Raw genomic sequence first — 223,092 nt, forward strand, 5'->3', positions numbered from 1 at the left:
CGCGCACGCCACCGGCACCTTCAAGCTCATGCCGCGCCTGGCCACGGGGCCGGGCAGCGCGCAACCCCTCAACCGCATCCGGACCGATTGATCTGCATGCCGCCCTGCGTCGCTTCCCGCCGCCTCGCATGCCCACACACGCTCAACGCGCCACCTTGTAACTTTTATTGACCCCGGAGAAACACCATGCCCGCCAACCAACAGATCCTGCTCGACAACCGCCCACAAGGCGAAGCCACGGTGGCCAACTTCAAACTGGTCACCAGCCAGACTCCCGCCTTGGCAGACGGCCAGGTGCTGGTGCGACACCACTTCCTGAGCCTGGACCCCTACATGCGAGGCCGCATGAACGACAGCAAGAGCTACGCCGCGTCGCAGCCGCTGGGTGAGGTGATGATCGGCGGCACCGTGGGCGAGGTCGTCGAATCGAAGCACCCCAAGTTCCAGCCCGGCGACAAGGTCGTGGGCATGGGCGGCTGGCAGGAATACAGCGTGGTCGATGCCGGCCAGCCCGGCGCGCTGCGCAAGGTGGACACCACCCACGTGCCGCTGTCGCACTATCTCGGCGCGGTCGGCATGCCCGGCGTGACCGCCTGGTATGGCCTGGTGAAGATCATCAACCCCAAGGCCGGCGACACGGTGGTGGTGAGCGCTGCCACCGGGGCGGTCGGCAGCGCCTTCGGCGCACTGGCCAAGGCACGCGGCTGCCGCGCCGTCGGCATTGCCGGCGGGCCTGACAAGTGCAAGTACGCGGTGGAAGAGCTGGGTTTCGACGCCTGCATCGACTACAAGCAGCACAAGGATGCCTACTCGCTGGCCAAGGCGCTCAAGGACGTGTGCCCCAAAGGCATCGACGGTTACTTCGAGAACGTGGGCGGCATGGTGCTCGACGCCGTGCTGCTGCGCATGAACGCCTTCGGCCGCATCGCCGTGTGCGGCATGATCGCCGGCTACGACGGCCAGCCGCTGCCACTGGCCAACCCCGCGCTGATCCTGGTGAACCGGCTCAAAGTCGAGGGCTTCATCGTCAGCGAGCACATGGAAGTCTGGCCCGAGGCCCTGACCGAACTGGGCACGCTGGTGGGCACCGGCAAGCTGCGGCCGCGCGAAACCGTGGCCCAGGGCCTGGCCGCCGCGCCCGAGGCCTTCATGGGCTTGCTCAAAGGCAAGAACTTCGGCAAGCAGCTCGTCAAGCTGATCTGATCCAGCGGGGTCGCGCGTGCTCACGCCGAGCCAGCAGCCAGGTGAAGAGTTCCGCCAGGACCTGCGGGCGCCGGGCGTGCGCAACGCGCAGGCGCGCCGCCTGCTCAGCACGGCCGAGCTGGCACCGCTGACCCGGCTGTCCACGGCGCGTTCCCTGCTGGCGATCGCGCAGACCCTGGGCTGGATCGCCGCGGCCGTGGCGCTCGGCGTGCTCACCTGGCCCAGCCCGTGGATGATGCTGAGCGTGCTGGTGCTCGGCGTGTCGCAGCATGCGGTCTTCATCCTGATCCACGAGGCGGCCCACTACCGCCTGTTTGCCGCGCGCTGGGCCAACGAAGGCCTGGGTCGGCTGATGGGCATGGCCGTGGGCCTGTCGATGTGCACCTACCGCGTCACGCACCGCCTGCACCACAACCACCTCTACACCGAGGACGACCCGGACACCGCCATCCACGGCGGTTACCCGCGCGGGCGCGCCTACCTGCTGCGCAAGCTCGGCCAGGACCTGCTGGGCCTCAATGCGTGGAAGACCTACGCCTACTTCTTCGGCGCGCCCGCCATCAACGACGACACCCGGCGCGAAATCCGTCCGTTGGACGACACCTCGCCCGCCTTGCGCGCCGCCGCGCGGCAGGACCGCTGGCTGGTGGTGGCCTTCCAGCTCGCCGCGCCGATGGCGGCCCTGGCCTGGGGTGGTGCGCAGGGCCTGCTGATGTACGCGGCGCTGTGGCTGCTGCCACTGGCCACGGTGCTGCAGCCCATCCTTCGACTGCGCGCAATCTGCGAGCACGGCGCGGTGACCGACCTGTCCTCGCCGCTGACCGCGGCGCGCTGCAACCGCACCAGCGGCTCGCTGGCCAATCGGCTGGGCCGTGCGCTGTTGTTCCCGCACCATGTGAACTTCCACCTGGAACACCACCTGTACCCGGCCGTGCCGCACTACCACCTGCCGCGCTTGCACCAGTTGCTGCGCGAACGGGGCGCGCTGGATGCCGCCGAGGTGCGCGACCTGCGCGACACCTGGCGCCGGATCTTTGCCCCGAGGAGACCCCGAGATGCCCGCCACGCATGATGTTTTCAACCAGCCCGAGCCGCTGGTGGATGTGAACCTGTTCGACGGCAACCGGCCGATGCAGGCGGCGTTGAAATTCAATGCGCCGGCCCTGGACACGGCGCCCCTGCAGGCGCTGGGCGCCACGGTGGGCAGCGCCGGGATGCAGGCCCACGCCCGCCTGGCCAATGTGCACACGCCGCAGCTCAAGACGCACAGCCGCTTTGGCCACCGCATCGACCAGGTGGAGTTCCACCCGAGCTACCACGCGCTGATGGCGGCGGCGGTGGGCGCAGGCCTGCACGGGACCGCGTTCTCGGCCGAACAGCAGGCCACCGGCCACGCCCACCAGCTGCGCGCGGCCGGCTTCATGCTCTTTACCGAGCTGGAGCCATCCGTCCTGTGTCCCATCTCCATGAGCTACGCGGTGGCGCCCGCGCTCAAGGACAACCCCGCCATCTACCAGGACTGGGCGCCCGGCCTCACCAGCCGCCGCTACGACCCGGCACTCAAGGTGTGGCGCGACAAGCCCGGCCTGACCATGGGCATGGGCATGACGGAAAAGCAAGGCGGCTCCGACGTGCGCGCGAACACCACGCACGCGGAACCCGCCGGCACCGACGCCTGGGGCCAGCGCTACACCGTCACCGGGCACAAGTGGTTTTTCTCGGCCCCGATGTGCGACGCCTTCCTGGTGCTGGCCCAGACCGCCAGCGGCCTGTCCTGCCTGTTCCTGCCGCGCGTGCTGCCCGACGGCACGCTCAACCAGCTGTTCATCCAGCGCCTGAAGGACAAGCTGGGCAACAAGGCCAACGCGAGTTCCGAGGTGGAGTTCGTGGGCGCCAGCGCCTGGCTGGTGGGCGAGGAGGGGCGTGGCGTGCCGCAGATTCTGGCCATGGGCACCATGACGCGGCTGGACTGCGCACTGGGCACCAGCGGCCTGATGCGCCAGGCGCTGTCCATTGCGCTGAACCACACCACGCAGCGCAAGGCCTTCGGCAAGGCGTTGATCGACCAGCCCCTGATGAAGAACGTGCTTGCCGATCTGGCGCTGGAGTCCGAGGCCGCCACCGCGCTGGCGCTGCGGCTGGCGCGCAGCTTCGACCGCGGGGGCGACCCGCACGAACAGGTGATGACGCGCCTGCTCACCCCCGTGGCCAAGTTCTGGATCTGCAAGCGCGGCAGCCATTTCGCGCAGGAGGCCATGGAATGCCTGGGCGGCAATGGCTACGTGGAGGAGGGCGGCGAGGGCGTCATGGCGCGCATCTACCGCGAGATGCCGCTCAACTCGATCTGGGAAGGCGCGGGCAACATCATGGCGCTGGACCTGTTGCGCGCCTTGCGCAAGGCCGATGCCGCCGCCGCGCTGGCCCAGGAACTGGCGCCCGCGCGCGGCATGCACCCGGCGCTCGATCACCTGGCGCAGCGCCTGCCTGCGCGCGTGGAAGAGATGGCCACCGAGATGGAAGCCCGCCGCCTCGCGCAGGATGTGGCGCTGGCCGTGCAGGCCGCGCTGCTGGCGCAGACCGCGCCTTCGGCCGTCTTCGGCGCCTTCTGCGAGTCGCGCCTGGGCGGGCAATGGGGGCACAGCTTCGGTTCGCTCGGCGCGGGCACCGATTTCGATGCCATCATCGCGCGAGCCATGCCGCGCTGAACAACTCTTCAAGGCCCATGATGTCCGACCTCATCCTCCACCACTACGCCACCTCGCCGTTCTCCGAGAAGGCGCGCCTCATGCTGGGCCACAAGGGCCTTGCCTGGCAGAGCGTGAACATCCCGCGCATCATGCCCAAGCCCGACGTGGTGGCGCTCACCGGCGGCTACCGCCGCACGCCGTTCCTCCAGATCGGTGCCGACATCTACTGCGACACCGCGCTGATCGGCGACGTGCTGGAGCACCGGCAGCCCACGCCCGCGCTCTACCCCGAGCACCAGAAGGGCGTGGCGCGCGTGCTGGCGCAGTGGGCCGACAGCACGCTGTTCTGGGCGGCCATGGCCTACAACCTCAGCCCCAAGGGCGCGGCCGCGCTGTTCGCCGGCCAGCCGCCCGAAGCCGCCCAGGCCTTTGCCGCCGACCGCGGCGCCATGCGCGGCGGCATGACCAGCCTGCGCCCAGGCGATGCCGCCGCCGCCTACCGCAGCTACCTGCGCCGCCTCTCCACCATGGTGGAGGCGCAGGCTTTCCTGCTGGGCGATGCGCCTTGCGTGGCCGACTTCGCCGCCTACCATCCGTTGTGGTTCAGCCGCGTGGTCAACCCGGCGATGGCCGGCATTCTGGATGCCACGCCCCACGTGATCGAATGGCTGGACCGCATGGCCGCGATTGGCCACGGCACCGCCACCAAGATCACGTCCAGCGATGCGATTGCCATCGCCGCCGCCGCCGAGCCCGTGCCGCTGACCGACGACGTGTTCCAGGACGAACACGGCATCGCCCTGGGCAGCCGCGTGACCGTGGCCGCCGAGTCCTTTGGGCCGGAACCCACCGAAGGCATCCTGCGCGCGGCCACGCGCACCCGCTACACCCTGGAGCGCACCGATGAGCGCGCCGGGCGCCTGCACGTTCACTTCCCGCGCATCGGCTACGTGTTGAGGGAAGTGCGCGCTTGAGCTCCCCGACCCTGACCTGGCGCTGCCTGCCTTTTGACGCCCTTCGAGCCCGCACGCTCTATGCCTTGCTGCAGCTTCGCACCGAAGTCTTCGTGATGGAACAGACCTGCATCTTCCAGGACATGGACGGCGCGGACCCGCAGTGCTTTCACCTGCTGGGTGAGCAAGCGGACGGCACGCTGGCCGCCTACGCCCGCCTGGTACCGGCCGGCCTGAAATTCACCGAGGCCAGCATCGGCCGCGTGGTCACGCAGCCCGCTGCCCGTGGCGGCGGCCTGGGCCACACCCTGATGCGTGAAGCGGTGCAGGCCTTGCACGGCCTCTGGGGTGAGCAGCCCATCCGCATCGGTGCGCAGGCCCGCCTGGAAGCCTTCTACCGCCAGCACGGCTTCGCGCCGGCCAGCGAGATCTACATCGAGGACGGTATCGATCACATCGAGATGGTAAGAAACTGACCCCAGGGGCGCACACCAGCGGCCCGGCCAAGCCGGTCCCATGGGGGTGAACGAATTCAACGACAGGAGACATCCATGATTCAGGACTTCAAGGGCAAAACAGCGGTGCTCACCGGCGCGGGCTCGGGCTTCGGCCTCGAATGCGCGCGCATCGGCGCGAAACTGGGCATGAACCTGGTGCTGGTGGACGTGCAGCAGGACGCGCTGGACAAGGCCACCGCCGAGATCGAAGCCACCGGCGTGCCCGTGCTCTCGCGGCGCGTCGACGTCTCCAGCAAGGAGCAGATGGAGTCCCTGGCCGCGTTGGTCGAGCAGCGATTCGGCGCGCCCCACTTCGTCTTCAACAACGCGGGTGTGGGCTCGGCCGGCCTGGTCTGGGAAAACTCGGTTCGCGACTGGGAATGGGTGCTGGGCGTCAACCTCTGGGGGGTGATCCACGGCGTGCGCCTGTTCACGCCCATGATGCTCGCGGCCGCCAGCAAGGACCCGAACTGGCGGGGCCACATCGTCAATACCGCCAGCATGGCGGGCCTGCTCACGCCGCCCAACATGGGCATCTACAACGTGAGCAAGCACGCCGTGGTCAGCCTGACCGAGACGCTCTACCAGGACTTGAAACTGGTGAGCGACCAGCTCAGCACCAGCGTGCTCTGCCCTTACTTTGTGCCCACCGGCATCAACCAGAGCCACCGCAACCGACCGGCCGAGATGGCCGACGAAAAAGCCACGCAAAGCCAGCTCATCGGTCAGGCCATGACCGACAAGGCCGTGGGTTCGGGCAAGGTCTCGGCCGCAGAGGTGGCGCAGCTGGTGTTCGACGCCATCAGCGCCGACCGCTTCTACATCTTCAGCCACCCGCGCGCGCTGGGCAACGTGCGGGCGCGCATGGAAGGCATCGTCAACCAGACCAACCCGGCCGATCCCTTCCTTGAACGCCCCGAGATCGGGGCCGGCCTGCGGGCGGCGCTGCGCCGCGCCTGAGATCGCCATGGACGGCGGCCACACGCTGTTCGAGACGGCCATCGGCGCGATCGGCATCGCCTGGGGGCCCAACGGGGTGGTGGCGGTGCAGCTGCCCGAAGCCGATGCCGCGCGCACGCGGGCGCGGCTGCTCAAGGGGCTCGCGCCGCTGCCTGAGGTCGCCGACCCGCCCGCGCCTGTGCAGGCCGCCATCGAGGGTGTCCAGGCCTTGCTCGCTGGCAGCTCGCGCAGCGATCTGCGCGAGATCGCGCTCGACATGAGTGGCCTTACCCCATTCCAGCGTGAGGTGTACGCGCTGGCCCGCGCGATACCTCCCGGCCAGACGCGCACCTACGGCGAACTGGCCGAGGCCCTGGGCGATGCCGGCCTGGCGCGCGCGGTGGGGCAGGCCATGGGCCACAACCCCTTCGCCCCCATCGTGCCCTGCCACCGCGTGCTCGCGGCGGGTGGGCGATCGGGCGGATTCTCCGGCGGCAGTGGCGTGCCCACCAAGCTGCGCATGCTGGAGATCGAGCGCGCGCGCATCGGCAACGAGCCCGGGCTGTTCGACGCGGAGGCGCCGTGATCACGGCCACCGAGATGCTGGCCGGCGCGGTTCGCGTGGTGGAGTACCGCTGCGGCCCGACTACAGCCCCACCGACTGCGCAGCCTTCCTGATCGACCCCGACGGCAACAGCGTCGAAGCCGTCCGCCCCTGAGCGCTCAGGCCGGGGCCTGGGCGTCCTGGGCTTGGGCCTGCTGCTTCTTCACCTGGTTGCCCAGCACCAGCTGGCGGCCGGCAAAGAGGCCCCCGGCGGCCTCGAGGTCCATGCGCTCGGCATCGCGCCGGCGCAGGTGCTCCATCACCTCGTCGGCTTCTTCCTCGGCGGCACCGAGCGTGAGCACGGCCTGGCGGCCCATGGCCATGGCCGACTCGAAGGTCTCGCGCACGAGGTAGCTCACGTCGGCCTTGCGCAGTTCGAGCACGTGCTCGCGGTCGAAGGCGCGCACCAACAGCTCGGCGTGCGGGAATTCGGTCCTGGCCAGCTCGGCGATGCGGGTGGCGGCTTCCTTGTTGTCCAGGCACACCAGGATGGCCTGCGCGGCGTGCGCGCCAGCGGCGTGCAGCACGTCGGCGCGGCAGCCGTCGCCGTAGTACACCTTGAAACCATACGCCTCGGCGTCCCGGATCATCTGCACGTTGTTGTCGATGATGGTGATGCTCGCGCCCCGGGCGATCACGCCCTGGCTGGCGATCTGGCCGAAGCGCCCGAAACCGATCACCAGCACGCTCGCTGCCCGGTCGGCCACGGTCTCGATCCCGTCCATGGACACCCCCGCATCCTGGGCCGAAAAGCGCCGGTGCACCAGCACCACCAGCGGGGTGAGCGCCATCGACAGCACCACGATGGCGGTCATGTTGGCGTTGACCACCGGGTCGATCACCTTCGCGCCGAGTGCGGCGGCGAACAGCACAAAGGCGAATTCACCTCCCTGGGCCATGAGCACGGCGCGGTCCAGCGCGTCGGCGTGCGAGCTGCGCGCCAAGCGCGCCACCATGTAGATGCACAGCGCCTTGACCACCATCATGGCCACCACGCCGGCCACGATGAGGGGCCAGTTGCTGGCCACGGCCGCGAGGTCCAGCGACATGCCCACGCTCAGGAAGAACAGGCCCAGCAGCAGGCCCCGGAAGGGCTCGATGTCGGCCTCGAGCTGGTGGCGGAAGGTGGACTCGGAGAGCAGCACGCCCGCGAGGAATGCGCCCATGGCCATGGACAGACCACCCACCTGCATCAGCAGGGCCGCGCCCAGCACCACCAGCAGGGCGGCCGCCGTCATCACCTCGCGCGCCTTGGCATTGGCCAGAATGCGGAAGAGGGGGTTGAGCAGCCACACCCCCGCAGCCACCAGGGCCACCAGCGAGCCCAGGCCCAGGCCGATCGCCCCCCAGCGCGACGAGGTGGCTGCCACCGGACCGCCGATGTCGGGCGGCGCCATGAAGGCCACCACGGCCAGCAGCGGCACGATCAGCAAGTCCTCGAACAGCAGGATGGCGACGATCTTTTGCCCGCGCGGCTGGGCCATGTCGCCACGCTCGCCCAGCAGTTGCATGACCACGGCGGTGGAGGTCAGCACGAAGCCCATGGCGCTCACGAACGACACGCCCAGCGGGAAACCAAAGGCCAGGCCCACCCCCGTGAGCAGCAAGCCGCACACCACCACCTGCAGGCTGCCCAGGCCGAAGATGGCCTTGCGCAGACTCCAGAGGTGAGAGGGTTGCATTTCCAGCCCGATCACGAAGAGGTACATCACCACCCCGAGTTCGGCGGTGTGCAAGATGGTGGCCGGGTCGCTGATCAGGCCCATGCCGAACGGCCCGATGGCCAGGCCTGCCGCCAGGTAGCCCAGCACCGAACCCAGCCCGATGCGTTTGAACAGGGGCACGGCGACCACCGCTGCGCCCAGCAGGGTCACGACTTTGAGCAGGTCGCCTGCGCTGCCTTCAACGGCCATGGGGGGTCTCCGAGGGAAAGTGAGGGGGGTGAGAGGCGAAATTGTGACGCAGCGCGAGCGCCCTTACACCAGAACAGCCCAACCGTGCCCCGGCAAAGCCTTCGCGCGCTGGCGACAATAGGGGATGTTCTTTACCCGTTACCTCAAGATGGCCCTGATTTTGGGCCTGCTCTCCGCCATCGGCCCCTTCGCCATCGACATGTACCTGCCAGCGCTGCCCGACATCGGCCGCAGCCTGGGCGCCGAAGTGGGTGCCGTGCAGTTCAGCCTGACCGCGTTTTTCCTGTCCCTGGGTGTGGGCCAACTGCTGTACGGCCCGGTGTCCGACATGGTGGGCCGCAAGCCGCCGCTGTACTTCGGCCTGGGGCTCTTCACCCTGGCGAGCATCGGCTGCGCGCTGGCCACCGACATCCAGACCCTGGTGGCGCTGCGCTTCCTGCAAGGCCTGGGCGCGGCCGCCGGCATGGCGATTCCGCGCGCCGTCGTGCGCGACCTGCACACCGGCGCCGACGCCGCGCGCCTGATGTCGCTGCTGATGCTGGTGTTCAGCGTCTCGCCCATCCTGGCTCCTCTGGCGGGCAGCGGCGTGATCGCACTGACCGGCTGGCGCGGCGTGTTCTGGGCCGTGGCGCTGGCCTCGGTGGCCGGGCTGGCCCTGGTCTACGCCACGCTGCAGGAAACGCGCACCGAGGCCGAGCGCGTCGAAAGCAGCCTGGGCAGTGCGCTGCGCGCCTACGCCTTGCTGCTGCGCGACTGGCATTACCTGGGCCTGGTGGGCATCGGCGCCACGGCCATGTCCGGGTTCTTTGTCTACCTGGCCGGCTCGCCTTTCGTGCTCATCAACCACTACGGCCTCACGCCCACGCAGTACAGCCTGGCGTTTTCGCTCAACGCCATCGCCTTCATCGGCGCCTCGCAGTTCACCGGCATGCTCGGCCAGCGCTTCGGCCTGGTGCGGCTGGTGAAGGTGGCGGCCTCCGCCTCGGGTCTCGTCATGGCGCTGATGCTGGCGTACTACCTCGCGGGAGGCGATCAGCTCGTGGTGCTGATCATTCTGTATTTCATCGCCAGCGCCTTCATGGGCCTGGTCATTCCCACCACCTCGGTGCTTGCGCTGGAGAAGCACGGCGCGATTGCCGGTACCGCCTCGGCGCTGCTGGGCACCTTGCAGATGCTGGGCGGCGCGGCCGCGATGGGCATCGTGAGCCTGTTTGCCACCGGCAAGCCCCTGCCCATGGTGGTCGGCATGGCCACCGGCGCGCTGATCGGCGTGGCGCTGACCTGGATCACGCTCTCGGGCGACCCCACGAACCACCTCGCGGCCGAGGCCCGCGGGTGACCGCGCAGGACGGTCTGCCATCGCCCCAGCGCGGCAAGGCCGTGCTGGTGATCGTGCTCGGCATCGCCATGTCGGTGATGGACGGCAGCATTGTCAACCTCGCCCTTCCCGGGATCGCGCGACAGCTCCAGGCGGAGGCGGCGCAGGCGATCTGGGTGGTCAACGCCTACCAGATCGCCTCGCTGGTGATGTTGCTGCCACTGGCCGCCCTGGGCGACCGGCTGGGCTACCGCCGTGTCTATCTGGTCGGCATGCTCCTGTTCGTGCTGTCCTCGGTGGCCGCCATGCTGGCCGACTCCCTGGCCATGCTCACCGCGGCGCGCGCGCTGCAAGGGCTGGGCGCGGCCGGCATCATGAGCGTGAACACCGCACTCGTGCGCCTGGTCTATCCGAGCGCGCGCCTGGGGCGCGGCATCGCGCTCAATTCGATGGTGGTGGCCACCTCGACCATGGCCGGTCCTGCGGTGGCCGCAGCCATCCTGTCGGTGGCGTCGTGGCCGTGGCTGTTCGCGCTGAACCTGCCGCTGGGCCTGCTCACGCTGTGGATGGGGCGGCGCGCGTTGCCCCACAACCCCACGCGCGAGGGGGCAGCACCCGAGTTCTCGCTGATCGACGTGGCGCTCAACGTGCTCATGTTCACGCTGGTCTTCATCGGCGCGGATTACCTGGGCGTGCGCAGCGGCGCCGCGCACAGCGCCCCGGCGCTGGGCTGGGCCCTGCTGGCCGCCGGCGTGGCGGTGGGCCTGGTCTATCTGCGCCGCCAGAGCCGCCTGACGGCCCCCCTGTTTCCGCTGGACCTGCTGCGCATGCCCGTGTTTGCGCTGTCCATGGGCTCGTCGCTGGGGGCCTTCTGCGCGCAGATGCTGGCCTTCCTCAGCCTGCCGTTCCTGCTGCTGGAGGTGCAGGGCCGCTCGCACATGGACGCCGGCCTGATCATGACGGCCTGGCCGCTGGCCACCGTGGTGGTGGCGCCGATCGCCGGCCGCCTCATCGGCCGATACCCTGCGGGCTGGCTAGGGGGCATCGGCATGGTGGTGTTCGCCACCGGCCTGCTCCTGGTGGGCCTGCGCCCCGAACACGCCACCAGCTTCGAGATGGGTTGGCGCCTGGCCTTGTGCGGCGCGGGGTTCGCGCTGTTCCAGTCGCCCAACAACCACACCATCGTGACCACCGCACCGGTGCACCGCAGCGGCGCGGCCAGCGGCATGCTGGGCACGGCGCGGCTGACGGGGCAGACGCTGGGCGCGGTCATCCTGGCGGCGATCTTCGCGGTCTGGAACCAGCACGACGGACGGGCCGAAACGATCGCGCTTTGCCTGGCTGCAGGTTGCGCGCTGCTCGCCGGGCTGAGCAGCTCACTGCGCGTGAGGGCGGCTCGCTAAACCTTCGGCCAGCGCCCGCACCGACAGCGGCGCGCAGCCCTCGGCTTTGTTGCTGATGGTCACGTAGACGTTCTGCCCGGCGCCCGCGATGCCCGCCATGGTGCGCACCAGCAGGTCGCGCGTGTCATGGTCCACGTCGTGGATGCGGTCGTAGGGGCTGTACTCGCGCTGGGCGTCTTCATAGCCGTAGGCGCCGTGCAGCGGATTGAGGTTCCAGCGGCAGATCATGGGACCGGGCCAGAGCAGGCGCAGCAGGGGCAGTTGGTCGGCCAGGCGCGGCATCTTGGCGTGCAGACACAGGCACCAGGTGGCGCCGCTCTCGCGCAGCACGGCGGCCAGCTCGCGCACAAAGGGCTCGTGCAGCCACTGCGGGTCGCGCACCTCCACCGCCAGCACGCCGTCGGGCGCGGTGGGTGCCAGCGCCGGCTGGGCCCGCAGGAGCTGGCGCAATCGTTGCAGCACCAGCGGCAGGTTGTGCAGCAAGTGCCGCGGCAGGGGGCTGAGCTGGAACACCAGCGCACCCACCTTGTGCCCCAGCCCCGCGAGCGCGGGCGCCACGAAGTCCTGCGTGGCCAGCGCCGGGTCGAGGAACGCCGGATTGGGCTGCACGCCCCGGCCATCCTCCCCCCGCACGAGCGCGTCGGTCACGTGGCTGGGGGCCTTCACCACGAAGCGCAAGTCGTCCGGCACCTGGGCCGCGAAGCGGGCGTACTGGTCTTGCGTGAGCGGGCGGTAGAAGCTGCGATCCACGCTCACCGAGCGCATCAGCGGGTGCTGTCCATAGGCGCGAAGGCCTTCCCTGGACAGCAGCGACTCGGGGTATTCGGTGTCCCACACCAGGCCGGCCCAACCCGGGTAGGTCCACGACGAGGTGCCCAGCCGCACGCGCGCTGGCAAGGCGGCGGCCAGTGCCTGCAAGGCGGCATCGGGCGGCAGGGGATTCACCCGCGACAGCTTTTTGCGCTGAGCTGGCGCGGGTGCCGGGGCGGGTGGCTCAAGAGGTGAGGGCGGGGCGCCGAACAGGTCGTCTTGCATGGTGGAAACAGCGGCGGATGCCTACCACAAACACCTGGCATGGTAGCCCCAACGGCTGTGGCAAACTCGCGCGCTTCTTGTTTTCACATCGACGGTGCATGCAGCAGATCATCCGGCAGATCGCCACAGAAATCAGGGTTGAAGAACGGCAGGTGCTCGCAGCGGTCGAGCTGCTGGATGGGGGGGCGACAGTGCCCTTCATCGCGCGCTACCGCAAGGAAGCCACGGGCGGGCTGGACGACATCCAGCTGCGCGAGCTGTCGTACCGCCTGGACTATCTGCGCGAACTCGAAGACCGGCGCGCCTCGGTGCTCAAGAGCATCGACGAGCAGGGCAAGCTCACCGACGCGCTGCGCGCGGCCATCGCCGCCGCGCCGACCAAGCAGGAACTGGAAGACCTCTACCTGCCGTTCAAGCAGAAGCGCCGCACCAAGGGCCAGATTGCGCGCGAGTTCGGCATCGAGCCGCTGGCCGACAAGCTCTTCGCCGACCCCACGCTGGACCCGGCGGCCGAAGCCGCCGCCTTCACCCGCCCACCGGAGGTGCTGGACGACGGCAAGCCCGGCGCCGACTTCTCCACCGTGCCGGCCGTGCTCGACGGCGTGCGAGACATCCTGAGCGAGCGTTGGGCCGAAGACGCCGCCTTGCTGCAGAACCTGCGCGAATGGCTCTGGTCCGAAGGCCTGCTCAAGAGCACCCTGGTCAGCGGCAAGGACGAGAACGCGCCCGAGGTGGCCAAGTTCCGTGACTATTTCGATTACGACGAGCCGATCGCGCGCGTGCCCTCGCACCGCGCGCTGGCCGTGTTCCGTGGCCGTGCGCTGGAAATCCTGGATGCCAAGCTGGTGCTGCCCGAGCCGGAGATGGCGCCCGCCACCACCGGCAAGGCCGCGCCCGTGGTCTCGCTGGCCGAGGGCCGCATCGCCCTGCACCTGGGCTGGAGCCACAAGGGCCGCGCCGCCGACGACCTGCTGCGCAAGTGCGTCGCCTGGACCTGGCGCGTCAAGCTCTCGCTCTCCAGCGAGCGCGATCTGTTCGCCCGCCTGCGCGAGAGCGCCGAAGCGGTGGCGATCAAGGTGTTCGCCGACAACCTGCGCGACCTGCTGCTGGCCGCACCGGCCGGCCCCAAGGTCGTGATGGGCCTGGACCCCGGCATCCGCACGGGCGTGAAGGTGGCGGTGGTCGATGCCACCGGCAAACTCGTCGACACCGCCACGGTCTACCCGCACGAGCCCCGGCGCGACTGGGACGGTGCGCTGCACACCCTGGCGCTGCTGGGCCGCAAGCACGGCGTGAACCTGATCGCCATCGGCAACGGCACCGCCAGCCGCGAGACCGACAAGCTCGCCGCCGACCTCATCAAGCTGCTGGAGAAAGCCAACCTCACGGGCGTGCAGAAGGTCGTGGTCAGCGAGGCGGGCGCCTCGGTCTATTCCGCCAGCGAGTTCGCCTCGCAGGAAATGCCCGATGTGGACGTGAGTCTGCGCGGCGCCGCGAGCATCGCGCGCCGCCTGCAGGACCCCCTGGCCGAGCTCGTGAAGATCGATCCCAAGAGCATCGGCGTGGGCCAGTACCAGCACGATGTGAACCAGAGCGAGCTCGCGCGCACCCTCGATGCCGTGGTGGAAGATTGCGTGAACGGCGTGGGTGTGGACCTCAACACCGCCAGCGTGCCGCTGCTCGCGCGCGTGTCCGGCCTCTCCGGCAGCGTGGCCAAAGCCGTGGTGCGCTGGCGCGAGACGCATGGCGCTTTCAAGAGCCGCCAGCAGCTCATGGAGGTGGCCGGCCTGGGCGCCAAGACCTTTGAACAGAGCGCGGGCTTCCTGCGCATCCGCGGTGGCGAGAACCCGCTGGACATGACCGGCGTGCACCCCGAGACCTACGCCGTGGTCGAGCAGATCATGGAGAAGACCGGCAAGCCGGTGGCCGAACTGATGGGCCGCGCCGACATGCTCAAGACCCTGCGGCCCGAGCTCTTCGCCAACGAACGCTTCGGTGTCATCACGGTCAAGGACATCCTGGGCGAACTGGAAAAGCCCGGCCGCGACCCGCGCCCGGACTTCCAGGTGGCTCGCTTCAACGAAGGCGTGGACGACATCAGCGACCTGCGAGAGGGCATGGTCCTGGAAGGCACGGTCAGCAACGTGGCGCAATTCGGCGCCTTCGTGGACCTGGGGGTGCACCAGGATGGTCTGGTGCATGTGAGCCAGCTGTCGCACAAGTTTGTGAACGACGCTCGCGAGATCGTCAAGACCGGCGACATCGTCAAGGTCAAGGTGATGGAGGTGGACGTCGCGCGCAAGCGCATCGGCCTGTCGATGAAGCTCGATGCCGCGCCAGCCCGCCGCGACGGGCCGCGCGACAACCGATTCGAGGCCACGCGCGGACACGGCCGCTCCAGCGGCCCGGCCTCGCCGCCGGCGCCCTCAGCCATGGCCTCGGCCTTCGCCAAACTGAAAAAGGGCGCCTGACCCGCACGCCCCGAGTTCAGGCCTCAAGTCCCCGGCCAGGCCGCCGATAAGGAGGGAAATCGGAAATTCCTCTGCACGCACGGCCTTCACCCCATGGACCTCGAAGCCCTCCTGAACTACCCGCGCGCCCTGCCTGCCATGTCGCGCACCGTCTCGGACCTGCTGGCCGAGATGAACAAGGAAGATCCCAGCCCCAAGCGGGTCGCCAGCCTCGTGGCGCACGATCCCGCGCTCACCACCCGCGTGCTTCGCCTGTCGAATTCGGCCTTCTTCCGCGTCAGCCGCCAGATCGGCAGCGCGGAGGAGGCGGTGGCCCTGCTCGGCATGACACACGTCCGTTCGCTGGTGATGGCCGCGGCGCTGGGTTCAAGCTTCAAGAACGTGCCCGGCGTGGACATGGTCCAGTTCTGGCGCTATAGCCTGCGCGTGGCCGACATCTCGCGCTCGCTGGCCAGCCTGCTGCGCCAGAACGAAGGCAATGCCTTCACCGCCGGCCTGGTGCACGCCATCGGCGACCTGATCATGCACATTGCCATGCCCGATGTGATTGGCCCCATCGACATGGGCACACCGCCGCTGGATCTGCGCCGCGCCGAAGTGGAGCGATCGGTGCTGGGCTACACCTATGCCGAGGTCGGCGCCGGCATGGCCGAGAAGTGGCAGTTTCCCACCACCATCGTCTCCGCCCTCAAGCACCAGACCGCGCCCTTTGAAGGCGAGGTGTACGACGCGCTCGGCGGCGTGCTGCACCTGGCCTCCTGGCGCGCCCGCGCGGAGGAAATCCAGCTCGACGAAGCTGGCCTGGTGGCCACCTTCCCCGACATGGTGGGCCTCAGCCTCGGCCTGGACCTGGACAGCGTGCTGGGCAAAGATCCCACGGAGTGGTCGTTCAGCCAGGCCCTCAGCGCATTCATTGACTGAAAAGTTCTAAAGTGCGTCGCCTTTGCGACGATGACCAAGGGACAACTTTCTTGCAGTCACGTCTCAGCAAAGGCAGGTCACCATGCAACTCGAAAAGCTCCTCAAGCAACCGAATGCACTTCCGTCTGCGCCCAAGGTGGTGCGCAAGCTGATCGAGACCTTCGACAAGGAAGACGTGGATGCCATGCTGGCGGCCTCGCTGATCGAAGACGATCCGGTGCTCACCGCCAAGCTGCTGAAGACCGCGAACTCCGCCTTCTTCGGGTTGCACCGCTCGGTGAGCAATGCGCGCGACGCCATCAATGTGCTGGGCCTCATCAAGGTGCGCGCGCTGGTGATTGCCGCCTCGCTCGGCGAAGGCTTCCACACCGTGGGCGGCGTCAACCTCAACCAGTTCTGGCGCTACAGCCTGAACACGGCCAATCTTTCGCGCTACATCGCGCTGCCGATCAAGATGGACGAGAGCACCGCTTTCACGGCCGGCCTGATCCACGGCATCGGCGAACTCGTGATGCACGTGGGCATGCCCGAGGCCATGATCGACCTCGACCGCAGCGTGCCCATGCTCGATCTCAAGCGCGCGAAGGCCGAGCGCGGCCTTTTCGGCTACAGCTACGCCGAGGTGGGCGCGGCGCTGGCGCGCGACTGGCATTTCCCCAAGCGCATGATCAACGCGATCCTGCACCAGACCGCGCCATTCGACAACGACGTGTACGAGCCCATCGCCGGCGTGATCCACATCGGCTCCTGGCGCGCGCGCGCCGAGGAGCAGCAGATGCGCTCGGAGCTGCTGATCAACACCTACCCGGACCCCGTCGGCCTGGTGCTGGGCATCGACCCCGACACCGTAGTGGCCGAGGAAATTCCGTCGATTTCCCGTCACTCGGAAGTCACCGAGGCGTCCGAGCCGAACTGATCTTTTGGAACCTGAGGCGCTGCGCGACAATCGCAGCCCTATGCCCGCGCTCCGTCTCTACGCCGGCCCCACGGCCCGGCGGCACATCGAACAACATGGCCTGCGTCCCCACGACGTCGGCATCATCCCCGCCGCAGCCGGTGGCCCCAAGGGTCTGATCCTCGGCCCCATCGATCGCTTCCTGTTTGGCGACTGGCTGCCGCGCAGCGACCACGCCGTGCACCTCGTCGGTGCATCCATCGGCGCCTGGCGCATGGCCACCGCGTGCCTGAACCGGCCCGTGGAGGCCTTCGAGCGGCTGGAGCGGGACTACATCGCCCAGCACTACGAACTGCCTGCGGGCCAGAAGCGGCCGACGGCCAGCCAGATCAGCCAGCGCTTTGGCGAAAACCTGCAGCTGTTCTACGGCGGCCGCGTGGAAGAGGCGCTGCACCACCCCCGCTACCGCCTGCACATCGTCACCTCGCGCGGGCGGTTGCTGCTGCGGCACGAGGGCCACCTGCGCACGCCGCTGGGCTACCTGGGCGCCTTCACCGCCAATGCACTGCACCGCAAGGCGCTTGGCGCGTGGCTGGAGCGGGTGGTGTTCTCGTCGGTGCCGCCCGGCTCGGGCGGGGTCAGCCCGCTGCCTTTTGCCACGCTGGACTACCGCACGCGGCAGGTGCCCATGTTCGCCGACAACTTCATGGATGCGCTGCAGGCGAGCTGCTCGATCCCGTTCATCCTGCGCCCGGTGCGCAACATCGCGGGCGCGCCCCCCGGCACCTACTGGGACGGCGGGCTCACCGACTACCACCTGCACCTGCAATACCAGCCGCCAGCGGCCTCGCCCATCGTGCTGTACCCCCACTTCCAGAAGGCGGTGGTGCCCGGCTGGCTCGACAAGGCCTGGAAAGGGCGCCACCGCAGCAGCCCGGCGCTGGACGCCATGCTGGTGATCGCACCCGATCCGGCGTGGGTGCAGCAACTGCCCAACGGCAAGCTGCCCGACCGGGATGACTTCAGCCGCTACGGGCAGGACTTGCCCGCGCGCATGAAGGCCTGGAACGGCGCGACCAGTGCCGCCCGCGAACTGGCCGATGAGTTCGCGCAGTGGCTGGACAAGCCCGACCTCTCGCGCATCGAGCCTCTGTAGTGGCGGCTTCGCGGGGGCGCCAGCGAGCACCTGCCCGAGCTGCGCGGGATAATCGCACCCATGCCTGCCTTTCTCACCGCCGCCCTGTACCAGTTCGTTGACCTGCCGGACCACGCCGAGCTGCGTGATCCGCTTCTGGCCTGCTGTGAGGCCCATGGCGTCAAAGGCACGCTGCTGCTGGCACGCGAGGGGATCAATGGCACCATCGCCGGCCCGCAAGAGGGCGTGCTGGCGGTGCTGGCGCATCTGCGCGCCGACCCTCGCCTGGCCTCACTTCAGCACAAGGCCTCCTGGAGCGAGCACCCGCCATTCCACCGCATGAAGGTGCGGCTGAAGAAGGAGATCGTCACCCTGCGCGTGCCCGGACTGGACCCGAACCAGACCGTGGGCCAGTACGTGAAACCGCAGGACTGGAACGCCTTGCTGGCCGATCCGGACGTGCTGCTGATCGACACGCGCAACGACTACGAGGTGGCGATCGGCACCTTCCGGGGAGCGATCAACCCGAACATCAAGACCTTCACCGAACTGCCGGCCTGGCTGGACGCGCAGCCGGCCTTGCAGACCGAAGGCCGCAAGCCCAAGGTGGCCATGTTCTGCACCGGTGGCATCCGCTGCGAGAAGTCGACCGCGCTCATGAAGATGCGCGGCTTCGACGAGGTCTACCACCTCGAAGGCGGCATCCTCAAGTACCTGGAAGAAGTGCCGCCTGAGCAAAGCAGCTGGGAAGGCGAGTGTTTCGTGTTCGACGAGCGCGTGAGCGTGGGCCACGGGCTGGTGCCCGGCCCGCACGAGCTCTGCCGTTCGTGCCGCTGGCCGCTGAGCCCGGAGGAAAAAGCCTCACCCCATTACGTCAAGGGGGTGAGTTGCGCCCATTGCCACGACCAGCGCACTCCGGAGGAGAAAGCCCGCCTGGCCGAGCGCCAGCGCCAGGTGGAGCTGGCCGAGGCGCGCGGCGAGGTGCACGTGGGCGCGCGCATGCCCGAGGCGAGCTGATCACATCGACGCCTCGAGCATCGCGCGGTAGTCGTCCACGCTGGCCAGGCGAGGATTGGTCTTGTGGCAGTGGTCGGCCAGCGCGCCTTCGATCACGCGGTCGAACAGATCTGGCGTGACCCCCATGGCGGCCAGGCCACCGGGCAGGCCAAGACGGCGGCTCATCTCCCTGACGGCCTCGGGCACGTCGCTGCCCTGGGCAAGGCCCATGGCGTGGGCCATGCGTTGCAGGCGGTTGTCCTTCTTCATGGAATCGGCTTCGGCGTTGAAGCGGATCACGGCGGGGAGGAACACCGCATTGAGCGTGCCGTGGTGCAGGCGCGGGTTCACGCCGCCCAGGCTGTGGCTGAGCGAATGCACGCAGCCCAGCCCCTTCTGAAAAGCCATCGCACCTTGCATGGAGGCGCTCATCATGTTCAGGCGCGCCTCGCGGTCCTGGCCGTCACGGGTCGCGCGCTCGATGTGCGACCAGCCCCGCTGCAGGCCGTCAAGGCCAATGCCGTCGGCCGGCGGGTTGAAGGCCGGTGCCATGAAGGTTTCCATGCAATGGGCAATGGCGTCCATGCCGGTGGCGGCGGTGAGCGAGGGCGGCAGGCCCAGTGTCAGTTCGGGGTCGAGCAAGGCGGTCTTGGGCACCAGGTGCCAGCTGTGGAAGCCCAGCTTGCGGCCATCGTCCACGATCACGATGGCGCCGCGCGCCACCTCGCTGCCCGTGCCGGCGGTGGTGGGCACGGCGATCAGGGGCGGCACGCGGTCGGTGATCTTCGGTGAACCCCCTTCGATGGTGGCGTAGGTCTTGAGCGGGCCTTCGTGCGTGGCGGCGATCGCCACGCCCTTGGCGCAATCGATCGCACTGCCGCCACCCAGCGCGATCAGGCCGTCGCAACCGCCTTGCCGATAGACCTCGACGGCGGCGCGCACGGCCGCTTCGGTCGGGTTGGACGGTGTCTGGTCGAACACCTCGGGCGCAAGGCCGGGCAGGGCGGCCCGTGTCCGGTCGAGCAGGCCCGCGGCTTTCACGCCCGCATCGGTGACGATGAGCGGGCGGGTGATGCCGACGCGCTCGCACTCCGCCTTCAGTTGCGCCAGCGCGCCGAATTCGATCAGGATGTTGGTGACGTAAAGAATCTGGGCCATGCGGGTCTCCGTGGTGCGAGGAAAACTATACGGTTGACCCGGGGCCTTGCCTATGGCGCGGTGCCCGCACGGGTCGCGCAAAAGACAGCCACAATCGCATGCCATGTCCTCCGTGCCCGATCCCCACGACCTGCTCACCCCCATGATGCGCGGCGTGCTCGACCGCATCGCCCGCGCCGGGCACCCGCCGCTGCATGCCCTGCCACCGGATCAGGCCAAGGCGGCCTATGAAGCGGGTGCCGGCGTGCTGGAAGTGCCCTCGCACCCCCTGGCCCGCGTGGAAGACCTGCGCATTCCCGCGCGCGATGGCGTCGCACTGCCGGCGCGCCTGTTCGCTCCCGCGTCGCAGAGCCCGCTGCCGGTGCTTCTGTATTTCCATGGTGGCGGGTTCACGGTGGGCAGTGTCGCCACCCACGGACCGTTGTGCCGCCAACTGGCCCATCTGGCCGGCTGCGCCGTGCTGTCGGTGGACTACCGCCTCGCGCCCGAGGCGAAATTCCCGACCGCGGTGCACGACGCCTGGGACAGCCTGGCCTGGTTGCGCGAACACGCCGGCGCACTCGGGCTGGATGGCGCGCGCATCGCAGTGGGGGGTGACAGCGCGGGCGGCACGCTGGCCGCGGTGACCGCCATCGCCGCGCGCGATGCGGGCTGGCCGCTCGCCCTGCAATGCCTGTTCTACCCTGGCTGCGCGGGCCACCAGGACACCGCCAGCCACAAGACGTTTGCCAAGGGTTTCCTGCTCGAGGAAGCGGACATCCGCTACTTCTTTGGCCACTACCTGCGCGACGCGGCCGACCGCGACGACTGGCGCTTTGCCCCGCTCGACGGTGTCGACGAAAGCGGCCACGTGCGGGACTTGGACGGCGTCGCGCCGGCCTGGATCGGACTGGCCGAATGCGACGCCCTCACTGACGAGGGCGTGATGTACGCCGACCGCCTGCGCCACGCTGGCGTGGCGGTGGACCTGGAGATCTATGCCGGCGTCGTCCACGGCTTCATCAACTTCGGTCGCGCCATTCCCCAGGCGCGCACCGCACACCAACACGCGGCGCTGGCGCTGCGCAACGCCTTTGGAGCCGCCTGAGATGAGCATGACCCGATCCGACTTCCGCTTCTTCCACCGCCTGCGCGTGCGCTGGGCCGAGGTGGACATGCAGAAAATCGTGTTCAACGCGCACTACCTGATGTACTTCGACACCGCCATCACCGACTACTGGCGCGCCCTGGCCTTGCCGTACCACGAGACGATGGCGCAGCTCGAAGGCGATCTGTACGTGGTCAAGGCCACGGTGGAATTCCACGCTTCGGCGCGGGTGGATGACCAGATCGACGTGGCCCTCAGGTGCAGCCGCATCGGCACGTCGTCGCTCAGCTTCACGGGTGCGATTTTTCGCGGTGACGAGCATCTGATCAGCGGCGAACTGATCTATGTGTTTGCCGATCCGGCCACCCAGAAATCCCGCCCGGTGCCGCCCGCACTGCGCGAGGCGCTCAACGCCTACGAAGCGGGCGAGATCATGAGCTCGGTGCGCGTGGGCCCCTGGAGCGAGCTCGGCGCCGACGCGCAGCGTCTGCGCACGGCGGTGTTCGTGGAGGAGCAGCGCATCCCCAAGGAACTCGAGTGGGACGAGGCCGATGCGACCGCACTGCACGCTGTGGCCTACAACCGCCTGGGTCGCGCGGTGGCCACCGGGCGCATGCTGCCGCACGAACCGGGTGTGGCTCGCGTGGGCCGCATGGCGGTGGAGCGTTCGCTGCGCGGCAGCCGGCTGGGGCGCGACGTTCTGCTCGCGCTGATGGGCGCGGCCCGCGAGCGCGGCGACAGCGAGGTGATGCTGCACGCCCAGCGCAGCGCCGAGGGCTTTTACGCCAGGCTGGGCTTCGTGCGGCGAGGCGAGCCCTTCGAGGAGGCGGGCATCCCGCACCAGGAAATGGTCGCCAAGCTCTGAATCGCGCGGGTCTTCACCAGACCAGCGTTTCGCGCCGGTGAGGCACGGCCTCGAACGGGCGGCTCAGTGCCGTGTGGTCGTGGGTCCATTCGTCCATGCGCACTTCCCAGCCCTGGCCCTCGCCCGGCCGCGCGCTCACCACCAGGCTGCTGCGGGTGCCGTAGGCACGGTCGGGCATGTGCACGAACGGGCTGGAGAGCGCGCGCTCCATGTCGTCGGGCACGCCCGTGCAGGGAAGCTCGGGCGCCTCAGCCGGCGCGCGGTCGGCCAGGGTGCGCGCGAGGGGCTGCAGCCAGTCGTCCGGGGTGCGGCTGGTGCTCACGCCTGCCAGCGCATCGGCCACCGCCTGCTTGAGGCGCTTCGTCTTGGGCCAGGGCGTGTCCAGGCTTGCGTTGGACAGGCCATACACCCCCGCTTCAAGCGTCTTGCGGTGCAGCTCGGGCGGGCGCGCTTCGTACGGGGCGTCCGGATGGCGGTTGCTCAGCCAGCTCCAGCGATGGCGGTGGAAGTCGCCCACCACGAGGTTGAAGCCACCGTAAGCGCCAGGATCGATGCCCGCGGCCAGCTGGTCTTCGGCTTGGTCGCCGTCCAGGCCCTGCAACCAGCGCGTGACCAGTTCACCCCGGCTGCGCGGGCCGGGGCGGGCCTGCGTCTGCCTCACATTGGTGAGCATGGCGACCCGGCCGCGAGGGCTCAACCCGAGCCAGGTGCCGCCGTCGCGCAGGTCGCGCCCGGCCACGATTTCAGTGCCGTCGGCCAGGGTCCAGCGATGCAGGGCCTCGGTCGGCCGGTCCAGGAACTCGTCGCGGTTGGCCGCGATGAGCAAGGGGCAGGCCGGGTCGGCGTGCAGGGCGAAAGCGATCAGACACATGGCGCTGCCGCCGGGGGCTCAGATGTCGTCCAGCAGGGGATAGGGCAGGGGCAGCAGTTGCAGCGCCGGGCCCTGCGCGCTGCCCGCGTGCAGGCTGCCTTGCGCGGCCGCACTGGTCTGCAAGGAGACGATGGCATCGAAGCCGCCCGAAGGATGGGCCGCGGCCTGGACCACGGTGCCGCAAGGCTGTTCGGGGTCGCCTTCGTGAAAGACGTCCTGGCCCGCCGCCAGGGGGGTCTGGCCATGCACCAGGTAGGCCCTGCGTTTGAGCGTGCCGCGGAACTGGCTGCGGGCCACCACCTCCTGGCCAGGGTAGCAACCCTTCTTGAAGTTCACGCCGCCGACCGATTCAAAGTTCAGCATCTGCGGGACAAAGGCTTCGAACACCGGCTGGCTCAAGGTTGCCACGCCGCTGCGAACGTCCAGCCACTGCCACAGCGACGCCGCCAGGGCGTTGCCCGACGGGGGCTCGGTCTGGGCGGGAGCCACCCACAGGGCGCGCTCGAGGCCTTCGGCCGGGTACAGGCGCACCACGCTGGCCTCGCCGTCGCGCCACTGGGTCCACAGGGCGGGCGGCAGGGCAGGGGGGACGGCGCTGCCGACGAGGCCGAACACGGCATAGGCCTCGCTCGCGTCGCTCAGTCGGGCCTTGGCGCGCAGCACAAACATGGACAGGCGCTTGAGCGTGGCGGGCAGCAGGTCTCGGCTGCACACCAGCAGGATCTCCTCGGGGCTGCGCTTGAAACCCACAAAGCTGGCCTGCATGCGGCCCTTGGCCGAGCAGAACGCGGCCAGACGGGCCTCGGACTGGCCCAGCAGCGCGAAGTCCTGCGTGAGCTGGCCGTGCAGGAACTTCGCGGCGTCCTCGCCGTCCACCCGGATCACGCCCAGGTGCGACAGAGGGGCAACGCCGCTGGTGGCCAGGCCGTCGGGGATGCGGGTGGGGATCGTCGAGGTGCTCATGGCGTCGATTATCATGGCCGGCCCGACTCCCCGCCGCCGCCCCAAGCCTTGTCCCTGCCGAGCCCAAGCCTGTGATCCGCCTCCTGAAAATGTTGCTGGTTGTGTCCCTGTTGCTGGGCATGCTGCTGGCTGCGGGCGGCATGTGGTGGCTTCAGCAACCGCTGACCCTGGCGCCGAGCTCGTCGGCTCAGAACCCGCTGCTGGTCACGATCGAACCCGGCGCCTCGGCCCAGACGGTGGCCGACCGATTGCAGGCCTCCGGCGTGAACACGCCTTCGCAGTTGCTGTACGCCTGGTTCCGCTTTTCAGGCCAGGCCCGCGACATCAAGGCCGGCACCTACGAAATCGCTCCCGGCACGACGCCTCGCACGCTGCTGTCCAAGCTGGTGCGTGGCGAACAGGCGCTGCGCAGCATCACGCTGCTGGAAGGCTGGAACATCCGCCAGGTGCTGCAGGCCGTGCGCTCGTCGCCCGACCTCACGCAGGACATCGAGGGCATGAGCCAGAACGACATCATGGCCCTGATCGGGTACCCGGGCCGGCACCCCGAAGGGCGCTTCTTTCCGGACACGTACCGCGTGGTCACGCGTGCGCCGGCCTCCAGCGTGTTGCGCCAGGCGGCGCAGGCCATGGAGCAGCGCCTGACCCAGGTGTGGGAGCAGCGCGACCCGGCTTCGCCGCTGCGCACGCCCGATGAAGCGCTCATCCTGGCCAGCATCGTCGAAAAGGAAACCGGCCTGGAGAGCGACCGGCGGCGCGTCGCGGGGGTGTTCTCCAACCGCCTGCGCATCGGCATGCGGCTGCAGACCGATCCGGCGGTGATCTACGGCCTGGGCGAGCGGTTCGACGGCAACCTGCGCCGCGTCGACCTGCAGACCGACACGGCCTACAACACGTACACCCGCGCCGGCCTGCCGCCCACGCCCATCGCCATTCCCGGCATGGCGTCGCTGCTGGCGGCGGTGCGCCCCCAGGAAACCAACGCCATCTATTTCGTTTCGCGCGGCGACGGCTCCAGCCAGTTCAGCGCGACCCTCGAAGAGCACAATGCAGCGGTCCAGCGCTACATCCTGCGTCGCTGATTCCGCCCAGGCGCTCACCCGATTTCCGCACATGCATTCCGCCGCCGGACTCTTCATCACCTTCGAAGGCATCGACGGCGCGGGCAAGTCCACCCACATCGCCGCGCTGGCCGACGCCTTCGGTGCGGCGGGCCGCCGTGTCGCGCTCACCCGCGAGCCCGGCGGCACCCCCTTGGCGGAAAAGCTCCGCGAACTCGTGCTGAACGACGCCATGGACCCGTTGAGCGAAGCCCTGCTGATGTTTGCGGCACGCCGCGATCACCTGCTGCAGGTCATCGAGCCCGCGCTGGCGCGCGGCGAGGTGGTGCTGTGCGACCGGTTCACCGACGCCACCTTCGCCTACCAGGGCAGCGGCCGCGGCTTCAACCTGGAGGTGCTGCGGCAACTGGAGCGCTGGGTGCAGGCGCAGCCAGGCACCGATGCGCTGCGCCAGCCCGACCTCACGGTGTGGTTCGATCTGCCGCCGGCCGTGGCGGCGCAGCGCCTGGCGTCCGCCCGCGTGCCAGACCGCTTCGAGTCGCAGCCGCAGGCCTTTTTCGAGCGGGTCGCAGCGGGCTATGCGCAGCGCATGCAAGGCGCTCCCGGGCGCTTTGCCCGCATCGACTCCGACCAGCCCAAGGCCGCGGTGTGGCAGCAGGTGCGGCAGGCGTTTGAACACCGCGGCTGGCTCCAACCCGCGCAGGTCAACGCATGAGCCAGCTCGCACCCTGGCTGCAGAAGCAGCTTCGCAGCCTGCTGGCCCAGCGTGGCCACGCCCTGCTGCTCTCCGGCCCCTCGGGCCTGGGCCAATACGATCTGGCGCTGGCGCTGGCGCGCGCCTGGCTGTGCGAGCAGCCCAGCGCGGACGGGGCCTGCGGGGTATGCGGCAGCTGCCATGCGATCGACGTGCGCACCCATGCCGACCTCTGCGCGCTCATGCCCGAAACCCTCAGCCTTGAGCTGGGTTGGCCGCTGGACGAAGGCGCGCAGAAGGAAATCGACGACAAGAAGCGCAAGGCAAGCAAACTCATCCGGGTGGAGGCGGCGCGCGAGGCGGTGGGCTTCACGCAGTTCACCCGCTCACGCGGGCGCACCAAGGTGATCCTGGTGCACCCGGCCGAGCGCATGAACATCGAGTCGGCCAATACCTTGCTCAAGACGCTGGAAGAGCCGGCCGGGGAAGTGCGCTTCGTGCTCTCCACCGAGGCCGCGCACCAGTTGCTGCCCACCATCCGCAGCCGTTGCCAGACCCACACCATGGGGTGGCCCGAGGAGGCCGAAGCCCTGGACTGGCTCGTGCAGCAGGCGGCCGACGGCCACAAGGCGGCGGACCGCGCCCAGGCCGCCGTGTGGCTGCAGGCCGCGGGCGGCCGGCCGCAAGATGCCCTGGCCTGGGCCGCCACCGGACTGCAGGGCGCGACCTGGGCCCAACTGCCGCAGGCGCTGGCACGGGGCGACTGGGGCACCCTCAATGGCTGGCCTCCCGCCCAGCAACTGGCCGTGCTTCAAAAGCTGTGCCACGACCTCATGGCGCGCGCGGCCGGGGCGCCCGCGCGGTTCTTCCAGACCGAGCAACTTCCTCCCACGCCCCGCTGGGGCGCGCTGGCGCAATGGTCACGTGAACTCATGACCGCCGCGCGCTCGGTCGAGCACCCCTACAACGCAGGGCTGATGCAGGAGGCCTGGGCGGCACGCACGCGGCAAGTCCTGGCCAGCGGCGTGGCGCGAAGCGGTTGATGCGGGGCCTCAAAACCACCCGCTCAGCAGGGCAATGCCGCTAAACTCGTGATCCATGAGCACCTCCCCCCCTCCATCGACCGCCGCAGCGCGGCCGAGTGTGATCCAGCTCTCCATCAAGGAAAAGGCGGCGCTGTATGCCGCCTACATTCCTTTGTTCGCCGATGGCGGCATCTTCATTCCGTCGTCGCGCGAGTACCGCCTGGGGGACGACGTGTACGTGCTGCTCAGCCTGCCCGATGACCCGCAGCGCTACCCCGTCGCGGGCAAGGTGGCCTGGGTCACCCCCGCCAAGGCCCAGGGCGCCCGCACGCAGGGCGTGGGCATCCGCTTCCCGGCCGATGAGAAGTCGCGCCAGCTCAAGCTCAAGATCGAAGAGATCCTGGGCTCCAGCCTCGGTTCCGACCGCGCCACCCAGACGCTCTGACCTGCTGTTCCCCGCCAGCCGATGCGGCGCACAATGCGGTGCCCATCGGCTTTTTCATGCCGGCGCCATTTCCGTATGTTCACCGACTCCCACTGCCACCTCAGCTTTCCCGAACTCCGGGCCCAACTGCCCGACATTCTCGACGCCATGTCGCAAGCCCAGGTCGATCGGGCCTTGTGCATCTGCACCACGCTGGAAGAATTTGAAGATGTCTACAGCCTGGCGCGCGACCACGATCACCTGTGGTCCACCGTCGGTGTGCATCCCGACAGCGACGAAGTGCAGGAGCCGACGCTCGACGACCTGCTCGAGCGCGCGGCACGCCCGCGCGTGGTGGGCATCGGCGAAACCGGGCTGGACTACTACCGCCTGGGCGAACGCACGGTGGCCGACATGGCGTGGCAGCGCGAGCGGTTTCGCGTCCACATTCGCGCAGCCCGCCAGACCTCGCTGCCCCTGGTGATCCACACGCGCAGCGCGTCCGACGACACCTTGGCGATCCTGCGCGAGGAGGGCGGCTTCGCGTCCGCCACCGGCGGGACGGCGCCGGCCACAGGCGTCTTCCACTGCTTCACCGAGAGCATGTCGGTGGCCCGTGCCGCGCTGGATCTCGGATTCTTCATCTCTTTCTCGGGCATCCTCACATTTCGCACCGCGGCCGATCTGCGCGAGGTGGCCGCCTATGTGCCGCTGGATCGCGCCCTCATCGAAACCGACAGCCCCTACCTCGCGCCCGTGCCCTACCGCGGCAAGACCAACACGCCCGCCTATGTGCCCTGGGTCGCGAGGCAGCTTGCCGAACTCAAAGGCCTGAGCGTGGAGGCGGTGGCAGAAGCCACCAGCCGCAATTTCGAGCGCCTCTTCGATCAGGTGACCGCCGATTCAACGGGTCAAAAGACCTCATCCATCACATGAGAAACATCAAAAATCAGATTGTTTTCAAAGGCATATTTGTCCTTGGCTTGATTTTCTCGGCCGCGGCATGGGGCAGCTCGTTTGACGACTTCTTCATCGCGGTCGCGAAGGACGACGTGGCCACGGTGCGCCAGCTCGCACAGCGCGGCTTTGACCTGAACACGCGCAATGCCCAGGGCGAACACGCCCTGTTCCTGGCGATTCGAGGCGACGCGCCACAGGTGACCGACTTCCTGCTGGGGCAGGGCAAGGTGGACGTGGAGGCGCGCACCGGCAAGGATGAGACTCCCCTGATGATCGCGGCGATCAAGGGCCAGCTGGATCTGGCCCGTCGGCTGATCGAGCGCAAGGCCGAGGTCAACAAACCCGGCTGGACACCCTTGCACTACGCAGCCAGCCATGCGGGTGACAACAGCACAGCCATGGTGCGCCTGCTGCTCGAGCACCATGCCTACATCGACGCCGAGTCGCCGAACAAGACCACCCCCCTCATGATGGCCGCCCAGTACGGCACGGCAGGGGTGGTCAAGCTCTTGCTGGAAGAGGGGGCCGACCCCCTGCTCAAGAACGAGCGCGGACTCACCGCGATTGATTTTGCGAGGCAGGCCAATCGGCAGGCATCCGCCGATATCATTGCCGCCTTTGTGCGCGCCCAACAGCCCAGGGGCAAATGGTGAGGCCAGGCCTGCGACCCGCAGGCCTTTGGTCGATCAGGCCTGGAGTAGGTGTAACCCACATGCGCCAAACGGCGTGGCCGCATCAAAATCGCCCCCGACATCCACATATTGAGGAGACGCCGTGAAATTGGCAAGCCAAAAAGACTTTTTCTCTGGACTCATGTTCACCATCGTTGGCATCACGTTTGCCATCGGAGCGACCAACTTCACCGTTGGCAGCGCGGCGCGCATGGGCCCAGGCTACTTCCCCCTCTTGCTGGGCATCGTGCTGGCGGGGCTGGGCGTGATCGTGACCTTGCAGTCGTTCAAGAGCAAGGCCGTCGATGGTGATCCCATCGGCAGCGTCGCCTGGCGGCCGCTGGGCTTCATCATCGGTGCCAACCTGGCATTCGGCATCCTGCTCGTGGGCTTGCCGAGCGTGGGCCTCCCTGCCTTCGGCCTCATCGTCGCGATTTACGCACTGGTCATCATCGCCGGCTACGCGCGCCCCAATTCCAGCCTCAAGGAGTCGGTGATCCTGGCGACCATCCTGGCCGTCGGCAGCTACGGCGCCTTTGTCTACGCATTGAATCTGCAGTTCCCGGTGTGGCCTGCGTTCCTGACCGCCTGATCCGGAGACACTTTTCATGGAACTTTTTGACCATCTGGCGCTGGGCTTCGGCGTCGCCTTCACCTTCCAGAACATCCTGTACGCCCTGGTGGGTTGCCTTCTAGGCACCCTGATCGGCGTGCTGCCTGGCATCGGCCCGGTCGCCACCATCGCCATGCTGCTGCCCGCCACCTACGGCCTGCCGCCTGTGGCCGCGCTGATCATGCTGGCCGGCATCTACTACGGCGCGCAGTACGGCGGCTCCACCACCGCCATCCTGGTCAACCTGCCGGGCGAGTCGTCTTCGGTGGTGACCGTGATCGACGGCCACCAGATGGCGAAGAAGGGCCGGGCTGGCCCCGCGCTGGCGGCCGCCGGCCTGGGCTCGTTCTTCGCAGGTTGCGTGGGCACCCTGGTGCTCGCCGCCTTCGCGCCGCCCCTGACGGAAGTGGCCCTGAGCTTTGGCCCTGCCGAGTATTTCTCGCTCATGATCGTGGGCCTGATCGGCGCCGTGGTGCTGGCATCGGGTTCGCTCGTCAAGGCCCTGGCCATGATCGTGCTGGGCCTGCTGCTCGGCCTGGTGGGCACCGACGTGAACTCGGGCGTGGCCCGCTTCAGCTTCGATGTGCCTGAGCTCACCGACGGCATCAGCTTCGTCGTGATCGCCATGGGTGTGTTCGGCTACGGCGAAATCATCCACAACCTCTCCCACCCGGAAGGCGAGCGCCAGGTCTTCACCGACAAGGTGCACGGCCTGATGCCGACCAAGGAAGACTTCAAGCACATGCTGCCGGCCGTCCTGCGCGGCACGGCGCTGGGCTCGGCGCTGGGTATCCTGCCCGGCGGCGGTGCGCTGCTGTCGGCCTTCGCCGCCTACACGATCGAGAAGAAGGTCAAGCTCAAGCCCGGTGAGATTCCGTTCGGCAAGGGCAACATCCGCGGCGTGGCAGGCCCCGAGTCGGCCAACAACGCCGGTGCGCAGACCTCGTTCATCCCGCTGCTGACGCTGGGCATTCCGCCCAACGCCGTGATGGCGCTGATGGTCGGTGCCATGACCATCCACAACATCCAGCCGGGCCCGCAGGTCATGACCAGCAACCCCGAGCTGTTCTGGGGCCTGATCGCCTCCATGTGGATCGGCAACGCCATGCTGATCATCCTGAACCTGCCGCTGATCGGCATGTGGATCAAGCTGCTGGCTGTGCCATACCGCTGGCTGTTCCCGGCCATCGTGCTGTTCTGCGCGATCGGTGTGTACTCGACCAACAACAACAGCTTCGACATCTGGATGGTGGCGCTGTTCGGCGTGATCGGCTACATCTTCATCAAGCTCGGCTGCGAGCCGGCGCCTTTGCTGCTGGGCTTCATCCTCGGCCCGATGATGGAAGAGTACCTGCGCCGCGCCTTGCTCATCTCGCGTGGCGACTGGTCGGTGTTCGTGACGCGGCCGATCTCCGCCTCCTTGCTGGCCGTGGCCGTGGCCTTGCTGCTCATCGTGCTCCTGCCGTCCATCAAGAAGAAGCGCGAAGAAGCCTTCGTCGAGGACTGAAACACCGGGCGCCTTGCGCGCCCAACGCCTTCAAAGCCCGGGCTGCTGCACAGCGGCCCGGGCTTTTTTCATGGCCCGGCATTCGATCGGAGGGGGGCAGCGGATACTGCGATCGGCTGAACAAGAGTCTTTCAAAATCAACGCATTTTTCAGAGAATTCGGGATCGCTGTATATACTTGGATATTGCGATTCATCCTCCTGCATGAGATGCCCATGAAACCCTTCGCCTCCCGCGCTGTGGCCTTCGCTCTGGCCGCCGGCTTTGCCATGGCTTCGCAGGCCGCCGACGTCACGGTGTCGGCCGCGGCCAGCCTGACCAACGCCTTTCGCGACATTGCGCCCCTGTTCGAATCGGCGCATCCGGGCACCAAGGTGCGGCTGAACTTCGCCGCTTCGGGTGCCTTGCTGCAGCAGATCGCCAAGGGCGCACCGGCCGATGTCTTTGCCAGCGCCGACCAGGACACCATGGACCAGGCGCAAAGCCAGGGCCTCGTGAAGGCAGCGCAGCGCCGCAACTTCGTGTCCAACGCGCTCGTGGTCATCGTGCCCCAGGCCAGCGCCAACGTGCCGAAATCGGTCCGTGATCTGACGCAGCCCGCCTATGCCCGGATCGCGGTGGGCCTACCCGCCAGCGTGCCGGTGGGCCGCTATACCAAGAGCGTGCTCGAAGCGGCCAAGCTGTGGGGCGAGATCGAACCCAAGATGATCGGGGCCACCAACGTGCGCCAGGCGCTTGACTACGTGGCGCGAGGGGAGGTCGACGCCGGCTTCGTCTACTCGACGGACGCCGCCCTCCTGCAGGACAAGGTGAGGGTTGCCCTGACCGTGCCGACACCCCAACCCATCCTGTACCCCGTGGCGCCGCTGCCAGCCGGCCCGAACGCGGCGCTGGGTGCGAAGTTCGTGGACTTCCTCTTCACGCCGCCAGCCCAGGCCATCCTCGGCAAGTACGGCTTTGGCAAGCCCTGAATTCGGGCATCGGAACCTGCCATGGCCGAAGCCTGGATCCCCCTCGCGCTCACCCTCAAGGTGGCGGGCTGGGCCACCGCCATCAACCTGTTGCTCGGCGTGGGGGTGGGCTTTGCGCTGGCGCGTTGGCGCTTCCCCGGCCGCGAGGTGGTGGATGCCGCGCTGACGCTGCCCATGGTGATGCCGCCCACGGTGCTTGGTTACTACCTGCTGGTGGTCATTGGTACCCAGGGTGTGCTGGGCGCCTGGCTGCTCGAACACTTCGGCCTGCGCCTGATCTTCACGGTGCCGGCGGCGATCATCGCTGCCACCATCGTGTCTTTCCCCCTGGTGTTCAAGGCCGCGCGCGCGGCGTTCGAAACCGTGGACCCGCAGCTCGAAGATGCGGCCCGAACCCTCGGCGTGAACGAGTGGGCCGTGTTTTTCCGTGTGTCGTTGCCCCTGGCCTGGCGCGGGATTCTGTCGGGCCTGCTGCTGTCCTTCGCGCGGGCGCTGGGTGAGTTCGGCGCCACGCTGATGGTGGCCGGCAGCATTGCGGGCAAGACGCAGACCCTGTCCATCGCTGTCTACGAAGCGGTGCAGGCGGGGCAGGATCAGACCGCGAACTTTCTTGTGGCGGTCACGTCGATCACTTGCATGGTGGTGCTGCTGGGCGCGGGCCGCCTGGTGCCGGGCCGGGTGGCCGCGCGGGCTTGAGATGGACCAGGTCAACCGCCTTGCCCAGGTCGCGGCCGCTGCGGGCCCACCAGGAAACGCCGGCGCCCAGGCGCCGACCGCCGCCTGGGACGTGCGGCTGCGCAAGCTTCTGCGCCAGGGGGACTCGCGGTTCGAGCTCGACGTGAATTTCCGGACCTCGGCTCAGCGCGTGGTGATTTTCGGTCCATCCGGGGCCGGCAAGACCCAGACACTGCGCATGATCGCGGGCCTGGGCACGCCAGACGAGGGGAGGGTGGTGGTGGCGGGGCAGGTGGTCTGCGACACGGCGCGGGGGCTGTTCGCGCCGCCCCAGGCCAGGCGCCTGGCCTACGTGTTCCAGGAGTACGCGCTGTTTCCCCATCTGACCGTGGTGCAGAACGTGGCTTTCGCCTTGCGCCGGGGTTGGACGAATCCGGACAAGGCCGTCGAGCACGAGAGCGTGCAGCGCTGGATCTCGGCGTTCCAGCTCGAATCGGTGGCAGGGCACCACCCGCACCAGATTTCGGGTGGTCAGCGACAGCGCACGGCGTTGGCCCGGGCCCTGGTCACCAACCCGCGCGCCTTGTTGCTCGACGAACCCTTCGCGGCGCTGGACAAGGGCTTGCGGCAGCATCTCCGCAACGAGCTCAAGGCGCTGCAGATGCAGCTTCAATTGCCCATGCTGCTGATCACCCACGACGATGACGACGTCGAGTGCCTTGCGCAAGAGGTGATCTGCATGGCGGGCGGCAAGGTCGTCGAGGGCTCGGAGGCCTCGGCCTCCCGGCAGGAGCGGCCATGGTGACAAGAAAGCGCAAAGGCGGCGATCGGCTGGACGTGCGCGGATCGATCTGGATCTCGGTGGGAGAAGACAGCCTGGGTGGGCATGGCCGCGTGGCCTTGCTCCGCGCCGTCGACCAGCACGGCTCCATCACGCAGGCCGCCAAGGCCTTCGGCATGAGCTACAAGGCCGCCTGGGATGCCATCGACCGGATGAACGAGCTCTCCCGCACACCCCTGATCGAGCGCGCCGTCGGCGGCAAAGGCGGTGGGTCGACGCGCCTGACCGAGCACGGGCGAAAGCTGATCGAGCGCTACGAGCAGGTGGATGCGATTCACCAGCGCTTTATCGCGCTCCTGGACCAGGGTTCAATGGATCTGGACCAGGAATTTTCCCTTTTGAAGGTACTGAACATGAAAACCAGCGCGCGCAACCAATGGACGGGAAAAGTCACGGCCGTGCGCTCGGGCGCCGTCAACGACGAGGTCGAAGTGACCTTGCCCGGCGGGCAGCGGCTCGCCGCCATCATCACCCGGGAGAGCACGCAGGCCCTCGGTCTCAAGACCGAGCAAGCGGTGATCGTGCTGGTGAAAGCCTCGGCCGTGCTTCTGGCCACCGACCTCGAAGGCGCCAGGATTTCGGCGCGCAATCGCATCCAGGGCAAGGTGCACGCGCTGACGCCGGGCGCGGTCAACGCGGAAGTCACGCTCAGAACGGAGGACGGCCTGGAGGTCGTTGCCATCGTCACGCAAGGCGCGGTGGCCGAGCTTGGGCTCGCGGCAGGTACCGGCGTGACGGCGCTGGTGAAAGCATCCGACGTGATCCTGGCGGTGGCAAGCTGATCCTGGCCGCGGAGCCGTCCCCAGTCGAGGCGGTTTTGCCTCAGCGGCCCTGGATGGATATGCGCCTAATACATTCTACGATGTATATTATGTCAAATTCAACAGGTCCACACGCGGTGGCCAACGGCTTGTCCATCTGCCCAGGGAGTTGATCAATCGCAACCCGCCCCGCACCGGGCTTCCTACACTGGGGCATGCAACTCCAGTTCCTGGGTGCCACTGGCACGGTGACCGGCTCCAAGTACCTGCTGCGACACGGCAAGGCCCGGCTGTTGATCGACTGCGGGCTGTTCCAGGGCTACAAGCAGCTCCGGCTGCGCAACTGGGCCCCTTTGCCGGTTCGACCGTCCCAGATCGACGCGGTCGTGCTCACGCACGCGCACATCGACCACAGCGGCTACCTTCCTTTGCTGGTCAAACAGGGGTTCCGGGGCCCGGTGTATTGCACCGCCGCCACGCACGACCTGTGTCGCATCATGTTGCCCGACAGCGGCGGCCTCCAGGAGGAAGACGCCGAATTCCTCAACCGCCACGGCCTGAGCAAGCATTCGCCGGCGTTGCCCCTGTACACGAAACGGGATGCGATCCACTGCCTGGAGCAGTTCCGGGCGGTGCGTTGGGGAACCCCCTGGGAGCCCATCCCGGGCGTCAAGGCCAGCCTCTCGCGCGCCGGCCACATTCCCGGCGCGGCGTCGGTGCTGCTGGACAACGGCGTCTCGTCCCTGCTGTTCTCAGGCGACCTCGGGCGACCCGCCGACGTTCTCATGCGTGCGCCAGACCCGATCGTGCAGGCGGACCGCCTGGTGGTCGAGTCCACGTACGGCGATCGCCTGCATCCGGTCGTCGATCCGATGGCCCAGTTGGCGGACGTCATCCAGCGCACCGCGTCGCGCGGCGGCACCCTGGTGGTGCCGGCGTTCGCCGTCGGGCGCGCACAGACGCTCTTGCACATGATTCATGTGCTGCTGCAGCGCGGCGCGATCCCCCCTCTTCCCGTGTACCTTGACAGCCCGATGGCCCAGGACGCCACCACCGTCTTCGTGCACCACGCGCAGGAGCTGCGCCTCACGCCCGAGCAGTGCCGCGCGCTGCCCAAGAGCGCCGTCCAGGTGCGATCGCCCGAGGAGTCCCGCGCACTGACGACGCGCGGCGGCCCGATGGTCATCATCGCCGGCAGCGGGATGGCCACCGGTGGACGGGTCTTGCATCACATCAAACGGTTCGGGCCCGACAAGCGCAACACGATCCTCTTGACCGGTTTCCAGGCGGGAGGCACGCGCGGCGCCTCGCTGGCAGGGGGCGCCAAGAGCGTGCGAATCCACGGGGAGGATGTGCCGATCCGTTGCAAGGTCGCGCAGCTGGCCTGCGCCTCCGCCCACGCGGATGCCGCTGAGATCGAGACCTGGCTGCGCGGGATGAAGACGGCACCGACGGCCACATTCATCACCCATGGCGAGCCGGCGGCATCCGATGCCATGCGCCAGCGCATCGAACGCGGCCTGGGCTGGAAGGTGTGCATGCCCGACTACCTTGAAACCTACCCGACCTAGCCCAGCGCGGGGGCTCGGGCCCCTGGCGCGACACGCGGCGGCGCCCGTTGCCGCTTGCAGGGAACGCGGTTGACAAGGATCAAAGCCCGCACCGGGCACCGCCCCAACAATGAGGCCATCCTTTGCGAGGTCTCACCATGAACGCGACAAGAAGCCCCCTGTATCAGCAACTGCTCACGCGTCTGCAGCAGCGCGAAGCCGAACTGCGCGCCCTGCTCCAAGCCGACGATGCACGCGCCCTGACATCGGCGACGGGTGAGGCCGAAGTCACCGACTTCAAGGAACTTGCGGCGCAAGGCGCCTCCTCGGCCGTGGAGGACGTGCAGATGGCGCACGCGGCCGATGAGCTGGCGACGGTCCTGGCAGCCCAGCGGCGCCTGGACGATGGCAGCTATGGGTTCTGCGCCGAATGCGGCGAACCGGTCGCCGAACAGCGACTGCTGGCCATGCCGCAGGCCCTGTATTGCACGGCGTGCCAGGCGCTGCACGAGCATTCCTCGCGCAGCTGACCCGGCCGGGAGCTCCGTGGCACTGGCGCAGAACCGTGCTTGCGAGGATCCGGTGACCGACGACGCCAGCGATCGGCCCCACCCAGAAGCAGGCGGCCCGGTCTTGCGTGCCCGCGCGCTGAGCAAGACCTACGGCAGCGGGGAGACGGCCGTGTACGCGCTCAGGGCGGTGGATCTCGATGTGCGCGAGGGGGAGTTCATGGTCCTGCTCGGCGCCTCCGGTAGCGGGAAATCGACCTTGCTGAACATTCTGGGCGGCCTGGACCGCCCCAGTTCGGGCACGGTGTCGTTTCTCGATGAGGACCTCACGGCGGCCAGTGACGACAGGCTCACCCGCTACCGCCGCGAGCACGTCGGCTTCATCTTCCAGTTCTACAACCTCATGCCCAGCCTGACAGTGGCCGAGAACGTGGCGCTGGTCACCGAGATCTCGCGGGACCCGATGCCGGTGGACGAAGCGCTTGCGCTGGTGGCGCTCACGCCTCGCCGCAACCACTTCCCGTCCCAGCTCTCCGGGGGCGAGCAGCAACGCGTGGCGATCGCCCGCGCCATCGCCAAGCGACCGCAATTGCTGCTGTGCGATGAGCCGACAGGCGCGCTGGACTACGCCACCGGCAAACTGGTGCTGGAAGTCATTGCCCGCATCAACGTGGAATTGGGCACCACCGCCATCGTGATCACGCACAACGCGGCCATCGCCGGCATGGCCGACCGCGTCGTGCGCCTGGCCGATGGCCGCGTCGCCAGCATCGAGACACCTGTGCGCCGGCTCACGCCCGCCGAACTGTCCTGGTGATCGCGATGAAGGCCCTGGACCGCAAATTCTTCCGCGATCTGCGGCTGCTGTGGAGCCAGGCACTGACCATCGCTCTCGTCGTGGCCAGCGGCATCGGTGGCTTCCTCGCCATGCTCTCTGCCGTGGACTCCCTGGCCAGCGCGCGCGATGCCTTCTATGTCCAGGGCCGCTTTGGCGATGTCTTCGCGGCGGTGCGGCGAGCGCCCGACTCGCTCGCGCCGCGCCTGGCCGAGCTGCCAGGCGTGATCGACGTGCAGACCACGGTGGAGTCCATGGCGCGGGTGAGCGTGCCGGGCAGCGTGGACCCCGTGATGGGACAGCTGATCGGCCTGGATCCCCACGTGCCGCCCCGCCTCAACCGGGTTCTCCTGCGCTCGGGGCGATGGGCCGAAGGCGGCACCCGAAGCGGCGAACTGGAAACGGTGGTGACCGAGAGTTTCGCGCAGGCCCACCAGCTCGCGCCCGGCGCGGCGGTCAGCGCGCTCGTCAATGGCAAGCGCAGGACGCTGCGCATCACCGGGACCGCGTTGTCGCCCGAATACATTTTCGGCGGCATGATGGGCGCACCGGACCTGCGCTCCTTCGGCGTCTTCTGGCTGGATCGCAACGAGCTGGCCGCGGCGCTGGACATGGCCGGCGCGTTCACACGGGTCACGCTCAAGCTGGCGCCTCAGGCGTCTCATGGTGCGGTGATCGATGCGGTCACGAGGCAACTCGCCCCCCTGGGGGGCTCGCCCGCGCATGGCCGCGACGAGCAGGCGTCCCATGCCATGCTCGACAACGAAATCAAGGAGCAACGGGTCCTGGGCACGGTGCTGCCGGCCATCTTTCTGGCCGTCGCCGGCTTTCTGCTCCATGTCGTCACCGCGCGCCTGGTCGCAACACAGCGCGAACAGGTCGCCGCCCTCAAGGCCCTGGGCTATGCGAACCGCAGCATCGCGCTCCACTACCTCAAGCTGGTCGCGCCCATGGTGGGGGGCGGCTACCTGCTGGGGCTCGCGCTGGGGCACTGGCTCGGAGAGGGCTTGACGCGTCTTTACGCGGACTTCTTTCACTTCCCGAGCTTCGAACACCGCATTCCCCTCTCCCTGGCGGCGGCGGCCCTGGCCATCGTGTCGCTGACGGCCGTGCTGGGCACCCTCACGGCGATCGCGGCCACGGTTCGGCTCTCCCCGGCCGAAGCCATGCAGCCACCCGCACCCGGCCGCTACCACCGCGCCTGGCTGGAGCGCCTGCCTGGGATACACCCGACGCCGGCGCTGCGCATGATCTTGCGCAACGTCGAGCGCAAACCCCTGCGCGCGGCCGTCACCACCGGCGGCATCGCTGCGGCCGTGGCCATCGTCATCATGGGCAACTTCTTCCGCGATGCGATGGACGCGATCATTCACACGCAGTTCAACCTGGCGATGCGCGGCGATCTCATCGTGTGGGCCAACGACCAGGTGGACGAGAGCGCGGCGCGCGAGCTGGCGCGCTTGCCCGGCGTGCTGCAGGTCGAAGCGGGCTACCGGGTGGCGGTCCGCTTCAGCAACGGCTCGCGCAGCGAAAACAGCCTGGTCGACGGGCTGTCGGCCTCGCCCCAGCTCCAGCGCGTGGTGGATGTGGACCGCCAGGTGGCGGCCGCCGGCACCCACGGCGTGCTGATGACCGATCGGCTGGCGGACAAGCTCGGCCTGCGACCCGGCGACACCGTGACCATGCAGGTCCGCGAGGGGCGCCGGCAGACGCGCCAAGTGGTCGTGGAACGCACGGTGCGCGACATGATGGGCCTCAACAGCTTCATGGAGCGCGACGCCCTGCTCGAGCTGCTGGGCGAAGGGCATGTCGCCAACAACTTCAGCCTGCGGGTGGCCCAAGGCGCCCTGCCCCAGGTGCTGGAGTCCACGCGCGATCTCCCGCGCATCGCTGGCGCGTTCAGCAAGTCCACCCTGCTGCGCAACATGCAGGAGGTCAGCGGGCGCAACATCCTCATCATGAGTTCCATCCTCACCGTGTTTGCGATCGTGATCGCGGTGGGCGTGGTCTACAACAACGCGCGCATCGCGCTGGCCGAGCGCACCTGGGAGCTGGCCAGCCTGCGGGTGCTGGGCTTCACCCGGGCGGAAGTCTCGCTTCTGCTGCTGGGCGAGCTGGCATTGGGCATCGCCGTGGCCCTGCCGCTGGGCATGCTCTTGGGCTGGGGGCTGACCCACACCATCGTGGAGCTGATGCGATCCGATCAGTTTCTTTTCCCGGTGGAGATCCAGCCCCGCACCTATGCCTGGGCCGCCCTGGCCGTCGTGGCCGCCGGCGTGGTCAGCGCCCTGGTGGTGCGGCGGCGCATCGACCGCCTGGACATGGTGGCCGCACTGAAAACAAGGGAGTGAAGACGATGTCCAAACTGCGACTGGCCCTGTATGGCGCCGCCGGCCTGGCTGTCCTGGCCGTGCTGGGCTGGGCCCTGGCGCCGCGGCCCGTGGAGGTCGAGGCCGCCCCCGTGGCGCGGGGCCACTTCGAACACGCCATCGAGGAAGACGGGCGCACCCGGCTGCGGGATCGCTACGTGGTCTCCGCGCCGGTGGCGGCCCATCTGTCGCGCGTGACGCTGCGCGAGGGCGATCGCGTGCAGGCCGGCGACACGGTGGCCGTGCTCACGCCCGTCATGCCCTCCCTGTACGACGAGCGCAGCCTGCGCGAAGCGACGGCGCGCGCCCGGGCCGCTGAGGCCGCCGTCGCGGGCGCGCAGGCGCGGGTGGAGCGCGCCCTCGTGGCGCAGGACGAGGCCAGGCTCGAACTCCAGCGCACCGAAAAGCTCGCGCGCGACGGGTTCATCGCCGCTTCACGGCTGGACAGTGCGCGGCTCGCGCTCGATGGCGCGCGGCGTGAACGCGAGGCCGCCCAGGCCGCGCGCGACGTGGCGGCGCACGAACTCGAACAGGCTCAGGCGTCCGTGCGGCCCGCGAGCGCTGGCGCGCCGGCCGGCCGGCCCCTGGCGGTTCGCGCACCCGTCTCGGGCGTGGTGCTGCGGGTGCCGCTGCCCAGCGAAAACACCGTCGCCGCCGGTGCCGCGCTGATCGACATCGGCGACCCCTCGCAAATGGAAGTGGTGGCCGAGCTGCTCACCACGGACGCCGTTCAGGCCAAGCCCGGTACCCGCGTTTCGATCGAGCGCTGGGGCGGCCCGCCCGTGCAGGCACAGGTGCGCCGCGTCGAGCCCGCCGCCTTCACCAAGGTCTCTGCACTGGGCATCGAAGAGCAGCGCGTCAAGGTGCTGATCGACATCACCGATCCCCCTGCGCCATGGCTTGCCCTGGGCGATGGATTCCGCGTGACCGTGCGGGTGATCACCGTCAGCACCGACGACGCGGTGATGGTGCCCGTGGGCGCCCTTTTCCCCCGCACCGATGCCGACATGGCCGTCTACGTGCTGGACGGCGGCAGAGCCCGCCTGCGAACGGTGCAGATCGTCGCGCGAAACGGCAGCATGGCCTGGGTCCGTGCCGGCCTCGAACCGGGCGAGCGCGTCATCGTCTATCCACCCCCCGGCGTGGCCGACGGCCGCCGCGTGCGCGTGCTCGCGCCTTAGGGGCGGGGCCCTGGCCCGCAGCCACGGCACGCTCTCCAATGTGATTGAGCTAAATCAAGGTCCCCATTTCCATGTGGCCTAGATTGGAGATCTCGCGGGATGGACCGCGCAAGGAGACACAGCGTGAAGACAGATGCATTGCTCAAGTCGGACGTGACGTCCGAACTCGCCTGGGACACCTCGGTGGGCGAGCGCGCCGGCATCGGCATCGCCGTCAGGGACGGCGTGGTCACCGTCAGCGGCCAGGTCGACAACTACATGCAAAAGCAAGCCATCGAGCGCGCGGTGCGCCGCGTGTCGGGCGTGCGCGGGATCGCCATGGACCTCGAAGTCAAGCTCGCAGCCGGCGCCAGGCCCAGTGACACCGACATCGCCCAGGCCGCCCTGAACGCGATGCGATGGCACTCCATGGTGCCCGAGGAGCGGGTGCAGATCGAGGTGGAGGACGGCCATGTGACCCTCAGCGGCGAACTGGACTGGGCCTACCAGGTCGCCAGCGCCGAGCAGTGCGTGCGTCCGCTGCTGGGCGTCAAGGACATCACGAACGACATCCGCATCCGCCCTCATGTGAACACCTCGGACATCGCCGAGGGCATCTCGTCCGCCCTCATGCGCCACGCCCAGCGCGAGGCCCGCAACATCTCGATCCAGGTCGACGGCGGCGTGGTCACCCTGCGCGGCAAGGTCGATTCCCTGCGCGAGCGCGAGGCGGCCGTGGGCACGGCCTGGAGCGCCAAGGGCGTGACACGCGTCGTGGACCAACTCGAGGTGTCGGCCTGAGCCCCCCCTTTCCCTCAACCCTCTCCAGAAAAGGTTCCCTCATGTCTTACAAGCGCATCCTGGTTCCCTTCGACGGCAGCCAGACCTCCAACAAGGCGCTCGTCGCCGCACTCGACATGGCCCGTGAACACGGCGGCCGCGTGCGGGTCTTGCACGCCATCGACGAACTCGCGTTCGCCAGCGGCTACGAGTACTCCGGCGAACTGGTGCGAATCGCGCGCGAGCAGGGGCAGAAGATCCTGGACGATGCGCTTGCCATGGCCAAGTCCGCCGGTGTCGAAGCCGACACCCATCTGCTGAGCGCGCCGGGCAAACGCCTGGGCGACGCCGTGGCGCAGGAAGCCTCCGCGTGGCAGGCGGACCTGATCGTCGTCGGCACGCACGGCCGGCGCGGCCTGAGCCGCGTGCTGCTCGGCAGCGGCGCAGAAAGCGTCATCCGCCTGTCCACCCTCCCCGTCCTGGTGATCCGGGGCGAGGACGATGGCCTGGGCGGCTGACGCGATGGCCTGAGGCAGGCCGCTGCCGGCGTGCTCAGGCCACCTGCACCTCGATGCGCCGCGCCTGCGCGTGCTCCGCCTTGGGAATGCGCAGTTTCAGCACACCCTGCGCCAGCTCGGCCGTCACCTTCTCGGTGTCGAGCTCCTTGCTCAGCGTGAACACGCGCTTGAACCGGGCCAGGCCCACCTCGGTGTGGTGCGAGGCGAGGTCCTGCGGCACCGCAAGATCGGCTTGCGCCTCGATGGTCAGGGTGTCCGATTCGATGTTCAGGTTCAGGTTCTCCCGGCTCACACCGGGCAGGTCGGCGTAGAGGGTGATGCCGTGGACATCCTCGATCACGTCCACCGGCGGCGTCAGTGCCGCGTCGCTGTAGCGCGAACGCTCGCTCGGGCCGGCCTCGTTGCGCACCGCCGTGCGGGTGGTCTGGACTTCGTTGCTCATGGTCGTGCTCCTTTCGTGCTGCGCGTGCTTCAATGGATCTCGATGCGCCGGGGCTGGGCCGAAGCGCGGCGCTGCACGGTGATGCGCAGCACGCCATCGCTCAGCCTGGCCTCGACCTGCTCGGGGTCGGCATCTTCCGGCAGCGTGATCACCCGGCGAAAGCGGCCTTCGAACCGCTCGTTGATGTGCACGGCGGCCTTGGTGTCCGGTGCGGGCAGCGAGCTCTTGCGCTCGCCCGCCACGCTGAGCAGGCCGCGCTCGAGCTGGACCTCCAGCGAGCCCGGGTCGACGCCGGGGGCAAAGGCATAGATCTCAATGGTCTTGGGCGTGCCGCCCACATTCAGGGCGGGAAAGCCGTTGCGGGCGAACCCGCGGATGGTGGGAGACAGATCGAAGGCCTGCTGCATCTCGCGTTGCAGGCGATCCATCTCGGCGAACACATCGCGCGGGAACAGGGATCGGTACATGGCGAAACCTCCATTCAAGGGTTGAACAGAGCGCTGGAGGCGTCTCCAGCGCTTCCGGCTGGTCAATTAGGGGCGGGGCCAGAGAGTTTCAAGAGGGCCTCGCCGCCCCACCCGGCGGGTGCGCCAGCCGTCAGGCGCCCTTCGCCGGGCGCTTCAAGGCCTTGCTCGCGGCCTCCTTGGCCGCCCTGGCCGCCTCCCGCGTGGCGGTCTCGGCCTTCTCGAAGGCCTCGCGCGCCGCGGCCGCGGCCTTTTCCGCCTCTTCCTTGCTGCGCTGAACGTCGGCTTTCGCGGTCTCCTTGGCGCGGTTCAAGGCCTCCTGCGTGGCGCTGGCGGCCTGGTCGACCGCCTGTTGCGCCCGCGCGATGTCCTCGCGCGCCACGCCCCGCGCGGCGTCGGCCTCCACCTTCCAGCGCCGGGCCGCCTCGCGCGCCGCCTCATCGGCCTTGTGGGCCAGGCGCACGATCAACTGCGCCGTGCGTTGAGACCAGTCGCCGATGGCCGCCTTGCTGCGCGCGGCCGCGGCCTTGGCGTGTTCCGCCATCTTCTGGGCGGCGGCGTCGGCCTGGCGAAGCCTGCCGGCATCCACCGGTTTTTCTGCCTCGGCTTGCGCGGCGCCCGCCGCCGGCGCCGCCGATGGCGGGGAGCCGGTTCCGGAGGCCGCCTGAGCCGCACCGGCCAAGAGGAGGACGCTGCATGCGATCAGTGAAGTGCTGGCTTTCATCGTGGATTCTCCGCATCAAAAGAAACCAAGATAGGCACAAGCGCCGCACGGGCCATTGACAACGGTCAATGCCGCCGCGCCTGCGCCCACGGCTTGATGCTTGTCAAGACGCGACCAGCCCGCGCCGACTACGGTTGGCGCTATCCCATGGAGACCTTCTTGCAAACCAGCTTGGCCGATCCGCGTGCGCTTCGAGACCCGGCCCGCCGTTCCATCGCCCGGTGGCTGGCGCTGGCGACGGCGTTCGGCATCCTGGCCGGTGCCGCAACCGCCCGGGCCGACGAGCCGGGCGATGCCGCGCCGGCCCTGTCGGTCGGCTTCACGCCCAACTACCGCGCGATCATGAAACACGCGGGGCCGGCGGTGGTGGGCATTTTGGTGGACGGCATGAAGACACCTTCCCTGCTCGACGGGCCCGCCGACGCCCGACTGCCCTCGCTGCCCTTCAAGGGCCCCTTGCCTTTCCACGGACAAGGCTCGGGTTTCATCATCGGCGCCGACGGGCTGGTGCTCACGAGCGCGCATGTCATCACCGGCGCGCGGCGGGTCACCGTGCGCCTGAGCGATCGCCGGGAGTTCCGCGCCACCGTGCTGGGCAGCGATCCCCTGACGGATGTCGCGGTCTTGCGCATCGCGGCCCGCGGCCTGCCGGTCATCGAGCCCGGGCATGTGGAGCAGCTGCAGGTCGGCGACGCGGTGGTGGCCATCGGTGCGCCGTTCGGCCTGGAGCAAAGCCTGTCGCACGGCGTCGTCAGTGCCATGGGGCGCTCCATCGCCGGGGTCACGGCCGTGCCCCACATCCAGACCGATGCCCCGGTCAATCCCGGCCACTCGGGCGGCCCGCTGCTCGACGCCCAGGCGGCGGTGGTCGGCATGAACGCCACGATCTACTCCATCTCCGGGGGCTCGCAGGGCCTGTCGTTCGCCGTGCCCATCGACGTGGTGCTGCGGGTCAAGGACAAGATCCTCGCCCACGGGCGCGTGCCGCATGCCTACCTGGGTGCCACGGTCCAGAATCTGGATCGGCCGCTGGCGACCGTCTTTGGACAGGACCGGCCGCAAGGCGCGCTCGTCGCTGGCGTCGCCGTGGGCAGCGCCGCCGCGCAGGCAGGCCTGAAGGCCGGCGACATCATCACCACCTACAACGGCAAGCCCCTGGAGCGCACCGGCGACCTGATCGGGCACCTCAGCATGGCATCGCCCGGGGAACAGGTCCGCCTGGGGCTGTGGCGCGCGCGCGCCGCGCGCGAGCTGCTGGTGCGCCTGGACGAGGCCACGGACGCCGACGACCAGCGCGACGCGGACACCCAGCAGCCGCAAGACATGGGCTGGCGGCTGCGAGCACTGTCCAGCCAGGAGCGCCACCTGCTGGGCGTCTCCAGCGGCGTCTGGGTGGATGAGGTCAGCGGTTTCAGCGAGCAGGCCGGCCTGCTCGCGGGCGATGTCCTCCTGGCCATCAACCTCAAGCCCGTTCTGAGCGCCGATGACGCCCAGCGTGCCGTGCTGCAGCGGCCGATGCAACTGGCCCTGCTGATCGATCGCGATGGCGTTCGCATGTTCATTCCGATGTGGATCGAATGAGCAGGGCCCAGCCCCCGTGTCTCCTTGACGCTTGTCAAGGTGCGGCGGCGGCACCAGGTCCAACATGGAAGGCAGATGCCACGCCAGCCCCTGCCCTTGCGAGGGAGCGGTGACCGCATCACAGGAGGCAAACACCATGGACCACACCGCCCGTCCGGGCGCACGGCTGACACCCGCGCCCGCCTTTCAAGACCGGTTTCCCACCGCCTACACCATCCTCTTCGGACTCATCGTGGTGATGGCGGCGCTCACCTGGGTCCTGCCTGCAGGCCAGTACGAACGCGTTGCCAACCAGGCCCTGGGCAAGGATGCGCCCGTGCCGGGCACCTACAAGGTGGTGGAAGCCGCGCACCAGGGCGTTCTCGATGTGCTGATGGCGCCGATTTCGGGCTTCTACAACCAGGCCTCGGGCATGGCCAATGCCATCGACGTCTCGCTCTTCGTGCTGATCATCGGCGGCTTCCTGGGCGTGGTGAATGCCACCGGGGCCATCAACACCGGCATCGAGCGCGTGATGCTGCGCCTCAAAGGCCGCGAAAAATGGATGATCCCGGTCTTGATGCTGCTCTTTGCCGCCGGGGGCACGACCTACGGCATGGCGGAGGAGACGCTGGCGTTCTACGTGCTGCTGCTGCCGCTGATGATCGCGGTGGGCTACGACGCGCTCACCGGCGTGGCCGTGATCATGGTGGGTGCGGGCGTCGGGGTGCTGGGTTCCACCATCAACCCCTTTTCCACCGCCATCGCGTCCAACGCGGCGGGCATTCCGTTCACACAGGGCATGGCCCTGCGGCTGGCCATCCTCGCCCTGGGCTGGCTGATCTGCGTGGCCTACGTGATGCGGTACGCCGAGCGCGTGCGCAAGGACCCCGCCACCTCCCTGGTGGCCGAACTCAAGGCCTCCAACGAAGCCCACTTCCTGCGCCATCGGGACGACCACCGCGACGCGGTGCTCAGCAAGCGGCAACAGCTCATCCTGATCATGTTCGGCGCCACCTTCATCGCCATGGTCTGGGGCGTGGCGCTGCGCGGCTGGTGGATGGCCGAAATGTCGGCCCTGTTCCTGGCCTCGGCCATCGCCATCGGGCTGGTGGACTGGATGGGCGAGAAACCCTTCACCACCGCGTTCGTCGATGGATCGCGCGAACTCCTGGGCGTGGCGCTCGTCATCGGGCTGGCGCGCGGCATCGTGGTCATCATGGACCAGGGCAAGATCACCGACACCATCCTGCACGCCTTCGAGGGGTGGATTGGCGGCATGTCCGACGTGGCCTTCGTCAACGCCCTCTTCGCCACCGAAGGCCTGCTCAGCCTGCTCGTGCCGTCCACCTCGGGGCTGGCGGTGCTGAGCATGCCCATTCTGGCGCCGCTGTCGGACTTCGCCGGCGTGCCGCGCCACCTCGCCGTGACGGCCTTCCAGACCGCGATCGGCATCACCAACCTCGTCACCCCCACCTATGCCGTGGTGGTCGGCGCCCTGGCCATCGGGCGGGTGCCGTTCCAGCGCTGGGTCCGCTTCATCTGGCCGCTGATGTTGATGCTGGCACTGCTGAGCATGGCGTCGCTGAGCGCGGCGGTGCTCCTGTGACCGCGCCCCCCTCACCGCAGGCCGATGCGCCCCGGCTCGGGGTGCACTCGGAAGTCGGCAAGCTCCGGCGCGTGCTGGTCGGCTCGCCCGGCCTCGCGCACGAACGGCTCACACCGGCCAACCGCGAGGCCATGCTGTTTGACGACGTGTTCTGGGTCCAGCAGGCGCGCACCGACCATTTCGACTTCGTCTCGAAAATGCAGGATCGCGGCGTGGAGGTGCTGGAGATGGGGCAGCTGCTGGGCGAGACCCTGGCCCTGCCCGCCGCGCGGGACTGGGTGCTGCAGCGCAAGGTCACGCCCGACCACGTGGGCGTGGGCATGCTCGATGAGCTCAAGGGCTGGCTGTGGGAACTCCCACCCGAGGCATTGGCGCGTTACCTGGTCGGCGGCGTGGCGGTGCACGACCTGCCCTTCAAGCCCCACGGCATGTTCGGCCCTTACCTCGGCCCCGACGGCTTCGTCCTGCCGCCGCTGCCCAACCTCATGTTCACCCGCGACACCAGTGCCTGGATCTACGGCGGTGTGACGCTCAACCCCATGCACTGGCCGGCACGCCGGCAAGAGACCCTGCTGACCGCGGCCGTGTACCGCTTCCATCCCCTGTTCGCGCAACCGGGCGTGCGGGTGTGGTGGGGCGACCCCGACGTGGACCACGGCCCGGCCACCCTGGAGGGAGGCGACATCATGCCCATCGGCCACGGCGTGGTCCTGGTGGGCATGGGCGAGCGCAGCACGCCGCAGGCGGTGGGGCAGCTCGCGCAGGCGCTGTTCGCCGCCGGTGCCGCCTCGCGCGTGGTGGCCTGCCAGATGCCGCCTTCGCGCGCCGCCATGCACCTGGACACGGTGTTCTCGTTCTGCGACCGGGACACCGTGACCAGTTTCGTCGACGTGGCCGCGCAAATCGTCTGCCACAGCCTGCATCCTGACGGGCACGGCGGCATCGACTACCGGCGCGAGAGCCGCCCCCTGTTCGATGTGGTGGCGCAATGCCTGGGGTTGAAGCAGTTGCGCGTCATCCCGACCGGTGGCGACGGCTACGAGCAGGCGCGCGAACAGTGGGACGACGGCAACAACGTCGTGGCGCTCGAACCGGGCGTGGTGATCGGCTACGACCGCAACACCCACACCAACACCCTGTTGCGCAAGGCGGGCATCGAGGTCATCACCATCCGCGGCGGCGAGCTCGGCCGAGGCCGGGGCGGCGGGCACTGCATGACCTGCCCCGTGTGGCGCGAGGCCTGAGCGCCTCGAACCCACCCCTCCACGAAAGACAGACCATGGCCTTCAACCTTCACCAGCGCAGCTTCCTGAGCCTGCGCGACTTTTCGGCGGGCGACATCGGCTTCCTGCTCAAGCTCGCCGCCGACCTCAAGACCGCCAAGTACACCGGCACCGAGCGCCCGCTGCTGCGGGGCAAGGAGATCGCGCTGATCTTCGAAAAGGACTCCACGCGCACCCGCGTCGGCTTCGAGGTGGCGGCCCACGACCAGGGGGCGACCGTCACCTACCTCGGCCCCTCGGGCAGCCACATCGGCCACAAGGAATCGATGAAGGACACGGCGCGCGTGCTCGGGCGCGTGTACGACGCGATCGAGTACCGCGGCCATGGGCAGGCGGTGGTGGAGACCCTGGCCGCATGGGCCGGGGTGCCGGTCTACAACGGACTCACCGACCAGTTTCACCCGACGCAGATCCTGGCCGACTTCCTGACCATGCTCGAGCACGGCGAAAAGCCCTTGCGGGAGATGACCTTGTGCTTTCTGGGCGACACCGGCAACAACATGGGGGCCACGCTGCTGACCGGCGCGGCCAAGATGGGCATGGACGTGCGGCTGTGCGGGCCGCGCAGCCTGTGGCCGGATCAGGACATCGTCGACGAGGCCAAGGCCCTGGCGTCGGACAGCGGCGCGCGCGTCCTGCTCACCGAAGACGTGGCCGAGGGCGTGAAGGGTTGTGACTTCCTCTACACCGACGTCTGGGTGTCCATGGGCGAACCCGAGTCGGTCTGGGCCGAGCGCATCCGGCTGCTGCTGCCCTACCAGGTCAATGCCCAAACCCTGTCGCTCACCGGCAACCCCCGCGTGCGCTTCATGCACTGCCTGCCCGCCTTTCACAACACCGAGACCGAGGTGGGCGCGCAGATCGCCCGCCTGCACGGCATCACCGCCATGGAGGTCACCGACGAGGTGTTCGAGAGCCCGGCCTCCATCGTGTTCGACCAGGCCGAGAACCGCATGCACACGATCAAGGCGGTGCTCGTGGCCACCCTGGCAGGCTGAGATGAGCCTCGCCCTGTGCGCCATCGGCGCGGTGGAACACTGATATGGCACGGGTCGTGGTGGCGCTGGGCGGCAACGCCCTGCTTCGGCGGGGCGAGCCGGTCCGCGCGTCGACGCAGCGGGAGAACATCCGCCGCGCCGCCCATTCGCTGGCGCAGCTCATGGCGCAGGGGCACCAGCTCGTCATCACGCACGGCAACGGGCCCCAGGTGGGTCTGCTCGCGCTGCAGGGGGAGGCGGCGGGAAAGGCGGCGTTCCCGCTGGATGTGCTGGGCGCGGAAACCGAGGGAATGATCGGCTACGTGCTGCAGCGGGAACTCGACAACGCCCATGCCGGGCCGGCGCGCTTTGCCACCTTGCTGACCCAGGTCGAGGTGGACCCCGGCGATACCGCCTTTCGCTCGCCGAGCAAGCCCGTGGGGCCTGTCTACACCGAGGCCGAGGCGGGCCAGCTGGCCGCGCAGCGCGGCTGGAGCGTCGCGCGCGACGGCAGCGCCTGGCGCCGCGTCGTGGCATCGCCCAGGCCCGTGCGCATCCTGGAGATCGAGGTCATCCGCCTGCTGGTCGAGCAGGCCGTCACCGTGATCTGCACGGGCGGTGGCGGCATTCCGGTGGCGCGGCGCGCGGACGGCACCTACGTCGGTGTGGAGGCCGTGATCGACAAGGACCACGCCAGCGGCCTGCTGGCCGCCGAGCTGAACGCCGACGCCCTGCTCATGCTCACCGACGTGCCGGCGGTGTACACCGGCTGGGGAACGCCGGCGCAACGCGCGCTGGGCGAGGTGACCACGCGGGATCTCGCCGCCATGGCCTTCGCGGCGGGCTCCATGGGCCCCAAGGTGCAGGCCGCTTGCGATTTCGTCAACCGCACCGGTGGCCTGGCAGGCATCGGTGCCCTGGAGGACGCCTGCGCCATCCTGGCGCACCGGTCCGGCACGCGGGTGGTGCCAGCCCCCGCGACCTGATACATGAGCTTCCTGTCGCGCGGCCTTGCCTCTGCCGAGGCCTCCCGTGCCACGCTGGAGGCACTGCTGGCCCAGGCGGACGTGGACGCGGCGCGCGGGCTCTCTGCGGCCGAAGCCGCAAGGCGGCGCCAACGGCAGGGGCCCAATGCCTTCGATGTGGCGCCGCCGCGCGCGAGGTGGCGCGAGCTGCTCGACCAGCTCAGGGACCCGCTGGTCTACCTGCTCCTGGCGGCGGCAGGCGTCTCCACCGCCGCCTGGTGGGTGCAAGCCCGGGGCGGCTGGCCCATCGACGGGCTGGTGATCCTTGCCATCGTGGCGCTCAACGCGGTGCTGGGTTTCTGGCAGGAAGCCCGGTCCCAGCGGGCGGCGGCGGCGCTGGCGCGGCTGGCGTCGGCCACCTCCGGCGTCTGGCGCGACGGCCACGCCCAGCGCATTCCCAGCAGCGAGCTCGTGGTCGGCGACATCCTGCTGCTTGGCGAAGGCGACCGCGTGGGAGCGGACGCCCGGTTGATCGACGCGCACGCCTTGCTGGTGCAGCAGTCGTCCCTCACCGGGGAAAGCGAGGCCGTTGCCAAGCAGGCCTCGGATCTTGCGCAGGCCATGCCTTTGGCGGAGCGCCACAACATGGTGTTCCGCGGCACGGAGGTGCGCCAGGGCAACGGCCGCGCACTGGTCACGGCCATCGGCATGCAGACGGAAATGGGCCAGATCGCCCACTTGCTGGCCGAGACCCCCGCCGAGGCGACGCCACTGCAGAAGGAAGTGCGCCACATCGGACAGGTGCTGGGTGCGGCCGTGCTGGTCATCGCCGCCATCGTGATCCTGACGCAGCTCTGGCGCGCCGACATCCATGCCTGGACCGACGCGGTCCCGGTGCTGATGATGGGCGTCTCCCTGGCCGTGGCCGCCATACCGGAAGGGCTGCCGGCCATTCTCTCCCTGGTGCTGGCCCTGGGGGTGCAGCGCATGGCGGGCCACAAGGCCATCGTCAAGAAGCTGTCCTCGGTCGAAACGCTCGGGTCCGCCTCGGTGATCTGCACCGACAAGACGGGCACGCTCACGCGGGCCGAAATGACCATCCAGCAGGTGGCCACGGCATCGGGCCGCAGCACGGCCGACGGCGTGGGTTACTCGCCCCAGGGCCGGATGCACCACCACGGCCAGGCGCTGCAACCCGGCGCGCTGCACAGCGAGGTGGTCGCCGTGCTCAGCGGGGGCGGCCTGGCGGGCAATGCGGCCCTGCGGCAAGACGCCGATGGCCACTGGCTGATCCAGGGCGCCCCCACCGAGGCCGCCTTCCTGGTGGCCGAGCGCAAGCTGGGCAGCCACGAGCGGCGCGCGGCGCGTTTCGAGCGCATCGCCGAGGTGCCCTTCACCTCGGAGCGGAAAAGGATGTCGGTGGTCGCGCTCGATCATGAGCATGCCGATGAGCGGGTGCTGATCTGCAAGGGCGCTCCCGACGTGCTGCTCCAGCGGTGCACGCGCCTGCGGGTGGGCATGGACGCCCGGCCCCTGGAGCCGCAGACGAAGGCGCGGGTGCTGGCCGAGGTGGAGCAACTCTCGGACGCGGCCCTGCGCACCCTCTCGGTGGCCTACCGGGCGCTCGACCCTGGCGAGGACGCGCAGGCCGGCGAGGCGCTGGAACACGACCTCGTCTTCCTGGGCACGGTGGGCATCATCGATCCGCCGCGCACGGAGGTGGCGCCAGCCATCCAGGCGGCACAGGCGGCCGGCATCCGCATCATCATGATCACGGGCGACCACCCGCGCACCGCCGACCGCATCGCCGAGGACCTGGGCATCATCCAGGCCGGCGCCACCGCCCTCACCGGCACCGACATCGATCGGCTCGACGACGCGGCGCTCGGAGAAGCCGTGCGCTCGGTGAGCGTGTTCGCGCGGGTCGCGCCCGCGCACAAGCTGCGGATCGTGGACGCGCTGCAGGCACAGGGGCATGTGGTGGCCATGACGGGTGACGGCGTCAACGATGCACCGGCCCTGCAATCGGCCGACATCGGCGTGGCCATGGGGATCACGGGCACGGAGGTCACCAAAGAGGCCAGCAAGATGATCCTGGCCGACGACAACTTCGCCACCCTCGTTGCGGCGGTGCGCGAGGGCCGCGGCATCCTGGACAACATCCGCAAGTTTCTGCGCTACCTGCTGTCGTCCAACCTGGGCGAGGTGCTCACCGTGTTCCTGGGCATCGTTCTGGCGCGCTCGCTCGGGCTGGTGGACGCCGCAGGCGGGGTCGCGCTCCCGCTGCTGGCCACCCAGATCCTGTGGATCAACCTGATCACCGACACCGGCCCCGCACTGGCCATGGGGGTCGATCCGCACGCCGGCGACGTCATGGCGCGGCAGCCCCGCCAGCCGGGCGAGCGGGTGATCGACGCCTCCATGTGGTTCACCGTGGGCCTCACAGGCCTCACCATGGCGATCGCCACCCTGCTCACGCTCGACCTTCTGCTCCCCGGCGGCCTGTTCCAAGGCGGCCACGGCCTGGACGTCGCCCGCACGGGGGCCTTCACCGTGCTGGTGCTGGCCCAGCTTTTCAACGCATTCAGTGCGCGATCGGACACCGCCAGCGCCTTCATCGGCCTTTTCGACAACCGTTGGCTCTGGGCGGCGGTGCTGCTCGGCGCGCTGCTGCAGGTCATGGTGGTGCAATGGCGCGCGCTGAACCCGGCCTTCGGCACGGCCCCGCTGTCGGCCGGGCAATGGCTGCTGTGCATCGGCATGGCCAGCAGCGTGTGGTGGGTGAGCGAGCTGCACAAGGCCTGCCGGCGCTGGCGCATCGGCCATCGCTTGCGCAAAGTCAAGGCGGACGGCCACCGCCTGGCCTAGATTGGCGATGCCCTTGAAGGAGAAGGCCGGCATGAACAAGAACGTATTGGTGGTCGTCTATTCGTACACCGGCACCTCGCTGGGCGTGGCCAGGCTGATGTGCGGGCAGCAGAACTGGACCCTGGGCACGGTGGTCGAGACCCGGCCCCGCCGCGGCGCCTGGGGCACCTGGCGCTGCGTGCTCGACTCGCTGCTGCACCGCCATCCCCCCATCCGGTACGAGGGCCCGGCACCCGGCGACTTCGGCACGGTGGTCCTGGTCTCGCCCATCTGGGCGTTGCAGCTGGCCGGGCCCATGCGCAGCTTCGTTGTCCGGGAACGGGCGCGGTTGCCCGATGTCGCGGTGGTCTCGGTCATGGGCAGCCGTGGCGCGGCCAACGCGGTGGCCGAAATCGCCGACCTGCTGGGCCGCACCCCGCTGATGGCCACGGCCGTCACCGCGCGGGAAGCGGAAGACGGCAGTTGCGCGGCCCGGCTGCAGGCCTTTGGCACGGCCGTGCAAAGCTCGCAGACATCGCAGGCGGTGGTCCGCCCGACCACCCTGTCCACCGAAGCCTCCTGATTCAGCGCGGTGCCGCGGCCGCGCGCCAGCGGCGCACGAGGGCATCGACGTCCACCGCCTGGTCCGTGGGCACCGCCATCGCCAGCGCCTGCTCGTCCGCTTCCAGGGGCTGCTGGCTCGCGAGCTGGCGCTCCAGCACGGCCACGTCCGCCTCCGAGGCGTCGGTGCCGGTGGCGGCGCGGGCCGCCACGCGCTGGCGCAAGGTCGCCGCGCTGGCGGTGCAGTCCAGAATCGAGAAAGGCACCCGCAGTTCGGCCGCCAAGGCCTGGAACCGGCGCCGCTCATGCACGCGCAGAAAGGCCGCATCCACGATCACCGGGTAGCCCGCCCGCAGCGCCTCGCCGGCCCGCTGGCGCAGGCTGTCAAAGGTGTCTTGCGTGGCCTGCTCGGTGTAGATGTCGATCCCCATCGCCGAGGAGCGCTCCAGCGGTCCCAGTCCGAACAGGCGCTTTCGCTCCACGTCCGACCGGATCCGGATGGCGCCTGCGGCGCGCAGCAGTTGCGCCGCCAGCGTGGATTTCCCCGAACCCGACAAACCATGCGTGATCAGCAGCCGGGCGGTGCCCGGCGTCGGGCTGGCCCACTGCGCCGCGCACGCCAGGTAATCGGGCGCGGGCCCGCGCTGCGGCACCGACCCGCTCAGGTCGGCGGTCATGGCGCGGACCAGCGCCCGGTAGACCTCGTAGAACGGCAGCACCCGCAAGCCGGCGTGGTCCCCGCTGCACTGCAGCCAGGCATCGAGAAAGCGGCATGCCAGGTCCGCGCGGCCGTGGGCCTTGAGGTCCATGGTGAGAAAGGCCACGTCGCTCATCACATCGATCCAGCGCAGCCCGGGGTCGAACTCGATGCAGTCGAAGGGCATCAGCTCGCCATCGATCAGGGCGACGTTGCCCATGTGCAGATCGCCATGGCATTCGCGGATCGAGCCGCCGCGCTGGCGTTCGGCCCACGCGGGCAGCAAGGCGCTTGCCTGCGCCTGCAGCCAGGCCCGAAGCGCCGCAAGGCGCGGATCGCCGGGCGGGGTCTGCAGCGAGGCCAGCACATCCGCCGCCGAGCGGACGACGCGCTGAGGACTGCCCCAGCCGGCCGACGGCGCCACCGGCGCGGCCGCGTGCAGGCCGGCCAGCCGCCGGGCCAGCCCGTCGAGCCAGTGGGGCTCGAGCCCGCCCGAGACCAGCAGGTTGCGCAGCAGCGACGACTGGGGAAAGCGGCGCATCCGGACCACATGGTCGATGGCTTGCGCGCCGTTGCCCCCGTCAAGCCGGGGGGTCTTGCGCGAGCCGCGCACCGGCACGACGTCCAGATAGATGCTCGGCGCGAAACGCCGGTTCAGGCGCAACTCTTCCTCGCAGAAGTGCTTTCTCGCCTGGGCGCTGCTGAAGTCCGCGAACGGCAGGCGCACCGGCTTCTTGAGTTTGTAGGCGTACACCGGTGTCAGAAGAACCCACGAGAGGTGCGTCTCGATCAGTTCGACCGACTGCCCCGTCTCGCGAATCAACACCTTGCGAAGCGCTGCGATCAATTGGGTGTCCATGGCATAGGTGCCATGATGGGCGCTTGAACCCGCGTGCGCTTGACGGAGATCAATCCCGCCGCGCAGCCGCCCGCGCCAGCGTGATCGACTGCTCGAATTGACTTGCGTCAAGCCCCCACCGGGGACCATCGATCACCATGCGCCTATTTCAGGGAGGCCCCGTGACGATTCGCTACCTTGATCGCCTGCTGTCACCGTCCTCCGTCGCCGTGGTGGGCGCCTCCGTGCGGCCCGGCAGCGTGGGCGCGACCGTGTGGCGAAACCTGCGCAGCGGGCCGTTCACCGGGGCGGTGTACGGCGTCAATCCCCGCCACGCCGAACTCGATGGCGTGCCCATCTTCCCCTCGGTGGACCGCTTGCCCGCCGCGCCGGACCTGGCCGTGATCTGCACCCCGGCGCCCACGGTGGCGGCGCTGGTGGCGCAACTCGGCCAGCTGGGCACCCGCGCGGCGGTGATCATCACCGCGGGACTGAGCGCGCAAGACAAGCGCGCGGCATTGAACGCCGCGCGCCCGTTCACGCTGCGCCTGCTGGGCCCCAATTGCCTGGGCCTGCTGAGTCCCCACATCGGCCTCAATGCGAGCTTTGCCCACACCGACGCGCTGGCGGGCGATGTGGCGTTCGTCTCGCAATCGGGCGCGCTGGTCACCGCCGTGCTGGACTGGACGCGCAGCCACGGCGTGGGGCTGTCGCACCTGATCTCGCTGGGCGACCATGCCGATGTCGACTTCGGCGATCTGCTGGACCACCTCGCCAACGACGCCCGCACGCGGTCGATCCTGCTCTATGTGGAGTCGATCGAGTCGCCGAGGAAATTCATGTCCGCCGCGCGCGCGGCGGCGCGCAACAAGCCGGTGATCGTGGTCAAGGCCGGGCGGGCGGGCAACGGGGTGAAGGCGGCGGCCTCCCACACCGGCGCGCTGGCCGGCTCGGACAAGGTGTACGACGCGGCCATCCGCCGCGCCGGCATGCTGCGCGTCGATACGCTGCAGGAGCTGTTCATCGCGGCGGAAACCCTGTCGCGGTTTCGGGGCAAGCCGAACGCCACGCTCACCATCATGACCAATGGCGGTGGCGCGGGCGTCATGGCCGCTGACGCGGCCGCCCACCAGGGCGTCGTGCTCAGCGAACCCGGCGCGGCCCTGATGGCGCGGCTCGATGCCGTGCTGCCTGCCCATTGGTCGCATGCCAATCCGATCGACATCATCGGCGATGCGCCGATCGAGCGCTACACGCAGACCCTCTCCACCCTGCTGGCCGACGAGTCGGCCGGCGCCGTGCTGTTCATGCATGCGCCCACCGCCATCGTGCGCAGCGAAGACATCGCGCGCGCCTGCCTGCCGCTGGTGCGCGCGAACACCGATCGGGTGATGAGCGCCTGGCTCGGCGGGGATTCGGTGGCACAGGCCCGCCGGCATTTCGAAGAGGCGGGCGTGGCCGACTACGCCACCCCCGAAGAAGCGGTGCGTGCCTTCGCGATGTTGCAGACCTACCGGCAGAACCAGGCCACGCTGATGGAGATGCCGGGCGCAGGGCCCAGCGTCAACCCCGACGTCGCCGCCGTGCGCGCCACCTTCGACGCGGCCACCGCCCAGGGGCGCGAGTGGCTGGGCGAGCGGGAAGCGCGCGGGCTGCTGGCGGCCTATGGCATCGCCACCGTCCCCTCGGTGGCGGTGGCCGCCACGCCGCAGGCGGCGGTGGAGGCCGCGCGCAGCCTGGGGTATCCGGTGACGCTCAAGATCCTGTCGCCCGACATCACCCACAAGTCGGATGTCGGCGGGGTGCGGCTCGGACTGGACAGCGACACGGCCCTGGCCGGCGCGGTCAACGCGATGCTGCAGTCGGTGCGTGCCGCGCGCCCGCAAGCGCGCATCGAAGGGTTCACGGTCCAGCCGATGGTGCGGCGCCCGCACGCCCAGGAGCTGATCGTCGGCGCCAGCGTGGACCCGGTGTTCGGCCCCGTGGTGCTCTTCGGGCAGGGCGGCACGGCGGTCGAGGTGATCGACGACACGGCCATGGCCCTGCCGCCGCTGAACCGGGCGCTGGCGCGCGATCTGGTGTCGCGCACCCGCGTGGCCAGGCTGCTGGCGGGCTTTCGCGATCACCCGCCCGCGCACCTCGACGCGCTTTGCGACGTGCTGGTGGCGGTCGCGCGCATGCAGGCCGACCTGCCCGCGCTGGCCGAGCTGGACATCAACCCCTTGTGGCTCGACGAAAGCGGCGCCCTGGCGCTCGATGCGCGGGTGCGCGTGGGCGCCACGCCTGGGGCGGGCGCCGCGCGGTTTGCCATCCTGCCCTACCCGTCGCAATGGGTGCGCGAATGCCGCTGGGACGGACAACCCCTGGTGGTGCGGCCCATCCGCCCCGAAGACGAGTTGCAGCATCGGCGCTTTCTCGAGTCCCTGGACCCGCAGGACGTGCGCCTGCGCATCTTCTACTCCCGCCACGACCTGCCGCGCAGCGAGCTCGCGCGCCTGACGCAGATCGACTACGACCGCGAGATGGCGTTCGTGGCCGAGGCGCGCGACGAGCATGGCACGCCGCAGACGCTGGGGGTGGCGCGCGCCCTGAGCGATCCGGACGGCGTGGAGGCGGAGTTCGCCATCATCGTGCGCTCCGACCTCAAAGGCCGGGGCCTGGGCACCCTGCTCTTGCAGCGCCTCATCGAACACGCCCGGGAGCGGGGCACCCGCCGCCTGGTGGGCCTGGTGCTGCGCGAGAACACCCGCATGCTGCGCCTTGCGCGCGCCCTGGGCCTGCAAGCCGATCCGGATGGCTCGCCCGACCCGGACGTCGTGCGCGTGGTGCTGGAGACCCACGCCTGCCCCACCGCGGCGCCCTCGCCCAGCGGGTGACGCCGCCCGGGGCTCGCCATCGCAAGCCACGCGAAAGCTGTCCGTGCTACCCTCTCGGAGCCCTTCAGGTACCCCCGGGGGGTTTGGCGAGTTTTTTGCGTGCCCCTGCATGAAATCAGCCCCTCATATTGCGGTCCTCGACGACGAAGTCGACATCACCCAGCTCCTGGCCAACTACCTGCCGGCCCACGGCTTTCGTGTGTCCCAGGTTCACGATGGGGATGCGCTGATCGAGCTGATGGAGCGCGATCCCGCCGATCTCGTGCTGCTGGACCTGGGCCTGCCCGGCGATGACGGGTTCTCCATCGCGCGCCGCCTTCGCGGCCGCTGGCAGACGGGCGTGATCATCGTCACCGGCCGCGGCGACGCGGTGGACAAGGTCGTGGGCCTGGAGGTGGGTGCGGACGACTACGTGACCAAGCCGTTTGACCTGCGCGAGCTGGTGGCCCGCATCAAGGCCGTGCTGCGACGGCTGTTCGCTCAGCCCGTCGCGCCTGCCGCCACGGCCCCGCTGCAATTCGCGGGCTGGCGCCTGGACTTGCAGGCCCGCAGCCTGCGCAGCCCGCAGGGCACCGAGGTGGCGCTCACCGGCGGCGAGTTCGACCTGCTCAGCACCTTTGCCCAGCATCCGGGGCGCGTGCTCTCGCGCGACTTCCTGCTCGAACACACCCGGGGCCGCGAGGCGGCGCCGTTCGATCGCACCATCGACGTGCAGGTCGGGCGGTTGCGACGGAAGCTGCAGGCGCAGCCGGGCGAGGCCGAAATCATCAAGTCCGTGCGCGGTGCCGGGTACATCCTGGTGCCCGCCGTGGCCCATGGCTGACGCCGGCGCGCAACCGCCCCTGCCCGGCGACGGCGCGGACGACGTTTTCCGCACGATCTTCCTGGCTTACCCGGACGCCCTGCTGGTGGTGGACAGCGCGGGCCTGATCGCGATGGCCAACGCCGCGGCCACCGCGCTGCTGGGCTACAGCGTCGAGGAACTGGTGGGCCTGCCGGTGGAGGCGCTCGTGCCCCAGCAGGTGCGCTCCCGCCACGCCTCCTACCGCGAGGTCTACGGGCAGGCTCCCACGCCACGGCCGATGGGCCGGCGCATGGACCTCACGGCCCAGCGCAAGGACGGCAGCGAGGTCATGGTGGAGATTGCGCTGAGCCCGCTGCAAAGCCACGGCCATCCGTTCGTCGTGGCGGCGATCCGCGACATCGGGGCCTACCCCCGCGTGCAGCAGGCCTTGCAGCGCGCCCGGTACAGCGAGCACCTCGCCCAGGTCGGGCGCCTGGCCGTGGACACGCGAGACCTGCCGGTGATGCTGGAGCACGTTCCCGGCATCATCACCACCGCGCTGCAGATCGACGTGGCCGCGGTCTGGCTGCTCGACGCCAGGCGGCAGGCGTTCATGCTGGTCGGGGGCGTCGGCCTGCTGCCGGGCGAGCACATCGGCACCCGCATGGACAACGCCCCGCACACGCCGCTGGGTTACACGGCCACCAGCGCCGAGCCGGTGGTGGTGTCGGACTACCGCCATGAGAACCGCTTTGCCGTGCCGCCCCTGTACCTCGAGTGCGGGTTGGTGAGCGCGATGGCGGTGCCTCTGTCCGACCGCGGGCGCGTGATCGGCATGCTGTCCGCCCGCTCCCGGGAGGTGGATCGCTTTGGCGTCGAGGAAATGCGGTTCCTGGAATCGCTCTCCAGCCTGCTGGCCACCAGCCTGCAGCGCGTGCAGTCGGAAGAAGCGCTCAGCCACTCGCAGCGCATGGAGAGCGTGGGGCAGCTCACGGGCGGCATCGCGCACGATTTCAACAACCTGCTCACCGTCATCCAGGGCAATCTGCAGGTGCTGGAGGAGTCGCCGGCGCTGGCCGGCGACGGCCATGCCCAGCAGCTCGTCGCCGCGGCCACCCGGGCCACCCGCCGGGGCGCCGAGCTCACCGGCAAGCTGCTGGCGTTCTCGCGCCGGCAGGTGCTGCAACCCAGCACCATCGACCCCCACACCCTGCTGCAGTCGCTCACGGGCATGCTGTTGCGCACCTTCGACCAGCGCATCCGCATCGAGGTCGATGCCGCGCCGGGTGTCCCCTGCGTGCTGGCGGACCCCGTCCAGCTGGAGTCCGCCCTGCTCAACATCGCCCTCAATGCGCGCGATGCCATGCCCGATGGAGGCACGCTGCGCTTTCACCTCGAGACCTGCGACGCCTTGCCGGTGACGCTCCGGGGCGAGCACCCCACGACCTCCCGGGGCAGCTATGTGGCGATCGCGCTCTCGGACACGGGCACCGGCATGGCCGAGAGCGTCAAGGAGCGGGCCTTCGAGCCCTTCTTCACCACCAAGGAGGCCGGCCGGGGCACGGGGCTGGGCCTGAGCACCGTCTATGGCTTCGTCCATCAGTCGCGCGGCGCGATCACGATCGACAGCAGCCCGGGCCACGGCACCACCGTCACGATCTACCTGCCGGCGATGCGCGCGGCCCTGGCCGCCGCCAGCGAGGACGAGGTGGTCCAAACCCTGCCCGCCGGGCTTCGGGTGATGCTGGTGGAAGACGATGCCGAAGTGCGCAAGGTCGTTCAGGCGTTTCTGGAAAGCCTGCACTGCGAGGTGGTCGCCGCCGCGACCGCGCGCCAGGCGCTGGCGATCATGAGCGCGCAGCAGCAGCCCTTTGGCTTGCTGCTGAGCGACATCGCCCTGGGCGCCGGCATGCGCGGCACGCGCCTGGCCGCCGAGGCGCAACAGCGGTTTCCCGGGCTGGCCGTGCTGCTGATGTCGGGGTTTCCCGTGAACCCGGCGCCGGACCACGACGGTGACCCTCTGCGCTGGGAAGTGCTGCGCAAGCCCTACTCCAAGGCCGAACTGGCCCGCGCCATGGCGCGGGCGCTCGCCAGCACCTGAGAAGGCCGGCTCATTGCAAGGTGACCGGCGCGGGTGCCAGGTGGCGCTGCACGAACGCGGACAAGGCACTCAGGTCCGGAATCTGGATGTCGCGCCGGCCCTGCTCGGTGAATCCGATGACGTGGTCCCGGGCCAGGCGCGAGAGCGCGCGGCTGACCGATTCCAGCGTCATGCCCAGGTGGTTGCCGATCTCGGCCCGGGTCATGCGCAGGGTGATCTGATCGGTGCGGATGCCGCGCTGGGCCAGCGAGCTGGCCCAGTTGAGCAGGAAATCGGCCACGCGCGCCACCGCTGGCAGCGTGCAGACCGACATCAGCGAACCGTGGTCGCGCGCAATGGCCTGGCTCATGGCCGCGTGCAGCGCGTGCAACACCGCCGGGCATCCCTTGCTCGCGTCCATCAAGGCCAGGTAGGGCACGGCCCAGACCTCCCCGGTGTCCATGGCGATGGCGTCCGAGCTGTGGTACCCATCGGCAATGCCATCGAAGCCCAGCCAGTCGCCGCGAAAGTTCAGGCTGACCAGTTGCTCGCGCCCATCGGCGGCCAGGCTCACGATCTTGCACAGGCCCGAATTCAGGATGTACAGGTTGCCAAAGCGCTCTCCGGCGCGGTAGATGGCGTCCCCCGCGTGCACCACGCGGCGCTTGGGATCGAACTGCTCGCCCAGCAGGTCGAGCGTGTCCGATATCTGGCGGCTCGGCGCTGGCGTGGCCGGGCGGTCGGGCGTGAAGGGTCGAGCGAGGGTGTGCATGGCGGCTCCTGGTCGTGTTGTCAGAGGGATCGGGTCGATGCTAGGCATCGCCTGGCAACACGCTGACAACGAACCGGCTCGTTGCGTAACGCTGGGTGAACCATCGGTGTCCGCCGTGCAACGGCGGGCCCACCCCGTCCCCGTCAATGCGCCATCAGCACCGGCAAGGTCATGGTCTGCAGGATGGTGCGGGTCGCGCCGCCCAGCACCCACTCGCGCGCCCGGCTGTGACCGTAGCTGCCCATGACCAGCAGATCCGCGCCCAGGTCCGCCGCCCGCGACAGCAGGGCGTTGCCCATGTCGCCCTCCTCCACCCCGCCGGTGTGCAGGGCAGCCGACACCCCTTGCGCGGCCAGATAGCGCTCCAGCGCCCGCAGGGAATCGTCGATGCCGTCGCCGTAGGCCACCACGTGCACCTGGGCCGCACGCCGGAGCCAGGGCAACGCGGCGGAGACGGCGCGCGCGGCCTCGCGGGTCTCCTTCCACGCCACCAGCACCGTGCGGCCCACGCTGCGGGTCTCGCCCGCGTACGGCAGGATGAGCGCCGGGCGCCCGCTTTCGACGAGCACGCTGGGCAGGAAGTCGGCGGGCACCTCGGCGCTGGAAGGATCGTCCTCCTCGCGCTGGCCCAGGATCATCAGGTCGGCATAGAGCGCCCGGCGGGCAAAGCCCCACGGCCCGTCCGCCAGGGGCTCGGCCCACTGCAGCCGGGGCGAACCGGCCGCGGCCTGGAGGAAGGTGGCATGGGCGCTGTCCAGCCCCTCCTTGTCCAGCGACATCAGCAGCTCCACCGCCGCCGCGGCGCCGTCGACCGCGTAGGGATAGCGCGCCAGGGAGGTCAGCATGCAAGGCTGGGCAATGACCTCGGCATCGAAATCTTCCGCCAGCTGCCGGGCCAGGGCGGTGCGGGCCGCCGACCGCGCGGAACTGTCGATGTGCAGCAGGATGGAACGGGGCGTTTGCATGAAGGGCTCCTGAGAAAAGGACGCAAGCAGGTTACGGCCCCGGCCCGCCCGGCGGTTTGCGCAACATCAAGGCGCAGGAACGCCCCGGTGCGCCAGGCTTGCGTTGCATCAACCCGCGGGGCCCACCTGTGCCATAAGGTGATCGACGTGCCACCCACCCTCCTTCGACCCCACCCTGCGGCGCCGATTCGCCGCCACTGGAGCCCCCCATGAGCTTCCTCCATGCCGTGATCTGGATGGATCACCACACCGCCCATGTCATCGAATTCGATCGCGAAAACATGCGCGAGCGCCACCTTCGGGCGCACGCTCACCCCACCCGCCAGCACCGCAGCACCGTGCGGACCGAACACGAGTTCTTCGCCGAGGTCTGCGATGCCGTGGCCGGCCTGGATTCCATCCTCCTGACCGGCGCCCACAAGATCCAGGCCGATCTGCGCCACTTCATCGAGAAGCACCGGCCGGCCCTGGCGCCGCGCATCAGCGGCTGGGAGATCGTGGACCACCCGACCTCGGCGCAGCTGGTGGCGCTGGCTCGCCACCGGCAGCACCAGGCCGCCATGGGCCTGGCCACCGGCCCCTGAACTCATTGCCGCCGGCCATGATGCGCGCCATGGTCCTGGAGCAGGCGGGCTCGCCCCTGCGCCTGCAGCAGCGGCCGGTTCCATCGCCGGGGCCGACGGAAGTGCGCCTGCGCGTCCTGGCCTGCGCGGTGTGCCGAACCGATCTGCACATCGTCGATGCCGAATTGGCGGTGCCCCGCCTGCCCCTGGTCCCCGGCCATGAGATCGTCGGCATCGTCGAGGCGCTGGGCCGCGACGTGCACACGCTGCGCCAGGGCGACCGCGTGGGCGTCCCCTGGCTGGGCCATGTCTGCGGGCATTGCGATTTCTGTCTCACGCAACGCGAGAACCTGTGTGACCACCCGGTGTTCACCGGCCATGGCAGAGACGGTGGCTTCGCCACGCACGTGGTCGCCGAAGCCGCGTTCTGCCTTGCGCTGCCACAAGCCCTGCAGGGCGATGCGGCGCAGCTGGCGCCGCTCCTGTGCGCGGGCTCGATCGGCTGGCGCGCGCTTCGCCTGGCCGGCGAGGAGGCGCGCACGATCGGGCTGTATGGCTTCGGCGCTGCGGCACACCTGGTGGGCCAGGTGGCGCGGCACCAGGGCCGCCAGGTCTACGGCTTCACCCGCCCCGGCGATGCCCAGGCCCAGGCCTTCGCCCTGGCGCTCGGTGCGGTCTGGGCAGGCGGCTCGGACGAACCTGCGCCCGTTGCACTGGATGCGGCGATCATCTTTGCGCCCGTGGGCGCCCTGGTGCCGCTGGCCCTGCGCGCGGTGCGCAAGGGCGGGCGCGTCGTGTGCGGCGGCATCCACATGAGCGACATCCCGGCCTTCCCCTACGCCTGGCTATGGGAAGAACGGCAGCTGCTGTCGGTGGCCCACCTCACGCGCGCCGACGCCGCCGGCTTCCTGGCATTTGCCGCGGCGCATCCCCTGCAGGTCGCGGTCTCCCACTACCCCCTGGAGCGCGCCAACGAGGCGCTGGACGACCTGCGGGCCGGCCGCCTCCAGGGTGCAGCGGTGCTGGAGCCGTGAGGCACGGCCGGCGGCGCGGCGGGGTTCGGCTGCTGTTGCATCCGCATTCCTGCCCCGCTCAACCGGTTCCTGGATCACTTCGGCCTGCTGGGCGCCGACCACGAACGCGCGCCGGCCGCATCGGGATCGGCACGCCACCGATGAAGCCACCGGCTTAATCTGGCGCAAATTTTGGGCGCGCACCATGGCGGCTCCTCAGAGGAGTTTTTATGCCAATGGCTTCGCCCAGCATGTCCGCAGACCCTGAATCGCCACCCACGGTGGCCACGCCGCCCCGCTTGAGCATCTGCCGGGAGAACGATCCCGACCGGGCCGAGGTGGAGTCCTTCATCCACGACGTGTACGCCCGCCGCTACGGCGCGCAGGTCCGCCACTTCGCACCGGTGCTTGCCTACCTGCGCGATGCCACGGGCATCGTCGCGGCCGCCGGCTACCGCCAGGCGCACAAGTCACCCCTGTTCCTTGAGCGCTACCTCGACGCGCCGGTGGAGACCCTGCTCGCCTCGGGTCATGGGGCCGTCCCGGCTCGGCACACCATCGTCGAGGTCGGCCATCTGGCGGCCTCGCGCGCGGGCGAGGGGCGCCGCCTCATCCTGATGCTGGGCGTGCACCTCGCCCAGCACGACTTCCAGTGGGTCGTGAGCACCTTGACCCACGAGCTGCGCCTGCTCTTTCTTCGCATCGGGGTGACCCCGCTGACCCTGGGCGTTGCCGACCCTGCCGCCCTGGGCGACGAGGCCGTGCATTGGGGAAGCTACTACGAGCACAGCCCCCTGGTGCTGGCAGGGCACCTGCCCCAGGCGATGCGGCGTCTGTCGACCCGCCATGGGGGGACCCTGCAATGACCACCGTGCTGCAGAGCCCCGCCGTGCTGGACGATGGCACCCGCACCTGGAGCGCCGCCGAGCTGGAGCTGTCCATCGCCGACTTCACCAGCGTGCTGCGCGCGCAGGGCGTGAAGGTGCTGGCCACCCTGCTGGACAACTCGGTGGCCTGGGTGGTGGCCGACCGCGCCGCCGAGCGCGCCGGCATCGTCCACGTCCCCCTGCCGGTGTTTTTCACCCGCGAGCAGATCACCCATGCGCTGCAGGCGACGGGCGCCGATGCCATGCTCATGCCCGCCATGGCGCCGTGGCCGCAGGGCTCGGCAACACCGAGCACCGTGACCGGCCAGGCGCTGGCCCTGTGGCGCCTGCCAGCCCGGGCCGTGCCCATGCCCGAGGGCACGGCCAAGATCACCTTCACCTCGGGCACGACCGGCATGCCCAAGGGCGTTTGCCTGCGTGCATCGACCATCGAAGGCGTGTCGCGCGGCGTGGTCGAGGCCCTGGCGCCGCTGCGCATCCAGCGCCACCTGTGCGTGCTGCCGTTCGCGGTGCTGCTGGAAAACATCGCGGGGCTGAGCGCGCCGTTGATGAACGGCACCACCTGCATCGTGGTGCCGCTGTCGCAAGTCGGGCTGACCGGCTCGTCCAGCTTCGATGCCGCCGAGTTCCACGCAGCCGTGTTGCGCTTTCGCCCCGACAGCCTGATCCTGCTGCCGCAGATGCTGCGCATGTGGGTGGGCTACCTCGCCGCCACGCGGCAGCGCGCACCGCAAGGACTGCGCTTCGTCGCCGTGGGTGGCGCGTCCGTGGGCGCGGGCCTGGTGGCGGCCAGCCGTGCCCTGGGCATTCCGGCCCACGAAGGCTACGGTCTGTCCGAAGGCGCCTCCGTGCAGACGCTCAACCTGCCCGGGGCGGACCTTGCCGGCAGCGCCGGGCGGGCCCTGCCCCATGCGCGGTTGCGCATCAGCAGCGAAGGGGAAGTGGAAGTCGCCGGCAGCCTCTTCGCAGGCTACCTGGGCGACCCGCGCCCGGTGCCTGAATGGTGGCCCAGCGGCGACCTCGGCTCGATCGACGAGAACGGCTTCCTGCACGTGCACGGCCGGCGCAAGAACGTGCTGATCACCTCCTTCGGGCGCAACGTTTCGCCCGAATGGGTCGAAGGCGCCCTGCAAGAGGCCGGCATCGCCGTGGCCGTGGTGTTCGGCGACGACCAGCCCACGCTCAGTGCCGTGCTCTGGCCCCTGAACGCCCAGTTGCCCGATGCGGCGCTGCAGGCGGCGGTGGACGCGGCCAACGCCCGGCTGCCCGACTACGCCCGCGTGCACCGGTGGGTGCGCGCCCGGCGCGCCTTCGACGCCGCATCCGGCATGGCCACGGCCAACGGCCGGCCTCAGCGCGCCGCCATCTTCCAGGCGCACGCCGACGCCCTGACCGACGAGATTCCCTCTTTCACCCCCTCCACGGAGCATTCATGAGCTTTTACGCACAACTGCTGGCGCAGACCGAACACGACCGCATGTCGCTGCTGTCCGCCCCCATCATCCAGGGCTGCCTGCGCGGCGAGGTGTCGCTGCCCAGCTACGTCGCCTTCCTTCGCGAGGCTTACCACCACGTCAGCCACACCGTGCCGTTGATGCAGGCGTTTCGCGCGCGCATTCCGGCGGGACGCGAATGGCTCGCCCCGGCGCTGGACGAGTACATCGAGGAAGAGCGCGGCCACGATGAGTGGATCCTGGACGACGTCCGCGCCTGCGGCGACACCAGCGACGTGCGCCACAGCCGCCCCGGCATCGCCACCGAGGTGATGGTGGCCTATGCCTACGACACCATCGCGCGGCGCAATCCGCTGGGCTTTTTCGGCATGGTTCATGTGCTGGAGGGCACCAGCGTGTCGCTGGCGCTGCTGGCGGCCGACCAGATCCAGAAGCCGCTGGCCCTGCCCGATGCCGCCTTCAGCTACCTGCGCTCGCATGGCACGCTGGACCAGGAACATGTGCAGCACTTCCAGTTGCTGATGGACCAGATCACCGATCCCACGGACCAGGCCGACATCGTTCACGCGGCGCGCGTCTTCTTCCGCCTGTACGGCGATGTGTTCCGTGGGCTGCCGCTGCCGAAGGTGCACAAGGCGGCCGAGGGGGTCGCGGCATGAAGGCCTCGCAAGCCCGCGTCCTGCTCACTGGCGCCAACGGTGGCATCGGGCAGGCCGTCGCGCTCGCCCTTGCGCAGGCGGGCGCGCCGCTGCTGCTGACGGGCCGCTCGCCCGCGCGGCTGTCCGCCCAGGCGCGCGCACTCCAGCAGCGCCTGCCGACGGCGAAAGTGGACTGGCACGAAGTGGACCTGCAGCGCATGGACTCCATCGCCTTGCTGGCCAGGCAGGCGACCGAGTGGGGGTGCAATGTGGTCATCCACTGCGCCGGCGTCGCGGAGTTCGGCCGGTTCGAGGCCTCGGCGCCCGATCGGATGTCGCGGATCCTCCACACCAACCTGCTCGCACCGATGGCGCTCACGCAGGCCCTCCTGCCCCATCTTCGAAGCCTTCCCCGCGCACAGGTCATCTGCGTGGGCTCCGTCCTGGGCGCGATGGGCTTGCCCGGCTTTAGCGTCTACTGCGCCAGCAAATTCGGCTTGCGAGGTTTCGCGCAGGCGCTGCGCCGAGAACTGGCCGACACCTCGGTGCGCGTGCAGTACCTGGGGCCGCGAAGCACGCGCACGGGTTTCAACACCGCCGAGGTCGCCGACTACAACCAGGCGACCGGTACGGCGATGGACCCACCCGAGGTGGTGGCGCAGGCGCTGCTGCGCATGCTCGAGGCCGGCACGGCCGAGCGCTTTCTCGGTTTTCCGGAAAAGCTGGGCGTGCGCCTCAACGGCCTCATGCCATCCCTGCTGGACGGTGCCTTCGAGAAGCACCGTGCCAGCCTGCCCATCCGCTTGAAAACCCCCATCCAGTCCACCCGTGAGGAAATGAAAAATGCGAATTGACCGACACACCTTCCTGCGCGCAGCCTGCGCCGCCCTGCTGGCCGCTGCCGGCGCCGCTCCCCTGATGGCGCAGGCCGCCCCGGTCGATGACGCCGTCGCCGACCTGCAGCGCGACTGGGAAGTCATCCGTTACCAGACGGCCTCGGGCGAGCGCGAGAAGCGCTTCGAGGCGCTGGCCGCCAAGGCGCACAAGGTCAGCGAGTCCTTCCCCGGCCGCAGCGAGCCGCTGGTGTGGGAAGGCATCATCGTGAGCTCCCACGCGGGCGAAAAAGGCGGGCTCGGCGCGTTGGGCCTGGTCAAGCAGGCCAAGGCGCTCTACGAAGCGGCGATCCAGATCGACGGCAACGCGCTGGAGGGCTCGGCCTACAACAGCCTGGGGGTGCTCTACTACAAGGTGCCCGGCTGGCCCATGGCCTTTGGCGACAAGGCCAAGGCGGGCGAACTGCTGCAGAAGGCGCTGTCCATCAACCCCAAGGGCATCGACCCCAACTTCTTCTACGGGGAATACCTCGTCGAGACCAAGCAGCCGGAGAAAGCGGCCGTCTACCTGGAGCGGGCCCTGCAGGCGCCGCCGCGCGCGGGGCGCCAGGTGGCGGACACGGGCCGGCGCGAGGAAGCGCGCCAGCTGCTCGACAAGATCAAGGAGAAGTGACGCGCGCAAAGCGCACGGTGGCGCGCACCGCGTCGCCGTGCGCCCCGGCGTCGTACACGATCTCCAGGCCATGCAGCGCCGCGATGCGCTGCGCGATCGACACGCCCAGCCCGCTGCCGCCTTCCTCCTGCCCCGGCGGCCGGTGGAAGCGCTGGCCCAGGCCGGCCAGTTGCTCCGCCGAGAGCGGGCCACCGGCGTTTTCCACCTCCATCTGCGTGCTGCCCATGCGCAGCAGCACGGTGCTGCCCGGCGGAGCGTAGCACGCCGCGTTGTCGAGCAGGTTGCGCAACAGCACCGTCATCAGGTGGGTGTTGCCGATCAGCGGCAAGGGCGGCCTGTTCGACGCCGGCCATTCACAGGCCAGTTCGATGCGGCGGCGGTCGGCCAGCTCCAGGCAGTCGCTCATGACCTGTTCGACGATCGGGGGCCAGTCGATCTCCGTGCTGAGGAGTTCGGCCGTGGCCGTTTCGGCGCGCGACAGCGCCAGCATCTGCGTCACCAGCCGGTCCATGCGCGTGAGGCCGGCGTCCATCTGCTGCTCGGCCAGCCTGCGCTCCTGGTCGCTGGTGGAGCGCTTGACCACGTCCCACTGTGCGCGCAGCACCGCCAGCGGCGTGCGCAGTTCGTGCGCTGCGTCGGCGGTGAAGCGCCGCTCGCGCGTCAAGAGGCTGTCGATGCGCGCGAACAGGCTGTTCATCGCGCCCAGCAGGGGTTTGAGTTCGGCCGGCGCGCGCGCATCGGGCAGCGGGGCGAGGTCGCCACCGTCGCGGGTGTGCAGGTCGCCCGTGAGCGCATGAATCGGAGCCAGCGCACGGCGCACCGCCCAGGCCATGGCCAGGAGCAGCAGCGGCAGCACCAGCAGCCAGGGCAGGACCTGGCTGGCGACCAGCGCGAACACCACCTCGTCGCGCTCGTAGGCCCCCTGGCCCACGGCCACCAGCCATTGGCCGGAGGTGGACTGAAGGTAGTAGATGCGCCAGGGCTGGCCGTCCACCACGTCATCCACGAAGCCGACGGCATGGGCGCGAAACGGCAGGCTGCCGCCTTCGCGGTCTGCCAGCACGATCTGTCCCTCGCGATCCCACACGGCCACGGCCAGATCGCGCACGTCGCCTTCACCGCTGTCGGCCTGGCCGGCCTGCGGCAGCGGGGGCAGGTTCGCCCCGCCCTGCAGCGGCAGCGAAGGCAACATGGTGGCCTGGATCTGCCGGGCCAGCCGGATCAATTCGGTGTCGTACAGCTCATTGACCTCGTGGCGCGAGCGGTTCACCGACATCCACACGGCGGCCGCCCAGACCAGGGGCGCGCAGACCAGCAAGTACACCATCAGGCGGCGTTGCAGGCTCATGGCGCCGCCTCCGGTGTGCCCAGCGCATAGCCCACGCCGCGCACGGTGCGGACAATGCCGGGGTCGATCTTGCGGCGCAAGTGATGGATGTGCACCTCGAGCGAATTGCCCTCGGGTTCGGCCTCGCTCCAGTCGTAGAGTTTCTCGCGCAGCAGCGATTTGGACAGCACACGCTGCGGGTCCAGCATCAGGGCTTCGAGCAGCGCCAGCTCGCGCGCGGTGAGCTCCACGCCCTGCCCCCGCCAGCGCACCAGCTTGCTGGCCGGGTCGTATTCGAGGTCCCCGTGCCGCCAGGTCGGCTGCGAGCGGCCCGATGCGCGGCGCAGCAAGGCGCGCAGGCGCGCGGCCAGTTCGTCGATCGTGATGGGCTTGAGCAGGTAATCGTCTGCGCCGGAGTCCAGGCCGGCGATGCGCTGGTCGATGCCGTCGCGCGCGGTGAGCACCAGCACGGGCAGCGCAAGGCCGCGATCGCGCCAGCGCCGCAGCCAGACCAGGCCGTCGCCGCCGGGCAGGCCCAGGTCCAGCACCAGGGCGTCATAAGGGGCGGCCAGCAGCGCGCCGTCGGCGTCCTTGCCATTGGTGAACCAATCGGCGGCATGACCGAGCTGGCGCAAGCCCGCCGCCAGGGCCTGCCCCAGCAGGACGTCGTCTTCCACGAAAAGCACACGCATGAACGGTTCACCCCCTGTCCGCACCGGTCGTCGGACCGGCTCCCATTATGCGGAGCAGGTGCGCAGCAGTCCGCAGAGCCACCGGGAGGCCTGCTGCCACAGCACGGCCAGCGACGGCGGCTCACCCGAGAAGGCCAGATAGACCGCGCAGTCGACACCCAGGACCAGCAGCACGGCGATCCCGATGGCCAACCCCGCGCCAGCGAGCGACAAGCCGCGGCGCAGCGGTGCCGCCGCCTGGCTGGTTGGGTGCGCCTTCGCGCGGGGGGACAGATCGTTCATCGGCACCGATGGTCGCAGGCGCAGATTGGCGCCGCCTTAAGCCGTGCGCGGCGCTGCGGCCGTTCATCCACCCAGGCGCCGCAGCCGGGCGCGCACGCGGGCGAGTTCCTGTTCCAGATCGATCACCAGCGACGCCAGCTCCGGCACGGCATCGAAGTCGCGCTCCAGGCTGGCCATGCGCCGGGCCCGGCGCAGGTCATGGACATCGAAGTGCGACACCTCCCGGGCCGGGCTGTCGGCGGGCTTGAGCAAACCATCCGCCAGGCGCTGGCGCACCCAGGGTTCGGTCACGCCGGCCAGGCGGCAGAGTTCCGCGAGGTCGAACCAGACGTCGTCCAGCGCCGCGTGCAAGGGGTCCAGGGGGTCTCTCATCGCGCACCTTCGCTCACCGCCGCATCCTCAGCCGCGGCGTGCTGCTTTCTCGCGTCGAACTCCGGCAGGGCGCGGGCCATCTGCTCGTAGAGCGCCCTGGCCCGGGGGTCATGGGCGCTGGGCAGGATCACCTCCACGCGCAGGTCCAGGTCGCCGGGTTGTCGGGCCGGCAGGCCGCGACCGCGCACCGTGATCACCTGGCCGCTCTGCGTGCCCGCCGGCACGCGCACCTTCAGGCTGCGGCCACCGGGCAGACTCACCGGCACCACCGCACCCAGGGCCGCTTCCCAGGGCGCCAGCGGCAGCGCCATGAGCAGATCGGCCCCCTCCAGCTGGAAGCGGGGATGCGGGCGGAAGTGCACCTCCAGCAGCAGATCGCCCGCCGCGCCGCCGCCCCACCCCGGCGAGCCTTGTCCCGCCAGCCGGATCAGCTGCCCGGCCTTCACGCCCGGCGGGATCGTGACCTCCAGGGTGCGCTCCACCAGGTGCGCGCGACCCTCGGCATCGAGGCGGGGAGACTTGAGGGAGATCTGGCGCCGCGCGCCCTGCCAGGCGTCTTCGATGTCGAGCAGGATCGCGGCATGGTGGTCTTCGCCACGCGCACGGTGCGCGCCGTCGCCTGCCCGCCCCCGAGGCGGCGGCCGCGTCTGGCGCCCCATCCGCCCGAACAGTTCCTCGAAGAAGGCGCTGTGATCGCCCTCGTCCAGCGGCGAGCCGGCGCCGCTGAACTCGAACCCTTCGTCCCACCCCGGTGGCGGCGTGAAGCGCTCGCCCGCCTGCCGGCCCTGGCCAATCGCGTCGTAGGCGGCTCGCTTCTCCACGTCGCAGAGCACCGCGTTGGCCTCGTTGATCTCGCTCATGCGCTCGGCCGCGTCCGCTGCCTTGCTCACGTCCGGATGGTATTTGCGCGCCAGCCGGCGGTAGGCCTTCTTGATGTCGCTGGCGCTGGCGTCGCGCGGCACGCCCAGCACCTTGTAGTAGTCCTTGAACTCCATCTTCGCCCTTCACGCCACCACGAAGTCTGGCAGCAGCCGGTCGTCCTCCCGCCTGACCATGCTGCGAAGCCGGTTGCACCGATCGGCATCCGGCCTGGCGCGCACCCCAAGGGGGTCGCCTGCATCGGTCTCGACACTCATGCCTGCCCTCCTGAAACCGCGCCTCGCGCATCCGGCTCGGCGCGGTGGGCACAGGGCGCCAGCTTGACGCCGGCCTCCCCCGGTCCGATTGATCTGCGTCAAGTTCCGGGCAATGCCATGAGGCCGCCAGCGTGCCCGGCGTTCATGGCCAGCCGTAGGGCGATCGGGTGCGGCGCGGACTCAGGACGATGCGCGCGTGGCGCCGGCCTCGAAGAAGATGCCCGCCGTGCGCCGGTAGTGTTCGGCCATGAGGCGCTGCGCCGCTTCCAGCTGTGAGCCCATGACCGCGTCGAACATGGCGCGGTGCTCATCGAGTTCGTTGCGGCGCTTGTAGGCCTTGCGCGCCGCGAGCTGCCGGTAGCGGTAGGCCTGGTCGTACAGCTGCTCGCAGAAACCCAGCAGCAACGGCGATCCACACCCCTCGAGCAGGGCCAGGTGGAACGCCCGGTGAAGCCGCTCCCATTCCGGGTTCTCCTCGTAGTCGGCCTCCCCGACCGAGCGCGGCGTTCGCGACAGGCGGTGGAAGGCCAGCACGATCTTCTCTTCCCAGGCCGGCGTCCGTTTCGCAAACGCCTGCGCCAGCGCCAGCGACTCGACTGCGATGCGCGTGGACACCAGGTCGTCCAGCTGCGCCTGCGTGGCCTGCGCCACGCTGAAGCCGCGCTGGTCGCTGTGCACCACCCATTCCTCGCTCGCCAGCCGGTTGAGCGCTTCTCGCAACGGACTCGCACCCACCTGGTAGTGCTCGCGCAACTCGTGCATCAGCAGCTTGCGGCCCGGTTGCCACCGGCCGGACAGCACATCCGCCCGCAGCCGGTCGTACGTGGTGCGGGCCAGCGTGGGCGTCGACATCTCGCTCAAAGTTTCAGTCTGCATAGGGTTTTCACTTAATTATCGACAACAGCAACGGTCGCATAATTTTGTCGACAAAACACCGATTCAAAGGATTTATCGACATCATGCCAAAGTTTGCGCGCATTGCAACGCAGCCCGGCGGGCCGGCCCATTGGGCCGTCCAACAGGGCGACGACCTCATCGACCTGGGCCTCGCGCCCTCGGGTGAGGACCCCGCGGCCTGGCTGGCGCTGCTGGCGGGTGGGGCCAGCGCGGCGGCGCTGGCAGGAGGCGCCCGCCTGGATGCCTCGAGCGTCCAGTGGCTCACGCCCGTGCCCCGGCCGGGCAAGGTGATCTGCCTGGGCCTGAACTACGCCGCCCATGCGGCCGAGGGCGGCAATGCGGCGCCCGAGTACCCGGCCTTCTTCATGCGCGGCGCCACCTCGCTGATCGCGCACGAGGCACCCCTGGTGCGGCCCCGCGTGTCCGACAAGCTGGATTTCGAAGCCGAACTGGCCGTGGTGGTCGGACAGCGCGCGCGGCACCTCACCGAGGCCAACGCGCTGCAGGCCGTGGCCGGCTATGCGTGCTTCAACGATGGCACGCTGCGCGACTACCAGCGCCGCACGCCGCAATGGACGATCGGCAAGAACTTCGACGGCACCGGCGCGTTCGGCCCCTGGCTGGTGCCGGCGGCCGACCTGCCACCGGGAGCCAGCGGGCTGAAGATCGAATCGCGCCTGAACGGCCGTGTGATGCAGAGCGACAACACCAGCCACATGGTGGTGTCGGTGGCGCACGCACTGGTGCTGCTCTCGGAGGTGCTCACCCTCGAGCCTGGCGACGTGATCGCCATGGGCACGCCAGCGGGCGTCGGCTATGCGCGCAAGCCCCCCGTGTGGATGCAGCCCGGCGACCGCATCGAGATCGAGATCGACGGCGTCGGCCTGCTGTCCAACCCCATTGCCCAGGAGACGAACTGATGGAACCCCGCGTGACCCGATTGCCCGACGACTTCCGCTGGCCCGGTGGCCACCAGCTCGCCGTGATTTTCAACATCGCCTACGAGGCTTGGTCGGACGGGCAGGCGCCTGGCATCGGCCCCATGGGCAATGTGCTCAAGCCAGGCTTCTTCGACACCAACGCGCATTCGTGGGCCTCCTTCGGCCTCACTCGCGGCATCCACCGCCTGCTGGCCATCGCTGAAAAACACGGTGTGAAAACCAGCATCATGGTCAACGGCGTGATCTGCGAGCGCGACCCGGCCACGGTGCGCAAGCTCGCCGAACTGGGCCACGAGGTCATCAACCACTCGTGGGGCATGGACGTGATCCCGGTGTACTTCGACGAGGCTGGCGAGCGCGCCAACCTGCAGCGCAACCACGATCTGCTGACCAGGACGGCCGGCATCGCGCCCACCGGCTGGATCAGCCCGCGCGGCACCGGCAGCCCCATCAGCTCCCGCCTGCTGGCCGAGGCCGGCTACCTGCACCACGGCGACGTGAACGACGACGACCGCCCCTATGTGATGGATTTCGGCGGGCAGCGCATCGTCGGCATCCCGCTGACGATGGACGTGAACGACCTGCCCACCTGCATCCGGTACGGCCAGGGTCCGCGCCACATGCTCGACACCTTCGAAGACACCTTCGCCGCGATGCGCGCCGAGTCCGTGCCGCTGATGCTGGACGTCACGGCGCACACGCACGTCATGGGCCGGCCCTCGGGCGCCTGGGTCTATGACGAAATCATGGCCAGGGTCAAGGCCGCAGGCGACGTCTGGATCTGCACCCGCGAGGAAATGGCCCGCCATGTGTTGAAGACGGTCTGAGCGCGCGCCCCTTTCCATCACAACAACAGGAGACAAACCATGCAACCTCGACCCCTTGCCAGGACCCTGCTGGCGGTCACCCTGCTGGGCCTGCCGGCCCTCGGTCTGGCCCAGCAGCCCGCCGCCAAGGCCCCCTGGCCCACCAAGCCGGTTCGCCTCGTCGTCGCGTTCGCGCCCGCAGGGCCGGCCGACATCATCGCCCGCCTGCTGGGCCAGAAGCTGGGCGAGGCGTTCGGCCAGAGCGTGGTGGTGGACAACCGCCCGGGCGCCGGCGGCAGCGTGGCCTCGGCGGTGGTGGCGCGCGCGGAGCCCGATGGCTACACCCTGCTCATCAACACCAGCTCTTACGCGGTGAACCCGTCGATGCAGCGCAACCTGGGTTTCGACGCCGAGAAGGACCTGACGCTGGCCTCCCTGGTCGCCTCCAGCCCCAACCTGATCGCGATCGCGCCCTCGCTCAAGCCGCGCAACCTCAAGGAGGTGATGGAAGACGCCAAAGGCGGCAGCTACAACTACGGCACCGCCGGCGCGGGCACCACACCTCACCTGACGGCCGAGTACCTGTTCAAGGTGCTGGGCAAGGTGCCCGTCACCCACGTGCCGTTCCAGGGCGCGGGGCCGGCGCTCAACGCCATCATGGGCGCGCAGACGCAGTTGGCCAGTGTGGCGCTGCCGGCGGCCGTCGAGCTGGTCAAGTCCGGCCGCGTGCGGGGTCTGGTGGTGACCGGATCCAAGCGATCGGCCGCGCTGCCGGACGTGCCCACCGTGGCCGAATCGGGTTTCCCCGGCTTCGAGGATGTGACCTGGGTGGGCGTGTTCGCGCCTGCGAAGACGCCCGACGCGATCCTGCAGCGCCTCAACCGCGAAGTGGCGCGCCTGCAGCAGGACCCCGACTTCCTGGCCCGGCTGGCCGCCACCGGCTTTGAACCGCTGGGCGGCAGCGTCGCCGAGTCGCGCGAGTACCTGCACAAGGAGTTGGCGAAGTGGGCCCGCGTGGTCAAAGAAACCGGCGCCCAACCCAACTGAGCACCCTTGGCGCTCGCGCGGTGCCCACCGCGCGAGCGGCACGCCCCATCCAGCTCCCAGGAGACCCCTCATGAACAACCGCAGACATTGCCTCAGGACCTTCGCCGCACTGGGCGCCGTCCACGCCTTGCCCGTCTGGGCGCAGGGCGATTTTCCCCAACGTCCCATCCGGATGCTGGTGCCCTTCTCCGCCGGCGGCAGCCCTGATCTGATGGCGCGCCTGATCGCCGTCCAGCTCGGCAGGCAGCTGGGCCAGGGCGTGGTGATCGACAACCGCGTCGGCGCCAACGGCATCATCGCGGGCGAAGCCATCGCGAAAGCCGCACCCGACGGCTACAACCTGCTGGTGACCACGGGCTCGCACGCCATCAACCCCAGCATCTACCGCAAGTTGCCTTACGACACCGTCCAGGATTTCACGCCGGTGAGCCTGTTCAGCGTGGCGCCGGCGCTCACCCTGGTCGTCAACCCCGCCTTTCCCGCCCGGACATTTGCGGAATTCCTCGCGCTGGCGCGCAAACCCGATGGCAAGGTGTCGTTCGGTTCGCCCGGCACCGGCAACACCTTGCACCTGGCCGGCGAGTTGCTCAACGCCACGGCAGGCACGCACATGCTGCACGTGCCTTACAAGGGCGCGGCTCCGGCGCTCAATGCGGTGTTGTCGGGCGAGGTGTCGGCCTGCTTCCTGAGCACCACGGCGGCCACGCTGGCGGTGCGCTCTGGGCAGGTGCGGCCGCTGGCGGTGACCAGCGCCCAGCGCATTGCGGCCTTTCCCGACGTGCCCACCATGGCCGAGAGCGGCGTGCCGGGCATGGACTACAACGGCGGATGGGTGGGCCTGTTCGCGCCGGGGAAAACGCCCCGGCCGATCATCGAGCGCCTTTCTCAGGAGATCAACAAGGCCATGCAGACGCCCGAGGTGCGGGACAAGATGATCTCCTGGGACAGTGCGCCCGTCACCGGCACCCCCGATGAATTCGCCCGCTTCTTCCAGGCAGAGATGGAAAAGTTCGCGCGCATCGTGAAACTGGCCAACGTGCCGATGCAATGACCCTCAGCAGAACAACCGACATGAACATCCCTCACACAAGCACGACTTTCGACACTGGCCTGGTGTTTGAGCGCGACGTGGCGCTGACGATGTCCGACGGCGTGGTGCTGCGCGCCAACGTCTTTCGCCCGCAGGCGCCGGGACGCTACCCGGTGGTCATGGCCATGGGCGCCTACGGCAAGGACGTGCACTTCGAGGACGCGTTCACTCCGCAGTGGCACGTGCTCAAGTCCCTTTATCCGGACCTGGACCGCCAGGGCTCCACGGGCCGTTTTCTGCGTTGGGAAGTCGTGGACCCGGAGCGCTGGGTGCCCGACGGCTTTGTGGTCATCCAGGTGGACTCGCGGGGCACGGGTCGATCCGAGGGCTACCTGGACCCTTTCGGTCCGGTGGAGACGCGCGATTTCTACGAATGGATCGAATGGGCCGGCGTGCAAGATTGGTCCAATGGCAAGGTGGGCCTCATCGGCGTGTCCTACCTGGCCATCAAGCAGTGGCAGGTGGCTGCGTTGCGCCCGCCGCACCTGGCCGCCATCGTGCCGTGGGAAGGCTCCAGCGACTTCTACCGCGATGGCGGTCACCACGGCGGCATCTTCAGCAACAGCTTCACCTTTGCCTGGTGGCCGCGCCAGGTGCTGGCCAACCAGTTCGGCAGCGGCCAGAGCACGCACCGCGACCGGCTCACCGGCGAGCGCACCACCGGACCAGCGCTTTCGGAAGACATCCTCAAAGGCAACCGCGCCGATCACCCGGCCGACCGGCTCGCGCATCCTCTGGACGACGCCTGGAACCGCGCTCGCGCGCCCCGCCTCGAAGCCATCGACGTGCCCGTGCTCTCGGCCGCCAACTGGGGTGGGCCCGGCATGCACCTGCGGGGCAACATGGAGGGCTTCCTGCACGCGGGCTCGGCGCAGAAATGGCTGTTCGCCCACATCGGCACCCATTACGAGAGCTTCTACCTGCCGCACTACGTGGCCTTGCAGAAGCGGTTCTTCAATCATTTCCTGCGCGGCGAGGACAACGGCTGGCAACGCGAGCCGCGCGTGCAGTTGGCCATCCGCCGACCCGACGGCACCGCCACGATCCGCCAGGAGCACGAGTGGCCGCTGGCCCGCACCGCGTGGACGCGCTTCTACCTGGACGCACCCACCGGCCAGCTGGGCGCCGAGCCACCGGCCGCCGATGGCGCGGCAAGCTACCGCGCGATGAAAGACAGCGTCAGCTTTTCGACCGCGCCTTTTGAACACGAGACGGAGTTCACCGGCCCGGCCAGCCTGCGGCTGTGGGTGTCCTCCTCGACCAGCGACATGGATGTGTTTGCCGTGCTGCGCGTGTTCGACCCCGAGGGCAAGGAGGCGACCTTCATCGGTGCACACGAGCAGGTGCCCATGGCGCAGGGCTGGCTGCGCGCGTCGCGGCGCAAGACCGATCCGGCACGCAGCCAGCCCCATCGGCCATGGCACACGCACGACGAGGTGGAGAAGCTCACACCAGGCCAGGCGGTCGCCCTCGATGTCGAGATCTGGCCCACCAGCATGGTCTTCCCCAAGGGGTGGCGGCTGGTGCTGACCTTGCAAGGGCATGACTTCATCGTCGCGCCGCCAGGGCGCATGCGCCACGACCACCCCGAGGACCGCCCGGCCGAGGTGTTCGGGGGTGACAACACGGTGTACACGGGTGGTCAGAAGGCGAGCTACCTGCTCATGCCCCTGGTGCCCTCGCGCACCGTTTGAGGGGGCCCGAGTCTGGGCGCGCAAGCCAACCGACGGCCGCGCTCAGACGGGCTTCTGCACCCCGAACTGGTACATGCCGACGAAGGTGTCGGGCTGCGCGGTTTCGTACGGGTGCCACAGGCCCAGGTCGTGCACCGCGCCGTCATCTGGAAAGCGCTCAACAGGTCGCGGCAGGCGCTCAGGCCATGGAAGTCGCCCCATGCGGTGCAGTGCATCCCGCTGTCTTCATGCAGGTCTCCCCAGGGTGGCCGTCTCAGCGCGGGGGTTGCCCTCCCCTTTTTGTTCTGCTCGTTGCGCTCTCAGAAACGGGGTTCGCGCTTCTCCAGGAAGGCGCGCACGCCTTCGGCGAAGGCAGGCCGCTCCGCCAGCGCCATCTGGCGCTCGCGCTCCAGGGCCACCTGCTGTTCGAAGCTGTGGCGCCCGGACTGCTCGTAGAGCCCGCGCACCTCGTGCACCGCGTGGGCAGGCAGGCAGGCGAGCCGCTGCGCCAGCCGCAGGCTCTCGGCGGGCAAGTCGGCGTCGTCCACGCAAGCCCAGATCAGCCCCCATTGCGCCGCCTCCTGCGCGCCGAGCCGGTTGCCCAGCAGCGTCAGTCCGAGCGCGCGGGCGCGGCCCACGGCGCGCGGCAGCGTCCAGCTCGCGCCGAGGTCGGGCACCAGGCCCAGCGCCGGGGCGAACGGCAGGTAGAAAAACGCGGAGCGCGCCGCGACCACGATGTCGGCCGCCAGCGCCAGGCCCACGCCACCGCCGGCTGCCGCACCATTGACGGCGCAGACCACCGGCACGCGCAGCGTGCGCAGTCCCACCACCAGCGGGTTGCCTGCCTCGGCCATCATGTCGCCGATCGCGCGGCCCGCGCTGGTGCTGCCATGGGCCAGCCGCTCGGGATCGAAGTCCGAGAGCTTCGCCCCCGAGCAGAAGGCCTTGCCGCTGCCGGTGACGATGAGGGCGCGCACCGAGGTGTCCTCGCGCACCCGTTCCAGCGCCTGAAGGCAGCCCTGCCGCATGCCCAGGCTGATCGGGTTCATCTGAGCGGCCTCATTCAGGGTCAGGGTGGCGATGCCATCGGCCACGTCGAACAGCACCGCGGGTGCGCCACTCATGGCAGGTCTCCTCCGGCCGGGCCGGTGTACTGGTCAGGGAAATGCAGCCGCACGAACTCGCCATCCCGCTTAAGCGCATGGCAGCCGCCCAGGGGCGAGTGGCGGTGCTCGGGTGGGTTGCGATCGGTCACGTCGTCCGCGCCGCTCCACAGCATCTGGAACGCGGTGGTGGCCATGGGCGGCAGCAGCTCGGTCATGTGGGTGCAACCCAGCTCGGCCCGGAACAGGCGCTTGGCCACCAGGATGAAGCCGGGCTGGATGCGCTGCCCGACCAGGCGGCCATAGCTCTCGGCGATGGCGCCGCAAACCGCGTGCGGCCCCTCCACGGTGTGCGCCTGCACGCCGTGGATCAGCCGCTCGCGGTCGATGGTCAGGCACAGCGTCATGTGGTGGATGGGCTGGTCCTGTGCCAGCGACTTTTCTTCCAGCTCGATCGGGAACGGCTTGGTGTCGATCAGCGTGCCCACGATGTCGAAGAGCCCGTCGCTGCGCTCGAAGCCTTCGCAGCGGATGCGCCGCAGGTGCACCTGGCGGCGCGTCACCGGGGGTGGCGGGGTGTGGGCCATCTCAGCTGGGCGCGCCATGCACCACGCCGGCCGCCACCAGCGCGTCGATGGCCTCGTCGCTGCGCCCGAGCCAGCGCAGGATCTCCCGGCTGTCGCGGCCGATGGGGGGCGCGGCTGGCGGCAGCTCGCTGGGCGTCCGGTCGAAGCGCGGCGCGGGCGCGGGTTGCACCACACCGCCCTGCGCCACGAAGATGCCGCGCGCCCGGTTGTGCGGGTGTGCGGGCGCCTCGGCCATGCTGAGCACGGGTGCCACACAGGCGTCGCTGCCTTCGAGCAGTTCGCACCAGGCGTCGCGGCTTTTCTGCAGAAACAGCGCCGCCAGCTTCTCGCGCAGCGCGGGCCACTCGGCGCGCTCCCATTGCTTCGCAAAATGCGGGTCCGTGACACCGCACTTCTCCAGCAGGAGCCGGTAGAACTGGGGTTCGATGGCGCCGACGGACAGGAAGCGCCCGTCCGCACAAAGGTAGTTGCCGTAGAAGTGTGCCGAGCCGTCGAGGAAGTTGCTCTCGCGCTCGTTGTGCCAGAAGCCCTTGGCCTGCAGGCCGTACTGCGCGGCCATGAGCACGGCCGCGCCGTCGGCGATGGCGGCATCCACCACCTGGCCCTGGCCCGAGCGCTGGGCTTCGTAGAGCGCGGCGACCACCCCCAGCGCGAGCAGCATGCCGCCACCACCGTAGTCACCCACCAGGTTCAGCGGCACGGCCGGCGGCCGCTCGGCCGGGCCCATGGCGTGCACCGCACCCGAGAGCGCGATGTAGTTCAGATCGTGGCCGGCCGCTCTGCGACAGCGGCCCGGTCTGGCCCCAGCCCGTCATGCGGCCGTAGACCAGCCTCGGGTTGCGCGCCAGGCAGTCCTTGGGCCCGACGCCCAGCTTCTCGGTCACCCCCGGGCGAAAGCCCTCGATCAGGATGTCGGCGCGCTCCACCAGCCCGAGCACGGTCTCCACCGCGCCCGGGGCCTTCATGTTGAGCGCGATGGAGCGGCGCCCGCGGTCCACCACGCTGTCGTTGCGCATCAGCGCGTCGAGTGCGCTGCCGCCACCGGGCGGGGAGATGCGGTCGACCCGGATCACCTCGGCCCCCATGTCGGCCAGCATCATGCCGGCGAAGGGGCCCGGTCCGATGCCGGCGAGTTCGATGACGGTGACGCCTTGCAGAGGTCCGCTCATGGTGCCCTGCCCCCGGTCACATGCGCTTGGCGACTTCTTCGAGCATCACCTCGGTGGCGCCGCCCCCGATGGTGAGGATGCGCGCGTCGCGCGCCATGCGCTCCACCGGCGTGCCGATCATGTAGCCCGTGCCGCCGTGCAGCTGCAGGCAGGTGTGCACCACCTCCTGCAGGGTCTCGGCGGCGAAGCACTTGAGCATGGAGACCTCGCGCACGATGTCCTTGCCCTCGTCGATCATCTGCGCGCACTGGTAGGTGAGCGAGCGCACGGCCGCTGTCTTCGAAGCCATCCAGGCCAGCTTGTTGCGCACCACCTGCTGGTCCCACAGCGACTTGCCAAAGGCCTGGCGCTGCTTGACGTACTCCACCGTCAGCTCGATGGCGCGCGAGGCGGTGCCCGAGCTGAGCGCGCCGATGACCAGGCGCTCGTTCTGGAAGGTGCTCATGATGTAGTAGAAGCCCTTGCCCTCCTCGCCGAGCAGCGCGTCGTGCGGCACGTGCAGGTCTTCCAGGTAGAGCTCGGCGGTGTCCGACGAGCGCCAGCCGTGCTTGTCCAGCTTGCGCGCGATCTTCAGGCCCGGGTTGCCCTTTTCCACGATGAACAGCGAGAGGCCCTTGCTGCCCTTGGCGTGCGGGTCGGTGCGCGCGGCGACGATGTAGATGTCGCCGAACACCGCGTTGGTGATGAACATCTTGGAGCCGTTGATGACCCAGCCGGTGTCGTTGCGTTCGGCGCGCGTCTTCAGGCCGGCCACGTCGGAGCCGGCGTGCGCCTCCGTCACGCAGATCACGCCCACCTTTTCGCCCGCGCAGGCCGCCGGCAGGTAGCGCTGTTTCTGCTCGTGCGTGCCCCGGTGCGCGATGTGCGAGAGCGACATGTCGCTGTGCACCGTGAGCGCGGAGGCCACGCCGCCGTAGGTGGAGCGCGAGAGCTCCTCGCCCAGCACCAGCGAGGACAGCGCCCCCAGCCCGCCGCCGCCGTACTCGACCGGGTGGCGCATGCCCAGGAAGCCCATGGCGCCCAGGTCGGTGAAGACGTGGCGCGGGATCTCGCCGCTGGCCTCCCACGCGTCGCCGTTGGGAACGATCACCTCGTCCACATAGCGGCGCAACTGCTCGCGCACCATGCGCAGGTCCTCGTCGACGATGTCGGGTTCGCTGAAGTACGGCAGGGTCATGGGAAGGGTCTCCAAAGTGTTCTGGCCGCATTATAGTCCGACACGTCGGGTTATTTAAAGCCCTGTGCGCGAGGCGGGCGGGGAAATTCAACGGGGTACACTCTCAGGCCTCTGAGAGGGAACAGACATGCCACGCGTGCGATCCGACGACTACGACGCCAAGAGCCAATCCATCATGGACAGCGCCGCCGCGCTTTTTGCGAAGGTGGGTTACCCCAACGCCAAGATGCAGGACATCGCGCAGGCCTGCGGCGCGACCAAGTCCATGCTGTACCACTACTTCCCGACCAAGGACGATCTGCTCAGCGCGATGCTGACGGAGCACCTGGAACGGGTGATCGCGAGCGTGGATGAGGCGGTGGCGGGCGAGCGGCCGGTGAAGGAGCGCTTCGCCGCGTTTGTGCAGACGTACGCGCAGAAGTCGGCGCAATCGAGGCGGCGCCACGTCATCGCGATGAACGACGTGAAGTTTCTGCCCAAGGCGATGCAGACGCCGCTGCGCCAGCTGGAGAAGAAGGTGACCGACCAGGTGGCCGACCTGCTGCGCGAGGTCAACCCCGGTCTGGCCGACGGCGTCTACAAGCCCTACGCGATGATGCTGCTGGGCATGCTGAACTGGACCGACTACTGGTACCGCCCCGGCGGCCCGATGAAGTCCGACGAGCTGTGCGAGCGCATCACGCGGCTCTTCCTGCTGGGCTTCATGGCCGAGAAGTAGGCTTGCGCTGGGACCTCGCGCTGGCACCTCGCGCTGACGGGTGGTGGGGCCCGCGTTCTCCGGCGCTGCTCGCGGCCATGCTCCCGGGCACGCCAAGACCACTTCATCAACACCGCTGTTTCAAGCCGCTTCTGTGGCAACCGCGAATCGGCGCCTGCGCCCACGGACCCCACCACCCGTCGAGAGTGCGACCGATTCGATCGCAACGTGAATTCAGGTTACGCCTTGGCCCGCGAGAAATTACTCGACAGCCTTGTACGTCGAAGCCGCCGGATCCGCTTTCAAGAGAAAGAGCTTGGGCGCCGCCAGGTGGTTGGTGGCCGTGAAACCGATCGGCGTCATCGCACCGGTGTCCAGGTTGTTCACCTTGGCCAACTCGGCATTCGTGCAATCCCAGGTCAGCGCCTTGCCGCAACGCCCCATCGCATCGAACAGCGCGCGCGTGGCCGAGTAGCCGGTGTAGGTGTAGCGGTTCACGCGGCCCATTTCCTCCGGGCTCAGGTGCTTGCTGATCTTGTCGGTGAACGCCTTGCCCTGCGGCGAGCTCTCCAGGTACACGTAGTCCACCGTGTACACGTTCTCGGCCGCCGCCCCCATCAGCTTCGCACTCGCCGGCACGCGCGACACATAGGTCACCCCCACCGGGATCTTGTGGTTGATGCGCTCCAGCTCCTTGACCATCGTCACGTTCTCGCCCAGCACACCGCCGGCCAGCAGAATCTCGGCACCCGCCTGCTTCACCTTCAGGATCTCCGAAGAGAAGTCGGTCTGGCCCTTCTTGTAGATCTGGGTCGACACCACCTGCAGCTTCTTGGCCTTGGCCGCGCGCTCGAAACCTTCGCGCACGTTCTCGCCGTAGTCGTCGTCCTGCGAGATCAGGGCCCACTTCTTGCCCGGATACCGGTCGGCCATGCGGGCGGCCAACTCCTCCACCGCGTTGGACATGTCGTAGCCCACCGCGAACACGTTCTTGATGGTGGGCTTGTACAGCCCTTCGTAGGTGGTGATCGGCGCCATCGCCGGCAGGCCAGCCTGCTGGATCAGCGGCATCGCCGCCTGGGCCTGCGCCGTGCCGGAGACCGAGGTCAGCGCAAACACCTTGTCGCTGTTGATGAGCTTGCGCACACCCTGGATGGTGCGCGAGGGCACATAGCCGTCGTCCTCGGAGATCAGGCGCAGCTTGCGGCCGTGGATGCCGCCAGCGGCGTTGGCTTCGGCGATGGCCGCCTTCACGCCCAGGTTGTGCGCCACGCCCAGCAGCGCGGGCGGGCCGGTCAGCGGCAGGATGTCGCCGAGCACGATCTCGGTGTCGGTCACGCCCTGCTGCTGGGCCTGGGCGCTGGCGCAGGTGCCGGCCGTCAGCAGCGCGAGCGCCGCGAGTCGGGTGAGGCTGTGCTTTTTCATCATGGTGTTGTCTCCTGTGGTTGGGGTGAGGGGGTCGTCAGTAACGCAAGGGCCAGAACACCCAGGTGTGGCGGATGTCGTGCCAGATGCCGCGCAGGCCGCGCGGGTCGAAGCGCAGGAAACCGATGATGGCCAGGCCGTAGAGCACGCTCTTGACTTCGTGCGCGCTGGTGGTCATCACGTCCTGCAGGCGCCCGCCGAGCAGTTGCACCAGCGAGCTGAAGACCTCGGGGAGTGTCACGATGAAGACCGTGCCCAGCACCGCGCCCAGCACCGAGCCCAGGCCCCCGACGATGATGATCGCCAGCGCCTCGATCGACAGCAGGAAGGGAAACGCCTCGACGCTGACGATGCTCAGGTACATGCCCATGATGGCGCCGGCCAGGCCGGTGAGCGCGGCGCTGATCAGGAAGGCCAGCAGCTTGTAGCGCACCAGGTTGACGCCCATGGTGCGCGCAGCGATGTCGTTGTCCCGCAGCGCCACCAGCGCGCGGCCCAGCACCGAGCGGCGCAGGTTGAGCGTGACCAGCACGGCCAGCGTGCACATGAGCAGGCAGAACCAGTAGAAGGCACGGTCGCTGGAGAGGTCCAGGCCGAACATCGTCGGGCGCATCACCATGATGCCGCGCCCCGCCCCGGTGAACTTGCCGCCGGCCAGGATGGCGGTGGCCACGATGTGGCTGAAGGCCAGCGTGGTGATCGCCAGGTACAGCCCGTGCAAGCGAAGCGAAGGCAGGCCCACCAGCAGCCCGAAGAAGGCCGGCACCACCGCCGCGGCCAGCAGTGCCAGCTCGGGCGGCAGGCCCAGGCGCGTGACGCCGATGGCGTACGAGTACGCGCCCAGCATCAGGAAGCCCACGTGGCCCAGCGAGATCAGGCCCGCGAACCCGGTGAGGACCGTCAGACCCAGCACCCCGATCAGGGTGAAGAGGATGATGGTCACGTGCGAGAGCGCGAAGTTGCCCAGCAGGAACGGGGCCGCCACCAGCGCCGCCATCAGGACCGCGACCCACGCCTTCACCACGGGCGAGTCCGTGAGGACGACCAGCCCGCTGTAGTGCTCTTTGAAGTATCCGCTGCGCATCAGACTCTCTCGATTCGTTTTTCGCCAAACAGCCCGAAAGGCCGCACCATGAGCACCACGAGGATCAGCATGAAGCCCGCGATTTCCTTGAGGGAGCTGGAGAGGTAGCCGCCCGTCATGTTCTCAAGCACGCCGATGATCAGACCGCTCACGCCCGAGCCCAGCACCGAGTCGAAGCCGCCCAGCACGGTGGCGGGAAAGGCCTTGAGGCCGAGTTCGTAGATGGTGGGTGTGAGGCCGTAGATCACCGCGAACAGCGCGCCGGCCAGTCCCGCCAGCGCCGAGGCCGAGGCCCAGGCCACGGCCTGCACCCGCGCGGTGGACACGCCCATGAGGCGCGCCGTCTTTTCGTCGGCCGCCACGGCGCGCATCGCCACACCGAAGCGGCTGTGGCCCAGGAAGTACCAGAAGCCCGCCACCGCCAGCACCAGGGCCGCCAGCACGCCCAGCTGGCTCACGCGCAGCCCGATGCCGCCCAGGTTCACCAGCTCGTCCGCGCCCGCCACCTCGAACTTGTGCGGGGAAGCACCCCAGACGATGGTGACGATGGAGCGCAGCACCACGGCCAGGCCGACCGTGACCAGCACCACCGAGAGCACCGGCTCGCCCAGCATCGGCCGCATGATCAGGCGCTCGCACAGCAGGCCCAGCACCGCGCCCACCACGATCGCCAGCGCCACCGTGGCCAGGCTGCCGGTGCCCAGCGAGGTCGCCAGAGACCAGGTGATGTAGGCGCTGAGCATGCCCACCTCGCCCTGGGCGAAGTTCACGATGCCGGTGGCCTTGTAGATCACGGCAAAGCCCATGGCCACCAGGCCGTAGATCGCGCCCACTGCCAGGCCGGAGACCAGCAGTTCGATGAAGTAGTTCATGGCGCGCTCCCATAGATGATCTCGAGCTCGCGAGCGAACTTCTTGTTGATGAGGCCACGGCGCACTTTCTGCGTCGCGGTGAGCTCGCCGTCGTCGTGGTCGAGCTCCTTTTCCAGCAGCACGAACTTGCGCACGTTCTCCACGCGGGCAAAGCGCGAGTTGACTTCGTCGACCACGCCCTGCACCAGCTCGATCACCTCGGGCAGCAGGGTGAGCGACTTGTAGGTCGTGTACTGCAGGTCGCGCTCGGCGGCCCAGCGGCCCACGGTGTCGAAGTCGATCTGCAGCAGGCCGCCGAGGAACTTGCGGCCCTCGCCCACCACGATGGCTTCGCGGATGTAGGGGCTGTCCTTGATCGCGTTCTCGATCTCCGAGGGCGCGATGTTCTTGCCGCCGCTGGTGATGATGATGGCCTTCTTGCGGTCGACCACCGCGATCTCGCCGTCGCCGTGTTTCTCCACGATGTCGCCGGTGGCGATCCAGCCGTCGGCCGAGAGGATGTCGCCAGTGCCCTTGTCGTCGAACAGGTAGCCCTTGAAGACACCGGGCGAACGCACGAAGACCTCGTTGTCCTCGCCCAGGCGCCATTCCACGCCTTCCATGGCCGGGCCGCAGCTGCCGCGGATGAAGGGGCGCCCCGGCACCTGCACGAAAGCCAGGCCACCGGCTTCGGTGAGGCCGTAGCCCTGCCCCACCGGCAGGCCGATGATGTCGAAGAACTTCAGCGTCTCGGGCGAGACCGAGGCACCGCCGCACATCCGGGTGTGCGTGCGGTTGAGCCCCATGTGGCGCTGCATGTTGCGAAACAGCAGCAGGTACCACAGCCCGAATTCGAGCCGGTCGCTCAGGCGCTGGAGGTGGCCGTGCTCGGCCCGGCGGTCCGACAGCGCGCGCCCGCGCCGCATGCCCAGGCGGTAGAGCCAGCGCTGCGCGCGCCCGCTGTCTTTCATGCGGAACTCGAAGCCCTGCTGCAGCTTCTCCCAGATGCGCGGCACGCCCAGGAAGAAGGTGGGGCCGATCTCGCGGATGTTGGTCGCCACGGTGTCCACCGACTCCGCGAAGTTCACGCAACCGCCCGAGATCAGGTGCTGCACCGTCGAATAGGTGCGCTCGGCCACGTGGCACAGCGGCAGGTAGCAGACCGATTCGAAGGGCTTGCCCGTCATCTGGCGCGCCACCATGTAGGCGTAGGCGCCGTAGACGAAGTTGCGGTGGGTGAGCATCGCGCCCTTGGGCGGCCCGGTGGTGCCGGAGGTGTAGACCAGGATGTTGACGTCGTCGGGCACCAGGGCATCGATCTGCCCATCCAGGCGTTGCTCGGCCAGCGGGTCCTCGGCCACCAGCTGGTCGCCCAGCTCGAGCAGGTGCTCGAAGGCGTGCGGGCGGCCGTTTTCGTAGCGGCGCAGGCCTTTCATGTCCACGCAGAAGATGTGCTCCAGGTGCGGCAGGCCAGGGCCTTCGCGCAGGGCGTCGAGCACTTTGTCGGTCTGCTCCTGGTCGCCCGTCACCGCCAGCCTGGCCTGGCAGTGGCCGGCGATGTACTGCACCTCGGCCCAGGGGTTGGTGGGGTAGATGCCGACCACTTGCACGCCGATCATCTGCGCGCCCAGGTCGGCGTAGAACCACTCGGGCACGTCTTCGGCCGCGATGATGATGCGATCGCCGCGCTGCAGGCCGAGCCGGGTCAGGCCGTGCGCCACGCGGCGCGCGGTCTGGTAGTACTCGAGCCAGGTGCGGCCCTGCCAGATGCCGTGGATCTTCTCGCGCAGCGCCACCTGCGAGCCGCGCTCGCTGGCCTGCAGGCGCAGCAGGCCGGGCATGGTGGCCTCGCCGCGAATGAGCCGGTCGTGGTCAAGCATGTGCCGCCTCCCCGCCCAGGTAGGCCTGCAGCACCGCCGGGTTGGCGGCCACCTCGGCCGGTGTGCCCTCTGCGATCAGCATGCCGAAGTCCAGCACGTAGACGCGGTCCGACAGGTCCATCACCACCTGCATGTCGTGTTCGATCATGAGCACCGAAATCCCGAATTCGTCCCGGATGTCGAGCGTGAAACGCGCGATGTCCTCTTTTTCCTCGCGGTTCATGCCCGCGACGATCTCGTCCAGCAGCAACAGGCTGGGCTCGCAGGCCAGGGCCCGCCCGAGCTCCACCCGCTTTTGCTGGCCGTAGGCCAGTTGCGAGACCGGCTTGTCGCGCAGTTCCTCGATCTCCAGGAACTCGATGATTTCCTCGACCTTGCGCCGCGCCGCGATCTCCTCGCGCCGGGGCCGGCCCCAGAAGAGCAGCGACTCCAGCACCGTGTAGTTGAAGTGCACGTGGCGACCGGTGAGCAGGTTCTCCACCACCGTGCCGTGCTTGAACAGCGCCAGGTTCTGGAAGGTGCGGCCGATGCCGGCGCGCGCGTATTCCGACGAGCGCAGGCGCGCCGTGTCCTGGCCCTGGAAAAACACCTCGCCCGCGCTCAGGCCGAGCACGCCGCTGATCAGGTTGAAGGTGGTCGTCTTGCCCGCGCCATTGGGGCCGATCAGGCTGACGATCTCGCCCGGCATCACGCGCAGGCTCACGTTGTTGACCGCGGTCACGCCGCCGAATTTCTTGGTGGCGCCGCGCACGTCGAGAATGGGTTGTGCGCTCATGACAGCCACCTCTTGCGGCGCTTGTAGTGTTTGACGTCGCGCATGCTGGTGCGGCCCTGGGCCGCGCTCAGACCGAGGTAGAACTCGCGCACGTCGGCGTTGCGGCGCAGCGCTTCGCTGGTGCCATCGAGCACCACGCGGCCGTTTTCCATGATGTAGGCGTAGTCGGCGATGGCCAGCGCGCGCGTCGCGTTCTGCTCCACCAGCAGGATGGTCAGGCCCTGGGTGTCGCGCAGGGTTTCGATCGCCGAGAAGATTTCGGAGACGATCAGCGGCGCCAGGCCGAGCGAGGGCTCGTCCAGCGCGAGCACCTTGGGCCGGCTCATGAGGGCGCGGCCGATGGCCACCATCTGCTGCTCGCCACCCGAGAGGTAGCCCGCGACCACCGCGCGCTTCTCGGCCAGCCGGGGGAACAGGCGGAACACGTTCTCGCGCTCCTCGTCGAGCACCTGTCGGCTTTGCAGGTGCGCACCCACGAGCAGGTTTTCCTCCACCGTGAGCGTGGCGAACAGGCGCCGGCCTTCGGGCACCTGCACCAGGCCGCGGCGCACGATCTCGGGGGCCGCGGCTTTCTCGATGTGCTGGCCAAAGAGCTGGATCGAGCCCTTCTCGATCTCGCCGTCTTCGGCATCGAGCACCGCCGAGATGGCCTTGAGCACGGTCGACTTGCCCGCGCCGTTGGAGCCGAGCAGCGCGACGATCTGGCCGGCCTGCACTTCGAGCGAGACATCGCGCACGGCCTCGATGGCGCCGCCATAGACGATCTGGATGTTGTGGACCGCCAGCACGGTGGCCTGGGCGGGCGCCGTCCCTGGGGGCGGGGCGGCGGCGGTGGATGGTAGCGACATGGGGCGTGGCGTCTGGAGGTCGTTGCGTGGGTCGGTCAAGGCCGTCGGAATCTGATAATTAGTCCGTCGCGTCGGTCTTTGATTGGCGCGATTATGGGGTGATGAAGTTCGGTTCGGTCTAGGACAAACCCTAGGCCGGCGTGGCGGTGGCCAGCAGTTCTTTCAAAGGCACGCCGGTGTCGGCCAGGGCCAGGGGATCGGCCTGCACGCCCGCGGCCACCGCCTTTTTGGCGAGCATGAAATCGGCCGGCCGGTTGACGGCGTCGACCGCGATCAGGCGGCCCGCGCGCAGGTAGAAGGCGCAGAAGCTGTGGTCTACCAGGGAACCTCGCACGACGCAGGTGTCGTGCCCGTCGGCCAGGCCGGTCATCTGCAGCTTGAGGTCGTACTGGTCGGACCAGAACCACGGCACGGCGTGGTTGGCCCGGGGCTTGCCGCACAGCCAGCCTGCGGCGGCGCGCGCCTGCTCCAGCGCGTTGGGCACCGACTCCAGGCGCACGCGCCGGCCGTAGAGCGCGCTGTCGTGCACCGTGCAGTCGCCGGCGGCGACGATGTCCGGGTCCGAGGTGACCGAGTGCTCGTCCACCACGATGCCGCCCTCCACCCGCAGGCCGGCCGCTTCGGCCAGCGCGGTGTCCGCCTGCATGCCGATGCCCACGATCACCACGTCGGCCGGCAGCCGCTGGCCGTCGCCGCAGAGCACCGCGGCGACCGCACCCGAAGCATCGCGCTCGATCGCGCGCACCGAGGCGCTGGTGCGCAGGTCCACGCCGGCTTCCCGGTGCACCGTTTCGTAGAAGGCGGAGAGCGTGGCGCCGGTGACCCGGGCCAGCACGCGGGCTTGCGCTTCGAGCACGGTGACATGGGCACCGAGCTTGCGCGCCGAGGCGGCGACTTCCAGGCCCACATAGCCCGCGCCGATGATGACCACGCGCGCGCCCTCCCGCACCGCGGCGGCGATCGCCTGCGCGTCGGCCTGCGTGCGCAGGCTCAGCAGGTTGGGCGGCGCAGCGCCTTCCAGGCCCGGCACGTCGAGCGCTCGCGCGCGCCCGCCGGTGCACAGCGCCAGCTTGGTGTAGGCCAGCGCGCTGCCGTCGGCCAGCAGCACGCGGTGTGCGGCGCGGTCGATGGCGCGCACGCGCGCACCCCGCTGGAGGGTGATGTCGGCGTTCTCGAAGGCGCTGGCCTGGCGCAGCGCGAGCGACGCCGCATCGGCCGTGCCGCAGAGAAAGGCTTTGGAGAGCGGCGGTCGGTGGTAAGGCAGGTGCGGCTCTTCGCCCAGCAGCACGATGGGGCCGGCCCAGCCTTGCTGGCGCGCTGCGAAGGCCAGTTCCACACCGGCGTGGCCCGCGCCGATGACGATCAATGTCTCTTCCGTGTGATCCATGCTTTCCCTATGGCGTGGTGGCGGCATTGGACTTATAGTCCGTCTCGTCGGTCTAAATATAAAAGGGAACAGAGGAACATGCAACCGCTCACCACCCAGCCCAGGGGGCATTCCAGATGACGCGCGTGCGGGCCAACGACTACGAGCTCAAGAAGCAGGTCATCCTCGACCGCGCGGTGGCACTGATCGCGCAGAAGGGTTTCGACGGCGCGACGATGAGCGACGTGGCCGCCGCCTGCGGCGCGTCCAAGTCGCACCTGTACCACTACTTCGCCAGCAAGGAAGACCTGCTCTACGCCATCGTGAAGGAGCACATCACCGGGCAGGTGGCCGAGCTCAGCGCCATCGCGCAGGAGCCGCGCCCGGCGGCCGAGCGCTTCCAGCGCTTCGTCGCCTCGTTCGTGCAGGAAGGCGCGAAGTCGCGCAACCACCACCTCGTGCTGATGAACGACATCAAGTTCCTGCCCCCGGTGCAGCGCGAGGACGTGCGCACGCTGGAGCAGGAGCTCATGCAGCTGATGGTGGGCCTGCTGCGCGAGATCAACCCCGAGCGCATGGCGCGCGCCGAGGTGAATTCACCTTATGCCCTGCTGCTGTTCGGCATGGTGATCTGGACCTTCACCTGGTACGAGAGGAACGGCCCGATCACGCCCGCCGAGCTGGCCGAGCGCATTTCGGCCCTGTTCCTCGACGGCTTTCGCAGCGGCGGTTGAGGAGGCCGCCGGCTCAGTTCACCGATTTGCTCTTGCCGCGCCAGAACGGTTCGCGCAGCACGTTCTTCATGATCTTGCCAGCGCCGGAGAGCGGCAGCGCGTCGCTGAAGTCCACCGAGCGCGGCACCTTGTAGCCCGCGATCAGCGTGCGGCAGTGGGCGATGATGTCCTGCGCGCTGGCGCTGTGCCCGTCTTTGAGCACGACCACCGCATGCACCGACTCGCCCCATTGCGCGTTGGGAATGCCGATGACGGCGCAGTCGCGCACCGCCGGGTGCGCGTGCACCGCGTTCTCGACCTCGCGCGAGTAGATGTTCTCGCCGCCGCTGATGATCATGTCCTTCACGCGGTCGACGATGTAGACGAAACCGTCCTCGTCCATGTAGGCCGCGTCGCCCGTGCGCAGCCAGCCGTTGCGCAGCGCGGCGGCGGTGGCCTCGGGCTTGCGCCAGTAGCCGAGCATGACCTGGGGGCCGCGCACCGCGATCTCGCCGTGCGTGCCTCGCGGCACTTCGTTGCCCTCCTCGTCAACGACGCGCACGTCCACGCCGTAGGCCGCGCGGCCGGCGGCCAGGCGCTTGCTGGGCATGCCGGGCTGGTCGAAGTGGTAGCGCCAGGGCAGGCTCACGGTGAGCGCGGCCGACTCTGTCATGCCGTAGCCCTGGATGAACTCCCACGTCGGCAGCTTCTCCATGGCGGCGGCCAGCACCGGCACCGGCATGGGCGAGGCGCCGTACTCGCAATAGCGCACGCTGCTGAGGTCGTACCGCGCAAAGGCCGGGTGGTTGATCATCATGTTCACCATGGTCGGCACGAAGAGGCAGTAGTTGACCCGGTGCGCCTGGATGGCCTCGAAAGCCAGCACGGCGTCGAACTTGGGCAGGCACACGTGCGTGCCACCGGCCAGCGTGAGCGCGATGGCCGGCGAGCAGCCCGCCAGGTGGAACAGGCCGGCCGAGTGCATGTAGACCGTGTCTTCGCCGAAGTGCAGGGTGGCGATCCAGTTGACCGAGGCCGAGATGAAGTTCTTGTGCGAGAGCATCACGCCCTTGGGGTGGCCGGTGGTGCCCCCGGTGTAGTAGATGCCGCAGAGCTCGTCGTCCTTGCCGCACTCATCGGCCATGGGCGGCGTGGCGGCGATCAGGGCTTCGTAGCCCCGCATGCCCTCGGGCGTGGCGCCCTCCCCCGCGTGGATCACGTGCGCCATCGAATGGCCGGCGAGCAGCTGCGGCACCTGCGGCACGAAGGCGTCGTCCACGATCAGGGCCTGGCATTGCGCGTCGCCCAGCGTGTAGATGTTCTCGGGCACGGCCCAGCGCGTGTTCAGCGGCACCAGCACCAGGTTGGCCCAGGCCGCGGCGAAGAAGATCTCGATGTAGTTGTCGCTGTTCATCGCGAGGATGCCGAGCCGATCGCCGGGCTGGAGGCCCAGCGCGCGCAAGGCGGCGGCGGCGCGCGGCACGCGCTCGCCGACCTCGGCCCAGGTGCGTTGTCGGCCCTCAAAGATCGTGGCGGTGTGGTGGCGCCGGGTCTGCACGGCGCGTGCAAGGGCCTGGGTCATCTGCATGGTGGGAAGGTCTCCTGCGGTTCTTGTGCGGCTTCAGAGCGCGGGGTGCTGCTGCGGCCCGGGGTAGCGAGCATAGCCCTGCGCCACGCCGTATTCGCTGATGCCGATGCCGGTGCGGCCGTCGCAGGTGGCGCGCACCACGTGGTCGCCCAGTGTGCGGGCCCGCGCGCGCGTGGCCGGATCGTCCAGGTCCCACACGTCGTGGTCGGCGTGGTAGTCGCCCTTGGGGTCGCCGTGGTTCCAGCCTTGGAAGCCACCGTACAGGCCCCCTTTCAAGTAGAAGCGCGCGGCCAGCCCTTGCATGCGCACGCAGCGCGGCGGGCCTTCGGCAAAACGCAGCGTGAAGTCGCCGGACTCGATGGTCTGGCCCAGCGGATCGTCGGCCCAGACCAGGTCGTGCTCGACGGCGATGGCCTCGCGGTGCGTCACGCGGCCGTCGGGCCCGCGCACGAATTCGGTGGCCGAGAGGTAGTGCGGCTGTCCCGGCTCGCGCTCCTTGAGGAAGATGGAGAAGCCCAGGTCTTCGAACTGGAACATCGACCAGGTCCAGAAGAAGCCGCTGTGCTGCTGCACCGGTGGCGCGGACTCGTCGGTGCGCATCTCGGAGCGGATGCCCCAGGAATGGTCGCGCTGGCCCCACCAGGTCTGCGGCGTCACTTCGTGGCGCTGGCCGCCGATGGCGAACCAGCCGCGCCAGCGGCCGAACTGGGAGATGCGCACCATGTCCTCTTCCACCACGCCCTTGCGCTCGCGAAAGTTCTGCTTTTCCTGCGCAGCGGGGAAGCTGGCCTCGAAGTCCAGCTCGAAGCTCAAGCCCGAGCCGTTGTCGGCGAGTGTGAGGCGGTGCCGCGCCATGCCTTGCACCACCTGGATGCGCAGCGGCCCGGCGCCGGCCTCCAGCGGCGTGGCGCCCAGCGCGCGCGAGGCGCGGAAGTTGTGCTGCTGGCGGCCCACGGTGATGCCGGCGAACACGTCCATCACGCCCTTGTTGGGGTAATAGCCCATGCCGATGTCCAGGATCATGGGCACGCCATCGACCGAGCCCTCGACCGGGTGCAGCGTGTACCAGTAGCGCTCGGTGAAGCGGGGGTCGCCCTGGCCGGCGCGCTGCGCGAATGGTGCGGGGGCCTGGTGACCGATCAGGTCGTCCTGGGCAGACATCATGGGCAAACTCCTTGGGTGTCGGCCGCTGGGCGCGGCGCGGTCATCGATGAAAAGTCGGCACTGGGCACCAGGCGACGCTGCGCCTTGAGCGTGTGGCGAAGGGCCATGCGCAGCTGTTCGTGCAGCTCATGGTTGAGCGAGGTGCTCAGGCCTGCCGGTGGCGAGAACAGCCAGTCCGTGAACAAGCCAAAGCGGCGCTCGGCGTCGGCCAGCGCGGCCAGCAGCGCGGCCTGGGTCTCAGGTGGTCGCGGCGATGGGGGCGCGATGCCGCGGGGCGCGGCCTGCCCAGCGGCGGCCAGTCGGGCCGCCGCCTGTGCGAGGCAGGCTTCGAGCAGTTCGAGCTGTTCGCGCGCCACGTCGGGCGACCAGACCACCATGCGCTCCACCTTGCCCAGCACGTCCAGCACCCCGGCCAGCTGCGAGCGCGCGTGGTCGCTCCGCAACTCCGGAAGAACCTCCTCGCGCAGCGCGCGGCAGATGCTGCCCATCAGGGCGTCCAGCGGCTGGTTCATGCGGCCTCCGCGATCAGCTTGTTGAGTTCCATCAGCGTGGAGGTGAGCTGAAAGCCCATCGCGGCCATGCGCACGTCGCGCGAGCGCCCGGTCTGCACGCGGATCATGGCGCCCATCAGCATGGCGGCCATCTTGAATTGCACCTGCACCTCGTAGTAACGCACCACCTCGGGCCGCACCCGCAGGCCGGTCTTGGCCTCCCAGCGCTGGTGGAACACCTCGGGCTCGATCAGCCCGCCGATGCGCCTGGTGCCGGCCGCGAAGGTGCGCAGCCCGGCCCAGGCCAGATCGGCGTGCGGGTCGCCCAGGTGCACCAGCTCCCAGTCGAGGATGGCGGTGATGCGGCCGTCCTGCTGCAGGAAGTTGCCCACCCGGTAGTCGCCGTGCACGATGGTGATGCGCTCGGCTTGGGGCGCGTTGGACTCCAGCCAGCGCATGGCGTAGTGCATCTGCGGCGGCGTCGGCCCGCTGCCCAGCTGGGCATGGCGCGCCCACTGGCGCGTCTCGTGCAGCGCGGTGGTCTGCGGTGTGATGGCGCCGTCCTGCGCCCAGGCGGCCAGCGGCGTGGTGGTCCAGTCGAAAGCGTGGATGGCCCCCAGGGCATCGGCGAAGTCCTGGCCCAGCGACCGGTTGGCGGCTTCGCCGCGCTCGTGCGCGCCGCGCCAGGGCGTGGGGGTGTCGCCGGCCACGCGCTGCGTGACCACGAAGGGCGCGCCGAGGATGGCCGGATCGTCGCTGTGCCCGTAGACCTTGGGAATCGGCAGGCCGGGCACGCTGGCCAGGGCGGCCAGCGCCTCGTACTCGGGCCGCGAGCTGTAGGGGGAGAACAGGCCGCCCGGGTCGCCCACGCGCAGGATGAGTTCCAGCGGCGGCTCACCGGGCGACTCGGCGGTGAACCCGAGGGTCACCCAGGACATGCCGGCCGGAAAGCGCGTCAGCCCGCTCACCTGGACCGGCTTGCCCCAGCGCGCGGACAGCCACGATTGAAGGCGCACCGGCAGTTCGGGCGCCGAGGGATCGAAGACAGGTTTCACGTTATCAGGCGGCTGCCTTGAACAGCAGGTTGGGCAACCACAGGGAGAGCGCCGGCACGGCGGCAATGAGCAGGATGCGCAGCACGTCGGCGACGATGAACGGAATCACGCCACGCACCACGGTCATCATGGGGATGTCGGGCATGACCGAGCGGATCACGAACAGGTTCACGCCGATGGGCGGGGTGATCAGGCCGATCTCCACCACCATCACGACCAGGATGCCGAACCACACCGGGTCGTAGCCCAGGGCCAGGACGATCGGAAAGAAGATGGGCACGGTCAGCAGGATCATCGACAGGCTCTCCAGCACCGTGCCGAGCAGGATGTACAGCACGATCATGAGCAGGATGATCCCGAACGGCGGCAGGCCGCTGGCCTTGACCACCTGCAGCAGGCCTTCGTGCACGCCGGTGAGGTTCACGAACTCGCCGAACAGCGCAGCGCCCAGGATGATGGCGAACATCATGGCCGAGGTGCGCGCGGTGTCGACCAGGATCGCATAGATGTCCTTGAGCTTGAGCGAGTGGTGCGTCAGCGCGAACACCAGCGCCGCCGTCGCGCCGATGCCCGAGGCTTCGATGGAGGTGAAGAATCCGCCATAGATGCCGCCCATGACCACGCCGAAGATCAGCGCCACCGGCCACAGCGTGCGCAGCAGCGCCAGCTTGCTGACCGGCTCCTTGTCCTCGGCCAGCGGCGCGAGTTCGGGCTTGCGCCAGACCGACCATTTCACCGCCGCCATGTAGCCGCCGATGGCGATCAGGCCGGGCACGATGCCGGCGGCAAAGAGCATGCCGATGTGGGTCTGCGTGGCCACGCCGTACACCACCATGATCACGCTGGGCGGGATCAGGATGCCCAGCGTGCCGCCTGCGGCGACCGCAGCCGACGAGAGCGAGTCGCCATAGCCGAGCTTGCGCATGGAAGGGATGGCCACCTTGCCCATCGTCGCCGCCGTGGCCACGCTGGAGCCGCAGATGGCGCCAAAGCCGCCGCAGGCCACCACGGTCGCCATGGCCAGGCCGCCGCGGCGCTTGCCGATGAAGGCCTGAGCCGCACGGAACAGGTCGCCCGAGATGCCGGCACCGGCCACGAGGTTGCCCATCAGCACGAACAGCGGCAGCACGATCAGCGAATACACCAGCGTGCTGTCCTTGGTGACCGTGGCCACCATGCTCAGCGCGGGCGTGAGGCCGTTGAGCAGGACGTAGCCGCCGAAACCGGCAAAGGCCAGTGCCGTGGCGATCGGCACCTGGAACAGGATGAACGCGAACGCCACAAGAAAACCCAGACAGGCGGCGAGCATCAGATCACCTCGGTGGCGTGCGGCGCGGCGGGCGCGCGGGGTGGGCGAATGGAGCGCGCGGCAGCCAGCAGGAACGCCAGCGTGCTGACCACCGCCATGGCCCCGATGCCGCCGAGCACCCAGGAGAGCGGCACCCCCAGCAGCGGCGTGGCCTCGCCGTAGCTGGCCGCGCGCAGCGCCTGGCGGACCATGCACCAGGCGATCAGCGCGAACACCACGGCACCGATTGCGCTGCCGAGCACGCGCTGCACCTTGTGCATGCGCTCGGGCAGCTGGATCAGGTCCACGGTGATGTGGCCGAAGCCGATCGCCAGCAGGGGATAGATCGCAAAGATCATCAGGGCCAGCACCATCTCGAGCAACTCCGTGCCCCAGGGCAGCGGCGCGTTGAACAGGTTGCGCCCCACGACGTCGATGAAGACGGTGACCATGAGGACCAGCAACGCGACCGCGCCGATCGCTTCCAGGGCGCGGACCGTGCGCCCACCGGTGGCTTGTGCGATCATGGCGGCTTATCGGGCGGCGGCGATGTCGGCGCGCAGCTGGTCAAGCACCTTCTGCGGATCGGCCATGCCCTTCTTCTTCGCCTTGTCCATCCACTCGCGCTCGATGGGCAGCAGCACCTGCTTCATCTCTGCCAGCGCAGGGGCCGGGAACACCTCGGCGGGCTTGCCGGCCTTGCGCATGGTCTCGAAGGCGGCCTTGTCGCCATTGGCGTAGGCGCGGCCGATCTGGCGCGCGAACACATCGCCCGAGATGCGGGAGATCGCCTCGCGGTCTTCGGCCCGCAGCGACTTCCACTTGTCCTCGTTGATGCCCAGCACCAGCACGGTGTTGTAGACCGCGCCCGGCACGATGGTGGCGTAGGGCACAAGCTCGGTCAGCTTGAACGCGGGAATCGACTCGGGCGGCATGAAGGTGCCGTCAATCACGCCGGAGGACAGCAGCTCATAGGTCTCGCTCACGGGTTTGGAGATCGGCACCGCGCCCAGCAGCGTGAGCGCCTGGGTGGCGCTGGTCTGCGGGCTGCGCATCTTCAGGCCCTTGAAGTCCGCGACGCTGCGCAGCGGGCGCTTGGAGTTGAAGATCTGGCCGGGCGAGACGACGTAGACCGACAGCGGGTGCACGCCCTTGAATTCGTTGTAGGAGGCCAGGTGCTTGCGGTAGAAGCGGTCGGCCAGCGGTGCGTACACCTCGGGGTTGTCGCTCACGAAGGGCAGCTGCAGCACCTCGAGCAGGTCGAAACGGTTGGGCGTATAGCCCGGAATGAAGATCACCAGATCGGCCTGCCCGTCACGGGCCACATCGAACTGCGCCGGCAGCGTGCCCACCACCTTGGGCGCGGTCTCGATCTTCACGCGCCCCTGCGTGGCTTTCTCGACCTCGGCGATCCACGGCTCCACCACCTCCACGCGCATGGCCTGCCCGGGCGGCAGCCAGTTGGAGTATTTCAGGGTGGTGGTCTGCGCCACGGCGGGTGCGCCCGCGGCGAAGGCACCGGTCAAAGCGAGGGCGGCGGCGAGCCGGGGAAGGGAAAAACGCATGCTTGTCTCCTGGTGGATTGACGTGAGGACGACCAACGACTGACGGGCTATATAATAGACCGACGGGACGGTTTAAGAAATAAAATGGATGAAAAAATTCCCTAGGGATTTCCCGTATCACCAGTCGAATCATGCGACATCGCTGCTACTTGACAGATTTCTAACCAGACTCTTAGGACGGTTTTAATGACCCGAAAGCCCGACAACCCGCCGGACGCCGGCGCTCCGCGCCGCCGGCTCGCCCTGGCGGTGGCGCTGGCCTTGATGCTGCTGTGGGGCAGCAACTACAGCGTCCAGAAAGCGGTGATGGCGCAGATCGGGCCAGACGCCCTGGTCTTCGCGCGCTACCTCGTCACGCCGGCCTGTGCCGTCGCCCTCCTGCTGTGGCGCCACGGCTGGCGCTGGCCAAAGCTGGAGCGGCGCGACTGGCTGGGCCTGGCGGGCCTGGCCGCGCTCGGCCACGTCGCGCACGTCAACGTGATGACGCAGGCCATGCACCTGTCCACCGCCTTCTCCAGCGCCCTCATCTCTGCGCTCGGACCCATGTTCACGCTGTTGCTGGTGCACGTCCTGCACAGCCAGCGCTTCACCCGCCTGCAGCTGGGCGGTGTGGCCCTGGCGATGGCGGGCGTGCTGGTGTTCCTGTCGGACAAGTTCACGTGGAGCGCCCTGCCTTCGCCCATCGGGCTGTGGCACGGGCTTGCCGGGGAGCCGCCGGTCACGCTGCCCGGGCGCACGCAGGGCCTGGGCGATCTGCTGCTGTTGCTCGCCGCCCTGCTGTTCTCTGCCCACACCGTGGCCGCGTCACGGCTGTTCAGCCGCCACGGCGTCACGCTGGTCATGGCCTACACCACGCTGCTGGCGATGGTGCCGATGCTGCTCATCAACGCGCCGCAGGCGCTGCAGGTGCCCTGGGCCAGCCTGCCGGCGGCGATCTGGTGGGGGCTGCTGTGGTCGCTGGCGGTGGCGTCGTTCGCCGGCTGGCTGGCCTGGGGCTGGCTCAACGACCACCTCGGCGTGGCGCGCACCGCCCCCCTGCTCTACCTGTTGCCGCCCGTGGCCGGCTTCATCTCGTGGCTGGCGCTGGGCGAAACCTTCAGCGCCCTGAAGATCGCCGGCGCGGTGATGGCCGGCGTGGGCGTGGCGGCCACGCAGTTCAGCTATAGCCCGGCGGATGCTCCCCGCCATCGAAGCCCTTGAGGTAGACCTCGGTCAGGCGGTCCGCGAGTTCGTGCGGCGTCATGCCGCCACTGCGGCGGAACCAGCTTGCCGTCGAGATCATCGAGCCATAGAGGAACAGCGCATAGGCCGCGCTCTCGCGCCGCCGCCGCATGAGGTTGGGGTTGATGTCCGTGAGCAGGTCCACCACGAAGTCCAGCGCCTTGGCCTGTTCGAGCTTGATTTCCTGCTGCTGCAGCGGCGGCAGGAACTTGAGGTCGTTGGTCAGCACCGTGTGCTCGTGGCGCTTCTCGGCGGCCCGCGTCACCATGGCCCGCACCAGATGGATCAGGCGCTCCCGGCTAGTGCCCGGGCCCTGCGCGATCGCCTCCAGCTCGGCCACCGAGCGCATGATGTGCTCGGTGATGATCTCCAGCAGCAGGACCTCCTTGCCGGGGAAATAGTGGTACAGCGCAGACTTGGACATGCCCGCCGCCGCCGCGATGTCCTGCAGGCGGGCACTTTCGTAGCTGGTGCTGGCGAAGAGCGCCGCGGCGACATCGAGGATCTTCTGGCGCTTGTGGTCGTGGTTCCTTGCGAGTGATCGGGCCATCGTGTTCCAGCTCAGGTTTTTGAGCCGGCTATTCTGACGTAACTACACCACGCCACGTTCGCGAAGAACACCAAACTGCGCCTGGGAGACCCCAAGGAGTTCGTAGAGCACCTGATCCGTGTGTTGGCCCAGCGTGGGCGCGGTGCCCGCCTGCAGGCGCTGCATGCCGGAGAAGTTCAACGGCAGGCCCGCCGCGAGGTGGGGCCCGACCCCGGGCTGGTCGATCGTGGTGAACATCGGGTTGGCCGGCGAGCAGGCTTCATCCTGCGTGACCAGCTGCGCGAGGGTCTGGTACTTGCCCCAGCACGCGCCCTGCTTCGTCAGTGCCGCCGCCGCCTCGGCCAGGGTGTGCCGGCACATCCACGCCTCCACCAGCGCGCCCAGCTCCTTGCGCGCGCGAAAGCGGTGGCCTTCCAGGTCCAGGTCCAGGCCCAGGCGCTCGCCCAGTGCCTTCACGGCTTGCGTCAAGCCCATGGCCTCGCAGATCGCCTGCCATTGCTTCAAGGTCAGGCCGACGACGATCACGCGCTCACCGTCGGCCGTCAAGAAGTCGCGGCCGAAAGCGCCAAACAACTCGTTACCGTGGCGTTCACGATGTTGGCCGAGCTGCGCCTCCGCGATCAGGCCGAGGTGGCTCACGGCCGCCAGCGCCACGTCTTCGAGAGGCAGCTTCACGTGCTGGCCCTGGCCGGTCTTGAGGCGGTGGCGCTCGGCGGCCAGCAGGCCCACGGCCGCCATCTGGCCGGTGACCAGGTCCCAGGCCGGCAGCACGTGGTTGACGGCTTCGTTCGTGGCCGCACCGCGCTCGTCACCGGTGATGTAGGGAATGCCCACGCGCGAGTTGATGGTGTAGTCCACCGCCGAACCGCCGTGCCGGTCGCCCTGCACCGTGAGCTGGATCAGGTCGGCGCGCCGCTCCCTGAGCTTGTCGTGGTCGAGCCAGCCGCGCGGCGGAAAGTTGGTGAGCAGGATGCCCGCGTCCTCGCCGGGCGCGGTGATCAGCGCCATGGCGATTTCGCGCGCCTCGGGCTGGCCCAGGTCCAGCGCGACCGAGCGCTTGGACTTGTTGAGGCCGCACCAAAAGAGGCTCACGTCGTCCTGGGTCACGGGCCAGCGCTTGTAGTCCAGCCCGCCACCCAGGGTGTCGATGCGGATCACGTCGGCGCCCATTTGCGCGAGCGTCATGCCGCCCAGGGGCGCGGCCACGAAGGCGGCGGCTTCGATGACGCGCATGCCGCTGAGAATGGGTTTCATGATGAAAGTGCGTCTTCCAGCAGGCTGCGGCCGATGACCTTGAGCGCCAGGGTTTCCTCCGCGCCCTCGAAGATGGAGAGCACGCGGGCATCCACGAAGTAGCGGCTCACCGCGCTTTCCTCGGCGTAACCCATGCCGCCGTGCAACTGCAGTGCCTCGCGCGTGACCATCTCGGCCGAGCGGCAGGCCAGCAGCTTGACCAGGCTGGCTTCCATGCGCCCTGCGCCGGCGTTGAGTTGCTCGGCGATCGCATAGGCCAGCGTGCGGCAGGCCGCCAGCCGCGCGGCCATGCGCGCGAGCTTGGCCAGGGTGAGCGCATAGTCCTGCAGCGGCGCGCCGAACACCTTGCGATCGGCCGTGTAGCGCATCGAGGCGCGCAGCGCCGCGCGCATCACGCCACAGGCTCGGGCCGAGGTCTGCATGCGCCCGCCGACCATGCCGGCCATGGTGAAGTAGAAGCCCTTGCCCAGGCCCCCCTCGCCGCCGATGACATGGGCATCGGGCACCAAGAACTGGTCGAAGGCCAGGTCGAACGAGTGCATGCCGCGGTAGCCGATGGTGGGGATGGCCTTGCCGCGCAGGCGCCCGCCGCCGGGCTGCTCGAAGTCGAAGGCATGGCCGTCATAGGAAGGCTTTTCCACCAGCAGCACGCTCAGGCCCCGGTGGCCGGCCGATCGGTCGGGGTGGGTGCGCGCGACCACCATCAGCAGGCCGGCCTTGCCCGCGAAGGTGCACCAGGTCTTGGCACCGCTGAGCAGCCAGCCACCTTCGGTGCGCGTGCCCTTGAGCGCCAGGCTGGCCACGTCGGAGCCGTAGTCGGGCTCGGTGATGGCGATGGCGCACAGCGGGTCGCCCGCCGCGATGCGCGGCAGCCAGGTGGCCTTCTGCTCGTCGGTGCCGCCGCTGATGAGCGCGCGGCTCAGGATCTCGGGCCGCGTGATCAGGCTGCCGGCCGCGGCCAGCGAGGCTTCGGACAAGGCTTCGGTGACGACCACCATCATGGTCGCGTCCTCGCCCTCGTCGGGTCCGGTGCCGCCGTGCGACTCCGGAATGGACAGGCCGAACACGCCCATGTCGCGCATGGGCTGCAGCAGCGATTCGGGCACGGTTTCGTCGTGCCGGTGGATGTGCTCGGCCTGTGGCGAGACCACGTCGGCGGCGAAGCGGCGGAAGGCGTCCTGCGCCATCACCACCGGGTCTTGCAGCGCCACGCTGCCCAGTTCCACCGCGTCACCGGCGGCCACCAGGGCACGGCCCGCCGCCGTGAGCGCCTGCGCGCCACAGGCCGCACCGCGCAGTGCGGCCCAATCGGCATCGGCACCCAGCTGCTGCAGGGGCGCAAGCGGCAGGCCGAATTCGATGTGCAGCGCCTCCAGGCGCGGCAGCAGCGCGGCGATGGCGTCCACCGCGAAGATCAGGGCCAGTTGCGACTGCAGCGCATCACCATCGAGCCGCGCCAGCGCGGTCTCGGCGGCCAGCAGGTCGGCGCTGGCCCAGGCGATCTCGAAGGTCGCGACCTGCTGCTCGTCCAGCTTCGCGCTGTCGAGCTTGCCGCCCGGGGCGCAGGCCCTGGCCAGCGCGGCCACGCCGTGCTCGAACAGCGGGCGCAGCCGCGCCAGCAGCGCGCGCGCCCGGTCCACCTGGGGTGCCAGTTCCGCGGCAGCCATCACGCCGCCGCCGCCACGCGGGCGCTGTCGAGGTGGGCCTGGGCCAGGCGCGCGGCTTCGCGGCCGGTGTAGGCACAGGCCTGGGTGCCGCCGTCGCCGTAGTCTTTCACCGCATCGCCCACGTGCCAGAGGTTGGCCAGGGGCGTGGTTTGAGGCATGTCGAAGCCGGCGCAGGAGCGCTGGGCCGGCCAGCCGTCGCGCATCACGCGCACCGACAGCATCTTGGCCTGCGCGAAGCCGGGGAACTCGTCGCGCAGGTCCTGCAGCGAGGCCTCGATCTCGGTCTTCTCGTCGAAGTCACCGATGGCCGGGCGTGGCACGGCGTAGGCCACGTACTGGTACCAGCCGGCCGGCGCGAGCTCGGGGCAGGTGGCGGTGAGTTCGCCCATGTTGCACAGGCGGCGCGTCTTGCCGAAGGTGACCAGGCCGGGCACGTCCACCAGCCGCTGCTGCGTGGCGAAGTTGATGACGATGTTGGCCGAAGGCCGGGGCGCGGTGTGCGCGAGCTCGATGTAGTCGGCGCCGAAGGCTTCGCCGCCGGGCAGGTCCACCGTGGCGCGCGGGCCGATGTTGCTGATCACGGTGCGCGCCTGGATGCGCGTGGCCACGCCCTCCTTCATCACGGTCACGCCGCTGGCCAGGCCGTCCTGGGTGTGCAGCTGGGTCACCGGCGCGTCGAGCCAGATCTCGCCGCCGGCCTTTCGGATGCCGTCGGCCAGGTCGTTCCACAGGCCCACGGTGCCGCGCGGGCAGAAGCCGAAGCGCTTGAACGCGCCCTTCACCGCAAAGTAGGTGAGGAAGGCGCGCGCGGGCACCTCGTCGTCGTTGGCGGCGAAGATGGCGGCGCACAGGTTGCGGAAGATCGCGTGCACGGTCTCGTTCTTCGTGTACTGGCTGAGCCACTCCTTGGTGCTCATCTTGGCCTCGGGCAGGTCGCCGGCGCGGGCGTCGGCGAACTTGGTGCCGATCTTGGCGGCCTGCTTGGTGAAGGTGCCCAGCAGCATGCCCCAGCCGCCCTTGGCCACGTTGATGATCTTGCCGTCGATGAGGAACACGGTGGCCGGGCTGGGCTCGCGGATGTCCAGCGGCACGCCCAGCAGACCGAAGGTTTCCTCGAACACGCCGCCGCGCTCGATGGCGATGGCGCCGATGTTGACGGTGAAGCCGTCGATCTGCTCGCTCGATGCGCGGCCGCCGACGCGGCCCAGGCTCTCGACGACCAGCACCTTGCGGCCGGCGGCCACCAGGCGCGCTGCGGCGCTGAGCCCGCCGGCGCCGGCACCGATCACGACCGCGTCGTACACCGTGTTGTGTGTGTTCATGGGTTTGTCTCCTGTGGGATGGAAAGGGGGGCGCTCAGGGCGGCGCGGCGCAGGGTTTCGCGGGCGCGGGCCACCACCGGCAGATCGACCATCTTCGAGCGGTACTCGGCCGCGCCGCGGCCCTCGCGCTCGGCGGCCTCGAAGGCGTCGATGGCGCCGCGCGCGTGTTCGATGTCTTCGCGAGAAGGGGAAAAGCCGGCGTTCATCACCGCGACTTGTGTGGGGTGGATGCACAGGCCGCCCACGAAGCCGAGCTGGCGGGCCAGGCGGATGGTCTGCGCGAAGGCCTGGGCGTCGCCATAGTCGGCGATGGAGCAGGGGAAGCCGAAAGGCAGGATGCCGGCGCGCCGGCAGGCAAACAGCACCATCTGGTTGGGCAGCATCAGCGCCTCGCGCACCGGCGCCATGCCGGCGCAGGCCGAGAAGTCCTCGGGGCCGAGCATCATGCCCAGCATGCGCGGCGTGCTGCGCGCGATGGCGTCCAGCTCCGAGAGGGCCTGCACGTCTTCGATCAGCGCAATCAGCCGCGTGTGCCCTGCAGGCAGGCCGCGCTGCGCCTCCGCGCGGTCGATGCGCCGCGCCACTTCGCGCACGGTGGCGTCGTCGTTTACCTTGGGCAGCACCAGCGCGCTCACGGCCGGGCCCACCGCGGCGTCGATGTCGGGCGCGGCGATCTCCCAGGGCTGGTTCACGCGCACCAGCACCGGCGTGCCATGGGCCGCGATGGCGGCGGCGGCTCGCGGCACGGCATCGCGCGCCTGGGCCTTCAGCGCCAGCGGCACGCTGTCTTCGAGGTCGAGCACGCAGGCATCGGCGCCGCGCGCATGCGCGCGCTCGACAAAGCGCGGCACGTGCGCGGGCACGAACAGCATGGAGCGCCAGATCGGGTCGTTGCGCATGGCCAGGCTCAACCCAGCGTGGCGCGGGCCGCCATGCCCACCTGGCCGAGCGCGTCCTGCGTCCAGAGCTCGACCGTGTCGCCGTCGGCCGCCGCGCAGAGCTGCAGCGTGTCGGTGTCGAACGCGGGGTGCAGGGCGCGGAATGAAAACGACCGCACGGGCACACCCGGCCGCCCGCGCGCCAGCAGGTCCAGCAGCGCGGTGGCCAGCAAGGGGCCGTGCACGACCAGCGCGGGGTAGAACTCCTCGCGCACCGCGTAGTCGCGGTCGTAGTGGATGCGGTGGCCGTTGTAGGTGAGTGCAGAGAAGCGGAACAGCAGCGCGGGATCGGGACTGAGCATGGCCGACCACTGCGCCGCTTTCGCGGCCTTCTCGCCCGCCGGCAACGGCGCGGGGCCGGTGGGGGCTTCGCGGTAGACGATGTTCTGCGTCTCCTGGATGCAGACGCGGCCATCCTGCTCCAGCCGGTGGTCCACGGTGACGAAGACCAGCGGGCCGCTGCGGCCCTCCTTCAGGTCCACGCTGCGCACGGTGGAGGTCTTGCGCGCGGTCGCGCCCAGGCGCAGGGGGTGCTCGCACTGCAGCGCGCCCGCCGCCCACATGCGGCGCGGCAGCGGCACCGGCGGCAGGAAGCCGCCGCGCTGCGGATGGCCGTCGACACCGGTGGCGGCGCGCGAAGGCGCCTCCAGAAAGTACAGCCAGTGCCAGGGCAGCGGCAGCGCATCGCCTGCGGCCGCAGGGGTGGCGTGGTCCAGCAGCCCGCTCAGGGCGACGGCGGGAAAGGGCTCCAGCGCCTGTTCGGCGACTTGCTCACGCCCGATCCATTCGCGCAAGTGCGCCATGTCGATGTTCATGCGCGCGCCGCCTCGGGTGTCAGCAGGGACACCCCCAGCGCCACGCGCCGCACCAGCCAGGGGCTGGGCCGGTAGCGCGGGTCGCCGGTCTGGGCCTGCAGGGTGCGAAGGATCTCCAGGATGCGCGCGCCGCCGATGCGCTCGCCCCAGGCGAGCGGCCCGTGCGGATACCCCAGGCCGAGTTTCACCGCGTCCTCGATGTCGGCCACGCTGGCGATGCCGCGCTGCGCAATGTGGGCCGCGATGTTGACGATGGTGGCGAGCACGCGCTGGGCGATGAAGCCCGGGCTGTCGTTGATGACCGTGACCGGCACGCCATCAGCGGCCAGCAGGCCCCAGGCGGTGTCGCGCGCGGCAGCCGAGGTGAGTGCGGTGAGCATGAGCGTGCGCCGCAGGGCCAGCGGCACCAGCGGGTCAACGGCCACGGTGCGCGAAGCGTCCAGGCCGAGCTCGGCGGCCGCGTGGCTGGCGTCACCGCCCCAGGGCTGCACGATGCAGACCTCGGCCTGGGCCGCGTCGTCGGTGAGCCGCGCGCCCGCGCCGCTGAGCTGGGCCGCCAGCCCGGCGCGTCCGCTGGCCTGCGGAGCGATCCACACGGCCGCCCCCGCGCGCGGCGCTGGCCCGGTGCGCGCGGGCCCGGCGCGGCGGGTGTCGCCGTCGTAGGTGTACCAGCCCTCGCCTGTCTTGCGACCGAACAGGCCGGCGGCCACGCGCGGCGCCACCAGCGAGGAGGGGCGAAAGCGCGGCTCGTGCTGGAACTGCTCGTAGATCGAGGCCATGACCTTGCTCGACACGTCCAGGCCGGTGAGGTCCAGCAGCTCGAAGGGGCCCATGCGGAAACCCGCGCCTTCGCGCAGCACGTCGTCCACATCGGCCGGCGAGGCGACCTGTTCTTCGAGCACCCGCAGGCCTTCGGTGTAGAGGCCACGCCCGGCGTGGTTCACCAGGAACCCGGGCTGGTCGGCCGTGACCACGGCGCGGTGGCCCGCACCGTTCACCAGCTCGCTCAGGGTCTGGACCGTCTGCGGCGAGGTCCGCAGCGCGGCGATCACCTCGGCCACCTTCATGAGCGGCACCGGGTTGAAGAAATGCAGGCCCGCCACGCGCGACGGGTGGCGGCAGACGGCGGCCATGTCGGCCACGGTGAGCGACGAGGTGTTGCTCGCCAGCACGGTGGTCGGCTCAACCACGTCTTCGAGCGCCGCGAAGAGTTGGCGCTTGACGGCCAGGTCTTCCACGATGGCTTCGATCACCACGTCGCAGCCCGCGAGCCCGGCGATCTCGTCGCAGGCCGAGACCTTCGCGCGGATGGCCTCGAAGGCCTCGGCACTGAGACGGCCTTTTTCCACGCCACGGCCGATCATGCCGAGCGCAAACTCGACGGCCTTGCCGGCGGCACCGGGCGCGGCGTCGAAGCAGCGCACGCGGTGGCCCGCCTGGGCGAACAGCTGAACGATGCCGCGCCCCATGGCGCCGGCGCCGACCACGCCCAGAGTGAGCGGTTTCACGTTGTTGGAGGTCATGGCTTCATTGGCCCTTGAAGTCGGGCTTGCGTTTGTCGAGGAAGGCGCGCATGCCCTCGGTCTTGTCGGCGGTGTCGAACAGCAGCAGGAACTCGCGGTTCTCCAGCGAGAGCGCCGCCTCCAGCGGCAGGTCGGCACCCTGGCGCAGCACGCTGCGCGTGGCGCGCACGGCCTTGGGCGGCATGCGGGCGGCCTTGCGCGCCAGTTCGGTGGCGCGCTCCAGGGCCTTGCCCTCGGCGGCCAGCTCGGCCACCAGGCCGAGCTGGAAGGCGCGTTCGCCGCTGATCATCTCGCCGGTCAGCAGCATGAGCGAGGCCACCTGCTTGCCCACCGTGCGCACCAGGCGCTGCGTGCCCCCCGCCCCGGGCATGATGCCCACGGCCAGTTCGGGCTGGCCGAACCGCGCGCTGGCATCGGCCACGATGAAGTCGCACATCATGGACAGCTCGCAACCCGCGCCCAGCGCGAAACCGCTCACCGCCGCGATGGTGGGTTTGCCGCAGCCAGCCACTGGCGCCCAGTACTGGCCCAGGTCGATGTCGGCCACGTCCTGCGCGCCCTTGTCCACCAGCAGGTTGAGGTCGGCGCCCGCGGCGAACACGCCCTCCCCGCCCGTGATCACGATCGCGCGCACCGCGTCGTCGTCGGCCAGCGTGCGCACCGCCTGCGCAATGGCCGCGCGCATGCTCAGGTCGAGCGCGTTGCGCTTCTCGGGCCGGTTGAGGACGACGGTGCCCACCGCACCCTCTCGCAGCACCCGCACGGCTTCTTCACGGCTCATCGTTTCACCCCCGGCCGCGCCACGAAATCCGCCACGCGCTTGTTCACATAGGCATCGTGCCCTTCGACGAAATCGTCGCCCTGCAGGCAGACGGCCTGGTCGTTTTCTTCCCGCGCCAGTTCCTCGGCCAGCGAGGTGGAGGGGTGGTTCAGCCGCGCCTTCATGCGCGCGAAGGCCTCGCGCGGCAGCAGCGCCAGCTCGGCGGCCTGGGCGACGGCGGTGGCCATCACCTGGGCGTCGGCCACCAGCGTGTCCGCCAGTCCGATGCGATGCGCCTCGTTGCCGCTCACCGGCACGCCCTCGGTGAGGACGCGGCGCGCCACCGGCAGGCCCACGCGGCGCGGCAGCGTGAGCAGCTGGCCCCAGTCGGGCACAAGGCCGAGCTTGAGAAACGGGAACAGGATCTTGGTGCCCTCGCCGACCACGATGCGGTCGCCCATCAGGGCCAGGCCCACGGCCGCGCCCGCGCCGATGCCTTCGATGGCGCTGACCACCGGCACACCAGCCTCGGCGATGAGCTGGCACAGCCGGTGGATGTGGCGCATGCGCTCGCGCGCCTGGGCCTCGCTCAGGCCCACCATGCTGGGCACGTCGCCCCCGGCGGAGAACACACCTTGTGCGCCACCGAAGACGATGGCGCGCACGGTGCCATCGCCCAGCAGCGCGGCCAGCGCTTCGGTGAGCTGCTGGCGCACGTCGAAATCGATGGCGTTGCGCTTGTCAGGGCGGTTGATGAGCAGCCGCGCCACGTGCGGCGCGGGGCGGTCCACCAGCACGACGGGCCCGCTCATCATGCGCCCTCGAGGCCGACGATGGAGACCGAGCACACGTTTTGCGAAGGCTGCCCGCCCAGGTTGTGGGTGAGGCCGATCTTCGGGTCTTTCAACTGGCGCGGGCCGGCCCGGCCCTGCAGCTGGAGGTACATCTCGTAGAGCATGCGGATGCCGCTGGCGCCGATGGGGTGGCCAAAGCACTTGAGGCCGCCGTCGATCTGGCAGGGGATGGCGCCATCGGCGTCGAACTTGCCGTCGAGGAAATCGCGCACCGCTTCGCCCTCGCCGGACAGGCCCAGGTCTTCCATGGTCACGAGTTCGGTGATGGAGAAGCAGTCGTGCACCTCGGTCATGCTCACTTCCCTGGCGGGGTTGGCGATGCCGGCCTCGGCGTAAGCCTTGCGGGCGGCGATGCGCGCGGTGTGCACGTAGCTGCCATCCCACTCGTTCGAGTGCATCTCCCAGCCGTTGGACACCGCGACCTGCAGGGCCTTGAAGGTCACGAGGTCGCGCTTGCCCATCGCTCGCGCGATCTCGGGCCGCGTGACAATGACGGCCGCCGCCCCGTCGGAGACCCCCGCGCAGTCGTACAGGCCCAGGGGCTCGGCGATGATGGGCGCCTTGAGCACCTGCTCTTCGGTCACGGCCTGGCGGAAGTGGGCCTTGGGGTTCTTCGCGCCGTTGGCGTGGCTTTTGATGGAGACGCGCGCGATGGCGCGCTTGAGCAGGGCCGGGTCCACGCGGTGCTTGCGCTGGTAGGCCGAGGCCAGTTGCGCGAAGTTGGCCGGGGCCACGGCGTTGGGGTACCACTGCGGGATGTAGGTGCCCACGGCCGAGACCGGCAGTCCGCCGTAGCCGGTGTCTTTCAGTTTCTCCACACCGAGCGCGATGGCGATGTCGCAGGCGCCCGCCGCCACGGCGTACACCGCCGCGCGGATGGCCTCGGAGCCACCGGCGCAGAAGTTCTCGACCCGCGTCACGCCGATGTTGGGCAGGCGCAGGGCGATGCCCATGGGCGTGCCGCCCCGGCCGGTGCCCACGTCGTCCATGTGGGTGGAGTACCAGGCGGCGTCGAGCTGCTCGGGCACGATCCCGGCGTCGGCCATGGCCTCGTTGTAGGCCTCGACCATGAGGTCTTCGGGGCTGGCGTCCCAGCGCTCCCCGAACTTGCTGCACCCCATGCCGAGAATGGCGACTTTGTCCTTGATGCCGATGGGCATGGCTTACTCCTTGGATGCGGTGGTGTCGGCGGCGCGGGCCACGGGCGTGGCCTTCCAGAAATAGCGCGTGAAACCGCGCAGTTCGTCGATGTCCTTGATGCGGAAACACATCTCGACCTCGGTGCCCGAGGCGATGTCGCCCTTGGCCACGTCGGTGAACTCCATGAGGATGCGGCCGCCCCCCTCGAAGTCGACCTGGCCGTATTGGTGCGGTGGCGCCCGGTGGAACGAGAGCGACTCGGCAGACCAGCTCAGCACCTGGCCACGCCGCTCGGCGAGCTTGTGAGGCTTCTGCGTGTCCTGCAGCGGCTTGCCCTGGTCGTAGGAAATGCGCGAGGGCGGGAAGTGCACAGAACCGGTGACCTCGCAGCGCCCGGCCACCAGGCCCAGGATGGCGGCGCGGTGGCGGTAGGCGGTGCTCAGCGCGGTCTTGCGGTCCTGCTCGCCGCGCATGCCGCGCTCCAGGCGAAGCTGCTCGCGAAACGAGAGGAACTTGGTGTAGCTCTGTTCTTCCACGCCGCGCGCGAGCCAGCCCGAGACGCCGCGCGCCGGGCGGAAGGCCGCGATGGCCGGCGTCACCCGCAGCACCACGGCCTGTGCGCCGGCACCGAACTGCGCCAGCAGGATGTGCTGGCCCGCCTGCGCGCGCTCCAGCACCGCCGCGAGCATCAGCAGCGCGTGCGGCGTGCCGGTCTCGCCCACCGTGGCGGCCAGCGAGTCGGCCACCGCCTCGGCGCGGATGCCGCAGGCCTTGGCCAGTTGCGCATCCATCTTGGCGAAGGTGGTGGGGAAGATGAAGTGGTCCACGGCGGCGGCGGCCACACCGGCCTTCTGCAGCGCGGCGGCGATGGCGCGGGGCCCCAGCTTGCTGATGCCTTCGTCGCGCACCCAGCGCTCCTCCCAGTGGTAGTCGATGTCTTCGCCGGCCATGCGGAAGTGGTCCACGAAATCGACGGTGAGCGTGGCACTGCCGAGCACTTCGGCGATCACGTTCTCGTGCCCGAGGGTGACGGCGGCGGCGCCGTCGCCGCAATCGAGCTCCTGCGAGCTGGCGGCGCGGGTCTTGCGGTGGTCGGTGGCGATCACCAGGGTGTTGCCGCCGCGCGCGTTCACGCGGTCCAGCCCGGCGACCAAGGCGCTCAGCGCGGCGCTGGGGGAGCCGCCCATGTCCACGGCCTGCACGTTTTCGTCCAGCGTGAGCGCTTCGCAGACCACGCCGGCGTTGAGCCGCTCGGCAAAGGGCAGCGTGCTGGAGACGAGCTGCACGCTGTCGATGTGGCTGCGGTCATCGGCCGCGCCCAGGCAGTCGCGCGCCGCGGCCACCGCCATGGTGATGCTGTCCTCGTCCCAGTTGGCCATGGAACGCGTTCCCTTGCGGCCCGCGAACTGCGGTGCGTACCAGGCGTTGGCCTGGGCCACGGCCTGGCGGCTCAGGCGCAGCCGAGGGATGTAGCTGCCGTATCCGGTGATGCCTGCTGTCATGTGTCTATTCTTTCGAGGTGTTGCCGCAGAAAGCGGCCCAGGTCCTGGAGGGCCGCGCGCGCTTCGGGCAGCTGCGCGGGAAATTGCTGGAACACGTGGATCATGTGGTCCCACACCTGCAGGGTGGCGTCCACACCGGCCTCTTTGGCGCGCGCCACGAAGTCGCGCGAGTCGTCGAGCACGGTCTCGCGGTCGCCCACCTGGGCCAGCAGCGGCGGCAGCCCCTGGAGGTCGGCGAACAGGGGCGAGACCAGCGGGTCGGCCGGGTTGCCCTCCTTGCCCAGGTAGTTGCGGGCCATGGCCACGATCATGGGCCGCTGGTGGATGGGGTCGCTGGCGGCGCGCGTGCCGTAGCTCGCACCCGAGGCCGTGAGGTCGGTCCACGCGGACATGAGCACGGCGGCAGCGGGCAGCGGCTGGCCGGCGTCGCGCAGGCGCAGCAGCAGGCTCAGCGCCAGGCCGCCCCCGGCGGAGTCACCCGCAAGCGCGATGTGCCGGGCCTCGAAGCCCTGGCCGATCAGCCATTGCCACGCCGCCGACGCATCGTCGAGCGCGGCGGGGTACCGGTGTTCGGGCGCGAGGCGGTAGGCCACGCCCAGCACGCGGCATTGCGCGGCGGCGGAGAGCCGGGCCATCAGCTCGCGGTGCGAGACCAGCGAGCCCACCTGGAAACCGCCGCCATGGAAGTACAGCACCGCGCGCTGCGCATCGGCCCCGGGTGCGCTGACCCACTGGGCCTCCACGCCATCGGCATTCACGTCGTCGATGGTCGCGTCCACCGGTGTGCCGCCAAAGAGCGTGTCCCAGTCCTGGCGCATCTGAGCCACTGGGGTGTCGCGCTTCCAGCTGCCGTAGACCCGGCGCACGCGCTCGATCACCTGGTCGACCGCACCGCTCATGCGCCGCACCCCATGCCGCCCGACACGCCCAGCACCTCGCCGGTGATGAACGCCGCGTCTGCGCGAGCCAGGAAGGCCACGGCGGCGGCCACCTCGTCGGGCGTGCCCAGGCGGCCGGCCAGCGTGGCGCCGGTCATGGCCGCCAGCAGCTTGTCGCCGCCCTGCTCCAGCGCCTGGCGCAGCAGCGGGGTGTCGATGGGGCCGGGCGCGATGACGTTGGCGGTGATGCCCTTGTCGCCGTTCTCGCGCGCGATGGAGCGCGTGAAGGCGATCACGCCACCCTTGGCAGCGGCATACACCGCGCCGCCTCGCGAGCCCAGGCGACCGGCTTCGGAAGCGATGTTGATGATGCGCCCATGCCCTGCGGCGCGCATGGCCGGCAAGGCCGCGTGCGTGGTGGCGAACACCGATTCGAGGTTGACCGCGATCAGGCGGCGCCAGTCCTGCGGCGTGGTGCGGGTGAAGAAGGCATGCTGATCCACGCCGGCGTTGTTCACCAGGATGTCCACGGGGCCGTGCGCCTGCAGCACGGCGGCGACCTGCTCGAAGTCGGTCACATCGAGCCGCACGGCGTGCGCCCAGATGCCGTCGGCCAGCGCCTGCGCGGCGTCGATGTCGAGGTCGGCGATGGTCACCATCGCGCCGTCGGCGGCCAGGCGGCGCGCGATGGCCGCGCCGATGCCCTTGGCGCCACCGGTGACGAAGGCTTTGCGGCCCGCGAGGGGCGGAGTCGGAGGGCTCATCTCAGCACGCCTTCGAACCGAAGCGGGAGCTGCGGGGGTGTTTCATCCTAGCGACCCGTGAAGTGGGGGGCGCGCTTCTCGATCACGGCGGCCAGGCCTTCGCGCGCGTCGGCCATGCCCGAGAGATGGGCCTGCATGCGGTTTTCTTCGGGCATGCAGGCGTCCACGCCGCTGCTCAGACCGTTCCACAGCAGCCGCTTGGTGCCCGCCAGCGCGGCTGGCGCGCCAGCGGCGAGCTGGCGCGCCAGCGTGAAGGCTTCGTCCTGCAGCTGTTCGTCGTCCACGACGCGGGTGATCAGGCCCATGGCCAGGGCCTGCGGCGCGGTGATCACCGGGTTGAGCATCAGGATCTCCATCGCCTTGCGCAGGCCCACGAGGTGGGTGAGCGTGACCGAGACGCCCGCATCCGGCACCATGCCCACGCGCGTGGCGCCGGCGAGGAATTTCGCCGAGGCGCCCGCGACCACGAAGTCGGACGAGCACACCAGGCCCATGCCACCGCCACCGGCCGCAAAGCCCTGCACCGCGCTGACCACCGGAGCGTTGAGCCGCATCATCATGGAGGCGACGATCTGCAGGTAGGACGTGGCCATGCGGATGTAATCGGGCAGCGCCTCACCCTTGGAGAGAAAGGTGTGCACGTCGCCACCGGCGCAGAAATTCCTGCCCTCGCCGGTGATCAGCACCGCGCGCACGCGGCCATCGCCGTGCACCGCCGTCATCACCTCGTGCAGGGCTTTCAGCATGGCCATGTCCAGGCCGTTGGCGGCTTCGGGCCGGTTCAGGCGGATGTGGGCCACGCCATCGGCGTGCAGGGCCAGCAGGGCCGGTCCTTCGGCGATCCGCATCTGAGGCGGCGGCGTGTGCTTGTCTTCGGGTGCCATGGGGTGTCTCCTGCGGGTGCGCTAGATGAGGAAGGCCATCGAATACAGCGCGGTCTCGTTGTTGACCAGCACCACCTTCTTGCGCGCCATCCGCAGGGCACCGCCCTCGCGGCGCAGTGTGTGCTCGTTGCGCGAGGCCCAGATGGTGTCGCCCCGCGCCGGGGAGGACTCGAACACCATGGCGTTGGAGGTCACCAGCAGTTCCGCGCCATCCTGCTTGAGGATCTCCACGTTCGAGACCACCCGCCGCAGGCGCGACTGGGGCGTCTGGCTGTAGCGCTTGCCGGTGTGGAACTGGCGGATGCGCAGCGCGATGCGCGAGCGGTTGTCGTAGATGATGGACATCTCCTGCTCGGGATCGCCGCCCTCCCCATTCGCCGGGATCCAGTAGACGCCGTCGTCGGTCCAGAGGGCCTCCCACTCGTCGTAGGCGTGGTCGTCCTGGTAGCGCGCCTCGCGGTAGATGAACTGCGTCACCTCGTCAAGCAGCGAGCGGGCATCGGGCACGGAACTCATGCGGCCTCCATCATGGATTTGTAGTGGCGCCAGATGCCGCGCGAGGGGGTTTCATCGGTGTTGTCGCTGATGCGGTAGCCGTTCTCGTCCAGGCGCTCGCGGTGGCGGCCCCGGCCGAGGTAGAGCCATTCCGGGTTGCTCGACTGCACGCCGAGCTGTGTGCGCTCGTACATCGCCGCGTCGTCGGCCAGCAGAAAGCCGGCCGGCCCCACCGAGCCCATGGTCTGCTGGCGCAGCCGGCGGTTGATGTCGGGCGCACCCTTGAACTGGATGGCGGTGACGTGCTGCACCGTGTGGTCCACCGACAGCGGCTGCAACACGAAGAGCTGGATCTCCGCGATGAACAGGTTGGGGAAGATCATGATGTGCGGCGTGCCGTCGATCATGATCGCGCGCGCCTTGTCCTTGCCGTAGGCGGCTTCCATCTGCGCGACGTAGGCCGGCAGCCGGTCGGCCGTGGTGCCGAACCAGCCCATGGGCACATCGCGCTTGCGGAACTCGGGGCGCAGGTCGTTCTCGGTGTGGCCCTTGCCGAAGTCGCGCGAGACGGCGGTGGAGTCGCTGTCGTAGAGCGTGCCAATGCCACTCTGCGCCACCTCGAAGATCGAGGCGTGCACGAACGAAGGGTGGTACCCGTCGGTTTCGTTCTCCACCAGGAACTTCCAGTTGGCCTTGACCTTGTGCTTGAGGTAACCCGCCGTGACCTCCACCTCGCCCTCGGGCGAATTCAGGCACAGCGCATCGATCGCGCCTGCGGCCGCACCCAGGTGCTCCAGCAACGACTCGCCCTCCTGTGCGAACGAGCCAAACACGAAACCCCGGTGCGAGGCGACGCGAGCCACCTTGCCCAGGCCGAGCTTGGAGCGGTCGGCGCCCTCGTAGCCCGAGGGAAACGGGTAGCCGCGCAGCGCGCCGTCGTTGCCGAAGGTCCAGCCGTGGTACGGGCAGGTGAACGAGCGCGCATTGCCCTTCTCCGTCATGCAGACCCGGTTGCCGCGGTGGGGGCATCGGTTGTGCAGCAAGTGAATCTGGCCGGCCTTGTCGCGCGTCATCAGGATGGGCTCGGGGCCGATCGACTTCACCACGTAGTCGTTGGCATGGGGCACCTCGCTTTCGTGCCCCACATACACCCAGGTGCGGTACCAGATCTTCTGCAGCTCGGCCTGGTAGATCGCAAGGTCGGTGTACAGGGAGCCGTGCACGTGGTCATCGCGGATGAGGTCGTCCCAGCGGATGGCCGGGCCGGTCGCGGCAGCGGGCGCAATGGGAATCACAGGGGCGCAGTTGCTCAAGGTGTCATCTCCGTGGTGTCGGGGCGCAACGGTCTTGTTGTCCGTTTGCGATGGTGCAATAATAGTCCGACGAGACGGACTATGTCAAGCCATCGTCCAAGGCTTCACCGAAAAGGAATTCACTGCCATGCCCATCGTCACTTTCATCGAACACGACGGCAGCGTCCGCCGCATCGACGCCCCCAGCCAGCGCAGCCTGATGCAGATCGCGGTGGACAACGGGGTGCCCGGCATCCTGGGCGACTGCGGCGGTTCCTGCAGTTGCGCCACCTGCCACGGCTACATCGACAGCGCCTGGGCGCCCCACCTGCCCCCCATCTCAGAGACCGAGGCCTTCATGCTGGAAGGGGTGCCCGAGCCGCGCGAGACCAGCCGGCTGTGCTGCCAGTTGCGCATGAGTCCGGCGCTGGACGGCATCGTGGTGCACCTGCCGGCCGAACAGGTGTGAACACCGCCTAGGCGTAGGCCATCAGGCATTCCTGCGTCAGGGTCGCCAGCTGGCGGCCCTGCTGGTCGTGCACCGCCCCGATGGACAGGCCCCGCCCGGCCTGCGCGCAGGGGCTGGTGCAGTCCACGTGCAGCCACTGGTCGGCGCGCACCGGGCGGTGCAGCCACAGCGCGTGGTTCAGGCTGGAGATGTAGAGCGGGCGTCCGTTCAGATCGCGCAGGTGCAGGCCGAGGGCAGCGAAGTTGAGCCACCAGTCGGAGAGGTAGGCGAAGGCGGCGGCGTGCAGGCGCGCGTCGTCCGGCAGCGGCTGGATCGCGCGCATCCAGAAGCGAAAGCGCCCGTTCATGTGGGTCTCGGCCAGCTGCCTTGACGGGTCGGGCACGCGGAAGTCGATGCTGGGCTTGCGGTCCTGCGAGTAGCCGCCCAGCCGCGTGAGGTCGCCCACCAGCGCCCGGTCCAATTCGTCGAACCGGGGCAGGTCCTGCGCCCGCTCGCCCGGCGGCGCGGTGCTGGGGCTGGCGTGGGTCGGCGCCTCCAGTGGCACGGCGCAGGTGACCTGGGCATCGAGCACCGTGCGGCCATTGCCCTGGGCGGCGCGCACGTGCCGCGAGCTGAAGCGCTTGCCCTCCTGCAGCACCGTCACGCCGAAGTCCACCGGCTCCTGCGGCATCGCACCTTGCAGGAAGAGAAACTGCATCATCGTGGCCTCGCGCCCTGGGGGCATGTCCATCAGCGCGGCCATCATGGCCTGCCCCAGCAACTGGCCGCCATACGAGCGGCCGTTGAGGTTGGCATCGCCATGGCGGCTGCGCCAGCGCCCGTCGGTCTGGCGGTCCAGGGTCAGCAGGGCTTCGATATCGAGGTCGCTCCAGGTGGCCTGCGGCATGGGTCAGGCCTCCTCGGACAGGCGCCGGTGACCGGCGGTGCGCGGGGCGATGCCGGGTTTGAGGCGCCAGTCGGCGCCAAATTCGGCCAGGGGGTGCGAGGGCATCGCTTCTTCGTGCTCGATGACGCGCAGGCGCGCCTCGTAGGCATCGAGGTAGGCGCGCCGCTGCGCCTCGTCGGTGTACTGGATCGAAAAGCCCACGAAGGGCTGCAGCACCTGCAGCCCGCCGTAGCCGAAGGTGCCGTGCTGCAGGTGCCACAGAATCACATCGCGCTGGCCCAGCAGGCCGTCGGCTTCCATCATGTCGGGGAAGCAGCCGGTGGTGAAAGCCAGCATCGCCTTGCGGCCCTTGAGGCCGCCTTGGTCAAAGCGCATGCCGCCCGCCCCGTACACCGTGCCGTTGACGAAGACGCGGTCGATCCAGCCCTTGAGGATCGCGGGCACCGAGAACCACCACAGCGGGAATTGCAGGATCAGCAGGTCGCAGGCCAGGAGCTTGTCCAGCTCGGCCTGGATGTCGGTCGCAAAGGTGTGGCGCTGCGAGGATTGTTTCTGCTCGCGGTCGTATTGCAAGGCATCGGGAAAACGCCGCTCGGTGAAATCATGGCCCGTGGCGACAGGGTTGAAACCCATCGCGTACAGGTCGGAGACCACGACCTCGTGGCCACATGACTGCAAGGTCTCGACCGAGCGCTCCAGCAAGGCCCTTCCGAAGGACCGTGGTTCCGGGTGGGCATAGACGATCAGCACATTCATGGCGGTCCTTGATTGGGGATTCGGAACCCCAATAATAAACCGCCGCGTCTGTTTATTTATAGACCGCCAGACGCCTCCGTCGCCCGCTCGGCGAGGACTTGGCCTAGGTGCCAGGCTCGACCGGTCCGCTGGCGCTGCCCGCCTGGCGCAGGCGAGATCGCTGCAGCAGCAGGCCCACCAGCAGCATCGCCGCGGCCGAACCGGAAAGGCCGGGCGATGCGAGCACCAGCCGGGCCAGACCGTCGACCGCTTCGATGCTCACCTGCTGCGCGTGATCGACCAGCGCGACGATGTCGTCGGGCCGCACGCCACGGAGGTCCTCCATCCGCACGTGCAATTCCTGCCAGCCGCCGCGAAAGCGGATCTTCGCGAAGACGCCATCGGCGATGGCCACCAGCGAGAGCACGCCCAGGGGGCGCAGCAACTGCTCGAGCATGTGGCCGCGCTCGGCGGGCAAAGCGGTCTCGTACACCTCGGCGACGAGTTCGGGGATGGCCAGCCCCCGCGCGCCATGGCTCGCAGGCCCGTCGCCCGTGCCCGGATCGGTCGGCGGGTTCATGAGACCCTCGGCGTCCGATCCGACATGGCGCGCATGAGATCCAGCGCCGTTTCAAGCGCATCCTCTGCGCGCAGGAATTCGTGATGGCGGATGAACCAGGACGCCTCGTCCAGCGCGACCAGGGCATCGGCCACGCCGGCAGCGGCAGCGGCCGCGGCGTGCAGCGCGCGCCGGGCCTCCCGGATGGCCGAGATGGCCAGGCTGTCGTGGCTGCAATAGACGTCGACCTGCGCTCGGCGGACATGGTCCATGGCTTGCAACGACGGCGCAACACCGCCCGATTCATGAAGCGCCGGCGTGTAGGCCGTGGCGCCGACCATCGCGTCAACGAGCAGGAGCGCGGGGAGGTTGTTGGACATGTTCGGCCTTTCTGGTCGGTGGTTGGGATGCGTTTCACTCTGCGGCGGGCGTGGCAACGGGAGGTTGCAAACGCCGACGCCGCAGATGACATTTGTCATCTGCGGCGTCGTGGCATCGATGGGGGCGGCGCAGCGCGGCCCGCACCCCGTCCCTTGGGCGCGTCAACCGGCGGCTTTTTGCCCGGTCGCGCTGGCTTTCTTCTTGTGTGCGGTCTTCTTGGCCGCGTGCTTCTTGTGCGTGGCCTTGGCCGCCTTTTGCTTCTCGGCCGGCATGGCCTTGGGCATCGCGGGGGTCGCAGGCGCGCCTGCCTGGCCTGGCATGGCCGCTGGTGCCGCGGGCTTGGGCGCACTGTCCATGGTGCTTTGCGCAAAAGCACTGGCCCCCATGGCGGCCATCGCGGCGGAGATGAGGACGGTACGTAATTTCATTCGAAGCTCCAGGTTCGCAGCGGTCTTGGATTGCGGTCGATGCTGCGTTTCGTCAACCACGGCCCCCATGCTGGCGGACGGACTGGCGTCTCTGGTGTCAATCCACCCCCCGGCACATTTCACTTGCAATCGCGCAGATGGGCCCAACCCGTGCGTCAGAGCTGGAAGCCCAGCCACAGGAGCATGCCTTCACCGATGTCGCGCACCAGGCCCGGCTGCGTGGGGACGTAAGGTTGCGCTGCGCCGCGCTCCTGGTCGAACCAGTCTTCGAACCGCTGCACATCGGCAGACGGATGAAATGCGCACATGAGCTCGTAGTTCAGCAGCAGGCTGCGGCTGTCCAGGTTGGCCGATCCGCACAGGGCCAGCGTCCGATCGAACACCGCCAGCTTGGCGTGCATCATCCCGGGCGCGAGCCAGATGCGACCGCCGGCCTGGGCGAGCGTGCGCAAGGCCCTGCCCCGCGCCATGTCCGAGAGCCGATGGTTGGACCGCGCGGGCACCAGGAGATCGACCAACACGCCGCGCCGCGCGGCCAGGCACAGGGCCATCAGCAGCGCCGCGTCGGGCACGAAATAAGGCGTGGCCAGCGCGATGCGCGCCTCGGCCCGGTAGGTCGCCGTCAGCAGCAAGGCCAGCACGGTGTCGTCCGCCTGGTCCGGGCCCGATGCAACCAGCTGGGCCCCTTCGAGGGCGTGCACCGCGCCTGGAGCGGCGTTGCGAGGCCGGGCCGGCAGGCCCCGGGCAAAGCGCCAGTCGTGTTCGAAGAGGTCGCTTGCCTGCTGCACCAGCGCGCCCCCCAGATCGAAGCTCAGATCGCGCCAGGGCGCCTGCCCGGGCGACCCCATGAAGTACTCGGCCGCCAGGTTGCGGCCGCCGCACCAGAGGCGGGCCGAGGGCAGGCCGGCGTCGGCGATCAGCATCTTGCGGTGGTCGCGCAGGTTGGTGCGACCCTGGAGCGGCGAGCGCAGCGGCGGCACGAAGCGCACGACCTCGGCCCCGGCAGCGATCAGGCGATCGAGGCCGGGCGGGCGCTGCATCAGGCTGCCCATGCCGTCGAGCAGCAGGCGCACGCGAACGCCCTGAACCGCCTTGGCGGTCAATCGCTCGACCACCCGCAGCCCGGGCCCCTCGCGCCCCAGGATGAAGGTGCACACATCGAGCGAGGCCTGGGCGCCCTCGATCGCGCGCAACAGGGCGTCCAGGGCCTGGCGACCATCGCTGTGCAGCCTCAGTTCGTGGTAGGCGGCGGGCGCGGGCTGCCCCAGCGAAACGATGGTGTCGGCCGCCCATGGCGCCCCTGTCGCCCCTGTCGCCCGGGGACGCGGCACGGACAGCGGCGTGGACAACGGGCGCGCGAGTTTGCGCGAGCCCAGCAGCAGGAACGCCGGCAGGGCCACGTAGGGCAGCAGCACGATGAACAAGACCCACGCAATGGCCGACGCGGGCGGCCGGCGCTGGCGCATCAGGTGCGAACTGAAGATGTAGACGAGGACCGCCAACGACACGGCCAGGCCATGGAGGGTGAGCCAATGGCCGGGCAGAAGGTCACGAAACATGAGACGGCCGCTTCAGAGGGGGGCGCCGCGCGGCGGCGGCCGATACGCACATGTGACGGGTCATCTGCCGCTGCGCTCCATGCAAAACCGCCCGGGCCAGGCCAGCGCAGTATCCCTTCAAATCCTTGGCTCGGCCTGAAATCAGAACAGCGTCTCGACCTCGCTGGCCAGCAGGTAACCCGCGCCGCGTTCGGTGAGGATCAGCGTGGGCCGTGTGGCGTCCGGTTCGATCTTCAGGCGCAGGCGGCGGATCTGCACATCGATCGTTCGGTCGTAGACCTCGGCCTCGTGCAGGCGCGACATCGAGAGCAGCTGATCGCGGCTGAGCACGCGCCGTGGCGCCCGGCACAGCGCATTGAGCAGGCTGAACTCGCCGTTGGAGAGCTCCACCGACTGGCCTGCGGGCGACAACAGCCGGCGCGTGCGCAGGTTCAGCTCCCAACCCGAAAAGCGGTAGGCCCGCCGCGTGTTGTCGCGCTCGGGCAGCGTGGCCTGCACCTGGTAGCGGCGCAGCACCGCGCGCACGCGGGCGAGCAGTTCGCGCGGGCTGAAGGGCTTGGTGACATAGTCGTCCGCGCCCAGCTCCAGGCCCATCACGCGATCGGCCTCCTCGCTGCGCCCGGTCAGCAACACGATGGGCACGGTGGCCCGCTCGCGCAATGCGCGGGCCAGGTGCATGCCATCCTCTCCGGGCAGCTTGAGGTCCAGCAGCACGAGATCGATGGCCTCGCGGTCGAACAGGGCGAACATCTCGGCCCCCGAACGCCCGGCGCTCACGCGCATGTCGTTCTTGCCGAGGTATTCGACCACGAGATCGCGCACGTCCGCGTCGTCGTCGATCACGAGAATGTGGGGAACGGTGGTGGTGCTCATCGTGTGGCGTCCAATGTAGCGCAAGCCACGCCCGCGGCCCACGCAGCGGCGCATACTGGGCCCCCATGCGCACAGGTGCCTCGCTGAACCGATCGTCCCCCGACGCCGACCCCCGGCCGCGAACCGCAGGGCTTCCGTGGCTGTTCGCACTGGCCCTGTGGTTGCTGCTTGTGGCGGTCACCTCGCTGGCGCTCTGGCAGTTGCACCGCAGCGCGCTGGAGAGCCAGGGACGGGAAATGGCCTTGCTCTCCCTGGCCCTGACAGACGAGCTCGATCGCGGCTTGCAGGGTGCCGAAGAGGGCCTGCAGGCGCTGGCCCTGGAACTCGGCCGGCGCCGGCTGCCCCTGGACGATGACCAGACACTGCAGGCGCTGCAGACGCGCGCGGCCTTGATGCCCCTGGTGACCACCCTCTGGCTGCTGGACAAGGACCTCGCCCCGATGGCGTCGTCCGAGGCCACGCCTCCCCCTGACGTGCGGACCTTTCTTCCCCATCTTGCGTCGCTGGGCGAAGGGACTTGCGCGCTGAGCCAGCCCTTCACCCCGGCCGGGGGTGCACAGGCCCAGGTGGCGCTGGCGCTTCGGGTGGGCGCCTTGCACGGCCACCCGGGTGGCTGGATCGTTGCCGCCATGCCGGCCAACCAGCTGCTGGGTGCCTTTGGCGTTGCACTGCCCGCGGCCGACGCGCGCATGGCCATCTTCCGAAGCGATGGCGTGCTGCTCGCGGGGGTCAACGTCGGGCTTCTGCGCGCGGGCAAGTCCGACCAGGCGCAGGGCCCTCGCCTGGCCCGTGAGCGCTTCGCCGACGGCAGCGAGCACCTCGTCGGCTCGCACCGCGTGCCGCGCTACGGCCTGGATGTCGTGGTGTCACGGGAACTCGGCGCCGTGCTGCAAGGCTGGCGCGGCGCGCTGCAGTTGTCCATCGCCGCACTGGCGTTTCTGCTGGTCACCATGGCAGCGGCCGTGCATTTCGTGACGCGGTCCGAACGGCAGCGGCTGGCTGCGCAACAGGCCCTGCAGGTGCAGCTGGCGCGCACCAGCCGCCTCGAAGCCCTGGGCGCGCTGGCCGGGGGCGTCTCGCACGACTTCAACAACGTGCTGGCCGGCATCGTGGGGTATGGCGAGATGGCGCAGGACGCCGCCGCGCCCGGCAGCGACCAGGCCCGCCACCTGGACAAGGTGCTGCAAGCCGCCCAGCGCGGCCAGTTGCTCATCGAGCGCATCCTCTCGTTCAGCCGCGGCGGTGCGCGCGCCTCCACCGTCTTCGAGCTGGAGCCGGTGGTCGAGGAGGTGCTGACGTTGCTGACCGCCTCGCTGCGCCCGGGCGTGGTGCTTGAGCGCATGCTTGCCGCGCCCGGCGCACGGCTGCGTGGCGACGCCACGCAGGTCTTCGAGGCGGTCATGAACCTGTGCACCAACGCCATGCAGGCCATGCCCGATGGCGGCATGCTCAGCATTCGGCTCGAACGCCGCCGCATCGCCGCGCCGCAGGTGCTGTCGCATTCGCCCTTGGCCCCGGGCGAGTATGTGGCGCTGAGCGTGACCGACCAGGGCGTGGGCATCACCCCCGAAGTCATGGAGCACCTGTTCGAGCCCTTCTTCTCGGCGCGAGGTCCCCAGGGCGGCACCGGGCTGGGCCTGGCGGTGGTTTTTGGCGTGGTGACGGAATTTGGCGGGGGGATCGACGTCGACAGCCGACCAGGCCAGGGCGCGCGCTTCACGCTGTACCTGCCCGAGTGCGCCGACGCGCTTCCCGAATCGACAGCCGTGTCCACCGCGGTGCCCTCCGGCGCCGGCCAGCGTCTGCTGGTGGTGGACGACGAACCCCTGCTGCTGGCGATGGCGGCTGAGCTGCTGACCGGCCTGGGCTACGAGCCGGTGTGCTTCGAGCATGCGGGCGAGGCACTGCAGGCGCTGACCGAGGCGCCTGGGCGATTTGCCGCCGTCATTACCGATGAACGCATGCCCGGCCTTGCCGGTACGCAGCTCGCCAGCGACCTGCGCTCGCGCGGGCTGCGCTTGCCGATCGTGCTGGTGAGCGGCTATGGCGGCGCGCTCCTGGCCCGCCGTGCCCGCGAGTCGGGCGTGACCCGCGTTCTCATGAAACCCCTGCGGCGCGACGAACTCGCCCGCACCCTGGCCGACCTGATCCCCTGACGCGCGAGCCCCGCCGCCGTTTATGTCAGATGGCACACAGCGCCCTGGGGGGCGACACATGGCACGGCGGCCGGGGGGCGAGCATGCAGCCATGATGGACGCCGACACCCATGCAGAATGCCCGGCCACCCGGTCGCGGCTGCTGATCCATGCCTGCGCTGGCGAGGCCCGCTGGTCCGCTTCCGCACTTTGGCGGCGCGCGCTGGCGCGCGTGCGGGGCTCGCCCAGCATGGACGCGGCCCTGACCACACTGGAAATCCGCGACCTGCCCGGACGCCGCCTGCTCACCCTCACCAACCCGGACACCTTGATCGACATGGTGCTGCCGACGGGCACCTACCACGTCACCGCGCTGACCGGCGAAGACCGCCGCAGCTACACGGTGGTGCTGGCACAGGACGCCACGACCGAAATCCACCTGGTGCCGGCCCGCTCGCGCTGGCCTTGAGCATCAGCGCCGCGCCAGCGCCGGGAAGTCGTCTTCCTGGAAGGCCTGGCCGCCGCGCGAGCCCGTGGCCACCCGCTGCGACTCTTCGGTGCGCAACTGCACGCGCCGGATCTTGCCCGACACGGTCTTGGGCAGCTCCTGCACAAACTCCAGCCGCCGGATGCGCTTGTACGGCGCGAGGTGCTCGCGCGAGAACGCAAAGATGGCCTCCGCCAACGCCGGGCTGGCCTCCACGCCCGGTCGAAGGATCAGGTAGGCCTTGGGCACCGCCAGGCGCACCGGATCGGGGCTGGGCACCACGGCCACTTCCATCACCGCCTCGTGCTCCATCAAGGCGCTTTCCAGTTCAAAGGGACTGATGCGGTAGTCGGAGGCCTTGAAGACGTCGTCGGCACGGCCCACGAAGGTGATGTAGCCGTCGGCATCGCGCTGCGCGATGTCGCCCGTGTGGTAGTGGCCCTCGCGCATCGCATGGCTTTGCTGCGAGTCGCTGCCCTGGTAACCGGCCATCAGGCCGAGCGGGCGCTGAGCCAGCGGCAGCGACACCTCGCCCTCGCTCGCGGGCTGCCCGTCCACGTCGAGCAGCTCGATGCGGTAGCCCGGCAGCGCCCGCCCCATGGAGCCCGGCTTGAGCAACTGGCCGGGCGGGTTGCCCACCTGGGCCGTGGTTTCCGTCTGGCCATAGCCGTCGCGCAGGTCCAGCCCCCAGGCGGCGCGCACCTGCTCGATGATCTCGGGATTGAGCGGCTCGCCCGCGCCGATCAGCTCGCGCAGGCTCAGGCGCTTGCGACAGGCCGCCAGATCCTCCTGGATCAGCATGCGCCACACCGTGGGGGGTGCGCACAGGCTGGTCACGCGGTGGCGCTCGAGCACCGACAGCAGGCCGGCCGCGTTGAATCGCGCGCTGTTGTAGATGAAGACGCAGGCCCCCGCGTTCCAGGGCGCAAAGAAGCAGCTCCAGGCGTGCTTGGCCCAACCCGGCGATGAAATGTTGAGGTGCACGTCACCGGGCAACAGGCCGATCCAGTACATGGTGGAGAGGTGCCCGACGGGGTAGCTCTCGTGCGTGTGCAACACCAGTTTGGGTTTGGAGGTGGTGCCCGACGTGAAGTAGAGCAGCAGTGGATCGGTGGCGCGGGTGGGGCCGTCGGGCGTGAACACGTGGTCGGCCTGTGCCGAGTCTTCCAGGCGGCGCCAGCCGGCCACGCCCTCGCCCACGCTGATGCGGGTGTAGTCGCCGGCAAGACCGTCGAACTTGGCGGCCTGTGCACTGGCCGCGACAACGTGCCGCACCTGTCCACGTTCCAGCCGGTCGCGCAGGTCGTCGGCGGTCAGCAAGGCGGTGGCCGGGATCAGCACCGCACCCAGCTTCATCGCCGCGAGCATCACCTCCCACAACGGCAGTTCGTTGCCCAGCATGAGCAGGACGCGGTCGCCGCGCTTCACGCCAAGGGCGCGCAGGTGATTGGCCACCTGCGATGAGCGCATCGCCATCTCGGAGAAGCTGCGCTTCACCTCGCTGCCGTCGTCGCCCACGATGTGCAGCGCGGTCGCCTCGTTGCCGCGCGCCAGGATGTCGAAGTGGTCGAGCGCCCAGTTGAACTCGCCCAGCACGGGCCACTGGAAATCGCGATAGGCACGCTCGTGATCCAGTCGGTGTGTCAGCAGGAAATCGCGAGCGGCCAGAAAGGAAGTAGTGGAATCGGTCATGGTTCCCCGGATGTCATGGGCGGTGCATCCGGATTCTGCTTGAACTGCGCGTGGGGAAAAAATGCATGGCTGGCCGGCATCACCGATGGCTAGCAAAAAACGACACCTCAGAGCCAGGCTCCAGGGTCGCCCCACGAAAAAAATCTACTTGGTCAGGATCAGTTTGCCCAGCTTGGTGGATTGCAGCTTGTACATCGATCCGTTGTGCGCGATCTGAACGCACTTGCCGCCCTGCAGCAGCGACAGGCTGTCGATGCTCGCAAGCCCTTCTGTCGCGCTCGGCGCGGCCTGGGTTGGGGCGTGCCCCTCGCCCGCATCGACGGCGGGCACGGCGGCTGCACGTCGCGGCACGCGCAACAGCGGACGGGTGATCGACAAGGTCTGCATGGCATCGGCTCCTCGGTGGTCAGTGCTTGCAGTGTACCCTATAAATACGATTGATTCTCATTTGACAACAACAAAAGCGATGCGGATACTACCCCGATGCACCAACATGGGCCGGCTCGGTTGTTGCTAACGCTATACGGGGAAACACCGGGCTCGCCCCTCCTTGCGCCGATGGACGCAGATTTACAATGTGAAAGCCCGTCACTGCCGCATTGAGCGGCGTTCAAACGAAAGACATTTCATGAAGACCCTCTTCCTTTCCCTGAGCCTGATTGGCGCCGCCGCCCTGGTCGGTTGCGGCAAGACCGAGACGCCGGCACCCCAAGCCGCGCCGGCTGCACCTGCTGCGGCACCCGCCCCCGCCCCGGCCGAGATGCCGGAACTCAAGGTGGCGATCGACCCGACCTACGAACCCTTCACCTTCAAGACCGCCGACGGCAAGCCCACCGGCTTCGACGTGGACATCGCCGAGGCCCTGTGCAACCAGATCAAGCGCAAGTGCGTGTATGTCGAACAGGTGTGGGACAGCATGATCCCTGGCCTGCAAGCCAAGAAGTACGACGCGATCATCAGCTCCATGTCCATCACAGAGGAGCGCCTGCAGGTGGTGGACTTCACGGACAAGTACTACTTCACCCCCAGCCGCATCGTGGTCAAGACCGGCACGGCCTACACCGATCCCGCTTCGCTCAAGGGCAAGAAGATCGGCGTGCTCAAGGGCAGCACGCAAGAGAAGTACGCCATGGGTGAGCTCAAGCCCGCTGGCGTGAGCATCGTGCCCTACGAAGCCCAGGACCAGGTCTACCTCGACATCAAGTCCGGCCGTCTGGACGGCACCGTGGCCGATCAGGTGGAAGTCAACGGCGGTTTCCTGCGCAAGCCTGAAGGCGCGGGCTACGGCTTCGTCGGCCCCGTGCTGAACGAAGCGAAGTACTACGGCACCGGCGTGGGCGTGGCGCTGCGCAAGGGCGAGACCGCGCTCAAGGACGAACTCAACGCGGCCATCAAGACCATCCGCTCCAACGGCGTCTACGACACGATCGCCAAGAAGTACTTCGACTTCGACGTGTACGGTAACTGACCGTCCCCGTTTTGTCCGGCTACTTCGCCTCGATCCTGCAGGGCGCCCTCCTCACGGTGGGCGTTTCACTGGCCGCCTTGCTGGTGGCCATCCTGCTGGGCCTGCTGGGCGCGGTGGCCAAGCTCTCCGGCCGCCCCCTGCTTGTGGGGCTGGCCACCGTCTACACCACGCTGGTTCGGGGCATTCCCGAGCTGGTGCTGATGCTGCTGATCTTCTACGGCGGCACCATCGGCCTCAACCACTTGCTGGCGGCCTCGGGCAGCAAAGGCTCGGTGGACATCAATCCGTTTCTCGCCGGCGTGCTCACCATCGGCTTCATCTACGGCGCGTACATGACGGAGACCTTCCGTGGCGCCATCCTCTCGATTCCCAAGGGCCAGATGGAAGCCGCCTGGGCGTTTGGCATGGGGCCGGTGCGCACCTTCCTGCGCATCACCGCCCCGCAGATGGTGCGCTACGCCCTGCCCGGCTTCACCAACAACTGGCTTGTGCTGATCAAGGCCACCGCGCTGATCAGCCTGATCGGCCTCAAGGAAATGACCTACCTGGCCAAGCAGGCCAGCGCGGCCACCCGTGAACCCTTCACCTTTTTCCTGTTTGCCGCGGCGCTGTTCCTGATCTACACCTCGGTGTCGCTCTGGGCGCTGCGCCGCCTCGAGCGGCGCTTCAGCCTTGGCGTGAAACGGGCGCACACCTGATGGGGTCCCGCACATGAAGTGGGAAGTCATCTTCCAGCCGGCCAACCTCGCCATGTACGGCGAAGGCCTGGTGACCACCTTGTGGCTGCTGCTGTCCTCGCTGGGCGTGGGCGCGGTGCTCGCGCTGCTGTTTGCGCTGGCACTCACCAGCTCCATCGCGCCACTGCGCTGGGTCGTCGGCGCCTACACCTATGTGATCCGCGGCACGCCGCTGCTGATCCAGCTCTACCTCATCTACTACGGGCTGGCGCAGCTGGACTGGATCCAGGCGCGCTGGAACGACGTGTGGCCTTGGACGCATTTCAAGGAGCCGTTCTTCTGCGCGCTGCTGGCCTTCAGCCTGAACACGGCGGGCTACACCGCCGAGATGCTGGCGGGAGCGATCCGCGAGACCGCCGCCGGCGAGATCGAGGCCGCGCAGGCCATGGGCATGAGCCCGGCCATGGCCATGCGCCGCATCGTCCTGCCCAGTGCCATGCGGCGCACCCTGCCGGCCTACAGCAACGAGGTGGTGATGATGTTGCACGCCACCAGCCTGGCCAGCACGGTGCCGGCGATGCTGGACGTGACCGCCGCCGCCAGCCGCATCTACTCCGACTACTACCTGCCGTTCGAGGCCTACATCTTCGCGGCCGCGATCTACCTCACCATCACGTTCAGCCTGGTGGGCGTGTTCAAGCTGGCCGAGAGGCGCTTCCTGGCCCATCTGGCCCCGCGCGGCCATTGATCGCCGAGAAAACCAGGTCGCCCCATGCAACGGACCGAGTACCCCCTGCTGAGCCCCAGCCTGGGCAGCCAGAAGACCCTCGTCGGGTTTCACTTTGGCACGGCCGGCGCGCGGCCCAAGGTGTATATCCAGGCCAGCCTGCATGCCGAGGAACTGCCCGGCATGCTGGTGGCCCACCACCTGCGCCAGCATCTGGAAGCCGCAGAAAAGGCCGGCCAGTTGCGGGGCGAGGTCGTCCTGGTGCCGGCGGCCAATCCAATCGGCCTGAGCCAGCGGCTGGACCACCGCGCCATGGGCCGCTTCGAGTTCGACACCGCACAGAACTTCAACCGGCACTACCCGGACATGGCCGCCGCCGTGCTGGCCGATGCCATTCCCCGCATGGGCGACGACCCGAAGGCCAACGTGGCCACCGTGCGCCGACTGGTCGGGCAGTGGCTCGAGGAGTGGGTGCCGGCGAGCGAACTCGAAAGCCAGCGCCGGCAATTGCTGCGGCTCTCGCACGACGCCGACCTGGTGCTGGACCTGCATTGCGACACCGAGGCCGTGATGCACCTCTACAGCGAAGAGGCGTGCTGGCCGCCCTTTGAGCCGCTGGCGCGCCTGCTGGGCTGCCAGGCCGTGCTGCTGGCCAGGGAATCGGGCGGCGGGCCGTTCGACGAACGCCTCTCCGGTCTCTGGTGGCAACTGGCCGCTGCCTTGCGGGATGCGGGCGTCTCGGCCCCCCTGCCCCAGGCCTGCGCGAGCACGACGGTGGAACTGCGTGGCGAGGCCGATGTCTCGCACGCCCATGCCCGCCAGGACGCGCAGGCCATCCTCGCTTTCCTGGCGCACGCCGGGGTGCTGGCTGCCGGCGCGCCGGCCCCGCTGCCGCCTCTGGCTTGCCAGCCCACGCCGCTGGCGGGTTCGCAGACGCTGCGCTCGCCCGTGCCCGGTGTGCTGGTCTTCCTCGTGCAACCCGGCGCCACGCTGGCGGTGGGCGATGTGGTGGCCGAGGTCATCGACCCCACCGCCGCCGGGGCCGCGCGGGTGCACGAAGTGCGTGCCGAGGTCGCTGGCGTGCTGTACGCCGCGGTGCGCGAACGTTACGTGGTTTCAGGCGGCGAGGTCGGCAAGATCGCTGGCGAGACGCCGTTCCGCTCAGGCGACCTGCTCGGGGCCTGAGTCTTATTTTTCATCGGCATCGAACATGACTGCAGAACCCACCGCCAACCGAACGCCCGGCCGCCCGCTGCTGGAGGTGCAGGACATCCACAAGCGCTTTGGCTCCAACGAAGTGCTCAAGGGCGTGTCCCTGCAGGCCAACGCGGGCGACGTGATCAGCCTCATCGGCAGCTCGGGCTCGGGCAAGAGCACGCTGCTGCGCTGCATCAACCTGCTGGAGCACCCCAACAGCGGGCGCATCGTGCTCGGCGGCGAAGAACTGCAGCTCAAGGCCGACCGCCATGGCGAACTGCGCGCCGTCAACGCCGCGCAGCTGCAGCGCCTGCGCACCAAGCTGGCCATGGTGTTCCAGCACTTCAACCTCTGGGCCCACATGACGGTGCTGCAAAACATCATCGAGGCGCCGGTCCACGTGCTGGGCATCCCCAAGGACCAGGCGGTGGACACCGCGCGCCGCTACCTGGAGCGCGTGGGCCTCAAGGGCGTGGAAGACCGCTACCCTTCGCACATGAGCGGCGGCCAGCAGCAGCGCGTGGCGATCGCGCGGGCGCTAGCGGTCGAGCCCGACGTGATGCTGTTCGACGAACCCACCAGCGCGCTCGACCCCGAACTGGTGGGCGAGGTGCTGCGCGTCATGAAGCTGCTGGCCGAGGAAGGCCGCACCATGGTGGTCGTGACGCACGAGATGGGCTTCGCCCGCGAGGTGTCATCGCACCTCATCTTCCTGCACAAGGGCTGCATCGAGGAACAGGGCGTGCCCCGCGAGGTGCTGGCCCGGCCCAAGAGCGAACGGCTCGCGCAGTTCCTCTCGGGCACCCTGAAGTAGGCCTCAGGGCGCGGCCGGTGGCCGCAGCTCCAGCGTCGAGCGCCACTGCGCCGGCTTCATCGTCAGCACGCGGTACCGCACCGACACCCAGGCATCGCTCATGTCGCGGTAGCGGCCCGAAAACACATTGCCGCTCTGCCCGGTCTGGTAGATGAATCGCGAGTTGTCCAGGTCCGCGAGGTCGTAGACCGCGCGCAGGCTGGCCGCGTGGCGATTGGCATAGGGCGCGTCGGCCTTGTCCAGGTGGTACTGCCCCACGTTCACGGTGAAGGGATCGCCTCCGGTGGGGGTGCGCACATCAAAGAGCGCCGCCAGCGGTTTGACGTTGCCAAACGGGCGGTGGGCCGAAATCGCGGGGTGGGCGTCGCCCCAGCGCCAGGCACGCAGGTCGTTGCCGTGCACCGCCTGCAGTTTGTTCAGCGCATCCGTCAGGGCCAGGCCACTGGCCGCCGCACAACCCGCGGTGCCGCACCAGCCTGCATCGTCGCGCTCCAGGATGCCCTCCACCGCGTTGCGAAAGAGCCGCTTGCCGTACATGCCTTCGAAGCGGGCCCGCCCCAGGCGTTCGCCGACCACGCGGCGCGTGAAGGCGTCGACCCAGGCGCTGTAGATCAGCGGCGCGGCGGCATCGGCGCGCATCTCGCCCTTGAAATCGCGCAGCACGGCCTGCGCGTCGGCCGCCAGCGGGTGGTCCGACACGGCCTTTTGCAGGAAAGGCAACAGGCGCACCGTGGCGGCCGATTGCTGGTCGGCGTGCATGGCGCGGAACGAATCCAGCGTGTGTTTCGGCGTCTGCGCCAGCATGGCCTCGATGCGCTCCTGGCGGTAGGGCACAGCCCAATCCTGGGTCAGGAAGTGCGGGTAGTCCGCCGCGTGGATGCGCTGGTTGGCGGTGGCGATCCAGCCGCGCGCACCGTCGTCCTGCGGCGTCTCCTCGTAGGGCAGCCAGCCGGTCCAGTCGTAGCGCGGGTCCCAGCCCGGCGCGGGCGCGACGCCGCGGATGTCGTTCTCCGGTGCGCGCAAGGGCACACGGCCCGCAGCCTTGTAGGCAATGCGCCCGCTGCGGTCGGCCATCACCACGCTCTGCATCGGCGAGTGGAAATCGCGCAAGGCCTTCTGCAGTTCGTCGACCGATTGCGCGCGGTTCGACTCCAGGGTGGCGACCACGTTGCGGTTGTCGGCGTCCAGCGCGGTCCAGCGCAACGCGAGCACGAAGCGCTGGGTGTCCATCACCTCGCCGTGGCGCGCCTGCGCATCGCTCAGCACAGGGCCGTGGCGGGTGCTGCGCACCATGTGGCTCACGTCGGCTTGTCCCTTGACGCGGATGGTCTCCATGCGCAGGCCGAAGTTGCTCCAGGCCGGCTCACCGGTGGTCGATGGCACACGGTACTGCGCGGGGTTGGCGGGGTTGATCTGCTCCAGGTAGAGGTCCTGCACGTCCGGGCCGGTGTTGGTGAAGCCCCAGGCCACCTGCTGCGTGCGGCCAAGCACCACGAAGGGCGTGCCCGGCAGCGTGGCACCGATCACGTCCATGCCCTTGATGCCATCGGCGTCGGGCGCCTGCAGCCGCGCGAAGTACCAGATGGCCGGCGCGCTCAGGCCCAGGTGTGGGTCGTTGGCCAGCAAGGGCATGCCCGAGGCGGTGCGCGAGCCGTTGACCACCCAGTTGTTCGAGCCCTTGCCCTCGATGTTGCCCAGTTCGTCGGCCCAGCGCTGCAGCTCCGAGCCGATCTGACCACGCGCGAAAGCCACGAGGCTGGACTCGGCCGGCGCGTCCGCCTTCGAGGTCGTCACGGGTTTGCCTCGGTAGACCCCGAGCTCCCGGTAGAGCCGGGCCAGGTCGGCCGTGGCGGCGGGCTGCTCGCCCGGGTACGGCGGGAACAGCTCCCACAAGGCCTTGGTGTCGATCGCCTCCAGCGCGGTGAACCGCGCGAACTCATTGCCCCAGTTGCCACCCAGGTCCAGCGCCATCATGAGCGACCAGGCCACGCAGTCCACCGGATCCCAGTAGCGCCCCGCGGCCGCCTCGTCGCGCGGGCTGATCCCGAGCAGCAGGAACTCTGGCGACGGCAGCTGTTCGGTGTGGGCGAAGAAGGCGTTCACGCCGTCGCTGTAGGCTTGCAAGGCTTCGCGGGCATCGGCCGGCAGGGCTTGGAGCTGCCGCTGCGCGGCGTGGCGGATGCCCAGCGTGCGCATGAGCTTGTCCGTCTCCAGCGTGGTCGGCCCCAGCACCTCGGACAAGGTCCCGCGCATGATGCGCCGGTTGAACTCCAGCTGCCAGCCGCGCTCCTGCGCGTGCACGTACCCCATGGCCATCCACGCATCGCGAGGCTTGCCGGCCAGGATGTGCGTGACATCGCTCGCGTCGCGGTGCACCTTCACCGGCGCGGACAGCCCGGCCAGGTTGAGGCTGCCATCGGTCTTGGGCAGGCTGCGCCAGCCGTAGAAAGCGGCCAGTGCGATGGCAAGCACCACCAGCAATGACAGCAAGGCAAAGAGTCGTTTGATCCAGCGCACGAAATGTCCCCACTGTTGTTGTCATCCCGACGGCGCGCGGGCATCCCGTGCGCCGCCTTGCGGCCTCGTCTGCCGCGCCTGCTTACTTCTCGATGCCGATCGGCCCGATCAGCATCTGGCCATCGACCAGCCGGAAGCGCACCGTGGGCGCGCTGAAATCGCTGAAAGGCGCGCCCATGGCGATCTCGCCATCGCTGTGCAGCAGGCACTCCTGGCGCCGCAGGGCGATCACGTTGTCGCCCGCGCCAAACCGCACCCAGGTGCCGTAGCTGCTGATGTCTTCGAGCACGTAGTTGCCCGAGCGGATGTCGATGCTGGCGTGCATGCGAGACACGCGCGGGTCGCTCACCACGAAATCGGCCTCCGGCACGCGGCCGATCTTCATCGGCAGGTCGGTCAGGCTGAACGCCTGCGTGGCGTCGAGCCAGGACAGCTCGAAGCCCCCGAACACGGACTCCTTCATCGGGCTCAGGGCGTGCAGGTCGGCCGGCAGCGTCAGGAACTCGGACAGCATCTCGGGCTGCCATTCGACGCGGAACACCTCGCAGGGCTCCACCCGGCCCTTGATGCGCATCGGCCCCAGGCTGCGGTTGCGCACGCCATGGCGGGGCCCGAGTTTGCGGATCACCGTGTCGGTGGCCATGATCTGCTCGGGGCCGGCCAGATCGCTCAGGCGCGAAGCCACATTGACCGCGTCGCCGAAGCAATCGCCATCGACCACCACGACCTGGCCGCGCGCCATGCCGATCTGCATCATGAGTTTGAGGCGGTCGGGCCATTGCATAACCCGTTTGGCGTGTTCCTGCTGGATCAACACCATTGCGTCCACCGCGTTGCGGTTGTTGGCAAACGACATCAGCACGCCGTCGCCCAGCATCTTGACCACGGTGCCCCCGTTCTCCACCCCCATGGAACCAATCCACTGGGTCAGCTTGGTGACGGCCTTGGTGGCGCGGTCGTTGCCCAGTGTTTCAAACACCGAGACGCTACCCGTCAGATCCACAAAAGCAATTGTCAGTTCAGCCATACGAGAGAAGACATATCCGCTGGATTACAACACACCACCCAGTGTGTGAATAAGTGTCGGGACACCGCTCTTGCGGGCCCCGAAACCACACGCGGGCGGCAAGAGAAAACCGCACCCGCCCCGACCCGCTTCAAGCCGCCCCTCGGAGCAGATTGTTAACGAATGCGTAAAAAGGTATTACAAACCTCATAAAGTCAATCAAAAATCGACGATAAACATATGATTTATTTGTTGTTTTTTGAGTGCTGTCAAACATTCCCGATTGCACATCCTTGGTGACGCGACGTATCCTGTATCCAATTAATACAAAGTCGTTGAGGCCACTTCCATGCGCTGGTTCAAACCCGGTATCCGCAACAGCATTTCCGCCCTTCTCAGCCCCGAGACGCGCAAGGACTCGCCCGAGTCCCTGGAGCCGGTGCGCGAAGCCATGCTCGCGGTGCTGGGCGAAGAAGGGGCCAAGGCCAATCCGCAGCTCACGCGCAAGCTCAAGTACCTGCACGACGCGCATGCCCTGTGGTTCGCGCGCGCCGAGATGGTGGCGGTGCTGAGCCAGCTGCATGGCGAAGCGCTGGCGGTGCATCGCGTGCAGAGCCTTTCTCCGGTGTTCCAGGGCCTGGTGCCCAAGAGCCTGATCGACGCCGGGCGCACGCGTCGACCCTGAGTACCCCGCAAGGCCTTCAGCCCCAGTAGATCAGGGCATCGCGCCCTTCCACCATCAGATCGATCTTGCGCCCCACGGGCAGCAGCACCTTGGTCGGCACGTGCCCGAAGGGCAGGCCGGTGAGCACCGGCGTCTTGGTGCGCGTGCGCAGCCAGTCGATCACCGTCTGCAGCTTGAAACCCCGGTCGTAGCCCGGCACCAGCTTGAATCGGTTGAACGAGCCCATCAGCACCGCCTTTTGCTGGCCGATGATCCCCGCGTTGAGCAACTGCGTGAGTTGTCGCTCGATGCGGTAGGGGTGCTCGTTCGCATCCTCGAGGAACAGGACGCCGCCCGGGATCGAAGGCAGGTACGGGGTGCCCACGAGCGCGCAGATGAGGTTGAGGTTGCCGCCCCGGCCAGCGTGGCACCGCGCAAGCAAAGCCGCGGGCGCTTCGGCGTCCTTGCCTTTGCGCGGCACAGCCTGGGCGTCCGAGGCGGGCAGCCGCCAGCCGGCACCTTCGCCATGGCCCACGAGCAGGTCGTCGAAGCAGGCTTCCATGATGTCGTCCGGCACTTCGGCTCCGAAATCCTCGCCCAGCGCCGGGCCACCCCAGGTGACGGCGCCGGTCTTGGCCAGCACCGCCATCTGCAGCGCCGTGAAGTCGCTCAGGCCCACGAACTGGGTGCCGCGTTCGATCGCCTTGGCGATCTTCCTGAAAGGCAGCTCGCCCAGGATGCGCGTGAGCCCGTAGCCTCCGCGCGATATCAGGGCGACGTCCGCGCCGCTGGCGGCAGCGCGCCCGATCGCGGCCAGGCGCGTGGCGTCATCGCCCGCGAAACGCATGTGGCTGGACAGGGCCGCCTCGTCGATCTCCACCTCATGGCCCAGCGCCTTGAGCCGCGCCACGCCACGGCGGAAGGCCGCCTTGTCGCGCACTGCGCTGGAGGGCGAGTAGATGTAGATGTGCTTGGCGCCGTGGTGGTGGCTGTGGTGGCAATCGGGGCTGCAGGCGGGCGTGTGACCGTGGCTCATGGTGTTGGGCGAAAAAGGGCTCGATTATCCGGGTGCGACCGCGGCGAAATGGCGCACCGCGGCCTGGGCGATGGCCTGGCCATGCTCCTGCACGAAGTGACCCGCCTGCGGCAAGCGCATGGGTTCGGGGCAGTGGCGGATCTGCGCGTGCAAGGCCTGCATGACCGCATCGCCGAGCACGGGGTCCTGCTGGCCGATGGCCATGAGGCTGCGGCCCTGCCATTCGCTGGACCAGAAGTCCCGTGCCTGGCGGCTGATGGCCGCGCCATCGTCGTCGGCGCGCTCGGGCACCATGGGAGGAAAGGCCCGCAGCGCCGCGCGGTGTCCCCGGTCCGGGAACGGCGCGTTGTAGGCCGCGCATTCGGCCGCGCTCATCTGCGGGTTGCCGCGCGCGAACAGGCGGGCCACGTCGAACTCGGGGTTCTGCGCGCACATGTCGCGCCAGGCCACGAAGCCAGGCGAGAGCGGCGCCTCACCGGTGGCCAGCGTGGTGTTCATCACCAGCAGCCCCCGGTAGCGCTGGGGCGCGGCAACGGGCAGGGTCAGGCCCAGCAGCCCGCCCCAGTCCTGCACCACCAGCACCACGTTGCGCAGGTCCAGGCGCTCGACGAATTCCAGCAGCACCTGACGGTGCCAGGTGAACGAGTGCGCACCGTCCTTCTTGGGCTTGTCGCTGCGGCCGAATCCGATCAGGTCGGGCGCGACCACGCGCGCGCCACTGGCCAGGAACGCCGGGATCATGTGCCGGTACAGGTAGCTCCAGGCCGGGTTGCCGTGCAGGCAGAGCCAGGTCAGGGGTGCGTCCTGCGGGCCTTCGTCGAGGTAGTGCAGGCGCAGGCCACCCAGCGCGGGCAGATCGCTCAGGTAATGCGGCGGCCAGGGGTAGCCCGGCAGGTTCTGGAAACGCTCATCGGGCGTGCGCAGGGCATCGTCTCGCAGGGGATGGGGGTTCACTCGACGCTCCTTGAAGAAATCGCGCAGCAATTGCGCGCCCTCCTGGGCCAGCACACCGCCTTGCACGGCGGTCTGGTGGTTGATCCTGGCGTGCCCGAACAGATCGAGCACCGAGCCGGCCGCACCGGTCTTGGGGTCGGCCGCGCCGAACACCACGCGGGCCAGGCGCGCGTGCAGCATGGCTCCGCTGCACATGGCACAGGGCTCCAGCGTCACGTAAAGCGAACACCCCTCGAGCCGGTAGTTGCCCAGCGCCTGGGCGGCCGCGCGCAAGGCGACGATCTCGGCATGCGCGGTCGGGTCGTGGCCGTCGATGGGGGCGTTGCGGCCGGTGGCGATCACGCGGCCATCCTTCACCACCACCGCCCCCACCGGCACCTCGCCGGCCAGGGCAGCGGCCTGGGCTTCGGCCAGCGCCAGGCGCATGAAGCGAGCGTCGTCGGGAACGGGCGTGTCGGGCATGCGGCGAGTGTAGGCCAGGGCCCATACCCCATCGGGTAAAATCCGAGGCTGGGTGTTCCCGCTGCCTGTCGCAGCGAAACAGGTTCAAGCGCTGGTCGGGCCGCCGCGCGGAGTTGCCACGACCATGAACCGAGCCCCTAGCCGGCAGAACCCGCCGCGCGCCCAGCTTGTTGCCGACCGCGCTTTCGCCGCCCTCTCCCGTTTCCTTCACATCGAAGCCGTCAGCGGCGTCGTGCTGCTGCTGGCAGCCGCCGTCGCCCTGATCTGGGCCAACTCGCCCGCCTCGGCCAGCTACCACGCCATCTGGCACGCGCCACTGACGATCGGCATCGGCCCCTATGTTTCTGAGCAGTCGCTGCATTTCTGGATCAACGACGCCCTCATGGCGGTGTTCTTCCTGGTCGTGGGCATGGAGATCCGGCGCGAGATCCACGAAGGCGCGCTGGCCAGCTTCCAGCTCGCCGCCCTGCCCCTGGCCGCCGCGCTGGGTGGCGTCCTGGTGCCCGCGCTGATCTACACGGCGCTCAACACCGACCCCACCACGCTGCGCGGCTGGGCCGTGCCCACCGCCACCGACATCGCATTCGCCGTGGGCGTGCTGGCGCTGCTGGGCCGCTCCATCCCGGGCAACGTGCGTGTGCTGCTGCTGGCCCTGGCCATCATCGACGACATCGTGGCGGTGCTCATCATCGCTTTCTTCTACTCCGGCGGCCTGGACTTCAGCGGCCTGCTGGTGGCCGGCCTGGGCGTGGCCATGGTGCTGGGCCTGCAACAGATCGGCATCGGCTCGGCCTGGGCCTACGTCTTGCCGGGCGCCGTGCTCTGGCTGGGCCTGCTGCAGACCGGCGCACACCCCACGCTGGCCGGCGTGGTGCTCGGCCTCATGACGCCCGTGCTGCCGGTGCGCATGCGCGGGCAGGCACCGGTGCTGCGCGTGCAGATGGCGCTGCACCCCTGGGTCGCCTACGGCGTGATGCCCCTGTTCGCGCTGGCCAACGCGGGCGTCACGCTCGACGGTGTGGACCTGGCCAGCGGCAACGCGCAGGCCGTGACCCTGGGCGTGGTGCTGGCGCTGGTGCTGGGCAAGCCGCTGGGCGTGCTTGGTGCCAGCTGGCTGGCCGTGCGCCTGGGCCTGTGCCGCCTGCCCAGCGGCGTGACCTGGTCCGGCGTGGGCCTCGTGGGCCTGCTGGCAGGCATCGGATTCACCATGTCCATCTTCATCGCCACACTGGCCTTCGACGATCCCCAATTGCTCGGCGCGGCCAAGCTGGGCGTGCTTCTGGCCTCGCTGGTGGCCGCTGTGCTGGGCTTGTCGTGGGGGTTTCTGCAGGCCTGGCGGGGCCGGCGCATCGCCCCTCTGGCATGATCGCGGCCTCTACTGGTTTTCCCTGATGCCACACGCCCCGCAACGCCGCTGGGAGCTCGACGCCCTGCGGGGCCTGATGCTCGTCCTGATGACGCTGACCCACATGCCGACGATGTACTCGTTGCCATCGGGTCAGCCGTTCGGCTTTGTCTCGGCGGCAGAGGGTTTCGTGTTCCTGTCGGCCTTCATGGCCGGGCGCGTCTATGGCCGCCGCGCGCGGCGCGACGGGCTGCCGGCCATGCAGGCCGCCTTCCATGAGCGGGCCCTCAAGCTCTACCTGTGCCAGCTGGGCCTGCTGCTCCTGGCGTTCACCGTGATCGCCTGGCTGGGGGTGTTCAACCGGCAAGGGGGCGTCACCGGCCTGCTCGAGTTCTTTTTCATTGACCCGCAGGCCGCCGTGGTCGGTGCCGCCTTGCTGCTGCACAACCCGCCGCTGCTGGACATCCTGCCGCTCTACATCGTCATGATGCTGGCCAGCCCGTGGCTGCTGCGCCGGGGCCTGCAACACGGCTGGCTCGGCGTGCTCGCCGCCAGCGGCCTGCTCTGGCTGGGTGAGCAATGGGGGCTCGGCCGGGGCGTGCACGAGCTGGTCGTGGCGCTGACCGGCCTGCCCATTCCGTACAAGGACATGGGCGCCTTCCACTGGCTGGCGTGGCAGGCCCTGTGGGTGGCGGGCCTGTGCCTGGGGGCGCGCGAACAAGCCTGGCCGCGCCTGCCAGGCTGGGTGCTGGCGCCGGCGGCCGTTTACGCCGGTGCCATGCTCGCCTGGCGCCACATCGCGGGCCAGGACCCCCTGCCCTGGCTGCCCGCCGTCGGCGTGCTGCTCGACAAATGGTCGCTCGGCCCCATGCGGGTGCTGAACTTCGCCAGCGTCTTCGTGCTGCTCATGGCCTGCGGCCCCTGGCTGGTGCGTGTGCTGCCACGACTTCACGCGCTGGAGCTGCTGGGCCGGCATTCCCTCTCGGTGTTCTGCGCGCACATCGTGATCGCGCTGTTCACCCTCGCCTTCTTTGGCTCGACCCAGGTGGTGCGCCCCTGGACCACCGACATCGCGCTGCTGCTGGCCGCCTTCGCCGGCCTGTTCGCGGTGGCCATGCTGGCGCAAGCGCGCGGGCGCCCCGGCCGGCGCCCCGGGGTGTTCTGGCGCGCGCGTTCCCAGACGCCTTGACGGCGGGCCGCGCGCCGGGGAACTTTGCGGCGCGGCGCGCCCCCGATCAGGCATTGATTCAACCGGCAGGCACGCCGCCTGCCCCCATGCCCACGCCATGAGCCAGGAAGATCGCCAGTGGGAACTGGACGCCATGCGCGGCTTGATGCTCGTGCTGATGACCCTCACCCACCTGCCCACGAAACTTGCGGACCCCCTGGGTCAGCCGCTGGGCTACGTATCGGCCGCCGAAGGCTTCGTGCTGCTGTCGGCTTACATGGCCGGGCGGGTGTACTCCGCCAAGGCCGACAGGCAAGGCGAGCAGGCCATGACCAACGCCTTCTTCAACCGCGCGCTCAAGCTCTACGCCTGCCAGCTCGCCCTCGTGCTGTTTGCCTTCACGGCCATCGCCGGCCTGGGCCTGGCGCTGCGCGAAGGCGCCGTGACCGACCTGCTCGCCTTCTTCCTCGAACGGCCGGTCGTCGCCACGCTGAGCGCCGGCCTGCTGCTTTACAGCCCGGCGCTGCTGGACATCCTGCCGATCTACATCGTGTTCATGCTGCTCAGCCCCCTGGTGCTGCTGCACGGCCGGCAGCACGGCTGGGGCGCGGTGATGGCGCTGAGCCTCGCGCTGTGGTTCGGCGCCCAGTTCGGCCTGGGCCCGGCGCTCTACCAGCTGGCCTTCGGCTGGTTCGACATGCCGGTGCGCTACCGCGACATGGGCGCGTTTGAAATCTTCGCCTGGCAGTTCCTGTGGACCATGGGCCTGTGGATGGGCACCGAACACAGCCGCCCGGACCACACCGCCACGCGCTTTCCCCGCTGGATGCTGCTCGCCGCCCTGGCGCTGGCGCTCAGCGCCTTTCTCTGGCGCCACGCGGTGGGCCAGACGCCCATGCCCAACGGCTCGGCGGTCAACCTGATGTTCGACAAATGGCACCTCGGGCCACTGCGCCTCGTCAACCTGCTGGCCCTGCTGGTGCTGGCCATGCATTTCGGCCCCTGGCTCAAGCGGCACCTGCCGCGCTGGCGGCCGCTGGAGACCCTGGGCAAGGCGGCCTTGCCGGTGTTCTGCGCCCACCTGGTGGTGGCCCTGCTGGCGCTGGCCGCGTTCGGCGCCACCCAACCCGCCAGACCCTGGTCGGTGGACCTGCTGATTCTGTTTGTGGCGTTCTACGCCCTGTGGGCCGTGGCCCGCGTGTCGCTGGGCCGGGACCGCCGCGCCGCAAAGCACGCCGGCCGACTCAGCCCTTCAGGTGCAGGGCGATGATGCGCTGCCACAGCGCGTAGCCCTCGGCATTGAGGTGCAGGCGGTCGCCCAGGAACAGCTCGGGGCGGGGTTGCCCATCGGCGCCCAGCATGGACGAGAACACGTCGATGAAGTCCAGGCTTGGCTCGGTCACGCTGTAGGCCTTGATGAGCTCGTTGGTCTCACGCACCGCCGCCAGCATGCCCGCGCGCGAGGGGCTGGGCTTGATGGAGACGAAGGCGATGCGGCTCTCGGGCAGGTCGGCCTTGACCGCGCGCACGAAGGCCGTGAAACGCTCCAGCACGTCGCGCGGCGTGGCGCCTTCGGAGAGGTCGTTCTCACCCGCGTACACCACCACCATGCGGGGCTTGTAGGGCAGCACCAGCCGGTCCACCAGCTTCACGCAGTCCAGCAGCTGCGAGCCGCCAAAGCCGCGCTTGATGACCACGGGCTGCTCGGCAAAGCTGGTCTCCAGGTCGTTCCACAGGCGGATCGACGAGCTGCCCACGAAGACCACGCCGCCTGGTTGCGGCGCCTGCTTCAGGTCGGCAGCGGCGAAGGCCTCGAAACTCGAACTCCAGCGCGGATCGACCGCCGCGAGCTGCCGGGCGACCGGGGGAAGCGCCACGGCCGGGCTCGCCGGCGCGGCCACCGCCAGCTGCACGGTCGGCGCTGCCAGGGACGCTGCGGGTGTTTCGGCCTGCGCAGTGGCCAAGGAGCCGATGCCCAGCGCACCGGCCAGGGCCAGTTGCAGGGGCAGCGAGAAGCGCGATGGGCGTGGGGGCAATGGGTGCAAGGTGGTCAGGGCTTGGTGCAGGCGCAGAATGGACAGCACCGCGCGCGGAAAGTTCATACCCCACCAGTGTAAGTATCGGTATCGGACCGGTCCACCCGGGTGTCCCCCAACTGTTGTCCGGATGCCCCAGACCGGTCCGTCCGTCGGAACCGTTGGACTCAGGTGGCCGCCGGTGGCACCACCAGCACGTCGTTTTCGGCCATTTCCAGCGCGCGCTGCGCCACGCTGCCCAGCAGCAGGCCCAGCACGCCACGGCGCTGCTGCGTGCCCAGCACCACCAGATCCGCCGGGTGCGCCTGACCATGGGCATTCAGCAGCAGGCCGGCGTCGCCATGCTCCAGCCAGGTGCGCAGGTTCCCCGCCTCGGGCCACTCGCAGGACTGGATGAAGGCCTCGGCCTCGCGCTGGGCCTGCGCCAGGCCGTCGGCGCGCACGCGCGCGGTGTCCACCCCCGCGATCGCCGGGTAAGGGTTGTTGAAGGCGTGAAACAGTGTGAGCTCGGCCTGCGGAAACAGCATGGCGGCCGTATGCAGGGTGTGGCGCGAGGCCGCTGTGAAATCGCTGGCCACGATCACATGGCTGTAGGCCGCGCGCGGCCGGTTGCGCACCACGAGCAAGGGCACGGGCGAACGGCGCGCCAGGGCATCGACGGTCGAACCCAGCACCACGCGGCTGAGCGCCTCGTTGCGTGCCACACCGGTCACGATCAGCCCGCAGCCTTCGGCCGAGGCCACCGTGAGCACGGTATCCGTGACCAGGCCCGGCTCCACCCGGGGCACCAGCGCGAGGTCGGCGTGCTCGCCCGCGAGGTCTGCGCGCAGGCGCTGCTCCACCATGGCCCGGCGCACCGCGCCACTGCTCAGGCCCGAAGCGCGCGACAGCACCGAGGTGGGCGCTTCGGCCGGCTCGGGCTCGACCACGGTCAGCGCGACCAGGCGCGCATCCCACTCGCGCGCCAGGCGCGCGGCGCGGTCCAGGGCGCGATCGCTGCGGCTGCTGAGGTCGGTGGCCAGCAGAATGTGGCGCGGGGTGGCAGGTGTGCTCACTCGAAAACTCCTTTCAAACGGGATTCAGGGCAAAGCCTGAAGACTAGGGCCAGTTCAGGGCCAGGGCGTTCAGGCCGTGCCCATGGCTTGATCTGAGTCAAGCCGCTGGCTGCGCCACGCGGTGCAGCGCCCTGACCAGGTCCGACTCCGTGATGATTCCGGCCAGCCGGCGCTCGGTGTCGATGATGGGAATGTGGTGATGTCCACCTTCCGAGAACAGGGGCACCAGCTCGCTCACGTGGCGATTGACGCTGGCCACGCGCACCTCGCGCGTCATCAGCTGGCCCACCACTTCCGGCTTGTCCGAATGCACCGCGCCGCTGCGCTTCATCAGCGCGCGCAGGCGCTCGCCGATGCCCTCGTGCCGGTCCAGCTCGGCATGCCGCATGAAATCCGAAACCGTCACGATGCCCACGATGCGCCGCGCCCGGTCCACCACGGGCAGGGCCTTGATGCGGTGCTGGCGCATCAACCCCCAGGCTTCGCGCAGCGGCGTGCCAAAGGACACCGCGATCGGCTCGGGCGTCATGATGTCGCCGCAGCGCAGGCTGCCGAAGTTGCGCTGGTAGGCCGCGGATTCGGCGTGGTGAAGCAGTCCCTCCAGATCGTCGCGGCTGACGTCCAGCACCTGGTTGTAGTGCGCCAGGGCCGCGTCGAGATCGGCCGCGCTGAAGCGGGCCGCGACGGCGGTCGGCTCCTGAGAGGCTCGCACCTGACCGTGGGGGTAGCGCCGCCCGCTCAGGCTGTTGTAGACCACGCCCGCGACCACCAGCAGCAGCGAGTTCACGAACATCGGGAAGGCCGCGAAATGAAAGCCCATCGCGCCCAGCGAGGTCAGCAGCGCGGTCGCGCCGCCGGGTGGGTGCAGGCAGCGCAGCGCAAACATCAGGGCAATCGCCGCCGCCACCGCCAGCGCCGCCGCCCAGGCCGGATCGGGCACCAGCATCGCGCAGGCCGCGCCCACCAGCGCCGAGAGCGTGTTTCCCCCCACCACCGACCAGGGCTGGGCCATCGGGCTCGCGGGCAGCGCAAAGACCAGCACCGCGCTGGCGCCCAACGGCGCCACCAGCCAGGGCCCCAGGGCACTGCCTCCGGCCCACCAGCGGCTCACCAGCGCCGTGAAGAGGATGCCCAGGCCCGCCCCGGCCACGCTGCGCCAGCGCTCCCGGGCGTCCACGCGCACCGGCGCCGGCCAGAACGCCGCGAGAAAACGGGTGGCGCCCTGGAAGCGCGCGACAGGAGGCTGGCCATCGGGGTTCAATCGGGTCTCCAGACGTCTTGAGATGGATCAAGGAAGCGCCGCATCGCGGCCCTGGCGCGCGCAGGGGCGCCCGATCTCCCATAAGATTGATTCTAGATGGATCTTTTTGCGCGCCGAGGGCGCGGGGTCCGTGCTGGGGAAACATCATGAGCGTCATGGCGGTCTGCACCGAGGAAGAGGTTTCGAGCATGGTCCACGCCTTCTACGACAAGGTGCGGCATGACGAGGTGCTCGGCCCCATCTTCGACGCCCACATCCACGATTGGGACCGCCACCTGGCGCACCTGGTGGACTTCTGGTCTTCGATCCTGCGCCGCACCGGGCGCTTCAGCGGCGCGCCCATGCCGCGCCACGCGGCCCTGCCCGGCCTGAGCCCGGCCCTGTTCCAGCGCTGGCTGGCGCTGTTTCGCGAGACCACCGGCGCCCTGCCCAACCGCGCCATGGGCGAGCAGGCCTTCGCCATGGCGCAACGCATCGCGCAAAGCCTCTGGTACGGCTACCAGATGAGCCACCGGCCGCACGCCATGCCCGCCGACCTGGTGCTCGACGGAGGCCCGCCGTGCGCCTGACCACCATGACCGACTACGCCCTGCGGCTGCTGATGTACCTCGCCCAGCAACCCGGGCGGCTGTGCACCATCGCCGAGGCCGCGCAGGCCCACGGCATCTCCGAAGCCCACCTCATGAAGGTCACGCACCACCTCGGCCTGCTGGGCTGGATCGAGACCGTGCGCGGCAAAGGTGGCGGCATGCGGCTGGCCCGCGAACCCCACGAGATCGGCCTGGGCGAGGTGGTGCGCGACATGGAGCCCGACTTCCACCTCGTCGAATGCTTCTCCACCGGCAACACCTGCGTGCGCACGGGCGATTGCGCGCTGACCGGCGTGCTGCACAGCGCCCTGCAGGACTTCCTCGCGCGGCTCGACGGCGTCACGCTGGCCGACATCGTGCCCACGCGGCCCCTGCCGGCCGGCCGCGTCACGGTGCACCGCATGGCGGCGCGCTGAGGCCTCAGGCCCGCGGCGGGTTGGGACGGCCCAGCTCCACGACAGGCCCGGTAGAGGCGTACTGGTTGCCGCCCAGGCGCGTGAGCGGGCGGGTGCGCACCACGTCGAAACGCCCGCCGGGCTCGATGAACTGGTCGTCCAGGTGCAATGCCACCACGCGGCCGAACACCACGTTGCTGAACGTGTCGCCCGGGCCGATGGGATCGATGTTCACGATCTGCAGCAACCGGCATTCCATGCAGGCCGGCGAGGCCGCCACCCGGGGCGGGCGCACCTTGCTGCTGGCGGCCTTCTCGAGCCCGGCGATCTCGAACTCGTCGGTGCCGTGGGGCGCGTTGAACGAAGACAGGTTCATCTGCTCGCGCAGGTCCCAGGTCACGAGGTTGGTGACGAACTCCCCGGTGGCGCGCACGTTGGCGATGGTGTCCTTCACCTCGCGGTCGTCGGGCGCGTTGCAGGAGAACATCACCACCGGCGGCGCGGTGGACACCAGGTTGAAATGCGAGAACGGCGCAAGGTTGACGCGGCCGTCCGCGCTGACCGTGCTGATCCAGCCGATGGGCCGGGGCGCGACGATGGCGTTGAACAGCGAGCGCTTGAAATCGGTCGCGGTGTCGAGGTCGATGTACATGGCAGAAGGGTCTCGAAGGAATCAGCGAATGGGGTTGACGATGGCGGCGCCCGGTTCCCCGCGCACCACCTTGGCGAGGTTGTCGGCGGCCTGCTGGCGGCGGCCGAAGAAACCTTCCCAGGTCCACGAGGCCACGTGCGGCGTGTTCAGCACGCGGGGGTGGGCCAGCAAGGGGTCGTCGTGCGCCGGGGGTTCCGGGTCGAACACGTCAAACGCCGCGCCGGCCAGGCGACCGGCGTCCAGCGCGGCAATGAGCGCGGACCGCTCCACCAGCGTGGCGCGCGCCGTGTTGATCAGCACCGCGCCGGCTTTCATCTGCGCCAGCGCCGCCGCATCGAGCAGCGGCCGGTCGCCGGGCAGCGCCGGGCAATGGAGCGATACCGCGTCGCTGTGCGCCAGCAGCTCGTCCATGCCCACGGCCTGCACACCGGGGGGCAAGTCGCGGGCCAAGGGGTCGTGCACGAGCACGCGCACGTTCCAGCCCGCCACCCGCTGCGCCAGCGCGCGGCCGATGCGGCCAAAGCCCACGATGCCCAGCGTGCTGCCGTCCAGGCCGCCCGCAAACACCCTGGGCGTGCGCCATCCGCCGCCCTGCAGGTACTCGCGGGTCCACACGTGCAGTTGCTTGCGCAGCGCCAGCAGCAGGGTCAGCGCGTGTTCGGCCACCGCCACGGCGTCGTTGCCGCCGGGCGTGTTGCACACCGCGATGCCCAGCTCGCTTGCGGCCGCGACGTCCACCGTGTCCACGCCGACGCCGATCTTGCTGATCACCTTGAGGCCGGGCAAGGCCGCCAACACCTCGCGGGTGACGCGGATGCCGCCGGAGATCAGCGCGCCCTGGCAGCCCTTCGCATCGGCGATGAAGTCGGCTTCCAGGTGGCGGCGGTAGTCGGGATCGCGGTTGGGTTGGCCCAGGCGCACGTCGAAGCCCTGCTCGCGCAGCCAGGGGATGCTGGGATCGTCGGGCATCACGCGTTCCCAGATCAGGACGGGTTCGTGGGGTCGGTCGGTCATAAGGCAGGGCTTCTCGGGAATGGGGGTTCAGGCGTCTGGAAAACCAAACACACGGGCGGGGTTGTGGACGAGGATCTGCTCGCGCACGGCGGCGTCGGGCACGGCGCGCGCGAACAGCTCGACCAGGTCGGCGTCGTTGGGCATGGTGGTTGTGGCCACGTCGTACAGCGGGTGCGGCCAGTCGGTGGCCCACAGCATGCGCCCGGGATGGAGCTGGATCACGCGCCGGATCAGCGCCAGCGCGCCGTCGTAGGGCGGCGCGAAGCGGTGGTCCACGCGCGAGACCTTCACCCACCAGTTGCCCCGCGCGACGGCCTCGCGCAGGAAGCGCAAACCTTCGCCATCGAGGTCGGCGGCAGTCAGGTAGGCCAGGTGGTCCACCACCACCTCGGTGCGCAGGTCCAGCAGGAGGCGCGCGTGCTGCGCCAGCTCAGCGGCCGTCGCGTGCAGCGAAACGCTCCAGCCCAGCGCCTCGGCCCGGCGCACCTGGCGGCAAAAGGCGGTGCTGTCGAAGGCCGCGCCAAAGCGCGAGAGGATGTTGAAGCGCGCGCTGCGCACACCGGCCGCCTGCAGCTCCTCGCAGGCCGCGTCGGACACGCTGTCGTCCAGCAGCGCCACGCCCCGGTAGCACGCCGGGTCCGCGCGCAAGGCGCTGAGCAGCACCGCGTGGTCGCTGCCATACACCGAGGGCTGCACCAGCACCGCGCGCTGCACACCCAGGCGCGCGTGCAGCGTGCGCAGTTCATCGAGCCAGGCCACCGGCGGCTCGTAGCGGCGGCCGGGCAGCAGCAGGTCCACGCGCGCGGGGTCGAAGACATGGACCGCGCAGTCGCACGACAACGCAGGCAGCACCACCGCCGGCTTGCGCGTGTCGCGCCGCCAATCGTGGTGCGCGTTCACGCCGCCGTGACGCTGGCGCTGTAGTCGCCCGCGTTGTGCACCCAGCCGCGCGCGATGAAGTCCGCGCGCGGCGGGCTGAACAGGTCGATCAGCAGGTGGTGGCCATCGCCCACGCCTTCGGTGGTGTGCACCAGATCCACCGGCACCACCACCAGCGAGGGAGAAGGCGCGGCCAGGTGCTCGTCGTCGCGCCAGAGGTTGGCGTCCTTGCCCCAGTTCACGCGCAGGTGGTGGATGAAATTCCCCGCCAGCGCGAGCGAGCCCTGCTCCAGGTCGCTGTGGCTGTGCGGGCTGAGCGCCTTGCGGTCGCGCACGCCGTGGTACGACACCCAGTTGATGCTCAGCGTGTCGGTCTGCAGCATCTTCAGGCGCGGGTTGTCGGCCGGCGCGGGCACCTGGGCCATGTCGAACACCTGCACCAGCGGCGCACCAGGCCGGCGGCGAAAGGGCTGGCCCGTGGGCTTGATGCGCGCGTCCGGCTGCGCATACGCGGCCTCGTTGAGCACCGTGGCCGGCTCGATGTCCGGCCGGTGGGAGGCAATCACCGCGCAGGTGCCGGGCGCGGACAGCCTCACGCTGGAGCGGCCGGCGGCCAGCACGCACACGCTGCCCGCTTGGGGCACCACCACGCCGGGCCCCTGCCCGGCTGGCGAGATGACCGCACCCGCGTCGGGAAAGATGAGCAGCATCTCGGCCGTGCTCTCGACCTCGAAGGGCTCGGTGCCCGCCTCGATCCATTCCACGATGAAGTTCTGCGCGCGCATGCGGCGGTGGCGGTTGCCCCGGAGGGTGAGCGCGGGATGCTCCAGGAAGGCCGCGAAACTGCGCGGACGGACACCAGGGGAAGCAGAGGCAGCGGGTGGAAGTGACATGGCGGGAGCGAGGAAGGGATCAGGAATGCAGCGATCATCCCCCGGTCCGCGCCGGCGAAGCAATGCGAACGCCGCCGTTTTCTGCCTGCCGGAAAGCGGGCCCAGTGTCGTTGACACCCCCAGAGCCGCTCGGGAATCATCGATCCATCCCCTTTCTACCCATCGAGACCCGGAGACATCCATGCAATCACTTCAACGTACCCTGCTCGGCGCGCTGGCCGGCGCGGCCCTCGCGCTGGGCGCATCTGCCGCACAGGCGCAGGCCGATGACTTTCCCAGCAAGCCCATCCGCCTCGTGGTGCCGTTCGCCGCAGGCGGCACCATGGACCTGTTCGGCCGCCTCGTCGGCGGCGAAATGGCCAAGGCCCTTGGCCAGACGGTGGTGGTGGAAAACATGCCGGGCGCGGGAGGCTCGATCGCCACCGGCAACGTGGCGCGCTCCGCGCCTGACGGCTACTCGATCTGCTTCTGCGCCACCGGCAGCACCGTCATCCTGCCGCTGATGGACGCCAAGCTGCCGTACAAGGTGGCCACCGACCTGCCACCGGTGGGCCACGTGCTGCGCATCGAGCAGACCATCCTCGTCAACGCCGACAAGGGCGCAGCCAACCTGGCCGCGCTGATCGCCAAGGCGAAGGGCAAACCGGGCGGCATGTTCTACGGCACGCCGGGCAACGGCACCTCCAACCACCTGGCCGGCGAGCTGTTCAAGATCGCGGCCGGGCTGGACATCGGCACCGTGCACTACAAGGGCGAGTCCGCCGCCGTGCTGGACCTGCTCACCGGCCAGATCGATTTCATGGTCGCCTCGGTGTCCTTCGCCGACCCGCAGGTGAAATCGGGCAAGCTGCGCATCCTCGCGCTCACCGGCCCCAAGCGCGTCTCCGCCTACCCCGACGTGCCCACCATCGCCGAGTCCGGCTACCCTGGCTACGAAGCCACCACGCAGGTCGGCCTGCACGTCGCCAAGGGCACGCCAGCCGCGCGCATCGACAAGCTCAACGCCGCCATGAACACCGCGCTCAAGAGCAAGGAGCTGCTCGATCGCATGGCCGCCAGCGGCGTCTCCCCGGTCGGCGGCACGCCTGAGGGCTATGCGGCCTTCCTGCGCCAGGAAAACGACAAGTGGGGCAAGGTGATCAAGCAGGCCGGCATCAAGCTGGAGTAAGCCGCCATGCCCACCACCTTGCTGATGCTCCCGCCGCAGATACCCGCCACCCGCGAGTGGGCGCAGCGGCTGGCCACGGCCCTGCCCGGGCTGGCGATCGTCGTGGCCGAGACCGAGGGCGAGGCCCTGGCAGCCATCGGGCAGGCCGACGCCGCCGTGGGCACGCTCTCGCCCGCGCTGCTGGCGGCCGCGCCGCGCCTGCGCTGGCTGCACTCCCCGCTGGCCGCGCCGCCCACCGGCTACTTCTTCCCCGAGCTGGTGAGCCACCCCCTGACCGTGACCAATGTGCGCGGCATCTTCAACGACCACATCAGCGCGCACATCATGTCCTTCGTGCTGGCCTTCTCGCGCGCGCTGCACCGATTCATCCCGCAGCAGCAGCGCGGCGAATGGCGCCAGCCGCCGCGCTACGAGGGCACGGTGTACCTGCCCGAAGCCACCGCCCTGATCGTGGGCGTGGGCGGCATCGGCGCGGAAACTGCGCGCCTGCTCGCCGCCTTCGGCGTGCACGTGATCGGCACCGACGCGCAGCGCACCGCACCACCCGAGGGCATGGCCGAGCTGCACCCGGCGCAGGCGCTGGACGAACTGCTGCCGCGCGCCGATTTCGTCATCGTCACCGTGCCGCACACGCCCGAGACGCAAGGGCTGTTCGACCGCGCGCGCTTGCAGCGCATGAAGCGCGGCGCCTTCTTCATCAACATCGGGCGCGGCATGACCACCCGGCTGGACGATCTCCTTGCCGCGCTGCAGGCCGGTGAACTGGGCGGCGCCGGTCTCGACGTGTTCGAGCAGGAGCCCCTGCCCGCCGGCCACCCGCTGTGGACGCAGCCGGGCGTGTTCATCACGCCGCATGTGGCCATGTGGGGGCCCTACTACAACGAGCGCCGCTACGCGATCCTGTGCGACAACTGCGAGCGCTTCCTCGCCGGGCGCGAACTCGCCAACCGCGTCGACAAGGCCCTGTGGTATTGAACCGGGGCCTTGCCATGGAGCTCACGGGTATGATCCGCTCCCCCTCCCGCCCCTGCGGGAGCGGTCCGACGACGATGCCCATGGCCGACGACCCCGACGCCCCTGACGACCACCCCAGCGGATCGATCCGGGCCATCTCGCGCGCGCTGCAGATCCTGCGCATCATGAACACGCAGCCCACCTGGAGCTTGCACGGCCTGCACCTGCAGACCGCGCTGCCCAAGTCCACCATCTTCCGCATCCTGCACACGCTGCAGCTCGAGGGTTATGTGCGGCTCGAAGGCGGCGTGGGCGTCTACCGGCTCACGGAGAAGATCCTGGAAATGAGCGGCGGCTTCACCGAGAAGTCGCTGCTGGTCGAAGTGGGCTCGCCCCTGGCGCTGCGCCTGACCAAGGCCATCAAATGGCCGGTGGCGCTGGGCGTGCTCGATGGCGACGCCATCGTCGTGCGCTACAGCGGCATGCCCTACAGCCCGATCGCCGCGCACGCCACCACCATCGGCCGCCGCCTGGGCCTGGCCGACACCGCCATGGGCCGGGCCTACCTGGCCTTCTGCCCCGAAGTGGAGCGCGAGATCCTGTTCGACATGCTGCGCGCCTCACCCGGCGGCAGCCGGCTGGGCCACGAGGAACTGCTGCTGCAGGAACTCGCGGCCATCCGCCAGCAAGGCTACGCGGTGCGCCAACCCAACCCGCAGCGGCGCACGGCCACCCTGGCCACGCCGGTGATGCACCGCACCGAGGTCGTGGGGCTCATGGGCATGACCACCTTTGGCAACCTCATGACGCCGGCGACGGTGGCGCAGTGCGCACCGCAGCTGCAGCAGGCCGCCACCGCCGTGAGCCAGGCCTACGGCGCGCGCCTGCCCCAGAGCCCCGACACCGGCGCGCCTTTCTGACCTGCGGAAAGTCGCGCCATGGCGCTTGCCGCGCCCGGCTGGCGTGGCGACCATGGCGGCTCGGGCAACACCGCCCGCATCCCACCCAGAGGAAACACCGTCCGATGAAAACCCGGGGCCACATCCGCCAGCGCGCGCTCACGCTGGGCACGTTCGTGAAAACCGACTCGCCCCAGATCACCGAGATCCTGGGCACCACCGACCTCGACTTTGTGGTCGTGGACGCCGAGCACGCGCCCTTTGACCGCCTCGCGCTGGACCGCCACATGATGGCCGGGCGCGCCAGCGGCATCCCGGTGCTCGTGCGCATCCCCGACAACGCGCCCGCCACCATCCAGTCGGTGCTCGACCTGGGCGCCGCCGGCCTGCTGGTGCCGCGCGTGGACAGCGCCGCCCAGGCCCGCGAAGTGGTCGCGCGCGCGCGCTACCGCCAGGGCAGCCGGGGCTTTTCCATCTCGCCGCGCTGCGCCGGCTACGGCACCCTGCGCATGGCCGACGCGCTGGACGCGGGCGACCAGGCCCTCATCCTGTGCCAGATCGAAAGCCCCGACGGCGTCACCGAAGCCTTCGACATCGCGTCCACCCCCGGGGTGGACGGCCTCTTCATCGGCCGGGCCGACCTCGCCCTGTCGATGGGGCTGGACGACAACCGCGCGCCCGCCGTCTCCGAGGCCTGCGGCCGCATCATCGAAGCGGCCAAGGCCGCAGGCGTGAGCGCGGCCATGTTCGTGCCCAACGAGGCCGAAGCCATCGCGTTCCGCGAACGCGGCATCGACTGCTTCGTGGTTTCGTCCGATCAGTCGCTGCTGCGCCAGGCGACCCAGCAGTTCGCCGCGGCCTCCACCGCGCTGCGCCAGACGGCCGCGCGGCGCTGAGGGCTCAGGCCGCCATGCCCAGCCGGCGCATCCAGCCGGCCAGCGCCTGTTCGTTCGCATTGCCGGCCTCATAGGCCGCCAGCATCGCGGCGTGCGACTCGGGCCGGTGCTGGTTGAGCTTGACCTTGCACTGAAGATCCGTCACCCGCAGCTCGAAAGCGGTGATGCCTTGCATCAGCCGGTGCTGGAAGTCTTCGTCCAGCCCGCGCCACTGGGGGGCGTAGGCCGGGTCGTGGTCGTGGATCAGGTGCTTGAGCAGGCGGTCCTTGTCGTCGAAGGCCTCCAGCACGCGCGCCTGCACCGTGGCATGCACCGCCAGGTAACTCCAGGTCGGCACGCGGGCCAGGTCCGGGTAGACGCGCGGCGTCATGTAGGCGTGCGGCCCGAGAAAAGCCACCACCGCGCGCGGGCGGGCCGTCAGATAGCGCCCGTGCGCATTGGGCTTGGCGCAGTGGCCCAGCAGCGTGAGGCCGCCCTCCTCCTGCAGCAGGTGCAGCGGGAGGTGGGTGACGAAGGGCAGGCCCTCGTCGTCGGTGGAGATCAGGCTGGCAAACGGATGCGCGCGCATCAGCTCCAGGGCGATGGCGGGGTCCTTGGCGGTGAACTGGGGTGGCAGATACATGGCGCGGCCTCTTGGGGAACAGATCACTGTAACGCCGGTTCGCAGACGCCGCGCCCGCTCCTATCATGAGCGCAGGGCCCTGCGCATCGCCATGCGGCGACCTGGAACCGCCCCGACCATCGCCACACCACCATGAACCTCCTGAACCACCCCGCCTTTCAAAGTCTTGTGCTGCCCCTGCTGCTGTGCATCGCGGGCGTGGCCGCCCTGCTGCGCGCGGCCGGGCCCAACCGGGCCGCGCTCGGCGCCGCCCTGGGCCTGCTGGTGGCGTTCGCCGTCTTCCCCGGGTTCGACTGGCCCGCCGCGGCCCGCGCACAGAAATTGCCCTGGATCGCGCTGGCGGGCACCGCGATCGCCGCACTGTTGCTGTGGCGAGCCACCCGTGGCCTGCCCACCGCTCGCCCCTGGTGGCGCGGCATCGCCTTCGCAGCCGTGCTCACCCTGGCCTGCCTGGGCCTGGCGGCGGCGGCTGGGCTCGGCGGTTCGCTGTTGCTGGCCCAGCTGGCGCTGATGGTGGCGGTGGCCACCGCCGTGCCGGGCCTGTGGTCATGGTGGCGGCCTTCTTCCGGGCTGTGGATGGCGCCGGCCGCCCTGCTGCCCCAGCTGCTGGCCGCGCTGTGGATCGCCGCGGCCCTGCCCATGGCCCCCTGGAACGCCGGGGCCGCCGGCAGCGCCACCGACGACCTCTACTACACCCCGCAGTGGAAATGACCCCACGGCCCGGCACCTGTCGCGCAATGCGATGATGGCCGCCATGCCACCACCCACGGACGCCACGACCGCCCCGGACATCCCCGCCGACTGGCCCGCCCTCTGGCAGCAGATGCTGCACGCCCGCACCACCGGGCAGGCCGCCCAGCCGCTGCACTGGTGCGCAGAGCACGGCTGGCAACTGGCGAGCGCCGAGAGCTCGCGAAGCGCCGAGCTGTTCACGCTCTACAAACCCTTGCTCGATGCGCGCCACGGTGGCCGCGACACCCCCTGGGCCGTGGCCCAGCTCGGCCAGAGCCTCGACGGTTTCGTGGCCACGGTCACCGGCGACTCCTACTACGTCAACGGCCCGCACTGCCTGCTGCACCTGCACCGCCTGCGCGCACTGTGCGACGCGGTGCTCGTCGGCGCCGGCACGGTCGCCATCGACAACCCCCAGCTCACCACGCGCCGCGTGCCCGGCCCGCAGCCGGTGCGCGTGGTGGTGGACCCCGCCGTGCGCCTGGACGGCCGCTCGCGCGTGTTCCGCGATGGGCAAGGCCCCAGCCTCTGGGTCTGCGATGCGCGGCACGCCGCGCTGGCCCGCGAGCGCCTGGTCGGCGCGCCGGCCGAGGTTCTGGCGGTGGACGGCCTGCTCGACGCGCAAGGCGACGGCTACCGCCCCGCGCTCGTTGCAAACGCCCTGGCCGCGCGAGGCCTGCGCGTGCTGTTCGTCGAAGGCGGCGGCATGACGGTCTCGCGCTTTTTCACCGCCGACGTGCTCAGCCGCCTGCACCTCATCATCGCGCCCGTGCTCATCGGCCAGGGCCGGCGCGGCCTGCGCGCACCCGCGCACGATGTCATGGCCGACTGCCCTCGCCCGCCCACGCGCACCCTGCCCCTGGGCGAGGACATGCTGTGGGACCTGGACCTCAGCCGATCACGCCGCGCTTAGGGCGCTGGCCTCGTCGAGCACCACGAACTCGTCGCAAGCGGCCATGAAGGCCGGCGAGGCGCAGCGCAGGCCGAAACCGTAGGCCGGCAGACCCCGTTGCTGGATGCGCCCGACCAGCCCCGTGTAATCGCTGCCCGACGACACGAGGCAGAAACCGTCCACCGCGCCGGTGAGCAACAGCTCCATCGCGTCCATCACCAGCAGACTGTCGCTCGCGTTCTTGCCCTTGGTGCAGCGGAACTGATGGCACGGCTGGATGGCGAGCGTGTGCAGCACGTTCTTCCAGGGGGTGAGCTGTGGCCCGGTCCATTGACCATACGCGCAGCGCACGGTGGGCTTGCCGAAGGTGGCGGCCCTCTCCATGAGCGGCGCGGCGTATCGCGCGCTGAGGTTTTCGGCATCGATCAGCACCGCCAGGCGCGGTGGACGGGGCGTGAGGATGAAAGACGATGGGTGTTGCTCGAGCCGGTGACTGGCCGGCACTTCCGCAAGACGCGCTTCACCCCAGGGCCAGCAGGTCCACGTGCCCCACCCGCAGGCGGCCGGACGCGGCCTGGGCGTGCCGCCGCTGGCGCCACGCCTCCAGCGCGGCGAGGGCCGCAGGCTCCTGCTCGCACGCGGCGTGGGCGATGCCGTCGATGAGCGCGTGCTGCAGCGCGCCAGCGTGGGCGCTTTCCAGGCTGTGGATGCGCCAGTCGCTGGCCGCGCTGAACACGCGGTAGCCGCTGCCCTGCAACGCGCGGCGCAAGGCCGGCACGGCAGCGGCGCCGAGCGCGGGGCCAAAGCCCTTGTCGCGCCGCTGGTGCTGCGCGAACAGCCGGTCCACGGTCGAGTCCAGCGGGTCGGCGGGGTCCCATTCGTGGTGGCCGTCCACGTTGAGGGTGAAGAGCATGGCCGCGCGGGCGGCCACGGCGTGCGACACCAGCCGCTGCAACCAGTCGGCGCTCACGAGGTCGAGCAAGGCCGACGCGGTGACGAGGTGGGCCGCGTGCCAGGGCAAGGTGTCCAGGTGGCGCGCGAGGTCCAGTTGACGGCAGACGCTGGCGACCTCGAAGCCGGGGCCGCTGGCGCTGGAGGGCCAGCCGTGCAGCAGCGCGGCGTCGTGGTCGACCACCAGCCATTGCTGCGGCCCGCCCAGGCGGGGGGCGAGCCAGCGCTGGTTCGCGCCGGTCCCGCAGCCCAGGTCGATCACGCGCCAGGGCGTGCCCGCCGGTGGGGCCATGGCATGGAGCCGCGCGGCCAGTTGCAGGTGCCGGGCGGCCTCGTCGCGCGCTGCGGTGTCGAAGGGCTCGCGCTGTTGCAGCCAGTCGGCGCTGAAACGGGCGCCGCTCATGCCACGGCCTCCAGCACGGCCGCATAGCGAGCGGCCTGCTGCGCCCAGGTGGGCAGCGCGGCGGCGGCTTGGCGCGCGCCAGCGGCCAGGTGCTCGCGCAGCCCGGCATCGGACAGCACGCGCTCCAGCGCGGCCTGCAGGGCGGGCCCGTCACCGGCGCTCACCTGCAGGCCCGCACCGGCAGGCAGGGTGTGGGCCAGCGCCCCGCCATCGGTGGTGACGACGGGCAGGCCATGGGCGACGGCTTCGGCGATGACCATGCCGTAGCCTTCATAAAGCGAGGGCAGCACGAAGACATCGGCCGCCAGGTAGTGGGCGCGCAGCGCCGGGCCCGGCAGCTCGCCGTGCCAGACGACGCGCTCGCCCAGCGGCGCGGCCAGCGCCTGCAGGCGCGCGGCGGTGCCGGGGTCGCGTTCGGCGCTGCCCACGAGGTGCAGCACCCACGGCAGCCGCGTGAGGCCGGCAAGCGCCTGCAGAAGCAGCGCATGGCCCTTGCGGGGCGTGAGCGTGGCCACGCAGAGCAATTGCACCGGGCCCGCCGGCCGGGCCTTGGGCGGTGGCAGGGGCGCAGGGTCGGTGCCGGGCTCCACCACGGCGATGCGCTCGGGCGGGACGCCCAGGTCGGCCACGTCGTCGAGGGTGCGGCGGCTGGGCACCACCACCTGCCGCGCCAGTTGCAGGGCCTGCGCTTCGGCCGCGCGCAGCTGCGCGCTGTCCGCGGCGCTCAGGCCGGTTTCCAGGTGCAGCGGGTGGTGCACATGGGCGACCCAGCGCAGGCGGCGGGCGTGCGGCCGCACGGCGCGCGCCAGCGCGCCGAAGGCCAGGCCGTCGGCGATCACCAGGGCCCCATCGGGCAGGGCCGCGATCCGGGCCAGCGCGGCCGAGAGGTCGCTGTCGTCGGGCCAGGGCCAGGCGCCGTCGAGCACCTGCGGCAGCACCGTCCAGCCCTGCTCGCCCAGGGCCAGCGAGAGCCGGCGGTCGTAGGTGTAGCCGCCGGTGGGAATGTGCCAGTCGCCCGGCAGCAGAAAGTGGAAGGTGCGCGGGCCGGCCATGGCTCAGACCGGCAAGCGGCCTTCGTAAGAGGCCCACGCCACATGCGATTCGTGCAAGGTCACTTTCATCTGCTGCAGGCCGGCCGACTGCGCGTCAGGCAGCGCCTGCGCGCCGAGCGCACCGGCGGCGATGCGCACGGCGATGTGGTCGAAGATCACGCGCGCCAGGAACTCGGTGGTGGTGTTGCGCCCCTTGAACTCGGGCATGTCGTCCAGGTTCTGGAAATTGAGCACGGCCAGGGTTTCGCGCAGGACCTGCGTGGCCAGGCCGATGTCGACCACGATGCCATCGGCGTCCAGCGACTCGCGGCGCAGCTCGAGGTCGACCACGTAGGTGGCGCCGTGCATGCGCTGCGCCGGTCCGAACACCGCTCCCTGGAAGCTGTGGGCGATCATGAAGTGGTCTCTGACGTTGACGGCGTACATCGGTGGAGGGTCCTTTGAAGGGCGGGAAGGTTCAGGCAGGGTAGTCGATGCGCTGGCACAAGGTGTCGGGCGCATCGGTGCCGGCCAGGCGCGCGAGCACCTGCGGCAGCTCGGCGAAGGGCGCGGCGTGGGTGACGAGCGCGTCCAGTGCCGGCTCGGTGAGCAGCGAGAGCGCGAGTTCCAGGCGCTGGCGGTGGCTCCAGCGGTCGCGCTGGCGCCGGGCCACATGGCCGACCTGCGAGCTCTTGAGCGTGAGCCGCTGGGAGTGGAAGGCCTCGCCCAGCGGCACGCTGACGAGGCGGCTGCCGTACCAGCTGAGTTCGAGCACGGTGGCTTCGAACGCGGCCAGGCCCAGGGCGGTGGCCAGCCCGGCCGACTGGCCACTGGTGTGGATGACCAGATCGGCCTGCGGCTGCGCGGCTTCCGGCAAGGCAAAGCCGGCACCGAGCGCGGCCGCGATGCCCGCGCGCGCGGGGTTGGTGTCGACCACTTGCACGCGGCCCTCGGGCAGGCGCGCCGCGAGCCAGGCCACCAGCAGGCCCAGTGTGCCGCCACCCACCACGGCGATGCGGTCGCCCGGGTTGGGCTGGGCGTCCCACAGCGCGTTGATGGCGGTCTCCAGGTTGGCAGCCAACACGGCGCGCGCGGCGGGCACGCCGGCGGGCAATGGCACCAGCGCGGCCGCGGGCACCTGGAACATGGTCTGGTGCGGGTGCAGGCAGAACACCTCGCGCCCCAGCAGCTCGGGCGGGCCGGCTTCGACCACCCCCACGTTCACATAGCCGTATTTCACCGGGCCGGGAAAGTCCCCCGCCTGGAACGGCGCGCGCATGCGCTGCGCCTCGCTGGCCGGCACCTCGCCCCGGAACACCAGGCCCTCGGTGCCCCGGCTCACGCCGGTGTGCAGGGTGCGCACGCGGGCCATGCCATCGGGCAGCGGTGGCAGGGTCTCGTCGCGGATTTCGGCGCGGCCGGGGGCGATCACCCAGCAGGCCTGGGCGGCAATGGCGGCGGACGGATCGGCGGCGATGGGCATGGGCCTGCGAGAAATGGGGTGGCGCTGGGAGTGAGGTAGTTTGACCCATGACGACATTTCCACATTAGTCGAAATATCGTATGATCCAGCCATGAACGAAACCGACGTCATCCGCGCGCTCGGCGCCCTGGCCCACCCGCTTCGCCTGCGGGTGTTCCGCGCCCTGGTGGTCAATGGCCAGGCAGGGCTCACGCCGGGCGTGATGAGCGAGGCGCTGGGCATTCCCAACACCACGCTGTCGTTCCACCTGAAGGAGCTGACTTCGGCGGGGCTGGTGACGCAGGAGCGCTCCAGCCGCCACCTGGTCTACCGCGCCGCCTTCGAGCAGATGAACGGGCTGCTCGGCTACCTCACCGACAACTGCTGCCAGGGCGCGGCCTGCGCCGTGGACGGCGAGCCCGCCTGTCCCTGCTGATCTTTCAACGACCTCCACCATGACCACGCACCCTCCTATGAACGTGCTCTTCCTCTGCACACACAACTCGGCCCGCAGCATCCTGGCCGAGGCCACGCTGAACCACCTTGGCAAGGGCCGCTTCCGGGCCTTCTCGGCCGGCAGCAGCCCGCGCGAGAACCAGCAACCCCATCCACTGGCTCTGGAGGTCCTGCGGCGCGCGGGCATTTCCACCGAAGGTCTGCACAGCAAAAACTGGGATGAGTTCGGGTCGGCGGATGCGCCCCACATGGACCTCGTCATCACGGTGTGCGACAACGCCGCAGGCGAGACCTGCCCTTACTGGCCCGGCCAGCCCGCCACCGCGCACTGGGGTTACGCCGACCCGTCGGAGACCAAGGGCACGCACGAGCAGCAACTGGAGGCCTTCCGCGAAACCCTGCTGGCCATCCGCCGGCGACTGGAGCTGCTGGTCAACCTGCCGCCGGCCAGCGTGGACCGCCTGGCGCTGCAGCGCACCGCGCGCGAACTGGCCCAGCGCTGAGCCGGTATGCCCACCGCCGTCCTGATTTTTGCGGTCACGCTGCTCCTCGTCATCTGGCAACCCCGGGGCCTGGGGATCGGCTGGAGCGCGCTGCTCGGCGCCCTGGTGGCGCTGCTGGCGGGTGTCGTTCAACTGGCCGACATTCCCGTGGTCTGGAACATCGTCTGGAACGCCACGGCGACCTTCGTGGCGGTCATCGTCATCAGCCTGGTGCTGGACGAGGCGGGTTTCTTCGAGTGGGCTGCCCTGCACTTTGCGCGCTGGGGCGGCGGGCGGGGCCATCGCCTGTTTGCCCTCATCGTGCTGCTGGGCGCGGTGGTCGCTGCGCTCTTCGCCAACGATGGGGCTGCCCTGATCCTGACGCCCATCGTCATGGCGATGCTGCTCGCGCTGGGTTTCTCGCCGGCCACCACGCTGGCCTTCGTCATGGCGGCGGGCTTCATCGCCGACACGGCCAGCCTGCCCCTGGTGGTGTCCAACCTCGTGAACATTGTCTCGGCCGATTTCTTCGACATCGGTTTCAACCGCTACGCCGCCGTGATGGTGCCGGTGAACCTGGCGTCCGTGGCCGCCAGCCTGGCGGTGCTCTATGGCTTCTTCCGCCGCGACCTGCCGGCCACCTACGACGTGCGCCAGCTCAAGGTGCCCGCCGCCGCCATCCGCGACCTGAACACGTTCCGCGCCGGATGGGGGGTGCTGGCGCTCTTGCTGGTGGGCTTTTTCGGGCTGGAACCGTTGGGCGTGCCGGTGAGCGCGGTGGCCGCGGTCGGTGCGGTCATCCTGCTGGCCGTGGCGGCCCGGGGCCACGTCATCGGAACGCGCAAGGTGTTGAAGGACGCGCCCTGGCAGATCGTGGTGTTTTCGCTGGGCATGTACCTGGTCGTCTACGGCCTGCGCAACGCCGGCTTGACCGGCCACCTTGCCACGCTGCTGGACAGCTTCGCCCAGGGCGGCGTGTGGGGCGCGGCCATGGGCACGGGTTTCCTGGCGGCCGCGCTGTCGTCGGTGATGAACAACATGCCCACGGTGCTGGTGGGCGCGCTGTCCATCGAGCAGTCCGCCGCCACCGGCGTGGTGAGGGAGGCCATGGTCTACGCGAACCTCATCGGCTGCGACCTGGGCCCCAAGATCACGCCCATCGGCAGCCTGGCCACGCTGCTGTGGCTGCACGTGCTGGCGCGCAAGGGGGTCACCATCGCCTGGGGTTACTACTTCCGGGTGGGCGTGGTGCTGACGCTGCCGGTTCTGGCGGTCACGCTGGCGGCCCTGGCTCTTCGCCTGGGCGGCACCTGACGCGCGCACGCCGGGTGCGGCCCGGCGCCGGTGAACGAATCGACCCGGGTGGTGTCGGATGGGGGAGCGTGCCATGATGGCCGCCACCACCCATGAAGATCAACGGAGCTTCCCTCGGCGCCAACGCGGGCCTCGCCGGCCTGCGGCGTGACGCCGCGCGCGACCTGGCGGTGGTGGCTGCGCTGGTGGGCGTGCTGGCCAGCGCGCTGGGCGCGGCGGGCGGCCTGGGCCTGGACTACATGGCCAAGACCTGGCTCGTGTACGGCCTGGGCGCCTGGCTGGTGTGGCGCGCGCTGCCCCACCACCGGCACCCCCGCTTTGGCGCCGCCAACCGCGTGACGCTGGCGCGGCTGGGTTCGATGGCCCTGCTCGCGGCCCTGGTGGGCGAGGCCCTTCCGCGCCCGCCCCTGGCTTCGATGGCCCCGGTGGCGTGGGGGCTGGTGGTGACGGCCACCGCCACGGCCCTGCTGGACGCGGTGGACGGCGCGCTGGCCCGGCGCAGCGGGCTGGCCAGCGCGTTTGGCGCCCGTTTCGACATGGAGACCGACGCGGCCTTCACCCTGGTGCTGTGCGCGCTGGTGCTGCAGGCCGGTCAGGCCGGGCCCTGGGTGCTGGCCTCGGGGCTGATGCGCTACGCCTTCGTGGCCGCCTCCCGGCCGTGGCCCTGGCTGGCTGGCACGCTGCCGCCGAGCAAACGCCGCCAGACGGTGTGCGTGGTGCAGATCACCGCGCTCATTGTCTGCCTGGGCCCCATCGTGCCGCCCGGGCTGGCGGCCTGGCTGGCCGCTGCCAGCCTGGCCTTGCTGAGCCTCTCTTTCGCCATCGACATCCGGACCCTGGCGCGCCAGCGCCCCACCCTCAAGGAGACCTGAGCCATGCGCACTTCTGTTTTTTCCTTGTCGTCCCTCCTCCTGCCACTGGCGCTGTGCGCCTCGCTCCTGGCCGCCGCGCCCGCGCACGCCCAGGCGGCCCGGTACGAGCTGGACCCGGACCACATCACCATCGCCTTCCTGGTGGACCACATCGGCTACGCCAAGGTGCTGGGCCTGTTCCGCTCGGCGCGCGGCAGCTACCGCTTTGACGAGGCGACGGCCACGCTGTCGGACGTGCGCATCGAGGTGGAGACGGCCAGCGTCTTCAGCAACCAGCGCAAGCGCGACGAGCACCTGAAGGGGCCGGATTTCCTCAACAGCGGCGAGTTTCCCCGCATGGTGTTCACGGCCGGCAGCGCACGGCGCACCAGCGAGCGCAACTTCGAGATCAACGGGCAGCTGGAGCTGCTGGGCAAGTCGCTGCCGCTGACGCTGCAGGCGACCTGGAACAAGAGCGCCGAGTCGCCCATGGGCGGCCCGCTGCGCAAGCCTTACACCATGGGTGTGTCGGCGCGCGGCAGCTTCAAGCGCAGCGCCTACGGCATGAACTACGCCGTGTCCAATGGCTGGGTGGGTGACGACGTGCCGCTGATCATCGAGTTTGAAGCGGTGCGCCAGTGAGCGGGGCGCGCGCCGCGCCGCCGCGCTGGTGGCCGTGGCTGCTGCGCTTTGGCCTGGCGTTCGCGCTGCTGAACGCGCTGTGGACCTTTGAAAACCGCTGGCCGGGTTTTGGCGGGCGCACCATGCCCCGCCTGTCGTTCGAGTTGTGCCTGGCCGTGGCGGCGCTGATGGGCTGGGTGCTCTGGCGCGGCCGGCTCTCGGCGCGCGCGGCGACCGCGCTGGCGCTGGGCTTCGTCTTCCTGGCGCTGGTGCGCTACGCCGACGTGACGGCCCCGGCCGTGCTGGGTCGGCCGGTCAATGTGTATTGGGATGGGCGCCACGCGGCCGAGTTGCTGCGGCTGGCCGCCCAGACCTTGCCGACCTGGCAGTGGCTGGGCCTGGCGCTGGCGCTGCCACTGGGCGCGGCGCTGCTGGTGGGCCTGGTGCGCCGGGCGATCGAGGTGCTGGCGCAATGCCTGGCCTGGGAGCGCCCCAGGCCCTGGCTGCTGGGCTCCGTGGCGGCCTGCAGCCTCAGCTTCGCCGCCTACGTGCCCGGTGAGCGCGACACGCGCTGGTTCTTTTCGCTGCCGCTCACCCCCACGCTGCTGCACCAGGGCCAGTTGCTGGCGCGCGTGGCCTGGCCGGCATCGGCCGAGTCGGTGCTGGGCGCGAGCCCGGCTTTCGACGGCGACCTCTCGGGCCTGGTGGGGCCGCGGGGCCCCGCAGACGTGCTGCTGGTGTTCGCCGAGTCCTACGGCACGGTGAGCTTCGACCGGCCGGAGCAGGCTGCCGGGCTGGCGGCGGCGCGCGTGGCGCTGGACGAGGCCATCCAGGCGGGCGGGCGTACCGTGGTGAGCGCGCGCGTGACCGCGCCCACCTTCGGCGGTGCCTCATGGCGCTCGCACGCTGCGCTGCTGGCCGGCGTGGACACCAGCGACCCGGGCGGCCACGACCTGCTGCTCGCCAGCGACCGGCCCACGCTGGTGCGCCATTTCGCGCGCCACGGCTACCGCACGGTGGGCTGGATGCCGGGCCTCAAGCGCCCCTGGCCCGAGGGCGCGTTCTACGGCTTCGACCGCCTCGCGAAGGACGCCGACATGGGCTACAGCGGGCCCGACTTCGGTTACTGGCGCATTCCCGATCAGGCGGCGCTGGCGCTGCTGCACACGCAGGAGCTCGCGCCCGCTGCGGATCGCGCGCCGCGCTTCGTGGTGTTCCCCACCACCAGCACCCATGCCCCGTTCCACCCGCTCGCGCCGTTCGTGCCAGGCGGCTCGCTGCGGACCGGCCCCGAAACGTACAGCGCAGCGCAGGTCTCTGCCGCGCTGGCCGCCCCGCTGGCGGTGCGCGAGCCCCTGCAGCCCTATCTGGACAGCCTGCGCTACCAGCACGCCTGGCTGGCCGACTACCTCAAGCAGCGCCCGGACCGGCCTCAGGTGGTGGTGGTGGTGGGCGACCACCAGCCGCCCGCACTGGTGAGCGGGCCGGCGCTGTCGTGGGAGGTGCCGGTGCACGTGATCAGCGAGGACCGCGCCCTGCTGCAGCGCCTGCTGGGCAACGGGTTCGTGCCCGGCCTTGCGCCGCCGGCCCAGGCGCTGGGGCCGATGCACCGGCTGACCGAGGTGCTGCTGGCGGCGTTCGACGCGCCTGGGGCGAGCGAGGTGCGGGGCTTCGAGCATGTGGGCGCGCCCGCGAGCAGCCCGCCGCACCCCGGGTCCTGAAAGGCGTCAGGCCATGAGCCAGGCGTGCACGTCGCCCGAGGGCGCATGCGCTGGCAGGGCCTGCAGCCAGTCGCGCATGGCCCCGGCGCCCTCGCCTTCGGGCCTGAGCAGCCGCTGCTGCTCGCCCAGCGACACGGCATAGCGGTAACGCCCCGGCCCAGCCAACGCTTCCAGCCGGTCGATGCAGCCCAGCGCCACGTCGCGCACGGCCGGCACGAATTCGAAGGACAGCGCCGGCAGGGGCTGGCTCAGGCCCATGAGCACCTCCAGCTCGAAGCCCTCGACATCGATCTTCACGAAGTCGGGCCGCCCATGCGTGGCGATGAGCGCGTCCAGCGTGGTCACGGGCACGAGTGGCCCAGCTTCCCAGCGCACCCGCCGAAACGACGGGGCCGCCCCCGCGCGCCGCACGAAATCGGTGGAGAGCGTGGCCACGCTGGGCGTGCGCGGGCTGGCCAACAGGCGGGCCTGGCCAGGCGCGCGGCCCAGGGCCTGCGGCAGCAGCGCCACCTGCGCATCGTGGCCGAAGCGGCGCCCCAGCAGCCGCACGAAATCGGGTTGTGGCTCCAGCGCGACCACGCGCGCACCGAGTTGGCGAAACGCGGCCACGCGGTTGCCGGCATGGGCGCCGACGTCGAACGCCAGCCCTCCGGCTGGCAGAAAGCGGCGGTAGAAACGGCGCAGCTGGGCGCTGCGCCAGGGGATGGCGCGGTAGACCAGGAAAGAGCGCAGCAGGCCGAGCGGGCGGTCGATCGCGCGGCTCATCTCGGGCGCTGAGGTGGCAAGGGGATGAGGATCATCCTGACGGTCCGGTTGGCCGCCTTCTCGGTGTCCTGCCCGGTCAGCGCGGGGAGATCCTTCTTGGCCAGCGGCGCGACGAAAATGCGCGCTGCCCCAATGCCGCCTTGCTCGCGCAGCAGTTCGGCCACGCTGCGGGCGCGTCGCATGGCGAGCGCGTCGTTGAGCGCGTCACCCCCGACGGTGTCGGTGTGGGCCACGATCAGGATGCCCACGTCCGGGTGCGCGCGCAGGTGGTCGCGGGCCTTGTCGATGTCGGCCACAGCCTGCGCAGAGAGTTCGGCCTTGCCGCTCGCGAACAGCAGCGGCGGCAGCACCGGCAAGGGATCGGCCGCGGCCACTGGCGATGGGCTCGACGGCAGCACCACGTAGACGGTGGGCGCGCTGGCCGCGTCCTGCTTGGGCGCGTTGGAGGCCACGGCGAACACGGCGATGAAGACGATCGCCGCCAGACCGGCCCAGAAGACGGTGTCCGTGCCTTTGGACACACGCACATGCAGGCGCGTGAACGCGCTCCAGTGGTTGATGGCCGCCAGCGCGTCGGCGAGTCGGTCGTATGCTTCCTTGCGATCGGCTTTCGTGGTGTCGGCCTGGTAGTGCGCCCAGGCCTGGCGCTTCTCGTCGATCAGGCGGCTCAACGAGTCGATGCGCGGGCTGTTCGGGTCGTTGGGGTCGCGCCTGGGCAGCAGCTCCTCCTTGCGCCGGGCGAACTCGGCTTGCACCGCGAGGATTTCGGCGTCCTGGGTGGTGTCGATCAGGAGATGGGTGTAGGCCAGATCGGGGGTGAGCACGAACAGCAGGCGGCGCACGGACCAGCCCAGCAACAGCAGCGACGCCAGCAAGGCCACCGAGGCCACGATCCAGCGCGGGCTGAACGGTTCGAGCGCGCCGTAGCCGGAAAACGGCGCGCCTGCCAGCAGCACGCCAGCGATGCCGCCGAAGACCGCGATCAGGGTCTTGACGTTGTCGCGCAGGCTGGCCTTGGCGACGGCATAGGGGTCGGCGACGGCCATGGCGCGCTACTCCAGCGGGTCGTTCTGCCAGAAGCGCAGCACGTCCAGGCCCAGGTCTGGTTCTTTCAGCAAGTTCTGCAGCCGGGCCAGTTCATGGCTGGCATCGGGCGACGACATCGTGCCGACATCCACGTCCAGCACCCTGATGGCGCCCAGGCGCAGGGGCTTGACGCGCGTCACCCGCTGTCGCACCAGGCGCTCCAGGCTTTCGGGATCGAGGCCCTTGAATTCGGCGAGCTTCCAGCGCTCCACGCCCACCACATCGACCGTGAAGAGATCCCGGGCGTCAAACGGCGCTTGCGTGCTGGATTCGATGAACATCACCCCCGGCGGCGTGGCCGGCTCGGGCGCGGGCGGTCGAGGCGGTGGTGGGGGCGATGGGGATGCCGCTGGCGAGGCGGCCGGTGGCGGGCTGGCGGTGGCGTCGGGTCGGGCGCCGCCCCCGCCACCGCCGGGGAGCTTGACTTCAATCCAGTCCTGCCCGCACTGGATCTGGATGGTGCCGTAGGGCGTGAAGGTGTATTGGATCGACATTCCGCATCCCTCCTCAGGCACTGGAAGTCACGGGGTTCCCGGGCCGCCGGGGCCTCTGACACCGCCCGCCGCAGAATATCACCTCCGTTGGCAAATGCCCATACCGCGCGGACTGCGCACGCTATCTCAACACGCAGCTGACCCGCTCCACGCCCCGGTCGGGCGGCTCGTCGAAACCGGCCTCCAGGCCGTGCTTTCGCATGAAGGCGAGCATGCGCAGGTTGACGTCGAGCACGTCGCCGTAAAGGTGGCGCAGGCCGGCTTGGCGCGCGCCGGCGATGAGGGTGGTCATCAGGCGGCTGGCCACGCCGGAGCCCTGCCAGCCGTCGAGCACGCTCAGGGCCAGCTCGGCGCTGCCCTGTTCGGCATCGACCACATACCAGCCCGCTTCGCCGACGATGGCCTCGCCGTCCGGGCCCCAGATGCAGGCCACCCAGGCCGCGTGGCGCACGCCGTCGGCGTCGACCAGGTAAGCGATCAGCTTGGGCGAGGCTCCGTTCACGCTGCCGTGAAAGCGGTTGCGGCGCGATGCGCTGCTGAGCCCCAGCACGAAGCCCTGCATGGTTTGCGAGTCTTCGATTCGAACGCGGCGCACGAAGACAGGCGGTCGAATGCTTGGCGTCATCCACCCGCCCTTCGCGTGCCTTCGCGCGCCAGACAAAACAGCGTCACGTCGTCGTGCGGCTCGAAGCTGCCCACGTGGGCCGCGAGCTGCGCGCAAGCGGCGTCGACCAGGGCCTGCGCCGAGCCGGATTCGCGCGCCAGCACCTGCGCCAGGGCCGCCTCGCCCAGGGGCCCCGACGCACCGAGCGCGTCGCTGGCCCCATCGGTGTACACGAGCAGCCGGGCACCGGGCTGCAGGCAGACGGTCTGCACGGTGCAGCGACGGCCGGCCTCCAGCCCCACGGCCGGGCCGGTGGCGTCCAGCCGCAACGCAGCCTCCGTGGGTGCCTGCTGGATGAAGGGCGCCTCATGGCCGGCATTGAGGTAATGCATGCGCCCGCTGCCCGGCTCCAGCAGTGCGAAGAACACGGTGGCGAACATGTTCTCGTGGCCGTGCACAGTGGCGATGTAATCGTTGACGAAGGCCACGCTGCGCACCAGTGTCTGCGGCAGCGGTTCGTCGGTCGCTGCCTGTGTGGCCAGGGCGCGCAGCAGCGTGCGAAAGAGCGCCATGTAGAGCGCCGCGCCCACGCCCTTGTCACACACGTCGGCCACCACGCAGGCCAACGCGCCGCCCGGCAATGCATAGGCGTCGTAGAAGTCTCCGCCGACCTGGCGGGCCGGCGTGCAGCTCGCGCCCAGTGACCAGCCCGCCACGCTGGGCAACGCCATCGGCAGGAAGCCCTGCTGGATGCGCTGGCCGATCTGGAGTTCGCGCGAGAGGGCCTGCAGCAGCTGGCTCTTGTGGTCCTGCAGGCGCTTCTTGGCCAGCGAGGACTCGATGCGCGCCTGCAGCACCACCGGGTTGAAGGGCTTGGGCAAGTAGTCGTCGGCGCCCAGTTCCAGGCAGCGCACAACGCTTTCGGTTTCGTCGATGGCCGAGACCATCACGACGGGCAATTGAGCGGATTTCGGGCTGGCCCGGATGCGGCTGAGGGTTTCGTAGCCGTCCATCTCGGGCATGGTGATGTCCAGCAGCACCAGATCCCACTCCTGCTGCCCGAGCTGGTCGAGCGCATCGCGTCCGTTGACGGCGATGCCGGCCTCATGGCCCAGCCGCTGGATGCGGCGCGCCAGCAGGTCGCGGTTGAGCGCGAGATCATCGACCACCAGGATGCGCATTGGCCGCTCCAGCGGCTGAATCGGTTCAGGCCGAGATGGGTTCACGGCGTTGGCGCTCTGCGTCGAGCAGGGCATGGAGGTAGGGCAGTTGCTGCAGGGCGGCCTGCTCGCCTTCCTCGATCAGGTACGGCACCTTGGCGGTGTCGAACAGGCCCACGCGCTGCTTGAACTCCGGCAGGATCAGGATCATCTCGCCGTGGTGCGCCGCGCTCTGGAAAGCCAGGCGGGACTTGAGCAGGTTGTTCGCCAGGATGGCGCTGAGCTGCGCAGCAAAGCGCCCTGCGCTGCGGATGTTGTTCTGGTAAGGGCTTTCGAAGCCCACCGCCACGATCACGCGGCCGCCGTTTTTCATCGCCACGCTGACCGGAAGCGGGTCGGCCATGTAGCCGTCGATCAGCAGGCGATCGCCGAGTTTCACCGGCGCGAACGCCAGCGGCAGGGAGGCGCTGGCGCGGATCGCCTCGACCAGATCGCCGCGGGTGATGTCCACCAGTTCGCCGTTGAGGAAGTCGGTGGCGGTGATGTGCAGCGGGATGGGCGTGTCCTCGATGCGCTGCTGGCCGAAGACGCTGCGAAAGGCCGCGAGCATGGGAGCGTCGTCGCGCAGGCCGAAGCTGTCGGACCGGAAGCCGAACAGCCGGGGCGCGAGCAGGCGCAGAAAGCCCATGTGGTTGCGCTTGGCGGTGATCTTGCGGGTCCACGTGCGCACGGTGATGTCGGCCATGGTCGCGGCATCGAATCCCATGGCGACACCGGCCGCGAACAGCGCCCCACCACTGCAGCCGACGACGCGTTCGATGCCGATGCCCGCGTCCGACAGTGCCTTGACCACACCGATGGCGGCGGCGCACTTGACGCTGCCCGAGCCGATCACCAGCGTGACCGCCGGGCCTGTCGTCAACGCGGCGCGCGGCGTCATGCGGCCTCCGCGAAGCTCTCCACGGCGTGGCGCACGTCGGGGAAGATGTTGAGGATGCTGGTGAAGCCGGCGATCTCCAGCACCCGGTTCACATGGGGCTGTACGGCGGCCACGCGCAGGTCGCCACCGGCGAGGCGGCAGGCTTTCACGGCGCCCAGCAAGGACCTCAGGCCGGCGCTGCTCGTGTAGTTGACGAGCGAGAAGTCAGCGACCAGGCGCACATGGCCCTGATCCATGGCCTGCGAGAAGCGCTGGCTGAGCTCGTCGGCGTTGAGACTGTCGATGCTGCCGGTGATGGCCAGCACCGCGATCTTGTCGTGGGGGTTGAGCGTGATCTGCAAGGGGTTCTCCTGGGTTCGGTGGATGGCGGGCAACGGCAGGTCTTTTTCGATGGTGAAGACATTGCCCAGGTGCGGGTGGCGTTGGTAGTGCTGGCGCTGCGATAGCTGCCGGATCAGGTGCACGCCCAGACCGCCGGGTGCGCGGGCCTCGGCGTCGGCCGAGGTGTCTGCGGGCGCCACCGAAAGCGGGTCGAAGGCACGGCCCTGGTCTTCCAGGGTGATCACAACGCGGCGGACAAGCCCCTCCTGCACGATGCGCGCCTCCAGAGCGAGCGCTCCGGCCTCGCCTTCGGGATAGGCGTGGCGCATGACGTTGACGCAGGCCTCCTCGACGATGAGGCGAAGGTCCTGGCAGGTGGCGCCGTCGATGCGCTCGCGCTGGCACAGCGCCGTCACCAGGGCCAGCAGCGCCGGCAGGTGGGCCAGGTCCGCCGGGCACGCGAGGCGGCTCATGCGCCAGGCTCCAGGGTGCGAACCGGCTGGGGCAGCCAGGCGGTGAAGCAAGAACCCTGGCCGGGCGTGCTGGCGACCTCGACGTCGCCCCCCATCAGGCGGCACAGGCGGCGGCTGATCACCAGACCCAGGCCGCTGCCGCCAAAGGCACGCGTGGTGCGCTGGTCGGCCTGCAGGAAAGGCTGGAACAACTGGTCCATCTCCTCTGCGGTGAGGCCGATGCCGGTGTCTTCCACTTCGAAGCGAAGCGCCAGCGCGCCCGGCTCGCGTTCGTGCGTGTCGACGCGCAAGCGAACCTCCCCCTGGGCCGTGAACTTGACCACCAGCACCCACCACAGCGTGAGCGGCGGCTGCATGGCAAAGACCGAGCCCAGCAGCAGGCCGGCGGCCAGGTGCGCGCCGATGCGCACCGGGTAGTTCACGCGCACCCCGCCGTACAGGCGCCGGGTCTCCCCCAGGCGCGGCAGCGCCACCGTCACGGCAGCCCCTCGATCCGCGCCAGCAGCGCATCGATCTTGCCCAGCAGGCGGTCGAGTTCGATCGGCTTGGTGTCGAAGTCGTCGCAACCTGCGTCCAGCGCTCGCTGGCGATCCCCTTCCATGGCATGCGCGGTGAGCGCGATCACCGGAACGGCCCCCAGCTCGGGGTGGGCCTTGAGGCGGCGCGTGGCCTCCCAACCGTCCATGACGGGCAGGCCCATGTCCATCAGGATGAGCGCCGGGCGGGTGCTCGCGGCGACGATGAGGGCATGCGACCCGTCAAAGGCCATCACCACCTCATGGCCGCGCCGCAACAAGCGCCGCGACAGCATGTCGCGGTTGAGTTCGTTGTCCTCGACCAGCAGGATCCTGGGCATGGACGGTTCAGGCCGGCCGGGCGCGAAAAACGATGGCGGCGAACATCAGCACGCCGACGAACACCGCCAGGGACGACAGCGCGACCACCGGCTCCCAGGCGGGATGCCCGGTCAACAGCAGGTAGAGCGCGGGGGCCATCACCACCACGCCGCCGGTGTAGATCCCGTACTGCAGCTTGGCCAGGCGCGTCCCCGCCCCGAGGGGATTGAGGGCGTGAAACGCGCCGAACAGCCCCATCGTCACCCAGCCGAGCAGGTTGATGTGCGCGTGGGCGCCCACCGCCGCGTGGTTCTGCGTCATCGACATGTGCAGGCCGATGAGGATGCCGGCGATCAGGAAGCAGATGGCGGTCCGGAAGTACCAGTGGGCTATCTTGGGCATGGGGGTCTCCAGTTCTGGTGGGTCAATCGGTGGCGCAGGTTTTGGCCAGGGGCAGCTGGGCGGCCACGGTCGCGCGAAACAGACTGCCCTCGCCCGGCGTGCTGGTGGCGGTCACGTCGCCGCCCATCAGCCGGCACAGCCGGCGGCTGATGGCCAGGCCCAGGCCGGTTCCACCGTACTTGCGTGTGGTCTCGGCATCGGCCTGCACGAAAGGCTGGAACAGCCGGCCCAGTTGGGAAGGGGTCATGCCGATGCCGGTGTCGCGGACCTCGAACACCACCAGAGCGCCGCCCTGCTCGTCCTGCCCTCGGTTCGTTTCGATGAGGATGCGCCCGTCCTGGGTGAACTTGGCCGCGTTCGACACCAGGTTGATCAACACCTGCCGCAGCTTGGTCAGGTCGGACTGCATGCGGTCCGGGCCCTGCGCGCATTGCACCTGCAAGGTGTTGCGGTTGGTGGCCAGCAGGGGCTGGGTGGTCGAGACCACCTGATCCAGCAGCTCGGCCAGTTCAAAGGACTCGACGTGCAGTTCGATCTTGCCGGCCTCAATCTTCGAGAGGTCAAGCACGTCGTTGATCATCTGCAGCAAATGCCGCGCGGCGCCCTTGATGCGGCCGAGATCGGCCAGCTCGGCCTCGAACGCACCCCGGTCCGAGAAGTCTTCCTCCAGCATCTCGGTGTAACCAATGACGGCGTTGAGCGGCGTGCGCAGCTCGTGGCTCATGTTGGCCAGGAATGCGCTCTTGGTGCGGTTGGCGGCTTCTGCCTGCTCCCTCGCCTGCTCGGCCGCCAGCCGCGACAGCTCCAGATCCCGCTTCTGTTGCTCGATGACCTCGTTGCGCGCGCCGAGCTCCCGCTTGGCACCAATGGCCTGGCGGGTCTGGAAATGGGAGGCCAAGCCGAATGCGGCGGTGTAGGCCACCACGGCCAGCGCCGTCATGGCCTGCGCCAGCAGCGACACCGGCAGCACTTCGAAGCCCGCGCCCGCCCCCGCGACCAGCACGCCCAACAGGAAGCAGCCGGTGCCCATCAGGCCCAGGCGAAGCCCGCCAATGCTGAGGTTGGCCGCGTTGATGGCCGTGAACGCCACCACGCCAATCCACAAGTCCAGACCGCTGAGCAAACTGAACGCGCCCATCAGGAAGCTGTCCACCAGCAGATTGCGCTGCTCCGCCCCCTTGCTGTCGCGCGAGCGGCTGGCGATCGCGTACGCCAGGTGCGGCCACAGCAAGGCGACGGAGCAGATCAGCGCGAGGGTGCCGACAGCGATGGGCCGCAGTTGCAGCACGGACAGTGCCACGGCGGCGCAGAAGCCGTGCCCGCCGATGCGCAGGCCGTAGTCCAGCCGCACGGTGGGGTGCACGCGCGGCGCCGGCTCGGCTGCCGATAGTTCTGGCGAGACCGTGCTCACCGCGAAGCCCTGTGGTTCATGAAGCGAAACCCTCCCCACCCTGCAATTGACAGGGGTCAATCGTCATTGTAATACGTATTATATTCAAACGACGATCAATTCAGTTCGATCGAATCGTCGGAACTCGAAGCGGTGCGGGGTTTACAGGGGCTTGACGCGCGCGGCCTGGGCGAGGGCCTGCAACTTCACCGCGTCTGCCGCGTAGAAGCGCTCGGCCTGTGGCAGCGACAGGCGGGGCGGCACACGCCCGCCGACGGCCTGGACGGCATGGCCCACCTCGGCGCTCCCCAACGCCTGCACCACGACCTGGTGCAGGCGCGCGCTGAGACCTTGGTCCATCGCGGCGGGCACAAGCACGCCGACCCAGATGCTGGGATGACCCAGGCCGGGCGCCAACCCGCTTTCGTCAAAGGTCGGGGCAGCGGGGAATCGACCCAGCCGCTGCGCGGACGACACGCCGAGCACCTTCATGCGGCCCTCGGCCACCAGGCTGCCCAGCAAGGCGTCCACAGGCAGCACTGTGAAATCGATGGCGCCGCTGCGCAGGTCGGCCAGCATGGGCATGCCGCCGCGGTAGGGCACGTGTGTGGCCTGGATGCCGGCGCTGGACAACAGCATTTCCGTCACCAGGTGAAACAGCGAGCCCTGCCCTGTGCTGCCATAGCTCAAGGGCCGCTCGCCCCCTTGCCGCGCCAGGGCGACGAGTGCGTCCAGGTTGTCGGCCTGCAGCCCGGTGCGCGCGTACAGCGCCAGCGGCGAATCGTTGACGAGACCCAGCAGCCGGAAGTCACTCGGCCTGTAGCGCACGGCGCGCAGCGTCAGCGGCGCCAGCACGGTCTCCGAGGGCGACCCGATGAAGAGCGTGGAGCCGTCGTGCGCGGCCGCCAGCAGGCGGTTGGCCGCGATGGAGCCGCTGGCACCGGTGACGTTCTCCACCACTGGCACACGGCCGAGTCCGCGACCCAGCGCCGGGGCCAGGGCGCGGGCAAAGGCATCCGTCACGCCGCCAGCGGGTTGTGCCACCAAGACGCTGAGCGGCTGCGCACGGGCCAGAGCGCCGACGCATGGCACTGCGGCAAGCGAGGCTGCGCTCATGCCAGAGAGGGCGAATGCGCGGCGCGAGGGATTCATGGGAGCATGGCATGCAAAAATAGCAATACGCATTATGGATGGCAACCCGACATGAAGAAGCCCACCAATGGCCCCTCAGCGCCACCGGCGCCCCTGAAGCGGCCGACGCAGCGCGACATTGCCCTGGCCACCGGCCTGTCGCAAACCTCCGTGTCCCTGGTGCTCAATGGGGTGGAGCCGTCCACGGTGTCCGCCGAAGCACGCGAACGCATCCAGCAGGCGGCCCGACGTCTGGGCTACGTGCCCAACCGGATGGCCCGCAATCTGCAGTCCGCGCGCACGCGCACGCTGGCCTGCATCGTTCCCGACATCACCAACCCGACCTACCCGGCCTTGATCCGCGGGTTCCAGTCCGCCGCCGATGCGGCCGGCTACGACACCATGATTTTCGACACCGATGGCACGCCTGAGCGCGAGCAGCGGGCGCTTCAATGGCTGTCGCAAGGGCATGTGGACGGCGTGATGGCTGTTTTCTTCCATGTGCAGGAAGCCGACCTGCTCAAGGCCACGCGGGGACGCCTCGCCGTCGTACAGATCGAAAGCCAGGCGCACAAGCCCTCGCGCGCCATCGACAAGCTCTACATCAACAACGCGGCGGCGGCGCAGGCGATGACGCAGGCCCTGATCGACAAGGGCCACCGGCGCATCGCCCTGCTGTGCGCCGCGCTCGGCCCGGGCGCGGAGCGGCAGCGCGGCTTCCGGTCTGCGATGCGGCAGGCGGGGCTGAGCGCCCGCACCATCGCCGCCGACGATTTCACCCAGGCCGCCGGTGCACGCGCGATGGCGGCCGAACTGGCCGGCAACGACTTCCGATGCAGCGCCGTCTTCGCCGCCAACGACCTGCTGGCCATTGGCGCCCTGTCAGCCCTGCGCGAGGCGGGGCTGCGCGTTCCCGAGGACGTGGCCGTGGCGGGCTTCGATGACATTCCCTCGGCCCAGCTGCTGCAGCCGCCCCTGACCACGGTGCGACGATCCGAACTGTCGATCGGCCGCATGGCGGCCGAGCTGCTCATCGGGCGGCTCGACGGGGCCGACGCGGCCGAGCCGGGCCGCAATTTCGAATTGCCTTTTGAGCTCGTGCTGCGCGAGTCGGCCTGACGCCCCTCGCTCGATGGAAAGAAACCCCCTGCAGATCAATGCCCTGCAGGGGGTTTTTCATGTTTCAGATGAACTTTGACAGGGTGTCATTCCCACTCGATGGTCGCCGGCGGCTTGGAGCTCACGTCGTAGGTCACGCGGTTGATGCCGCGCACCTCGTTGATGATGCGGCCGCTGACCTTCTTGAGCAGCGCGTAGGGCAGCTCGGCCCAGTCGGCGGTCATGAAGTCGCTGGTCTGCACCGCGCGCAGCGCCACCACGTAGTCGTAGGTGCGGCCATCGCCCATCACGCCCACGCTCTTGACGGGCAGGAACACGGTGAAGGCCTGGCTGGTGAGTTCGTACCAGGTCTTGCCGCTGTGCGGGTCGACGGTGGAGCGCAATTCCTCGATGAAGATCGCGTCGGCCCGGCGCAGCAGGTCGGCATACTCCTTCTTGACCTCGCCCAGGATGCGCACGCCCAGGCCCGGGCCCGGGAAGGGGTGGCGGTAGACCATGTCGTGCGGCAGGCCCAAGGCCACGCCCAGTTCGCGAACCTCATCCTTGAAGAGGTCGCGCAAAGGTTCGAGCAGCTTCAGGCCGAGCTGCTCAGGCAGGCCGCCCACGTTGTGATGGCTCTTGATGGTCACGGCCTTCTTGCTCTTGGCACCGCCCGATTCGATCACATCAGGGTAAATAGTGCCTTGTGCCAACCACTTGGCGCCTTTTGTTGAAGCACCACTTGCAATGAGTTTGGCGGCTTCGGCCTTGAACACCTCGACGAATTCGCGGCCGATGATCTTGCGCTTGGCCTCCGGATCGGCCACGCCCGCAAGGTGGCCCAGGAACTGGTCGGCCGCGTCCACCCGGATCACCTTGGCGTGCAGCTTGCCGACAAACATGTCCATCACCATGTCGCCTTCGTTCAGGCGCAACAGGCCGTGGTCGACGAACACGCAGGTGAGCTGGTCGCCGATGGCGCGATGGATCAGCGCCGCCGCGACGGAGGAGTCCACCCCGCCCGAGAGACCCAGGATGACTTCCTCGTCACCCACCTGCTGGCGGATCTTCTCGACCGCCTCGGCGATGTGGTCGCGCATCACCCAGTCGGGGTTGGTGCCACAGATCTCCAGCACGAAGCGCTCCAGCAGCGCCCTGCCCTGCACGGTGTGCGTGACCTCGGGGTGGAACTGCACCGCATAGAAACGCCGCTCCTCGTCCGCCATGCCAGCGATCGGGCAGCTCGGCGTGCTGGCCATGAGCTTGAAGCCAGGAGGCAGCTCTGTGACCTTGTCGCCGTGGCTCATCCACACCTTGAGCATGCCGTGGCCTTCGGGCGTGGTGAAGTCGGCGATGTTCTTGAGCAGCGCGGTGTGGCCCCGGGCGCGCACTTCCGCGTAGCCGAACTCGCGCGTGTGCGAGCCTTCCACCTTGCCGCCCAGCTGCTGCGCCATGGTCTGCATGCCGTAGCAGATGCCCAGCACCGGAATGCCCAGCTCGTAGACCGCCTCGGGCGCCTTGTCGTCCACCTCGTACACACTGGCGTGGCTGCCGGAGAGGATCACGCCCTTGAGCTGTCCATCGGCGGCAAACTCGCGCACCCACTCGCTGCTGACGTCGCAGGGGTGCACTTCGCAGTACACGTGCGCTTCGCGCACGCGGCGGGCAATCAGCTGGGTGACCTGGGAACCGAAATCAAGGATGAGGATTTTCTGGTGCTGCATGGGGTTTAGGTGGGTGCGGCGAGAAAAACAAAAAGGCCGTCTCGCTGGACGGCCTGCTGGGCGGAGAGTCTTATTCCGCCCGGTAGTTCGGGGCTTCCTTGGTGATCTGCACGTCGTGCACGTGGCTCTCGCGGATGCCGGCCGAGGTGATCTCGACGAACTCGGCCTTGTCGCGCATGTCCTCGATGCTCGGGCAACCGCAGTAGCCCATGGCCGCGCGCAGCCCACCGGCCATCTGGAAGATGATGGACACCACCGAACCCTTGTAGGGCACGCGGCCTTCGATGCCCTCGGGCACCAGCTTGTCGGCGTTGGGGTTGCCGGTGCTGCTTTCCTGGAAGTAGCGGTCGGCACTGCCCTGCTGCATGGCGCCGATGGAGCCCATGCCCCGGTAGCTCTTGTAGCTGCGGCCCTGGTAGAGCACGATCTCGCCCGGCGCCTCTTCGGTACCGGCGAACATGCCGCCCATCATCACGGTGTTGGCGCCGGCCGCAATGGCCTTGGCGATGTCGCCGCTGTAGCGGATGCCGCCGTCGGCAATCATCGGCACGCCCGTGCCCCGCAGCGCGGTGGCCACGTTGTCGATGGCCATGATCTGGGGCACGCCCACGCCAGCAACGATGCGGGTGGTGCAGATCGAGCCCGGGCCGATGCCGACCTTGACGGCGTCGGCGCCGGCTTCCACCAGCGCCAGGGCGGCGGCGCCGGTGGCGATGTTGCCGCCGATCACGTCGATCTGCGGGTAGTTTTGCTTGACCCAGCGCACGCGGTCGATCACGCCCTTGCTGTGGCCGTGGGCGGTGTCGACCACGATGGCGTCCACGCCAGCCTTGACGAGCGCTTCCACCCGCTCTTCGGTGCCCTCGCCCACGCCCACCGCCGCGCCCACGCGCAGCCGGCCAGCGGCGTCTCGCGCGGCGTTGGGGAAGTTGAGCTGCTTGGTGATGTCTTTCACCGTGATCAGGCCCTTGAGCTCGAAGGCATCGTTCACGAGCAGCAGGCGCTCCAGCTTGTGCTTGTTGAGCAGCTTCTTGGCCTCGGCGGGCGTGGTGCCGTCGGGCATGGTGACCAGGCGCTCACGCGGGGTCATGATCTCGCTGACCGGCAGGTCGTAACGGGTCTCGAAGCGCAGGTCGCGGCCCGTGACGATGCCCACGACCTTGCCCGCGTCGACGACGGGAAAACCGGAGACACCCAGGTCGTCCGAGAGTTTCATGACCTGGCGGATCGTGGTCTGGGGAGAAATCACCACCGGGTCGCGCAGCACGCCCGACTCGTAGCGCTTGACCTTGGCCACATGGGCCGCCTGTTCCTGCGCCGTGAGGTTCTTGTGAACGATGCCGATGCCGCCTTCCTGGGCGATGGCGATCGCCAGGCGGGCTTCCGTGACGGTGTCCATGGCCGCGGAGACCAGGGGCAGATTCAACTGGATGTTGCGGGAGAACTGGGTGGCAAGCGAGGCGTCCTTGGGCAGGACCTGGGAGTACGCTGGCACCAGCAACACGTCGTCGAAGGTGAGCGCTTTGCCGAGGAGGCGCATGGGTAAAGCTCCAAAAGCGTCGATTGTAGCCGGCCGACCTTCGGGCAAACCCGCACGGCCCGCCCCACCCCGGGTACCGCTCAGCCTCGAAAAGCTACCGCTCCTGCGGCTTGTGGTCGATAAAACCGCAGAAGCCACGGTGCGGGCAAGGGCCCGCCGCTAAACTCCGCCAATGCCTAAAAATCGCCTTTCGAAGCCGTCCTGGCGAGCCCCTCTGGCGGCGGGATTCCTGCTGCTGGCCTGTTCGGTTGTGTCCGCGCAGTGGGTCTGGAAGGAAGGCGATCGCAAGGTGTTCAGTGACACCGCGCCGCCGGCCAGCGTGCCGGACAAGAACATCCTCAAGCGCCCTGGCGGCGGCAATGCCCCGATGCCCGCGCCAGCAGCGGCCGCTCCCGCCAATGCCGAGACCGGCGCGGTGGCGCCGGCGGGTGCGCCGCCGCAGGCTGCGGCTCCTCAGCTGCCCACAGTCGACAAGGAACTCGAGGCCAAGAAGAAGCAGGCTGAACAGGCCGAAGCCAACCGGCAGAAGGCCGAGGAGCAGCGCATCGCACAGGCGCGGGCCGAGAACTGCAACCGCGCCCGACAGGCCAAGGCCACGCTGGATACCGGTGTGCGTGTGGCCACGACCAACGCCAAGGGTGAGCGCGAGATCATGGACGACAAGGCCAGAGCCGCCGAGACCAAGCGGCTGGACGACGTGATGCGCAGCGATTGCGGGCCGATGCCCAAGGCCAAGCCTCAGTAACCGGCCTTCGACCCTGGGCGCCGACGGGCGAACAGGCCCGTGGAGCGGGCGCCCTGCCCCATGAAACGTTCGCGGCGGGCCACTTTCGGGTCCACCCGCAACCCACGCACCACCTCCACCCGGTCGCCCTCGCGCAGCACGCGATCCCAGCCGGCCTTGCGCCCCCAGACGCCGAGCGTGAGCAACCCGGTGTCCATCTCGGGGAAGCGCTGCAACCAGCCGGCCTGCATGAGCGCCTCGCGCAGCGTGCAACCCTCGGGCGCGTCCAGCGAGGTTTCCACGACCTTGCGCGGGGCCGGAGCGTGCATCAGCGTGACCTTCATGGCGGCGTCAGTCCGCACCGTGCACTTGATCGGCCCGCTTGACGAAAGCATCGACCAGGTTGCCGGCAATCTTGTCGAACACCGGGCCGACCAGCGCGGCCAGGGCCGAGCTGGCAAAGCCGTAACTCAGTTTGAAATCGACCTTGCAGGCGCGCTGATCGCCGTTGCCCAGGGGGGTGAACTCCCACACGCCATCGAGCTGGGAGAACGGGCCGTCGACCAGCGCCATGTGCACCTTGCGGTCGGCCTCGTGCGTGTTGCGGGTGGTAAAGCTCTGGCGCAGGCCGCTGATGGCAATGCCCACGCGCGCCACCATGCCGGCGTCGTCCTGTTCCAGCACCTCGCCCTGGTCGCACCACGGCAGGAACTGAGGATAGCGTTCGATATCGGTGACCAGCGCGAACATTTCATGCGCGCTGTGCCAGAGCAAAACGGACTTGTGAATGGTTTTCATACAATCCAACTCATTGTATTGGCCTGAAACGGCCACACCTTCCGCTTCATGTCCACCAAAAGCAGCAAAGAATCTTCCACCAAAGGCGTTGACAGCCGCATCGCCGAGAACCGCAAGGCGCTCTTCAACTACGCGATCGAGGAACGCTTCGAGGCGGGCATGGTGCTGGAGGGCTGGGAGGTCAAGGCGCTGCGCGAGGGCAAGGTGCAGCTCACCGACGGCTATGTGGTGATTCGCGAAGGCGAGCTGTTCCTCATCGGCTGTCAGATCAATCCGCTGCACACAGCCTCATCCCACGTGAGCCCGGACTCGGTGCGCACCAAGAAGCTGCTGCTGCACAAGGAGCAGATCCGTCGCCTGGTCGGCAAGGTCGAGCAAAAGGGTTATGCCCTGGTACCGCTGAACCTGCACTGGAAAACGGGCAAGGTGAAATGCGAGATCGCGCTGGGCAGGGGCAAGGCCGAACACGACAAACGAGACACCATCAAGGACCGCGAAGGCAAGCGCGAGGTCGAGCGCGCGATGAAGTCGCGCAGCCGCTGATTTTTCTTCGCGGCGCGGGAATAAACCCGCGCGGGCCGGCGTTCATCCCTGTGCAGAGCCTGTCTGCCCCTACCTTCAATGGAGAACGCCATGAAATGCCTGATTCCTCTGACCCTGGCAGCTGCCCTGCTGGGTGGCTGTGCCTCGATGTCGTCCGCCCCGGCCCCCGCCATGGCCAGCGATGGCGTGCTGGTCGGCCCCAACCGCATGACCCTCTACACCTTTGACCGCGACGTGGCGGGCAGTGGCAAGTCGGTCTGCAATGGGCCCTGCGCCACCAACTGGCCGCCGCTGCTGGCCGGTGCGAGCGACAAGGGCCATGGCGACTACACCGTGATCACGCGCGACGACGGCCAGAAGCAATGGGCCCTGAAGGGCAAGCCGCTGTATTTCTGGGCCAAGGACAGCAAGCCCGGTGACCGCACGGGCGATGGCTTCAACAACGTCTGGCGCACCGCCAAACCCTGAGCTCCACCCTGCCCACCCCGGCTGCACACGCGCCAGGACATGAAACGCGCCGCGCTGATCGACCAGATTCCGGGACTGCGCCGCTACGCGCGCGCGCTCACCGCAGACCCGTGGGCCGCCGATGATCTGGTGCAGGACACGCTGGAGCGCGCCTGCGCCAAATGGCGGCTTTGGACGGTGGGCACGGATCTGCGGGCCTGGCTGTTCACCCTCATGCACAACCTGCATGTCAGCGGCTTGCGCCGGACACAACGCCGCGAAGGCGTTGGCCTGCCGGTGGACCCGGACGAGGTGGCGGCGGAGCTGGTGGCACCGGACGCCGCGCAAGACCTGGCCTTGGACCTGCAGCGCTGCCTGTTGCGCCTGCCGGAAGAACAACGCGTGGTGCTGTTGCTCGTGAGTCTGGAGGACATGAGCTACGAGCAGGTGGCGCGCATCACAGGCAGCCCGATCGGGACGGTGATGTCGCGGCTGTCGCGCGCCCGCACCCGCCTGCAGGCATTGATGAGCGCTGCGCCCCAGAGTGTGCCGCCCGATGCCTATGCACCCTCTCACCTAAGGCGTCTGAAATAGCGCCGCCCGCAAGACCATGGATACCCCGCGCCCCCATCCCTTGACCGATGCCGAGATCAACCGCCTGCTCGATGGCCAGGTGCAGGGCGTCGAGCGGGACGCGCTGCTGCATCGGCTGCAGGGCGATCCGCACGGCCGCGAGCGCCTGTCCCACTGGCAAGCCCAGCGCGACGCCATCCGCCAGTTGCATGCCGGCCTGCTGCAGGCACCTGTGCCGCCTGGCATGCTGGAAGCCGTGAACCGCGCCAGCGATGCACAGGCCCGCGTATCGAGTTGGTGGCGCTGGGGCGGCATGGCCGCTGGCATCGTCCTGGCCTTCGGTGTCGGCCGCTTGTCGAACCACGAATGGCCGAACGAAGGCGCAACGGCATCTGCCCCATCGGCTCCTCTGACCGCCTTCGCGCGCGATGCATCGGTCGCCCACGCGGTGTACTCGCCGGAGAAGCGACACCCGGTGGAGGTCGGCGCCGGAGATCAGGAGCACCTGGTGCAATGGCTGTCGCGCCGCACGGGCAAGGCGCTCAAGGTGCCGCGCCTCGACGCCCAGGGCTACGAACTCGTCGGTGGACGCCTCCTGCCCGGCGACCAGGGTGCGCGCGCGCAGTTCATGTTCCAGAACGCCCAGGGTGTGCGCGTCACCTTGTACCTGGGTGCCCTCTTCCCGACCACGGAACCCACCGAGGCGGGTGGGGAAACCGCCTTCCGTTTCGCTCAGGAAGGGCCGGTGCCTGGCTTCTACTGGGTGGACCAGGGTTTCGGCTACGCCCTGAGCGGCCCGCTGAGCCGCGATGCGCTCATGGCCCTGGCCGAAGCCGTGTACCGGCAACTCTGAGCGGCTGCGCTCAGCCCAGCCGACGCAGCGGGTGCGCGTCTGCTGGCCAGGGGCTCTGGAAAAAGGCCGCGACCTGCGCCGGTGTCACGTCTTCAATGCAGGCCGGGTTCCAGCGCGGAGCATGGTCCTTGTCGACCGCCAGGGCGCGGATGCCCTCCACCGTTTCGCTGGCCGCGCCGGGGCGCAGATGGAAGCAGCGGTGCACCATGTCGCGCTCCATGCGAAGGTCATCGGCCAGGCCCATGCCGCGCGCGCGGCGGATCTGCTCCAGCACCACGTGCAGCATCAAAGGCGAACGCTGGCGCAGGGTGGCGGCGGTCTGCCGGGCCCAGTCGCTGTCGCTCGCTTCGAGCGCGGCGACGATCTGTGGCACATCGGGCAGGCCGAAGATCCGGTCCACGTCCTTTGCCGGCCACGGGGCGGGCGCTGCCGTGGTGTTGAGGTGGCTGGCGCACCAACGCTCCACGGAAGCACCGTTTTCAAACGGCGTGCGCTCCAGGGAAGCCCACAGGCCGGGCAGGCGACCCGACTCGATGAAGCCGTCGGCCAGGCCCGCCGTGATGGCCTCGCGACCGGTGAGCACCAGACCGGTGAGCGCGAGGTACTCGCCCAGTCGGCCCGCGCAGCGGCTCAGGAAGTAGCCGCCCCCCACGTCGGGGAACAGGCCGATGTTGGTCTCAGGCATGGCCAGCTTGCTGCGCTCGGTGACGATGCGCAGGCTCGCGCCCTGGCTGATGCCCATGCCCCCACCCATCACGATGCCGTCCATCAGCGCGATGTAGGGCTTGGGGTAGGTGTGGATCAGGTGGTTGAGCGCGTATTCCTCCGTGAAGAACGCTTCCAGCGCCGAGTCACCGGCCAGGGCGGCCTGGTGGAAGAAGCGGATGTCGCCTCCCGCGCAGAACGAGCCGAAAGGACCCTCCTTGTTGACGCCTCGCACCACCACTGCCAGCACCGCGTCGTCGTCGCGCCAGTCCTGCAGCGTCTGCGTGAGACGGCGAATCATGTCGAGCGAGAGCGCATTGAGCGCCTTGGGGCGGTTGAGCGTGATGCACCCCACGCGCCCCCGGAGTTCGGCAACGACATGGGTTTCGGGTGTGAGAGAAGTCATCTTTGTTCTTCCGGTCAGTCGATCATTGTGGCTGTTTGTCCACCGTCTGGATACGCGGGGTGCCGACGCGGGAGCGCCAGCCCAGCAGTTCGTTGAGCACCAGCGCGCCAATGACCAGCGAGCCGCCGGTCAACACCTCGGGGCCGGGCACCTCGCCCGCGCCGGCCCAGGCCAGCAGGATGCCGAAGATCACCTCCAGCAGCGCGAGCAGCGACACCTCGGGTGCCTTGAGCGAACGGGCGCAGACGACGGCCAGTGCGCAAGGAACGGCCAGCTGCACCAGCCCGAGCAGGGCCAGCCAAGCCACGTCCTTGCCCGTCGCCTCGAACGGCAGGGCCAGCGGCAGTGTCGCCAGCGAAGACAGGATGCCGCCCAGCAGCACCGAGGGCACCAGGTCGATCTTTTCGCCGTGGGTCTGGCCGCGCTGAACCACCGTCCAGTTGATGGCGGCGGCCACCGGCACGCACAGCGCCACGAGCGAGCCCGCCACCAGGCCACCGGTCTGCGTGGCAGGGTCGCTGAAGGCCTGCAGGAACTGGCTGCCGTACATGTACATGATGCCCGCGCCGGCCGCCACGATGGCCAGCCAGGTGCGCAGCGCGAGCCGCTGGCCCAGCACAGCACGGGCCACCAGCGCGGTGAACAGCGGGCCCACCGACATGATGATGAGCACGTTGGCCACCGTGGTGAAGGTCAGCGCCAGCATGAAGGCGGTGAACATCACGCTCCAGCAGACACCCGAGATCCAGAACGCCCGGGAGCGTGCCAGCACGCCCCAATGGCGTTCAAGGACCCCCTGCCCCGCTTCGTTGGCGATCAGCCCCGCCGCGCGGTCATTGGCGCGCCACCAGGGCAGGATCACCAGCAGCGAAATCGTGGTGAAGGCGCTGCGCCAGAACGTGACCTCGAAACGGGCCGCCGATTCGAGCTGGCGCGAAACCACACCGGCGATCGACCACATCAGGGTCACCGCAATCATCAGGAACACCGCCTGGGTGTGCGTCAGGCGGCTGAGAGCACGAAAGGGCATGGTCTGTTCGTAAAAAAGGCCGCGTCCCGGGAGACAACGGCCTGTGCGGAGCGATCAGCCTTCGCGGCTGGCGCGCTTGCGGTCGTGCTCCTTGAGGTGGCGCTTGCGCAGGCGGATGCTCTTGGGCGTGATTTCCACCAGCTCGTCGTCCTCGATGAACTCCACGCCGTACTCCAGCGTGCACTCGATGGGCGGCGTGATCTTGATCGCGTCTTCCTTGCCGCTGACACGGAAGTTGGTCAGCTGCTTGGTGCGCGTGGCGTTGACCACCAGATCGTTGTCGCGGTTGTGGATGCCGACGATCATGCCTTCGTACACCGGGTCGCCGGCTCGCACGAACATGCGGCCGCGGTCATCGAGCTTGCCCAGGGCATAGGTGAAGATTTCACCATCGTCCATCGAGATGAGCACACCGTTCTTGCGGCTCGCAATCTCGCCCTTGTGGGGTTCGTAACCGTCGAAGATGTTGGCGATCAGGCCCGAGCCGCGCGTCAGGTTCAGGAATTCGTTGGTGAAACCAATCAGGCCACGCGCCGGGATGCGGTACTCCAGGCGCACGCGGCCACGGCCATCGGGCTCCATGTTCACCAGCTCGCCCTTGCGCTCGCCCAGGGCCTGCATCACGCCGCCCTGGTGCTGCTCTTCGATGTCCGCCGTCACCATCTCGATCGGCTCATGGCGCTCGCCATTGATCTCGCGGAACACCACGCGCGGCTTGGACACGGCCAGCTCGTAGCCTTCGCGGCGCATGTTCTCCAGCAGGATGGTCAGGTGCAGTTCGCCCCGGCCCATCACTTCAAAAATGCCGTCTTCGCTGGTTTCACGCACGCGCAGCGCGACGTTGCTCTGCAGTTCCTTCTGCAAACGGTCCCAGACCTGGCGGCTGGTCACGTACTTGCCTTCGCGGCCGGCCAGCGGGCTGGTGTTGACGCAGAAGTTCATGGTCAGCGTCGGCTCATCGATCTTGAGCATGGGCAGTGGCGTCGGGTTCAGCGGGTCGGTGATGGTCACGCCGATGCCGATGTCGGCAATGCCGTTGATCAACACGATGTCACCCGGGCCCGCTTCCGTCACCTGCACGCGGTCCAGACCCTGGAAGGTCAGCACCTGGTTGACGCGGCCCTTGATGGTCTTGCCATCGGGGCCTTCCATCACCGCCACGTCCATGCCGGGCCTGACGATGCCGGCGCTGATGCGGCCCACGCCGATGCGGCCCACGAAGGTCGAGAAGTCAAGTGCGGAGATCTGCAGCTGCAGCGGCGCGTTCGGATCGCCCTTCTGCGCGGGCACGTGCTTGAGCACGGTGTTGAACAGGGCCGACATGTCCGGGCCCCACTGCTCGCCGGGCGCACCCTCGACCAGCGAGGTCCAGCCGTTGATGCCCGAGGCGTACACCACGGGGAAGTCGAGCTGCTCGTCGTTGGCACCGAGCTTGTCGAACAGGTCGAAGGCGGCATTGATCACCTTGTCGGGATTGGCACCCGGCTTGTCCACCTTGTTGACCACCACGATGGGCTTGAGGCCCAGGGCCAGCGCCTTCTTGGTGACGAAGCGCGTCTGCGGCATCGGGCCTTCCTGCGCGTCAATCAGCAGCACCACACCGTCCACCATGGACAGGGCGCGCTCCACCTCACCGCCGAAGTCCGCGTGGCCGGGCGTGTCGACGATGTTGATGTGCGTGCCTTCCCAGCTCACCGCACAGTTCTTGGCCAGGATGGTGATGCCGCGCTCGCGCTCGATGGCGTTGTTGTCCATCACCGTGTCGACCACCTTCTCGTGCTCGGCAAAGGTGCCGGACTGGCGCAGCAGCTGGTCCACCATGGTGGTCTTGCCATGGTCAACGTGGGCGATGATGGCGATGTTGCGGATTTGTTTGCTCATGATGAGAGTTCCGGTGAGGTTTCCAGGATTTGCTGTATTTCAGAGGGGCTCAGCAGTCGCCCCGGGATCAGCTCCCCTGCTTTCGTGTGGGCGCTGCCCAGCAACACAGGGGATGACGTAAAAGACGGTTCGGACGGCGCCGCCACGGGCAAGGGCCCGAAAACGGCCACGCGCGCGCTGTCGGCCCAGGCGCCGCGGCGTCGCAGGCCACTGAGGAAGCGACCGGCATCGTCGGCCGCAAGCGTGACGGGCTCATGACCCTCCAGCAGCGACTGCACAGGCAGCAGCTTGCCCAGGCGGTCCTCTTCGCTCAGGGATTCCAGCGCGTCCAGCGCAATGCACTGAGAGACGTCGAATGGCCCCGTGGCCATGCGGCGCAAGAGGATGAGATGGCCCCCACAGCCTAGGGCTTCGCCAATGTCTTCGCCCAGCGTTCGGATGTAGGTGCCCTTGCTGCAGCGCACCCGCAAGCGCAACTGCGGGGCATCACCCTGCAACTGCATGTCCAGCAGTTCCAGGTCGTGAATGACGACGTGGCGCGCTTCGCGCTCCACGGTCTCGCCCTCCCGGGCATACTCGTAGAGCGCCTTGCCATCCTTCTTGAGGGCGCTGTGCATGGGGGGCACTTGCGCGATCGGGCCGGTAAAACGGTCGAGCACCTCGACCACCTGCCCGACCGTGCACGCCACCTCGCGCGTCTCGATGACATCGCCCTCGGCATCGCCTGTTCGGGTCTTCACGCCCAGGCGCACGATGGTTTCGTAGGTCTTGTCCGCGTCCAGATGAATCTGGCTGAACTTGGTGGCGGCGCCGAAACACAGCGGCAGCACGCCACTGGCCAGCGGGTCCAGGGTGCCGGTATGGCCCGCCTTCTCCGCGCGCAGCAACCACTTGGCCTTCTGCAAGGCCTGGTTGCTGGAGAGACCCAGCGGTTTGTCGAGCAACAGCACCCCATGCACAGGGCGCCGTTGCACCCGTGTGCGTGGCGCGTGCATGCTCATTCTTCCTTTGAACGAGAGGAAACGGCCTTGGAAATCAAGGCGTTCATGTCGGCCGCGCGCTCGGTGGTGCGGTCAAACACGAAGTGCAGCGTCGGCACGGTGTGGATGTGCAGGCGCTTGAACAGGCCATTGCGCAAGAAGCCGGCCGCGGCGTTGAGGCCTTGCAAGGTCTCGTCGGGGTCGCCCGTCAGCAGGCTGAAGAACACCTTGGCGTGCGCGTAGTCGGGCGTGACCTCCACCGCGTTGAGCGTGACCATGCCCACCCGCGGGTCCTTGAGCTCGCGCGCGATCAGCTCGGCCAGATCCCGCTGGATCTGGTCGGCCACGCGGAAACCGCGGTTGGGGGTGGATGACGCTTTGCGAGGCATCGTTTACAGCGTGCGAGCCACTTCCTTGACTTCAAAGAATTCGAGCTGGTCGCCTTCCTTGATGTCGTTGTAGTTCTTCAGCTTGATACCGCACTCGAAGCCTTCCTTGACTTCGCGCACGTCGTCCTTGAGGCGCTTGAGCGTGTCGATCTCGCCGGTGTAGACCACCACGTTGTCGCGCAGCAGGCGGAAGTGCGCGCTGCGGGTGACCATGCCGGAGGTGACCATACAACCCGCCACCGTGCCAATCTTGGATGCCACGAACACGGTGCGGATCTCGGCCGAGCCAATGACCTCTTCGCGCTTCTCGGGCGCCAGCATGCCGGACATCGCCGCCTTCAGATCGTCCACGGCGTCGTAGATGATGTTGTAGTAGCGCAGGTCCACGTCGTTGCCTTCGGCCAACTTGCGCGCGCCGACGTCGGCACGCACGTTGAAGCCGATGATCACGGCCTTGGAGGCAATGGCCAGGTTGACGTCCGACTCGCTGATGCCACCGACACCGGCGAACACGAGCTGCACCTTGACCTCTTCGGTCGAGAGCTTGAGCAGCGAGGCCGACAGCGCTTCCTGAGAACCCTGCACATCGGCCTTGACGATGATGGGAAGCAGCTTGACCTCGCCCGCCGTCATGTCGGAGAACATGTTCTCCAGCTTGGCGGCCTGCTGCTTGGCCAGCTTGGTGTTGCGGAACTTGCCCGCGCGGTAGGTGGCGATCTCGCGCGCACGGCGCTCGTCGGTCATCACCATGAAATCGTCGCCGGCCTGCGGCACTTCGGACAGGCCCTGGATTTCCACCGGGATCGACGGACCGGCCGCCTTGATGGGCTTGCCGTTCTCGTCGAGCATGGCGCGCACGCGGCCCGAGGTTTGCCCCACCAGGATCACGTCGCCGGTCTTGAGCGTGCCGCTCTGCACCAGCACCGTGGCCACAGCACCGCGCCCCTTGTCCAGGCGAGCTTCGATCACCAGGCCCTTGGCCATGGTATCCACCGGCGCCTTGAGTTCGAGCACTTCGGCCTGCAGCAGCACCTGTTCGAGCAGCGCATCCACGCCGGCGCCGGTCTTGGCCGAAACGCCCACGAACGGGGTGTCGCCACCAAACTCTTCCGGCACCACTTCTTCGGCGATCAGCTCGGAGCGGACCTTTTCCAGGTTGATGCCGGGCTTGTCGATCTTGGTCAGGGCCACGACCATGGGCACACCCGCCGCCTTCGCGTGCTTGATGGCTTCCTTGGTCTGCGGCATGACGCCGTCGTCGGCCGCGCAGACCAGGATCACGATGTCGGTGGCCTGGGCACCGCGGGCACGCATGGCGGTGAACGCCTCGTGACCCGGGGTGTCGAGGAACGAGATCATGCCGCGCTCGGTTTCCACGTGGTAGGCACCAATGTGCTGCGTGATGCCGCCGGCTTCGCCCGCAGCCACCTTGGCACGCCGGATGTAGTCCAGCAGCGAGGTCTTGCCGTGGTCGACGTGGCCCATGACGGTGACCACCGGCGCGCGAGGCAGCGCCTCTGCGTCCTGTTGAGCGGCCTCTTCGTCGGTGAACGCCTCGGGATCGTCCAGCGCGGCCACAATCGCCTTGTGGCCCAGTTCTTCGACCACGATCATCGCGGTGTCCTGGTCCAGCGGCTGGTTGATGGTGACCATCTGGCCCAGCTTCATCAGTTGCTTGATGACCTCCGACGACTTCAGGCTCATCTTGTGCGCAAGCTCGGCCACCGTGATGGTCTCGGGCACGTGCACCTCCAGCACCTTGAACTCGGTCGGCGCCACGAAGCTGCTCTGGCCGGAATCGCGGGAGTCGCGGTCGTTGCGGCGGCCGCGCGGGCCGCCACGCCAGTTGGAACGCCCGGCGCTCGTGTCGCCACGGGTCTTGATTTCCTTCTTCTTGGCCGCGTCGTCCTTCCAGGTGGAGGACAGGTTCTCCGACTTGACCTCTTTCTTGCCCGCCGCTCCGCCCGGCGTGGCCGCGGCCGTGCCGGCCGCAGGTGCCTTGCCGGGTGTGCCGGCTGGCTTGTGCAGCGTGCCCTTGATGCCCGCCTTGGGGTCAGCCGCAGGCGCGGGTTCGGGTTTCTTGGCCACCAGGGTCCTGGCGGGGGCAGACATCATGGCGCGGATGTTGGCCGCTTCTGCTTCGGCCTTGCGGCGGCGTTCCAGCAGGTCCTGCGCACGCAGGTCCTCGGCCCTCTTGGCCTCGGCGTTCTTGTCGGCCAGCACGCGGGCAGCGGATTCGCGCTCCAGCGAGGCCGTCTTGGCCTGAGCGTCCTTGCTCGCCTTGGCGGCAGCGGCCTCGTCCACCGAGACCGGCGTGGCGGCTTCGGCGGCGGCGCGCGCGGCGGCCTCGGCAGCTTCGGCCGCGGCCACACGCTCCTGCTCGGCCTTGGCCTGGCGGGCTTCCTCGGCTTCGCGAGCCTGGCGCTTCTGCGTCAATTCCTCTTCCTGGCGGCGCAGCAACTCGGCCTGGCGGCGCGCGTCTTCCTCGCGGCGGGCCAGTTCCTCGGTGTCGATCACAGGTGCGGCCGGGGGGGCCTCGGCCACGGCCTCGGGCACCGCGACTTCGTCGTCGCGCTTGATGAAGGTGCGCTTCTTGCGCACTTCCACCTGGATGGTGCGGGCACGTCCGGTTGCATCGGCCTGCTTGATCTCGGAGGTCGACTTCTTCACCAGGGTGATCTTCTTGCGTTCACCGCCGGCCGTGCCGTGGCTCGCCTTGAGATGGCCGAGCAGCGACTGCTTGTCGGATTCGGTGACCGCATCGGTCCCGGAAGTCTTGGGCACTCCGGCTGCTGTGAGTTGCTCCAGCAGGACGGAAGTGGGCTTGTTCAGCTCGGCAGCCAATTCGGCGACGGTGGTACTGGTCATGGGTTCTTTTCTCCGCTGGGGCCTCCGCTGGTCAGTTCGTGGATTGCGCTTCGTCACCGGTGAACCAGTGCGCGCGTGCCAGCATGATCAGCGCCGTGGCCTCTTCAGGCGTCTGTGCGGTGATGTCGGTGAGTTCGTCGGTAGCCAGGTCGGCCAGCTCGTCGCGGGTGTGGACACCGGCGTCGGCCAACTTGGCAATCAGTTCAGGCGTCATGCCTTCGAGGTCGCGCAGATCCTGCGAGACTTCCTCGACGCTTTCTTCCCGCGCGATTTCCATCGTCAGCAGGGCGTCCTTGGCGCGCGTGCGCAACTCGTTGACGGTGTCTTCATCGAACGATTCGATTTCAAGCATTTCCTGCAGCGGCACGTAGGCCACTTCCTCGAGGCTGGTGAAGCCTTCCTCGATCAGGATGTCGGCGATTTCCTGGTCCACGTCCAGCTTGGCCATGAACACCTTGCGGATGCCGTCGGCCTCTTCGGCCTGCTTCTGCGCCGATTCGTCGGCGGTCATGATGTTGATCCGCCAGCCGGTCAGTTCGGAGGCCAGGCGCACGTTCTGGCCACCACGGCCAATGGCGATCGCGAGGTTTTCCTCGTCGACCACGACGTCCATGGCGTGGCGCTCCTCGTCCACCACGATGGAGACCACGTTGGCCGGCGCCAGCGCACCGATCACGAACTGCGCCGGGTCTTCAGACCACAGCACGATGTCCACGCGCTCGCCGGCGAGCTCGTTGGTCACGCCGTTGACGCGCGACCCGCGCACACCGACGCAGGTGCCAATGGGGTCGATGCGCTTGTCGAAGCTGTGCACGGCGATCTTGGCGCGCGAACCGGGGTCGCGGGCGCAGGTCTTGATCTCCAGCAGGCCTTGTTCGATCTCGGGCACTTCCTGGCGGAAGAGCTCGATCATGAACGAAGGCGCCGAACGCGACAGCAGGATGGGCGCGCCGCGCAGCGTCAGGTCCACTTCCATGATCATGGCGCGGACGCGGTCGCCGGTGCGGAAGTTTTCCTTGGGGATCATCTCGCCACGCTTGAGGCGACCTTCGACCCGGCCGCTCTCAATGATCAGATCGCCCTTGTCCATGCGCTTGACGGTGCCCACGAAGATCTTGTCGCCCCGCGACATGAAGTCGTTGAGCAGCATTTCGCGCTCGGCGTCGCGGATCTTCTGCAGGATCACCTGCTTGGCGGCCATCGCGCCGATGCGGCCGATCGGCACGCTTTCAACCGGCTTCTCGATGTAGTCGCCTTCTTCGATGTCGGCGAGTTCTTCGCGCGCATCGCTGAGCATCTCTTCGGCATCCGGGTTCTGCAGGCCAGCCTCATCGGGCACGACCAGCCAGCGGCGGAAGGTTTCGTAGGCGCCGGTGTCCGGGTCCATCGCGACGCGGATGTCGACATCGCCCTTGTAGAGCTTCTTGGTGGCCGAGGCCAGCGCGAGCTCCACGGCGCCGAGCACCACGTCGCGTTCGACGTTCTTCTCGCGTGAGATCGCATCGATCAGCATCAACATTTCGCGGTTCATTTCACTCGCCCACCTTTCCGAATAGCTTTTCCGTAATCACAACGTTTTTCTCTCATTCATCGCTTGGCGCGGCGGCCGCACCAGGGGCCTGCCGGCCCTTGAAATTCACGATCGGCGCAAGCCGCGCCTGCTGGACATCGGCCAGCGTGAAAGCCAGGGCCTGCAGCGCAACGGGCGCGCGCTTCTTGCTCACGCGCTGCCCGGGCTTGGGTTCGGGCGCATCGCTCCAGACCACCTGCCACTGCACACCGTCGTCGGCACGTTCGAGCGTGCCGCGAAATTTCTTGCGGTTCGCCGCCACATCGGTCCCCGTGGCGCCAATGGGCGCCTTCAGGGTCAGGTCCACCACGTGACCCTCAAACCGCACGTAATCGATCTCGCGCCTGAGCGGGCGATCAATGCCCGGCGAACCCACCTCGAGGCGCCGGTACTCCAGGCCTTCCACTTCCAGCAGGTACTGCAACTGGCGCGTGACCTTCTCGCAATCTTCCACCGTCACAAAGCGCTCGGCGGGCATCGGCTGCCCCTCCACTGGCGCTTGCCAGGGCCAGTCGATCGTCACCCGCAACAGACCACCAGCGGAGCGTTCGAGTTCCACCAGGTCAAAGCCCAGTCCGGTGACGGTCTGCTCTACGGTGTCTTGCCAAGCCATTGCGTGTGGTATCTGCCCAGGGTTTGCCCCCCGGCGGTCCGTGGGGCCAAAAGCGTTCGGCCAAAAAAAATGGGCCGGTAGTTACCCGCCCATTTGGTCGTGAAGCCAGCATTGTAACGCTTCTGTGCGCTATTTGGCAACCTTGCTCAGATGCCCAGCACCCATTGAATGAGGTTCTTGGCCAGAAAGCCCAACATGCCGAAAGAAAGCACCAGAAAGAGCACAAAAGTACCAAACTTCCCGGCTTTGGATTCACGCGCCAGATTGAACACGATGAACAGCATGTAGAGGATGAAGGCGCCGACGCCGAAGGTCAGCCCAAATTGCGCGATCTGGCCCTCGGTGAAGCCCAGGACGGTGGTTTCCATCGCTCAGCCCAGCCCGTCGCCGGCGGTGAGTTCGCGGTAGGCGTGCCAGCTGGCGTGGCCGATGAGCGGAATGAGCACGATCAGGCCCAGCAGGCCCGACGCCATGCCCAGGCCGACCAGCAGCGCGATGCAGACCGCCCAGATCGTGGCGGGAGCCGGGTGGCTGGCCACGGCGCGCCAGCTTCGCAGCACGGCTGTGCTCACCGGCACGGGCCGGTCCACCAGCATGGGCAGCGCCACGAGCGTGGATGCAAAGACCGGGGCCGCCAGCAGTGCCCCCAGCAGCAGCCAGATTTCGAACAAGCCGATCTCACGCACCAGCACCACGTGGCGCAAAAAATCCAGCGGCTTTTGGATGGGCACGGGCGAGCACAGGGTGATCAGCGCTGCCGAGGTCAGCACCCAGCCGGTGCCCGCCAGGCCCAGCAGCAGGCCAAAGCGCACCAGCCGGGCATCGCCCGAGCGCCAGAGTCCCCACACCTCGGCCATGCCGATGCGTTGCCCACGCTCGAGCCCACGGCTGACCGAGTACAGGCCGGTGGCCAGGATGGGCGCAACGATGAGGAAACCGGAAAACGCGCCCGCCAGCAACCAGAAGCGCTCGCGCGCAACCCACAGAAGCAAGGCACCAAAAGCCGTGACGAGCAGGCCATGAACCAAGCCGGGCACCGGGTGGCGGCAGAGGTCGGACCAGCCCGCGGCCAGCCAGCGCGCGGGCGAGGTCAGCGTGAGCGGCGACAAAGGCATGCGATCCCTCTCCATGGTTGCTCCTTATAGCTTCACCGCGCACGCCGGCGGCTGACCCAGATCAAGCAAGGCACCGGTTCAGGCGGCGGCCTGCACCAGCGCCCGCGTGTACGGGTGCTCGGGTGCTCGCAGGACCCGATCCACCGGCCCCTGCTCCACCACCACGCCATCTTTCATCACCATTACATCGTGCGCCATGGCATGGATCACATCCACATCGTGGGTGATGAGCAGGTAGCTCAGGCCGCGCTCACGCTGCAAGCGCTGCAGCAGCGACAGCACCTGCTTCTGCACCGTCACATCGAGTGCGCTGGTCGGCTCGTCGAGCACCAGCAGTTGCGGATCAACGATCAAGGCGCGGGCGATGGCCAGGCGCTGCCGCTGGCCCCCGGAAAACTCGTGTGGGTAACGCTGCAGCCAGTCGCTGCCATGCTCGGGGTCATCCACCAGGCCCACGTCGGCCAACGCGGCCACCACCCGTTGGCGCCGCTGCGCCACCGACAGCCCGGGGTTGTGCACCTGCAGGCCCTCGCCCACGATCTGCTCGACGGTCAGGCGCGGCGAGAGCGAGGAAAACGGGTCCTGGAACACCACCTGGATGCGCTGGCGCAGGGCCCGCTCCCGACCCGCCTTCTTGGCCTGCGCCCAGTCGGTGCCGTCGATCTGAAGGTGGCCCTGGTGCGGCAACAGCCCCAGCGCGGCCAGCGCCAGGGTGGACTTGCCCGAGCCGGACTCGCCGATCACCCCCAGCGTGCGACCCGGAGCGATCTGCATGTCGGCACCTTGAACCGCCACGAACTCGCCCTTTCGGAACCAACCCTTGAAGCCTGGCAATCCCACCGGATAGCTCACGCGCAACCCCTGCGACTTCAAGACGGGCGCCTCGTCGCCCCGCACCAGCGGCTCGGCGACATCGCGTTGCGGCTTGCTGGCCAGCAGCTTTCGGGTGTACGGATGCTCGGGCCTGGCGAACACGTCGGCGACCTCGCCCTGCTCCACAAGGTGGCCGCGCTCCATCACGGCCACACGGTCGGCGAAGCGGCGCACGAGGTTGAGGTCGTGCGTGATCAACAGCACCGCCATACCGTGCTGCCGCTGCAAGTCCGCCAGCAGGTCAAGAATCTGCACGCGCAAGGTCACGTCCAGCGCGGTGGTGGGTTCGTCGGCCAACAGCAGCTTGGGCGCGCTGGCCAGGGCCATGGCGATCATGGCGCGCTGGCGCTGGCCGCCGCTGAGCTGGTGCGGAAACGCGTTGGCTCGACGGGCCGGCTCGGGAATGCCGGTGGAGGCCAGCAGTTCGTGGGACGCGGCCACCGCCTGGCGAGCGGTCAGGCCCTTCTTGAGTTGCAGCACCTCCCGAATCTGGTCGCCCACGGTGTAGAGCGGGTTGAGTGCGCTCATGGGCTCCTGGAACACGACGGCCACCTCGTCGCCCCGCACGCCCCGCAGTTGGCGTTCGGTCATGGCAAGCAGGTCCTTGCCGCGCAGCAGTGCCCGGCCCGACACCTGCGCGTTGTGCACCAGGCGCAGCAGCGAGAGCGCCGATACCGTCTTGCCGGAGCCTGATTCCCCCACGAGGGCGAGCTTTTCGCCACTCCGGATCGAGAAATCAATGCCATGCACGACTTCCTGGCCGGCGAACGCGACGCGCAGATCGCTCACTTCGAGCAGCATGGGCGGCGCCGTCATTGGTCGGCCTTTCTGGGGTCCAGTGCGTCGCGCAGCGCATCGCCCATGAAAGTAAGCAGCAGCAGCGTGACCACGAGCACAGCAAAGGTGGACAGCGAAATCCACCAGGCGTCAATGCTGTTCTTGCCTTGGCTGAGCAGCTCGCCCAGCGATGGCGTGCCTGGCGGCACGCCCAGGCCCAGGAAGTCCAACGAGGTCAGCGCCAAGATGGCCGCGCTCATGCGAAACGGGAGGAAGGTCACCACCGGGGTGAGGCTGTTGGGCAGCACGTGGCGCCAGATGATCTGACCGTTCGACAAACCCATGGCGCGCGCCGCACGCACATAGTCGAGCTGGCGGTTGCGCAGGAACTCTGCGCGGACGTAGTCGGAAAGCCCCATCCACCCGAACAGGCTGAGCAGGATCAGCAACAGGCCCAGGCTGGGCGAGAAGACGGCCGAGAAGATGATCAGCAGGTACAGCTCCGGCATGGAGCTCCAGATCTCGATGAAGCGCTGAAAGGCCAGGTCGGTCTTGCCGCCGAAAAAGCCCTGGATGGCGCCGGTGATGACACCCAGCACCACGCCGATGGCCGTGAGCGCCAGCGCGAAGAGCACGCTCACGCGAAAACCATAGATCAGTTGCGCCAGCAGGTCTCGACCGCGATCGTCGGTGCCCAGCCAGTTGTCCCAGGTCGGTGCCGAGGGGTTGGGCGATTGGGCGAAGTAATTGATGGTCTGGGCGCCATAAGGGTTGGGCGCGTAGAGCGCCCAGTTGTCGCCGCGCGTGATCTGCTCGCGAATAAACGGGTCGAGGTAGTCGGTGGGGGTTTCAAAGTCACCACCGAAGACCGTCTCCGCGTGGTCCTGGACGATGGGGAAGTAGGTTTTCCCCTCGTAGCGCACGATGAGAGGCCGGTCGTTGGACAGCACCTCGGCGAACAGGCTGGCCACCACCAACGCGCAGAAGAGCACCAGGCTCCAGTAGCCCAGCCGGTTGCGCTTGAAGCGCAGCCAGGCGCGCCGGCTCGGGCTCATGGACACCGCCGCCATCAGTCGAACTTCACGCGGGGGTCGACCCACACGTAGCAAAGGTCGGAGATCAGCTTGGTGATCAGTCCGATCAGTGTGAACAGGAACAGCGTGCCCATGACGACCGGGTAGTCGCGCCGGATCACGCTTTCGTAGCTCAGCAGTCCCAGGCCGTCGAGCGAAAACAGGGTTTCGATGAGCAGCGCGCCAGTGAAGAAAGCGCCAATGAATGCGGCGGGAAAACCGGTGACGATAGGGATGAGCGCATTGCGGAACACGTGCTTCCAAAGCACCTGCCGCTCCGACAGCCCCTTGGCAAGCGCCGTCATCACGTATTGCTTGCGAATCTCTTCGAGAAAGGCATTCTTCGTCAACATGGCCGTGACGGCAAAGCTGCCGAGCACCATGGCCGTGACAGGCAAGGTGATGTGCCAGAGGTAATCGACGATGCGCGCACCCCAGCTCAGCTGCTCCCAGTTGGCCGAGGTCAGGCCGCGCAGGGGGAACCACTGCAGTTGCCCGCCAAAGATCACCAGCAGCGCAACACCCAGCACGAAACCGGGGATGGCATAACCGACGAGCACAAGCAAGGTGCTGACCAGATCGAAGCGCGTACCCGCCCGCACGGCCTTGGCCACGCCCAAGGGCACGGCCACCCCGTAGCTGATGAGGAAGGTCCACAGGCCCAGGCTGATGGACACAGGCAGCTTTTCCGCGATGAGCTGGCTCACAGGCTTGTTCTGAAAGAAGCTGTTGCCGAGATCGAAACGCGCGAAGCGGCCCAGCATCTCGACGAACCGCGTGTGGGCGGGTTTGTCGAAACCGTAAAGCGCCTTGATCTGCTCCAGGCGCTGCGGGTCCACCCCTTGCGCGCCTCGGTAGGTCATGCCGCTGCCTTCGGCGCCACCAGGCCCGCCAGCGGCGCGCGCGTCCGCCAGGTACTGCTCCACCGGGCCGCCGGGCACGAACTGGATCACCACAAAGGTCAACAGCAGCACGCCGAACAGCGTGGGCAGCATGAGCAGCAGGCGCTTGAGAATGTAGGACAACATGGGGCGTCAGCGGCGTGTCATTGTTTGGCCCACCAGGTGCTCATGGCCCAGGTCTCGGCCTGGGTGTAGGGCGGCATGCGCTCCGGCTTGCCCAGCCGCGCTGCGTTGTAGGCCATGCGGTGCTCGTTGACCGTCCACTGCGGGATCAGGTAATGGCTGTGTGCGATCACACGCTCCAGCGCATGGCAGGCCGGCAACAGCTCAGCCTTGGTCCGCGAGCTGGTCATGCGGCGCAAGAGGGCGTCGACCGCCGGGCTCTTGACGCCCGCGAAATTGCCCGAACTCGGCGTGTCGGCCGCTTTGCTGCCGAAGATCTCGACATACTCCTGTCCCGGGTTGTTGGTGCCAGGAAAGGCGATGGAGATCATCTCGTACTCGAAGCGGTCGACCCGCTGCTGGTAGAGGGCGTAATCGACCGAGCGGAAGTTCAGGCGGATGCCGAGTTTCTCCAGATTGCGGATCCAGGGCGCGACAGTGCGCACGCCACCCTCGCGGCTGTCCAGGTACTCCAGCACCATGGGCTCGCCCTTGGCATTGCGCAGCGCACCGTCACGCACCTCCCAGCCCGCCTCGCGCAGCAGCGAGCGGGCCTTGCGCAGGTTGGCCCGAAGCGACGAATCGCCATCGGTGCGCGGCGGCACGGTCATGGGGCCAAACACCGCGTCAGGCACCTTGCCCCGCCAGGGCTCCAGCAGCGCCAGTTCCTCCGCCGAGGGCAGGCCACGGGTCTCGCAATCGGTGTTGCCGAACAGGCCGTTGACGCGGTGGTACGAGTTGTAGAACATCTGGCGGTTCATCCACTCGTAGTCCATGGCCAGGCCCAATGCCTGGCGCACCCGCACATCCGACAGCTTGGGGTTGCGCGTGTTGAGCACATAGCTCTGAAACCCCGACGGCAAGCGATGGGCGAATTCGCCCTTGACCAGCTCGCCGCTGTCAAAGCGGCGCCCATTCACGCGGCGCGCCCAGTCTCCCGCCGAAAAAACCTGCAGCAGGTCGTACTCGCCGGCCTTGAAACCCTCCAGCCGGGCCGTGTTGTCCTTGTAGATCTTGACCGTGATGCGGTCGAAGTTGTCGGTGCCGCGCTTGACGTTGAGGTCGCGGGCCCAATAGTTGGGATCGCGCACGTAGGTGATGTCACGGCCAAAGACCACGGGGCCGATCTTGTAGCGCCCACTGCCGATGGGCACGTCCATCACCACCTCGTCAAAAGGCTTGGCCTTGCCGTCGACCATGCCCCACTTGCGGCTGAAGACCGGGATGGTCCCCACGGTCAACGGCAGCTCGCGGTTCGGCCGCTTGAAGCGAAAGCGCACCGTGCGCTCGTCGATCACGTCCAGCCCCGCCACCTCCTCCAGCAGCGTCTTGTAGGCCGGCATGGTCTGCGGGCTCATCAGTGTGTCGAAGCTGTGGCGCACGTCTGCGGCCAGCACGGGGTCGCCGTTGTGGAAACGCGCCTCGGCCCGCAGCTTGAATGTGGCCGACAGGCCGTCGTCGGCCACCGAGACATCGCTGGCGAGCAAGCCGTAGGCCGACGCGGTTTCGTCGAGCGAAGGCGTGAGCAAGGTGTCGAACACCAGCGTGCCTAGGTAGGCCGGCGCCGATCCCCGGATGGTGAACGGGTTGTACTTGTCGAAGGTGGACACGCGCTGGTTGCTCACCAGCCTCAGCTCGCCGCCCTGCGGCGCGTTCAGGTTCACGTAGTCGAAGCTCTTGAAGCCCGCCGGGTACTTGAGGTCGCCCCACAGCGCATAGCCATGGGCCGCCCAACTGGCCGGGCTCCACGCCACCAGCGCCACGGCCGCGCACAGCGTCGCAAGACGGCTGTGGAGGCAAGGGGCGGAACGACGCATGAGACAATTCTGAAGGATTTTTCTCTGGAGAATGAAAAATGGGTTTTCTCGCTGGCAAGAAACTGCTGATCACGGGCGTGCTGTCCAACCGATCCATCGCCTACGGCATTGCCAAGGCCTGCCACCAACAGGGTGCCGAGCTGGCGTTCAGCTACGTCGGTGACCGCTTCAAGGACCGCATCACCGAGTTTGCGGCCGACTTCGATTCCAAGCTCATCTTCGACTGCGACGTGAGCGACGACGCGCAGATCGACAAGCTGTTTGCCGATCTGTCGCAGGTCTGGCCCAAGTTCGACGGCTTCGTGCACAGCATCGGCTTCGCCCCGCGCGAAGCCATCACCGGCGACTTCCTCGAAGGCCTCTCGCGCGAAGCCTTTCGCATCGCTCACGACATCAGCGCCTACAGCTTCCCTGGCATGGCCAAGGCAGCCCTGCCCTACCTCAACGACAAAGCTTCGCTGCTCACCCTGAGCTACATGGGCGCGATCCGCGCCGTGCCGAACTACAACACCATGGGCCTGGCCAAGGCCAGCCTGGAGGCCTCGGTGCGGTACCTCGCCGAGTCGCTCGGCCCCAAGGGCATGCGCGTGAACGGCATCAGCGCCGGCCCGATCAAGACGCTGGCCGCCAGCGGCATCAAGGACTTCGGCAAGCTGCTCAACCTCGTGGCGTCGGCCGCGCCGATCCGCCGCAACATCACCATCGAGGAAGTGGGCAACGTCGCGGCGTTCCTGCTGTCCGACCTCGCCTCCGGCGTGTCGGCCGAGATCACCTATGTGGACGGTGGCTATGCCCAGACCACGGGCGTGAGCCGCGACAGCCAGGCGATGCTCTGACCCTGAAGCGCCGAGACTTCTTCGTCCGGGCGGGCCTGGCCCTGGGTGCCACGGCCCTGCCGTTGGGTGCCCTCGCCGGCCGTGCACCAGCTTTGATGCTGGCCGCCCGATACCGCCCAGGCATCCCGCTGGACGCGTACTGGCTCAGCGAAAAGTACGATGGCCTGCGCGCCTACTGGGACGGCACGCGCCTGTGCACCCGCAGCGGCGACACCCTCCCCGCGCCCGCGTGGTTCACCGCTGGCTGGCCCGCCGACCCCATGGACGGCGAGCTCTGGGCCGGCCGGGGCCGGTTTGAAGAAGCGATGTCCACCACGCGCCAGCAGCCCCCTCACGAAGAGCGCTGGCGACGCATCCGCTACATGGTGTTTGACCTGCCCAGGCACCCGGGCACCTTCACCGAACGCATTGCGGCCTACCATGGCGTGGTCTCGCGCATCGACCAGGCCTGGGTGCGGGCGGCACCGCAAGAGCGCGTGCCCAACCATGCCGCGCTCATGGCGCGGCTGCACCGCATGGTGAAGGATGGCGGCGAAGGCCTGATGCTGCACCGGGGCGATGCACCGTACCGCGCGCTGCGCAGCGACGACCTTCTCAAAGTGAAGACCCACGAGGACGACGAAGCCCGCGTGGTCGCGCACCTGCCCGGCCAGGGGCGCCACACCTCACGCCTGGGCGCCCTGCTTGTGGAAACGCCCGCTGGCCTGCGCTTTCGCCTGGGCACCGGCTTCACCGACGCCCAGCGCCAACACCCGCCTGCCGTGGGCGAGTGGGTGACCTACCGCTTCAGGGGCCACCACGCCAACGGCGTGCCGCGATTCGCCAGCTTCGTGCGCGTTCACCCCGACGCACCCCGCTGACGAAACGCGCAGGCCTCAGGCCTTCACGCAGTCCGCGAAATAGCTCTTGCGGCCGTCGTCGCCCACCACCTCAACCAGGCCGTGGATATCGGTCTCGAAACCCGGGCACTGCAAGTTGAACTCGCGCGCGAACTTCAGGTAGTCCACGATCTTCTTGTTGAACACTTCGCCCGGAATCAACAGCGGGATGCCTGGCGGGTATGGCGTCACCAGGCTGGTGGTGATGCGGCCTTCCAGCGCGTCGATCGGCACGCGCTCGGTGGTGCGTTGCGCAATGTGCGCGAAGGCGTCGGTAGGCTTCATGGCAGGCGTGAGATCGCTCAGGTACATCTCGGTCGTCAGGCGAGCGATGTCGTACCGGGCGTACAGCTCGTGCACATGCTGGCACAGGTCGCGCAGGCCCATCTGCTCGTAGCGCGGGTGCTTCTGGCAGAACTCCGGCAGGATGCGCCACATCGGCTGATTCTTCGCGTAGTCGTCCTTGAACTGCTGCAGAGCGGTCAGAAGCGTGTTCCAGCGGCCTTTGGTGATGCCGATGGTGAACATGATGAAGAAGCTGTACAGCCCCGTCTTCTCCACCACCACACCGTGCTCGGCGAGGAACTTGGTGACGATGGACGCCGGGATGCCGGTGGCCTCGAAGCGGCCGTCCAGGTTCAGACCCGGGGTGACGATGGTCGCCTTGATCGGGTCCAGCATGTTGAAGCCGGGCGCCATGTCGCCAAAGCCATGCCAATCCTTTTCGCTGAACGACACGTCCTTCTGCTTGAGCACCCAGTCTCCCGCCTCTCCCATGCCTTCGTCGGCCAGATCGTCCGGCCCCCAGACCTTGAACCACCAGTCGTCTTCGCCAAACTCGGCCTCCACCTTGCGCATGGCGCGACGGAAATCGAGTGCTTCAAAGATGCTCTCTTCCACCAGCGCACGGCCGCCGGGCGGCTCCATCATGGCCGCCGCCACATCGCAACTCGCGATGATGGCGTACTGCGGGCTGGTGCTGGTATGCATCAGATAGGCCTCGTTGAAGAGGTGCCGGTCCAGCTTCACGTTCTGCGAGTCCTGCACCAGAACGTGGCTGGCCTGGCTGATGCCGGCCAGCAGCTTGTGGATGGACTGCGTCGCGTACACCACCGACTCCATCGGCCGCGCGCGCTTCTTGCCCATGGCGTGGAAATTGCCGTAGAACGGGTGGAAGGCCGCGTGCGGCAGCCAGGCTTCGTCGAAGTGCAGGTTGGCCACATAGCCGTCCAGCATCTGCTTGATGGCCTCGGTGTTGTAAAGCACGCCGTCGTAGGTGGACTGCGTCAGCGTGAGCACGCGCGGCTTCACGGTTTCGGCGTCCACGCCCGCCAGCAGCGGATTGGCGCGGATCTTCGCCTGGATGGCCTCGATCTCGAATTCGCTCTGCGGGATCGGGCCGATGATGCCGTAATGGTTGCGCGTGGGCTTGAGGAACACGGGGATGGCCCCCGTCATGATGATGCTGTGCAGGATGGACTTGTGGCAGTTGCGGTCCACCACCACCACATCGCCCGGTGCCACCGTGTGGTGCCACACCATCTTGTTGGACGTGGACGTGCCGTTGGTGACGAAAAAGCAGTGGTCGGCGTTGAAAATGCGCGCCGCGTTGCGCTCGCTCGCGCCGATCGCCCCGTTGTGATCCAGCAGTTGGCCCAGCTCTTCCACCGCGTTGCACACGTCGGCGCGCAGCATGTTCTCGCCGAAGAACTGGTGGAACATCTGGCCCACCGGGCTCTTCAGGAAGGCCACGCCACCCGAGTGCCCCGGGCAATGCCAGGAGTAGGAGCCGTCTTCCGCGTAGTCCAGCAATGCCTTGAAAAACGGCGGCTGGATGCCCTCGAGATAGCTCTTGGCCTCGCGGATGATGTGGCGCGCCACGAACTCCGGCGTGTCCTCGAACATGTGGATAAAACCATGCAGCTCGCGCAACACGTCGTTGGGCAGGTGCCGGCTGGTCTTGGTCTCGCCGTAGATATAGATCGGCACGTCGGCGTTCTTGCGGCGCACCTCGTCGATGAAGCTGCGCAGGTTCAGCACCACGGGATCGATGTCGTCGCCATGGCTGAACTCCTCGTCGTCAATCGACAGGATGAAGGCACTCGCCCGGCTCTGCTGCTGCGCGAACTGGCTCATGTCGCCGTAGCTCGTCACCCCCACCACCTCGAAGCCCTCGACCTCGATGGCCTGCGCCAGCGCACGGATGCCCAGGCCCGAAGTGTTCTCCGAGCGGAAGTCCTCATCGATGATGACGATGGGAAAGCGGAATTTCATGTGATTCTCCAGCCGTCTTCAACCGGCTACGGGGGAAGGGCACCATCGGCGGGGACCCCAACGGTGGCAAAGCAGGCGCGAAGTGTACGGAAATCGGGTGTCCCCCTGCGGAACGCGCCAGCCTTTTGTCGCAGAATGTGGCGCAAGCCAGACATTCGCCCTGGCTAGACCCTGGGGCGGCGCCTGGGTTCCTCTCGCATTCTGAAGACTGGAGTATTCATGTCGGACTCAACCGTATGGTGGCTGCTGGCCGGCGCAGCCGTCGCGCTGGAACTGTTCACTGGCACCTTTTACCTGCTGATGCTTGCCGTGGGCATGGCGGCCGGCGCGCTGGCGGCGCACGCTGGCCTGGGCACCATCGCACAGCTCATCGCGGCGGCGGTCGTCGGCTCGGCGGCCGTGGTGGGCTGGTACTTCATCAAGAAACGCGGTGCGGGCGACCCCTCGGTGCGCGCCATGCGCAGCGTGAACCTCGACATTGGCGAAGTGCTGCAGATCGACGAATGGCACGCCGACGGCACCGCGAGCGTGAAATACCGTGGCGCGCAATGGACCGTGATCCAGCGCCCGGGCAACCCGCCCACCCCCGGCGCCTACCGCGTGGCCGAGCTGGTGGGCAACCGCCTGCTGGTCGACAAGGTCTGAACACGAAACGCGCGTGCGCTACCCTCGCCCCTCCTGAAACCACTCTGAGAAGCCATTGCCATGGAAATTGCCATCCTCCTGTTCATCATCGCCGTCATCTTCATCACACGGTCCATCAAGGTCGTGCCCCAGCAGAACGCGTGGGTGGTGGAGCGCCTGGGCAAATACCACTCCTCACTGGCGCCGGGTCTGAACTTCCTGGTGCCCTTCGTCGACAAGGTGGCCTACAAACACAGCCTCAAGGAAATTCCGCTGGACGTGCCCAGCCAGGTCTGCATCACGCGCGACAACACCCAGCTGCAGGTGGACGGCATCCTGTACTTCCAGGTCACCGACCCCATGCGCGCGAGCTACGGCTCGTCCAACTACATCGTGGCCGTGACCCAGCTGGCACAGACCTCGCTGCGCTCGGTCATCGGCAAGCTGGAGCTCGACAAGACCTTTGAAGAGCGCGACGTGATCAACGCGCAAGTGGTTTCGGCCATCGACGAAGCCGCGCTGAACTGGGGCGTGAAAGTACTGCGCTACGAAATCAAGGACCTCACGCCGCCCGAGGCCATCCTGCGCGCCATGCAATCACAGATCACCGCCGAGCGCGAAAAGCGCGCCCTGATCGCGGCCTCCGAAGGCCGCCGCCAGGAGCAGATCAACATCGCCACCGGCGAGCGCGAAGCCTTCATCGCCCGCTCCGAAGGCGAAAAGCAGGCCGAGATCAACAACGCGCAAGGTGAAGCCGCCGCCATCCTCGCGGTGGCCGAGGCCAACGCCGAGGCCATTCGCAAGGTGGCCGAAGCCATCCGCCAGCCCGGCGGCCAGGAAGCCGTGCAGCTCAAGGTGGCCGAGAAAGCCGTGGAGGCCTACGGCAAGGTGGCCGCCGACGCCACCACCACGCTCATCGTGCCCAGCAACATGACCGAAGTCTCTGCGCTCATCACCTCGGCCATGAAGATGGTCGGTGTGGGCGGCAAGACCGGCGCCTGACCCAACGCAACGCCCACGGAGGAGCCACCATGACCTTGTCGCGCAACGTGCTGGGCGGTCAGCTGATGCCCTGCTCCTACGACCCGCTCACCGGCTTCTACCGCGACGGCTGCTGCGAGACCGACGCCGAGGACCATGGCACCCACGTGGTGTGCGCCCGCGTCACGGCCGCGTTTCTCGAGTTCTCCCGTGAAAAGGGCAACGACCTGAGCACCCCGCGCCCCGAATGGCGCTTCGCCGGCCTCAAGCCCGGCGACCGCTGGTGCCTCTGCGTGCAGCGCTGGCTGGAAGCCCTGGAAGCGGGCGTGGCCCCGCCCGTGGTGTTGGACAGCACGCACGCGGTGGCACTGCAGTACGTGTCGCTGGAAGTGCTGCAACAACATGCCTGGCACAGAACGGCGGACGGCAGCCCGGCGGGATGAGCCCCAATCGCCTGCTACAATCGCAGGCTTCGCGGAGAGGTGGATGAGTGGTTTAAGTCGCACGCCTGGAAAGCGTGTGTGGGCTAATCCCCACCGCGGGTTCGAATCCCGCCCTCTCCGCCAGTTATGAGTTTGAAGACGTCCAGCAACGTCCAAAACACCCCCTCAAAAGCCCCGCAAGTCCTTGATTTGCAGGGCTTTTTTTCTAACGTCCAAACACGTTCGTTGACATCCAGGATTTTTTGTTGGTATGGTGTGTCGTATCTCGATACCACCGTGTTGGTGTTCTCGTCCTGCAGTTGCCGCAGCTGGGACAGATGCGACACCGTCATGCCAGAGAACTGGCTCTTCCACTTGTAGTACGTCGGCTCGCTGATGCCGTGCTTCCTCCACGTTTCGGCAACCTTCGCGCCAAGCTCGACCTCCTTGAGGATGCCGACCATCTGCGCTTCACTGAATCTGGATTTCTTCACGTAGAGACTCCTGCTGGGGGAATTCTCTACTTCCGCGTGGCTCAGGTTTTCGAGGGGACTTCACAGGCTCCCTAAAAACGCCTTCTATGCTAGGCAGTGATATCGATACGCTCCATCCCGAAGCTGTACAAAATATCCTGCGCCACCGCTTACGTTATGGGACAAGACCGAAAAAGCTCTCACTTCATACTGAGCGCCGGCGAGCCGAAGTTGATGCGGCCACCACTTTCCTGTTCAAATCTCGGTTCCTACGGAAGTCCGCATGGACACCCTTACACCCGAGGCCAGGTCTAGGTTGATGAGCCGCATTCGGAGCACCGACACCAAGCCCGAACTTGCTGTCAGGTCGTTGCTTCACCGGCTCGGATACCGCTTCCGCCTGCATCGCAAGGACCTTCCCGGCCGCCCGGACGTGGTTTTGCCCAAACACAGGAAGGCCATCTTGATTCACGGGTGTTTCTGGCATGGACACGGATGCAAGATCGCGCCAGGGTCAAAGTCGAATCTCGTGTACTGGTCGTCAAAGATCGAGGCGAATCGCACGCGCGATGCGCGCAACCGGCAGGCACTCATGGATCTCGGATGGCAAGTCCTTGAACTTTGGGAATGCGAGATCCGAAACCCTCAGGCCACCGAGGAACGAATACGATCATTCATGCAGAAGGAGACCGGATCGACGCCTGCATGAGCCTTTCCGCTTCGGCTCACACAGCCGCCCGCGCGCCCTTCGAAGATGTCCCAGGGCGTTCCGGCCAGTCGGCTTCACCACCGTGGTGTAAACTGGTGAAAAGGGCTATCCAACTGCGGGAAAAGGCTATGAAATCTCCTACGAAACGCCACGATAGCGGCATGCCCGAACGCACTGTCCGCGCGTCGATTAGTTTCCCGGAGGAGCAGTATCAGGTTCTGGAAAAGATCGCAGCAGAGAACAAGGTGTCCCTAGCGTGGGTTGTTCGAGATGCGATTGATGGCTACTTGAAGTCGAAGTGGCCGCTTCTCCCGCAAAGCGCTGATGACGAAGACGCGTAAGCAGAGAAGCAGTAGAACGTGAGCAACATTTTTGAGAAGAATGGCAATGAAATCCGGGTCCTCTCCCTGTTTTCGGGGTGCGGGGGAATGGATTTCGGCGTGGAGTCAGCGGGTGGGCACGTCATCTTTTCGAATGACGTCTTTGCCGACGCGTGCAAGACGCTGGAAAAGTACTTTCCTGGTGCCGACATCCGCAACGAGGACATCGCCGGAATCAGCACGTTTCCCGACGCCGACGTCGTGGTCGGAGGCTATCCATGCCAATCGTTTTCTATGGCGGGGAACCGGGACCCGGAGAAGGACGAGCGCACCAGCCTATATAAGCAGTTCCTGCGCGTCATCAGCGTCGTCCGCCCTAAGTACTTCGTGGCTGAGAACGTCTCTGGCTTGAAGCAGCTGAGCAGTGGAACGTTCCTAAAAGAACAGCTCGATGCATACGGCAAAGAAGGCTACAACGTCAGCCATCACGTGCTCAATGCCAAAGACTATGGCGTTCCGCAGTCCCGCAAGCGCCTCTTCATCGTGGGCGTGAGGAAAGACCTGAATCAGGTCTTCGAGTTTCCGTCCCCAACGCACGGAAAAGAAACCAAGAAGTCTGGTCCGCTGAAGCCCTATACGTCGCACGGCGAAGCCATTAAGAACATGCCGCTTTGGCCAGAGGGCGAGTTCTATGAACGGCCCGATGTGGAAGGGAACTTCTCCTGGTACTACATGTCGCGCAACCGCAAGGCGAAGTGGGCAGATCCGGCATTTACCGTGGTAGCGAACTGGAGGCACATCACGCTGCATCCCGCAAGCCCTGTGATGACCTTGACGTGGTCGAACCTTGCTGACGGATGGAAGCAGCGTTGGGATTTTTCCAGCGAGTACGAACATCTCGAGGCGAATCCCAAACGGCCCAAGTTGGAACACGCGCGCCGGCTCTCTTGGCGGGAGTGCGCGCGCATTCAGACTTTTGAAAGTAGGTTCACCCCCGTCGGCGATACCGCTTCCAAATTCACGCAGATCGGCAATGCGGTCCCGCCCAAACTGGCAAAGGCGATCTTTGCGCACCTGTTCTCAGGGGCGGGCCTAGTGGCGGCTCCGGCCAAACCAACCAAAGTCCGGTAAGTACTGATGGATCTTGCCTGCCGACACGCGTGGGGAGCCCTATGAACAGCGGCGCTTGCTCCTCGCTGGTGAGTGCCGCCGCTTCTGCCACGGAGGCGTCCAGGAACGAAGCTCAGCTTCGACATGAGCTGGAGAACGCCCTCGAGCAAGCCTGCCGAGCCTTGTCGATTCCATGGACTCCGTTCCAGCTCGAGCGAGCCCTTAAAGCCGCGGGAAAATCCACCAAGTTTGCCGATGTCGCCCACGGCGCGATCATCATTGAGTACGAGCCGCCCAAGTCGTTCGGTGGCCAGGCCGGAAGAAAAGCGCAACACGCACGCGGCCAAGCCGAAGAGTACGCGGCGCTGATTTCTGCGGAGGAAGGCAGAGCGCTAGGGGAATACGTCCTGGTCGCTTGGGACGGATGTCACATCACTTTCGGACGATTCGAAGGAGCTATCGCCATATGGGAGGACGTTGTCGCATTCGACGCGCTCTCAGCAGGCCGTCTGCTCTCGGCCTTGGAGCATGATGGCAGGCCGCTTGTTCATCCGCAGCTTCTGCAGGCTCTGGTTGGTCCTGACTCGGCATACGGCACGTCGCTGATTCCGGAGCTATACGGCAGCATATGCAAGACAGAAGCCTCGTCCGCCACATCGAAGACGAAGATGCTGTTCGCTGAGTGGCGGCGGCTATTCAGCCAGGTCGTGGGATACCAGCCCGCGCAGATGAAGAAACTTCTCACACGGCAAGAGATTTCGCATGACCAGCCGTACCAGGAGAACCCGGCGGCTTATCTGTTCGCGTTGAACACGTATATCGCCATCATTGCCAAGGTGGTCGCGGCTTGCGCGCTTCCGCGCGCTAGCCAGGACGTACTGCAACCGAACGTTCCGGTCGCGCAACGGTTGCGAACCATCGAGACTGGCGAACTCTTCGAGCATGCGGGCATCCTGAACATGCTCAGCGGAGACTTCTTCTCCTGGTACCTCGACGACACGGATTGGCCCCGCTATCAGACACACCTAAGTGCCCTACTCGGCCGGCTCGGCGGAGTTGACTTCACCGTCTCTAAGAAGCACGCAGATACAACGCGCGACCTCTTTAAAGGGATTTACGAGCGGTTTATTCCAAGGGAAGTCAGGCATGCGCTTGGCGAGTTCTATACGCCGGACTGGCTCGCAGAGCATGGAATGGACTTGCTGGGGTGGAAGCCCTCCGATTCGCTGACCGATCCAACATGCGGGTCTGGCACATTCCTGCTCGAAGCAATACGCCGCCGCCGCAGGGCGAGTACAGGTGCGACCGCTCAGTCTCTACTCGCAGGGTTGCACGGCATCGACCTCAACCCTCTGGCGGTCCTCGCCGCCAAGGGCTCTCTTGCCGTGTTCTTGTCGCCGCACTTGGACCCGTCAAAACCAATCCGGCTGCCGGTCTACCTCGCAGATGCGATCAACCCAGCAACCGTCGACCTCTTCTGCAACTACAGCCACATCCTGCACACTGAGATGGGCCCGCGTGAGTTCTCTGTTCCGCAGAAGATGATCGCGCACGCGGACTTCTTCCAGGTATTCTCGAAAGTTCGTACGCTGATTGATGCCGACTACTCTGGAGAGAAGATCTGCAGTGCCATCCTTGCAGACCTTCAAGGCATGGGCCTCGACTCTTCTGACATCGGCATCATGAGTACGACTATCGCCAACCTGGTGGAGCTGCACGACCAGGGCTGGAACGGTATCTGGTGCTCAATCTTGGCGGACCGCTTTGCCGCTGGCGCAATCCCCCGCTCATCGTACATCTGCGGAAATCCGCCATGGGTGAAATGGAGCAATCTGCCCAGGGACTACGCCCAGTCGATCCAGCAACACTGCCGCGGCCTCGGCGTATTCAGCACCGACAAGTGGGTGGGTGGCATCGAGTCAGACATCTCGACCGTAATCACCTACCAAGCGGTCAAGCACTATCTAGCCAAAGATGGGCGTCTCGGCTTCTTCCTCCCTGGCTCGGTGTTCACCACGGAATCGAGCGCTGGATTCAGGCGGTTTTCGATCGACAATGGCAGCCTGCCCTGCAAAGTCCTGCTGGTCGAGGACTACCAAGATATCCGGCCATTCGATGGGGTTAGCAACCATCCAACCTTCTTGATGATGCAGCGGGATGCCCTGACCACCTTTCCGGTCACATACCGGACTTGGGCCATGGGCGAAGAGTCTTTAGCAAAGCAGCGGTTTTATCCCTCTGCGGATCAGTTCCGCCTTAACGCCAAGTGCACCGAGGGCATTGCGGTTCCCGTGCCTGGCGGAGACGGCACCAGACCCTGGCTTGTCGGGTCGGTTCAGGACCAGGCCGTGTTTGCAAAGGTCTTTGCTGCAGGTGCGAGTCCTGAATATCAGGCACGCAAGGGTATTACCACCGACCGTAACGGCATCTTCTGGGTACGTGCAACCGGCCAAGCGGGGCCTGGACTGGTGACCATCCAGAACGCAGCGGACATTGGAAGGACGACGGGTATCCCCACGATCACCGCGAATATCGAATCCGACCACCTCTTCCCCCTCTTGCGAGGGCGGAGTGTTGCGCCATTCAATGCGGTGCCAGAGCCTGAGCTTCGCGTCCTCGTTCCCCAGCGAGGTATGCACGGCGACCCAGATCTGCCTGCAGCATTCCCACATACCTTCAAGTTCCTCAATCGGTTCAAGAACCACCTGGAACAGCGCTCCAGCCTGAAGAGATTCCAAAAGAAGCAAGCGTTCTACTCGCTTTGGAGCACTGGCGCCTACACGTTCGCTCCCTTCAAGGTGCTTTGGAGGGAAATGGGCAACACGTTTGCCGCTGCCTATATTGGAAGCGCCGTGATCGACTACGCAGGTGAAAAAGTTGCGATCCCCGACCACAAGCTCTACTTCATCCCAGTGAAGTCGGAGGAGGAGGCGGCCTACCTCGCAGGCTTCTTGAATGCACCAATCATTGCCAAGGCCGTGTCTGCCTATGCAGCCCAGCTCAGCCTCGGAGCCAGTGTGGCGGAATACCTCAATATCCCGAAGTTCGACGAAACGGACGAGAAGATGGCGGCCATCGGAAGCATCGCGAGGGACCTGACAGCTAAGGCTGGGAACGCTAGCCCCTCCGATTATGAGTTGCTTGACATGCGAGTTCGCGACTTACTCGGGATCTGAACGAACTGCTGCGCTAAGCACCTTGCCCAGGCCGCCTGAGAGCTTTTCGTGCACCACCGCTTGAAGCAAGCTTTCCTTCCCCTAGGGAGCACCGGTACCTCCCCGCTGCCCTCCCTGCCATGCATATGCCTATCATGAGCACTGGAGGGAATCATGTCGAAGTATTGGTGGGTGAATCACAACCAGACGTTTATGCAAGAACGTGGGCAAGGCTATTTGTGGTCGCCAAAACGCGAAGCCCACGGGGCTAGAAGCCAGTTCTACGAAAACATGGCCGCGCCGGCCCGCTCGGCCAACGCGCTGCTGATAGTTGAATCGCTGCGGTGGCATATTGGCCTGGAACACCGCACGAAGATCGCCAATATCTACACCCACTTCCATGGTGGTGGTGACGGACAGCAGGTCAACCACCCGGGCATCACGGTCCAGATCCGTGTCCGGCTCGATGCCTGGCATCCCGCTGGGCAGAATGTCGTCATCGTCCGCGATCAAGATGCCTTTGAACCGCCGTAGGCGCGCCGCGGGGTTCACGGTCATCCCGGTCAACTCTTCACAGCGCATCCGCCGCACGCCAGTTGACTGCTGGATTTGCTTGCCGAGGAAGTTCGCGCTGCGCAGTGCACCGGCAGTGCCGCTCGCCGCCTCAGGCAAAGGCTGGTAACACCGCGTGCAGATACCCGCCCCACGGTGTAAATGAACGCGGCCACAGTTCTCACACCGCCAATACAGGCTCTCCGCTTTAACGGGCCTGAAGTGCAGCTTTTGGACTTGGACACGCGCACCTTGGTGGCCGGCTACTTGCAGCGCAGACAGAAGTGCGTCTAGCATGGCCGCCGGATCACCACCGAAAGCTTCGCACCTGGCTTTGGCAAACTTCCGAAGCCTTCCCTTGACATCGCGGTGGACTGTCCAAGGGGTGTCATCGCCATCGAATTGCTGGGGAATGAGCCGGTTTGAATCGGCAGGCGCCCAGTGCGTTGGCCAGGTTGAAGGCGGAGTGGTTGAGCGCGGCGGCCAGCGCTTGCGCTTCACCGGCCACATCCATCAGGCGGATCTGCAAGGCCGGCGCCAGCGCCACCACGGTGCCTACCAGCAATACGTTGAGCGACACGGCGGCCGCATAGGGCGCGGTCACGAGCATGAGCAACAGCACCAGCGCCGACCACACCAGGGTGCCGCCAATGGTGGGGAGCAAGGCTTTGTCGGCCAGTCGCGCGCCCACGAGGTTGCCGGCGATCATGCCAACGCCGAAAAGCGCGAGCACAAAGGGTATGGCGCCGATCGAGAGACCAGTCACCTCGATCAGCGTGGGCTTGATGTAGCTGAACACGGCGAACATGCCACCAAAGCCGATGGCACCGATGCCCAGCGTGAGCCAGACCTGAGCATTGCCGAGCGCACCGAGTTCGCGCAAGGGGCTGGCCCCCTCGGGCGCAGGCAGATGGGGCAAGGCGCGGTGGATCATCACGCTGGCCAGCAAGGCGATCACGCCCACGAGCACAAAGGCGCTGCGCCAGCCCCAGTGCTGGCCCAGCCACGCCGCCACGGGCACGCCAATGAGCGTGGCGCCGGTCAGGCCCAGCATCATCAGGCCCACGGCCTGAGCCCGTCGTCCGGGGGGCACCAGCGAAGCGGCCACGAGCGACGCCACGCCGAAATAGGTGCCATGCGGCATCCCGGCCAAGAAGCGCAGCAGGTTAAGGCTCACGTAGCCCGGGGCGGCGGCGCTGGCCAGGTTGCCCAGGGCGAACAGCAGCATGAGCGCGATGAGCAGCAGGCGGCGCGGCCAATGCGCCGTGAGCACGGCCAGCAAAGGCGCCCCGACGACCACGCCCAGCGCATAGGCACTGATCACGTGGCCTGCCTGGGGAATGCTGACGCGCAGCGCCGTCGCCACCTCAGGCAGCAAGCCCATGATGACGAACTCTCCGGTGCCAATCGCAAACCCGCCGAGCCCTAGGGCCCAGACGGTGGCGCGGAAGGATGGATGAGCGGCGCTGCCGTTGGGCGCAGAGGGGTTAGGGGCTGACATGCTGCGATCTTGCTGCAACGCAGCATCTCGCGCAGGCCAGGGGTTTTAGCTTCTCGGGGTCAGGCCACCACTTCGCGCATGCGGTCCAGGTCGGAGCGGTACTGCGAGGCCAGGCTGACTTTCTGCCTGTCGCTCAAGATCTTGCCGGAGAGCTGGAAGAACTTGCGCTCCTCTTCCCGCAGATGGTGGTGCACTTCGTGAGAGAGCTTCTTCGCGAGCGCCGGCCATGCCTCTGGCTTGTTGCGCGCCTCCTCCAGCGCTTCCACGCATTCATCGATCTCGTGGTGCTCGTGCAGGGCGTGACGCGACGAGTCAAGCCCCATGTCGTCAAACAGGATCTGGGCGTATAGGTAACGCTCCTCGGCCGCCGCATGGGCCGCCAGCTCGATGCGCAGCTCCTTGAAAATCTCCTGGGCACGGGGGTCCTCGGGCTTGGTTCGCACGAGGCGCCTGCAAAGGGTGCGCTGCGTCTCGTGGCTTTCTCGGAGGGCTTCGTAGATGTTGTCCATGGGATCTCCTGCTCTGTGCAAAAAAAAGCCGACCGGCGCCGGGCTTGGCGCCCATCAGCCGATCACACAGTCAGTCTAAAAACTCGACGCTCGCCAGGGTGTCGGCAGAGTCCTCCCATGGCTGTAGGACTTCGCCCACGCAGGGCCCAAACGAAAAAAGCCACCGCAAGCGGTGGCTTCTGGGTCACGGAAGGTCTCCGAGGAGACCTTCCCGTGAAGGGATCTGGCCGATCAGCGGATCACGGCCAGGGTGGTGCGGTTGCCGCCCTTGTAGGTCATGAGCGTCAGGGCACCGTTCTTGATGTCGCCCTTTTCATCGAAAGCGATGTTGCCGGTCACGCCTTTGTAGTTCGTGGCCTTGAGCGCGGGCAGGTAGACCTTGGGGTCGGCCGAGCCAGCGGTGACCATGGCGTTGACGAGCACCTTGGTGGCGTCGTACACGTAGGGAGCGTAGACCTGCACGTCGGCGTTGAACTTGGCCTTGAAGTCGGCGCGGAACTTGTCCATGCCTTCCTTCTGCTCGCCTTCCACACCACCGGCTTCAGCGCAGAAGACCTGGTCATCGGCCAGGCCGTCAGCGGCCAGCTTCGGCAGCTCGGTCGAGCAGATGCCGTCGCCGCCCATGAACTTGGCGTTGATGCCAAGCTGCTTCATCTGCTTGAGCATCGGGCCGGCCACGGCGTCCATGCCGCCAAAGAACACCACGTCGGGCTTCTTGGCCTTCAGGGTGGTCAGGATGGCGTTGAAGTCGGTCGCCTTGTCGTTGGTGAACTCACGGCCCACCACCTTGCCGCCTGCGGCAGCCACGCCCTTTTCGAACTCGTCAGCCACACCCTGGCCATACGCGGTGCGGTCGTCGATCACGGCCACATTCTTGGCCTTGAGCGTTTCCACGGCGTACTTGCCCAGCGTGCCACCGAGGTGCACGTCGTCAGCCACCACGCGGAACGCGCCAGCGTAACCCTGGCGGGTGTACTTGGGGTTGGTGGCGGAGGGGGAGATCTGGGGAATGCCAGCGTCGTTGTAGATCTGCGAGGCCGGGATGGTGGTGCCGGAGTTCAGGTGGCCGATCACGCCAGCGACCTTCGCGTCCACCAGCTTGGTGGCGGCGGCGGTGCCCTGCTTCGGATCCGCTGCGTCGTCTTCCGCCAGCAGTTCGAACTTGACCGGATTGCCACCAATGGTCAGGCCTGCGGCGTTGAGCTCTTCGATCGCCATGCGAGCGCCGTTCTCATTGTCTTTGCCGAGGTGGGCGATGGCGCCGCTGGTGGGACCAACGTGACCGATCTTGATGACCTGAGCTGCAGCGGCGGGGGCTGCGGCAGGAGCGGCAGCGGGAGCAGGCGCTGCCTCTTCTTTTTTGCCGCAAGCGGCAAGTGCGACAGCCGCCGCGATGACGGCCAGTTTGATGTTCAGTTGCATGGTTTTCCTCGGAAAAGGATGGAAGTTGGAATGCGGAGGGAACTTTTTTTCTCCACGCCCATAAAGATACTCCAAAAAACCAGCGGATTTCGCATCGCGCAGCGCCTGCGCAAGGGAACGAGGGTTTTCCCAAAGGCGCATCACACCGTTGAATGCCTCATAAGGCGAGCGCATGCCGCCTGGGCCTGTTGGGCAGGGGGGGATCTAATCCTGCGCCGCCAGCTGTAGATCGTGTCGCTGGGGCTCGATGCCCTGCGCCTTGTAGCGCTTCCACCGCTCGCGCGCGTGCCCCCGATCGTTCTGATCGCCGGTCACCACTTCGATGACCCGTGCAAAGCCTTCATACCCGGTGGGTATGTCCGTGCGCAGGTTCACCAGCACCGTGGCCCCGTGGGGGGCCGAGATGTCGCTGGCGAGGTGGATGGGCGAGCGGGCCTTCACGTGCGCCGGGTCCATCGGCCCGCTGTGGGGGATGAATTCGCCATGGGCCATGGTCCAGAGCGCCGCGTCCAGTGCCGCGCGCTCCCCCTCTTCCACCAGCACCAGCACCCTGGCGCCGCGCAAGTAAGCCTTGCGCAGCAGGCGGCAGGCGTAACCCAGCTTGTCGGGTGCGTTGAAATGGAAGGCCACCTCGGTCATGTTGCGCGGCCGGATCAGGCCTTGCGGGTGCGGGGGGCCTTCGCCGGGGCGGCGACCGCGGCCTGGTCGATCAGGTATTGCAACAGCAAGGGCACCGGCCGGCCGGTGGAGCCTTTGGCCGCGCCACCCTTCCACGCCGTGCCCGCAATGTCCAGGTGCGCCCAGGGCAGCTCGGCGGCAAATTTCTGCAGGAACTTGGCGGCGGTGATGGCGCCACCTGCGCGCCCGGCCACGTTGCCCATGTCGGCAAAGTTGGATTTGAGGCCTTCGGCGTACTCGTCATCCAGCGGCATGCGCCAGCACAGGTCTTGCGCGGTGTCGCCCGCGTTCTGCAGGGCCTGGGCCAGGTCGTCGCGGCTGGAGAACAGGCCCGAGCGCACCCCGCCGAGTGCGATCACGCAGGCGCCTGTGAGGGTCGCGATATCGATGACGCTGTGGGGCTTGAAACGCGCGGCATAGGTGAGCGCATCGCAGAGGATCAGCCGGCCCTCGGCGTCGGTGTTGAGGATCTCGATGGTCTGCCCGCTCATGCTGGTGACGACGTCTCCCGGTTTGACGGCCATGCCATCGGGCATGTTCTCGCAGCTGGGGATGAGGCCCACCACGTTGATGGCAGGTCTGAGCTCGGCCAGGGCGGCGAAAGTGCCCAGGACGCTGGCCGCGCCGCCCATGTCGAACTTCATCTCGTCCATCTCCGCCGCCGGCTTGATGGAAATGCCACCGGTATCGAAGGTGATGCCCTTGCCCACGAGCACCACGGGGGCGCTGGTCTTGGCCGCACCGTTGTAGTGCAGGACGATGAAGCGCAACGGCTCGGCCGACCCTTTGGCCACGGCCAGGAACGAGCCCATGCCGAGGGCTTCCACCTGTTTGGGGCCGAGCACGTCGGTCTTGAAGCCGGGCTTGCGGCCCAGCTTGCGGGCCGCCTCGGCCAACATGCTGGGCGTGGCATGGTTGGCGGGTCGGTTGGCCCATTCCTTGGCGAATTCGACCCCCGTCACCAGTGCGCGGCCGGTCTCGAAGCCGCTGCGCACAGCCGCAGCGTTGTCCACGCCCACCACGACCTGCTGCACCGTGCGCGCCTTGGCCGAGGGCTTGGTGGTGGTGTAGGTGTAGGTCGCGTCCGCGCAGGTCTGGACGGCGGCGCGCACGGCATCGCCGCTCTCATCGAACAGGCTGAGCACCAAACCCAGCTTTTTCACGCCGGGTTGCTTGAGCGAACCGATACCCGCTCCCACGGCCTTGCGCACGGAGGCGGCCGAACCGTCGCCCACCCGCACCAGCAACACCCGCGGGGCCTTGATGCCCACCGGGCGGTAGCAGGCCAGTTGCTTGGCCACGCCCGTTTCGAGGTCGCCCAGTTTCGTGGCGCTGGCCACGAGCTCCTGCAGGGCGCCGCCGGCGGCCTGTTGGGGGGCTGCGGCATCGGGCACCAGCACCAGCAGCGCGTCGGCGTTCAGTTGGGCGGCCTGGGTGGGCGAGAGGGATTTGAGTTCAAAGTCCATAATCGTGTTTTCCTGTTCTCGATCGATGTTATTCCATTCTTCCATCCGCAAAGAGCTGGCACGCAGCTTCGGGGCCACCCTGGTGGTGCTGTTCACCATCGTCCTGACGATGCTGCTGATCCGCACACTGGGCCTTGCCTCGCGAGGCAGCGTCGACCCGCAGGAGATCGCGCTGGTGCTGGGCTATACCGTCATCGGTCGCATGCCCACCATCCTCACGCTCGCGCTGTTCATCGCCATCGTCTTCACGCTCTCGCGCATGTACCGCGACAGCGAAATGATCATCTGGTTCTCCAGCGGCCGCTCGCTGGGGGGCTTTCTGCGCCCGGTGGTGCGCTTCTCCTGGCCGATCCTCGTGGTCATCACCTTGATGGTGTTCTTCGTCTGGCCCTGGGCCAATGCGCAGACCGACCAGCTGCGCGACCGCTTCGAGCGCCGGGGTGATCTGGAGCGCGTGGCGCCCGGGCAGTTCCAGGAGTCGTCGAGCGGGCGGCGGGTGTTCTTCATCGACAAGGACACGGCAGACGGCACCGAGGGCCGCAACATCTTCATCTCCAGCACCGAGAACGACGGACGCGAGACCGTGACTTCGGCGCGTTCGGGTCGCATCGAGTGGATCAATGAGCAGCAGATCCTGATGCTCAACAACGGCCAGCGCCTGGACGCCCCGGCCGACCAGAGCAGCCTGAAGGTGAGCGAATTCGAGGAGTACGGCACCCAGATCGGCTCCTCCGCCATCAGCCAGCGCGGCGAGGCCCTCAAGGCCCGCAACAGCTGGGACCTGATCCGAGACCCATCCCGCGCCAATCTTGGCGAACTGGGCTGGCGCATCGGCATGGCCTTGACGGCCCTGAACTTTGTCCTGATCGCCGTGGCGACCACCACCGGGAACCCACGCGCGGGGCGCGGTGGCAACCTGTTTTTCACCCTGTTCGCCTTCGTGTTCTATTACAACCTGCTCAACCTGGGCCAGAGCTGGGTGGCCAGCGGCCTCTTCAGCCTGGGCGGCTACATGGTCGGCCTGCACGGAGGCGTGTTCCTGCTGACCGTGCTGTGGTTCTTCAAGCGGCACTACAACCTGAGTCTGCGCGGCTGGCTCAGCGCCCGGCGCACCGCGCGCCATGCCGCCGCCGGAGCTGGCGCATGAGAACCATCCGCCGCCTCATCTATGGCGAGGTGTTCGCCGCCGTGAGCTTCGTGCTGGTGGCCTTTCTCTCGCTGTTCTTCTTCTTCGACTTCGTGGACGAACTGCCCGCCCTGGGCAAACCGTCGGCGCTCGACCCTTCCTTGGTCTACGAGGTGCCGCATGCCCTGCTCTACGTGGGGCTTCTGATGCCAAGCCGGGTGTACGAGCTGCTGCCGATTGCCGTGCTGATTGGCTCCGTCTTTGTGCTCGCGCGCCTGGCGCAGGGCTCGGAATACACCATCCTGCGCACCAGCGGCCTGGGCCCCTGGCGGGCGCTGCGCATGCTGCTGGGCCTGGGCGCGGTGTTTGTGGTGCTGACCTTCGCCATCGGCGACTACCTAGCGCCGTTTTCGGACAAGAACGCGCAGTTGCTCAAGGCGCGCTACCAGGGGAACATCAGCCTGGGCCAGACGGGCGCCTGGCTCAAGGAAAAGCAGCCGTACAGCAACTTCTCGGTCAACGTGGGCTCCATGTCGCCTCAGGGTGAGCTGGGCAACGTGCGCATTTTCGAGTTCAACAACCAGGGTTTCCTGGTCTCCACGCTGCATGCCCAGACGGGGCAGATCGAGGTGGACGACTCCTGGACCTTGCGACAGGTGCAGCGCCGCGAGTTCGACACCGCCGGCCAGGCCTCGGGCCGCATCCAGCGTGAATCGCTCGATACCTTGCGCTGGCCCAGCGGCATCAACGCCGAAATGGTTTCGGTGGCGCTGCTCAAACCCGAGCGCATGCGCACGGCCGACCTGTTCGGCTATATCCGACACCTGGAAGCGAATGGCCAGACGGCACAGCGCTACGAGATCGAGTTCTGGCGCAAGGTGTTCTATCCCTTGAGCTGCCTGGTGATGGTGGTGCTCGCGCTGCCCTTCGCCTACCTGCACTTCCGCTCGGGCAGCATCACCGGCTATGTGTTCGGCGGCGTGATGATCGGCATCAGCTTCTTCCTGCTGAACAACGTGTTCGGCTACATCGGCAACCTCAACCAGTGGCAGCCCTGGCTGGCCGCGGCCTCGCCGGCCTTGATCTACTCCGTTTTCTCGCTCGGCGCCTTCGGGTGGCTGGTGCTTCGGAGGTAGCGGCCATGCTTGGTGTGATCGTTTTCGCCCACGGGTCGCGCGACCCGCTGTGGCGCCAGCCGGTCGAGTCGGTGGCGCAGCAGATCCTGCACCGCGATCCCTCGGCCGTGGTGTCGTGCGCCTACCTCGAATTGAGCGAGCCCGACATCGCCACCGCGGCTCGCGAGCTGGTGGCCCAGGGCGTCACGCGCGTTCGCGTGCTGCCCCTCTTCTTCGGCATGGGCAAGCACGCCCGTGAAGACCTGCCGGTGCTGATGGCACAGCTGGCCGCCACCCACCCCGCCGTGACATTCGAACAATTGCCCGCAGCCGGCGAAGATCCCCGCCTGACCGCCCTGCTCGCCCAAATCGCGCTGGAGACCGCCGCATGAACCTGCACCAGTTCCGTTTCGTGCAGGAAGCGGTGCGCCGCAACCTGAACCTCACCGAGGCCGCCAAGGCCCTGCACACATCGCAGCCGGGGGTCTCCAAGGCCATCATCGAGCTGGAAGACGAGCTCGGCATCGAGATCTTTGCGCGCCACGGCAAGCGCATCAAGCGGGTGACCGAGCCGGGCCAGCAGGTGCTTAAAAGCATCGACATCATCCTGCGCGAGGTGAACAACCTCAAGCGCATCGGCGAGCAGTATTCGGCCCAGGACAGCGGCACGCTTTCCATCGCCACCACCCACACCCAGGCTCGCTATGTGCTGCCTGGGCCGGTGGCTGCGCTGCGCCAGGCCTATCCCAAGGTCGGCATCAGCTTGCACCAGGGCTCGCCCGACCAAGTGGCCAAGATGCTGATGGAAGAAGTGGCGGAGATTGGCATGGCTACCGAGTCGCTGGTGAACTACCCCGAGCTGGTCACCCTGCCCTGCTACGAGTGGCAGCACGTGCTGGTGCTGCCGTTCGACCACCCCCTGCTGGAGCGCGAGCGCATCACGCTCGACGACCTGGCCCAGGTACCGCTGGTGACCTACCACCCCAGCTTCACCGGTCGCACCCGCATCGACCAGGCTTTTGCGCTGCGCCACCTGCAGCCCAACATCGTGCTCGAGGCGATCGACTCGGACGTGATCAAGACCTATGTGAAGCTGGGCATGGGGGTGGGCATCGTGGCCGAGATGGCCATGCAGGGCGAAAACCAGACGCCCGACCTGGTGGCCCGCCCCGCCGCCCAACTCTTCGGCCACAACCTCGCGCGCGTGGCCTTCAAACGCGGCACCTACCTGCGCCACTTCGTGCTGCGCTTTGCCGAACTGCTGAGCGACCGCCTTTCGCGCGACCTGATCCTGCGCGCCATGAGCGGCACGCCGGACGACTATGAGCTGTGACCCGATGAGTTCCCTGCCGCCCCGCACCCCCGCCCTCGCCTCACGCCTGCCCAAGGTGGGCACCACCATCTTCACCGTGATGTCCTCGCTGGCCGCCGAGCACGGCGCGGTGAACCTGGGCCAGGGCTTTCCCGATTTCGACTGCGACCCGGCCCTGGTGCAAGCCGTCACGCAGGCCATGCAGGCCGGACTCAACCAGTACCCGCCGATGCCGGGCGCACTGGCCTTGCGCCAGGCCATGGCCGCCAAGATGCAGGCCCTCTACGGCCTGGCCTGCGACCCGAACACCGACATCACCGTGACGGCGGGCGCCACCCAGGCCATATTGACGGCCATCCTGGCCGTGGTGCAACCGGGCGACGAAGTGATCGTGCTCGAACCCTGCTACGACAGCTACGTACCGAACATCGAGCTGGCCGGCGGCGTCGCGGTGCGCGTGGCGCTCACGCCCGGCACCTTCCGACCCGATTTCGACCGCATCGCCGAAGCCATCACGCCGCGCACGCGCGCCATCATCATCAACAGCCCGCACAACCCCAGCGGCATGGTCTGGAGCGAGGCGGACATGCTGCGCCTGCAGGAGCTGCTGGCCCCCACCGACGTGCTGCTGATCAGCGACGAGGTGTACGAGCACATGGTGTTCGACGGTCAGGCGCACCAGAGCGCGGCGCGTTTTCCCGGCCTGGCCGCGCGCGCCTTCATCGTCAGCAGTTTTGGCAAGACTTACCACGTCACCGGCTGGAAGGTCGGCACGGTGGTCGCCCCTGCCTCGCTCACGGCGGAGTT

Annotated in this window: 223 protein-coding genes, 1 tRNA gene and 1 pseudogene (1 of these 225 only partly in view); 107 read left to right on the plus strand and 118 right to left on the minus strand. The window is 68.5% G+C overall.

Going from position 1 to position 223,092, the window contains the following annotated elements:
- Window positions 1-186: 186 nt before the first annotated feature.
- From KIT86_RS01235 to KIT86_RS01265, 7 genes are all read left to right on the plus strand, one after another.
- Window positions 187-1,203, plus strand: coding sequence for an NADP-dependent oxidoreductase (locus KIT86_RS01235; protein WP_297394211.1), 1,017 nt, complete (start codon window positions 187-189; stop codon window positions 1,201-1,203).
- Between the two features lie 16 nt (window positions 1,204-1,219).
- Window positions 1,220-2,275 carry a fatty acid desaturase family protein gene (locus KIT86_RS01240; RefSeq protein WP_297394213.1) on the plus strand — a complete coding sequence of 352 codons (1,056 nt, stop codon included), beginning with the start codon at window positions 1,220-1,222 and terminating at the stop codon, window positions 2,273-2,275.
- Window positions 2,259-3,908: an isovaleryl-CoA dehydrogenase gene (locus KIT86_RS01245; RefSeq protein ID WP_297394215.1), complete on the plus strand. Its 1,650-nt coding sequence runs from the start codon at window positions 2,259-2,261 to the stop codon at window positions 3,906-3,908. The genes KIT86_RS01240 and KIT86_RS01245 overlap by 17 nt, the downstream gene beginning before the upstream one ends.
- A gap of 20 nt (window positions 3,909-3,928) precedes the next feature.
- A complete protein-coding gene (locus KIT86_RS01250) occupies window positions 3,929-4,864 on the plus strand; it encodes a glutathione S-transferase family protein (protein WP_297394217.1) in 936 nt (311 codons plus the stop codon).
- Window positions 4,861-5,319, plus strand: a complete 459-nt coding sequence (locus KIT86_RS01255) for a GNAT family N-acetyltransferase (RefSeq protein WP_297394219.1) — start codon at window positions 4,861-4,863, stop codon at window positions 5,317-5,319. The genes KIT86_RS01250 and KIT86_RS01255 overlap by 4 nt, the downstream gene beginning before the upstream one ends.
- Window positions 5,320-5,394: 75 nt before the next feature.
- Complete coding sequence (locus KIT86_RS01260) at window positions 5,395-6,300, plus strand: SDR family oxidoreductase (RefSeq protein WP_297394221.1); 906 nt, start codon at window positions 5,395-5,397, stop codon at window positions 6,298-6,300.
- A 7-nt stretch (window positions 6,301-6,307) separates the two neighbouring features.
- The gene (locus KIT86_RS01265) at window positions 6,308-6,865 is read left to right on the plus strand and encodes a methylated-DNA--[protein]-cysteine S-methyltransferase (RefSeq protein WP_297394223.1); all 558 of its coding nucleotides are present in this window, start codon (window positions 6,308-6,310) and stop codon (window positions 6,863-6,865) included.
- Between the two features lie 137 nt (window positions 6,866-7,002).
- Here the strand turns inward: KIT86_RS01265 and KIT86_RS01270 are convergent, their stop codons facing one another.
- Entirely contained in the window at window positions 7,003-8,796 is a 1,794-nt protein-coding gene (locus tag KIT86_RS01270) for a monovalent cation:proton antiporter-2 (CPA2) family protein (RefSeq protein ID WP_297394225.1), read from the minus strand.
- A gap of 124 nt (window positions 8,797-8,920) precedes the next feature.
- On the opposite strand from KIT86_RS01270, the gene KIT86_RS01275 reads away from it, so the two are divergent.
- Both KIT86_RS01275 and KIT86_RS01280 read left to right on the plus strand, forming a co-directional pair.
- Window positions 8,921-10,135 (plus strand): multidrug effflux MFS transporter, encoded by a 1,215-nt coding sequence (locus tag KIT86_RS01275; protein WP_297394226.1) that lies wholly within the window; start codon window positions 8,921-8,923, stop codon window positions 10,133-10,135.
- Window positions 10,132-11,517: an MFS transporter gene (locus KIT86_RS01280; RefSeq protein ID WP_297394228.1), complete on the plus strand. Its 1,386-nt coding sequence runs from the start codon at window positions 10,132-10,134 to the stop codon at window positions 11,515-11,517. The genes KIT86_RS01275 and KIT86_RS01280 overlap by 4 nt, the downstream gene beginning before the upstream one ends.
- On the opposite strand, the gene KIT86_RS01285 is transcribed toward KIT86_RS01280, so the two are convergent.
- Window positions 11,491-12,552 carry a DUF72 domain-containing protein gene (locus KIT86_RS01285; RefSeq protein ID WP_297394230.1) on the minus strand — a complete coding sequence of 354 codons (1,062 nt, stop codon included), beginning with the start codon at window positions 12,550-12,552 and terminating at the stop codon, window positions 11,491-11,493. The genes KIT86_RS01280 and KIT86_RS01285 overlap by 27 nt on opposite strands.
- A gap of 98 nt (window positions 12,553-12,650) precedes the next feature.
- Here KIT86_RS01285 and KIT86_RS01290 point away from each other — a divergent pair, with 98 nt between their 5' ends.
- From KIT86_RS01290 to KIT86_RS01310, 5 genes are all read left to right on the plus strand, one after another.
- On the plus strand, window positions 12,651-15,023 hold the full coding sequence (locus tag KIT86_RS01290; RefSeq protein ID WP_297394232.1) for a Tex family protein: 2,373 nt from the start codon (window positions 12,651-12,653) through the stop codon (window positions 15,021-15,023).
- A gap of 93 nt (window positions 15,024-15,116) precedes the next feature.
- Window positions 15,117-15,944: an HDOD domain-containing protein gene (locus KIT86_RS01295; protein ID WP_297394234.1), complete on the plus strand. Its 828-nt coding sequence runs from the start codon at window positions 15,117-15,119 to the stop codon at window positions 15,942-15,944.
- An 82-nt stretch (window positions 15,945-16,026) separates the two neighbouring features.
- A complete protein-coding gene (locus tag KIT86_RS01300) occupies window positions 16,027-16,860 on the plus strand; it encodes an HDOD domain-containing protein (protein WP_297394236.1) in 834 nt (277 codons plus the stop codon).
- Between the two features lie 40 nt (window positions 16,861-16,900).
- Window positions 16,901-17,995: a patatin-like phospholipase family protein gene (locus KIT86_RS01305; RefSeq protein WP_297394238.1), complete on the plus strand. Its 1,095-nt coding sequence runs from the start codon at window positions 16,901-16,903 to the stop codon at window positions 17,993-17,995.
- Between the two features lie 60 nt (window positions 17,996-18,055).
- The gene (locus KIT86_RS01310) at window positions 18,056-18,991 is read left to right on the plus strand and encodes a rhodanese-related sulfurtransferase (RefSeq protein ID WP_297394239.1); all 936 of its coding nucleotides are present in this window, start codon (window positions 18,056-18,058) and stop codon (window positions 18,989-18,991) included.
- Here the strand turns inward: KIT86_RS01310 and KIT86_RS01315 are convergent, their stop codons facing one another.
- Window positions 18,992-20,128, minus strand: a complete 1,137-nt coding sequence (locus KIT86_RS01315; RefSeq protein WP_297394241.1) for an iron-containing alcohol dehydrogenase — start codon at window positions 20,126-20,128, stop codon at window positions 18,992-18,994. It lies immediately after the preceding gene.
- Between the two features lie 103 nt (window positions 20,129-20,231).
- Here KIT86_RS01315 and KIT86_RS01320 point away from each other — a divergent pair, with 103 nt between their 5' ends.
- Entirely contained in the window at window positions 20,232-21,215 is a 984-nt protein-coding gene (locus tag KIT86_RS01320) for an alpha/beta hydrolase (RefSeq protein ID WP_297394243.1), read from the plus strand.
- A 7-nt stretch (window positions 21,216-21,222) separates the two neighbouring features.
- Window positions 21,223-22,080, plus strand: a complete 858-nt coding sequence (locus tag KIT86_RS01325; protein WP_297394244.1) for a YbgC/FadM family acyl-CoA thioesterase — start codon at window positions 21,223-21,225, stop codon at window positions 22,078-22,080.
- A 13-nt stretch (window positions 22,081-22,093) separates the two neighbouring features.
- Here KIT86_RS01325 and KIT86_RS01330 read toward each other — a convergent pair whose 3' ends face one another.
- Window positions 22,094-22,951: an NRDE family protein gene (locus tag KIT86_RS01330; protein ID WP_297394246.1), complete on the minus strand. Its 858-nt coding sequence runs from the start codon at window positions 22,949-22,951 to the stop codon at window positions 22,094-22,096.
- A gap of 18 nt (window positions 22,952-22,969) precedes the next feature.
- On the minus strand, window positions 22,970-23,914 hold the full coding sequence (locus KIT86_RS01335; protein WP_297394248.1) for a folate-binding protein: 945 nt from the start codon (window positions 23,912-23,914) through the stop codon (window positions 22,970-22,972).
- Between the two features lie 89 nt (window positions 23,915-24,003).
- Here KIT86_RS01335 and mltG point away from each other — a divergent pair, with 89 nt between their 5' ends.
- The 19 genes from mltG to KIT86_RS01430 all read left to right on the plus strand — a co-directional run bounded on the left by mltG (window position 24,004) and on the right by KIT86_RS01430 (window position 41,837).
- Window positions 24,004-24,996: an endolytic transglycosylase MltG gene (mltG, locus tag KIT86_RS01340; RefSeq protein WP_297394249.1), complete on the plus strand. Its 993-nt coding sequence runs from the start codon at window positions 24,004-24,006 to the stop codon at window positions 24,994-24,996.
- A 31-nt stretch (window positions 24,997-25,027) separates the two neighbouring features.
- Window positions 25,028-25,690, plus strand: coding sequence for a dTMP kinase (gene tmk, locus KIT86_RS01345; protein ID WP_297394250.1), 663 nt, complete (start codon window positions 25,028-25,030; stop codon window positions 25,688-25,690).
- On the plus strand, window positions 25,687-26,712 hold the full coding sequence (locus tag KIT86_RS01350) for a DNA polymerase III subunit delta' (protein WP_297394252.1): 1,026 nt from the start codon (window positions 25,687-25,689) through the stop codon (window positions 26,710-26,712). The genes tmk and KIT86_RS01350 overlap by 4 nt, the downstream gene beginning before the upstream one ends.
- Before the next feature lie 55 nt (window positions 26,713-26,767).
- On the plus strand, window positions 26,768-27,139 hold the full coding sequence (locus KIT86_RS01355) for a PilZ domain-containing protein (RefSeq protein WP_297394254.1): 372 nt from the start codon (window positions 26,768-26,770) through the stop codon (window positions 27,137-27,139).
- 75 nt (window positions 27,140-27,214) lie between these two features.
- Entirely contained in the window at window positions 27,215-28,054 is an 840-nt protein-coding gene (locus KIT86_RS01360; protein WP_297394255.1) for a TatD family hydrolase, read from the plus strand.
- Window positions 28,055-28,101: 47 nt separating this feature from the next.
- A complete protein-coding gene (locus KIT86_RS01365; protein ID WP_297394257.1) occupies window positions 28,102-28,731 on the plus strand; it encodes an ankyrin repeat domain-containing protein in 630 nt (209 codons plus the stop codon).
- A gap of 121 nt (window positions 28,732-28,852) precedes the next feature.
- Window positions 28,853-29,341: a tripartite tricarboxylate transporter TctB family protein gene (locus KIT86_RS01370; protein ID WP_297394259.1), complete on the plus strand. Its 489-nt coding sequence runs from the start codon at window positions 28,853-28,855 to the stop codon at window positions 29,339-29,341.
- A gap of 16 nt (window positions 29,342-29,357) precedes the next feature.
- The gene (locus tag KIT86_RS01375; RefSeq protein ID WP_297394260.1) at window positions 29,358-30,869 is read left to right on the plus strand and encodes a tripartite tricarboxylate transporter permease; all 1,512 of its coding nucleotides are present in this window, start codon (window positions 29,358-29,360) and stop codon (window positions 30,867-30,869) included.
- A gap of 214 nt (window positions 30,870-31,083) precedes the next feature.
- Window positions 31,084-31,839, plus strand: a complete 756-nt coding sequence (gene modA, locus KIT86_RS01380) for a molybdate ABC transporter substrate-binding protein (RefSeq protein ID WP_297394262.1) — start codon at window positions 31,084-31,086, stop codon at window positions 31,837-31,839.
- Window positions 31,840-31,860: 21 nt separating this feature from the next.
- The gene (modB, locus tag KIT86_RS01385) at window positions 31,861-32,535 is read left to right on the plus strand and encodes a molybdate ABC transporter permease subunit (protein ID WP_297394263.1); all 675 of its coding nucleotides are present in this window, start codon (window positions 31,861-31,863) and stop codon (window positions 32,533-32,535) included.
- 1 nt (window position 32,536) lies between these two features.
- The gene (locus KIT86_RS01390) at window positions 32,537-33,319 is read left to right on the plus strand and encodes an ATP-binding cassette domain-containing protein (protein WP_297394265.1); all 783 of its coding nucleotides are present in this window, start codon (window positions 32,537-32,539) and stop codon (window positions 33,317-33,319) included.
- Window positions 33,313-34,137, plus strand: coding sequence for a TOBE domain-containing protein (locus tag KIT86_RS01395; RefSeq protein ID WP_297394266.1), 825 nt, complete (start codon window positions 33,313-33,315; stop codon window positions 34,135-34,137). The genes KIT86_RS01390 and KIT86_RS01395 overlap by 7 nt, the downstream gene beginning before the upstream one ends.
- A gap of 194 nt (window positions 34,138-34,331) precedes the next feature.
- Window positions 34,332-35,687 carry an MBL fold metallo-hydrolase gene (locus tag KIT86_RS01400; protein WP_297394267.1) on the plus strand — a complete coding sequence of 452 codons (1,356 nt, stop codon included), beginning with the start codon at window positions 34,332-34,334 and terminating at the stop codon, window positions 35,685-35,687.
- Between the two features lie 137 nt (window positions 35,688-35,824).
- On the plus strand, window positions 35,825-36,196 hold the full coding sequence (locus tag KIT86_RS01405) for a TraR/DksA C4-type zinc finger protein (RefSeq protein WP_297394269.1): 372 nt from the start codon (window positions 35,825-35,827) through the stop codon (window positions 36,194-36,196).
- 52 nt (window positions 36,197-36,248) lie between these two features.
- On the plus strand, window positions 36,249-36,992 hold the full coding sequence (locus tag KIT86_RS01410) for an ABC transporter ATP-binding protein (RefSeq protein ID WP_297394270.1): 744 nt from the start codon (window positions 36,249-36,251) through the stop codon (window positions 36,990-36,992).
- A gap of 5 nt (window positions 36,993-36,997) precedes the next feature.
- Complete coding sequence (locus KIT86_RS01415) at window positions 36,998-39,361, plus strand: ABC transporter permease (protein WP_297394272.1); 2,364 nt, start codon at window positions 36,998-37,000, stop codon at window positions 39,359-39,361.
- Window positions 39,362-39,366: 5 nt separating this feature from the next.
- Window positions 39,367-40,560: an efflux RND transporter periplasmic adaptor subunit gene (locus KIT86_RS01420; RefSeq protein WP_297394274.1), complete on the plus strand. Its 1,194-nt coding sequence runs from the start codon at window positions 39,367-39,369 to the stop codon at window positions 40,558-40,560.
- Between the two features lie 123 nt (window positions 40,561-40,683).
- Window positions 40,684-41,340: a BON domain-containing protein gene (locus KIT86_RS01425; RefSeq protein WP_297394277.1), complete on the plus strand. Its 657-nt coding sequence runs from the start codon at window positions 40,684-40,686 to the stop codon at window positions 41,338-41,340.
- Between the two features lie 41 nt (window positions 41,341-41,381).
- Window positions 41,382-41,837 carry a universal stress protein gene (locus tag KIT86_RS01430; protein ID WP_297394278.1) on the plus strand — a complete coding sequence of 152 codons (456 nt, stop codon included), beginning with the start codon at window positions 41,382-41,384 and terminating at the stop codon, window positions 41,835-41,837.
- Between the two features lie 34 nt (window positions 41,838-41,871).
- Here KIT86_RS01430 and KIT86_RS01435 read toward each other — a convergent pair whose 3' ends face one another.
- From KIT86_RS01435 to KIT86_RS01445, 3 genes are all read right to left on the minus strand, one after another.
- Entirely contained in the window at window positions 41,872-42,279 is a 408-nt protein-coding gene (locus KIT86_RS01435) for an Hsp20/alpha crystallin family protein (RefSeq protein WP_297394280.1), read from the minus strand.
- 29 nt (window positions 42,280-42,308) lie between these two features.
- Window positions 42,309-42,746 (minus strand): Hsp20/alpha crystallin family protein, encoded by a 438-nt coding sequence (locus KIT86_RS01440; RefSeq protein ID WP_297394282.1) that lies wholly within the window; start codon window positions 42,744-42,746, stop codon window positions 42,309-42,311.
- A gap of 130 nt (window positions 42,747-42,876) precedes the next feature.
- Window positions 42,877-43,467: a hypothetical protein gene (locus KIT86_RS01445; RefSeq protein WP_297394283.1), complete on the minus strand. Its 591-nt coding sequence runs from the start codon at window positions 43,465-43,467 to the stop codon at window positions 42,877-42,879.
- Between the two features lie 159 nt (window positions 43,468-43,626).
- Between KIT86_RS01445 and KIT86_RS01450 the strand changes: the two genes are divergently transcribed.
- The 7 genes from KIT86_RS01450 (at window position 43,627) to KIT86_RS01480 (ending at window position 53,291) form a co-directional block, all read left to right on the plus strand.
- A complete protein-coding gene (locus tag KIT86_RS01450; RefSeq protein ID WP_297394285.1) occupies window positions 43,627-45,048 on the plus strand; it encodes a trypsin-like peptidase domain-containing protein in 1,422 nt (473 codons plus the stop codon).
- 136 nt (window positions 45,049-45,184) lie between these two features.
- On the plus strand, window positions 45,185-46,636 hold the full coding sequence (locus KIT86_RS01455) for a YfcC family protein (protein WP_297394287.1): 1,452 nt from the start codon (window positions 45,185-45,187) through the stop codon (window positions 46,634-46,636).
- Window positions 46,633-47,880, plus strand: coding sequence for an arginine deiminase (locus KIT86_RS01460; RefSeq protein WP_297394288.1), 1,248 nt, complete (start codon window positions 46,633-46,635; stop codon window positions 47,878-47,880). The genes KIT86_RS01455 and KIT86_RS01460 overlap by 4 nt, the downstream gene beginning before the upstream one ends.
- 35 nt (window positions 47,881-47,915) lie before the next feature.
- Window positions 47,916-48,917 (plus strand): ornithine carbamoyltransferase, encoded by a 1,002-nt coding sequence (gene argF / locus KIT86_RS01465; RefSeq protein ID WP_297394290.1) that lies wholly within the window; start codon window positions 47,916-47,918, stop codon window positions 48,915-48,917.
- Between the two features lie 44 nt (window positions 48,918-48,961).
- Window positions 48,962-49,882: a carbamate kinase gene (arcC, locus tag KIT86_RS01470; protein ID WP_297394292.1), complete on the plus strand. Its 921-nt coding sequence runs from the start codon at window positions 48,962-48,964 to the stop codon at window positions 49,880-49,882.
- Window positions 49,883-49,885: 3 nt separating this feature from the next.
- Window positions 49,886-52,729 (plus strand): cation-translocating P-type ATPase, encoded by a 2,844-nt coding sequence (locus KIT86_RS01475; RefSeq protein ID WP_297394294.1) that lies wholly within the window; start codon window positions 49,886-49,888, stop codon window positions 52,727-52,729.
- A gap of 31 nt (window positions 52,730-52,760) precedes the next feature.
- Window positions 52,761-53,291 (plus strand): flavodoxin, encoded by a 531-nt coding sequence (locus KIT86_RS01480; RefSeq protein WP_297394296.1) that lies wholly within the window; start codon window positions 52,761-52,763, stop codon window positions 53,289-53,291.
- Window position 53,292: 1 nt separating this feature from the next.
- Here the strand turns inward: KIT86_RS01480 and KIT86_RS01485 are convergent, their stop codons facing one another.
- Window positions 53,293-54,825 carry a bifunctional aminoglycoside phosphotransferase/ATP-binding protein gene (locus KIT86_RS01485; protein ID WP_297394298.1) on the minus strand — a complete coding sequence of 511 codons (1,533 nt, stop codon included), beginning with the start codon at window positions 54,823-54,825 and terminating at the stop codon, window positions 53,293-53,295.
- 161 nt (window positions 54,826-54,986) lie between these two features.
- Between KIT86_RS01485 and KIT86_RS01490 the strand changes: the two genes are divergently transcribed.
- The 3 genes from KIT86_RS01490 (at window position 54,987) to KIT86_RS01500 (ending at window position 60,565) form a co-directional block, all read left to right on the plus strand.
- Window positions 54,987-57,680, plus strand: coding sequence for a bifunctional acetate--CoA ligase family protein/GNAT family N-acetyltransferase (locus tag KIT86_RS01490; RefSeq protein WP_297394300.1), 2,694 nt, complete (start codon window positions 54,987-54,989; stop codon window positions 57,678-57,680).
- A 109-nt stretch (window positions 57,681-57,789) separates the two neighbouring features.
- Entirely contained in the window at window positions 57,790-58,503 is a 714-nt protein-coding gene (locus KIT86_RS01495) for a response regulator transcription factor (RefSeq protein WP_297394302.1), read from the plus strand.
- Entirely contained in the window at window positions 58,496-60,565 is a 2,070-nt protein-coding gene (locus KIT86_RS01500) for a PAS domain S-box protein (RefSeq protein WP_297394304.1), read from the plus strand. Before KIT86_RS01495 ends, KIT86_RS01500 begins: the two co-directional genes overlap by 8 nt.
- Window positions 60,566-60,575: 10 nt before the next feature.
- Here the strand turns inward: KIT86_RS01500 and KIT86_RS01505 are convergent, their stop codons facing one another.
- A complete protein-coding gene (locus KIT86_RS01505) occupies window positions 60,576-61,316 on the minus strand; it encodes a Crp/Fnr family transcriptional regulator (RefSeq protein ID WP_297394306.1) in 741 nt (246 codons plus the stop codon).
- A 143-nt stretch (window positions 61,317-61,459) separates the two neighbouring features.
- Complete coding sequence (locus tag KIT86_RS01510; RefSeq protein ID WP_297394308.1) at window positions 61,460-62,281, minus strand: universal stress protein; 822 nt, start codon at window positions 62,279-62,281, stop codon at window positions 61,460-61,462.
- A gap of 209 nt (window positions 62,282-62,490) precedes the next feature.
- On the opposite strand from KIT86_RS01510, the gene KIT86_RS01515 reads away from it, so the two are divergent.
- From KIT86_RS01515 to KIT86_RS01545, 7 genes are all read left to right on the plus strand, one after another.
- Entirely contained in the window at window positions 62,491-62,865 is a 375-nt protein-coding gene (locus tag KIT86_RS01515; protein ID WP_297394310.1) for a hypothetical protein, read from the plus strand.
- Window positions 62,866-62,885: 20 nt separating this feature from the next.
- Window positions 62,886-63,878, plus strand: coding sequence for a zinc-dependent alcohol dehydrogenase family protein (locus KIT86_RS01520; RefSeq protein ID WP_297394689.1), 993 nt, complete (start codon window positions 62,886-62,888; stop codon window positions 63,876-63,878).
- A gap of 230 nt (window positions 63,879-64,108) precedes the next feature.
- Complete coding sequence (locus KIT86_RS01525) at window positions 64,109-64,723, plus strand: thermostable hemolysin (protein WP_297394311.1); 615 nt, start codon at window positions 64,109-64,111, stop codon at window positions 64,721-64,723.
- On the plus strand, window positions 64,720-66,180 hold the full coding sequence (locus KIT86_RS01530) for an AMP-binding protein (RefSeq protein ID WP_297394313.1): 1,461 nt from the start codon (window positions 64,720-64,722) through the stop codon (window positions 66,178-66,180). The genes KIT86_RS01525 and KIT86_RS01530 overlap by 4 nt, the downstream gene beginning before the upstream one ends.
- Entirely contained in the window at window positions 66,177-66,857 is a 681-nt protein-coding gene (locus KIT86_RS01535) for an iron-containing redox enzyme family protein (RefSeq protein ID WP_297394315.1), read from the plus strand. Before KIT86_RS01530 ends, KIT86_RS01535 begins: the two co-directional genes overlap by 4 nt.
- Window positions 66,854-67,690, plus strand: a complete 837-nt coding sequence (locus KIT86_RS01540) for an SDR family oxidoreductase (RefSeq protein ID WP_297394317.1) — start codon at window positions 66,854-66,856, stop codon at window positions 67,688-67,690. The genes KIT86_RS01535 and KIT86_RS01540 overlap by 4 nt, the downstream gene beginning before the upstream one ends.
- The gene (locus KIT86_RS01545; protein ID WP_297394319.1) at window positions 67,680-68,342 is read left to right on the plus strand and encodes a hypothetical protein; all 663 of its coding nucleotides are present in this window, start codon (window positions 67,680-67,682) and stop codon (window positions 68,340-68,342) included. Before KIT86_RS01540 ends, KIT86_RS01545 begins: the two co-directional genes overlap by 11 nt.
- Here KIT86_RS01545 and KIT86_RS01550 read toward each other — a convergent pair.
- From KIT86_RS01550 to KIT86_RS01580, 7 genes are all read right to left on the minus strand, one after another.
- Complete coding sequence (locus KIT86_RS01550) at window positions 68,329-69,690, minus strand: sensor histidine kinase N-terminal domain-containing protein (protein WP_297394321.1); 1,362 nt, start codon at window positions 69,688-69,690, stop codon at window positions 68,329-68,331. The two genes, KIT86_RS01545 and KIT86_RS01550, sit on opposite strands and share 14 nt — an antisense overlap.
- Window positions 69,687-70,361, minus strand: coding sequence for a response regulator (locus KIT86_RS01555; protein WP_297394323.1), 675 nt, complete (start codon window positions 70,359-70,361; stop codon window positions 69,687-69,689). Before KIT86_RS01555 ends, KIT86_RS01550 begins: the two co-directional genes overlap by 4 nt.
- 45 nt (window positions 70,362-70,406) lie before the next feature.
- Entirely contained in the window at window positions 70,407-70,643 is a 237-nt protein-coding gene (locus tag KIT86_RS01560) for a hypothetical protein (RefSeq protein WP_297394325.1), read from the minus strand.
- A gap of 63 nt (window positions 70,644-70,706) precedes the next feature.
- On the minus strand, window positions 70,707-71,015 hold the full coding sequence (locus KIT86_RS01565) for a MerR family transcriptional regulator (protein WP_297394327.1): 309 nt from the start codon (window positions 71,013-71,015) through the stop codon (window positions 70,707-70,709).
- Window positions 71,012-72,010, minus strand: coding sequence for a DnaJ C-terminal domain-containing protein (locus KIT86_RS01570; protein WP_297394329.1), 999 nt, complete (start codon window positions 72,008-72,010; stop codon window positions 71,012-71,014). Before KIT86_RS01570 ends, KIT86_RS01565 begins: the two co-directional genes overlap by 4 nt.
- Window positions 72,011-72,019: 9 nt before the next feature.
- On the minus strand, window positions 72,020-72,151 hold the full coding sequence (locus tag KIT86_RS01575; RefSeq protein WP_297394330.1) for a hypothetical protein: 132 nt from the start codon (window positions 72,149-72,151) through the stop codon (window positions 72,020-72,022).
- A 180-nt stretch (window positions 72,152-72,331) separates the two neighbouring features.
- Window positions 72,332-73,027 carry a GntR family transcriptional regulator gene (locus KIT86_RS01580; RefSeq protein ID WP_297394332.1) on the minus strand — a complete coding sequence of 232 codons (696 nt, stop codon included), beginning with the start codon at window positions 73,025-73,027 and terminating at the stop codon, window positions 72,332-72,334.
- Between the two features lie 83 nt (window positions 73,028-73,110).
- On the opposite strand from KIT86_RS01580, the gene KIT86_RS01585 reads away from it, so the two are divergent.
- The 5 genes from KIT86_RS01585 to KIT86_RS01605 all read left to right on the plus strand — a co-directional run bounded on the left by KIT86_RS01585 (window position 73,111) and on the right by KIT86_RS01605 (window position 78,626).
- Window positions 73,111-73,968, plus strand: a complete 858-nt coding sequence (locus tag KIT86_RS01585; RefSeq protein ID WP_297394333.1) for a fumarylacetoacetate hydrolase family protein — start codon at window positions 73,111-73,113, stop codon at window positions 73,966-73,968.
- A gap of 11 nt (window positions 73,969-73,979) precedes the next feature.
- A complete protein-coding gene (locus KIT86_RS01590) occupies window positions 73,980-74,816 on the plus strand; it encodes a polysaccharide deacetylase family protein (RefSeq protein ID WP_297394335.1) in 837 nt (278 codons plus the stop codon).
- 39 nt (window positions 74,817-74,855) lie between these two features.
- On the plus strand, window positions 74,856-75,842 hold the full coding sequence (locus KIT86_RS01595) for a tripartite tricarboxylate transporter substrate binding protein (protein WP_297394337.1): 987 nt from the start codon (window positions 74,856-74,858) through the stop codon (window positions 75,840-75,842).
- Window positions 75,843-75,912: 70 nt separating this feature from the next.
- Window positions 75,913-76,893 (plus strand): tripartite tricarboxylate transporter substrate binding protein, encoded by a 981-nt coding sequence (locus KIT86_RS01600; protein WP_297394339.1) that lies wholly within the window; start codon window positions 75,913-75,915, stop codon window positions 76,891-76,893.
- Window positions 76,894-76,913: 20 nt separating this feature from the next.
- The gene (locus tag KIT86_RS01605; protein WP_297394341.1) at window positions 76,914-78,626 is read left to right on the plus strand and encodes a CocE/NonD family hydrolase; all 1,713 of its coding nucleotides are present in this window, start codon (window positions 76,914-76,916) and stop codon (window positions 78,624-78,626) included.
- A gap of 42 nt (window positions 78,627-78,668) precedes the next feature.
- On the opposite strand, the gene KIT86_RS01610 is transcribed toward KIT86_RS01605, so the two are convergent.
- From KIT86_RS01610 to KIT86_RS01630, 6 genes are all read right to left on the minus strand, one after another.
- Window positions 78,669-78,827, minus strand: coding sequence for a hypothetical protein (locus KIT86_RS01610; protein WP_297394343.1), 159 nt, complete (start codon window positions 78,825-78,827; stop codon window positions 78,669-78,671).
- Window positions 78,828-78,925: 98 nt separating this feature from the next.
- Window positions 78,926-79,729 (minus strand): enoyl-CoA hydratase-related protein, encoded by an 804-nt coding sequence (locus KIT86_RS01615; RefSeq protein WP_297394345.1) that lies wholly within the window; start codon window positions 79,727-79,729, stop codon window positions 78,926-78,928.
- The gene (locus KIT86_RS01620) at window positions 79,726-80,313 is read right to left on the minus strand and encodes a DUF2889 domain-containing protein (protein WP_297394346.1); all 588 of its coding nucleotides are present in this window, start codon (window positions 80,311-80,313) and stop codon (window positions 79,726-79,728) included. Before KIT86_RS01620 ends, KIT86_RS01615 begins: the two co-directional genes overlap by 4 nt.
- Window positions 80,297-81,022: a CoA transferase gene (locus tag KIT86_RS25205; protein ID WP_367185405.1), complete on the minus strand. Its 726-nt coding sequence runs from the start codon at window positions 81,020-81,022 to the stop codon at window positions 80,297-80,299. Before KIT86_RS25205 ends, KIT86_RS01620 begins: the two co-directional genes overlap by 17 nt.
- The gene (locus KIT86_RS25210; RefSeq protein ID WP_367185406.1) at window positions 80,973-81,464 is read right to left on the minus strand and encodes a CoA transferase; all 492 of its coding nucleotides are present in this window, start codon (window positions 81,462-81,464) and stop codon (window positions 80,973-80,975) included. Before KIT86_RS25210 ends, KIT86_RS25205 begins: the two co-directional genes overlap by 50 nt.
- Window positions 81,465-81,480: 16 nt before the next feature.
- Complete coding sequence (locus KIT86_RS01630; RefSeq protein ID WP_297394348.1) at window positions 81,481-82,641, minus strand: acyl-CoA dehydrogenase family protein; 1,161 nt, start codon at window positions 82,639-82,641, stop codon at window positions 81,481-81,483.
- Between the two features lie 127 nt (window positions 82,642-82,768).
- Here KIT86_RS01630 and KIT86_RS01635 point away from each other — a divergent pair, with 127 nt between their 5' ends.
- Window positions 82,769-83,359, plus strand: a complete 591-nt coding sequence (locus tag KIT86_RS01635; protein WP_297394350.1) for a TetR/AcrR family transcriptional regulator — start codon at window positions 82,769-82,771, stop codon at window positions 83,357-83,359.
- Between the two features lie 240 nt (window positions 83,360-83,599).
- On the opposite strand, the gene KIT86_RS01640 is transcribed toward KIT86_RS01635, so the two are convergent.
- The 7 genes from KIT86_RS01640 to KIT86_RS01670 form a co-directional block, all read right to left on the minus strand.
- Window positions 83,600-84,766, minus strand: a complete 1,167-nt coding sequence (locus KIT86_RS01640) for an ABC transporter substrate-binding protein (RefSeq protein WP_297394352.1) — start codon at window positions 84,764-84,766, stop codon at window positions 83,600-83,602.
- 34 nt (window positions 84,767-84,800) lie between these two features.
- Window positions 84,801-85,847, minus strand: coding sequence for a branched-chain amino acid ABC transporter permease (locus tag KIT86_RS01645; protein WP_297394354.1), 1,047 nt, complete (start codon window positions 85,845-85,847; stop codon window positions 84,801-84,803).
- A complete protein-coding gene (locus KIT86_RS01650; protein WP_297394356.1) occupies window positions 85,847-86,719 on the minus strand; it encodes a branched-chain amino acid ABC transporter permease in 873 nt (290 codons plus the stop codon). Before KIT86_RS01650 ends, KIT86_RS01645 begins: the two co-directional genes overlap by 1 nt.
- Complete coding sequence (locus KIT86_RS01655; RefSeq protein WP_297394358.1) at window positions 86,716-88,578, minus strand: long-chain fatty acid--CoA ligase; 1,863 nt, start codon at window positions 88,576-88,578, stop codon at window positions 86,716-86,718. The genes KIT86_RS01650 and KIT86_RS01655 overlap by 4 nt, the downstream gene beginning before the upstream one ends.
- Window positions 88,571-89,353, minus strand: a complete 783-nt coding sequence (locus KIT86_RS01660) for an ABC transporter ATP-binding protein (RefSeq protein WP_297394360.1) — start codon at window positions 89,351-89,353, stop codon at window positions 88,571-88,573. The genes KIT86_RS01655 and KIT86_RS01660 overlap by 8 nt, the downstream gene beginning before the upstream one ends.
- Entirely contained in the window at window positions 89,350-90,201 is an 852-nt protein-coding gene (locus tag KIT86_RS01665) for an ABC transporter ATP-binding protein (protein WP_297394362.1), read from the minus strand. Before KIT86_RS01665 ends, KIT86_RS01660 begins: the two co-directional genes overlap by 4 nt.
- Window positions 90,202-90,331: 130 nt before the next feature.
- The gene (locus KIT86_RS01670) at window positions 90,332-91,588 is read right to left on the minus strand and encodes an FAD-dependent oxidoreductase (RefSeq protein ID WP_297394363.1); all 1,257 of its coding nucleotides are present in this window, start codon (window positions 91,586-91,588) and stop codon (window positions 90,332-90,334) included.
- Between the two features lie 116 nt (window positions 91,589-91,704).
- Here KIT86_RS01670 and KIT86_RS01675 point away from each other — a divergent pair, with 116 nt between their 5' ends.
- A complete protein-coding gene (locus KIT86_RS01675; protein WP_297394365.1) occupies window positions 91,705-92,301 on the plus strand; it encodes a TetR/AcrR family transcriptional regulator in 597 nt (198 codons plus the stop codon).
- A 13-nt stretch (window positions 92,302-92,314) separates the two neighbouring features.
- Here KIT86_RS01675 and KIT86_RS01680 read toward each other — a convergent pair whose 3' ends face one another.
- From KIT86_RS01680 to KIT86_RS01710, 7 genes are read right to left on the minus strand one after another with little or no spacing between them, the layout of a single operon-like run.
- Window positions 92,315-93,868 carry a long-chain fatty acid--CoA ligase gene (locus KIT86_RS01680; protein ID WP_297394366.1) on the minus strand — a complete coding sequence of 518 codons (1,554 nt, stop codon included), beginning with the start codon at window positions 93,866-93,868 and terminating at the stop codon, window positions 92,315-92,317.
- Window positions 93,869-93,901: 33 nt separating this feature from the next.
- Window positions 93,902-95,032 carry a hypothetical protein gene (locus KIT86_RS01685; protein ID WP_297394368.1) on the minus strand — a complete coding sequence of 377 codons (1,131 nt, stop codon included), beginning with the start codon at window positions 95,030-95,032 and terminating at the stop codon, window positions 93,902-93,904.
- Window positions 95,029-95,544: a hypothetical protein gene (locus tag KIT86_RS01690; protein ID WP_297394370.1), complete on the minus strand. Its 516-nt coding sequence runs from the start codon at window positions 95,542-95,544 to the stop codon at window positions 95,029-95,031. Before KIT86_RS01690 ends, KIT86_RS01685 begins: the two co-directional genes overlap by 4 nt.
- Entirely contained in the window at window positions 95,541-96,578 is a 1,038-nt protein-coding gene (locus tag KIT86_RS01695; protein ID WP_297394372.1) for a phosphotransferase family protein, read from the minus strand. The genes KIT86_RS01690 and KIT86_RS01695 overlap by 4 nt, the downstream gene beginning before the upstream one ends.
- Window positions 96,579-96,582: 4 nt before the next feature.
- Window positions 96,583-97,887 carry a TRAP transporter large permease gene (locus tag KIT86_RS01700; RefSeq protein WP_297394374.1) on the minus strand — a complete coding sequence of 435 codons (1,305 nt, stop codon included), beginning with the start codon at window positions 97,885-97,887 and terminating at the stop codon, window positions 96,583-96,585.
- Entirely contained in the window at window positions 97,887-98,393 is a 507-nt protein-coding gene (locus KIT86_RS01705) for a TRAP transporter small permease (protein WP_297394375.1), read from the minus strand. The genes KIT86_RS01700 and KIT86_RS01705 overlap by 1 nt, the downstream gene beginning before the upstream one ends.
- 6 nt (window positions 98,394-98,399) lie before the next feature.
- Entirely contained in the window at window positions 98,400-99,431 is a 1,032-nt protein-coding gene (locus KIT86_RS01710) for a TRAP transporter substrate-binding protein (protein ID WP_297394377.1), read from the minus strand.
- 186 nt (window positions 99,432-99,617) lie between these two features.
- Here KIT86_RS01710 and KIT86_RS01715 point away from each other — a divergent pair, with 186 nt between their 5' ends.
- Window positions 99,618-100,631, plus strand: a complete 1,014-nt coding sequence (locus KIT86_RS01715; protein WP_297394379.1) for a DMT family transporter — start codon at window positions 99,618-99,620, stop codon at window positions 100,629-100,631.
- Here KIT86_RS01715 and KIT86_RS01720 read toward each other — a convergent pair.
- Genes KIT86_RS01720 through KIT86_RS01795 form a run of 16 tightly spaced genes read right to left on the minus strand, consistent with a single transcriptional unit; the run spans window position 100,588 to window position 117,311 of the window.
- A complete protein-coding gene (locus KIT86_RS01720; protein WP_297394380.1) occupies window positions 100,588-101,202 on the minus strand; it encodes a TetR/AcrR family transcriptional regulator in 615 nt (204 codons plus the stop codon). The genes KIT86_RS01715 and KIT86_RS01720 overlap by 44 nt on opposite strands.
- Before the next feature lie 42 nt (window positions 101,203-101,244).
- The gene (locus KIT86_RS01725) at window positions 101,245-102,456 is read right to left on the minus strand and encodes a CoA transferase (RefSeq protein ID WP_297394382.1); all 1,212 of its coding nucleotides are present in this window, start codon (window positions 102,454-102,456) and stop codon (window positions 101,245-101,247) included.
- Window positions 102,453-104,123, minus strand: coding sequence for an acyl-CoA dehydrogenase family protein (locus KIT86_RS01730; protein WP_297394384.1), 1,671 nt, complete (start codon window positions 104,121-104,123; stop codon window positions 102,453-102,455). The genes KIT86_RS01725 and KIT86_RS01730 overlap by 4 nt, the downstream gene beginning before the upstream one ends.
- The gene (locus KIT86_RS01735) at window positions 104,123-105,445 is read right to left on the minus strand and encodes an FAD-dependent oxidoreductase (protein ID WP_297394386.1); all 1,323 of its coding nucleotides are present in this window, start codon (window positions 105,443-105,445) and stop codon (window positions 104,123-104,125) included. The genes KIT86_RS01730 and KIT86_RS01735 overlap by 1 nt, the downstream gene beginning before the upstream one ends.
- Entirely contained in the window at window positions 105,442-106,344 is a 903-nt protein-coding gene (locus KIT86_RS01740; protein WP_297394388.1) for a CoA ester lyase, read from the minus strand. Before KIT86_RS01740 ends, KIT86_RS01735 begins: the two co-directional genes overlap by 4 nt.
- 8 nt (window positions 106,345-106,352) lie before the next feature.
- A complete protein-coding gene (locus tag KIT86_RS01745) occupies window positions 106,353-107,198 on the minus strand; it encodes a MaoC family dehydratase N-terminal domain-containing protein (protein ID WP_297394389.1) in 846 nt (281 codons plus the stop codon).
- Window positions 107,195-108,706, minus strand: a complete 1,512-nt coding sequence (locus KIT86_RS01750; RefSeq protein ID WP_297394391.1) for a 3-hydroxyacyl-CoA dehydrogenase — start codon at window positions 108,704-108,706, stop codon at window positions 107,195-107,197. The genes KIT86_RS01745 and KIT86_RS01750 overlap by 4 nt, the downstream gene beginning before the upstream one ends.
- A gap of 19 nt (window positions 108,707-108,725) precedes the next feature.
- Window positions 108,726-109,502 carry an enoyl-CoA hydratase-related protein gene (locus KIT86_RS01755; RefSeq protein WP_297394393.1) on the minus strand — a complete coding sequence of 259 codons (777 nt, stop codon included), beginning with the start codon at window positions 109,500-109,502 and terminating at the stop codon, window positions 108,726-108,728.
- A complete protein-coding gene (locus KIT86_RS01760; protein ID WP_297394395.1) occupies window positions 109,499-110,293 on the minus strand; it encodes an enoyl-CoA hydratase-related protein in 795 nt (264 codons plus the stop codon). Before KIT86_RS01760 ends, KIT86_RS01755 begins: the two co-directional genes overlap by 4 nt.
- Entirely contained in the window at window positions 110,293-111,495 is a 1,203-nt protein-coding gene (locus KIT86_RS01765) for an acetyl-CoA acetyltransferase (protein WP_297394397.1), read from the minus strand. Before KIT86_RS01765 ends, KIT86_RS01760 begins: the two co-directional genes overlap by 1 nt.
- Window positions 111,496-111,498: 3 nt before the next feature.
- Complete coding sequence (locus KIT86_RS01770; RefSeq protein WP_297394399.1) at window positions 111,499-112,977, minus strand: 3-oxoacyl-[acyl-carrier-protein] synthase III C-terminal domain-containing protein; 1,479 nt, start codon at window positions 112,975-112,977, stop codon at window positions 111,499-111,501.
- Entirely contained in the window at window positions 112,974-113,876 is a 903-nt protein-coding gene (locus tag KIT86_RS01775) for an alpha/beta hydrolase (protein ID WP_297394401.1), read from the minus strand. The genes KIT86_RS01770 and KIT86_RS01775 overlap by 4 nt, the downstream gene beginning before the upstream one ends.
- Window positions 113,873-114,619: an SDR family oxidoreductase gene (locus KIT86_RS01780; RefSeq protein ID WP_297394404.1), complete on the minus strand. Its 747-nt coding sequence runs from the start codon at window positions 114,617-114,619 to the stop codon at window positions 113,873-113,875. Before KIT86_RS01780 ends, KIT86_RS01775 begins: the two co-directional genes overlap by 4 nt.
- A gap of 47 nt (window positions 114,620-114,666) precedes the next feature.
- Window positions 114,667-115,503, minus strand: coding sequence for an enoyl-CoA hydratase-related protein (locus KIT86_RS01785; protein WP_297394407.1), 837 nt, complete (start codon window positions 115,501-115,503; stop codon window positions 114,667-114,669).
- Between the two features lie 21 nt (window positions 115,504-115,524).
- Window positions 115,525-116,019 carry an aromatic-ring-hydroxylating dioxygenase subunit beta gene (locus tag KIT86_RS01790; RefSeq protein WP_297394410.1) on the minus strand — a complete coding sequence of 165 codons (495 nt, stop codon included), beginning with the start codon at window positions 116,017-116,019 and terminating at the stop codon, window positions 115,525-115,527.
- Window positions 116,016-117,311, minus strand: coding sequence for an aromatic ring-hydroxylating dioxygenase subunit alpha (locus KIT86_RS01795; RefSeq protein WP_297394414.1), 1,296 nt, complete (start codon window positions 117,309-117,311; stop codon window positions 116,016-116,018). Before KIT86_RS01795 ends, KIT86_RS01790 begins: the two co-directional genes overlap by 4 nt.
- 127 nt (window positions 117,312-117,438) lie before the next feature.
- Here KIT86_RS01795 and KIT86_RS01800 point away from each other — a divergent pair, with 127 nt between their 5' ends.
- The gene (locus KIT86_RS01800; protein WP_297394417.1) at window positions 117,439-117,759 is read left to right on the plus strand and encodes a 2Fe-2S iron-sulfur cluster-binding protein; all 321 of its coding nucleotides are present in this window, start codon (window positions 117,439-117,441) and stop codon (window positions 117,757-117,759) included.
- Window positions 117,760-117,766: 7 nt separating this feature from the next.
- On the opposite strand, the gene KIT86_RS01805 is transcribed toward KIT86_RS01800, so the two are convergent.
- The 7 genes from KIT86_RS01805 to KIT86_RS01835 form a co-directional block, all read right to left on the minus strand.
- Window positions 117,767-118,645 (minus strand): acyl-CoA thioesterase II, encoded by an 879-nt coding sequence (locus tag KIT86_RS01805; RefSeq protein WP_297394419.1) that lies wholly within the window; start codon window positions 118,643-118,645, stop codon window positions 117,767-117,769.
- Between the two features lie 3 nt (window positions 118,646-118,648).
- Window positions 118,649-119,401: an NAD(P)H-dependent oxidoreductase gene (locus tag KIT86_RS01810; protein ID WP_297394423.1), complete on the minus strand. Its 753-nt coding sequence runs from the start codon at window positions 119,399-119,401 to the stop codon at window positions 118,649-118,651.
- 103 nt (window positions 119,402-119,504) lie between these two features.
- Window positions 119,505-119,960 carry a hypothetical protein gene (locus KIT86_RS01815; RefSeq protein WP_297394428.1) on the minus strand — a complete coding sequence of 152 codons (456 nt, stop codon included), beginning with the start codon at window positions 119,958-119,960 and terminating at the stop codon, window positions 119,505-119,507.
- The gene (locus KIT86_RS01820; RefSeq protein ID WP_297394430.1) at window positions 119,957-120,319 is read right to left on the minus strand and encodes a hypothetical protein; all 363 of its coding nucleotides are present in this window, start codon (window positions 120,317-120,319) and stop codon (window positions 119,957-119,959) included. The genes KIT86_RS01815 and KIT86_RS01820 overlap by 4 nt, the downstream gene beginning before the upstream one ends.
- A gap of 162 nt (window positions 120,320-120,481) precedes the next feature.
- Window positions 120,482-120,748, minus strand: coding sequence for a hypothetical protein (locus tag KIT86_RS01825; RefSeq protein ID WP_297394431.1), 267 nt, complete (start codon window positions 120,746-120,748; stop codon window positions 120,482-120,484).
- A 155-nt stretch (window positions 120,749-120,903) separates the two neighbouring features.
- Window positions 120,904-122,307 carry a phospholipase D-like domain-containing protein gene (locus KIT86_RS01830; protein WP_297394433.1) on the minus strand — a complete coding sequence of 468 codons (1,404 nt, stop codon included), beginning with the start codon at window positions 122,305-122,307 and terminating at the stop codon, window positions 120,904-120,906.
- 141 nt (window positions 122,308-122,448) lie between these two features.
- The gene (locus tag KIT86_RS01835; RefSeq protein ID WP_297394436.1) at window positions 122,449-123,180 is read right to left on the minus strand and encodes a response regulator; all 732 of its coding nucleotides are present in this window, start codon (window positions 123,178-123,180) and stop codon (window positions 122,449-122,451) included.
- Window positions 123,181-123,245: 65 nt separating this feature from the next.
- Between KIT86_RS01835 and KIT86_RS01840 the strand changes: the two genes are divergently transcribed.
- Window positions 123,246-125,336, plus strand: a complete 2,091-nt coding sequence (locus tag KIT86_RS01840) for a sensor histidine kinase (RefSeq protein WP_297394439.1) — start codon at window positions 123,246-123,248, stop codon at window positions 125,334-125,336.
- Between the two features lie 91 nt (window positions 125,337-125,427).
- Window positions 125,428-125,784, plus strand: a complete 357-nt coding sequence (locus KIT86_RS01845; protein WP_297394442.1) for a hypothetical protein — start codon at window positions 125,428-125,430, stop codon at window positions 125,782-125,784.
- Between the two features lie 3 nt (window positions 125,785-125,787).
- Here KIT86_RS01845 and KIT86_RS01850 read toward each other — a convergent pair whose 3' ends face one another.
- Complete coding sequence (locus KIT86_RS01850) at window positions 125,788-127,494, minus strand: AMP-binding protein (RefSeq protein ID WP_297394445.1); 1,707 nt, start codon at window positions 127,492-127,494, stop codon at window positions 125,788-125,790.
- A gap of 144 nt (window positions 127,495-127,638) precedes the next feature.
- Entirely contained in the window at window positions 127,639-127,881 is a 243-nt protein-coding gene (hemP, locus tag KIT86_RS01855; protein WP_297394448.1) for a hemin uptake protein HemP, read from the minus strand.
- 241 nt (window positions 127,882-128,122) lie between these two features.
- Here hemP and KIT86_RS01860 point away from each other — a divergent pair, with 241 nt between their 5' ends.
- From KIT86_RS01860 to KIT86_RS01880, 5 genes are read left to right on the plus strand one after another with little or no spacing between them, the layout of a single operon-like run.
- Window positions 128,123-128,962, plus strand: a complete 840-nt coding sequence (locus tag KIT86_RS01860; RefSeq protein ID WP_297394452.1) for an ABC transporter substrate-binding protein — start codon at window positions 128,123-128,125, stop codon at window positions 128,960-128,962.
- 11 nt (window positions 128,963-128,973) lie between these two features.
- On the plus strand, window positions 128,974-129,660 hold the full coding sequence (locus KIT86_RS01865; protein ID WP_291118723.1) for an ABC transporter permease subunit: 687 nt from the start codon (window positions 128,974-128,976) through the stop codon (window positions 129,658-129,660).
- A gap of 13 nt (window positions 129,661-129,673) precedes the next feature.
- On the plus strand, window positions 129,674-130,387 hold the full coding sequence (locus tag KIT86_RS01870) for an ABC transporter permease subunit (RefSeq protein ID WP_297394458.1): 714 nt from the start codon (window positions 129,674-129,676) through the stop codon (window positions 130,385-130,387).
- 24 nt (window positions 130,388-130,411) lie between these two features.
- On the plus strand, window positions 130,412-131,551 hold the full coding sequence (locus tag KIT86_RS01875; protein WP_297394461.1) for a succinylglutamate desuccinylase/aspartoacylase family protein: 1,140 nt from the start codon (window positions 130,412-130,414) through the stop codon (window positions 131,549-131,551).
- Window positions 131,552-131,576: 25 nt separating this feature from the next.
- Entirely contained in the window at window positions 131,577-132,377 is an 801-nt protein-coding gene (locus KIT86_RS01880) for an ABC transporter ATP-binding protein (RefSeq protein WP_297394463.1), read from the plus strand.
- Window positions 132,378-132,380: 3 nt separating this feature from the next.
- Here KIT86_RS01880 and KIT86_RS01885 read toward each other — a convergent pair whose 3' ends face one another.
- Both KIT86_RS01885 and KIT86_RS01890 read right to left on the minus strand, forming a co-directional pair.
- Window positions 132,381-134,894, minus strand: coding sequence for a penicillin acylase family protein (locus KIT86_RS01885; RefSeq protein ID WP_297394467.1), 2,514 nt, complete (start codon window positions 134,892-134,894; stop codon window positions 132,381-132,383).
- 82 nt (window positions 134,895-134,976) lie between these two features.
- Window positions 134,977-135,921, minus strand: coding sequence for an adenylate/guanylate cyclase domain-containing protein (locus tag KIT86_RS01890; RefSeq protein WP_297394469.1), 945 nt, complete (start codon window positions 135,919-135,921; stop codon window positions 134,977-134,979).
- 328 nt (window positions 135,922-136,249) lie between these two features.
- Between KIT86_RS01890 and KIT86_RS01895 the strand changes: the two genes are divergently transcribed.
- Entirely contained in the window at window positions 136,250-136,585 is a 336-nt protein-coding gene (locus KIT86_RS01895; RefSeq protein ID WP_297394472.1) for a hypothetical protein, read from the plus strand.
- 16 nt (window positions 136,586-136,601) lie between these two features.
- On the opposite strand, the gene KIT86_RS01900 is transcribed toward KIT86_RS01895, so the two are convergent.
- Together KIT86_RS01900 and tadA are read right to left on the minus strand one after the other, a co-directional pair.
- Entirely contained in the window at window positions 136,602-137,600 is a 999-nt protein-coding gene (locus tag KIT86_RS01900) for an LD-carboxypeptidase (RefSeq protein ID WP_297394475.1), read from the minus strand.
- A 24-nt stretch (window positions 137,601-137,624) separates the two neighbouring features.
- Window positions 137,625-139,016, minus strand: coding sequence for a tRNA adenosine(34) deaminase TadA (gene tadA / locus KIT86_RS01905; RefSeq protein WP_297394478.1), 1,392 nt, complete (start codon window positions 139,014-139,016; stop codon window positions 137,625-137,627).
- Between the two features lie 124 nt (window positions 139,017-139,140).
- Between tadA and nhaA the strand changes: the two genes are divergently transcribed.
- The 3 genes from nhaA to opgC (KIT86_RS01920) all read left to right on the plus strand — a co-directional run bounded on the left by nhaA (window position 139,141) and on the right by opgC (KIT86_RS01920) (window position 142,799).
- Window positions 139,141-140,382, plus strand: coding sequence for a Na+/H+ antiporter NhaA (nhaA, locus tag KIT86_RS01910; RefSeq protein WP_297394481.1), 1,242 nt, complete (start codon window positions 139,141-139,143; stop codon window positions 140,380-140,382).
- A gap of 25 nt (window positions 140,383-140,407) precedes the next feature.
- Complete coding sequence (opgC, locus tag KIT86_RS01915) at window positions 140,408-141,550, plus strand: OpgC domain-containing protein (protein WP_297394484.1); 1,143 nt, start codon at window positions 140,408-140,410, stop codon at window positions 141,548-141,550.
- 97 nt (window positions 141,551-141,647) lie between these two features.
- The gene (opgC, locus tag KIT86_RS01920; RefSeq protein ID WP_297394487.1) at window positions 141,648-142,799 is read left to right on the plus strand and encodes an OpgC domain-containing protein; all 1,152 of its coding nucleotides are present in this window, start codon (window positions 141,648-141,650) and stop codon (window positions 142,797-142,799) included.
- Here the strand turns inward: opgC (KIT86_RS01920) and KIT86_RS01925 are convergent.
- From KIT86_RS01925 to KIT86_RS01935, 3 genes are all read right to left on the minus strand, one after another.
- Complete coding sequence (locus KIT86_RS01925; protein WP_297394490.1) at window positions 142,774-143,631, minus strand: SGNH/GDSL hydrolase family protein; 858 nt, start codon at window positions 143,629-143,631, stop codon at window positions 142,774-142,776. The genes opgC (KIT86_RS01920) and KIT86_RS01925 overlap by 26 nt on opposite strands.
- Before the next feature lie 101 nt (window positions 143,632-143,732).
- Window positions 143,733-144,620, minus strand: a complete 888-nt coding sequence (locus tag KIT86_RS01930) for a universal stress protein (RefSeq protein WP_297394492.1) — start codon at window positions 144,618-144,620, stop codon at window positions 143,733-143,735.
- A gap of 97 nt (window positions 144,621-144,717) precedes the next feature.
- The gene (locus KIT86_RS01935; protein WP_297394692.1) at window positions 144,718-145,803 is read right to left on the minus strand and encodes an HPP family protein; all 1,086 of its coding nucleotides are present in this window, start codon (window positions 145,801-145,803) and stop codon (window positions 144,718-144,720) included.
- A 224-nt stretch (window positions 145,804-146,027) separates the two neighbouring features.
- Between KIT86_RS01935 and KIT86_RS01940 the strand changes: the two genes are divergently transcribed.
- Entirely contained in the window at window positions 146,028-146,450 is a 423-nt protein-coding gene (locus KIT86_RS01940; RefSeq protein WP_297394495.1) for a group III truncated hemoglobin, read from the plus strand.
- Window positions 146,441-146,887: an Rrf2 family transcriptional regulator gene (locus KIT86_RS01945; RefSeq protein ID WP_297394498.1), complete on the plus strand. Its 447-nt coding sequence runs from the start codon at window positions 146,441-146,443 to the stop codon at window positions 146,885-146,887. The genes KIT86_RS01940 and KIT86_RS01945 overlap by 10 nt, the downstream gene beginning before the upstream one ends.
- A gap of 4 nt (window positions 146,888-146,891) precedes the next feature.
- On the opposite strand, the gene KIT86_RS01950 is transcribed toward KIT86_RS01945, so the two are convergent.
- The 4 genes from KIT86_RS01950 to KIT86_RS01965 are packed head-to-tail and all read right to left on the minus strand — an operon-like array spanning window position 146,892 to window position 150,304.
- Entirely contained in the window at window positions 146,892-147,518 is a 627-nt protein-coding gene (locus KIT86_RS01950; RefSeq protein WP_297394500.1) for a flavin reductase family protein, read from the minus strand.
- Window positions 147,519-147,539: 21 nt separating this feature from the next.
- Window positions 147,540-148,532, minus strand: coding sequence for an NAD(P)-dependent oxidoreductase (locus KIT86_RS01955; RefSeq protein WP_297394503.1), 993 nt, complete (start codon window positions 148,530-148,532; stop codon window positions 147,540-147,542).
- Between the two features lie 27 nt (window positions 148,533-148,559).
- Window positions 148,560-149,432: an amidohydrolase gene (locus KIT86_RS01960; RefSeq protein WP_297394507.1), complete on the minus strand. Its 873-nt coding sequence runs from the start codon at window positions 149,430-149,432 to the stop codon at window positions 148,560-148,562.
- Complete coding sequence (locus KIT86_RS01965; RefSeq protein WP_297394510.1) at window positions 149,429-150,304, minus strand: hypothetical protein; 876 nt, start codon at window positions 150,302-150,304, stop codon at window positions 149,429-149,431. The genes KIT86_RS01960 and KIT86_RS01965 overlap by 4 nt, the downstream gene beginning before the upstream one ends.
- A 181-nt stretch (window positions 150,305-150,485) precedes the next feature.
- On the opposite strand from KIT86_RS01965, the gene KIT86_RS01970 reads away from it, so the two are divergent.
- The 4 genes from KIT86_RS01970 (at window position 150,486) to KIT86_RS01985 (ending at window position 154,221) form a co-directional block, all read left to right on the plus strand.
- Window positions 150,486-151,472 (plus strand): tripartite tricarboxylate transporter substrate binding protein, encoded by a 987-nt coding sequence (locus KIT86_RS01970; protein WP_297394512.1) that lies wholly within the window; start codon window positions 150,486-150,488, stop codon window positions 151,470-151,472.
- Window positions 151,473-151,478: 6 nt separating this feature from the next.
- Window positions 151,479-152,447 carry a D-2-hydroxyacid dehydrogenase gene (locus tag KIT86_RS01975; RefSeq protein ID WP_297394514.1) on the plus strand — a complete coding sequence of 323 codons (969 nt, stop codon included), beginning with the start codon at window positions 151,479-151,481 and terminating at the stop codon, window positions 152,445-152,447.
- A gap of 80 nt (window positions 152,448-152,527) precedes the next feature.
- Entirely contained in the window at window positions 152,528-153,346 is an 819-nt protein-coding gene (locus tag KIT86_RS01980) for an IclR family transcriptional regulator C-terminal domain-containing protein (protein ID WP_297394517.1), read from the plus strand.
- Between the two features lie 104 nt (window positions 153,347-153,450).
- On the plus strand, window positions 153,451-154,221 hold the full coding sequence (locus tag KIT86_RS01985) for an aldolase/citrate lyase family protein (RefSeq protein ID WP_297394519.1): 771 nt from the start codon (window positions 153,451-153,453) through the stop codon (window positions 154,219-154,221).
- Window positions 154,222-154,225: 4 nt separating this feature from the next.
- Here the strand turns inward: KIT86_RS01985 and KIT86_RS01990 are convergent, their stop codons facing one another.
- Window positions 154,226-154,843 carry an FMN-binding negative transcriptional regulator gene (locus tag KIT86_RS01990; protein ID WP_297394521.1) on the minus strand — a complete coding sequence of 206 codons (618 nt, stop codon included), beginning with the start codon at window positions 154,841-154,843 and terminating at the stop codon, window positions 154,226-154,228.
- 132 nt (window positions 154,844-154,975) lie between these two features.
- Here KIT86_RS01990 and KIT86_RS01995 point away from each other — a divergent pair, with 132 nt between their 5' ends.
- Together KIT86_RS01995 and KIT86_RS02000 are read left to right on the plus strand one after the other, a co-directional pair.
- Entirely contained in the window at window positions 154,976-155,554 is a 579-nt protein-coding gene (locus KIT86_RS01995) for a hypothetical protein (RefSeq protein ID WP_297394523.1), read from the plus strand.
- 43 nt (window positions 155,555-155,597) lie between these two features.
- Window positions 155,598-156,488 carry a RibD family protein gene (locus tag KIT86_RS02000; RefSeq protein ID WP_297394527.1) on the plus strand — a complete coding sequence of 297 codons (891 nt, stop codon included), beginning with the start codon at window positions 155,598-155,600 and terminating at the stop codon, window positions 156,486-156,488.
- Here KIT86_RS02000 and KIT86_RS02005 read toward each other — a convergent pair.
- Genes KIT86_RS02005 through KIT86_RS02025 form a run of 5 tightly spaced genes read right to left on the minus strand, consistent with a single transcriptional unit; the run spans window position 156,474 to window position 160,335 of the window.
- A complete protein-coding gene (locus tag KIT86_RS02005; RefSeq protein ID WP_297394530.1) occupies window positions 156,474-156,971 on the minus strand; it encodes an NYN domain-containing protein in 498 nt (165 codons plus the stop codon). The genes KIT86_RS02000 and KIT86_RS02005 overlap by 15 nt on opposite strands.
- Before the next feature lie 16 nt (window positions 156,972-156,987).
- A complete protein-coding gene (locus KIT86_RS02010; RefSeq protein ID WP_297394533.1) occupies window positions 156,988-157,821 on the minus strand; it encodes a hypothetical protein in 834 nt (277 codons plus the stop codon).
- Window positions 157,818-158,873: a glycosyltransferase family 4 protein gene (locus tag KIT86_RS02015; RefSeq protein ID WP_297394535.1), complete on the minus strand. Its 1,056-nt coding sequence runs from the start codon at window positions 158,871-158,873 to the stop codon at window positions 157,818-157,820. The genes KIT86_RS02010 and KIT86_RS02015 overlap by 4 nt, the downstream gene beginning before the upstream one ends.
- Window positions 158,874-158,876: 3 nt before the next feature.
- A complete protein-coding gene (locus tag KIT86_RS02020) occupies window positions 158,877-159,299 on the minus strand; it encodes a 6-carboxytetrahydropterin synthase (protein ID WP_297394538.1) in 423 nt (140 codons plus the stop codon).
- A gap of 31 nt (window positions 159,300-159,330) precedes the next feature.
- The gene (locus KIT86_RS02025; protein WP_297394540.1) at window positions 159,331-160,335 is read right to left on the minus strand and encodes a zinc-binding alcohol dehydrogenase; all 1,005 of its coding nucleotides are present in this window, start codon (window positions 160,333-160,335) and stop codon (window positions 159,331-159,333) included.
- A gap of 91 nt (window positions 160,336-160,426) precedes the next feature.
- On the opposite strand from KIT86_RS02025, the gene KIT86_RS02030 reads away from it, so the two are divergent.
- The 6 genes from KIT86_RS02030 (at window position 160,427) to KIT86_RS02055 (ending at window position 165,759) form a co-directional block, all read left to right on the plus strand.
- A complete protein-coding gene (locus KIT86_RS02030) occupies window positions 160,427-160,750 on the plus strand; it encodes a helix-turn-helix domain-containing protein (protein ID WP_297394543.1) in 324 nt (107 codons plus the stop codon).
- A gap of 19 nt (window positions 160,751-160,769) precedes the next feature.
- On the plus strand, window positions 160,770-161,273 hold the full coding sequence (locus KIT86_RS02035) for an arsenate reductase ArsC (RefSeq protein WP_297394546.1): 504 nt from the start codon (window positions 160,770-160,772) through the stop codon (window positions 161,271-161,273).
- 6 nt (window positions 161,274-161,279) lie between these two features.
- Window positions 161,280-162,566: an arsenic transporter gene (locus tag KIT86_RS02040; RefSeq protein ID WP_297394548.1), complete on the plus strand. Its 1,287-nt coding sequence runs from the start codon at window positions 161,280-161,282 to the stop codon at window positions 162,564-162,566.
- 92 nt (window positions 162,567-162,658) lie between these two features.
- Complete coding sequence (locus KIT86_RS02045; RefSeq protein WP_297394551.1) at window positions 162,659-163,438, plus strand: CDP-alcohol phosphatidyltransferase family protein; 780 nt, start codon at window positions 162,659-162,661, stop codon at window positions 163,436-163,438.
- Window positions 163,439-163,441: 3 nt separating this feature from the next.
- Window positions 163,442-164,059 carry a YceI family protein gene (locus tag KIT86_RS02050; protein ID WP_297394554.1) on the plus strand — a complete coding sequence of 206 codons (618 nt, stop codon included), beginning with the start codon at window positions 163,442-163,444 and terminating at the stop codon, window positions 164,057-164,059.
- On the plus strand, window positions 164,056-165,759 hold the full coding sequence (locus KIT86_RS02055) for a sulfatase-like hydrolase/transferase (protein WP_297394555.1): 1,704 nt from the start codon (window positions 164,056-164,058) through the stop codon (window positions 165,757-165,759). Before KIT86_RS02050 ends, KIT86_RS02055 begins: the two co-directional genes overlap by 4 nt.
- A gap of 6 nt (window positions 165,760-165,765) precedes the next feature.
- Here the strand turns inward: KIT86_RS02055 and KIT86_RS02060 are convergent, their stop codons facing one another.
- From KIT86_RS02060 to KIT86_RS02115, 12 genes are all read right to left on the minus strand, one after another.
- Window positions 165,766-166,524: an FkbM family methyltransferase gene (locus KIT86_RS02060; protein ID WP_297394558.1), complete on the minus strand. Its 759-nt coding sequence runs from the start codon at window positions 166,522-166,524 to the stop codon at window positions 165,766-165,768.
- Window positions 166,521-167,570 (minus strand): OmpA family protein, encoded by a 1,050-nt coding sequence (locus tag KIT86_RS02065; RefSeq protein WP_297394561.1) that lies wholly within the window; start codon window positions 167,568-167,570, stop codon window positions 166,521-166,523. The genes KIT86_RS02060 and KIT86_RS02065 overlap by 4 nt, the downstream gene beginning before the upstream one ends.
- A 6-nt stretch (window positions 167,571-167,576) precedes the next feature.
- A complete protein-coding gene (locus KIT86_RS02070; RefSeq protein ID WP_297394563.1) occupies window positions 167,577-168,104 on the minus strand; it encodes a hypothetical protein in 528 nt (175 codons plus the stop codon).
- A gap of 121 nt (window positions 168,105-168,225) precedes the next feature.
- Window positions 168,226-168,699 (minus strand): GNAT family N-acetyltransferase, encoded by a 474-nt coding sequence (locus KIT86_RS02075; RefSeq protein WP_297394566.1) that lies wholly within the window; start codon window positions 168,697-168,699, stop codon window positions 168,226-168,228.
- Window positions 168,700-168,725: 26 nt separating this feature from the next.
- On the minus strand, window positions 168,726-169,934 hold the full coding sequence (locus KIT86_RS02080; protein WP_297394568.1) for a SpoIIE family protein phosphatase: 1,209 nt from the start codon (window positions 169,932-169,934) through the stop codon (window positions 168,726-168,728).
- Window positions 169,915-170,808 (minus strand): patatin-like phospholipase family protein, encoded by an 894-nt coding sequence (locus KIT86_RS02085; RefSeq protein WP_297394571.1) that lies wholly within the window; start codon window positions 170,806-170,808, stop codon window positions 169,915-169,917. The genes KIT86_RS02080 and KIT86_RS02085 overlap by 20 nt, the downstream gene beginning before the upstream one ends.
- Window positions 170,805-171,602, minus strand: a complete 798-nt coding sequence (locus tag KIT86_RS02090) for an anti-sigma factor antagonist (protein WP_297394572.1) — start codon at window positions 171,600-171,602, stop codon at window positions 170,805-170,807. Before KIT86_RS02090 ends, KIT86_RS02085 begins: the two co-directional genes overlap by 4 nt.
- Window positions 171,599-172,081 (minus strand): ATP-binding protein, encoded by a 483-nt coding sequence (locus KIT86_RS02095; RefSeq protein WP_297394574.1) that lies wholly within the window; start codon window positions 172,079-172,081, stop codon window positions 171,599-171,601. The genes KIT86_RS02090 and KIT86_RS02095 overlap by 4 nt, the downstream gene beginning before the upstream one ends.
- Window positions 172,078-172,458: a response regulator gene (locus tag KIT86_RS02100; protein ID WP_297394577.1), complete on the minus strand. Its 381-nt coding sequence runs from the start codon at window positions 172,456-172,458 to the stop codon at window positions 172,078-172,080. Before KIT86_RS02100 ends, KIT86_RS02095 begins: the two co-directional genes overlap by 4 nt.
- A 7-nt stretch (window positions 172,459-172,465) precedes the next feature.
- On the minus strand, window positions 172,466-172,840 hold the full coding sequence (locus KIT86_RS02105) for a hypothetical protein (protein ID WP_297394580.1): 375 nt from the start codon (window positions 172,838-172,840) through the stop codon (window positions 172,466-172,468).
- 22 nt (window positions 172,841-172,862) lie between these two features.
- Window positions 172,863-174,251 (minus strand): ATP-binding protein, encoded by a 1,389-nt coding sequence (locus KIT86_RS02110; RefSeq protein WP_297394583.1) that lies wholly within the window; start codon window positions 174,249-174,251, stop codon window positions 172,863-172,865.
- 141 nt (window positions 174,252-174,392) lie between these two features.
- Complete coding sequence (locus KIT86_RS02115; RefSeq protein ID WP_297394586.1) at window positions 174,393-175,274, minus strand: tripartite tricarboxylate transporter substrate binding protein; 882 nt, start codon at window positions 175,272-175,274, stop codon at window positions 174,393-174,395.
- A gap of 159 nt (window positions 175,275-175,433) precedes the next feature.
- Here KIT86_RS02115 and KIT86_RS02120 point away from each other — a divergent pair, with 159 nt between their 5' ends.
- Window positions 175,434-176,480, plus strand: coding sequence for a LacI family DNA-binding transcriptional regulator (locus KIT86_RS02120; protein ID WP_297394589.1), 1,047 nt, complete (start codon window positions 175,434-175,436; stop codon window positions 176,478-176,480).
- An 86-nt stretch (window positions 176,481-176,566) separates the two neighbouring features.
- Here the strand turns inward: KIT86_RS02120 and guaA are convergent, their stop codons facing one another.
- On the minus strand, window positions 176,567-178,183 hold the full coding sequence (gene guaA, locus KIT86_RS02125; RefSeq protein ID WP_297394591.1) for a glutamine-hydrolyzing GMP synthase: 1,617 nt from the start codon (window positions 178,181-178,183) through the stop codon (window positions 176,567-176,569).
- A 70-nt stretch (window positions 178,184-178,253) separates the two neighbouring features.
- Window positions 178,254-179,723, minus strand: a complete 1,470-nt coding sequence (gene guaB, locus KIT86_RS02130) for an IMP dehydrogenase (protein WP_297394594.1) — start codon at window positions 179,721-179,723, stop codon at window positions 178,254-178,256.
- Window positions 179,724-180,012: 289 nt separating this feature from the next.
- On the opposite strand from guaB, the gene KIT86_RS02135 reads away from it, so the two are divergent.
- Window positions 180,013-180,468, plus strand: a complete 456-nt coding sequence (locus tag KIT86_RS02135; RefSeq protein WP_367185408.1) for a DUF4124 domain-containing protein — start codon at window positions 180,013-180,015, stop codon at window positions 180,466-180,468.
- Here KIT86_RS02135 and KIT86_RS02140 read toward each other — a convergent pair.
- Complete coding sequence (locus KIT86_RS02140; RefSeq protein ID WP_297394599.1) at window positions 180,462-180,791, minus strand: RnfH family protein; 330 nt, start codon at window positions 180,789-180,791, stop codon at window positions 180,462-180,464. The genes KIT86_RS02135 and KIT86_RS02140 overlap by 7 nt on opposite strands.
- Before the next feature lie 7 nt (window positions 180,792-180,798).
- Entirely contained in the window at window positions 180,799-181,245 is a 447-nt protein-coding gene (locus KIT86_RS02145; protein ID WP_297394603.1) for a type II toxin-antitoxin system RatA family toxin, read from the minus strand.
- Between the two features lie 48 nt (window positions 181,246-181,293).
- Between KIT86_RS02145 and smpB the strand changes: the two genes are divergently transcribed.
- From smpB to KIT86_RS02165, 4 genes are all read left to right on the plus strand, one after another.
- Entirely contained in the window at window positions 181,294-181,788 is a 495-nt protein-coding gene (gene smpB, locus KIT86_RS02150) for an SsrA-binding protein SmpB (protein WP_297394605.1), read from the plus strand.
- A gap of 90 nt (window positions 181,789-181,878) precedes the next feature.
- Window positions 181,879-182,256, plus strand: coding sequence for a hypothetical protein (locus KIT86_RS02155; RefSeq protein ID WP_297394607.1), 378 nt, complete (start codon window positions 181,879-181,881; stop codon window positions 182,254-182,256).
- Between the two features lie 39 nt (window positions 182,257-182,295).
- Window positions 182,296-182,829, plus strand: coding sequence for a sigma-70 family RNA polymerase sigma factor (locus KIT86_RS02160; protein ID WP_297394610.1), 534 nt, complete (start codon window positions 182,296-182,298; stop codon window positions 182,827-182,829).
- Window positions 182,830-182,845: 16 nt separating this feature from the next.
- On the plus strand, window positions 182,846-183,661 hold the full coding sequence (locus tag KIT86_RS02165) for an anti-sigma factor (RefSeq protein WP_297394612.1): 816 nt from the start codon (window positions 182,846-182,848) through the stop codon (window positions 183,659-183,661).
- A 10-nt stretch (window positions 183,662-183,671) separates the two neighbouring features.
- Here the strand turns inward: KIT86_RS02165 and KIT86_RS02170 are convergent, their stop codons facing one another.
- The 14 genes from KIT86_RS02170 to KIT86_RS02235 form a co-directional block, all read right to left on the minus strand.
- Complete coding sequence (locus tag KIT86_RS02170) at window positions 183,672-184,772, minus strand: enoyl-CoA hydratase/isomerase family protein (RefSeq protein ID WP_297394614.1); 1,101 nt, start codon at window positions 184,770-184,772, stop codon at window positions 183,672-183,674.
- 22 nt (window positions 184,773-184,794) lie between these two features.
- Entirely contained in the window at window positions 184,795-185,802 is a 1,008-nt protein-coding gene (locus KIT86_RS02175; RefSeq protein ID WP_297394616.1) for a DMT family transporter, read from the minus strand.
- 54 nt (window positions 185,803-185,856) lie between these two features.
- Window positions 185,857-187,683, minus strand: coding sequence for a translational GTPase TypA (gene typA, locus KIT86_RS02180; protein WP_297394619.1), 1,827 nt, complete (start codon window positions 187,681-187,683; stop codon window positions 185,857-185,859).
- Entirely contained in the window at window positions 187,680-188,678 is a 999-nt protein-coding gene (gene truB, locus KIT86_RS02185) for a tRNA pseudouridine(55) synthase TruB (RefSeq protein WP_297394621.1), read from the minus strand. Before truB ends, typA begins: the two co-directional genes overlap by 4 nt.
- Window positions 188,679-188,680: 2 nt before the next feature.
- The gene (gene rbfA / locus KIT86_RS02190) at window positions 188,681-189,052 is read right to left on the minus strand and encodes a 30S ribosome-binding factor RbfA (protein WP_297394622.1); all 372 of its coding nucleotides are present in this window, start codon (window positions 189,050-189,052) and stop codon (window positions 188,681-188,683) included.
- 3 nt (window positions 189,053-189,055) lie between these two features.
- A complete protein-coding gene (gene infB / locus KIT86_RS02195) occupies window positions 189,056-191,920 on the minus strand; it encodes a translation initiation factor IF-2 (RefSeq protein ID WP_297394623.1) in 2,865 nt (954 codons plus the stop codon).
- 31 nt (window positions 191,921-191,951) lie between these two features.
- Window positions 191,952-193,451: a transcription termination factor NusA gene (gene nusA / locus KIT86_RS02200; protein ID WP_297394624.1), complete on the minus strand. Its 1,500-nt coding sequence runs from the start codon at window positions 193,449-193,451 to the stop codon at window positions 191,952-191,954.
- Window positions 193,452-193,503: 52 nt separating this feature from the next.
- On the minus strand, window positions 193,504-194,103 hold the full coding sequence (gene rimP / locus KIT86_RS02205) for a ribosome maturation factor RimP (RefSeq protein WP_297394625.1): 600 nt from the start codon (window positions 194,101-194,103) through the stop codon (window positions 193,504-193,506).
- A gap of 146 nt (window positions 194,104-194,249) precedes the next feature.
- Complete coding sequence (locus tag KIT86_RS02210; protein ID WP_297394626.1) at window positions 194,250-194,471, minus strand: DUF2788 domain-containing protein; 222 nt, start codon at window positions 194,469-194,471, stop codon at window positions 194,250-194,252.
- Window positions 194,472-194,474: 3 nt separating this feature from the next.
- Window positions 194,475-195,218, minus strand: a complete 744-nt coding sequence (locus KIT86_RS02215; protein WP_297394627.1) for a DUF2189 domain-containing protein — start codon at window positions 195,216-195,218, stop codon at window positions 194,475-194,477.
- A 78-nt stretch (window positions 195,219-195,296) separates the two neighbouring features.
- The gene (locus KIT86_RS02220; RefSeq protein ID WP_297394628.1) at window positions 195,297-196,907 is read right to left on the minus strand and encodes an ABC transporter ATP-binding protein; all 1,611 of its coding nucleotides are present in this window, start codon (window positions 196,905-196,907) and stop codon (window positions 195,297-195,299) included.
- Window positions 196,904-197,938, minus strand: coding sequence for an ABC transporter permease (locus tag KIT86_RS02225; protein ID WP_297394629.1), 1,035 nt, complete (start codon window positions 197,936-197,938; stop codon window positions 196,904-196,906). Before KIT86_RS02225 ends, KIT86_RS02220 begins: the two co-directional genes overlap by 4 nt.
- Window positions 197,938-198,969: a microcin C ABC transporter permease YejB gene (locus tag KIT86_RS02230; protein ID WP_297394630.1), complete on the minus strand. Its 1,032-nt coding sequence runs from the start codon at window positions 198,967-198,969 to the stop codon at window positions 197,938-197,940. Before KIT86_RS02230 ends, KIT86_RS02225 begins: the two co-directional genes overlap by 1 nt.
- A 17-nt stretch (window positions 198,970-198,986) precedes the next feature.
- The gene (locus tag KIT86_RS02235) at window positions 198,987-200,822 is read right to left on the minus strand and encodes an extracellular solute-binding protein (protein ID WP_297394631.1); all 1,836 of its coding nucleotides are present in this window, start codon (window positions 200,820-200,822) and stop codon (window positions 198,987-198,989) included.
- A gap of 38 nt (window positions 200,823-200,860) precedes the next feature.
- Between KIT86_RS02235 and fabI the strand changes: the two genes are divergently transcribed.
- Together fabI and KIT86_RS02245 are read left to right on the plus strand one after the other, a co-directional pair.
- Window positions 200,861-201,658 carry an enoyl-ACP reductase FabI gene (gene fabI / locus KIT86_RS02240; protein ID WP_297394632.1) on the plus strand — a complete coding sequence of 266 codons (798 nt, stop codon included), beginning with the start codon at window positions 200,861-200,863 and terminating at the stop codon, window positions 201,656-201,658.
- Window positions 201,659-201,693: 35 nt separating this feature from the next.
- Window positions 201,694-202,518 carry a DNA ligase gene (locus KIT86_RS02245; RefSeq protein WP_297394694.1) on the plus strand — a complete coding sequence of 275 codons (825 nt, stop codon included), beginning with the start codon at window positions 201,694-201,696 and terminating at the stop codon, window positions 202,516-202,518.
- A gap of 15 nt (window positions 202,519-202,533) precedes the next feature.
- Here the strand turns inward: KIT86_RS02245 and KIT86_RS02250 are convergent, their stop codons facing one another.
- Window positions 202,534-204,810, minus strand: a complete 2,277-nt coding sequence (locus KIT86_RS02250; RefSeq protein WP_297394634.1) for an arginine/lysine/ornithine decarboxylase — start codon at window positions 204,808-204,810, stop codon at window positions 202,534-202,536.
- Between the two features lie 219 nt (window positions 204,811-205,029).
- Here KIT86_RS02250 and KIT86_RS02255 point away from each other — a divergent pair, with 219 nt between their 5' ends.
- From KIT86_RS02255 to KIT86_RS02270, 4 genes are all read left to right on the plus strand, one after another.
- On the plus strand, window positions 205,030-205,455 hold the full coding sequence (locus KIT86_RS02255; RefSeq protein WP_297394635.1) for an NfeD family protein: 426 nt from the start codon (window positions 205,030-205,032) through the stop codon (window positions 205,453-205,455).
- 60 nt (window positions 205,456-205,515) lie between these two features.
- On the plus strand, window positions 205,516-206,436 hold the full coding sequence (locus KIT86_RS02260; protein WP_297394637.1) for a stomatin-like protein: 921 nt from the start codon (window positions 205,516-205,518) through the stop codon (window positions 206,434-206,436).
- A gap of 29 nt (window positions 206,437-206,465) precedes the next feature.
- A complete protein-coding gene (locus tag KIT86_RS02265) occupies window positions 206,466-206,858 on the plus strand; it encodes a DUF2237 domain-containing protein (protein ID WP_297394638.1) in 393 nt (130 codons plus the stop codon).
- A 33-nt stretch (window positions 206,859-206,891) separates the two neighbouring features.
- Window positions 206,892-206,981: transfer RNA gene (locus tag KIT86_RS02270), tRNA-Ser, on the plus strand.
- Here the strand turns inward: KIT86_RS02270 and KIT86_RS02275 are convergent.
- Complete coding sequence (locus KIT86_RS02275) at window positions 206,942-207,331, minus strand: transposase (RefSeq protein ID WP_297394639.1); 390 nt, start codon at window positions 207,329-207,331, stop codon at window positions 206,942-206,944. The genes KIT86_RS02270 and KIT86_RS02275 overlap by 40 nt on opposite strands.
- 262 nt (window positions 207,332-207,593) lie before the next feature.
- Here KIT86_RS02275 and KIT86_RS02280 point away from each other — a divergent pair, with 262 nt between their 5' ends.
- The 4 genes from KIT86_RS02280 to KIT86_RS02295 all read left to right on the plus strand — a co-directional run bounded on the left by KIT86_RS02280 (window position 207,594) and on the right by KIT86_RS02295 (window position 212,625).
- Entirely contained in the window at window positions 207,594-208,019 is a 426-nt protein-coding gene (locus KIT86_RS02280; protein WP_297394641.1) for a very short patch repair endonuclease, read from the plus strand.
- Window positions 208,020-208,180: 161 nt separating this feature from the next.
- Window positions 208,181-208,360 (plus strand): ribbon-helix-helix protein, CopG family, encoded by a 180-nt coding sequence (locus KIT86_RS02285; protein WP_297394642.1) that lies wholly within the window; start codon window positions 208,181-208,183, stop codon window positions 208,358-208,360.
- A gap of 18 nt (window positions 208,361-208,378) precedes the next feature.
- Window positions 208,379-209,470 carry a DNA cytosine methyltransferase gene (locus KIT86_RS02290; RefSeq protein ID WP_297394644.1) on the plus strand — a complete coding sequence of 364 codons (1,092 nt, stop codon included), beginning with the start codon at window positions 208,379-208,381 and terminating at the stop codon, window positions 209,468-209,470.
- A gap of 41 nt (window positions 209,471-209,511) precedes the next feature.
- Window positions 209,512-212,625: an N-6 DNA methylase gene (locus KIT86_RS02295; RefSeq protein WP_297394646.1), complete on the plus strand. Its 3,114-nt coding sequence runs from the start codon at window positions 209,512-209,514 to the stop codon at window positions 212,623-212,625.
- Window positions 212,626-212,757: 132 nt separating this feature from the next.
- On the opposite strand, the gene KIT86_RS25215 is transcribed toward KIT86_RS02295, so the two are convergent.
- From KIT86_RS25215 to KIT86_RS02325, 6 genes and pseudogenes are all read right to left on the minus strand, one after another.
- Window positions 212,758-213,666 (minus strand): helicase-related protein, encoded by a 909-nt coding sequence (locus KIT86_RS25215; RefSeq protein ID WP_367185410.1) that lies wholly within the window; start codon window positions 213,664-213,666, stop codon window positions 212,758-212,760.
- A pseudogene (locus KIT86_RS02305) lies at window positions 213,590-214,657 on the minus strand (MFS transporter); the annotation flags it as partial. The gene KIT86_RS25215 and the pseudogene KIT86_RS02305, both read right to left, overlap by 77 nt.
- 59 nt (window positions 214,658-214,716) lie before the next feature.
- Window positions 214,717-215,166, minus strand: a complete 450-nt coding sequence (locus KIT86_RS02310; protein WP_297394652.1) for a hemerythrin domain-containing protein — start codon at window positions 215,164-215,166, stop codon at window positions 214,717-214,719.
- Window positions 215,167-215,397: 231 nt separating this feature from the next.
- Window positions 215,398-216,588 carry a branched-chain amino acid ABC transporter substrate-binding protein gene (locus tag KIT86_RS02315; protein WP_297394655.1) on the minus strand — a complete coding sequence of 397 codons (1,191 nt, stop codon included), beginning with the start codon at window positions 216,586-216,588 and terminating at the stop codon, window positions 215,398-215,400.
- 204 nt (window positions 216,589-216,792) lie between these two features.
- A complete protein-coding gene (locus KIT86_RS02320; RefSeq protein ID WP_297394657.1) occupies window positions 216,793-217,227 on the minus strand; it encodes a DNA polymerase III subunit chi in 435 nt (144 codons plus the stop codon).
- Between the two features lie 14 nt (window positions 217,228-217,241).
- The gene (locus KIT86_RS02325) at window positions 217,242-218,732 is read right to left on the minus strand and encodes a leucyl aminopeptidase (RefSeq protein ID WP_297394658.1); all 1,491 of its coding nucleotides are present in this window, start codon (window positions 218,730-218,732) and stop codon (window positions 217,242-217,244) included.
- Between the two features lie 25 nt (window positions 218,733-218,757).
- On the opposite strand from KIT86_RS02325, the gene lptF reads away from it, so the two are divergent.
- The 5 genes in view from lptF to KIT86_RS02350 are tightly spaced (at most 5 nt apart) and all read left to right on the plus strand, a layout consistent with a single transcriptional unit that may run on beyond the window.
- Window positions 218,758-219,879, plus strand: coding sequence for an LPS export ABC transporter permease LptF (lptF, locus tag KIT86_RS02330; RefSeq protein WP_297394660.1), 1,122 nt, complete (start codon window positions 218,758-218,760; stop codon window positions 219,877-219,879).
- A complete protein-coding gene (gene lptG / locus KIT86_RS02335; protein WP_297394662.1) occupies window positions 219,876-220,994 on the plus strand; it encodes an LPS export ABC transporter permease LptG in 1,119 nt (372 codons plus the stop codon). The genes lptF and lptG overlap by 4 nt, the downstream gene beginning before the upstream one ends.
- Before the next feature lie 5 nt (window positions 220,995-220,999).
- On the plus strand, window positions 221,000-221,365 hold the full coding sequence (locus KIT86_RS02340) for a CbiX/SirB N-terminal domain-containing protein (RefSeq protein ID WP_297394665.1): 366 nt from the start codon (window positions 221,000-221,002) through the stop codon (window positions 221,363-221,365).
- Complete coding sequence (locus KIT86_RS02345; protein WP_204734862.1) at window positions 221,362-222,306, plus strand: CysB family HTH-type transcriptional regulator; 945 nt, start codon at window positions 221,362-221,364, stop codon at window positions 222,304-222,306. The genes KIT86_RS02340 and KIT86_RS02345 overlap by 4 nt, the downstream gene beginning before the upstream one ends.
- A 4-nt stretch (window positions 222,307-222,310) precedes the next feature.
- On the plus strand, window positions 222,311-223,092 hold the 5' portion of the coding sequence (locus KIT86_RS02350; protein ID WP_297394668.1) for a pyridoxal phosphate-dependent aminotransferase. The gene runs 397 nt beyond the window's last position; only the first 782 of its 1,179 coding nucleotides appear in the window; it begins with the start codon at window positions 222,311-222,313; its stop codon lies beyond the right edge, outside the window.

It is taken from the genome of Hydrogenophaga sp. (assembly GCF_026125825.1).
Lineage (GTDB): Bacteria > Pseudomonadota > Gammaproteobacteria > Burkholderiales > Burkholderiaceae_C > Hydrogenophaga.

Bases quoted from the DNA above. Each gene is read 5' to 3' on its own strand.
- KIT86_RS01520 (WP_297394689.1), top strand. From the start codon at position 62,886: ATGCGCGCCATGGTCCTGGAGCAGGCGGGCTCGCCCCTGCGCCTGCAG.
- KIT86_RS01630 (WP_297394348.1), bottom strand. From the start codon at position 82,641: ATGACCCTGCCGTACTTCAGCGAACCCGACATCGTCGACGAGGACCTG.
- KIT86_RS01770 (WP_297394399.1), bottom strand. From the start codon at position 112,977: ATGACAGCAGGCATCACCGGATACGGCAGCTACATCCCTCGGCTGCGC.
- KIT86_RS01435 (WP_297394280.1), bottom strand. From the start codon at position 42,279: ATGAGCAACGAAGTCCAGACCACCCGCACGGCGGTGCGCAACGAGGCC.
- KIT86_RS02070 (WP_297394563.1), bottom strand. From the start codon at position 168,104: ATGTCGATCCAATACACCTTCACGCCCTACGGCACCATCCAGATCCAG.
- KIT86_RS01250 (WP_297394217.1), top strand. From the start codon at position 3,929: ATGTCCGACCTCATCCTCCACCACTACGCCACCTCGCCGTTCTCCGAG.
- KIT86_RS02120 (WP_297394589.1), top strand. From the start codon at position 175,434: ATGAAGAAGCCCACCAATGGCCCCTCAGCGCCACCGGCGCCCCTGAAG.
- KIT86_RS01870 (WP_297394458.1), top strand. From the start codon at position 129,674: ATGAAGTGGGAAGTCATCTTCCAGCCGGCCAACCTCGCCATGTACGGC.
- KIT86_RS01725 (WP_297394382.1), bottom strand. From the start codon at position 102,456: ATGAAACCCATTCTCAGCGGCATGCGCGTCATCGAAGCCGCCGCCTTC.
- KIT86_RS02035 (WP_297394546.1), top strand. From the start codon at position 160,770: ATGACCACGCACCCTCCTATGAACGTGCTCTTCCTCTGCACACACAAC.
- KIT86_RS02235 (WP_297394631.1), bottom strand. From the start codon at position 200,822: ATGCGTCGTTCCGCCCCTTGCCTCCACAGCCGTCTTGCGACGCTGTGC.
- KIT86_RS01755 (WP_297394393.1), bottom strand. From the start codon at position 109,502: ATGAGCCGTGAAGAAGCCGTGCGGGTGCTGCGAGAGGGTGCGGTGGGC.
- KIT86_RS02065 (WP_297394561.1), bottom strand. From the start codon at position 167,570: ATGGCCGTCGCCGACCCCTATGCCGTCGCCAAGGCCAGCCTGCGCGAC.
- KIT86_RS01635 (WP_297394350.1), top strand. From the start codon at position 82,769: ATGCCACGCGTGCGATCCGACGACTACGACGCCAAGAGCCAATCCATC.
- KIT86_RS01390 (WP_297394265.1), top strand. From the start codon at position 32,537: ATGGACCAGGTCAACCGCCTTGCCCAGGTCGCGGCCGCTGCGGGCCCA.
- KIT86_RS01760 (WP_297394395.1), bottom strand. From the start codon at position 110,293: ATGAGCGGGCCCGTCGTGCTGGTGGACCGCCCCGCGCCGCACGTGGCG.
- KIT86_RS01355 (WP_297394254.1), top strand. From the start codon at position 26,768: ATGAGCACCTCCCCCCCTCCATCGACCGCCGCAGCGCGGCCGAGTGTG.
- KIT86_RS02255 (WP_297394635.1), top strand. From the start codon at position 205,030: ATGTCGGACTCAACCGTATGGTGGCTGCTGGCCGGCGCAGCCGTCGCG.
- tadA (WP_297394478.1), bottom strand. From the start codon at position 139,016: ATGCCCGACACGCCCGTTCCCGACGACGCTCGCTTCATGCGCCTGGCG.
- KIT86_RS01575 (WP_297394330.1), bottom strand. From the start codon at position 72,151: ATGAGTGTCGAGACCGATGCAGGCGACCCCCTTGGGGTGCGCGCCAGG.
- KIT86_RS01500 (WP_297394304.1), top strand. From the start codon at position 58,496: ATGGCTGACGCCGGCGCGCAACCGCCCCTGCCCGGCGACGGCGCGGAC.
- KIT86_RS02285 (WP_297394642.1), top strand. From the start codon at position 208,181: ATGCCCGAACGCACTGTCCGCGCGTCGATTAGTTTCCCGGAGGAGCAG.
- KIT86_RS01735 (WP_297394386.1), bottom strand. From the start codon at position 105,445: ATGAACACACACAACACGGTGTACGACGCGGTCGTGATCGGTGCCGGC.
- KIT86_RS01645 (WP_297394354.1), bottom strand. From the start codon at position 85,847: ATGCGCAGCGGATACTTCAAAGAGCACTACAGCGGGCTGGTCGTCCTC.
- KIT86_RS01485 (WP_297394298.1), bottom strand. From the start codon at position 54,825: ATGGACACCCAATTGATCGCAGCGCTTCGCAAGGTGTTGATTCGCGAG.
- KIT86_RS01620 (WP_297394346.1), bottom strand. From the start codon at position 80,313: ATGGCGCGCCCAGCTGAGATGGCCCACACCCCGCCACCCCCGGTGACG.
- KIT86_RS01350 (WP_297394252.1), top strand. From the start codon at position 25,687: ATGAGCCAGCTCGCACCCTGGCTGCAGAAGCAGCTTCGCAGCCTGCTG.
- KIT86_RS01640 (WP_297394352.1), bottom strand. From the start codon at position 84,766: ATGATGAAAAAGCACAGCCTCACCCGACTCGCGGCGCTCGCGCTGCTG.
- KIT86_RS01715 (WP_297394379.1), top strand. From the start codon at position 99,618: ATGACCCGAAAGCCCGACAACCCGCCGGACGCCGGCGCTCCGCGCCGC.
- KIT86_RS01790 (WP_297394410.1), bottom strand. From the start codon at position 116,019: ATGAGTTCCGTGCCCGATGCCCGCTCGCTGCTTGACGAGGTGACGCAG.
- KIT86_RS01395 (WP_297394266.1), top strand. From the start codon at position 33,313: ATGGTGACAAGAAAGCGCAAAGGCGGCGATCGGCTGGACGTGCGCGGA.
- KIT86_RS01400 (WP_297394267.1), top strand. From the start codon at position 34,332: ATGCAACTCCAGTTCCTGGGTGCCACTGGCACGGTGACCGGCTCCAAG.
- nhaA (WP_297394481.1), top strand. From the start codon at position 139,141: ATGAACCGAGCCCCTAGCCGGCAGAACCCGCCGCGCGCCCAGCTTGTT.
- KIT86_RS01310 (WP_297394239.1), top strand. From the start codon at position 18,056: ATGCCTGCCTTTCTCACCGCCGCCCTGTACCAGTTCGTTGACCTGCCG.
- KIT86_RS01875 (WP_297394461.1), top strand. From the start codon at position 130,412: ATGCAACGGACCGAGTACCCCCTGCTGAGCCCCAGCCTGGGCAGCCAG.
- KIT86_RS01655 (WP_297394358.1), bottom strand. From the start codon at position 88,578: ATGCTTGACCACGACCGGCTCATTCGCGGCGAGGCCACCATGCCCGGC.
- KIT86_RS02000 (WP_297394527.1), top strand. From the start codon at position 155,598: ATGCCACCACCCACGGACGCCACGACCGCCCCGGACATCCCCGCCGAC.
- KIT86_RS01580 (WP_297394332.1), bottom strand. From the start codon at position 73,027: ATGCAGACTGAAACTTTGAGCGAGATGTCGACGCCCACGCTGGCCCGC.
- KIT86_RS25215 (WP_367185410.1), bottom strand. From the start codon at position 213,666: ATGTGGCCGGTGAAGCGCAAGCGCTGGCCGCCGCGCTCAACCACTCCG.
- modB (WP_297394263.1), top strand. From the start codon at position 31,861: ATGGCCGAAGCCTGGATCCCCCTCGCGCTCACCCTCAAGGTGGCGGGC.
- KIT86_RS02230 (WP_297394630.1), bottom strand. From the start codon at position 198,969: ATGTTGTCCTACATTCTCAAGCGCCTGCTGCTCATGCTGCCCACGCTG.
- KIT86_RS01690 (WP_297394370.1), bottom strand. From the start codon at position 95,544: ATGAACCAGCCGCTGGACGCCCTGATGGGCAGCATCTGCCGCGCGCTG.
- KIT86_RS02020 (WP_297394538.1), bottom strand. From the start codon at position 159,299: ATGTACGCCGTCAACGTCAGAGACCACTTCATGATCGCCCACAGCTTC.
- KIT86_RS02010 (WP_297394533.1), bottom strand. From the start codon at position 157,821: ATGAGCGGCGCCCGTTTCAGCGCCGACTGGCTGCAACAGCGCGAGCCC.
- KIT86_RS01325 (WP_297394244.1), top strand. From the start codon at position 21,223: ATGACCCGATCCGACTTCCGCTTCTTCCACCGCCTGCGCGTGCGCTGG.
- KIT86_RS02325 (WP_297394658.1), bottom strand. From the start codon at position 218,732: ATGGACTTTGAACTCAAATCCCTCTCGCCCACCCAGGCCGCCCAACTG.
- KIT86_RS01780 (WP_297394404.1), bottom strand. From the start codon at position 114,619: ATGAGCCCTCCGACTCCGCCCCTCGCGGGCCGCAAAGCCTTCGTCACC.
- KIT86_RS01880 (WP_297394463.1), top strand. From the start codon at position 131,577: ATGACTGCAGAACCCACCGCCAACCGAACGCCCGGCCGCCCGCTGCTG.
- arcC (WP_297394292.1), top strand. From the start codon at position 48,962: ATGGCACGGGTCGTGGTGGCGCTGGGCGGCAACGCCCTGCTTCGGCGG.
- KIT86_RS01570 (WP_297394329.1), bottom strand. From the start codon at position 72,010: ATGGAGTTCAAGGACTACTACAAGGTGCTGGGCGTGCCGCGCGACGCC.
- KIT86_RS01275 (WP_297394226.1), top strand. From the start codon at position 8,921: ATGTTCTTTACCCGTTACCTCAAGATGGCCCTGATTTTGGGCCTGCTC.
- KIT86_RS01245 (WP_297394215.1), top strand. From the start codon at position 2,259: ATGCCCGCCACGCATGATGTTTTCAACCAGCCCGAGCCGCTGGTGGAT.
- KIT86_RS02210 (WP_297394626.1), bottom strand. From the start codon at position 194,471: ATGGAAACCACCGTCCTGGGCTTCACCGAGGGCCAGATCGCGCAATTT.
- opgC (WP_297394484.1), top strand. From the start codon at position 140,408: ATGCCACACGCCCCGCAACGCCGCTGGGAGCTCGACGCCCTGCGGGGC.
- KIT86_RS02155 (WP_297394607.1), top strand. From the start codon at position 181,879: ATGAAATGCCTGATTCCTCTGACCCTGGCAGCTGCCCTGCTGGGTGGC.
- KIT86_RS01405 (WP_297394269.1), top strand. From the start codon at position 35,825: ATGAACGCGACAAGAAGCCCCCTGTATCAGCAACTGCTCACGCGTCTG.
- KIT86_RS01805 (WP_297394419.1), bottom strand. From the start codon at position 118,645: ATGCCGCAGGCCACCTGGAGCGACCTCGATATCGAAGCCCTGCTGACC.
- KIT86_RS02345 (WP_204734862.1), top strand. From the start codon at position 221,362: ATGAACCTGCACCAGTTCCGTTTCGTGCAGGAAGCGGTGCGCCGCAAC.
- KIT86_RS01975 (WP_297394514.1), top strand. From the start codon at position 151,479: ATGCCCACCACCTTGCTGATGCTCCCGCCGCAGATACCCGCCACCCGC.
- KIT86_RS01860 (WP_297394452.1), top strand. From the start codon at position 128,123: ATGAAGACCCTCTTCCTTTCCCTGAGCCTGATTGGCGCCGCCGCCCTG.
- KIT86_RS01965 (WP_297394510.1), bottom strand. From the start codon at position 150,304: ATGTCACTTCCACCCGCTGCCTCTGCTTCCCCTGGTGTCCGTCCGCGC.
- KIT86_RS01550 (WP_297394321.1), bottom strand. From the start codon at position 69,690: ATGAGCCTGCAACGCCGCCTGATGGTGTACTTGCTGGTCTGCGCGCCC.
- KIT86_RS02050 (WP_297394554.1), top strand. From the start codon at position 163,442: ATGCGCACTTCTGTTTTTTCCTTGTCGTCCCTCCTCCTGCCACTGGCG.
- KIT86_RS02045 (WP_297394551.1), top strand. From the start codon at position 162,659: ATGAAGATCAACGGAGCTTCCCTCGGCGCCAACGCGGGCCTCGCCGGC.
- KIT86_RS02280 (WP_297394641.1), top strand. From the start codon at position 207,594: ATGGACACCCTTACACCCGAGGCCAGGTCTAGGTTGATGAGCCGCATT.
- KIT86_RS01560 (WP_297394325.1), bottom strand. From the start codon at position 70,643: ATGAACGATCTGTCCCCCCGCGCGAAGGCGCACCCAACCAGCCAGGCG.
- KIT86_RS01330 (WP_297394246.1), bottom strand. From the start codon at position 22,951: ATGTGTCTGATCGCTTTCGCCCTGCACGCCGACCCGGCCTGCCCCTTG.
- KIT86_RS01980 (WP_297394517.1), top strand. From the start codon at position 152,528: ATGGCCGACGACCCCGACGCCCCTGACGACCACCCCAGCGGATCGATC.
- KIT86_RS01295 (WP_297394234.1), top strand. From the start codon at position 15,117: ATGGACCTCGAAGCCCTCCTGAACTACCCGCGCGCCCTGCCTGCCATG.
- KIT86_RS01525 (WP_297394311.1), top strand. From the start codon at position 64,109: ATGTCCGCAGACCCTGAATCGCCACCCACGGTGGCCACGCCGCCCCGC.
- lptF (WP_297394660.1), top strand. From the start codon at position 218,758: ATGTTATTCCATTCTTCCATCCGCAAAGAGCTGGCACGCAGCTTCGGG.
- KIT86_RS02215 (WP_297394627.1), bottom strand. From the start codon at position 195,218: ATGCCTTTGTCGCCGCTCACGCTGACCTCGCCCGCGCGCTGGCTGGCC.
- mltG (WP_297394249.1), top strand. From the start codon at position 24,004: ATGTTGCTGGTTGTGTCCCTGTTGCTGGGCATGCTGCTGGCTGCGGGC.
- KIT86_RS01810 (WP_297394423.1), bottom strand. From the start codon at position 119,401: ATGAATGTGCTGATCGTCTATGCCCACCCGGAACCACGGTCCTTCGGA.
- KIT86_RS01375 (WP_297394260.1), top strand. From the start codon at position 29,358: ATGGAACTTTTTGACCATCTGGCGCTGGGCTTCGGCGTCGCCTTCACC.
- KIT86_RS01505 (WP_297394306.1), bottom strand. From the start codon at position 61,316: ATGCACACCCTCGCTCGACCCTTCACGCCCGACCGCCCGGCCACGCCA.
- KIT86_RS01430 (WP_297394278.1), top strand. From the start codon at position 41,382: ATGTCTTACAAGCGCATCCTGGTTCCCTTCGACGGCAGCCAGACCTCC.
- KIT86_RS01890 (WP_297394469.1), bottom strand. From the start codon at position 135,921: ATGGCTGAACTGACAATTGCTTTTGTGGATCTGACGGGTAGCGTCTCG.
- KIT86_RS25205 (WP_367185405.1), bottom strand. From the start codon at position 81,022: ATGGGCCCGGCCGAGCGGCCGCCGGCCGTGCCGCTGAACCTGGTGGGT.
- KIT86_RS02175 (WP_297394616.1), bottom strand. From the start codon at position 185,802: ATGCCCTTTCGTGCTCTCAGCCGCCTGACGCACACCCAGGCGGTGTTC.
- KIT86_RS01660 (WP_297394360.1), bottom strand. From the start codon at position 89,353: ATGAGCGCACAACCCATTCTCGACGTGCGCGGCGCCACCAAGAAATTC.
- guaA (WP_297394591.1), bottom strand. From the start codon at position 178,183: ATGCAGCACCAGAAAATCCTCATCCTTGATTTCGGTTCCCAGGTCACC.
- KIT86_RS01260 (WP_297394221.1), top strand. From the start codon at position 5,395: ATGATTCAGGACTTCAAGGGCAAAACAGCGGTGCTCACCGGCGCGGGC.
- KIT86_RS01950 (WP_297394500.1), bottom strand. From the start codon at position 147,518: ATGTACATCGACCTCGACACCGCGACCGATTTCAAGCGCTCGCTGTTC.
- KIT86_RS02260 (WP_297394637.1), top strand. From the start codon at position 205,516: ATGGAAATTGCCATCCTCCTGTTCATCATCGCCGTCATCTTCATCACA.
- KIT86_RS01610 (WP_297394343.1), bottom strand. From the start codon at position 78,827: ATGGGGCGACTTCCATGGCCTGAGCGCCTGCCGCGACCTGTTGAGCGC.
- KIT86_RS01925 (WP_297394490.1), bottom strand. From the start codon at position 143,631: ATGAACTTTCCGCGCGCGGTGCTGTCCATTCTGCGCCTGCACCAAGCC.
- KIT86_RS25210 (WP_367185406.1), bottom strand. From the start codon at position 81,464: ATGAGCGGACCTCTGCAAGGCGTCACCGTCATCGAACTCGCCGGCATC.
- KIT86_RS02030 (WP_297394543.1), top strand. From the start codon at position 160,427: ATGAACGAAACCGACGTCATCCGCGCGCTCGGCGCCCTGGCCCACCCG.
- KIT86_RS01800 (WP_297394417.1), top strand. From the start codon at position 117,439: ATGCCCATCGTCACTTTCATCGAACACGACGGCAGCGTCCGCCGCATC.
- KIT86_RS01605 (WP_297394341.1), top strand. From the start codon at position 76,914: ATGAACATCCCTCACACAAGCACGACTTTCGACACTGGCCTGGTGTTT.
- KIT86_RS01335 (WP_297394248.1), bottom strand. From the start codon at position 23,914: ATGAGCACCTCGACGATCCCCACCCGCATCCCCGACGGCCTGGCCACC.
- KIT86_RS01900 (WP_297394475.1), bottom strand. From the start codon at position 137,600: ATGAGCCACGGTCACACGCCCGCCTGCAGCCCCGATTGCCACCACAGC.
- KIT86_RS01670 (WP_297394363.1), bottom strand. From the start codon at position 91,588: ATGGATCACACGGAAGAGACATTGATCGTCATCGGCGCGGGCCACGCC.
- KIT86_RS02140 (WP_297394599.1), bottom strand. From the start codon at position 180,791: ATGAAGGTCACGCTGATGCACGCTCCGGCCCCGCGCAAGGTCGTGGAA.
- KIT86_RS02040 (WP_297394548.1), top strand. From the start codon at position 161,280: ATGCCCACCGCCGTCCTGATTTTTGCGGTCACGCTGCTCCTCGTCATC.
- KIT86_RS02105 (WP_297394580.1), bottom strand. From the start codon at position 172,840: ATGCCCAAGATAGCCCACTGGTACTTCCGGACCGCCATCTGCTTCCTG.
- KIT86_RS01315 (WP_297394241.1), bottom strand. From the start codon at position 20,128: ATGGCCCAGATTCTTTACGTCACCAACATCCTGATCGAATTCGGCGCG.
- KIT86_RS01845 (WP_297394442.1), top strand. From the start codon at position 125,428: ATGATGGACGCCGACACCCATGCAGAATGCCCGGCCACCCGGTCGCGG.
- KIT86_RS01730 (WP_297394384.1), bottom strand. From the start codon at position 104,123: ATGGCTGCCGCGGAACTGGCACCCCAGGTGGACCGGGCGCGCGCGCTG.
- KIT86_RS01710 (WP_297394377.1), bottom strand. From the start codon at position 99,431: ATGCGTTTTTCCCTTCCCCGGCTCGCCGCCGCCCTCGCTTTGACCGGT.
- KIT86_RS01510 (WP_297394308.1), bottom strand. From the start codon at position 62,281: ATGCAAACGCCCCGTTCCATCCTGCTGCACATCGACAGTTCCGCGCGG.
- KIT86_RS01270 (WP_297394225.1), bottom strand. From the start codon at position 8,796: ATGGCCGTTGAAGGCAGCGCAGGCGACCTGCTCAAAGTCGTGACCCTG.
- KIT86_RS01985 (WP_297394519.1), top strand. From the start codon at position 153,451: ATGAAAACCCGGGGCCACATCCGCCAGCGCGCGCTCACGCTGGGCACG.
- rimP (WP_297394625.1), bottom strand. From the start codon at position 194,103: ATGGCTTGGCAAGACACCGTAGAGCAGACCGTCACCGGACTGGGCTTT.
- KIT86_RS01745 (WP_297394389.1), bottom strand. From the start codon at position 107,198: ATGAACATCGACATGGCGCACTTGCGCGAATGGATCGGGCGTGAGCAA.
- typA (WP_297394619.1), bottom strand. From the start codon at position 187,683: ATGAGCAAACAAATCCGCAACATCGCCATCATCGCCCACGTTGACCAT.
- KIT86_RS02025 (WP_297394540.1), bottom strand. From the start codon at position 160,335: ATGCCCATCGCCGCCGATCCGTCCGCCGCCATTGCCGCCCAGGCCTGC.
- KIT86_RS01415 (WP_297394272.1), top strand. From the start codon at position 36,998: ATGAAGGCCCTGGACCGCAAATTCTTCCGCGATCTGCGGCTGCTGTGG.
- KIT86_RS01265 (WP_297394223.1), top strand. From the start codon at position 6,308: ATGGACGGCGGCCACACGCTGTTCGAGACGGCCATCGGCGCGATCGGC.
- KIT86_RS02225 (WP_297394629.1), bottom strand. From the start codon at position 197,938: ATGGCGGCGGTGTCCATGAGCCCGAGCCGGCGCGCCTGGCTGCGCTTC.
- KIT86_RS02090 (WP_297394572.1), bottom strand. From the start codon at position 171,602: ATGAGCCGCCTCGCGTGCCCGGCGGACCTGGCCCACCTGCCGGCGCTG.
- smpB (WP_297394605.1), top strand. From the start codon at position 181,294: ATGTCCACCAAAAGCAGCAAAGAATCTTCCACCAAAGGCGTTGACAGC.
- KIT86_RS01540 (WP_297394317.1), top strand. From the start codon at position 66,854: ATGAAGGCCTCGCAAGCCCGCGTCCTGCTCACTGGCGCCAACGGTGGC.
- KIT86_RS01830 (WP_297394433.1), bottom strand. From the start codon at position 122,307: ATGTTTCGTGACCTTCTGCCCGGCCATTGGCTCACCCTCCATGGCCTG.
- KIT86_RS02220 (WP_297394628.1), bottom strand. From the start codon at position 196,907: ATGACGGCGCCGCCCATGCTGCTCGAAGTGAGCGATCTGCGCGTCGCG.
- hemP (WP_297394448.1), bottom strand. From the start codon at position 127,881: ATGCAGACCTTGTCGATCACCCGTCCGCTGTTGCGCGTGCCGCGACGT.
- KIT86_RS01285 (WP_297394230.1), bottom strand. From the start codon at position 12,552: ATGCAAGACGACCTGTTCGGCGCCCCGCCCTCACCTCTTGAGCCACCC.
- argF (WP_297394290.1), top strand. From the start codon at position 47,916: ATGGCCTTCAACCTTCACCAGCGCAGCTTCCTGAGCCTGCGCGACTTT.
- KIT86_RS02100 (WP_297394577.1), bottom strand. From the start codon at position 172,458: ATGCCCAGGATCCTGCTGGTCGAGGACAACGAACTCAACCGCGACATG.
- KIT86_RS02060 (WP_297394558.1), bottom strand. From the start codon at position 166,524: ATGAGCCGCGCGATCGACCGCCCGCTCGGCCTGCTGCGCTCTTTCCTG.
- KIT86_RS01970 (WP_297394512.1), top strand. From the start codon at position 150,486: ATGCAATCACTTCAACGTACCCTGCTCGGCGCGCTGGCCGGCGCGGCC.
- KIT86_RS02145 (WP_297394603.1), bottom strand. From the start codon at position 181,245: ATGAAAACCATTCACAAGTCCGTTTTGCTCTGGCACAGCGCGCATGAA.
- KIT86_RS01700 (WP_297394374.1), bottom strand. From the start codon at position 97,887: ATGCTCGCCGCCTGTCTGGGTTTTCTTGTGGCGTTCGCGTTCATCCTG.
- KIT86_RS01555 (WP_297394323.1), bottom strand. From the start codon at position 70,361: ATGCGTGTGCTTTTCGTGGAAGACGACGTCCTGCTGGGGCAGGCCCTG.
- KIT86_RS01815 (WP_297394428.1), bottom strand. From the start codon at position 119,960: ATGAACCCGCCGACCGATCCGGGCACGGGCGACGGGCCTGCGAGCCAT.
- KIT86_RS01680 (WP_297394366.1), bottom strand. From the start codon at position 93,868: ATGCAGATGACCCAGGCCCTTGCACGCGCCGTGCAGACCCGGCGCCAC.
- KIT86_RS01615 (WP_297394345.1), bottom strand. From the start codon at position 79,729: ATGAGTGGCGCACCCGCGGTGCTGTTCGACGTGGCCGATGGCATCGCC.
- KIT86_RS01290 (WP_297394232.1), top strand. From the start codon at position 12,651: ATGCAGCAGATCATCCGGCAGATCGCCACAGAAATCAGGGTTGAAGAA.
- KIT86_RS01475 (WP_297394294.1), top strand. From the start codon at position 49,886: ATGAGCTTCCTGTCGCGCGGCCTTGCCTCTGCCGAGGCCTCCCGTGCC.
- KIT86_RS01300 (WP_297394236.1), top strand. From the start codon at position 16,027: ATGCAACTCGAAAAGCTCCTCAAGCAACCGAATGCACTTCCGTCTGCG.
- KIT86_RS01990 (WP_297394521.1), bottom strand. From the start codon at position 154,843: ATGTATCTGCCACCCCAGTTCACCGCCAAGGACCCCGCCATCGCCCTG.
- KIT86_RS01835 (WP_297394436.1), bottom strand. From the start codon at position 123,180: ATGAGCACCACCACCGTTCCCCACATTCTCGTGATCGACGACGACGCG.
- KIT86_RS02165 (WP_297394612.1), top strand. From the start codon at position 182,846: ATGGATACCCCGCGCCCCCATCCCTTGACCGATGCCGAGATCAACCGC.
- KIT86_RS02320 (WP_297394657.1), bottom strand. From the start codon at position 217,227: ATGACCGAGGTGGCCTTCCATTTCAACGCACCCGACAAGCTGGGTTAC.
- KIT86_RS02310 (WP_297394652.1), bottom strand. From the start codon at position 215,166: ATGGACAACATCTACGAAGCCCTCCGAGAAAGCCACGAGACGCAGCGC.
- KIT86_RS01940 (WP_297394495.1), top strand. From the start codon at position 146,028: ATGAGCGTCATGGCGGTCTGCACCGAGGAAGAGGTTTCGAGCATGGTC.
- rbfA (WP_297394622.1), bottom strand. From the start codon at position 189,052: ATGCCTCGCAAAGCGTCATCCACCCCCAACCGCGGTTTCCGCGTGGCC.
- KIT86_RS01565 (WP_297394327.1), bottom strand. From the start codon at position 71,015: ATGAGAGACCCCCTGGACCCCTTGCACGCGGCGCTGGACGACGTCTGG.
- KIT86_RS02340 (WP_297394665.1), top strand. From the start codon at position 221,000: ATGCTTGGTGTGATCGTTTTCGCCCACGGGTCGCGCGACCCGCTGTGG.
- KIT86_RS01495 (WP_297394302.1), top strand. From the start codon at position 57,790: ATGAAATCAGCCCCTCATATTGCGGTCCTCGACGACGAAGTCGACATC.
- KIT86_RS01775 (WP_297394401.1), bottom strand. From the start codon at position 113,876: ATGAGCGGTGCGGTCGACCAGGTGATCGAGCGCGTGCGCCGGGTCTAC.
- infB (WP_297394623.1), bottom strand. From the start codon at position 191,920: ATGACCAGTACCACCGTCGCCGAATTGGCTGCCGAGCTGAACAAGCCC.
- KIT86_RS01995 (WP_297394523.1), top strand. From the start codon at position 154,976: ATGAACCTCCTGAACCACCCCGCCTTTCAAAGTCTTGTGCTGCCCCTG.
- KIT86_RS01595 (WP_297394337.1), top strand. From the start codon at position 74,856: ATGCAACCTCGACCCCTTGCCAGGACCCTGCTGGCGGTCACCCTGCTG.
- fabI (WP_297394632.1), top strand. From the start codon at position 200,861: ATGGGTTTTCTCGCTGGCAAGAAACTGCTGATCACGGGCGTGCTGTCC.
- KIT86_RS01235 (WP_297394211.1), top strand. From the start codon at position 187: ATGCCCGCCAACCAACAGATCCTGCTCGACAACCGCCCACAAGGCGAA.
- KIT86_RS01530 (WP_297394313.1), top strand. From the start codon at position 64,720: ATGACCACCGTGCTGCAGAGCCCCGCCGTGCTGGACGATGGCACCCGC.
- KIT86_RS02295 (WP_297394646.1), top strand. From the start codon at position 209,512: ATGAACAGCGGCGCTTGCTCCTCGCTGGTGAGTGCCGCCGCTTCTGCC.
- opgC (WP_297394487.1), top strand. From the start codon at position 141,648: ATGAGCCAGGAAGATCGCCAGTGGGAACTGGACGCCATGCGCGGCTTG.
- KIT86_RS01825 (WP_297394431.1), bottom strand. From the start codon at position 120,748: ATGAAATTACGTACCGTCCTCATCTCCGCCGCGATGGCCGCCATGGGG.
- KIT86_RS01740 (WP_297394388.1), bottom strand. From the start codon at position 106,344: ATGCGCAACGACCCGATCTGGCGCTCCATGCTGTTCGTGCCCGCGCAC.
- KIT86_RS01445 (WP_297394283.1), bottom strand. From the start codon at position 43,467: ATGAAAGCCAGCACTTCACTGATCGCATGCAGCGTCCTCCTCTTGGCC.
- KIT86_RS01455 (WP_297394287.1), top strand. From the start codon at position 45,185: ATGGACCACACCGCCCGTCCGGGCGCACGGCTGACACCCGCGCCCGCC.
- KIT86_RS01305 (WP_297394238.1), top strand. From the start codon at position 16,901: ATGCCCGCGCTCCGTCTCTACGCCGGCCCCACGGCCCGGCGGCACATC.
- KIT86_RS02315 (WP_297394655.1), bottom strand. From the start codon at position 216,588: ATGCAACTGAACATCAAACTGGCCGTCATCGCGGCGGCTGTCGCACTT.
- KIT86_RS01545 (WP_297394319.1), top strand. From the start codon at position 67,680: ATGCGAATTGACCGACACACCTTCCTGCGCGCAGCCTGCGCCGCCCTG.
- KIT86_RS01840 (WP_297394439.1), top strand. From the start codon at position 123,246: ATGCGCACAGGTGCCTCGCTGAACCGATCGTCCCCCGACGCCGACCCC.
- guaB (WP_297394594.1), bottom strand. From the start codon at position 179,723: ATGCGCCTCCTCGGCAAAGCGCTCACCTTCGACGACGTGTTGCTGGTG.
- KIT86_RS02265 (WP_297394638.1), top strand. From the start codon at position 206,466: ATGACCTTGTCGCGCAACGTGCTGGGCGGTCAGCTGATGCCCTGCTCC.
- KIT86_RS02015 (WP_297394535.1), bottom strand. From the start codon at position 158,873: ATGGCCGGCCCGCGCACCTTCCACTTTCTGCTGCCGGGCGACTGGCAC.
- KIT86_RS01515 (WP_297394310.1), top strand. From the start codon at position 62,491: ATGAGCTTCCTCCATGCCGTGATCTGGATGGATCACCACACCGCCCAT.
- KIT86_RS01685 (WP_297394368.1), bottom strand. From the start codon at position 95,032: ATGATGTCTGCCCAGGACGACCTGATCGGTCACCAGGCCCCCGCACCA.
- KIT86_RS01440 (WP_297394282.1), bottom strand. From the start codon at position 42,746: ATGTACCGATCCCTGTTCCCGCGCGATGTGTTCGCCGAGATGGATCGC.
- KIT86_RS01705 (WP_297394375.1), bottom strand. From the start codon at position 98,393: ATGATCGCACAAGCCACCGGTGGGCGCACGGTCCGCGCCCTGGAAGCG.
- KIT86_RS01420 (WP_297394274.1), top strand. From the start codon at position 39,367: ATGTCCAAACTGCGACTGGCCCTGTATGGCGCCGCCGGCCTGGCTGTC.
- truB (WP_297394621.1), bottom strand. From the start codon at position 188,678: ATGCACGCGCCACGCACACGGGTGCAACGGCGCCCTGTGCATGGGGTG.
- KIT86_RS01480 (WP_297394296.1), top strand. From the start codon at position 52,761: ATGAACAAGAACGTATTGGTGGTCGTCTATTCGTACACCGGCACCTCG.
- KIT86_RS01895 (WP_297394472.1), top strand. From the start codon at position 136,250: ATGCGCTGGTTCAAACCCGGTATCCGCAACAGCATTTCCGCCCTTCTC.
- KIT86_RS01585 (WP_297394333.1), top strand. From the start codon at position 73,111: ATGCCAAAGTTTGCGCGCATTGCAACGCAGCCCGGCGGGCCGGCCCAT.
- KIT86_RS01600 (WP_297394339.1), top strand. From the start codon at position 75,913: ATGAACAACCGCAGACATTGCCTCAGGACCTTCGCCGCACTGGGCGCC.
- KIT86_RS01765 (WP_297394397.1), bottom strand. From the start codon at position 111,495: ATGCCCATCGGCATCAAGGACAAAGTCGCCATTCTCGGCATGGGGTGC.
- KIT86_RS02170 (WP_297394614.1), bottom strand. From the start codon at position 184,772: ATGACTTCTCTCACACCCGAAACCCATGTCGTTGCCGAACTCCGGGGG.
- KIT86_RS01820 (WP_297394430.1), bottom strand. From the start codon at position 120,319: ATGTCCAACAACCTCCCCGCGCTCCTGCTCGTTGACGCGATGGTCGGC.
- KIT86_RS02160 (WP_297394610.1), top strand. From the start codon at position 182,296: ATGAAACGCGCCGCGCTGATCGACCAGATTCCGGGACTGCGCCGCTAC.
- tmk (WP_297394250.1), top strand. From the start codon at position 25,028: ATGCATTCCGCCGCCGGACTCTTCATCACCTTCGAAGGCATCGACGGC.
- nusA (WP_297394624.1), bottom strand. From the start codon at position 193,451: ATGAACCGCGAAATGTTGATGCTGATCGATGCGATCTCACGCGAGAAG.
- KIT86_RS01665 (WP_297394362.1), bottom strand. From the start codon at position 90,201: ATGTCGCTACCATCCACCGCCGCCGCCCCGCCCCCAGGGACGGCGCCC.
- KIT86_RS01535 (WP_297394315.1), top strand. From the start codon at position 66,177: ATGAGCTTTTACGCACAACTGCTGGCGCAGACCGAACACGACCGCATG.
- KIT86_RS01675 (WP_297394365.1), top strand. From the start codon at position 91,705: ATGACGCGCGTGCGGGCCAACGACTACGAGCTCAAGAAGCAGGTCATC.
- KIT86_RS01360 (WP_297394255.1), top strand. From the start codon at position 27,215: ATGTTCACCGACTCCCACTGCCACCTCAGCTTTCCCGAACTCCGGGCC.
- KIT86_RS01955 (WP_297394503.1), bottom strand. From the start codon at position 148,532: ATGACCGACCGACCCCACGAACCCGTCCTGATCTGGGAACGCGTGATG.
- KIT86_RS02085 (WP_297394571.1), bottom strand. From the start codon at position 170,808: ATGACGCCGCGCGCCGCGTTGACGACAGGCCCGGCGGTCACGCTGGTG.
- KIT86_RS01720 (WP_297394380.1), bottom strand. From the start codon at position 101,202: ATGGCCCGATCACTCGCAAGGAACCACGACCACAAGCGCCAGAAGATC.
- KIT86_RS01650 (WP_297394356.1), bottom strand. From the start codon at position 86,719: ATGAACTACTTCATCGAACTGCTGGTCTCCGGCCTGGCAGTGGGCGCG.
- KIT86_RS01320 (WP_297394243.1), top strand. From the start codon at position 20,232: ATGTCCTCCGTGCCCGATCCCCACGACCTGCTCACCCCCATGATGCGC.
- modA (WP_297394262.1), top strand. From the start codon at position 31,084: ATGAAACCCTTCGCCTCCCGCGCTGTGGCCTTCGCTCTGGCCGCCGGC.
- KIT86_RS02250 (WP_297394634.1), bottom strand. From the start codon at position 204,810: ATGAAATTCCGCTTTCCCATCGTCATCATCGATGAGGACTTCCGCTCG.
- lptG (WP_297394662.1), top strand. From the start codon at position 219,876: ATGAGAACCATCCGCCGCCTCATCTATGGCGAGGTGTTCGCCGCCGTG.
- KIT86_RS01850 (WP_297394445.1), bottom strand. From the start codon at position 127,494: ATGACCGATTCCACTACTTCCTTTCTGGCCGCTCGCGATTTCCTGCTG.
- KIT86_RS01785 (WP_297394407.1), bottom strand. From the start codon at position 115,503: ATGGCACCCGAAGACAAGCACACGCCGCCGCCTCAGATGCGGATCGCC.